Annotated in this window: 215 protein-coding genes, 2 tRNA genes and 1 pseudogene (2 of these 218 only partly in view); 87 read left to right on the plus strand and 131 right to left on the minus strand. The window is 70.0% G+C overall.

Annotation, left to right across the window (positions count from 1 at the left end; translation table 11 throughout):
• On the minus strand, positions 1-644 hold the start of the coding sequence (locus HQQ78_RS00820) for a S1C family serine protease (RefSeq protein ID WP_173150802.1). 847 nt of this gene lie to the left of the window's left edge; 644 of the gene's 1,491 nt are visible here — the first part of the coding sequence; its start codon is at positions 642-644; its stop codon lies beyond the left edge, outside the window.
• 233 nt (positions 645-877) lie between these two features.
• Between HQQ78_RS00820 and HQQ78_RS00825 the strand changes: the two genes are divergently transcribed.
• From HQQ78_RS00825 to HQQ78_RS00835, 3 genes are all read left to right on the plus strand, one after another.
• Positions 878-1,366 carry an FHA domain-containing protein gene (locus HQQ78_RS00825; RefSeq protein ID WP_056045006.1) on the plus strand — a complete coding sequence of 163 codons (489 nt, stop codon included), beginning with the start codon at positions 878-880 and terminating at the stop codon, positions 1,364-1,366.
• A 2-nt stretch (positions 1,367-1,368) separates the two neighbouring features.
• Positions 1,369-2,067 carry a MerR family transcriptional regulator gene (locus HQQ78_RS00830; protein WP_173150803.1) on the plus strand — a complete coding sequence of 233 codons (699 nt, stop codon included), beginning with the start codon at positions 1,369-1,371 and terminating at the stop codon, positions 2,065-2,067.
• 154 nt (positions 2,068-2,221) lie between these two features.
• Positions 2,222-2,770, plus strand: coding sequence for a MerR family transcriptional regulator (locus HQQ78_RS00835; protein WP_056047373.1), 549 nt, complete (start codon positions 2,222-2,224; stop codon positions 2,768-2,770).
• Positions 2,771-2,863: 93 nt separating this feature from the next.
• Here HQQ78_RS00835 and HQQ78_RS00840 read toward each other — a convergent pair whose 3' ends face one another.
• The gene (locus HQQ78_RS00840; protein ID WP_054146774.1) at positions 2,864-3,676 is read right to left on the minus strand and encodes a ParA family protein; all 813 of its coding nucleotides are present in this window, start codon (positions 3,674-3,676) and stop codon (positions 2,864-2,866) included.
• 160 nt (positions 3,677-3,836) lie between these two features.
• Here HQQ78_RS00840 and def point away from each other — a divergent pair, with 160 nt between their 5' ends.
• Positions 3,837-4,334, plus strand: a complete 498-nt coding sequence (gene def / locus HQQ78_RS00845) for a peptide deformylase (RefSeq protein WP_173150804.1) — start codon at positions 3,837-3,839, stop codon at positions 4,332-4,334.
• On the opposite strand, the gene HQQ78_RS00850 is transcribed toward def, so the two are convergent.
• Positions 4,335-6,173, minus strand: coding sequence for a long-chain fatty acid--CoA ligase (locus tag HQQ78_RS00850; protein WP_173150805.1), 1,839 nt, complete (start codon positions 6,171-6,173; stop codon positions 4,335-4,337). It abuts the gene before it with no gap.
• Positions 6,174-6,274: 101 nt separating this feature from the next.
• Here HQQ78_RS00850 and HQQ78_RS00855 point away from each other — a divergent pair, with 101 nt between their 5' ends.
• The 3 genes from HQQ78_RS00855 (at position 6,275) to HQQ78_RS00865 (ending at position 9,372) form a co-directional block, all read left to right on the plus strand.
• Positions 6,275-7,228 carry an ROK family glucokinase gene (locus HQQ78_RS00855; protein ID WP_173150806.1) on the plus strand — a complete coding sequence of 318 codons (954 nt, stop codon included), beginning with the start codon at positions 6,275-6,277 and terminating at the stop codon, positions 7,226-7,228.
• Positions 7,229-7,258: 30 nt separating this feature from the next.
• Positions 7,259-7,948 (plus strand): 1-acyl-sn-glycerol-3-phosphate acyltransferase, encoded by a 690-nt coding sequence (locus tag HQQ78_RS00860; RefSeq protein WP_123570011.1) that lies wholly within the window; start codon positions 7,259-7,261, stop codon positions 7,946-7,948.
• 95 nt (positions 7,949-8,043) lie between these two features.
• Positions 8,044-9,372: a class II 3-deoxy-7-phosphoheptulonate synthase gene (locus tag HQQ78_RS00865; protein WP_056047376.1), complete on the plus strand. Its 1,329-nt coding sequence runs from the start codon at positions 8,044-8,046 to the stop codon at positions 9,370-9,372.
• A gap of 112 nt (positions 9,373-9,484) precedes the next feature.
• Here the strand turns inward: HQQ78_RS00865 and pknB are convergent, their stop codons facing one another.
• Together pknB and HQQ78_RS00875 are read right to left on the minus strand one after the other, a co-directional pair.
• The gene (pknB, locus tag HQQ78_RS00870; protein WP_173150807.1) at positions 9,485-11,443 is read right to left on the minus strand and encodes a Stk1 family PASTA domain-containing Ser/Thr kinase; all 1,959 of its coding nucleotides are present in this window, start codon (positions 11,441-11,443) and stop codon (positions 9,485-9,487) included.
• A gap of 87 nt (positions 11,444-11,530) precedes the next feature.
• Positions 11,531-12,877: a LysM peptidoglycan-binding domain-containing protein gene (locus HQQ78_RS00875; RefSeq protein WP_254064996.1), complete on the minus strand. Its 1,347-nt coding sequence runs from the start codon at positions 12,875-12,877 to the stop codon at positions 11,531-11,533.
• Positions 12,878-13,070: 193 nt separating this feature from the next.
• On the opposite strand from HQQ78_RS00875, the gene HQQ78_RS00880 reads away from it, so the two are divergent.
• On the plus strand, positions 13,071-13,427 hold the full coding sequence (locus tag HQQ78_RS00880; protein WP_056045021.1) for an Rv2175c family DNA-binding protein: 357 nt from the start codon (positions 13,071-13,073) through the stop codon (positions 13,425-13,427).
• 56 nt (positions 13,428-13,483) lie between these two features.
• Here the strand turns inward: HQQ78_RS00880 and HQQ78_RS00885 are convergent, their stop codons facing one another.
• Positions 13,484-14,605, minus strand: coding sequence for a polyprenyl synthetase family protein (locus HQQ78_RS00885; protein WP_173150808.1), 1,122 nt, complete (start codon positions 14,603-14,605; stop codon positions 13,484-13,486).
• Positions 14,606-14,715: 110 nt separating this feature from the next.
• On the opposite strand from HQQ78_RS00885, the gene HQQ78_RS00890 reads away from it, so the two are divergent.
• The 21 genes from HQQ78_RS00890 to dnaE all read left to right on the plus strand — a co-directional run bounded on the left by HQQ78_RS00890 (position 14,716) and on the right by dnaE (position 39,027).
• Entirely contained in the window at positions 14,716-15,114 is a 399-nt protein-coding gene (locus HQQ78_RS00890; protein ID WP_123570752.1) for a DUF3040 domain-containing protein, read from the plus strand.
• Between the two features lie 273 nt (positions 15,115-15,387).
• A complete protein-coding gene (mraZ, locus tag HQQ78_RS00895) occupies positions 15,388-15,819 on the plus strand; it encodes a division/cell wall cluster transcriptional repressor MraZ (protein ID WP_055973040.1) in 432 nt (143 codons plus the stop codon).
• Between the two features lie 101 nt (positions 15,820-15,920).
• Complete coding sequence (gene rsmH, locus HQQ78_RS00900) at positions 15,921-16,871, plus strand: 16S rRNA (cytosine(1402)-N(4))-methyltransferase RsmH (RefSeq protein ID WP_173150809.1); 951 nt, start codon at positions 15,921-15,923, stop codon at positions 16,869-16,871.
• Positions 16,868-17,521 carry a hypothetical protein gene (locus tag HQQ78_RS00905; RefSeq protein ID WP_173150810.1) on the plus strand — a complete coding sequence of 218 codons (654 nt, stop codon included), beginning with the start codon at positions 16,868-16,870 and terminating at the stop codon, positions 17,519-17,521. The genes rsmH and HQQ78_RS00905 overlap by 4 nt, the downstream gene beginning before the upstream one ends.
• Positions 17,522-17,595: 74 nt before the next feature.
• Positions 17,596-19,362: a peptidoglycan D,D-transpeptidase FtsI family protein gene (locus HQQ78_RS00910; RefSeq protein WP_371740298.1), complete on the plus strand. Its 1,767-nt coding sequence runs from the start codon at positions 17,596-17,598 to the stop codon at positions 19,360-19,362.
• A 14-nt stretch (positions 19,363-19,376) separates the two neighbouring features.
• Complete coding sequence (locus HQQ78_RS00915; RefSeq protein WP_056045031.1) at positions 19,377-20,927, plus strand: Mur ligase family protein; 1,551 nt, start codon at positions 19,377-19,379, stop codon at positions 20,925-20,927.
• Complete coding sequence (gene murF, locus HQQ78_RS00920) at positions 20,924-22,330, plus strand: UDP-N-acetylmuramoyl-tripeptide--D-alanyl-D-alanine ligase (RefSeq protein ID WP_173150811.1); 1,407 nt, start codon at positions 20,924-20,926, stop codon at positions 22,328-22,330. Before HQQ78_RS00915 ends, murF begins: the two co-directional genes overlap by 4 nt.
• Positions 22,327-23,430 (plus strand): phospho-N-acetylmuramoyl-pentapeptide-transferase, encoded by a 1,104-nt coding sequence (mraY, locus tag HQQ78_RS00925; RefSeq protein WP_043594922.1) that lies wholly within the window; start codon positions 22,327-22,329, stop codon positions 23,428-23,430. Before murF ends, mraY begins: the two co-directional genes overlap by 4 nt.
• Positions 23,427-24,992 (plus strand): UDP-N-acetylmuramoyl-L-alanine--D-glutamate ligase, encoded by a 1,566-nt coding sequence (gene murD / locus HQQ78_RS00930; protein WP_173150812.1) that lies wholly within the window; start codon positions 23,427-23,429, stop codon positions 24,990-24,992. The genes mraY and murD overlap by 4 nt, the downstream gene beginning before the upstream one ends.
• Entirely contained in the window at positions 24,949-26,256 is a 1,308-nt protein-coding gene (gene ftsW, locus HQQ78_RS00935; RefSeq protein ID WP_173150813.1) for a putative lipid II flippase FtsW, read from the plus strand. Before murD ends, ftsW begins: the two co-directional genes overlap by 44 nt.
• Positions 26,253-27,368 carry a glycosyltransferase gene (locus HQQ78_RS00940; protein WP_123570017.1) on the plus strand — a complete coding sequence of 372 codons (1,116 nt, stop codon included), beginning with the start codon at positions 26,253-26,255 and terminating at the stop codon, positions 27,366-27,368. The genes ftsW and HQQ78_RS00940 overlap by 4 nt, the downstream gene beginning before the upstream one ends.
• Positions 27,365-28,795 (plus strand): UDP-N-acetylmuramate--L-alanine ligase, encoded by a 1,431-nt coding sequence (murC, locus tag HQQ78_RS00945; protein WP_173150814.1) that lies wholly within the window; start codon positions 27,365-27,367, stop codon positions 28,793-28,795. Before HQQ78_RS00940 ends, murC begins: the two co-directional genes overlap by 4 nt.
• Before the next feature lie 37 nt (positions 28,796-28,832).
• Positions 28,833-29,984, plus strand: coding sequence for an FtsQ-type POTRA domain-containing protein (locus tag HQQ78_RS00950; protein ID WP_173150815.1), 1,152 nt, complete (start codon positions 28,833-28,835; stop codon positions 29,982-29,984).
• Positions 29,985-30,122: 138 nt separating this feature from the next.
• Positions 30,123-31,283: a cell division protein FtsZ gene (gene ftsZ, locus HQQ78_RS00955; RefSeq protein ID WP_043594926.1), complete on the plus strand. Its 1,161-nt coding sequence runs from the start codon at positions 30,123-30,125 to the stop codon at positions 31,281-31,283.
• Positions 31,284-31,289: 6 nt separating this feature from the next.
• The gene (locus HQQ78_RS00960; RefSeq protein ID WP_173150816.1) at positions 31,290-31,988 is read left to right on the plus strand and encodes a YggS family pyridoxal phosphate-dependent enzyme; all 699 of its coding nucleotides are present in this window, start codon (positions 31,290-31,292) and stop codon (positions 31,986-31,988) included.
• A 37-nt stretch (positions 31,989-32,025) separates the two neighbouring features.
• Complete coding sequence (locus tag HQQ78_RS00965) at positions 32,026-32,550, plus strand: cell division protein SepF (protein WP_123570020.1); 525 nt, start codon at positions 32,026-32,028, stop codon at positions 32,548-32,550.
• A 93-nt stretch (positions 32,551-32,643) separates the two neighbouring features.
• Positions 32,644-32,946, plus strand: coding sequence for a YggT family protein (locus tag HQQ78_RS00970; RefSeq protein WP_056045042.1), 303 nt, complete (start codon positions 32,644-32,646; stop codon positions 32,944-32,946).
• A gap of 145 nt (positions 32,947-33,091) precedes the next feature.
• Positions 33,092-33,868, plus strand: a complete 777-nt coding sequence (locus HQQ78_RS00975; RefSeq protein ID WP_056045044.1) for a DivIVA domain-containing protein — start codon at positions 33,092-33,094, stop codon at positions 33,866-33,868.
• 4 nt (positions 33,869-33,872) lie between these two features.
• Entirely contained in the window at positions 33,873-34,544 is a 672-nt protein-coding gene (lspA, locus tag HQQ78_RS00980) for a signal peptidase II (RefSeq protein WP_173150817.1), read from the plus strand.
• Complete coding sequence (locus tag HQQ78_RS00985; RefSeq protein WP_173150818.1) at positions 34,541-35,464, plus strand: RluA family pseudouridine synthase; 924 nt, start codon at positions 34,541-34,543, stop codon at positions 35,462-35,464. Before lspA ends, HQQ78_RS00985 begins: the two co-directional genes overlap by 4 nt.
• 98 nt (positions 35,465-35,562) lie before the next feature.
• The gene (dnaE, locus tag HQQ78_RS00990; RefSeq protein WP_056047386.1) at positions 35,563-39,027 is read left to right on the plus strand and encodes a DNA polymerase III subunit alpha; all 3,465 of its coding nucleotides are present in this window, start codon (positions 35,563-35,565) and stop codon (positions 39,025-39,027) included.
• 65 nt (positions 39,028-39,092) lie between these two features.
• Here the strand turns inward: dnaE and HQQ78_RS00995 are convergent, their stop codons facing one another.
• The gene (locus HQQ78_RS00995) at positions 39,093-39,611 is read right to left on the minus strand and encodes a flavin reductase family protein (RefSeq protein ID WP_173150819.1); all 519 of its coding nucleotides are present in this window, start codon (positions 39,609-39,611) and stop codon (positions 39,093-39,095) included.
• Between the two features lie 33 nt (positions 39,612-39,644).
• On the opposite strand from HQQ78_RS00995, the gene hisD reads away from it, so the two are divergent.
• The 3 genes from hisD (at position 39,645) to HQQ78_RS01010 (ending at position 42,570) form a co-directional block, all read left to right on the plus strand.
• Complete coding sequence (hisD, locus tag HQQ78_RS01000) at positions 39,645-40,955, plus strand: histidinol dehydrogenase (RefSeq protein ID WP_173150820.1); 1,311 nt, start codon at positions 39,645-39,647, stop codon at positions 40,953-40,955.
• 83 nt (positions 40,956-41,038) lie between these two features.
• Complete coding sequence (nrdR, locus tag HQQ78_RS01005) at positions 41,039-41,521, plus strand: transcriptional regulator NrdR (RefSeq protein ID WP_054146163.1); 483 nt, start codon at positions 41,039-41,041, stop codon at positions 41,519-41,521.
• Positions 41,518-42,570, plus strand: coding sequence for a quinone-dependent dihydroorotate dehydrogenase (locus HQQ78_RS01010; RefSeq protein WP_371740299.1), 1,053 nt, complete (start codon positions 41,518-41,520; stop codon positions 42,568-42,570). Before nrdR ends, HQQ78_RS01010 begins: the two co-directional genes overlap by 4 nt.
• Positions 42,571-42,657: 87 nt before the next feature.
• On the opposite strand, the gene HQQ78_RS01015 is transcribed toward HQQ78_RS01010, so the two are convergent.
• Entirely contained in the window at positions 42,658-43,236 is a 579-nt protein-coding gene (locus tag HQQ78_RS01015) for a DUF3043 domain-containing protein (protein WP_173150821.1), read from the minus strand.
• Between the two features lie 41 nt (positions 43,237-43,277).
• Between HQQ78_RS01015 and HQQ78_RS01020 the strand changes: the two genes are divergently transcribed.
• From HQQ78_RS01020 to HQQ78_RS01040, 5 genes are all read left to right on the plus strand, one after another.
• Positions 43,278-44,693 carry a dipeptidase gene (locus tag HQQ78_RS01020; RefSeq protein ID WP_173150822.1) on the plus strand — a complete coding sequence of 472 codons (1,416 nt, stop codon included), beginning with the start codon at positions 43,278-43,280 and terminating at the stop codon, positions 44,691-44,693.
• 131 nt (positions 44,694-44,824) lie between these two features.
• Positions 44,825-45,187, plus strand: a complete 363-nt coding sequence (erpA, locus tag HQQ78_RS01025; protein ID WP_043594936.1) for an iron-sulfur cluster insertion protein ErpA — start codon at positions 44,825-44,827, stop codon at positions 45,185-45,187.
• 282 nt (positions 45,188-45,469) lie between these two features.
• Positions 45,470-46,327 carry a cytochrome c oxidase subunit II gene (gene coxB / locus HQQ78_RS01030; RefSeq protein ID WP_159826700.1) on the plus strand — a complete coding sequence of 286 codons (858 nt, stop codon included), beginning with the start codon at positions 45,470-45,472 and terminating at the stop codon, positions 46,325-46,327.
• 11 nt (positions 46,328-46,338) lie between these two features.
• Positions 46,339-48,084, plus strand: coding sequence for a cytochrome c oxidase subunit I (ctaD, locus tag HQQ78_RS01035; RefSeq protein WP_082460211.1), 1,746 nt, complete (start codon positions 46,339-46,341; stop codon positions 48,082-48,084).
• Positions 48,085-48,089: 5 nt separating this feature from the next.
• Entirely contained in the window at positions 48,090-48,506 is a 417-nt protein-coding gene (locus HQQ78_RS01040; protein ID WP_054146161.1) for a cytochrome c oxidase subunit 4, read from the plus strand.
• A 1,426-nt stretch (positions 48,507-49,932) separates the two neighbouring features.
• On the opposite strand, the gene HQQ78_RS01045 is transcribed toward HQQ78_RS01040, so the two are convergent.
• The 4 genes from HQQ78_RS01045 to HQQ78_RS01060 are packed head-to-tail and all read right to left on the minus strand — an operon-like array spanning position 49,933 to position 54,177.
• The gene (locus HQQ78_RS01045) at positions 49,933-51,543 is read right to left on the minus strand and encodes a cytochrome bc complex cytochrome b subunit (RefSeq protein WP_043595069.1); all 1,611 of its coding nucleotides are present in this window, start codon (positions 51,541-51,543) and stop codon (positions 49,933-49,935) included.
• Between the two features lie 47 nt (positions 51,544-51,590).
• Complete coding sequence (locus HQQ78_RS01050) at positions 51,591-52,658, minus strand: ubiquinol-cytochrome c reductase iron-sulfur subunit (RefSeq protein WP_043594939.1); 1,068 nt, start codon at positions 52,656-52,658, stop codon at positions 51,591-51,593.
• A gap of 37 nt (positions 52,659-52,695) precedes the next feature.
• The gene (locus tag HQQ78_RS01055; RefSeq protein WP_056045057.1) at positions 52,696-53,511 is read right to left on the minus strand and encodes a c-type cytochrome; all 816 of its coding nucleotides are present in this window, start codon (positions 53,509-53,511) and stop codon (positions 52,696-52,698) included.
• Between the two features lie 21 nt (positions 53,512-53,532).
• Positions 53,533-54,177 (minus strand): heme-copper oxidase subunit III, encoded by a 645-nt coding sequence (locus tag HQQ78_RS01060; RefSeq protein ID WP_082460212.1) that lies wholly within the window; start codon positions 54,175-54,177, stop codon positions 53,533-53,535.
• A gap of 106 nt (positions 54,178-54,283) precedes the next feature.
• On the opposite strand from HQQ78_RS01060, the gene trpD reads away from it, so the two are divergent.
• Positions 54,284-55,339 (plus strand): anthranilate phosphoribosyltransferase, encoded by a 1,056-nt coding sequence (gene trpD, locus HQQ78_RS01065; protein ID WP_173150823.1) that lies wholly within the window; start codon positions 54,284-54,286, stop codon positions 55,337-55,339.
• A 79-nt stretch (positions 55,340-55,418) separates the two neighbouring features.
• Here trpD and glpK read toward each other — a convergent pair whose 3' ends face one another.
• On the minus strand, positions 55,419-56,939 hold the full coding sequence (glpK, locus tag HQQ78_RS01070) for a glycerol kinase GlpK (protein ID WP_056045060.1): 1,521 nt from the start codon (positions 56,937-56,939) through the stop codon (positions 55,419-55,421).
• A 157-nt stretch (positions 56,940-57,096) separates the two neighbouring features.
• Entirely contained in the window at positions 57,097-57,834 is a 738-nt protein-coding gene (locus HQQ78_RS01075; RefSeq protein WP_123517649.1) for an MIP/aquaporin family protein, read from the minus strand.
• 198 nt (positions 57,835-58,032) lie between these two features.
• Here HQQ78_RS01075 and dhaK point away from each other — a divergent pair, with 198 nt between their 5' ends.
• The 3 genes from dhaK (at position 58,033) to dhaM (ending at position 60,453) form a co-directional block, all read left to right on the plus strand.
• Positions 58,033-59,034: a dihydroxyacetone kinase subunit DhaK gene (gene dhaK / locus HQQ78_RS01080; protein ID WP_173150824.1), complete on the plus strand. Its 1,002-nt coding sequence runs from the start codon at positions 58,033-58,035 to the stop codon at positions 59,032-59,034.
• 79 nt (positions 59,035-59,113) lie between these two features.
• Positions 59,114-59,764, plus strand: a complete 651-nt coding sequence (dhaL, locus tag HQQ78_RS01085; RefSeq protein ID WP_056045063.1) for a dihydroxyacetone kinase subunit DhaL — start codon at positions 59,114-59,116, stop codon at positions 59,762-59,764.
• A 2-nt stretch (positions 59,765-59,766) separates the two neighbouring features.
• Positions 59,767-60,453 (plus strand): dihydroxyacetone kinase phosphoryl donor subunit DhaM, encoded by a 687-nt coding sequence (gene dhaM, locus HQQ78_RS01090; RefSeq protein WP_056045065.1) that lies wholly within the window; start codon positions 59,767-59,769, stop codon positions 60,451-60,453.
• Positions 60,454-60,533: 80 nt separating this feature from the next.
• On the opposite strand, the gene HQQ78_RS01095 is transcribed toward dhaM, so the two are convergent.
• The 6 genes from HQQ78_RS01095 to HQQ78_RS01120 all read right to left on the minus strand — a co-directional run bounded on the left by HQQ78_RS01095 (position 60,534) and on the right by HQQ78_RS01120 (position 64,724).
• Positions 60,534-61,298, minus strand: a complete 765-nt coding sequence (locus HQQ78_RS01095; protein ID WP_216844137.1) for a pyrimidine reductase family protein — start codon at positions 61,296-61,298, stop codon at positions 60,534-60,536.
• Positions 61,295-62,236 (minus strand): dihydropteroate synthase, encoded by a 942-nt coding sequence (gene folP, locus HQQ78_RS01100; RefSeq protein WP_371740300.1) that lies wholly within the window; start codon positions 62,234-62,236, stop codon positions 61,295-61,297. The genes HQQ78_RS01095 and folP overlap by 4 nt, the downstream gene beginning before the upstream one ends.
• Complete coding sequence (gene folE / locus HQQ78_RS01105; RefSeq protein WP_173150825.1) at positions 62,229-62,816, minus strand: GTP cyclohydrolase I FolE; 588 nt, start codon at positions 62,814-62,816, stop codon at positions 62,229-62,231. Before folE ends, folP begins: the two co-directional genes overlap by 8 nt.
• A gap of 12 nt (positions 62,817-62,828) precedes the next feature.
• Positions 62,829-63,329: a hypothetical protein gene (locus tag HQQ78_RS01110; protein WP_173150826.1), complete on the minus strand. Its 501-nt coding sequence runs from the start codon at positions 63,327-63,329 to the stop codon at positions 62,829-62,831.
• A gap of 149 nt (positions 63,330-63,478) precedes the next feature.
• Positions 63,479-63,943 carry an NUDIX hydrolase gene (locus HQQ78_RS01115; RefSeq protein ID WP_056045075.1) on the minus strand — a complete coding sequence of 155 codons (465 nt, stop codon included), beginning with the start codon at positions 63,941-63,943 and terminating at the stop codon, positions 63,479-63,481.
• 13 nt (positions 63,944-63,956) lie between these two features.
• Positions 63,957-64,724: an SDR family oxidoreductase gene (locus HQQ78_RS01120; RefSeq protein ID WP_056045077.1), complete on the minus strand. Its 768-nt coding sequence runs from the start codon at positions 64,722-64,724 to the stop codon at positions 63,957-63,959.
• 123 nt (positions 64,725-64,847) lie between these two features.
• On the opposite strand from HQQ78_RS01120, the gene HQQ78_RS01125 reads away from it, so the two are divergent.
• From HQQ78_RS01125 to HQQ78_RS01140, 4 genes are all read left to right on the plus strand, one after another.
• Entirely contained in the window at positions 64,848-65,327 is a 480-nt protein-coding gene (locus HQQ78_RS01125) for an NfeD family protein (RefSeq protein WP_056045080.1), read from the plus strand.
• 4 nt (positions 65,328-65,331) lie between these two features.
• Positions 65,332-66,471, plus strand: coding sequence for an SPFH domain-containing protein (locus tag HQQ78_RS01130; protein ID WP_254064998.1), 1,140 nt, complete (start codon positions 65,332-65,334; stop codon positions 66,469-66,471).
• A complete protein-coding gene (locus HQQ78_RS01135; RefSeq protein ID WP_371740301.1) occupies positions 66,471-67,259 on the plus strand; it encodes a glycerophosphodiester phosphodiesterase family protein in 789 nt (262 codons plus the stop codon). Before HQQ78_RS01130 ends, HQQ78_RS01135 begins: the two co-directional genes overlap by 1 nt.
• A 116-nt stretch (positions 67,260-67,375) precedes the next feature.
• Positions 67,376-67,741, plus strand: a complete 366-nt coding sequence (locus HQQ78_RS01140; protein WP_043594952.1) for an RNA polymerase-binding protein RbpA — start codon at positions 67,376-67,378, stop codon at positions 67,739-67,741.
• A gap of 84 nt (positions 67,742-67,825) precedes the next feature.
• On the opposite strand, the gene lnt is transcribed toward HQQ78_RS01140, so the two are convergent.
• The 9 genes from lnt to HQQ78_RS01185 form a co-directional block, all read right to left on the minus strand.
• Complete coding sequence (lnt, locus tag HQQ78_RS01145) at positions 67,826-69,454, minus strand: apolipoprotein N-acyltransferase (protein WP_173150827.1); 1,629 nt, start codon at positions 69,452-69,454, stop codon at positions 67,826-67,828.
• A 74-nt stretch (positions 69,455-69,528) separates the two neighbouring features.
• Positions 69,529-72,024: a DEAD/DEAH box helicase gene (locus HQQ78_RS01150; protein ID WP_173150828.1), complete on the minus strand. Its 2,496-nt coding sequence runs from the start codon at positions 72,022-72,024 to the stop codon at positions 69,529-69,531.
• Between the two features lie 4 nt (positions 72,025-72,028).
• Positions 72,029-72,784, minus strand: a complete 756-nt coding sequence (gene tatC, locus HQQ78_RS01155) for a twin-arginine translocase subunit TatC (RefSeq protein WP_056047397.1) — start codon at positions 72,782-72,784, stop codon at positions 72,029-72,031.
• Between the two features lie 78 nt (positions 72,785-72,862).
• Positions 72,863-73,156, minus strand: a complete 294-nt coding sequence (gene tatA / locus HQQ78_RS01160; protein ID WP_159826684.1) for a twin-arginine translocase TatA/TatE family subunit — start codon at positions 73,154-73,156, stop codon at positions 72,863-72,865.
• Positions 73,157-73,260: 104 nt separating this feature from the next.
• Positions 73,261-74,253 carry a helix-turn-helix transcriptional regulator gene (locus tag HQQ78_RS01165; RefSeq protein ID WP_371740302.1) on the minus strand — a complete coding sequence of 331 codons (993 nt, stop codon included), beginning with the start codon at positions 74,251-74,253 and terminating at the stop codon, positions 73,261-73,263.
• Positions 74,246-75,268, minus strand: coding sequence for a WYL domain-containing protein (locus HQQ78_RS01170; protein WP_173150829.1), 1,023 nt, complete (start codon positions 75,266-75,268; stop codon positions 74,246-74,248). The genes HQQ78_RS01165 and HQQ78_RS01170 overlap by 8 nt, the downstream gene beginning before the upstream one ends.
• Before the next feature lie 24 nt (positions 75,269-75,292).
• Positions 75,293-76,222 (minus strand): hypothetical protein, encoded by a 930-nt coding sequence (locus tag HQQ78_RS01175; protein WP_056045089.1) that lies wholly within the window; start codon positions 76,220-76,222, stop codon positions 75,293-75,295.
• Between the two features lie 106 nt (positions 76,223-76,328).
• Complete coding sequence (locus HQQ78_RS01180; protein WP_173150830.1) at positions 76,329-77,378, minus strand: tRNA (adenine-N1)-methyltransferase; 1,050 nt, start codon at positions 77,376-77,378, stop codon at positions 76,329-76,331.
• Positions 77,379-77,445: 67 nt separating this feature from the next.
• Positions 77,446-78,138 (minus strand): HAD family hydrolase, encoded by a 693-nt coding sequence (locus tag HQQ78_RS01185; RefSeq protein WP_371740303.1) that lies wholly within the window; start codon positions 78,136-78,138, stop codon positions 77,446-77,448.
• Between the two features lie 121 nt (positions 78,139-78,259).
• Here HQQ78_RS01185 and HQQ78_RS01190 point away from each other — a divergent pair, with 121 nt between their 5' ends.
• Positions 78,260-79,171 (plus strand): proteasome assembly chaperone family protein, encoded by a 912-nt coding sequence (locus tag HQQ78_RS01190; protein ID WP_173150831.1) that lies wholly within the window; start codon positions 78,260-78,262, stop codon positions 79,169-79,171.
• Positions 79,172-79,229: 58 nt separating this feature from the next.
• Here the strand turns inward: HQQ78_RS01190 and HQQ78_RS01195 are convergent, their stop codons facing one another.
• From HQQ78_RS01195 to HQQ78_RS01215, 5 genes are all read right to left on the minus strand, one after another.
• Entirely contained in the window at positions 79,230-79,925 is a 696-nt protein-coding gene (locus tag HQQ78_RS01195) for a response regulator transcription factor (protein WP_173150832.1), read from the minus strand.
• Positions 79,922-81,268, minus strand: a complete 1,347-nt coding sequence (locus tag HQQ78_RS01200; RefSeq protein ID WP_173150833.1) for a sensor histidine kinase — start codon at positions 81,266-81,268, stop codon at positions 79,922-79,924. The genes HQQ78_RS01195 and HQQ78_RS01200 overlap by 4 nt, the downstream gene beginning before the upstream one ends.
• A 127-nt stretch (positions 81,269-81,395) precedes the next feature.
• The gene (mshC, locus tag HQQ78_RS01205; RefSeq protein ID WP_173150834.1) at positions 81,396-82,658 is read right to left on the minus strand and encodes a cysteine--1-D-myo-inosityl 2-amino-2-deoxy-alpha-D-glucopyranoside ligase; all 1,263 of its coding nucleotides are present in this window, start codon (positions 82,656-82,658) and stop codon (positions 81,396-81,398) included.
• On the minus strand, positions 82,655-83,497 hold the full coding sequence (locus HQQ78_RS01210; RefSeq protein WP_173150835.1) for an undecaprenyl-diphosphate phosphatase: 843 nt from the start codon (positions 83,495-83,497) through the stop codon (positions 82,655-82,657). Before HQQ78_RS01210 ends, mshC begins: the two co-directional genes overlap by 4 nt.
• Positions 83,498-83,525: 28 nt before the next feature.
• On the minus strand, positions 83,526-84,854 hold the full coding sequence (locus tag HQQ78_RS01215; protein ID WP_173150836.1) for a M20/M25/M40 family metallo-hydrolase: 1,329 nt from the start codon (positions 84,852-84,854) through the stop codon (positions 83,526-83,528).
• Positions 84,855-84,963: 109 nt separating this feature from the next.
• Between HQQ78_RS01215 and HQQ78_RS01220 the strand changes: the two genes are divergently transcribed.
• A tRNA-Leu gene (locus HQQ78_RS01220) sits at positions 84,964-85,048 on the plus strand.
• A gap of 130 nt (positions 85,049-85,178) precedes the next feature.
• Here HQQ78_RS01220 and HQQ78_RS01225 read toward each other — a convergent pair.
• Positions 85,179-86,129 carry a ferritin-like domain-containing protein gene (locus HQQ78_RS01225; RefSeq protein WP_043594964.1) on the minus strand — a complete coding sequence of 317 codons (951 nt, stop codon included), beginning with the start codon at positions 86,127-86,129 and terminating at the stop codon, positions 85,179-85,181.
• Positions 86,130-86,306: 177 nt separating this feature from the next.
• Here HQQ78_RS01225 and HQQ78_RS01230 point away from each other — a divergent pair, with 177 nt between their 5' ends.
• From HQQ78_RS01230 to HQQ78_RS01245, 4 genes are all read left to right on the plus strand, one after another.
• The gene (locus tag HQQ78_RS01230; protein ID WP_173150837.1) at positions 86,307-87,236 is read left to right on the plus strand and encodes an alpha/beta hydrolase fold domain-containing protein; all 930 of its coding nucleotides are present in this window, start codon (positions 86,307-86,309) and stop codon (positions 87,234-87,236) included.
• Positions 87,237-87,291: 55 nt separating this feature from the next.
• Positions 87,292-88,269 (plus strand): aldo/keto reductase, encoded by a 978-nt coding sequence (locus HQQ78_RS01235; protein ID WP_056045111.1) that lies wholly within the window; start codon positions 87,292-87,294, stop codon positions 88,267-88,269.
• Between the two features lie 97 nt (positions 88,270-88,366).
• Positions 88,367-88,654 (plus strand): BatC protein, encoded by a 288-nt coding sequence (locus tag HQQ78_RS01240; protein ID WP_173150838.1) that lies wholly within the window; start codon positions 88,367-88,369, stop codon positions 88,652-88,654.
• Positions 88,655-88,774: 120 nt separating this feature from the next.
• Positions 88,775-90,106, plus strand: a complete 1,332-nt coding sequence (locus HQQ78_RS01245) for an NAD(P)/FAD-dependent oxidoreductase (RefSeq protein WP_123570054.1) — start codon at positions 88,775-88,777, stop codon at positions 90,104-90,106.
• A gap of 90 nt (positions 90,107-90,196) precedes the next feature.
• Here HQQ78_RS01245 and HQQ78_RS01250 read toward each other — a convergent pair whose 3' ends face one another.
• Positions 90,197-90,769, minus strand: a complete 573-nt coding sequence (locus tag HQQ78_RS01250; RefSeq protein ID WP_173150839.1) for a TetR/AcrR family transcriptional regulator — start codon at positions 90,767-90,769, stop codon at positions 90,197-90,199.
• Positions 90,770-90,849: 80 nt separating this feature from the next.
• Between HQQ78_RS01250 and HQQ78_RS01255 the strand changes: the two genes are divergently transcribed.
• Positions 90,850-92,307, plus strand: a complete 1,458-nt coding sequence (locus tag HQQ78_RS01255; RefSeq protein ID WP_200412190.1) for an MFS transporter — start codon at positions 90,850-90,852, stop codon at positions 92,305-92,307.
• Here the strand turns inward: HQQ78_RS01255 and HQQ78_RS16290 are convergent, their stop codons facing one another.
• Entirely contained in the window at positions 92,308-93,519 is a 1,212-nt protein-coding gene (locus HQQ78_RS16290; protein WP_371740304.1) for an MFS transporter, read from the minus strand.
• Between the two features lie 82 nt (positions 93,520-93,601).
• On the opposite strand from HQQ78_RS16290, the gene HQQ78_RS01265 reads away from it, so the two are divergent.
• From HQQ78_RS01265 to HQQ78_RS01315, 11 genes are all read left to right on the plus strand, one after another.
• Complete coding sequence (locus tag HQQ78_RS01265) at positions 93,602-94,990, plus strand: LLM class flavin-dependent oxidoreductase (protein WP_159826633.1); 1,389 nt, start codon at positions 93,602-93,604, stop codon at positions 94,988-94,990.
• Positions 94,991-95,232: 242 nt separating this feature from the next.
• Positions 95,233-95,883 carry an ABC transporter permease gene (locus HQQ78_RS01270; protein ID WP_233568317.1) on the plus strand — a complete coding sequence of 217 codons (651 nt, stop codon included), beginning with the start codon at positions 95,233-95,235 and terminating at the stop codon, positions 95,881-95,883.
• Complete coding sequence (locus tag HQQ78_RS01275; RefSeq protein ID WP_056045134.1) at positions 95,870-97,132, plus strand: ABC transporter ATP-binding protein; 1,263 nt, start codon at positions 95,870-95,872, stop codon at positions 97,130-97,132. Before HQQ78_RS01270 ends, HQQ78_RS01275 begins: the two co-directional genes overlap by 14 nt.
• 74 nt (positions 97,133-97,206) lie before the next feature.
• A complete protein-coding gene (locus HQQ78_RS01280) occupies positions 97,207-97,917 on the plus strand; it encodes an ABC transporter permease (RefSeq protein ID WP_056047408.1) in 711 nt (236 codons plus the stop codon).
• Positions 97,914-98,927 (plus strand): glycine betaine ABC transporter substrate-binding protein, encoded by a 1,014-nt coding sequence (locus tag HQQ78_RS01285; RefSeq protein ID WP_123570057.1) that lies wholly within the window; start codon positions 97,914-97,916, stop codon positions 98,925-98,927. The genes HQQ78_RS01280 and HQQ78_RS01285 overlap by 4 nt, the downstream gene beginning before the upstream one ends.
• A 695-nt stretch (positions 98,928-99,622) precedes the next feature.
• On the plus strand, positions 99,623-101,194 hold the full coding sequence (locus HQQ78_RS01290) for a sugar transferase (RefSeq protein WP_123570058.1): 1,572 nt from the start codon (positions 99,623-99,625) through the stop codon (positions 101,192-101,194).
• A 77-nt stretch (positions 101,195-101,271) separates the two neighbouring features.
• Complete coding sequence (locus HQQ78_RS15660; RefSeq protein ID WP_056045142.1) at positions 101,272-102,534, plus strand: glycosyltransferase family 4 protein; 1,263 nt, start codon at positions 101,272-101,274, stop codon at positions 102,532-102,534.
• Entirely contained in the window at positions 102,531-103,328 is a 798-nt protein-coding gene (locus tag HQQ78_RS15665) for a CDP-alcohol phosphatidyltransferase family protein (RefSeq protein ID WP_307784985.1), read from the plus strand. The genes HQQ78_RS15660 and HQQ78_RS15665 overlap by 4 nt, the downstream gene beginning before the upstream one ends.
• On the plus strand, positions 103,325-104,773 hold the full coding sequence (locus HQQ78_RS01305) for a hypothetical protein (RefSeq protein ID WP_173150840.1): 1,449 nt from the start codon (positions 103,325-103,327) through the stop codon (positions 104,771-104,773). Before HQQ78_RS15665 ends, HQQ78_RS01305 begins: the two co-directional genes overlap by 4 nt.
• Positions 104,774-104,919: 146 nt before the next feature.
• On the plus strand, positions 104,920-105,360 hold the full coding sequence (locus tag HQQ78_RS01310) for an adenylyltransferase/cytidyltransferase family protein (RefSeq protein WP_056047412.1): 441 nt from the start codon (positions 104,920-104,922) through the stop codon (positions 105,358-105,360).
• A gap of 91 nt (positions 105,361-105,451) precedes the next feature.
• Entirely contained in the window at positions 105,452-106,018 is a 567-nt protein-coding gene (locus tag HQQ78_RS01315; RefSeq protein ID WP_173150841.1) for a hypothetical protein, read from the plus strand.
• Here HQQ78_RS01315 and HQQ78_RS01320 read toward each other — a convergent pair.
• From HQQ78_RS01320 to HQQ78_RS01335, 4 genes are all read right to left on the minus strand, one after another.
• A complete protein-coding gene (locus tag HQQ78_RS01320; RefSeq protein ID WP_056045153.1) occupies positions 105,967-106,221 on the minus strand; it encodes a hypothetical protein in 255 nt (84 codons plus the stop codon). The genes HQQ78_RS01315 and HQQ78_RS01320 overlap by 52 nt on opposite strands.
• 18 nt (positions 106,222-106,239) lie before the next feature.
• Positions 106,240-108,096 carry a DEAD/DEAH box helicase gene (locus HQQ78_RS01325; protein WP_056045156.1) on the minus strand — a complete coding sequence of 619 codons (1,857 nt, stop codon included), beginning with the start codon at positions 108,094-108,096 and terminating at the stop codon, positions 106,240-106,242.
• Between the two features lie 11 nt (positions 108,097-108,107).
• On the minus strand, positions 108,108-109,391 hold the full coding sequence (dinB, locus tag HQQ78_RS01330) for a DNA polymerase IV (protein ID WP_173150842.1): 1,284 nt from the start codon (positions 109,389-109,391) through the stop codon (positions 108,108-108,110).
• Between the two features lie 78 nt (positions 109,392-109,469).
• The gene (locus tag HQQ78_RS01335; RefSeq protein WP_371740305.1) at positions 109,470-110,672 is read right to left on the minus strand and encodes an acyl-CoA dehydrogenase family protein; all 1,203 of its coding nucleotides are present in this window, start codon (positions 110,670-110,672) and stop codon (positions 109,470-109,472) included.
• 22 nt (positions 110,673-110,694) lie between these two features.
• On the opposite strand from HQQ78_RS01335, the gene HQQ78_RS01340 reads away from it, so the two are divergent.
• Positions 110,695-111,483, plus strand: a complete 789-nt coding sequence (locus tag HQQ78_RS01340; RefSeq protein WP_056045163.1) for an SGNH/GDSL hydrolase family protein — start codon at positions 110,695-110,697, stop codon at positions 111,481-111,483.
• 8 nt (positions 111,484-111,491) lie between these two features.
• Here the strand turns inward: HQQ78_RS01340 and HQQ78_RS01345 are convergent, their stop codons facing one another.
• Entirely contained in the window at positions 111,492-112,724 is a 1,233-nt protein-coding gene (locus tag HQQ78_RS01345) for a D-alanyl-D-alanine carboxypeptidase (RefSeq protein ID WP_173150844.1), read from the minus strand.
• An 8-nt stretch (positions 112,725-112,732) separates the two neighbouring features.
• Complete coding sequence (locus HQQ78_RS01350) at positions 112,733-113,560, minus strand: RNA methyltransferase (RefSeq protein ID WP_123570062.1); 828 nt, start codon at positions 113,558-113,560, stop codon at positions 112,733-112,735.
• 103 nt (positions 113,561-113,663) lie between these two features.
• Between HQQ78_RS01350 and HQQ78_RS01355 the strand changes: the two genes are divergently transcribed.
• Both HQQ78_RS01355 and HQQ78_RS01360 read left to right on the plus strand, forming a co-directional pair.
• The gene (locus HQQ78_RS01355) at positions 113,664-114,506 is read left to right on the plus strand and encodes an NAD-dependent protein deacetylase (protein ID WP_173150845.1); all 843 of its coding nucleotides are present in this window, start codon (positions 113,664-113,666) and stop codon (positions 114,504-114,506) included.
• Positions 114,507-114,534: 28 nt separating this feature from the next.
• Complete coding sequence (locus tag HQQ78_RS01360) at positions 114,535-115,182, plus strand: histidine phosphatase family protein (protein ID WP_123570063.1); 648 nt, start codon at positions 114,535-114,537, stop codon at positions 115,180-115,182.
• A 48-nt stretch (positions 115,183-115,230) separates the two neighbouring features.
• Here HQQ78_RS01360 and HQQ78_RS01365 read toward each other — a convergent pair whose 3' ends face one another.
• Together HQQ78_RS01365 and HQQ78_RS01370 are read right to left on the minus strand one after the other, a co-directional pair.
• Positions 115,231-116,319, minus strand: coding sequence for a glycosyltransferase family 1 protein (locus HQQ78_RS01365; protein WP_173150846.1), 1,089 nt, complete (start codon positions 116,317-116,319; stop codon positions 115,231-115,233).
• Positions 116,316-117,221, minus strand: a complete 906-nt coding sequence (locus HQQ78_RS01370) for an alpha/beta fold hydrolase (protein WP_233568320.1) — start codon at positions 117,219-117,221, stop codon at positions 116,316-116,318. The genes HQQ78_RS01365 and HQQ78_RS01370 overlap by 4 nt, the downstream gene beginning before the upstream one ends.
• A 70-nt stretch (positions 117,222-117,291) precedes the next feature.
• Between HQQ78_RS01370 and treS the strand changes: the two genes are divergently transcribed.
• Entirely contained in the window at positions 117,292-119,031 is a 1,740-nt protein-coding gene (treS, locus tag HQQ78_RS01375; protein WP_056045180.1) for a maltose alpha-D-glucosyltransferase, read from the plus strand.
• A gap of 54 nt (positions 119,032-119,085) precedes the next feature.
• Positions 119,086-119,808 (plus strand): 3'-5' exonuclease, encoded by a 723-nt coding sequence (locus HQQ78_RS01380; RefSeq protein ID WP_173152061.1) that lies wholly within the window; start codon positions 119,086-119,088, stop codon positions 119,806-119,808.
• 181 nt (positions 119,809-119,989) lie between these two features.
• Here HQQ78_RS01380 and HQQ78_RS01385 read toward each other — a convergent pair whose 3' ends face one another.
• The 3 genes from HQQ78_RS01385 to glgA form a co-directional block, all read right to left on the minus strand.
• Positions 119,990-120,238: a type B 50S ribosomal protein L31 gene (locus HQQ78_RS01385; RefSeq protein ID WP_043594989.1), complete on the minus strand. Its 249-nt coding sequence runs from the start codon at positions 120,236-120,238 to the stop codon at positions 119,990-119,992.
• Positions 120,239-120,356: 118 nt separating this feature from the next.
• Positions 120,357-121,142 carry an ABC transporter ATP-binding protein gene (locus HQQ78_RS01390; RefSeq protein ID WP_056045184.1) on the minus strand — a complete coding sequence of 262 codons (786 nt, stop codon included), beginning with the start codon at positions 121,140-121,142 and terminating at the stop codon, positions 120,357-120,359.
• 10 nt (positions 121,143-121,152) lie between these two features.
• Entirely contained in the window at positions 121,153-122,337 is a 1,185-nt protein-coding gene (gene glgA / locus HQQ78_RS01395; RefSeq protein WP_123570768.1) for a glycogen synthase, read from the minus strand.
• 47 nt (positions 122,338-122,384) lie between these two features.
• Between glgA and HQQ78_RS01400 the strand changes: the two genes are divergently transcribed.
• Together HQQ78_RS01400 and serB are read left to right on the plus strand one after the other, a co-directional pair.
• A complete protein-coding gene (locus HQQ78_RS01400) occupies positions 122,385-123,626 on the plus strand; it encodes a glucose-1-phosphate adenylyltransferase (protein WP_173150847.1) in 1,242 nt (413 codons plus the stop codon).
• A 53-nt stretch (positions 123,627-123,679) separates the two neighbouring features.
• Positions 123,680-124,318 carry a phosphoserine phosphatase SerB gene (gene serB, locus HQQ78_RS01405; protein WP_173150848.1) on the plus strand — a complete coding sequence of 213 codons (639 nt, stop codon included), beginning with the start codon at positions 123,680-123,682 and terminating at the stop codon, positions 124,316-124,318.
• 58 nt (positions 124,319-124,376) lie between these two features.
• Here serB and fabG read toward each other — a convergent pair whose 3' ends face one another.
• Positions 124,377-125,087, minus strand: coding sequence for a 3-oxoacyl-ACP reductase FabG (gene fabG / locus HQQ78_RS01410; protein ID WP_056045191.1), 711 nt, complete (start codon positions 125,085-125,087; stop codon positions 124,377-124,379).
• 205 nt (positions 125,088-125,292) lie between these two features.
• On the opposite strand from fabG, the gene HQQ78_RS15670 reads away from it, so the two are divergent.
• From HQQ78_RS15670 to HQQ78_RS01425, 3 genes are read left to right on the plus strand one after another with little or no spacing between them, the layout of a single operon-like run.
• On the plus strand, positions 125,293-125,667 hold the full coding sequence (locus HQQ78_RS15670) for a DUF3099 domain-containing protein (RefSeq protein ID WP_236556971.1): 375 nt from the start codon (positions 125,293-125,295) through the stop codon (positions 125,665-125,667).
• Positions 125,667-125,903 carry a hypothetical protein gene (locus HQQ78_RS01420; protein WP_056045199.1) on the plus strand — a complete coding sequence of 79 codons (237 nt, stop codon included), beginning with the start codon at positions 125,667-125,669 and terminating at the stop codon, positions 125,901-125,903. Before HQQ78_RS15670 ends, HQQ78_RS01420 begins: the two co-directional genes overlap by 1 nt.
• On the plus strand, positions 125,900-126,751 hold the full coding sequence (locus HQQ78_RS01425; RefSeq protein ID WP_173150849.1) for an SURF1 family protein: 852 nt from the start codon (positions 125,900-125,902) through the stop codon (positions 126,749-126,751). The genes HQQ78_RS01420 and HQQ78_RS01425 overlap by 4 nt, the downstream gene beginning before the upstream one ends.
• A gap of 88 nt (positions 126,752-126,839) precedes the next feature.
• Here HQQ78_RS01425 and HQQ78_RS01430 read toward each other — a convergent pair whose 3' ends face one another.
• Positions 126,840-128,438: an ABC-F family ATP-binding cassette domain-containing protein gene (locus tag HQQ78_RS01430; RefSeq protein ID WP_173150850.1), complete on the minus strand. Its 1,599-nt coding sequence runs from the start codon at positions 128,436-128,438 to the stop codon at positions 126,840-126,842.
• Between the two features lie 148 nt (positions 128,439-128,586).
• Between HQQ78_RS01430 and HQQ78_RS01435 the strand changes: the two genes are divergently transcribed.
• Positions 128,587-129,192 carry a biotin transporter BioY gene (locus tag HQQ78_RS01435; protein ID WP_173150851.1) on the plus strand — a complete coding sequence of 202 codons (606 nt, stop codon included), beginning with the start codon at positions 128,587-128,589 and terminating at the stop codon, positions 129,190-129,192.
• Between the two features lie 100 nt (positions 129,193-129,292).
• Here the strand turns inward: HQQ78_RS01435 and HQQ78_RS01440 are convergent, their stop codons facing one another.
• Genes HQQ78_RS01440 through sufB form a run of 5 tightly spaced genes read right to left on the minus strand, consistent with a single transcriptional unit; the run spans position 129,293 to position 133,404 of the window.
• Entirely contained in the window at positions 129,293-129,625 is a 333-nt protein-coding gene (locus tag HQQ78_RS01440) for a metal-sulfur cluster assembly factor (protein WP_043594998.1), read from the minus strand.
• Between the two features lie 2 nt (positions 129,626-129,627).
• Positions 129,628-130,413 (minus strand): Fe-S cluster assembly ATPase SufC, encoded by a 786-nt coding sequence (sufC, locus tag HQQ78_RS01445; protein WP_056045210.1) that lies wholly within the window; start codon positions 130,411-130,413, stop codon positions 129,628-129,630.
• 13 nt (positions 130,414-130,426) lie between these two features.
• Positions 130,427-130,759 carry a non-heme iron oxygenase ferredoxin subunit gene (locus tag HQQ78_RS01450; RefSeq protein ID WP_082460222.1) on the minus strand — a complete coding sequence of 111 codons (333 nt, stop codon included), beginning with the start codon at positions 130,757-130,759 and terminating at the stop codon, positions 130,427-130,429.
• A complete protein-coding gene (gene sufD, locus HQQ78_RS01455; RefSeq protein ID WP_173150852.1) occupies positions 130,759-131,985 on the minus strand; it encodes a Fe-S cluster assembly protein SufD in 1,227 nt (408 codons plus the stop codon). The genes HQQ78_RS01450 and sufD overlap by 1 nt, the downstream gene beginning before the upstream one ends.
• The gene (gene sufB, locus HQQ78_RS01460) at positions 131,986-133,404 is read right to left on the minus strand and encodes a Fe-S cluster assembly protein SufB (RefSeq protein WP_056047429.1); all 1,419 of its coding nucleotides are present in this window, start codon (positions 133,402-133,404) and stop codon (positions 131,986-131,988) included.
• Positions 133,405-133,703: 299 nt separating this feature from the next.
• Between sufB and HQQ78_RS01465 the strand changes: the two genes are divergently transcribed.
• Entirely contained in the window at positions 133,704-134,672 is a 969-nt protein-coding gene (locus HQQ78_RS01465; protein ID WP_371740306.1) for a heme A synthase, read from the plus strand.
• Between the two features lie 17 nt (positions 134,673-134,689).
• Here HQQ78_RS01465 and HQQ78_RS01470 read toward each other — a convergent pair whose 3' ends face one another.
• Together HQQ78_RS01470 and HQQ78_RS01475 are read right to left on the minus strand one after the other, a co-directional pair.
• On the minus strand, positions 134,690-135,124 hold the full coding sequence (locus tag HQQ78_RS01470) for a GNAT family N-acetyltransferase (protein WP_159826596.1): 435 nt from the start codon (positions 135,122-135,124) through the stop codon (positions 134,690-134,692).
• Positions 135,125-135,128: 4 nt separating this feature from the next.
• Positions 135,129-136,052 carry a heme o synthase gene (locus HQQ78_RS01475; protein ID WP_123570072.1) on the minus strand — a complete coding sequence of 308 codons (924 nt, stop codon included), beginning with the start codon at positions 136,050-136,052 and terminating at the stop codon, positions 135,129-135,131.
• A gap of 281 nt (positions 136,053-136,333) precedes the next feature.
• On the opposite strand from HQQ78_RS01475, the gene tkt reads away from it, so the two are divergent.
• The 6 genes from tkt (at position 136,334) to pgl (ending at position 144,560) form a co-directional block, all read left to right on the plus strand.
• Positions 136,334-138,427, plus strand: a complete 2,094-nt coding sequence (gene tkt / locus HQQ78_RS01480; protein ID WP_043595005.1) for a transketolase — start codon at positions 136,334-136,336, stop codon at positions 138,425-138,427.
• Positions 138,428-138,455: 28 nt separating this feature from the next.
• Entirely contained in the window at positions 138,456-139,583 is a 1,128-nt protein-coding gene (tal, locus tag HQQ78_RS01485; RefSeq protein ID WP_056045222.1) for a transaldolase, read from the plus strand.
• Entirely contained in the window at positions 139,580-141,175 is a 1,596-nt protein-coding gene (locus HQQ78_RS01490) for a glucose-6-phosphate isomerase (protein WP_056045225.1), read from the plus strand. Before tal ends, HQQ78_RS01490 begins: the two co-directional genes overlap by 4 nt.
• A 113-nt stretch (positions 141,176-141,288) precedes the next feature.
• Positions 141,289-142,824, plus strand: a complete 1,536-nt coding sequence (gene zwf, locus HQQ78_RS01495) for a glucose-6-phosphate dehydrogenase (RefSeq protein WP_173150853.1) — start codon at positions 141,289-141,291, stop codon at positions 142,822-142,824.
• Positions 142,821-143,774, plus strand: a complete 954-nt coding sequence (locus tag HQQ78_RS01500) for a glucose-6-phosphate dehydrogenase assembly protein OpcA (RefSeq protein WP_173150854.1) — start codon at positions 142,821-142,823, stop codon at positions 143,772-143,774. Before zwf ends, HQQ78_RS01500 begins: the two co-directional genes overlap by 4 nt.
• Positions 143,775-143,789: 15 nt before the next feature.
• Positions 143,790-144,560, plus strand: a complete 771-nt coding sequence (gene pgl / locus HQQ78_RS01505) for a 6-phosphogluconolactonase (RefSeq protein ID WP_056045234.1) — start codon at positions 143,790-143,792, stop codon at positions 144,558-144,560.
• Between the two features lie 111 nt (positions 144,561-144,671).
• Here the strand turns inward: pgl and HQQ78_RS01510 are convergent, their stop codons facing one another.
• The 20 genes from HQQ78_RS01510 to polA all read right to left on the minus strand — a co-directional run bounded on the left by HQQ78_RS01510 (position 144,672) and on the right by polA (position 168,925).
• Positions 144,672-145,028 carry an RNA polymerase-binding protein RbpA gene (locus HQQ78_RS01510; protein ID WP_043595011.1) on the minus strand — a complete coding sequence of 119 codons (357 nt, stop codon included), beginning with the start codon at positions 145,026-145,028 and terminating at the stop codon, positions 144,672-144,674.
• Positions 145,028-145,279, minus strand: coding sequence for a preprotein translocase subunit SecG (secG, locus tag HQQ78_RS01515; RefSeq protein ID WP_043595012.1), 252 nt, complete (start codon positions 145,277-145,279; stop codon positions 145,028-145,030). The genes HQQ78_RS01510 and secG overlap by 1 nt, the downstream gene beginning before the upstream one ends.
• Before the next feature lie 106 nt (positions 145,280-145,385).
• Positions 145,386-146,174 (minus strand): triose-phosphate isomerase, encoded by a 789-nt coding sequence (gene tpiA / locus HQQ78_RS01520; protein WP_056045237.1) that lies wholly within the window; start codon positions 146,172-146,174, stop codon positions 145,386-145,388.
• Positions 146,168-147,379, minus strand: coding sequence for a phosphoglycerate kinase (gene pgk, locus HQQ78_RS01525; protein ID WP_173150855.1), 1,212 nt, complete (start codon positions 147,377-147,379; stop codon positions 146,168-146,170). Before pgk ends, tpiA begins: the two co-directional genes overlap by 7 nt.
• 63 nt (positions 147,380-147,442) lie before the next feature.
• Entirely contained in the window at positions 147,443-148,447 is a 1,005-nt protein-coding gene (gene gap / locus HQQ78_RS01530) for a type I glyceraldehyde-3-phosphate dehydrogenase (protein ID WP_043595015.1), read from the minus strand.
• A gap of 170 nt (positions 148,448-148,617) precedes the next feature.
• The gene (gene whiA, locus HQQ78_RS01535) at positions 148,618-149,598 is read right to left on the minus strand and encodes a DNA-binding protein WhiA (RefSeq protein ID WP_159826586.1); all 981 of its coding nucleotides are present in this window, start codon (positions 149,596-149,598) and stop codon (positions 148,618-148,620) included.
• Between the two features lie 68 nt (positions 149,599-149,666).
• Positions 149,667-150,548, minus strand: a complete 882-nt coding sequence (gene rapZ / locus HQQ78_RS01540) for an RNase adapter RapZ (protein ID WP_055972789.1) — start codon at positions 150,546-150,548, stop codon at positions 149,667-149,669.
• 40 nt (positions 150,549-150,588) lie between these two features.
• Complete coding sequence (gene uvrC, locus HQQ78_RS01545) at positions 150,589-152,496, minus strand: excinuclease ABC subunit UvrC (RefSeq protein ID WP_173150856.1); 1,908 nt, start codon at positions 152,494-152,496, stop codon at positions 150,589-150,591.
• On the minus strand, positions 152,493-155,444 hold the full coding sequence (uvrA, locus tag HQQ78_RS01550) for an excinuclease ABC subunit UvrA (protein WP_173150857.1): 2,952 nt from the start codon (positions 155,442-155,444) through the stop codon (positions 152,493-152,495). The genes uvrC and uvrA overlap by 4 nt, the downstream gene beginning before the upstream one ends.
• Before the next feature lie 70 nt (positions 155,445-155,514).
• Positions 155,515-156,429 carry an SDR family NAD(P)-dependent oxidoreductase gene (locus HQQ78_RS01555; protein WP_173150858.1) on the minus strand — a complete coding sequence of 305 codons (915 nt, stop codon included), beginning with the start codon at positions 156,427-156,429 and terminating at the stop codon, positions 155,515-155,517.
• Positions 156,419-158,485 (minus strand): excinuclease ABC subunit UvrB, encoded by a 2,067-nt coding sequence (gene uvrB / locus HQQ78_RS01560; RefSeq protein ID WP_173150859.1) that lies wholly within the window; start codon positions 158,483-158,485, stop codon positions 156,419-156,421. Before uvrB ends, HQQ78_RS01555 begins: the two co-directional genes overlap by 11 nt.
• Positions 158,486-158,495: 10 nt before the next feature.
• Positions 158,496-159,146, minus strand: coding sequence for a dephospho-CoA kinase (gene coaE / locus HQQ78_RS01565; protein ID WP_056045251.1), 651 nt, complete (start codon positions 159,144-159,146; stop codon positions 158,496-158,498).
• Between the two features lie 78 nt (positions 159,147-159,224).
• Entirely contained in the window at positions 159,225-160,673 is a 1,449-nt protein-coding gene (rpsA, locus tag HQQ78_RS01570; RefSeq protein ID WP_043592805.1) for a 30S ribosomal protein S1, read from the minus strand.
• Between the two features lie 168 nt (positions 160,674-160,841).
• Positions 160,842-162,518, minus strand: a complete 1,677-nt coding sequence (locus HQQ78_RS01575; RefSeq protein ID WP_173152065.1) for a DUF885 domain-containing protein — start codon at positions 162,516-162,518, stop codon at positions 160,842-160,844.
• Between the two features lie 140 nt (positions 162,519-162,658).
• The gene (locus tag HQQ78_RS01580) at positions 162,659-162,928 is read right to left on the minus strand and encodes an HPr family phosphocarrier protein (protein WP_043592801.1); all 270 of its coding nucleotides are present in this window, start codon (positions 162,926-162,928) and stop codon (positions 162,659-162,661) included.
• Between the two features lie 26 nt (positions 162,929-162,954).
• Positions 162,955-163,419, minus strand: coding sequence for a PTS sugar transporter subunit IIA (locus HQQ78_RS15675; RefSeq protein WP_056045258.1), 465 nt, complete (start codon positions 163,417-163,419; stop codon positions 162,955-162,957).
• A gap of 2 nt (positions 163,420-163,421) precedes the next feature.
• Positions 163,422-163,730 carry a PTS lactose transporter subunit IIB gene (locus HQQ78_RS15680; RefSeq protein WP_054146078.1) on the minus strand — a complete coding sequence of 103 codons (309 nt, stop codon included), beginning with the start codon at positions 163,728-163,730 and terminating at the stop codon, positions 163,422-163,424.
• Positions 163,731-163,777: 47 nt separating this feature from the next.
• Complete coding sequence (locus HQQ78_RS15685) at positions 163,778-164,974, minus strand: PTS mannitol transporter subunit IICB (protein WP_173150860.1); 1,197 nt, start codon at positions 164,972-164,974, stop codon at positions 163,778-163,780.
• Positions 164,975-165,087: 113 nt separating this feature from the next.
• Entirely contained in the window at positions 165,088-165,849 is a 762-nt protein-coding gene (locus HQQ78_RS01600; RefSeq protein ID WP_056045263.1) for a DeoR/GlpR family DNA-binding transcription regulator, read from the minus strand.
• A gap of 403 nt (positions 165,850-166,252) precedes the next feature.
• Positions 166,253-168,925 carry a DNA polymerase I gene (gene polA / locus HQQ78_RS01605; protein ID WP_173150861.1) on the minus strand — a complete coding sequence of 891 codons (2,673 nt, stop codon included), beginning with the start codon at positions 168,923-168,925 and terminating at the stop codon, positions 166,253-166,255.
• A gap of 186 nt (positions 168,926-169,111) precedes the next feature.
• Here polA and HQQ78_RS01610 point away from each other — a divergent pair, with 186 nt between their 5' ends.
• The gene (locus tag HQQ78_RS01610; protein ID WP_249408402.1) at positions 169,112-169,465 is read left to right on the plus strand and encodes a PaaI family thioesterase; all 354 of its coding nucleotides are present in this window, start codon (positions 169,112-169,114) and stop codon (positions 169,463-169,465) included.
• A gap of 58 nt (positions 169,466-169,523) precedes the next feature.
• Here HQQ78_RS01610 and HQQ78_RS01615 read toward each other — a convergent pair whose 3' ends face one another.
• Complete coding sequence (locus HQQ78_RS01615) at positions 169,524-170,129, minus strand: ANTAR domain-containing response regulator (protein ID WP_043592796.1); 606 nt, start codon at positions 170,127-170,129, stop codon at positions 169,524-169,526.
• Between the two features lie 39 nt (positions 170,130-170,168).
• Here HQQ78_RS01615 and HQQ78_RS01620 point away from each other — a divergent pair.
• Both HQQ78_RS01620 and HQQ78_RS01625 read left to right on the plus strand, forming a co-directional pair.
• Positions 170,169-170,254, plus strand: a tRNA-Leu gene (locus HQQ78_RS01620).
• 292 nt (positions 170,255-170,546) lie between these two features.
• Positions 170,547-170,750, plus strand: a complete 204-nt coding sequence (locus HQQ78_RS01625; protein ID WP_043592793.1) for a cold-shock protein — start codon at positions 170,547-170,549, stop codon at positions 170,748-170,750.
• A 124-nt stretch (positions 170,751-170,874) separates the two neighbouring features.
• On the opposite strand, the gene HQQ78_RS01630 is transcribed toward HQQ78_RS01625, so the two are convergent.
• The 40 genes and pseudogenes from HQQ78_RS01630 to HQQ78_RS01825 all read right to left on the minus strand — a co-directional run bounded on the left by HQQ78_RS01630 (position 170,875) and on the right by HQQ78_RS01825 (position 216,031).
• Positions 170,875-171,501 (minus strand): hypothetical protein, encoded by a 627-nt coding sequence (locus HQQ78_RS01630; RefSeq protein ID WP_173150863.1) that lies wholly within the window; start codon positions 171,499-171,501, stop codon positions 170,875-170,877.
• A gap of 85 nt (positions 171,502-171,586) precedes the next feature.
• Complete coding sequence (gene pyk / locus HQQ78_RS01635; RefSeq protein WP_056045267.1) at positions 171,587-173,035, minus strand: pyruvate kinase; 1,449 nt, start codon at positions 173,033-173,035, stop codon at positions 171,587-171,589.
• A gap of 78 nt (positions 173,036-173,113) precedes the next feature.
• Complete coding sequence (locus HQQ78_RS01640; protein WP_056045271.1) at positions 173,114-174,571, minus strand: glutamate synthase subunit beta; 1,458 nt, start codon at positions 174,569-174,571, stop codon at positions 173,114-173,116.
• Positions 174,564-179,141 carry a glutamate synthase large subunit gene (gene gltB, locus HQQ78_RS01645; protein ID WP_173150864.1) on the minus strand — a complete coding sequence of 1,526 codons (4,578 nt, stop codon included), beginning with the start codon at positions 179,139-179,141 and terminating at the stop codon, positions 174,564-174,566. The genes HQQ78_RS01640 and gltB overlap by 8 nt, the downstream gene beginning before the upstream one ends.
• A 288-nt stretch (positions 179,142-179,429) precedes the next feature.
• Positions 179,430-180,431: a prolipoprotein diacylglyceryl transferase gene (lgt, locus tag HQQ78_RS01650; protein ID WP_233568323.1), complete on the minus strand. Its 1,002-nt coding sequence runs from the start codon at positions 180,429-180,431 to the stop codon at positions 179,430-179,432.
• Positions 180,432-180,517: 86 nt separating this feature from the next.
• Positions 180,518-181,333 (minus strand): tryptophan synthase subunit alpha, encoded by an 816-nt coding sequence (gene trpA, locus HQQ78_RS01655; protein WP_173150865.1) that lies wholly within the window; start codon positions 181,331-181,333, stop codon positions 180,518-180,520.
• Positions 181,330-182,538, minus strand: coding sequence for a tryptophan synthase subunit beta (trpB, locus tag HQQ78_RS01660; RefSeq protein WP_173150866.1), 1,209 nt, complete (start codon positions 182,536-182,538; stop codon positions 181,330-181,332). The genes trpA and trpB overlap by 4 nt, the downstream gene beginning before the upstream one ends.
• Positions 182,539-182,540: 2 nt before the next feature.
• The gene (gene trpC, locus HQQ78_RS01665) at positions 182,541-183,314 is read right to left on the minus strand and encodes an indole-3-glycerol phosphate synthase TrpC (RefSeq protein ID WP_056045286.1); all 774 of its coding nucleotides are present in this window, start codon (positions 183,312-183,314) and stop codon (positions 182,541-182,543) included.
• Positions 183,315-183,530 (minus strand): annotated as a pseudogene (locus HQQ78_RS01670) (DUF6704 family protein); the annotation flags it as partial.
• A 144-nt stretch (positions 183,531-183,674) separates the two neighbouring features.
• On the minus strand, positions 183,675-184,319 hold the full coding sequence (locus HQQ78_RS01675) for a Trp biosynthesis-associated membrane protein (protein ID WP_173150867.1): 645 nt from the start codon (positions 184,317-184,319) through the stop codon (positions 183,675-183,677).
• Positions 184,319-185,851, minus strand: a complete 1,533-nt coding sequence (locus tag HQQ78_RS01680; RefSeq protein ID WP_371740307.1) for an anthranilate synthase component I — start codon at positions 185,849-185,851, stop codon at positions 184,319-184,321. Before HQQ78_RS01680 ends, HQQ78_RS01675 begins: the two co-directional genes overlap by 1 nt.
• Entirely contained in the window at positions 185,844-186,260 is a 417-nt protein-coding gene (gene hisI / locus HQQ78_RS01685; protein WP_123570087.1) for a phosphoribosyl-AMP cyclohydrolase, read from the minus strand. The genes HQQ78_RS01680 and hisI overlap by 8 nt, the downstream gene beginning before the upstream one ends.
• A gap of 86 nt (positions 186,261-186,346) precedes the next feature.
• The gene (hisF, locus tag HQQ78_RS01690) at positions 186,347-187,153 is read right to left on the minus strand and encodes an imidazole glycerol phosphate synthase subunit HisF (RefSeq protein WP_173150868.1); all 807 of its coding nucleotides are present in this window, start codon (positions 187,151-187,153) and stop codon (positions 186,347-186,349) included.
• Between the two features lie 2 nt (positions 187,154-187,155).
• Positions 187,156-187,995 (minus strand): ATP phosphoribosyltransferase, encoded by an 840-nt coding sequence (hisG, locus tag HQQ78_RS01695; RefSeq protein ID WP_056045298.1) that lies wholly within the window; start codon positions 187,993-187,995, stop codon positions 187,156-187,158.
• Positions 187,996-188,059: 64 nt separating this feature from the next.
• On the minus strand, positions 188,060-188,323 hold the full coding sequence (locus tag HQQ78_RS01700; RefSeq protein ID WP_043592769.1) for a phosphoribosyl-ATP diphosphatase: 264 nt from the start codon (positions 188,321-188,323) through the stop codon (positions 188,060-188,062).
• A complete protein-coding gene (gene rpe / locus HQQ78_RS01705) occupies positions 188,320-188,985 on the minus strand; it encodes a ribulose-phosphate 3-epimerase (protein WP_173150869.1) in 666 nt (221 codons plus the stop codon). The genes HQQ78_RS01700 and rpe overlap by 4 nt, the downstream gene beginning before the upstream one ends.
• A gap of 9 nt (positions 188,986-188,994) precedes the next feature.
• Positions 188,995-190,365 (minus strand): RsmB/NOP family class I SAM-dependent RNA methyltransferase, encoded by a 1,371-nt coding sequence (locus HQQ78_RS01710; protein ID WP_173150870.1) that lies wholly within the window; start codon positions 190,363-190,365, stop codon positions 188,995-188,997.
• Entirely contained in the window at positions 190,362-191,351 is a 990-nt protein-coding gene (locus tag HQQ78_RS01715; RefSeq protein ID WP_173150871.1) for a methionyl-tRNA formyltransferase, read from the minus strand. Before HQQ78_RS01715 ends, HQQ78_RS01710 begins: the two co-directional genes overlap by 4 nt.
• A gap of 15 nt (positions 191,352-191,366) precedes the next feature.
• Positions 191,367-193,442, minus strand: a complete 2,076-nt coding sequence (locus HQQ78_RS01720; protein WP_371740308.1) for a primosomal protein N' — start codon at positions 193,440-193,442, stop codon at positions 191,367-191,369.
• Positions 193,443-193,444: 2 nt separating this feature from the next.
• Complete coding sequence (gene metK, locus HQQ78_RS01725; protein WP_173150872.1) at positions 193,445-194,677, minus strand: methionine adenosyltransferase; 1,233 nt, start codon at positions 194,675-194,677, stop codon at positions 193,445-193,447.
• A 120-nt stretch (positions 194,678-194,797) separates the two neighbouring features.
• Positions 194,798-195,064, minus strand: a complete 267-nt coding sequence (rpoZ, locus tag HQQ78_RS01730; RefSeq protein ID WP_056045308.1) for a DNA-directed RNA polymerase subunit omega — start codon at positions 195,062-195,064, stop codon at positions 194,798-194,800.
• 77 nt (positions 195,065-195,141) lie between these two features.
• A complete protein-coding gene (gene gmk / locus HQQ78_RS01735) occupies positions 195,142-196,056 on the minus strand; it encodes a guanylate kinase (protein ID WP_056045311.1) in 915 nt (304 codons plus the stop codon).
• Positions 196,044-196,898 (minus strand): orotidine-5'-phosphate decarboxylase, encoded by an 855-nt coding sequence (gene pyrF / locus HQQ78_RS01740; protein ID WP_056045314.1) that lies wholly within the window; start codon positions 196,896-196,898, stop codon positions 196,044-196,046. Before pyrF ends, gmk begins: the two co-directional genes overlap by 13 nt.
• Entirely contained in the window at positions 196,895-200,170 is a 3,276-nt protein-coding gene (carB, locus tag HQQ78_RS01745; protein ID WP_173150873.1) for a carbamoyl-phosphate synthase large subunit, read from the minus strand. The genes pyrF and carB overlap by 4 nt, the downstream gene beginning before the upstream one ends.
• Positions 200,170-201,354 (minus strand): glutamine-hydrolyzing carbamoyl-phosphate synthase small subunit, encoded by a 1,185-nt coding sequence (carA, locus tag HQQ78_RS01750; protein WP_123570094.1) that lies wholly within the window; start codon positions 201,352-201,354, stop codon positions 200,170-200,172. Before carA ends, carB begins: the two co-directional genes overlap by 1 nt.
• The gene (locus HQQ78_RS01755) at positions 201,347-201,868 is read right to left on the minus strand and encodes a hypothetical protein (RefSeq protein WP_056045324.1); all 522 of its coding nucleotides are present in this window, start codon (positions 201,866-201,868) and stop codon (positions 201,347-201,349) included. Before HQQ78_RS01755 ends, carA begins: the two co-directional genes overlap by 8 nt.
• Complete coding sequence (locus HQQ78_RS01760) at positions 201,865-203,235, minus strand: dihydroorotase (protein ID WP_173150874.1); 1,371 nt, start codon at positions 203,233-203,235, stop codon at positions 201,865-201,867. The genes HQQ78_RS01755 and HQQ78_RS01760 overlap by 4 nt, the downstream gene beginning before the upstream one ends.
• The gene (locus tag HQQ78_RS01765) at positions 203,232-204,188 is read right to left on the minus strand and encodes an aspartate carbamoyltransferase catalytic subunit (protein ID WP_173150875.1); all 957 of its coding nucleotides are present in this window, start codon (positions 204,186-204,188) and stop codon (positions 203,232-203,234) included. The genes HQQ78_RS01760 and HQQ78_RS01765 overlap by 4 nt, the downstream gene beginning before the upstream one ends.
• Positions 204,185-204,778, minus strand: coding sequence for a bifunctional pyr operon transcriptional regulator/uracil phosphoribosyltransferase PyrR (gene pyrR, locus HQQ78_RS01770; protein WP_123570098.1), 594 nt, complete (start codon positions 204,776-204,778; stop codon positions 204,185-204,187). The genes HQQ78_RS01765 and pyrR overlap by 4 nt, the downstream gene beginning before the upstream one ends.
• Positions 204,779-204,899: 121 nt before the next feature.
• On the minus strand, positions 204,900-205,310 hold the full coding sequence (gene nusB / locus HQQ78_RS01775; protein WP_173150876.1) for a transcription antitermination factor NusB: 411 nt from the start codon (positions 205,308-205,310) through the stop codon (positions 204,900-204,902).
• Between the two features lie 3 nt (positions 205,311-205,313).
• Complete coding sequence (efp, locus tag HQQ78_RS01780) at positions 205,314-205,877, minus strand: elongation factor P (RefSeq protein ID WP_043592746.1); 564 nt, start codon at positions 205,875-205,877, stop codon at positions 205,314-205,316.
• An 85-nt stretch (positions 205,878-205,962) separates the two neighbouring features.
• Entirely contained in the window at positions 205,963-207,051 is a 1,089-nt protein-coding gene (gene aroB / locus HQQ78_RS01785) for a 3-dehydroquinate synthase (RefSeq protein ID WP_056045338.1), read from the minus strand.
• Positions 207,048-207,527 (minus strand): shikimate kinase, encoded by a 480-nt coding sequence (locus HQQ78_RS01790; RefSeq protein WP_056047447.1) that lies wholly within the window; start codon positions 207,525-207,527, stop codon positions 207,048-207,050. The genes aroB and HQQ78_RS01790 overlap by 4 nt, the downstream gene beginning before the upstream one ends.
• Before the next feature lie 32 nt (positions 207,528-207,559).
• The gene (gene aroC / locus HQQ78_RS01795; RefSeq protein WP_123570099.1) at positions 207,560-208,765 is read right to left on the minus strand and encodes a chorismate synthase; all 1,206 of its coding nucleotides are present in this window, start codon (positions 208,763-208,765) and stop codon (positions 207,560-207,562) included.
• 98 nt (positions 208,766-208,863) lie between these two features.
• The gene (gene mltG / locus HQQ78_RS01800; RefSeq protein WP_173150877.1) at positions 208,864-210,207 is read right to left on the minus strand and encodes an endolytic transglycosylase MltG; all 1,344 of its coding nucleotides are present in this window, start codon (positions 210,205-210,207) and stop codon (positions 208,864-208,866) included.
• A 3-nt stretch (positions 210,208-210,210) separates the two neighbouring features.
• The gene (ruvX, locus tag HQQ78_RS01805) at positions 210,211-210,720 is read right to left on the minus strand and encodes a Holliday junction resolvase RuvX (RefSeq protein ID WP_159826550.1); all 510 of its coding nucleotides are present in this window, start codon (positions 210,718-210,720) and stop codon (positions 210,211-210,213) included.
• A gap of 8 nt (positions 210,721-210,728) precedes the next feature.
• A complete protein-coding gene (alaS, locus tag HQQ78_RS01810) occupies positions 210,729-213,401 on the minus strand; it encodes an alanine--tRNA ligase (protein WP_173150878.1) in 2,673 nt (890 codons plus the stop codon).
• 56 nt (positions 213,402-213,457) lie between these two features.
• Entirely contained in the window at positions 213,458-213,649 is a 192-nt protein-coding gene (locus HQQ78_RS01815; RefSeq protein ID WP_056045353.1) for a hypothetical protein, read from the minus strand.
• Between the two features lie 123 nt (positions 213,650-213,772).
• Complete coding sequence (gene rpsD, locus HQQ78_RS01820; RefSeq protein WP_043592736.1) at positions 213,773-214,402, minus strand: 30S ribosomal protein S4; 630 nt, start codon at positions 214,400-214,402, stop codon at positions 213,773-213,775.
• Between the two features lie 219 nt (positions 214,403-214,621).
• Positions 214,622-216,031 (minus strand): replication-associated recombination protein A, encoded by a 1,410-nt coding sequence (locus HQQ78_RS01825; protein ID WP_173150879.1) that lies wholly within the window; start codon positions 216,029-216,031, stop codon positions 214,622-214,624.
• A gap of 65 nt (positions 216,032-216,096) precedes the next feature.
• Here HQQ78_RS01825 and HQQ78_RS01830 point away from each other — a divergent pair, with 65 nt between their 5' ends.
• The 3 genes from HQQ78_RS01830 to HQQ78_RS01840 all read left to right on the plus strand — a co-directional run bounded on the left by HQQ78_RS01830 (position 216,097) and on the right by HQQ78_RS01840 (position 218,951).
• Positions 216,097-216,888: a peptidylprolyl isomerase gene (locus HQQ78_RS01830; RefSeq protein ID WP_082460230.1), complete on the plus strand. Its 792-nt coding sequence runs from the start codon at positions 216,097-216,099 to the stop codon at positions 216,886-216,888.
• An 89-nt stretch (positions 216,889-216,977) separates the two neighbouring features.
• The gene (locus HQQ78_RS01835) at positions 216,978-218,207 is read left to right on the plus strand and encodes a DUF349 domain-containing protein (protein ID WP_173150880.1); all 1,230 of its coding nucleotides are present in this window, start codon (positions 216,978-216,980) and stop codon (positions 218,205-218,207) included.
• Between the two features lie 102 nt (positions 218,208-218,309).
• A complete protein-coding gene (locus tag HQQ78_RS01840; protein WP_173150881.1) occupies positions 218,310-218,951 on the plus strand; it encodes a hypothetical protein in 642 nt (213 codons plus the stop codon).
• On the opposite strand, the gene HQQ78_RS01845 is transcribed toward HQQ78_RS01840, so the two are convergent.
• From HQQ78_RS01845 to thrS, 13 genes are all read right to left on the minus strand, one after another.
• The gene (locus HQQ78_RS01845; RefSeq protein WP_235452715.1) at positions 218,930-221,074 is read right to left on the minus strand and encodes a bifunctional (p)ppGpp synthetase/guanosine-3',5'-bis(diphosphate) 3'-pyrophosphohydrolase; all 2,145 of its coding nucleotides are present in this window, start codon (positions 221,072-221,074) and stop codon (positions 218,930-218,932) included. The two genes, HQQ78_RS01840 and HQQ78_RS01845, sit on opposite strands and share 22 nt — an antisense overlap.
• Positions 221,075-221,311: 237 nt before the next feature.
• Positions 221,312-221,662: a rhodanese-like domain-containing protein gene (locus HQQ78_RS01850; RefSeq protein ID WP_159826542.1), complete on the minus strand. Its 351-nt coding sequence runs from the start codon at positions 221,660-221,662 to the stop codon at positions 221,312-221,314.
• A complete protein-coding gene (gene secF / locus HQQ78_RS01855; RefSeq protein ID WP_123570107.1) occupies positions 221,659-222,669 on the minus strand; it encodes a protein translocase subunit SecF in 1,011 nt (336 codons plus the stop codon). The genes HQQ78_RS01850 and secF overlap by 4 nt, the downstream gene beginning before the upstream one ends.
• Positions 222,669-224,432, minus strand: a complete 1,764-nt coding sequence (gene secD, locus HQQ78_RS01860; RefSeq protein ID WP_056045374.1) for a protein translocase subunit SecD — start codon at positions 224,430-224,432, stop codon at positions 222,669-222,671. The genes secF and secD overlap by 1 nt, the downstream gene beginning before the upstream one ends.
• A gap of 96 nt (positions 224,433-224,528) precedes the next feature.
• A complete protein-coding gene (gene yajC / locus HQQ78_RS01865; RefSeq protein WP_123570108.1) occupies positions 224,529-224,942 on the minus strand; it encodes a preprotein translocase subunit YajC in 414 nt (137 codons plus the stop codon).
• 79 nt (positions 224,943-225,021) lie between these two features.
• The gene (gene ruvB, locus HQQ78_RS01870) at positions 225,022-226,047 is read right to left on the minus strand and encodes a Holliday junction branch migration DNA helicase RuvB (protein ID WP_056045381.1); all 1,026 of its coding nucleotides are present in this window, start codon (positions 226,045-226,047) and stop codon (positions 225,022-225,024) included.
• Positions 226,044-226,658 (minus strand): Holliday junction branch migration protein RuvA, encoded by a 615-nt coding sequence (gene ruvA / locus HQQ78_RS01875; RefSeq protein WP_123570109.1) that lies wholly within the window; start codon positions 226,656-226,658, stop codon positions 226,044-226,046. Before ruvA ends, ruvB begins: the two co-directional genes overlap by 4 nt.
• Positions 226,655-227,230: a crossover junction endodeoxyribonuclease RuvC gene (gene ruvC, locus HQQ78_RS01880; protein ID WP_043592720.1), complete on the minus strand. Its 576-nt coding sequence runs from the start codon at positions 227,228-227,230 to the stop codon at positions 226,655-226,657. The genes ruvA and ruvC overlap by 4 nt, the downstream gene beginning before the upstream one ends.
• A 9-nt stretch (positions 227,231-227,239) precedes the next feature.
• Complete coding sequence (locus tag HQQ78_RS01885; protein ID WP_173150882.1) at positions 227,240-228,001, minus strand: YebC/PmpR family DNA-binding transcriptional regulator; 762 nt, start codon at positions 227,999-228,001, stop codon at positions 227,240-227,242.
• 38 nt (positions 228,002-228,039) lie between these two features.
• Positions 228,040-228,645, minus strand: a complete 606-nt coding sequence (pdxT, locus tag HQQ78_RS01890) for a pyridoxal 5'-phosphate synthase glutaminase subunit PdxT (RefSeq protein ID WP_173150883.1) — start codon at positions 228,643-228,645, stop codon at positions 228,040-228,042.
• 22 nt (positions 228,646-228,667) lie between these two features.
• Entirely contained in the window at positions 228,668-229,582 is a 915-nt protein-coding gene (gene pdxS, locus HQQ78_RS01895) for a pyridoxal 5'-phosphate synthase lyase subunit PdxS (RefSeq protein ID WP_056045394.1), read from the minus strand.
• A gap of 23 nt (positions 229,583-229,605) precedes the next feature.
• Positions 229,606-230,190 (minus strand): HIT domain-containing protein, encoded by a 585-nt coding sequence (locus HQQ78_RS01900; RefSeq protein ID WP_371740310.1) that lies wholly within the window; start codon positions 230,188-230,190, stop codon positions 229,606-229,608.
• Positions 230,191-230,192: 2 nt separating this feature from the next.
• Positions 230,193-230,686, minus strand: partial view of a threonine--tRNA ligase gene (gene thrS, locus HQQ78_RS01905; protein WP_216844199.1) — the 3' portion only. 1,444 nt of this gene lie beyond the right edge of the window; the window shows 494 of its 1,938 coding nt (coding positions 1,445-1,938); its start codon lies off the right edge, out of view — the gene reads right to left on this strand; its stop codon occupies positions 230,193-230,195.

The following is a 230,686-nucleotide window of genomic DNA, read 5'->3' on the forward strand; positions in this document are numbered from 1 at the left end:
TACGAGGCGTCGTAGTTCAGCGTCGACACGATGGTCACGACGCCGGCCGTCTCCTCGGCGGTGGCCGCGGTGGCGCTGGTCTGGGTCGAGGTGCCCTGCGACGAACCGTCCTGCGACGACCCGTCCTGGGGGCTCGAACCCCCGAAGGGCGATGCCGGGTCGCTCGATCCACCTCCCGGCCGCGTGAGCTGGGGGAGCAGCTCGAGCGCCTGGCGTTCGCTCGCCGCCTGGGCCGCCGCGGTGCCGGCGGAGCGACCGGCGGCGTAGGCGCCGCCGCCCGCCGCACCCGCGACGATGACGACGGCGGCGGCCGCGCCGGTGAGGGCGAGCCACTTCTTCGAGCGGCGCGGTCTCTGGGCGCCGCCGAAGGCCGGGGGCACCGTGCCGTCAGCGCCGTCGCCACCCCGCACCGTCGACGCGCCGGCCGCCGCGTCGTAGGCCTGGTGGGCGTCGTCGCGGGCCATCCAGGTGGGAGCCGCCGACACGTAGCGTGCGTATGACGCGCCGGTGACGTGGGGCAGCGTGTGGGCCTCGGCGGGCTGCTCGACGCCCTCGCCGGCAGGCGGGGCGGTCGACGGGGAGGGCGTCACGGGCGTGGCGTCGTTCGGGGTGCCGGTCGTGTTGTCGCCGTCTCGGTCGTTCATGGTGTGCCTCCTGTGGCGGTGGTGGTGACGTGGGGTCCATGGAACGGCGTGACCCCAAGAGATCCCTATGACCGGACCGTGAGGCGGTGGGGAGTCCCATGAGGAGGCGCGGTGAACGGAGCCGAGATCGCCTCACCATCGCGTGCACCGCGATCCGCGCGGGTCGGTCCCCGAAATCGGTTCCCGACGAGGGTCGGAGTTCCGATACGCTGGGACGCCAAAGGAGGTCCACGATGGCAGAGCCCGCCAACCCGGCACCCGGCGAGCAGGACCGCGCTCCCGGCGCCCCTCGCGAGGTCGACACGACCCTCAGCTTCAACGAAGAGTTCCAGGCGCAACTGGCCGCTCTCGAGAGCGGCGTGTCCACCGACGAGCGTGACGCCGTCGCCGCACTGCCTTCGGGCTCCGCGCTGCTCGTGGTCCGTCGTGGCCCCAACATCGGCGCCCGGTTCCTCCTCGACTCGGACGTCACGGTCGCCGGACGTCACCCCGAGGCCGGCATCTTCCTCGACGACGTCACGGTCAGCCGCAAGCACGCCGAGTTCCGTCGTGAGGGCAGCACCTTCAGCGTGCGCGATCTCGGGTCGCTGAACGGCACCTACTTCGACGGCGTCCGCATCGACGAGGCCCGGCTCTCCGACGGAGCCGAGGTCCAGGTCGGCAAGTTCCGCCTCACGTTCTACGCATCGCGGGTCGACCTCGCGAACCTGGCGATCAAGTAGTCGTGCCCCGCACCGCCACCGCCCGGTCGTCGCAGACCGGGCCGTCCGACCTGCTGACGATCGGGCAGGTCCTCTCACGGCTCAAGCCCGAGTTCCCCGACCTGTCGAACAGCAAGCTGCGCTTCCTCGAAGAGCGCGAGTTGGTCACCCCGGTGCGCACCCCGTCCGGCTACCGCAAGTTCTCACCGGCGGACGTCGAGCGGCTCCGCTTCATCCTCGGTCTGCAGCGCGACCACTACCTGCCGCTCAAGGTCATCAGGCAACACCTCGCCGACCTCGACGCGGGCCGACCGGCGTCGCTGCCGTCCGGGGCGGCGCCCGTCTCGATCCTGACCCACGGTCGGCGACTCGGTCGCGACGAGTTGCTCCGCGAGACCGGCGCCACGACCGCCCTGCTCGACGAGGCCGTCTCGGCGTCTCTCCTCCCGTCGGCGGGGCACTACGGCGACGAGTCGATCTCGGTGCTGTCGGCCCTGGTCGAGCTGGGCAGGTCGGGCATCGAGCCTCGTCACCTCCGGACGGTCCGGGCCTCGGTCGATCGCGAACTCGGCCTGATCGAGACGGCCCTCGCGCCACTCGCCCGGAAGCACGACGCGGCCTCCCGGGCGCGGGTCGCCGAGCTCTCCCGTGAGCTCGCGGCGCAGGTCGACGTCGTCCGGTCGGGGCTCGTCCGGTCGGCTCTCGGGCGACTCGACGCCTAGACGTCTGCCCTCCGGGCGAATATCCTCGACACGCCGACCCGTCGATGCGAATGTCGCCCAGGCAGCTCCCCGTTGTGGGTACCGTGAGTCCTGTACAACCATCAACCCGATGTTGAACGTTGAGCTCCGGAAGTAGAACGTGGAAGGCAACAGCATGAGTGAGTCAGGTTCCTCCGAGGAATCCCGCTACGAGCTGGGTCTGCTCTTCACGGACGGCCTGCCCGAACACGACGCCGACAGCGGCTACCGCGGTACCGTCGCGGCCAAGGCCGCCGGCATCAGCTACCGCCAGCTCGACTACTGGGCCCGCACCGAACTCGTCGAGCCGACCATCCGCGGCGCGGCCGGCTCCGGTTCGCAACGCCTCTACGGGTTCCGCGACATCCTCGTCCTCAAACTCGTCAAGCGCCTCCTCGACACGGGCATCTCGCTCCAGCAGATCCGCACGGCCGTCAACCAGCTCCGTGAGGCCGGGGTGAACGACCTCGCCCAGACGACCCTGATGAGCGACGGTGCGAGCGTCTACCTGTGCACGTCGGACGACGAGGTCATTGACCTCGTCAGCCGCGGTCAGGGCGTGTTCGGCATCGCCGTGGGCAAGGTCCTCCGCGAGGTCGAGTCGAGTCTCGTCGAGATCGACAGCACCCCCGCCGCCGATCCCTCCGACGAGCTCGCGGCGCGACGCGGCACCCGAGCCAGCTGACCACACCTCGACCGCGAGTGGCGGTCGAGGACGACGAAGGCCCCGCACGAGATCGTGCGGGGCCTTCGTCGTGTGCAGCTGGGACCGCGGAGGTCAGCGGGCAGCAGGCTCGGCGTAGTCGCCGATCTTGGCCGTCCGCATGATGCGTTCGAGGAGCTGGTCGAAGTTGCGGGCCATCTCCTGGGCGCTCTCACCGGGCCAGGCGTGCAGCGGCTTGGCGGCACCCTGTGCCTGTTGCAGCGACGTACGCTCGGGCAGCTGGGGTGACAGGACGAGGGGGCCGAACATGTCGCGCAGCTCCTTGATGCGGAACTGGTGCTCGAGGGACTGCACCCGGGCCCGGTTGACGATGATGCCGAGGGGCTGGAGGCGCGGTGACAGGCCTCGACGGATCTCCTCGATCGCCCGGAGCGCCCGGTCGGCGGCGGCCACGCTGAACAGACCCGGTTCGGTGACGACCGTCACGCGGTCGGATGCGGCCCAGGCCGTGCGCGTGAGGGCGTTGAGCGACGGGGCGCAGTCGATCAGGACGAGGTCGTAGTCGGCCTCGACGTTGGCGAGGGCCTCTTCGAGCTTCCAGATGTCGCGGATCGACGGGTGCGGACCGTCGAAGTTGATGGCCGAGGGGCTGCCGATCATGACGTCGACCTTGCCCTGGCGGCCCTTGGTCCACCCGCTGGGGGCGATCGCCGCCCGGACCGTCTTCTCTTTGGGCGACGCGAGGACGTCCGCGACGTTGAGGTGGCCCGAGACCGTGATGTCGAGGCCGGTCGAGACGTCGGACTGGGGATCGAGGTCGACGACGAGGGTCCTGAGACCTTTGGCGAAGGCGGCCGACGTGAGTCCGAGCGTCACCGTCGTCTTGCCGACGCCCCCTTTGAGAGAGCTGACGCTGAGTACATGCACGACACAGACGATACCTTCACTACTGTTGAATCACCCAACAGCCACGTCGATGCGGCGTGCGTCGGCTTCTGCGAAGCGACAGCACCAGCCCACCCGTCGTCGTCACGGTGTCGCGACCCGTCGTCCGCACCACACCCCGACCCACCCCAGGAGGCGCGCCGTGAGCGTGAGACCCATCCGCCTGTTCGGCGATCCCGTCCTTCGATCGGCGTCCGACCCCGTGACGGTCGGCGATCCTCGGCTCGCGTCCCTGGTCGAGGACCTCCTCGACACCGTTCGCGAGCCGGGACGAGCCGGGGTCGCGGCCGCCCAGATCGGCGTGTCGCTCCGAGCCTTCAGCTACAACGTCGACGGTGAGGTCGGATACGTCCTCAACCCCGTCGTCGTCGAGATGTCCGGAGAGAAGACCCTCGTCGACGAGGGGTGCCTCTCGGTGCCGGGGTTCTGGTTCCCCACCCCCCGCTACGAGTACGCCCGTGTCGTAGGGGTCGACCTCGACGGCCAGGAGGTCGTGCTCGAGGGCACCGGACTCATGGCTCAGGCCCTCCAGCACGAGACGGACCACCTCGACGGCACGCTCTACGTGCTCACCCTCGAACCCGAGACGAAGCGCGAGGCCATGCGAGAGATCCGCGCCGCCGACTGGTGGCGCGCCTGATCACCGTCCCCGTGCGGTGACCGTGCGCACCGACTCGGTGTCGGGGTGGGCGGTGTAGATGTCGGCGATCTGCTGGGCGAAGTCGTTCAGGACGACGGCACGCTTGACGCTCATCTTGGGCGTGAGATGCCCGCCGGCCTCGGTGAACTCGACCGGCAGGATCTCGAACTTGCGGATCGACTCGGCGCGCGACACGGCGGCGTTCGCACCGTCGACGGCTCGTTGGACCTCGGCGCGGACCTTGGGGTGCCGGGCGGCCTCGGCCAACGGCATGTCGGCTGCTTCACCGGCGTTGTTCAGCCACACCGGCAGCATCTCCGTGTCGAGGGTGACGAGGGCCGCGACGAACGGCCGCTGGTCGCCCACGACGACGACCTGGCCGACCAGCGGATTGGCCCTGATCGGGTCCTCGAGGGCCGCAGGGGAGACGTTCTTGCCTCCGGCGGTGACGATGATCTCCTTCTTGCGACCGGTGATCGTCAGGTAACCGTCGGCGTCGAGCGAGCCGAGATCGCCGGTGCGGAACCAGCCGTCGTCGAGGACTTCGGCCGTGGCCTCGTCGGCCTTCCAGTACCCCGCGAAGACGTTGACGCCCTTGACGAGCACTTCTCCGTCGGCGGCGATCGTGATGCCGACGCCGGGGAGCGCCGGGCCCACCGTTCCGATCTTGAACTTGGAGACGAGGTTGACGGCCGCAGGCGCCGTGGTCTCGGTCAGTCCGTACCCCTCGAGGATGCGGATGTCGAGACTCCGGAAGAAGTGACCGAGTCGCGTGCCGAGCGGAGCCGAACCCGAGACGGCGTAGCGGATGTTGCCGCCCATGGCCTTCTTGAGCTTGCTGTAGACCAGGCGGTCGAACAGTGCGAAGCGGAGCTTGAGCCCCAGGGGCACGGTGCCCTCGTCGAGCGCGCGACTGTGGGCGATCGCGACGGCCACGGCCTGCCGGAAGATGCCGCCCTTGCCCCCGGCCTCGGCTTTCTGCTCGGCCGAGTTGTAGACCTTCTCGAAGACGCGGGGGACCGCGAGCAGGAAGCTCGGCTTGAACGAGGCCAGCGACGGCAGCAACTGCTTGGTGTCCGCCTGGTGCCCCACCTTCACGCCGGCGTGGACCGACATCACGGCGATGAAGCGCGCGAAGACGTGCGCGGTCGTCACGAACAAGAGGGTGGAGGAGCCGGGCGCCACGACGTCGCTCATGGCGACGGCGGCGTTCCGGCTCGTCTCGACGAAGTTGGCGTGGGTGAGCACGCAGCCCTTGGGCCGGCCGGTGGTGCCCGACGTGTAGATGATCGTCGCGACGTCCGCGGCGACGGCCGCGCTCCGGCGGCGTTCGAGTTCGTCGTCGGACACGTCGACACCGGACGCGGCCAGCTTGTCGAGGTCTCCGAGGTCGACCTGCCAGACCCGTGTCACGGCAGGCAACTCGGGGTGCACCTCGTCGAACCGCGAGAAGTGGTCCGCGGTCTCGACGATGACGGCCACGGCCTCGGAGTCGCTGAGGTTCCAGTGGACCTGTGCCGGCGACGACGTCTCGTAGACGGGGACGAGCAGGGCGCCTGCGAACCAGGTCGCGAAGTCGATGAGCGTCCACTCGTAGCGCGTGCGGCACATCAGGCCGATCTTGTCGCCCGGTTCGACGCCCGCGGCGATCAGGCCCTTCGCGAGTGCGCGCACCTGCTCGAGGAACCGAGCTGCCGTGATGTCGCGCCAGCCACCTCGTCCGTCCGGCACGGAGAAGAGTGGTTCGTCGGGCGTGGCCGCCGCCCGCGCGAGCAACAGGTCGGTGGCGTTCGCGGACGGGTCGGCGGGGACGGCGGGGGGGACGATGTGTTCGTTCACGGCAGCTCCTTCGGTACCGAACGATGGTCCGACCACCCTAACGCGGCCTCGCAGGAGCGGGTGCCCGAGGTGGAGGGTCGTCGAGGATAGACTCGATCCTCGTGCAGGCAATCGGAATCGACATCGGTGGGACGAAAATCGCGGGCGGGGTGGTCACCGAGTTCGGCGAGATCGTCGACGAAGAGCGCGTGGCGACGCCCGCGGGCGACGCGGGTGCGATCGTCGACGCGGTCGTCGAGATGGTCACCTCCTTGCAGGCACGCCACCCCGACGTCGCCGCCGCCGGTGTCGCGGCGCCCGGCTTCATCGACGCCGCACAGTCGACCGTGTACTACACGCCCAACATCGCGTGGCGCAACGAGCCCCTCCGGGCCCGGCTGTCCGAACGGCTCGACCTGCACATCACCATCGACAACGACGCCAACGCCGCCGGCTGGGCCGAGTTCCGGTTCGGGGCCGGTCGTCTCGCCAGCGACATGACCATGCTCACCATCGGCACGGGGGTGGGCGGTGCCATCGTGGCGCAGGACCGCCTCCTGCGCGGAGGATTCGGCACGGGTGGCGAACTCGGCCACATGCGCATCGTGCCCGACGGTCTGCCCTGCGGCTGCGGGGCCCGTGGGTGCATCGAGCAGTACGGCTCGGGGCGCGCACTGCTGCGCATCGCCGGTGAGGTGGCCGACGAGGGCGGCCTCGGCCGCGGTCTCGCGGACGTCCGCACGGCGAACGGCGGCGAGCTCTCCGGTCACGACGTCAGCTTGTTGCTGCAGTCCGGTGACGACGGTGCCGTCGAGGCCCTGCGCCGCCTCGGGACCTGGCTCGGACAAGCCGCCGCGTCGCTGAGCGCGATCCTCGATCCGCAGGTGTTCGTCTTCGGCGGCGGGGTCGCGCAATCGGGCGAACTGCTGCTGGCACCCGTCCGCGCGGCCTACCTCGAGCACCTGCCCGCTCGCGGCTACCACCCCGAGCCCGAGTTCGTGATCGCCGAGCTGGTGAACGACGCGGGGGTCGTGGGCGCCGCCGACCTCGCCCGCCTCCACGCCGGCGACCGCTAGACTCCCGACGCCCCGACGAGAGGAGCACCGATGCTCTACTGGTTCCTGAAGACGATGGTCGCGAGTCCGCTCGTCCTGTCGATCTTCCGACCGTGGGTCAGCGGTCGCGAGCACGTCCCGGCCTCGGGTGCCGTCATCTTCGCGAGCAACCACCTCTCGTTCGTCGACTCGATCTTCCTGCCGCTCGCCCTCGATCGGCGCATCTCCTTCCTCGCCAAGAGCGACTACTTCACCGGCAAGGGCGTCAAGGGGTGGGCCATCCGACTGTTCTTCACGGCCACGGGTCAGCTCTCCATCGACCGGTCCGGGGGCAAGGCCTCCGAGGCGTCGCTGGCGACGGGCCTGTCCGTCCTCCGTCGCGGCGAGCAACTCGGCATCTACCCCGAGGGCACCCGCAGCCCCGACGGCAAGCTGTACCGCGGTCGGACGGGCGTGGCGCGCATGATCCTCGAGGGTCACGTGCCCGTGATCCCCGTCGCCATGATCGGAACCGAGAAGGTGATGAAGACCGGTACCAAGATCCCTCGCCTGCACCGGGTCGGGATCGTGTTCGGTGAACCCCTCGACTTCAGCCGCTTCGAGGGCATGGAAGGCGACCGCTTCATCCTGCGGTCCATCACCGACGAGATCATGTACGAGCTCAACGCCCTCAGTGGCCAGCAGTACAGCGACGTCTACGCGACCAGCGTCAAAGAGAAGCGCCCGACCCTTTCACGGTAGGCTCGCCTGTCGAGGTCGTTCGGCCTCGAGACCGTCAAGTGGCAAGGAAGACCGTGGCCCAGCTCACCGAACCGTTCGTCGTCACCGATCCCGACGTGATCGACGGTCTCGACCATTGGCGCACGCTCCCCATCAAGCAGCAGCCCACCTGGCACGACGGTGCAGCCGTCGAGGCCGCCTCGGCCGAGCTGTCCACCCTGCCTCCGCTCGTCTTCGCCGGCGAGGTCGACACGTTGCGCACCAGGCTGGCGTCGGCGGCCCGGGGCGAGGCGTTCCTGCTGCAGGGTGGTGACTGCGCCGAGACCTTCGCGGGAGCGACCGCGGACCAGATTCGCGACCGCGTCAAGACCATCCTGCAGATGGCCGTCGTCCTCACGTACGGCGCGTCCGTCCCCGTGATCAAGATGGGCCGCATGGCCGGCCAGTTCGCCAAGCCGCGCTCGAGCGACACCGAGACCCGGGACGGCGTCACCCTGCCGGCCTACCGCGGTGACATCGTGAACGGATACGACTTCACCCCCGAGTCCCGACGTGCGGATGCCTCGCGGCTCGTGAAGGGCTACCACACCTCCGCCTCGACCATCAATCTGATCCGGGCCTTCACGCAAGGTGGGTTCGCCGACCTCCGCCAGGTGCACAGCTGGAACCAAGGCTTCGCCCGCAACCCGGCCAACGCCGAGTACGAGCACCTCGCCCGCGAGATCGACAAGGCGATCCGGTTCATGGAGGCGGCGGGGGCCGACTTCGACGAACTGAAGCGCGTCGAGTTCTACACCAGCCACGAGGGCCTGCTCATGGACTACGAGCGCCCCCTGACCCGCATCGACTCGCGCACGGGTACGCCGTACGTGCTGTCGTCGCACTTCGTGTGGATCGGCGAGCGGACCCGCGACCTCGACGGTGCCCACGTCGACTTCCTCTCCCGGGTGCGCAACCCGATCGGCGTCAAGCTCGGCCCGACGACGACAGCCGACGACATGTTGCGCCTCATCGACAAGCTCGATCCCGAGCGTGAGCCCGGGCGCCTGACCTTCATCACCCGCATGGGGGCGGGCACCATCCGGGATGCCCTGCCTCCCCTCCTCGAGGCCATCAAGAAGGCCGACGCGACGCCCCTGTGGGTCAGCGATCCGATGCACGGCAACGGTCTGACGACGCCCACGGGCTACAAGACCCGGCGCTTCGAAGAGATCATGGACGAGGTCAAGGGGTTCTTCGAGGCACACCGTGCCGCGGGCACCCACCCGGGCGGAATCCACATCGAGCTGACCGGCGACGACGTCACCGAGTGCCTGGGTGGTTCCGAGCACATCGACGAGGCGACGCTCGCCACCCGCTACGAGTCGCTCTGCGACCCCCGCCTCAACCACATGCAGTCGCTCGAACTGGCCTTCCTGGTGGCCGAAGAACTCGCGGCCGACTGAGCCCGGTCGACACGACGACGGCCCCGGGACCCTCGGTCCCGGGGCCGTCGCCCTGTCGGTTCCCTCGACCTCAGGGCTCGTCGGTGCCCTCGGCCTCAGGGGAGGCCGGGACTCATTCCACCCGGTACGTGAGCGTGATCGTCGCACCCTTGGTCGCGGTCAGGCCGGCGACGGGGTTCGTCTCGGTGACCGGCAGGCGGGCCTCCCAGTCGTAGAACGCACACGTGAAGGCCGTGCAGGTCGGGTAGCTCACCCGGAAGCCGAGACCCTGTAACTGGGACGTGGCCGCGTCGATGGTCTTGCCTCGGACGTCCGGGATGGTGATGGGCGGCGGACCCTTCGACACGACGAGGTTGACCGTGTCGCCTTGTCGGAGCGGCCCCTCGGCCTGCTGTTCGTACCGGATGACCTCCCCGGAGGCGACCGCATCGCTGAATTCCGTTCCGCTCTCCACACCCGTCAACTGTGCCCCCGCGAGAGCGCCCTGCGCGTCCGCCACCGAGAGGCCCGCCACGTCCGGGACGGGACCGAGCGAGACGGTGAGCGTCACGGGTCGTCGTTCTCCGTACTGGGCTGCTCCGGCGAGATCGACCGGCGTGCCCGCGTCGTCCACACCACTGATCCCGAGGACGGTGCCGGCGGCCGACTCGTCGAACTGGCTCGACGTCGGCTGCAGCGTGAAGTCCGAGAGCGCTTCGGTGGCCGCCGTCTCGGTGTCGCCGACGACGGTCGGGACCGGGAGTTGCCGGGGCCCCTGGGAGACGACCAGGGTGATCGTGGACCCCTTCTGCACTCGGGTCGTGGCGTCGGGGTCCGTGCGCGCGACCTGGCCCGAGGGCACCACCGGGGAGAAGTCCGTCTGGGGATCGGGGGCGACCACGAAGCCGGCCGACGTGAGGGCGGCCGTCGCCGCGTCCGGTGCCCGTCCTGACACGTCGGGGACGGACGCCTGCGCCCCGGGACCCGAGCCGAACCACCAGCCGGTCCCTCCGGCGAGCAGCGCGACCGCGACGACGACGGCCATGAGCACCCGTCCCCGCCGCCGACGACGGTCGGCGACGGCCGCGAGCGTCGTGGCGGCGTCGTCGGGTGCGGCCTGGACCGGCCCGGTCCGGTGTCGTGCCTTGGGCAGGATCTGCGTCTCGCCCGTGCCGCCGGACGGCAGGACGGAGGTCGCGCCCGCGGCCGGGAGCACCATCGTCCGGTTCGCGGGTGGTCCCGAGGGATCGGCCAGCACCCGTTGCACGTCGAGGAGTTGGTCGAGCAGGGCCCGGGCGTCCCTCGGTCGCTGTTCGGGGTCGCGAGCGGTCGCCCAGAGGACGAGCTCGTCCAACTCGACCGGCACGCGGGGGTTGGCGGAGCTCGGGGTGGGGACCGTGTCGTTGGCGTGCTGGTAGGCGATCTGCATGGGCTGGTCGCCCTTGTAGGGCTGCTCGCCCGTGAGCATCTCGTACATCATGATGCCGAGCGCGTAGATGTCGCTGCGGGTGTCGGCGATGCCGCGGGTCACGAGCTCGGGGGAGAGGTACGCGATCGTCCCCAACAGCGCGGCACCCGTGGCGGTGTTGGCCGTCGCGGCCCGCGCCAGGCCGAAGTCGCCGATCTTGATGCGTCCGTCGTCGGCGAGGAGGACGTTCTCGGGCTTGAGGTCGCGGTGCACGATGCCGGCGCGGTGGGCGGCGGCGAGACCGGCGAGGACGGCTTCGAGGATGTCCATCGCCTGCTCGGGCGTCAGCACCTTGTGGTCCTGCAGGAGTTCGCGCAACGTGATGCCGGGCAGGTACTCCATCACCAGGTAGGCCGACTCGTCGTCCTGGCCCTGGTCGAAGACGTTGACGACGTTGGGGTGGGCCAGGCGGGCGGCCGAGCGCGCCTCCTGGATGAAGCGCTCCTTGAACGACGCGTCATCGGCCAGGTGGCCGTGCATGATCTTGATCGCGACGCGACGTTCGAGTCGCAGGTCGGTGGCCAGGTAGACGGTGGCCATGCCACCTCGGGCGATGCGCGAACGGACCTCGTACCGGCCCTCGATGAGACGGCCGATCATCGGGTCAGTCTGGTTCACGCTCACCTTCGTGATTTTACGGACCGAGGGCCGTGCGGGTGTCCCAACTCACCGCACGGCGGGAAACCGCCCGGCAGGTGGGTCGTCCGGGGTTCAGCGCAGGGTCGCGAGCCAGGTGGTGGCCGGAGCTTCCCACTTGGCGTAGGCATCCGGGAACGCCGAGTACTGGACGGCCTGGGCCGCCTTCGTCAGGGACATCGACTGCCACCCCTTGACGTCCAGGAGGCCGCGCGTCTTGCCGGTGTTGGGGTTGCTCGCGCCACCGAAGAATAGCTTGGTCGCGTGCACCGGGTCGCGCAGCTGGGCGGGGGTGCCCCACCCCGTGCTCGGACGCTGTTGGAAGAGGCCGAGGGAGTCACGGTCGCCGTGGTCGAGGTTGCGCAGGCTGCTCTCCTGGGCGGCCGCGGCCAGGGCGATCACGATCGCACGGTCTCCGACCCCGAGCTGGCGTCCGACCGAGATGATGATCCGGGCGTTGGCGGCCTGCTCGGCGGTCAACGTCGCGCTGACGCCCAGGGGTGCGGCCGACGTCGACGCGACGACGGTCGTGGCGGTCGGCGCGGAGGCACCGGGGAGGGTGAGGGTCTTGCCGGCGTAGATGGTGCTGGTGAACGAGAGGCCGTTCGCGGCGAGGAGGGCCTTGACGCTCGTCCCCGACTTCGAGGCGATCGAGGCGATGGTGTCACCCCGCTGGATGACGTAGCTGCCCACCGCGGGCCCCCCGGCGGGGGCCGGTGTCGGGGCGGCGGCGGAGGCGCCCGTCGGGACGGTCAGGGTCTGGCCCGGGTAGATGATGCTCGACAGTCCCAGCCCGTTCGCCTGGATGAGCGCGCTGGTCGTGACGCCGTGCGCACGCGCGATGGAACTCAGCGTGTCCCCACGGACGATGACGTACCGGCCGCCCGTCGCCTTGGCCGGGGCGGGCGCGGGGGACGGCTTGGCTGCGGCGCTCGTGGCGGCGCTCAGGCTCAGGGTCTGGCCCGGGAAGATGGTGGACTTCCAGCTGAGGCCGTTGAGGGCGAGCACCGACGCGGTGCTCAGGCCGAACGAGCCGGCGATGCTCGCGACCGTGTCGCCCGACTTGACGGTGTACGTGGCGGGGGCCGCGCCGAAGACCGTGGCAGAGGTCGCGGCCGTCTCGACCGTGGCCGCGGTCTTCTGCTCGGGCGCGGACAGTCGAGGAGGCAGCACGGGACGCGGTGACGCGTCGGGCTTCTTCGTCGGGTTCTGGTCGAGGGCGAACACGGGGCCCGTGACGCCCATGCTGAGGGCCATCGAGCCCGCCAGGACGATCGGGACGGTGTTGAGCATCGACCGGGCCATGCGGGAGAGGGGCTTGCGCTCGTCTCCGCCACCGAGGGGGCCGAAGGCGCTGGTCGACCGGGCGTCCTGGGTCGTCACGGACTCGGAGTCGGGGCGGGCGGAACTGACGTCGTTCATGGGCTGATCCTCGGTTCGGGGGCGGGGACACGGTCGCTGGGTGATCGGTGAGCCGCGGTGCCACGTCGTCCAAAGTTGGCACACGTGGATATCCAAGTCAATCAGCGTGACGGATGTTGCGCATGTGACTCGACCCACGTGAGGGAGACGAGGAGGCGCAGCGAGGGCCACGAACCCGTGGCAAGGTTGTGGCGTGACCGATCTCTCTCAACGCCCCTGGTTCGCCGACACCGAATGGCTCACCGTGCCCGACCTCGTCGAGCGGCTCGGCCTCGGCGTGAGCCGCGTCCGGCGCCTCCTCGAGGAGCACGTCCTCGTCGGGACCCGCGTGGACGGCGTCACCAAGGTGCCGGCCGTCTTCCTCGACGGCTCCGAGCCGAGGCACGACCTCCGGGGCACCCTGACGGTCCTGTCGGACAACGGGTTCGACGACGACGAGGCCCTCGACTGGATGCTGTCGCACGACGAGGCCCTCGGCACGAGCCCCGTCGCCGCCCTCCAGGCCGGACGCAAAGCCGAGGTCCGGCGCATCGCGCAGAGCCTCCTCTAGCCCCGATCCGCGCCTCTGGCGGCTGCCGGTCCTCGGCTGCCCTGGCGCAGAGGGCGTCAGGAGGCGCGGCGCGTGACGGTCTCGGCGAGTCGCGTCAACTGCGTCCGGGCCGACGGCGCGAGTCCCGACCTCTCGAGTGCGTGGACGGCACGCTCCACCTGATCGGTGATCGTCTGCTCGACGGCGTCGACGGCACCGCTGTCACGGAGCGTCGCCTGGAGCATGCTGATCTGGTCGTCGTCGAGTTCGGGGTCACCGAGGAGTTCGTCCAGCAGGCGGACGGCCCCGGGGGGCAGGGCTCGGCGGGCCGTCGCCACGAGGACGGTGCGCTTGCCCTCTCGGAGGTCGTCGCCCGCGGGCTTTCCCGTGACCGAGGGATCGCCGAAGACACCGAGGAGGTCGTCACGCAGCTGGTAGGCGATGCCGAGGGGCAGCCCGAAGTGCCGCAGGGACTCGAGGGCTGGCCGGTCGGCCCCGGCCATGGCCGCGCCGACGGTCAGCGGGGCTTCGACGCTGTACTTCGCCGACTTGTAGACGATGACGCGCTGGGCACGCGGCAACAGCTGCACCTCGTCGACCGTCCGCCAGGCGTTCTCCTCGAGGATGTCGAGGTACTGGCCCACCGTGACCTCGGTCCGCATCCGGTTGAGCTCGAGGCGGGCCGCGCGGGCGGCGTCACGGGACGGGAGGGAGTCCAGGGCCTCGCTCAGCAGCTCGTCGCTCCACGCCAGGAGGAGGTCTCCCATGAGGAGGGCTCCCGAGCGACCGAACGCCTCGGGGGACCCGAGCCAGGCCCCCTCGCGGTGCAGGGACTCGAAGCGCCGATGCGCCGCCGGGAGTCCGCGGCGCGTGTCCGAGTTGTCCATGATGTCGTCGTGCACGAGCGCGGCGGCGTGGAAGAACTCGAGCCCCGCCGAAGCGGTCATGACGGCGTCGATCTCGCGTTCGTCGCGGGGCTCCCCGAGGGGATCGAATCCGGTGTCGAGCCCGGCGACGGACTGCCAGCCCCAGTAGCAGAAGAGAGCCCGGAAGCGTTTCCCGCCGCGGAGCAGATCGCCCGAGTAGAGGGAGAAGGAATCGAGGTCGGGAGCGATGCCCATGAGGGCCGGTCGCTGACGCTCGAGGAACCGATCGATGCGCTCTTGAACGACGTCCACTAACCGCGTACTCTCAGCCACGCTGCCTAGCCTAGCGATAGCTGTCAGGCATACACTCGCAGCTACTCATCGCGTCGATCCCGAGGCTCCCGCCTCGCGCTTGAGAGCCCGTGCTCGAAGGGAACACCAAGATGCCACTTTCCGAACAGGAGCAGCGGCTCCTCGAAGAGATGGAGCGGAGTCTCTACAACAACGACTCCGACTTCGTGGCGACGGTCGGGACCCGCGGCGCCAGACCCAACTACACGCTGGTCGTGGTCGGGGTCCTCGGGGCGCTCGTCGGCATCGCCGTGATCGTCGCGGGCGTCATCTTCCGCCAGCCCTTGATCGGCGTGGCGGGGTTCGTGGTCATGCTCGCCGGCGTGCTGTTCGCCATCGCGCCCCCCAAGCGGAAGGGGTCCTCGACGGCCTCGATGCCGTCGGCTCCCCGTTCCTCCACCTCCCGCCCCGCGCATCCCGCCAAGGGGGGCCTGATGGATCGGCTCAACGACCGGTGGGACCGCCGCCAGGACGGCGACGAGCGCTCCTAGGCGCCACCAGCACCACGACCTCAGGGGTCGGCCTTCGGGCCGGCCCCATTTTCGTGCGCCCGTCCACCCTGCGGGAGGCGCGCGACACGCAGGACGCGCCTCCTCGTGGTCCTTTCCCTCCACCGTCCTCCACCCGTGTGGCCCCCGAACTGGAGCGGATCGCAGGCCGGACACGCGGCGGAGGACCCGCCTTTTCATTGTCTGGTGGTGGGTTGTGGAGTAAAGTGGAGGTACGTGCCACAGACGGGGTGCGGGGCGAGGGGAGACGGGCGCATGTTCCTCGGCACCTATTCGCCCAAGCTCGACGAGAAAGGGCGCATCATCCTCCCCGCGAAATTCCGTGACGAACTGGCTTCCGGCCTCGTCATGACCCGTGGGCAAGAGCGGTGCGTCTACGTCTTCAGCCAGCGCGAGTTCGAAGACATGCACTCGCGCATCCGTCAGGCGCCCGTCACGAGCAAGCAGGCCCGCGACTACATGCGCCTCTTCCTCTCGGGCGCGAGCGACGAGATCCCCGACAAGCAGCACCGGGTCACCATCCCGGCGACCCTGCGCGAGTACGCCGGCCTCGGCCGAGACCTCACCGTCATCGGCGCGGGAAACCGTGCCGAGATCTGGGCCACCGACGCCTGGAACACCTACTACGAGGCCCAGGAGGCCGAGTTCGCCAACACCACCGAGGAGGTGATCCCCGGGCTCTTCTAGCCCGTGGGCCCCGACCCTCAGCCGTCAGCCCTGGCGCACCTTCCCCGGTGCCAGGTCCCGACGGATGGGGATCAGGGCCGACGAGCACAGCCCGTGTCGTCATGGCCGATCAGATCCACACCCCCGTCCTCCTCGAGCGGACCCTCGAACTCCTCGCCCCGGCCGTCTCGCGTCCCGGCGCCGTCGTCGTCGACTGCACCCTCGGCATGGGTGGCCACAGCGAAGCGATGCTGCAGGCCTTCCCTGAGCTCACCGTCGTCGGCCTCGACCGCGACACGGAGGCACTCGCCCTCGCCGGCGAGCGGCTCGCACCCTTCGGCGACCGGGCTCGCCTCGTGCACACGACGTACGACGGCATCGCCGACGCGCTCGACGACCTCGATCTCGAGACCGTCGACGGGGTGCTCTTCGACCTCGGCGTGTCGTCGCTGCAGCTGGACCGGGTCGAGCGCGGTTTCTCGTACTCCAAAGACGCGCCCCTCGACATGCGCATGGACCCCACCTCGCCCGTCACGGCGGAGCGCGTCCTCGCCGAGTACCCGGAGAGCGAGCTCCGGCGCATCTTCTACCAGTACGGCGAAGAGAAGCTGGCTCCGCGCTACGCCCGGCGGATCGTCGAGCACCGGGCCGACTCGCCGCTCACCCGCAGCGGTGAGTTGGTCGACCTCCTGATCGCGGCGACGCCCATGGCCCTGCAACGTGCCGGTCACCCCGCCAAGCGCGTGTTCCAAGCGCTCCGCATCGAGGTGAACGGCGAGCTGGCCTCGCTCGAGGCGGCCGTCCCGGTCGCCCTCGACCGTCTCGCCGTCGACGGGCGGATCGTCGTCCTCGCCTATCAGTCCCTCGAAGACCGTTTCGTCAAGCGGGAACTCGCCGCTCGGACGACCTCAACGGCGCCGCAGGGCCTCCCGGTGGAGTTGCCGGAGCACCGTCCCGACTTCCGCCTCCTCGTCCGAGGGGCCGAGCTGGCTTCCGACGCCGAACGCGACCTCAACCCCCGAGCCAAGCCCGTGAGACTGCGCGCCGCCGAACGAATCCGGAGACAAGCATGAGCAGCAACCTGGCCATCGCGACCCCGTCGAGCCGTCCGCAGCCGTCGTCGACCCCGACGGCGCGCCCGGTCGAGATCGTCACGAGTCGGTCGCAGCGACGGGCCCGTCCGAAGATCGCCTACGCGCTCATCGCGACGGCGGCGCTGTTCGTCCTCCTGCTGGCCCAGCTCGCGATCAGCATCGCCCTCAGCGACGGCGCCTACAAGATCTCCGACCTGCAGGCCGCGAAGACCGAGCTCGTCCGCGACCAGCAGAAGTTCAGCGAGCAGCGCGACGTGCTGTCCTCGCCGCAGAACCTCGCCGCCAACGCCGACGAACTCGGCATGGTCCGCAACTCGAACCCCGTCTACCTCGATCTGGCCACGGGCGCGGTCCACGGCTCGCCCGCCCCGGCGGCGGGGGCGGACGAGGCGACGTCCGGCAACCTGATCCCCAACACCCTGCTCGAGGGTGTCCCGCTGACGACCAAGGCCCCCGCGACCGCCGCCGACGGCACGGCGACCACCGACCCCGCCGCCTCGTCGGTCGGTGCTCCGACCACGGCGGGCGCCGCGGCCGTTCCGACCGACGCAGGCGCGGCGGACGGGGGATCGGCCGGCGAGTCGGTAGCGTCGGGCGCGAACGAGCTGGCGGCTCCGCAGACCCGCTAGCGGCGTGCCGTCACCGGTACATCGAACGACGACAGCGGGTCGGGCAGGCGCCCGGCCGCGGTGAGGAACCTCTCGTGAAAGCAGCTCCCCGAAGCCGCCGTCTCCGCGCGACGCTGGCGATGGCGCTGATCATCGCGCTCGTCGGCGTGTTCGTGGTGCGCCTGGCGGACATCCAACTCGTGCAGGCGGCCGAGCTCAACGAGCAGTCCCAGAACAAGCGCGAGATCGTGCAGACGACCTACGGCGATCGTGGCGACATCACCGACGTCGACGGCACCGTGCTCGCCGGCAGCGTCACCCGGTACAACATCACGGCCGCTCCGGCCTTCGCCACGACGGCCAAGGTCAAGGGCGACGACGGCACGACCACCGAGATGACGGTCGACCAGGTGGTCGAACGCATCGCCGAGATCACCGGGGGTGACGCCGCGACCATGACGAAGGCGTTGACCACCGACCCCGAGGCGAACTTCGCGTACCTGGTCAAGGGCGTCGACGTCGACGCCTTCCGCGAGGTCCGCGAGATGGACGTGTCGTGGGTGTACTTCCAGCGCCAGGCCGCGCGCACCTATCCCAACGGCGCGGTGGCGGGCAACCTCACGGGCTTCATCGGCACCGACGGGCCGCAGGCCGGACTCGAGCTCAGCCAGGACGCGTGCCTGGCGGGCACCGACGGCTCGGAGACCTACGAGCGCGGAGCCGACGGGGTCCAGTTGCCCGGCAGCACCGTCACGACCAAGAAAGCGGTCGCCGGGGGCACGCTCCGTCTCACGGTCGACAGCGACCTCCAGTACATGACCCAGCAGGCGCTGGGCGAACAGGCCGAGGCCATAGGAGCCGAGTCGGCCACGGCCGTCGTCATGAAGGCGAGCGACGCCTCGCTGCTCGCGGTCGCCGACTACCCGGCCGTCGACCCCAACGACGTCAACGGCACCGCCGTCGACGACCTCGGCAGCAAGGCCTTCACCTACTCGTACGAGCCGGGTTCGACCTTCAAGGCGATGACCGCCGCCATGCTGCTCGACTCGGGCAAGGCCGATCCCGCGACGCGGGCGACGGTGCCGTACTCCCGCACGTTCCCCTGGGGCGGCGAGATCCACGACGCCACCTTCCACCCGACCGAGAACCTCACGCTGACGGGCATCCTGCGCGACTCGTCGAACGTCGGCATCTCCCTGCTCGGCCAGTCGCTCTCGGCCCAGCAACGTCACGACTACATGCTGAAGTTCGGTCTGAACGACCCGACCGGCGTGGCCTTCCTCGGAGAACCCACGACGGGCATCCGGCCGGCCTCCCAGTGGGACCAGCAGACGAGCATCAACACGATGTTCGGACAGGGCGTCTCGACGACCGCCATCCACATCGCGAGCATCTACCAGACGCTGGCCAACCACGGCACCCGGTTGCCGGTCAACCTCGTCGCCGGGTGCACCGCCCCCGACGGCACCGTCACCGACGCGCCCTCCGCCGAGGGCACGAGCGTCGTCTCGCCGTGGGCCGCCGACACGACCGTCAACATGCTCGAGAAGGTCGTCAGCGACGGCGACCTCAAGGACGTCCTGTCGATCCCCGGCTACCGCGTCGCGGCCAAGACCGGCACCGCCGAGGTCGCGCGGTCCGACGGAACCGGCTACGGTTCTGACCGCATCGTCTCGGTGGCGGGCATCGCTCCGGCCGAGAACCCGCAGTACGTCGTCGTCGTGACCTTCACCAAGCCCAGTACCATCAAGACGTCGGCCGCTGCGGCGCCGACCTTCAACAAGATCATGTCCCAGGTCCTCGAGATGTATCGGGTCCCTCCGTCGACGGAGCCGGCACCCAGCCTGCCCGAGACCTGGTGAGAGAAGAGGATTCTTTGAGCGCCCGGATCCCCCCGGTCCTTCGACCGGAACATCCGTCGGCGAGGTCACTCGCCCAACTGGTCAGCGAGTTCGGACTCGAGCACGAGGGTTCCCTCGACGGCATCGAGATCACCGGCATCACGCTGAGCACGGCGGACCTCCACCCCGGCGACCTGTACGTGGGCGTGCCCGGCGCGCACCGGCACGGAGCCGAGTTCGCCGACCAGGCACGTGACGGCGGCGCGGTCGCGCTGCTGACCGACGCCGCGGGGGCCGAGCTGGCCCGGTCCAGCGGTCTCCCCGTCGTCCTCGTCGACTCGCCCCGGGCGGCCCTCGGCGAGCTCTCGGCATGGATCTACCGCACGGACAGCGACGACGCACCCCTCCTCCTCGCGGTCACCGGCACCAACGGCAAGACCAGCACCTCGTACCTGCTCGAAGGCGTCCTGCGACAGCTGGGCCTCGTCACCGGCCTCAGCAGCACCGCCGAGCGCCACATCGGCGACCTCACCGTCGTCAGCCGCCTCACCACCCCCGAGGCCAGCGAGATGCACGCCCTGCTGGCCCGCATGCGCGAGAGCGAGGTGCGCGCGGTGGCCGTCGAGGTCAGTGCCCAGGCACTCAGCCGCAACCGCGTCGACGGCCTCGTCTTCGACGTCGCCGCCTTCACGAACCTGAGCCACGACCACCTCGACGACTACGCCGACATGGAGGAGTACTTCCAGGCGAAGTTGCCGCTCTTCCAGCCCGACCGTGCCCGTCGTGCCGTGGTCTCGCTCGACTCTCCCTACGGACAGCGCGTGGTGGACAACGCGCGCATCCCCCTGACGACGATCACGATCCTCCCCGACGTCGAGGCCGACTGGACGGTCCAGATCCTGGACGAGCAGGCCGCCTACACCGAGTTCCGTCTGTCGGGCCCCGAGCAGCGTTCGCTCGTGACGCGCGTCCCGCTGATCGGGTGGCACATGGTCGCGAACGCGGCCCTGGCGATCGTCATGCTGGTCGAGGCGGGCTTCGAGCTCGAGGCCATCGGCCAGGCGCTCGACGCCGACGGCGGCATCGTCGCGTACCTGCCCGGGCGCACCGAGCGGGTGTCCGGCGACACCGGCCCGAGCGTCTACGTCGATTTCGGCCACAGCCCCGACGCGTTCCTGACCACCCTGGCCGCGGTGCGCACCTTCACACCCGGCAAGGTCATCATGCTGTTCGGCGCGGACGGCGACCGCGACACGACGAAACGCGGCGAGATGGCCCGGGTGGCCGCGGCCGGTTCCGACATCCTCGTCGTGACCGACCACCACCCCCGTTTCGAAGACCCGGCCTCCATCCGCAAGACGCTCGTCGACGCCGCCCGCGAGGCGTACCCCGAGCACGAGATCCACGAGGTGAGCCCGCCCGAGGCGGCCATCCGGGCGGCCGTGGCCCTGGCCCGAGAAGGCGACTCGATCCTCTGGGCCGGTCCAGGCCACCAGGACTACCGCGACATCCGTGGTGAGCGCACCCCGTACTCCGCTCGCGACGAGGCCCGTGCCGCCCTGCGCGAGGCCGGGTGGTCCGAGTGATCGCGCTCACGCCTCGCCAGATCGCCGACATCACCGGCGGGCGCCTGGTCCACCCCGAGGAGGCGCGGGTCGCGACCCCGGTCGACGGCACGGTCGAGACCGACTCGCGTCTGGTCACCCCGGGGTCGATCTTCTTCGCCCTGCGCGGCGAGGTCACCGACGGGCACCTCTTCGTCGAGGCCGCCACGTCGAACGGCGCCGCCCTCGTGGTCGCCGAGCGCGAACTCGAGACGACCGCGCCGCTCGTCGTCGTCGACGACGGGGTCGTCGCGCTGTCCCGACTCGCCGCCGCCGTCGTCGAGCACGTCCGGCGCCTCGGACGCCTGAAGGTCGTCGGCGTCACGGGTTCCAACGGCAAGACGAGCACCAAGAACATGCTCCGCGCGGTACTGGGCGACGTCGCGCCGACCGTCGCCCCCCAGGGGTCGTTCAACAACCACGTCGGTGCCCCGATCTCGATGCTGCGCATCGACGAGACCACCGAGTACCTCGTCGTCGAGATGGGTGCGAGCGGCCCGGGCGAGATCGCCCGGCTCGTCGACATCGCCCGTCCCGACACCGGGGTCGTGCTCAAGGTCGGCCTCGCCCACGCGGGCGGCTTCGGCGGCATCGAGGGCACCCGTGCGGCGAAGGCCGAGATGGTGACCGACCTGCCCGCCACGGGGACGGCCGTCCTCAACGCCGACGACGACCGCGTCGCCGGCATGGCGTCCGTGACGGCCGCACGGGTCGTCACCTTCGGTCAGGGTGCCTCGGCCGACTACCGGGCGTCCGACATCGACGTCTCGGCGTCGGGCACCTCCTTCACCTTCGAGCACGGCGACGCGAGCCGCCGGGTGTCGCTGCGCATCCTGGGCGAGCACCACGTGATGAACGCCTTGGCGGCCCTCAGCGTCGTCGGCGAATGGGGCGTCGACCTCGATCGGGCCGTGACGGTCCTCGAGGGCGTGACACGGGCCGAGCGCTGGCGCATGGAGGTCCTGGACGCCCCCGGCGGCGTGACGGTCGTGAACGACGCCTACAACGCGAGTCCCGACTCGGTCGCCGCGGCGTTGAAGACCCTCGCCCAGATCACCGGCCCCGACCACCGATCGGTGGCCGTGCTCGGCGAGATGGCCGAGCTCGGCGAGTACGCGCGTGACGAGCACGACCGCGTCGGCCGCCTGGTCGTCCGGCTCAACGTGGGCCAACTCGTGGTCGTCGGCCACGAGGCACGACACATCCACATGGCGGCGGGCCTCGAAGGCTCGTGGGACGGAGAAAGCGTGCTGGTCGACACGATCGACGAGGCGTACGACTTCTTGCAGGGCACCCTGCGAGCCGGGGACGTCGTCCTCGTGAAGTCGTCCAAATCGGCCGGCCTGCGCCTCCTGGGTGACCGCCTGGCCGGGGTGACCGCATGATCGCGCTGCTGATCGGCGGCGGGTTCTCCCTCGCCTTCACGCTGCTGATGACGCCGGCGTTCATCAAGCTCTTCCACCGTCTCGGGTGGGGTCAGTTCATCCGCGACGACGGCCCGCAGTCGCACCACACCAAGCGCGGCACGGCGACCATGGGCGGCATCGTCCTGATCATCGGCACCGTGCTCGGCTACTTCATCGGTCACCTGGTCGGCGGGGACGAGCTCACCCTCAGCGGCATGCTCGTGCTGTTCATGATGGTCGGCCTCGGCGTGGTCGGGTTCCTCGACGACTTCCTCAAGGTGCGCAACCAGCGCAGCCTCGGGCTCGGCGGGTGGGCGAAGATCGCCGGGCAGGTCGTCGTGGGGGCGGTGTTCGCCGTCCTGGCGCTCTCCTTCACGAACGATCGCGGGCTCGCCCCCGCGTCGACGATGATCTCGGGCCTGCGCGACATCCCCTGGCTCGACTTCATGTTCTTCGGCACCATCGTCGGGGGCGGGCTGTTCCTGATCTGGGTCGTCCTGATCACCGTCAGCACCTCCAACGGCGTGAACGTCGCGGACGGCCTGGACGGTCTCGCCACGGGCGCCTCCATCCTCGCGATCGCGTCGTACATCTTCATCGGCTTCTGGCAGAACAACCAGCTCTGCACGAGCGTGCGCCTCGACGAGGCCACGCGGGCGGCCTGCTACCAGGTGGCCGACCCGCTCGACCTGGCCGTGGTCGCCGCCTGCATCTGCGGTGGCCTGATCGGGTTCCTCTGGTGGAACACCTCGCCTGCACAGATCTTCCTGGGCGACACCGGTTCGCTGGGCCTCGGCGGGGCGCTGGCCGCCCTGGCCATCCTGAGCCGCACCGAACTCCTGCTCGTGCTGATCGGTGGTCTCTTCATCGTCGTCACCGGCTCGGTGATCCTGCAACGGGCGTACTTCAAGATCACGAAGGGCAAGCGGATCTTCCTGATGAGCCCCTTGCACCACCACTTCGAACTCAAGGGCTGGGCCGAGGTGACCGTCGTGGTCCGGTTCTGGATCATCGCCGGGCTCTTCGTCGCCGCCGGCGTCGGCACCTTCTACCTCGAATGGATCCTCCGCACCTCATGAGCGACGGCAGCACCGCCCCCCTCGCCGAGCGGCTCGCCGGGCTCGACAGCTGGCACGCCGATTGGTCGGGTCTGCGCGTGGCCGTCCTCGGGCTCGGCGCGACCGGTTTCTCGGTGGCCGACACCCTGGCCGAACTGGGCGCCGACGTCCTCGTCGTGGCCCCCGCGGTCGACGCCGACAGGGCCGAGCTGCTGCAACTGATCGGGGCCCGTCTCGACGAGGTCGAGTCCACCGACACACCGTCGGCCACGCTCACGGCCTTCGACGCGCACCTCGTCGTGGCCAGCCCGGGCTTCGCCCCGCACCACCCCCTGGTCCGCTGGGCCGTCGACTCGGGGAGGGCCGTGTGGGGTGACGTCGAGCTGGCCTGGCGCGTACGCGACAAGGTCGAGCGCGTGGCCGAGTGGGTGCTCGTCACCGGGACGAACGGCAAGACCACGACGACGCAGCTGGCGTCGGCGATGGCCGGCGCCGACGGTCGCCGCGTGGCGGCCTGCGGCAACATCGGCGTACCCGTCCTCGACGCGGTGCGCGACCCCGACGGCTTCGACCTGTTCGTCGTCGAGCTCTCGAGCCACCAACTGCACTACCTGCCGACCGGGGGAGCCGGTGCCCTCCGGCCCCGAGCTTCCGTCTGTCTCAACCTCGAGGCGGACCACCTCGAGTGGCACGGCGGGGCGGACGCCTACCGTGCCGCGAAGGCCAAGGTGTACGAGAACACGGTCGTGGCGTGCGTCTACAACAAGGCGGACGAGGCGACCCTGCGCATGGTCGAGGAAGCCGACGTCGAGGAGGGCTGCCGCGCCGTGGGCTTCGGCCTCGACGCCCCGGGGCCCAGCGAGGTCGGCATCGTGACCGGCGACGGGGTCTCCGTCCTGGCCGACCGCGCCTTCCTCGCCGAGCGCCACACGCGAGCGCTCGAACTGACCACCCGGGAGGCCCTCGAGGGCGTCGGCCTCGGCGCCGACCACCTCGTCGAGGACGTGCTCGCGGCCGCCGCGCTCGTGCGTGCGGTGGGCGTCGCTCCCGTCTCGATCCGCGACGCCCTCGCCGGCTTCGCGGTGGACCACCACCGCACCGAGGTCGTGGCCGAGTCCGGCGGCGTGACCTGGGTCGACGACTCCAAGGCGACGAACCCGCACGCCGCGCGCGCCTCCCTGACGTCCTTCCCGTCGGTCGTCTGGATCGTCGGAGGCCTGTTCAAGGGCGTCGACGTCGAGCCACTCGTCCTCGAGTCCACGGACGCCGTCCGGGCGGCCGTGTTCGTCGGCGTCGACCGTGAGCCGCTCCGCCGGGCCTTCTCCCGACACGCGCCCGGCATCCCCGTCTTCGAGGTCGACGCCACCGACACTGGGCAGGTGATGCCGACGGCCGTGCGCCTCGCCGCGAGCGTGGCCCGTCCCGGGGACACCGTGCTCCTCGCCCCGGCGGCGGCGTCCATGGACCAGTTCACCGACTACACGGCCCGAGGGCGATCCTTCGCCCAGGCCGTACACGAACACTTGAGGGGTGACGTCGATGGCCAACCCGCCGTCCAGCCTCCCGCGCCGTCGGCCGACTGAGTCGAGCCGCACGCGCCGCGGGCCCGTCCGACCGAGCGACGACGCCTCGAGCGGCCTGGGGTCCTCGAAGCGCACCGCCGGCGCCGTCGTCCGCGTCAAGAAGCTCTTCGCCGCCGAGACGGGCTCGTACTTCGTCATCCTCGGGACGACGTTGTTCATGGTCGTGCTCGGGCTGGTCATGGTGCTCTCGTCGTCCTCGGTCGAGCAGTACATCTCGTCACGACACACGTCGTTCTTCGGCGCGTTCATCCGACAGGGCACGTACGCGGCCGTGGGCATCCCGCTCATGCTCATCGTGTCCCGGCTGCCGGTGTCGTTCCTCAAGCGCTGGGCGTGGCACGTCCTGGGGGCGACCATCGTCCTGCAACTGCTCGTCTTCTCGCCCCTCGGCTACGAGATCGGCGGCAACCGCAACTGGATCGACCTCGGCTCGTTCACGGCGCAGCCCTCCGAGGCCGTCAAGCTCGCGTTGGCGATCTGGCTCGGCATGATCCTTTCGGTCAAGCGCGACCTGCTCGACGACTGGAAGCACCTGGCGATCCCGCTCGTGCCCGTGGCCGGCGTCGCGATCGGCCTCGTCGTGCTCGGTGGCGACCTCGGGACGACCATGATCATGCTCCTGCTCGTCTTCGCGGCCGTCTGGTTCGCCGGCGTCCGGCTGCGCTACCTGCTGGCGCCCCTCGCGTTCCTCGCGGTGGTCGTGCCCCTGATCGCCCAGGGGTCGAGTTCGCGCAACTCACGCATCGCCGCGTGGCTGTCGGGTTGCTCGGACTCGAGCCAGTACCAGGCCGAGTGCTGGCAGACCCTGCACGGAACGTGGGCGCTGGCCTCGGGGGGACTCTTCGGCGTCGGTCTCGGCAACTCGAAGTCGAAGTGGTCCTGGCTGCCCGAGGCCGACAACGACTTCATCTTCGCCATCATCGGCGAAGAGCTCGGATTGATCGGAGCGATGGTCGTGTTGGCCCTCTTCATCGTCCTCGCCGTCGGTTTCGTCAAGATCATCCGCCGGACGAACGACCCCTTCGTCCGTGTGACGACCGGGGCCATCACGGCGTGGATCATCGGTCAGGCGCTCGTCAACATCGCGGTCGTCCTGGGGCTGCTGCCCGTCTTGGGCGTCCCCTTGCCGCTCATCTCGGCCGGTGGATCGGCGTTGATCGTCACGCTCGTGGCCATCGGCGTCGTGCTCTCGTTCGCCCGGGTGCCCGAAGAGTCCGCGACGCCGCAGGGGCTCCCGCGACAGCGGGTAGGGTCTCTGCGGTGACGACGTATCTCCTCGCCGGCGGTGGCACCGCCGGGCACGTGAACCCCCTCCTCGCCGTGGCCGATCGGCTCCGTCGGCGCGAGCCCGACGCGACCGTGCTCGTGCTCGGCACCGCCGAGGGGCTCGAGGCACGGCTCGTCCCGCAACGCGGGTACGAACTGCTCACCGTGCCGCGGCTGCCCTTCCCCCGCAAGCCCTCCGCGGCGGCGCTGCGATTCCCCGGCCGACTCGCCGGCGCGATCGACGGCATCCGGTCCTTGCTCGCACAGCACGACGTCGACGTCGTCGTCGGATTCGGCGGCTACGCAGCCGCCCCGGCCTACGTCGCGGCCTGGCGGTCGAAGGTGCCCGTGGTCGTCCACGAGGCCAACGCGAAACCCGGCATGGCGAACGTCCTCGGCTCGTTCCTCTCGTCCCACGTCGGCGTCGTCTTCCGCTCCACCCGACTCCGGGGCGGACGGCAGGTCGGCATGCCGTTGCGCGACGAGATCGAGTCCCTCGACCGACGGGCCCACCGCGACGAGGCCGTCGCGGCCTTCGGCCTCGACCCGGCGCGGCCGACCCTGCTCGTCACGGGTGGTTCGACCGGTGCGCGGCGGCTGAACGAGACCATGTCGCGGGCGGCCGTCAGCGTGCTCGGCGCCGGCTGGCAGATCCTGCACATCACGGGTGAGAAGTCCGATCTCACCTCGACCGACCTCGACGGCCACCACCTCCTCCGGTACTGCGACCGCATGGACCTCGCGCTCTCGGCGGCGGACTTCGTCGTCTCCCGGGCCGGCTCGGCCACGGTCAGCGAGCTCACCGCGCTCGGGTTGCCCTCGGTGCTGGTCCCGTACCCGGTGGGCAACGGCGAACAGCGACACAACGCCACCGACGTCGTCGGTGCCGGGGGAGCACTGCTCGTCGCCGACGCCGACTTCACGCCCGCCTGGGTCGAGCGCACGCTCGTCCCCCTGCTGCTCGACCGGGCCGTCGTGGCGGACATGGCCGTCCGCGCCGCCTCGGTCGGGGTGCGCGACGGCACCGACCGCACGGTCGACCTCGTCCTCGACGCCGTGGGCCGCGCCTCCTCGTCCTCCCCGAACCCCGACCTCAGCGAGACATCATGATCAAACCCGACCTCGACCAGCCGATCCCCGCCGAACTCGGTGCCGTCCACTTCGTCGGCATCGGCGGCTCCGGGATGAGCGGCATCGCCCGGGTCTTCCTCGCCGCCGGCCACCGTGTCACCGGGTCGGACGCCCGCGACAGCGCGGCCGTCGAGTCGCTCCGGGCGGCCGGCGCCGAGATCGTGATCGGCCACGACGCGGCCAACGTCGGCGACGCCGACACGCTCGTGGTGACCGGCGCCCTCTGGCAGGACAACCCCGAGTACCAGCTCGCGTTGTCGAAGGGACTGCCCGTCCTGCACCGCTCGCAGGCGCTCGCCTGGCTCGTCGGGCAGCAGCGGCTCGTCTCGGTCGCCGGGGCGCACGGGAAGACCACGTCCACCGGCATGATCGTCACCGCCCTGCTCGCCGCGGGGCACGACCCGAGCTTCGTGAACGGCGGGGTCATCCAGTCGTTGGGCGTCAGCGCCCGTGGCGGTGACGACGACCTGTTCGTCGTCGAGGCCGACGAGTCCGACGGCTCGTTCCTGCTCTACGACACCTCGGTCGCCCTGATCACGAACGTCGACGCCGACCACCTCGACCACTACGGCTCGCACGAGGCGTTCGACGACGCCTTCGTCCGGTTCGCGTCGGCAGCGCGCGAGTTCGTCGTCGTCTCGAGCGACGACGACGGTGCCGTCCGTGTCACCGAACGCCTCGACCACCCGCGCGTCGTGACCTTCGGCGAGGCCGCCGACGCCGACGTCCGCCTGAGCGACGTCGCCACGACCGGTCCGGTCTCGTTCACCCTGCACGCCCAGGGTCGTTCGTGGCCCGTGCAGTTGCGCGTGCCCGGGCGGCACAACGCCGTCAACGCCGCCGGTGCCTTCGCGGTCCTCGTCGGCCTGGGCGTCGACGCGGAGGCCGCCATCGCGGGTCTCGAGACCTTCGGCGGCACCGAGCGGCGGTTCGAACTGCACGGCGTCGTGCGGGGCGTCAGCGTGTACGACGACTACGCCCACCACCCCACCGAGGTCGCCGCCGCGCTGCAGGCGGCGCGTTCCGTGGTCGGCGACGGGCGCCTCATCGCCGTGCACCAACCCCACCTCTACAGCCGCACGCGGATGATGGCCGGCGAGTTCGCCGAGACCTACGAGCGACTCGCGGACCACACCATCGTGCTCGACGTGTACGGCGCGCGCGAGGACCCCGAGCCCGGCGTCACCGGCGCGCTGGTGTCCGAACGCTTCGCCGACCCCGACCGCGTCGACTTCGTGTCCGACTGGCAGGCCGCGGCGGACCGGACGGCCGAGGTCGCTCGAGAGGGCGACTTCGTCATCACGCTCGGCTGCGGCGACGTCTACCGCATCGTGCCGCAACTGCTCGGCTCACTCGACGCGGCCCACGAACCCGTCGTCGCCGTCGCGGAGGACTCCGCGGAGTGACTCGTCACGACAGGTCCGTGGTGTCGGGGGCCCTCCGATGAAGCGGCCCGACGGATTCGACGAACCAGAAGACACCCCGACTCCTCCGGCGGCGCCCAACCGACGCCGTCGGGGACGGGACCCGGAGGCCACCGGGCCCGTCCCCGTCGTCGGTGCCTCGCGGCCTCCCCGAGGTGCTGCCGGTGACTCGCGGGCGGCCGACGCCGACGCATCCGATCCGTCGTCCCCGTCGTCGCTCAAGGGCCGCCTCGAGTCGATCACCGGAGCCCCCGCGGCCTGGCGGGACCGCCTGACGAAGCCCTCGACCTCCGACGCGAGCGATCACCCCGGGCGGGTCGCACCTCGGGGCTCCGAGCCTCCGCGCATCGAGGCACCCGACGGCACGGCCGCCGAGGCCAAGGCACGAGCCGTCGCGGCACGCCGGCAGGCGCGTCGGGCATCGAGCGAACGGAGGCGCGTCGAGCGCGTCGAGGTCCGTCGCTTCACGCGTCGCAGCCGACACCGTCGGGCGACCCTGGTGTCGCTCGGGGCCGTCGTGCTCCTCCTCGTCGCGTCCGTCGTGGTCGCCGTGTTCACGCCGCTCCTGTCGTTGCAGACCATCCGTGTCGAGGGGACGGACCGCGTCGACGCCGCGGCCGTGCAGACCGCCCTCGACGGGCAGCTCGGCACGCCCCTCGCCCTCATCGACTTCGACGAGGTCACCCGCGAGCTCGGGGCGTTCCCCCTGATCGCCAGCTACGTGACCGAGACCGCTCCGCCCCACACGCTCGTCGTGCGCATCCAGGAGCGGCAGCCTGTCGCCACGGTCGCCGCGGGGGAGGGGTTCGACCTCGTCGACCCGGCCGGCGTCGTGGTCCAGACGCTCGACGCCCGGCAAGAGGGAGTACCCCTGGTCGACGTCGGGGGAGCAGCCCTCGACGGCCCCGCGTACCGTTCGGTGGCCGAGGTGCTGCTGGCCTTGCCGGTCACGTTGCGTTCGACCGTCGACACCGTGACGGCGTCGACGGCCGACGACGTGACCCTGCAACTCACCTCGGGTGAGCGGGTCGTGTGGGGCAGCGCCGACGAGTCGGCGAAGAAGGCCCAGGTGCTCACCGGACTCATCGCCGACCAGGCCCGGCGCGACCCGGGCGCGAGCGTCGAGTACGACGTGTCCGCGCCCGACAACGGGATCATCAGGACGAGATGAGAGGGTGTGTTCGCGACACGCTGGCCACCCTGGCGACAGCGCCTGCGGCGCACCCATACCTTGTGACTGCAGAACTTGCATACCATGTACAACTTTAACCTTCAACTGCAGAGTTAAGGTTCAAGCGGAGGCCCGGACGTGACAACGAACCATAACTACCTAGCCGTGATCAAGGTCGTCGGTGTCGGCGGCGGTGGCGTCAACGCCGTCAACCGCATGATCGAACTCGGGCTCCGCGGGGTGGAGTTCATCGCCATCAACACGGACGCCCAGGCGCTGCTGCTGAGCGATGCCGACGTCAAGCTCGACGTCGGTCGCGAACTCACCCGGGGCCTCGGCGCCGGTGCCGACCCCGAGGTCGGGCGCCGCGCGGCGGAGGACCACGCCGAAGAGATCGAGGAAGCCCTCGCGGGTGCCGACATGGTCTTCGTCACGGCCGGCGAGGGCGGTGGCACCGGCACGGGCGGGGCCCCGGTCGTCGCCCGCATCGCGAAGTCGATCGGCGCACTGACCATCGGTGTCGTCACCAAGCCCTTCGGCTTCGAGGGCAAGCGCCGTCAGGCCCAGGCCGAAGCCGGCGTGGCCGCCCTGAAGGACGAGGTCGACACCCTCATCGTCGTCCCCAACGACCGCCTGCTCGAGATCAGCGAACGCGGCATCAGCATGGTGGAGGCCTTCGGCACGGCCGACCAGGTGCTCCTCGCCGGTGTCCAGGGCATCACCGACCTGATCACCACGCCCGGTCTCATCAACCTCGACTTCGCCGACGTCAAGTCGGTCATGCAGGGTGCCGGCTCGGCCCTCATGGGCATCGGATCGTCGCGGGGCGCGGACCGCGCCATCAAGGCGGCCGAGCTGGCCGTGGCGTCTCCGCTCCTCGAGGCGAGCATCGACGGCGCACACGGGGTCTTGTTGTCCATCCAGGGCGGTTCCAACCTGGGCATCTTCGAGATCAACGACGCGGCGCGCCTGGTGCAAGAGGCCGTCCACGCCGAGGCCAACATCATCTTCGGTGCCGTGATCGACGACACCCTCGGTGACGAGGTCCGCGTGACGGTCATCGCGGCGGGGTTCGACGGTGGTGAGCCCTCGACGAAGGTGAAGGATCGCCGGTCGAGCTTCGTCGACTCCGACGGCCCCACGGCGACCTCGGTCGCCGGCGTCTCGGCCATCGCCGACAGCGGTGCGACGCACGAGCCCGCGGCGTGGAAGCGGCCCGAAGAGCCCGCGACCCAGGCCGTCGACCCGGCCTTCGACGACGGTGACGACGACCTCGACGTCCCGGACTTCCTCAAGTAACGACGAGTGACCGATCCGAAGAGTGTCGACGGCGACCTGGGCGAGCGTCTCGCCCGGGTCGCCGCGGCCGTCGACGACGCCTGCACCGCTGTGGGACGCTCTCCGGGCGAGCTCACGACGATCGTCGTCACGAAATTCCATCCGCCCGGCCTCATCAGGGCGTTGTACGCCCTCGGGGTCCGCGACGTCGGCGAGAACCGTCACCAAGAGGCGCAGACCAAGGCCGTCGAATTGGACGACCTCGACGGACTCCGGTGGCACTTCGTGGGCCAGTTGCAGTCGAAGAAGGCGCGCCAGGCCCGGCGCTACGCGGACGCCGTCCACTCGCTCGACCGTGACTCGGTCGTCGACGCGCTCTCGGACGACTCCGGGTCCCTCGTCGACGGATTCGTCCAGGTCAACCTGACCGACGACCCCGGCCGCGGGGGAGTGGCCGAGCACGAGGTCGAGCGGCTCGCCGAGCGGGTGCTCTCGACCCCGGGGCTGCGACTGCGCGGCGTCATGGCCGTGGCCCCCCTGGGTGAGGAGGCGCGTCCGGCCTTCGCGCGCCTCCGTGCGGTCTCCGAAAGGGTGCGGTCCCTCGAGACCACTGCCGACGCGATCTCGGCCGGCATGTCTCCCGACTTCGTCGAGGCCGTCGCCGAGGGCGCGACACACCTACGGATCGGCACGGCAATCACGGGTTCTCGCCCCGATGCTCGTTAATGTCGGTCCTGACGATCCACTGACTCGGAGGAACACCATGGCCAACCCGCTGCGCAAGACGATGGTCTATCTGGGCCTCGCCGACGAAGAGCTCGAGTACGACGAGCAGCCTCACGAACGAGCGCAGCCCCAGCAGTCGCCGCGACCGCAGGCGGCCGCCCAGGCTCCGGCTCCCGTCGCCCCGGTCCACTCGGCTCCCGCCGCCCCCGCGCCCACCCGCGCCCCCGTGACGCCGCTGCGTCGCTCCTCGACCCCGAAGAACACGGTGCCCCACGACATGAACGAGATCCTGACGGTCCACCCCCGCGAGTACAAGGACGCCCAGGCGATCGCCGAGAGCTTCCGTGACGGCATCCCGGTGATCATCAACCTGTCGCAGATGACCGAGGCGGACGCCCGTCGTCTGGTCGACTTCGCCAGCGGTCTCTCGCAGGGGTTGTACGGCAAGATCGAGCGCGTGACCAACAAGGTCTTCCTGTTGTCGCCGGCGCACATCGCGGTGAGCGGTGATCAGGCTGAGGTAGAATCCGACATCGAAGCGTCGTTCTTCGCCCAGTCGTGACGAGTCCGTCGTCGCGGCTCCTCTGCGTCGACGTGACGACCTGCCCGTCCGCGAGTCTCCTCGCGCCGACTCGTGTGAGCTGATGACCCCCCGATGATCACTTACCTGATCGCCACGATCGCGTACTACGCGTTGCTGATCTTCTTCCTGCTCATGTGGGCCCGCTTCGTGCTCGACCTCGCGCAGTCGTTCAGCCGCGGGTGGCGCCCCAAGGGGCCGGTGCTCGTCATCGCCGAAGTGGCCTACACGGTGACCGACCCGCCCATCCGCCGCGTGCGGAAGATCCTGCCCCCCGTGCGGCTCGGATCGGTCGCGCTCGACTTCGGCTGGAGCATCATCATGCTGGCCGTCATCATCCTGATGAGCGTCGCCTCCGGGCTCCGCACCTTCGGCTGACCACGTCGTCCGTGGACGACAGGGTAGGCTCACTGCAGCGCCCGAACGGCACGATCCCGGCCCGACCGGGCCCCGCTCCTCTACGGTGTAGAAGAACGACCCAGACCACGATCACACGATCCAACAGATGCACGAGGTGACGGCAATGGCTTTGACGCCGGAAGACGTAGTCAACAAGCGGTTCCAGCCGACGAAGTTCCGCGAGGGATACGACCAAGACGAGGTCGACGACTTCCTCGACGAGGTCGTCGCCGAGCTGCGACGTCTCAACCAGGAGAACGACGAGCTGCGTCAGCGCCTCTCGTCCGGCGACTCCGCCCCCGTGGCGCAAGCCGCTCCCGTCTCGGCTCCGGTGGCCAGCGCGCCGGCTCCTGCGTCGGCACCGGCTCCCGCGTCGGCGCCCGAGGCCGTCGAGCCCGAGCCGGTCGTCGAGTCCGAGCCCGTCGTCGCGGCCCCGGCCGCCGTCGCGTCCGCTCCGGCCTACTCCGCCCCCGCGGTGTCCGAGGCCGACGAGACCAGCAGCACCAACAGCCTGCTGCAGCTCGCTCGCCGTCTGCACGAAGAACACGTCCGCGAGGGCGTCGAGAAGCGCGACCAGCTCATCGCCGAAGGCCACGCGACCGCGGCCCGTCTGGTGTCCGAGGGCGAGGCCCGCCAGCGTGAGGTCGTCGCCGAGGCCGAGACGAAGTCCCGCGACATCATCGGTGCCGCCGAGACCCAGCAGCGCGAGATCCTCGACCGCCTCAACACCGAGCGGTCGAGCGTCGAGCGTCGCATCGACGACCTGCGCTCGTTCGAGCGTGACTACCGCTCCAAGCTCAAGAGCTACATCGAGGGTCAGCTGCACGAGCTCGACGGCGAGGGCACCGGCGAGGCCGGTCGGCCCACTCCGGCCAGCGCCCAGGGCTTCGGCTCGAACTAAGGACTTGTCGAGCGACAAGCCCGCCACGAAGGCCAGCGTCCGCGTTCTCGCGACGCTGGCCTTCGTCGCTGTCGTGGCCTACGGCCTCGACCAGGGCACCAAACTGCTGGTCACCCGGACTCTCGTCGAAGGAGGTTCCGTCGACGTCGTCGGCGAGTTCTTCCAGTTGCACTTCGTCAAGAACCCCGGTGCCGCCTTCTCGTTCGCGAGCGGGTCGACGTGGATCTTCTCGATCGCCGCCGCCGGCGTCGCCGTCGCGATCCTGGTCGTGGCCCGACGCATCCGATCGCTGGCCTGGTCGATCATGCTGGGCATGCTGCTCGGCGGCACCCTCGGCAACCTGACGGACCGCCTGCTCCGAGAGCCGTCGTTCGGCCAGGGGCACGTGGTCGACTTCATCTACTTCCCCTCCCTGCTGCCGGCCATCTTCAACGTCGCCGACGTCTTCATCGTGTCCAGCATGGGATTGCTCCTCCTGCTCACGCTGCTGGGCATCGGGCTCGACGGCACGCGCACGCCGAGCGCCGGCAAGTCGGCTCGACCGGCGGGCGACGGTCGCGACGGCGACCCTCAAGTGGCCGGCTCCACGGCCGTCGGCGACCCGGGCACGTCCGGTGACGAGCCCGGCGGTCCCGTCGACACGACGCCTCCTGCCGATCACCGGAGCGCCTCGTGAGCGAGACGCGCGCCCTCCCGGTCCCCGACGGGCTCGCCGGCGAACGTGTCGACGCCGCCCTGGCCAAGCTGCTCGGCTTCAGCCGGACCTTCGCGGCCGAGGTCGCCGCCTCGGGCGGGGTGACGGTCGACGGGCGCACGGTCGGCAAATCGGACCGGCTCGAGGCCGGTGCGTGGCTCGACGTCACATGGTCACCGCGTGAGGCACCGGCCGTGGTCGCCGTCGAGGTGCCCGGCATGGCGGTCGTCCACGACGACGACGAGATCGTGGTCGTCGACAAGCCGGTCGGAGTCGCAGCACACCCGTCGGTGGGCTGGACGGGACCGACGGTGCTCGGCGGACTCGCCGCCGCGGGCTTCACCGTGTCGACCTCGGGCGCGTCCGAGCGTGCAGGCATCGTGCACCGCCTCGACGTCGGAACGAGCGGCCTCATGGTCGTCGCCAAGACCGAGCGGGCCTACACCCTGCTCAAACAGGCGTTCCGCGAACGCACCGTCGAGAAGATCTACAACGCGGTCGTCCAGGGCCACCCCGACCCGTTGACCGGGACGATCGACGCACCCATCGGGCGGCATCCGTCGTCCGACTGGAAGTTCGCCGTGGTCGTCGACGGCAAGCCGTCGGTCACCCACTACGAGACCGTCGAGGCGTTCCCGTCGGCGTCGTTGCTCGAGATCCACCTCGAGACGGGTCGGACCCACCAGATCCGCGTCCACATGGCCGCCCAGCGACACCCGTGCGTCGGTGACGCGACCTACGGAGCCGACCCGACGCTGTCGGCGACCCTCGGTCTCACGCGGCAGTGGCTGCATGCCGTCCAGCTCGGATTCCGACACCCCGGTACGGGTGAGCCGGTGGTCTACCGCTCGACCTACCCCAGCGACCTGCAGCACGCCCTCGACGTCCTCCGTCACGGTTAGGCTGTTCCCCTAGTCGCCAGATCCACCACCAGACGAGGAGCCCCGTGGCCTCGAGCAAAGACTCATTCGTCCATCTGCACGTGCACAGCGAGTACTCGATGCTCGACGGCGCCGCCCGGGTCAAACCGTTGGTCACCGAGGCCGCCGCCCAGGGCATGCCCGCGGTGGCGGTCACCGACCACGGCAACGTGTTCGGTGCGTACGACTTCTGGAAGACGGCGACCGAGGCGGGCGTCAAACCCATCATCGGCACCGAGGCTTACATCACACCGGGCACGCACCGGGGCGACAAGACTCGCGTGCGCTGGGGCGACGGTGGACGAGACGACGTGTCGGGCTCCGGTGCCTACACGCACATGACGCTGTTGTCCGAGAACACCACGGGCATGCACAACCTGTTCCGGCTCTCGTCCCGGGCCTCGCTCGAGGGCTACTACTTCAAGCCGCGCATGGACCGCGAGCTGCTCTCCCAGTACTCCGAGGGCCTCATCGCGACGACCGGCTGCCCGAGCGGCGAGGTCCAGACCCGCCTGCGGCTCGGCCAGTACGACGAAGCGCTCAAGGCGGCCTCCGACTTCCGCGACATCTTCGGCCGCGAGAACTACTTCGCCGAGATCATGGACCACGGGCTCGGCATCGAGCGGCAGATCATGGGCGACCTGTTGCGCCTGGCGAAAGACCTCGACCTGCCCCTCGTCGCGACGAACGACCTCCACTACACGCACGAGCACGACGCGACCAGCCACGCTGCTCTCCTCTGCGTCCAGTCCGGCTCGACGCTGAACGACCCCAACCGGTTCAAGTTCGACGCCGACGAGTTCTACCTCAAGTCCGCCCAGCAGATGCGGCACCTCTTCCGCGACCACCCCGAGGCCTGCGACAACACGCTCCTCATCGCCGAGCGCTGCGACGTGCAGTTCAACACCTCGGCCAACTACATGCCGCGTTACCCGGTGCCCGAGGGCGAGACCGAAGAGACCTGGTTCATCAAAGAGGTCGAGAAGGGGCTCGTGTACCGCTATCCCGCGGGCATCCCGGACGACGTGCGCAAGCAGGCCGAATACGAGATCGGCGTCATCACCGGCATGGGCTTCCCCGGCTACTTCCTCGTGGTCGCCGACTTCATCAACTGGTCCAAGGAGAACGGCATCCGGGTCGGTCCGGGCCGTGGTTCGGGGGCCGGCTCGATGGCCGCCTACGCCATGCGCATCACCGATCTCGATCCTCTGCGCCACGGTCTGATCTTCGAGCGGTTCCTCAACCCCGATCGCGTGTCCATGCCCGACTTCGACGTCGACTTCGACGACCGTCGTCGCGGCGAGGTGATCCAGTACGTCACCGAGAAGTACGGAGACGAACGCGTCGCCCAGATCGTCACGTACGGCACCATCAAGGCCAAGCAGGCCTTGAAAGACAGTTCACGGGTGCTCGGGTTCCCCTTCGGCATGGGTGAGAAGCTCACCAAGGCCATGCCCCCCGCCGTGATGGGCAAGGACATCCCGCTCACCGGCATCTTCGACAAGCAGCACGAGCGCTACAAAGAGGCCGGCGACATCAGGACGGTCGTCGAGTCCGACCCCGAGGCCAAGACCGTCTTCGACACGGCGTTGGGGCTCGAGGGCCTGAAACGTCAGTGGGGCGTGCACGCGGCAGGCGTCATCATGTCGAGCGATCCGCTCATCGACATCATCCCGATCATGAAGCGCGAGCAGGACGGGCAGATCGTCACGCAGTTCGACTATCCGGCCTGCGAGTCGCTGGGCCTGATCAAGATGGACTTCCTGGGGCTGCGGAACCTCACGATCATCAACGACGCCCTCGACAACATCAAGACGAACCGCGGTTTCGACCTCGTGCTCGAAGACCTCGAGCTCGACGACCGGGGGGCCTACGAGTTGCTGGGTCGCGGCGACACGCTCGGGGTGTTCCAACTCGACGGCGGGCCCATGCGCGGGCTCCTCCGGCTGATGAAGCCCGACAACTTCGAAGACATCTCGGCCGTCATCGCGCTGTACCGCCCGGGGCCCATGGGCGCGAACTCGCACACGAACTACGCGCTCCGCAAGAACGGCGCGCAAGACATCACCCCGATCCACCCCGAGCTCGAAGAGCCGCTCAAAGAGATCCTGTCGACCAGCTACGGGCTGATCATCTACCAAGAGCAGGTCATGGCCATCGCGCAGAAGGTCGCCGGCTTCTCGCTCGGTCAGGCAGACATCCTCCGGCGGGCCATGGGCAAGAAGAAGAAGTCCGAGCTCGACAAGCAGTACGCCGGGTTCGAGCAGGGCATGTTCGACAACGGCTTCTCGCCCGATGCCGTCAAGATGCTCTGGGACATCCTGCTGCCCTTCTCGGACTACGCCTTCAACAAGGCGCACTCCGCGGCGTACGGCGTCGTCTCGTACTGGACGGCCTATCTCAAGGCCCACTACCCGGCCGAGTACATGGCCGCCCTGCTCACCAGCACGGGGGACTCCCGCGACAAGCTGGGTCTCTACCTCAACGAGTGTCGCCGCATGGGCATCAAGGTGCTGCCACCCGACGTCAACGAATCCATCGGCTTCTTCGCGGCCGTCGGCGACGACATCCGCTTCGGCATGGGTGCCGTGCGCAACGTCGGCTTCAACGTCGTCGACCATGTCATCGCCGCGCGCAAAAAAGAGGGGGCGTTCACCTCGTTCCACGACTTCCTGCGCAAGGTGCCGCTCCCCGTGGCGAACAAGCGCACCGTCGAGTCGCTCGTCAAGGCCGGCGCATTCGACTCCCTGGGGTCGACGCGGCGTGCCCTCGTCGAGATCCACGAGTCCGCCGTCGAGGCGGCGGTCAGCGAGAAGAGGGCCGAGGCGAACGGTCAGGTCGGCTTCGACTTCGACTCCCTGTGGGACGAGCCGCAGGACGTCCAGCACGTGCCCGAACGTCCTGAGTGGTCCAAGCGCGACAAGCTGGCCTTCGAGCGCGACATGCTGGGCCTGTACGTCTCCGACCACCCGCTCGCGGGCCTCGAGCTCCCCTTGGCCAAGCATGCCCAGACGACGGTCACCGACATCCTGGCGAGCGACCCCGCGACCATCGACGGCGAGACGGTCACGATCGCGGGGCTCATCACCAGCGTGCAGCACCGGGTCGCACGCAACTCGGGCAACCCCTACGGAATCATCACCGTCGAGGACTTCGGGGGCGAGATCTCCGCCATGTTCCTCGGCAAGACCTACCAAGAATTCGGGCCGTCGCTCGTCGGGGACTCGATCATCGTCCTGAAGGGTCGGGTCAGCGTCCGCGACGACGGCATGAACATGCACGCCGCGAGCATGTTCATGCCCGACCTCGGTGTCGGCGTGAACCACGGGCCGCTGCTCCTGCAGATGCCCGAGCACCGGGCGACGCACGACACGGTCACCGAGCTGGCAGCGGTGCTCGGGCGTCACGCCGGCGGCACCGAAGTCCGTCTCCGACTCGTCAAGGGCGAAGCCGCACGGGTCTTCGAGATCCCCATGCCGGTCGACGTCACGGCCGACCTGTTCGGCGAACTGAAGAGCCTGCTGGGCCCCGGCTGCCTCGTCTGAGGTGGCCGGTGCTCCGGCGGGTCCTGGTGCCCCGACCGGTTCCGGCGCCCGGCATCCGTTCGGCGTCAGTCCTCGAGGTGGACCGGTCTCAGGTACCGACGGTCGTGGTACAGCAGGGCGTCGTCGTCCTCGCCCACCCCGCCGGTTCCGATGCGCACGACCACGACGGCGTTGCCGTGGACGGGCACCCGCTCGACGATCGTCCCGGCCATCCACGCGGTCACGCCCGCGAGCAGAGGTACCCCGTTCGGACCGTCGGTCCAGTGGTCGCCCGCGAAGCGTTCGGCGGCGGGTCCCGCCATGCGGCGGGCGAGGTCGCGGTTGCGCAGGCCGAGCAGATGCACGATGACCTGGTCCGTCTCCGAGACGGCGGGCCACGAGCTCGCCGTCCTGGCCATGTTGAACGTCGCGAGGGGCGGCACGGCGGCCAGCGACGCCAGCGACGTCGCCGTGAACCCGACCGGTGTGCCCTCGTCGTCACGCGCCGTGACGATGGCCACGCCCGCGGCGTGTCGTCGGAAGGCCTCCTTGAACACCTCGAGAGAGTCGTCGGGCCGCGGAGCAGCCGCGTTGTCGTCCGTCATGCTCCCGACCCTACTGACTAGGCTGGACGAGCCATGATCCAGACCACAGATCTGCGCGGTCTCGCGCCGACCCACGCCCAGCTGCTCGACCTCGTCCCCCGGTCCCACGCCGACGTGGGCGCCGCGACGGACGCCGCCCGGCGACTGGTCGACGACGTCCGCGAGCGGGGCGCGGCCGCACTGCGGGACCAGGCCGCGCGCTTCGACGGCGTCCGTCCCGACGCCCTGCGCGTCACGACGCAGACCATCGACGAGGCCGTCGCGGCCCTCGACCCGCTGGTCAAGGAGGCGCTGGTCGAGTCGATCGCGCGCGTCACCCAGGCCAGCCGCGCCCAGGTCCCGGCGCCCACCACGACCCGCCCGGCGGCGGGGGCGACGATCGAGCAGCGGTGGCAGCCCGTCACGCGGGCCGGCGTGTACGTCCCCGGCGGCAAGGCCGTGTACCCCTCCAGCGTGGTGATGAACGTCGTCCCGGCTCAGGTCGCGGGGGTGTCGTCGATCGCCCTCGTCTCTCCGGCGCAGCGCGAACACGGCGGGGGAGTCCACCCCGTCATCCTGGGTGCCGCCGGTTTGCTCGGCATCGACGAGGTCTACGCGATCGGGGGCGCCGGAGCGATCGGTGCGCTCGCCTACGGCGTGCCCGAGCTCGAGCTCGAGCCGGTCCAGGTCATCACCGGTCCCGGCAACAACTTCGTCGCCGCCGCGAAGCAACTCGTTCGCGGTCGTGTCGGCATCGATTCCGTGGCCGGTGCGACCGAGATCCTCGTCATCGCGGACGACTCGGCCGACGCCACGTTGGTCGCCGTCGACCTCATCAGCCAGGCCGAGCACGACGAGGAGGCCTCGGCCGTCCTCGTGACGGACTCCGCGCCCTTCGCCGAGGCCGTCGTCGCCGAACTGACCAGGCTCGTGCCCCGCACCCTCAGCGCCGCCCGGGTCCGGACGGCCCTCTCGGGTCGGCAGTCGGCGGTGGTCCTCGTCGACGACCTCCAGCAGGCTGCTGCCTTCAGCAACGCCTACGGCCCCGAGCACCTCGAGGTCCAGACCCGTGACGACGACGCGGTCCTGGCCGACATCACCGACGCCGGAGCGATCTTCGTGGGGCCCGACACGCCCGTCAGCCTGGGTGACTACCTCGCCGGGTCGAACCACGTCCTGCCCACCAGCGGTCAGTCGCGCTTCTCGTCGGGGCTCGGGGCGTTCACGTTCCTCCGACCGCAGCAGATCGTCCGGTACGACGCCGAGGCCCTGGGTGCCGTGGCCGAGCGGCTCGTGGCGTTGTCGAACGCCGAGCTGTTGCCCGCCCACGGCGAGGCCGTCGCGGCCCGGTTGTCGCGCCCCTGAGCCGGGCGGGGCCTCCGCGATCCGGTGCTCGGGTGGCCTTGGCGTCCGACGTCGAGCCCGCCGTCCGATAATCTGGCCCCACCATGTTCTGCCCCTTCTGCCGCCACCCCGACTCACGAGTCGTCGACTCCCGGACCAGCGACGACGGCACGTCGATCCGACGTCGGAGGCAATGCCCCAACTGCGGTCGTCGGTTCAGCACGACCGAGACCGCGAGCCTCAACGTCGTGAAGCGCAACGGCGTCCTCGAACCGTTCAGTCGCGACAAGATCATCTCGGGTGTCCGCAAGGCCTGCCAAGGGCGCCCGGTGACGGACGGCGATCTCGCCGTGCTGGCACAGAAGGTCGAAGAGGCCGTCCGGGCGAGCGGTGCGTCGCAGATCGAGGCGAACGACATCGGTCTGGCCATCCTCCCTCCGCTCCGCGACCTCGACGAGGTGGCCTACCTCCGGTTCGCGAGCGTCTACCAGGCCTTCGACTCGCTCGAGGACTTCGAGGCCTCGATCGGACAGCTGCGCGAAGAGCACGCGTCCCGGCCGCTCTCCACCCGATCGGTCGACGAGTGAGGACCCCGTACCGCGTCCTCTTCGACGTCGTCTTCGCGAAGATGGACCCCGAGGACGCCCACCACCTCGCCTTCCGGGTCATCAAGGCGATCCCCAAGCTGGGCCTCGCCGGCCTTGTCGGGCGCTTCACGGCCCCGGCCCCGTCCCTGGCGGTCGACGCGCTCGGACTCCACTTCCCCTCGCCGTTCGGTGTCGCAGCCGGTTTCGACAAGGACGCCAAGGGCATCGCCGGCCTCGGCGCTCTCGGGTTCGGGCACGTCGAGGTGGGGACGGTGACCGCTCGACCGCAGCCCGGCAACGAACGACCTCGTCTCTTCCGACTCGTTCCCGACCTCGCGATCGTGAACCGCATGGGGTTCAACAACTCCGGGGCCCACGCGGCGGCCCTCGAACTCAGCCGGGCTCGGTCGGCTCCGTCACGGCCGGTGATCGGCGTCAACATCGGGAAGAGCCGCGTCGTCGACGTCGACGACGCGATCGACGACTACCTGGCCAGCACGCGCCTCCTGGCTCCTCTGGCGGACTACCTCGCCGTGAACGTCAGCTCGCCGAACACCCCGGGGCTCCGCGGGTTGCAAGAGCTCGAGAGGCTCGCTCCACTCCTCGAGGCCGTGCGCGACGCCGCCGGGCACACTCCGGTGTTGGTCAAGATAGCTCCCGACCTCGACGACGACGGCGTACGCCGGATCGGTGCCCTCGTCACCGAGCTCGGCCTCGCGGGCGTCATCGCGACCAACACGACGGTGTCCAGGGAAGGCCTCGCCACCGAGGGGGCGGTCGTCGAGGCCGCCGGAGCCGGCGGTCTGTCGGGTGCCCCGCTCGCCGTCCGGTCGTTAGAGGTCCTCAAGCTGGTCCGTGAGTCCGTCCCGAGCGGCATGTGCGTCATCTCGGTCGGTGGGGTCTCGAGCGCCGCCGACGTCGACGCGAGGCTCCGGGCCGGGGCCACGCTCGTGCAGGGCTACACGGCGTTCCTCTACCGAGGGCCCCTCTGGGCCCGACAGGTCAACCGGGGGCTCGTCGCCCTGGATCGGCGTCGACGCGCCACCTGACGAACCACGCGGTCGGCGAGGTCGAGAACGCGAAACGGCGCCACCCACCGGGGGTGACGCCGTTCGTCGTACGGGGAGCCGCGTCGGCTACGCGGTCGGGTACTCGCCGCGCTTGACCTGCGGCTTCGGCAGGCGCATGGGCTTGAGCTGCATCGCCCGCATCGCCGCGTACCAGCGGTTGCCCTTCCGGACGTTCTCCGCGCCGTACTTGGCAGCCAGCTTGCGGTTGACGCTCCGGCCGACGATCAGGCAGTCGACGACGGCGAGGGCGAAGAATCCCCACAGCACGAGCAGGGTGATCGACTGGATGGCCGCAGACTGCACGAGCGTCATCGCGATGACGACGACCATGATGGGGATCATGGCCTCGCCGACGCTGTAGCGGGCGTCGACGTGGTCGCGGATGAAGCGGCGCTGCGGCCCCTTGTCGCGGTCGGGCAGGAAGCGCTCCTCGCCGTTCGCCAAGCCGACGCGGGCGCGGTCGCGCTGTTCGGCGAGACGGGCACGCTGGGCCTTCTGGGCTTCTTTGCCCGAGGCCACCAGGGGCCTCTGGTTGGCGGCTTCGCGCTCGCGTCGCGTGGGCGTCGGGCGACCCTTGCCGACCGCGGTCGACTCGGGCTCGGCGACGGCGGTCGTCTCGGTCGTCTTGCTGTCTGGCTTGGCCACGGGAGATCCTCAGGGTTGTCCGAGTTCCTAAGATTACCTGCATGAGCGACTCGCAGCATCCCGTCCGACCGACCGATCCCCGTACTGTCAGCGAACTCGCGGAGGCCGTGCACGCGGGTCTGCCCGCGACGATCGCCGACCTGGGTGCCCTCGTGCGCATCCCTTCCGTCTCGTGGGACGCCTTCGACCCCGAGCACGTGAGACGTAGTGCCGAGGCCGTGGCCGCCCTGGTCGAGGGGACGGGCCTCTTCGACGAGGTGACCGTGAGCCGGGCGCCGATCGGCGAGGGCGGCCCCCTCGGCCAGCCCGCCGTGCTCGCCCGACGCCCGGCCCGCGAGGGCAAGCCGACCGTCCTTCTGTACGCCCACCACGACGTGCAGCCGCAGGGCGACGACGCCGACTGGGACACCCCTCCGTTCGAACCGACCGTGAAGGGCGACCGGCTGTACGGGCGTGGGGCGTCCGACGACAAGGCCGGCGTGATGACGCACGTCGCGGCGCTGCGCGCGGTGCACGAGGTGCTCGGAGACGACCTCGGTGTCGGCGTCTCGTTGTTCATCGAGGGCGAGGAGGAGTTCGGTTCCCGCTCCTTCGCCGACTTCCTCGTGCAGCACGAAGACGAGCTCCGTGCCGACGTCATCGTCGTCGCCGACTCCGACAACTGGAGCACGACCGTCCCCGCCATCACCGTGGGCCTGCGCGGCAACGTGACCTTCCGCCTGACCGTCCGCACCTTGGCCCACGCCTCCCACTCGGGCATGCTCGGCGGCGCCGTCCCCGACGCCATGCTGGCCATGGTCAAGCTCCTCGCGACCCTGCACGACGACGAGGGCAGCGTCGCGGTCGCCGGGCTGACGAGCCGCGAGGCCGACCACCCGGAGCAGAGCGAGCAGCAGCTGCGCGACGAGAGCGGCCTGCTCGAGGGGGTGACCCCCATCGGTCGGGGTCCGATCCTGAGCCGGGTGTGGTCGCAACCGTCGATCACCGTGACGGGCATCGACGCTCCGTCGGTCGCCAACGCGTCGAACACCCTGAGTCCCGAGGTGTCCGTCCGCATCAGCGCCCGCATCGCTCCCGGGCAGACCGCCGAGGACGCCTACGCCGCCCTGGACGCGCACCTGCGCGCGCACGCACCGTTCGGCGCCCACGTCCAGATCGAAGACGTCGACCGGGGCGACCCCTTCCTGGTGGACACCACGGGCACGGCGATCGCCGACGCGACCGTCGCGATGACCGAGGGGTGGGGCGAGGCCCCGGTCCAGACGGGCATCGGCGGGTCGATCCCGTTCATAGCCGACCTCGTGCGCACGTTCCCCGAAGCCCAGATCCTCGTGACCGGCGTCGAGGATCCCGACACCCGAGCGCACAGCCCGAACGAGTCCCAGCACCTCGGAGTCCTCCACCGGGCCGTCCTCAGCGAGGCGATCCTGTTGGCGCGCCTCGACGCGAGGGGCTGACCGGTCCGCCCGCGCCTCCCCACCACCGGCGACACCCGGGGAGGCGCGGGTCCGGAACAAAACGAGGCTTCGCTTGCTTACACTGGTCGACGACGAGTGCCCCGCACTCGACCCGGCCCGAAGGAGGCACCATGACCGACATCGCAACCGCTCCCGTCGACGCGAAGGCGCACGGCGTGACGATCACGTCCACCGCCGCGGACAAGGTGAAGAGCCTGCTCACGCAAGAGGGGCGCGACGACCTCCGCCTTCGCGTGGCCGTCCAGCCCGGTGGCTGCTCGGGGCTCATCTACCAGCTCTACTTCGACGAGCGCATGCTCGACGGGGACGCCACCGTCGACTTCGACGGCGTCGAGGTCATCGTCGACAAGATGAGCGTCCCCTACCTCGACGGCGCAGCCATCGACTTCGAGGACACCATCCAGAAGCAAGGATTCACCATCGACAACCCCAACGCACAGGGCAGCTGCGCCTGCGGCGACAGCTTCCACTGATCGTCGAGGGGCTGCTCCGGTCGTCGAAGGACGACTCCGGGCCGTCCGTCGCGGGGGAGCCGGCGTCACCGAGGGGACCATCCGACAGGGTGGTCCCCTCGGTCGTACCACGACGGTTCTCGCTCGACGTCGAGAGGCTTCCGGCGCGTGCCGTGCGTTGGGGAGGCGAACCTGCGAGTAAGCTAGGCAGGTCCCCGTCAACACTGGGAACACCCCCACTGTCGTGTCATCCGAGAGGTAACAGTGCGTTCTAACCGCCGTCTTCGTTGGGCTGCCGCCCCCATGGCAGTCGTCCTGGCTCTCGTGCTAGCGGGGTGCACCACCGACCAGCTCCAGGGGTGGCTGCCCACCACCGCGGGCACGACCAACCACGTGGACCGTGTGATCGGACTCTGGGTCACCTCGTGGATCGTCCTGCTGATCGTCGGCGTGATCGTGTGGGGCCTGATCATCTGGGTCTGCGTCGCTTACCGGCGTCGCAAGGGCCAGACCGGCCTCCCGGTCCAGCTTCGCTACAACATGCCGATCGAGATCTTCTACACCGTCGTCCCCCTGATCCTCGTGCTGGGCTTCTTCGCCTTCACGGCCCGCGACCAGGCCGCCATCGAGGCACCCACCGCGAGCCCCGACGTCAAGATCGACGTCTACGCCAAGCGCTGGGCGTGGGACTTCAACTACATCGACCAGCAGAACGAAGACGAGAGCGTCTACTACCAGGGCATCCAGGCGCAAGAACTGGGTGACGGCACGATCGACGAGAGTCAGCTCCCCGAGCTCTACCTCCCCGTCGGCAAGACGGTGCAGATCGACCTCAAGTCCCGCGACGTGGCTCACTCCTTCTGGATCATCGACTTCCTCTACAAGAAGGACACGATCCCCGGCAAGACCAACTCGATGTACTTCACGCCCGAGAAAGAGGGCACGTTCAGCGGCAAGTGCGCCGAGCTGTGCGGCGAGTACCACTCGTTGATGCTGTTCAACGTCAAGGTCGTGTCGCAGTCCGAGTACGACCAGTACATCCAGACGCTCGATGCCGAGGGAAACACCGGCCTGCTGGGCGACCAGTACAACACCAACACCAACCAGCCCGGCACCGAGGCTCCCGCCAACGCCGCCGGCACCGAAGACTCCGAGAAGTAAGGCACGGTTCGATGAGCTCAGCCACCGCCACCCGTCCCACCACCGGCGGGACCTCGTCCGGTCAGAACTTCGGCGCCACGAAGGTCGGCCGCAAGGGCAACGTCGTCGTCAACTGGATCACGTCGACCGACCACAAGACGATCGGGTACATGTACCTGATCACGTCGTTCCTCTTCTTCTGCCTCGGCGGGGTGATGGCGCTCATCATCCGTGCCCAGCTCTTCGCACCGGGCCTCGAGATCGTGGCCACGAAAGAGCAGTACAACCAGCTCTTCACCATGCACGGCACGATCATGTTGCTCATGTTCGCGACCCCGCTCTTCTCGGGATTCGCCAACGTGCTCATGCCGCTGCAGATCGGTGCACCGGACGTCGCCTTCCCCCGTCTGAACGGCTTCGCGTTCTGGCTGTACTCGTTCGGCTCGATCATCGCCGTCGCCGGCTTCCTCACCCCGCAGGGTGCTGCATCGTTCGGCTGGTTCGCCTACGCACCGCTGAGTGACACGACGTTCTCGCCAGGGCTCGGCGGCAACTTGTGGGTCTTCGGCCTCGGCCTCACCGGCTTCAGCACGATCCTCGGTTCGGTGAACTTCATCACGACCATCGTCTCGATGCGTGCTCCGGGCATGACGATGTGGCGCATGCCGATCTTCACCTGGAACACCCTCATCACCTCCATCTTGGTGATCATGGCGTTCCCCGTGCTGGCGGCCGCACTCTTCGGCCTCGGGTTCGACCGCGTCTTCGACGCCCAGGTCTTCAACCCCGCGAACGGTGGCGCCATCCTCTGGCAGCACCTGTTCTGGTTCTTCGGTCACCCGGAGGTCTACATCATCGCCCTGCCGTTCTTCGGCATCGTGTCCGAGGTGTTCCCGGTCTTCAGCCGCAAGCCGATCTTCGGGTACAAGACGCTCGTCTACGCCACCATCTCGATCGCCGCCCTGTCCGTCACCGTGTGGGCCCACCACATGTACGTGACCGGCTCGGTCCTGCTGCCCTTCTTCTCGCTGATGACCATGCTCATCGCGGTGCCCACCGGCGTGAAGATCTTCAACTGGATCGGCACCATGTGGCGCGGTTCGGTGACGTTCGAGACGCCCATGCTCTGGGCCATCGGATTCCTCATCACGTTCACCTTCGGTGGTCTCACCGGCGTCATCCTGGCCTCGCCCCCGCTCGACTTCCACGTGTCCGACACGTACTTCGTCGTGGCTCACTTCCACTACGTGGTCTTCGGTACCGTCGTCTTCGCGATGTTCTCCGGGTTCTACTTCTGGTGGCCGAAGTGGACCGGCAAGATGCTCAACGAGCGTCTCGGCAAGATCCACTTCTGGATGCTGTTCGTCGGCTTCCACACCACGTTCCTCGTGCAGCACTGGCTCGGCGTGATGGGCATGCCCCGTCGCTACGCCACCTACCAGCCCGAAGACCACTTCACGTGGATGAACCAGCTCTCGACCATCGGTGCCATGTTGCTCGGTGTCTCGATCCTGCCGTTCCTCTACAACGTCTACATCACGGCTCGGCGTGCGCCCAAGGTCGAGGTCAACGATCCCTGGGGTTACTCTCGCTCGCTCGAGTGGGCCACCTCGTGCCCGCCGCCGCGACACAACTTCACGTCGATCCCGCGCATCCGTTCGGAGTCGCCGGCATTCGACCTCAACCACCCAGAGGCCGGACTGCCCGTCGGCATCGGGCCGGTGAAGGATGCCCCTGACGCCCCCACGTACGACGCGTCCAGCGAGAAAGTGAAGTAGACCTGATGAAGACCAACGCGACGCTGTTCTGGATCCTCGCGATCTTCTTCTTCCTCATGTGTGCGGTCTACGTGCTCTGGAGCCTCCTCGACACCGGTCAGGTCGAATGGGCCGGTACGCTCGGCATCGGTCTGGCCGGCATGCTCGGAGCATTCCTGGCGTTCTACATGGGTCGCTCGCACGCGACCCAGGGAGGCGAGCTTCCCGAGGACCGTCTGGACGCCAACATCGACGACGGTGACCCCGAGATGGGCTTCTTCAGCCCCTGGTCTTGGTGGCCCATCATCTTGGCCGCCGGTTGCAGCCTGATCTTCCTGGCGCTGGCCGTCGGCATGTGGATCATCTACATCGGTGCGGCCCTGACGGCCGTTGCCTTGGTCGGCTGGGTCTACGAGTATTACCGCGGAAACTTCGCACACTGACATCACTGGTCCCTCGAGTGTGAAGGGCGTCGGTCTTCGGGCCGGCGCCCTTCGTCGTGTTCGCCACGGGTGTTGTGGCCAGAGGCGAGGACTGCAGATCTGAACTGATGAGTGGCCACTGGGCCTCTCGTTCCCACGTGCGGGACAGGACGCCCTGGGCCGGCCCAGACGACCAGTTTGGTGATCGTGTGAGCCATGCGTCAGCCGCTGTCCGCCGTCCGCTGGCCGCTGCCCACGAGCCGCTCCGCTGGCTACGGGCCACGGGTTGCTGCCTCTACGGGCCGCTGGCCGCTGCCTTCGGCCAATTGCCGCTGGTCGGTGCCGAGCGCGGGTGTACAAGCGCCGGTAGCCGTAGCCTTCCCGTGGCAGTGCCTGGGCCTGGCCCGGGCCTGCGCCTGTGCTGTCACTCTGGCTCCGTATGCGTCCGTCCCGGTGGCGACGGCACCGGCGGTACCGGAGTCCTTGCTCCACACGGCTGCCTTGGGTTCGGTCGCAGGGCCGGGTTTTGGTCGTCACGGTGTCCACCGGGGTTGCGGTCGCTCCTGGTGCTGGTCGACGCGCGGTCCTGAGGCGCGGGGACGCGGCCAGGAGTGGGAGGTGGGCGCCATGGCCATGAGGCTCCGGACGACGTGAGTGAGGCTGGGGGAGTGCTGCCCGAACCACGGTTGCCGTTCTCGCCGAGCCGGGTGTGGCTCTGGATCTCGTAAAGCGACCGATGCATCGTCGGCTGTCCGGGCCAGGGAGAGGCGGCTCAGGGACGTATACAGGCTTCCTCGGGGGTTGCCGTCCTGACGGGGAACGTGGGCCTTGTCGCTGGGGACGACAGCGCCTGTGTGGTCGATCGTGACGGACTCACGCGGTCGCCGGCTGGGGATGGTGAGCACGCCCCTCGACGGAGCTGACGTCGGTCCTCCTCGCCCGGAGCGAGTGGTGGGCGAGCAAGGCAGAGTCATCCTAGGGTTCGCGTGGAGTGGACACAGGGAGGACACGAGGAAGAGTCCGGACGGTGATCGCCACTGCCGACCGTTATATGCGCTCAACCGAGGGTGTGACGTCGTGGCTGAGGAGCTGGCCGCAGGCCGCGGTGATGTCCCGATCACCGTGGCCGGGATCACTGTGTCAACTCCGGTGCAGGACTGGAGGAGTCATCATAGTCAGGTACCACGCAGCATCCTTCGGAGGAGGCCCGCTCGTGCGGTCGGCCGGGATGTCTCAGCCTCGACGGTTCTGAGGGAGATGCTGTCGCGGCGTCTCGACACTCGATCCGATGACGTCCAGAGGGTTGTCGCCGGAGATCCCATCTCACCCAACGGTTGGACTCGTCGGCTGCGCGAGCGTGGGCCGACTGAACTGCCGTTCGCCACCCCGGGAACGCCGAAGGCCCGGCCGCACACGATGTGCGACCGGGCCCAGGGGCTAACGAAGGTCAGTGTCCTTCGTCGTGGTGCGATGCCTCGATCTCGGAACGCTTCACCGGGGCGATGCGGTCCTCGAAGAAGAACGACGACGCTGATGCTCGGGCCCGCTGCAGAGCGGTGATCTTGCCGTTGGCGTTCGGTCGGACCATGAGGGGCTCGTACTCGTTGAAGTCGAGCAAGCGCCAGCGCTCGTACTCGTCGAGCTGCTCGTGCACCTCGATGTACTCACCACCCGGCAGGCGAACGATGCGTCCCGACTCGTAGCCGTGAAGAGCGATCTCACGGTCCTTCTTCTGAAGGGCGAGGCAGACCCGCTTCGTGACCCAGAAGGCGATGAACGGCCCGATGATCAGGGCTGCCTGGCAGGCATGGATCACGTAGTTCAACGACAGGTGGAAGTGCGTCGCCATGATGTCGGAGCTCGCCGCTGCCCAGAGGCTGGCGTAGAACACGATGCCGGCGGCGCCGATGGCGGTACGCGTCGGAGCGTTGCGAGGACGGTCGAGGATGTGGTGCTCGCGCTTGTCGCCGGTGACCCAGGCCTCGAAGAACGGGTACAGCAGGACGACGACGATGAAGAGACCCAGGACCGTGATCGGCACGAGGATGTTCATCGAGACCGTGTAGCCGAAGGCGACGAACTCCCAGCCCGGAGGAACGAGACGAAGGGCACCGTCGGCGAAACCGATGTACCAGTCGGGTTGCGTACCTGCCGACACGGGGGAGGGGTCGTACGGGCCGTAGTTCCAGATGGGGTTGATCGTGAACAGCGAGGCGATCAACACGATGACACCGAAGACGATGAAGAAGAATCCACCGGCCTTGGCCGCGAACACGGGCATGACGGGCACGCCCACGACGTTCTGGTTCGTCTTGCCGGGGCCGGCGAACTGCGTGTGCTTGTTGATGATGAGCAACAGCAGGTGCACGCCCAGGAGGGCGATCAACAGTGCGGGGAGCAGCATGATGTGCAGCGAGTAGAACCGGCCGACCATGTCGGTACCCGGGAACTCTCCACCGAACACGAGGTACGAGATCCAGACGCCGATCACGGGGATGCCCTTGATCATGCCGTCGATGATGCGGGCACCGTTGCCGGAGAGGAGGTCGTCGGGAAGCGAGTACCCGGTGAAGCCCTCGGCCATCGCGAGGATCCAGAGCGTGAAGCCCACGACCCAGTTGATCTCGCGGGGCTTGCGGAAAGCGCCGGTGAAGTAGACGCGCAGCATGTGCAGCATGATCGCGGCCACGAACAGCAGTGCGGCCCAGTGGTGGATCTGGCGGAACAGGAGGCCGCCACGGATGTCGAACGAGATGTCGAGCGTCGAGGCCATCGCCGCCGACATGTTGAGGCCCTTGAGCGGAACGTACGAACCGTTGTAGTTGACCTCAGCCATCGAGGGCTGGAAGAAGAATGTGAGGAACGTGCCCGAGAGCAGGATCACGACGAACGAGTAGAGAGCGACCTCGCCCAACATGAACGACCAGTGGTCAGGGAAGATCTTTCGACCCACCTCTTTGACCAAGCCGGACATGCTCGTGCGCTCGTCGATGTAGTTGGCCGTCGCGCCGAGGAATTTGTTGGTCTTCGTCGGTGCGAAGGCAGGTGCCTTGCCGATGTTCTCGGACGTGGCCGGTTCGGCACCGTGTGCCGGGGTGGTGGTGATCACTTTTCGCGCTCCCAGAAGCTCGGGCCCACAGGTTCGTGGAAGTCGCTCTGCGCGACGAGGTACCCGTCGGCGTCGACAGTGATGGGCAGCTGCGGCAGGGGGCGCTTGGCGGGCCCGAAGATGACTTCGCAGTTGTTCGTCACGTCGAACGTGGACTGGTGGCAGGGGCAGAGCAGGTGGTGTGTCTGCTGTTCGTAGAGGGCCACGGGGCACCCGACGTGCGTGCAGATCTTCGAGTAGGCGACGATTCCGTCGTACTGCCAGTCTTCGCGTCCCTCGGCCGGGTTGAGGTCTTCCGGCTTCAGGCGCATGAGAAGGACGGCCGCTTTGGCTTTCTCTTCGAGCAGGTGTTCTGATTCGTTGAGGTTCTCGGGGATGACGTGGAACACGGAACCGAGGGTGACGTCCGACGCCTTGATGCGGGTCCCGGAGGGGTCGGCGGCGAGGTGCATGCCTTCTTCCCACAAGGTGTGGCGGAGGACCGCGTTGGGGTCTTCCGCAGGTGCGAGGTCGCGGAACAGCACCACGGCGGGGAGGGGCGTCGCGACGAGAGCGCCGATCAGGCTGTTGCGGATCAGCGAACGACGACCGAAGCCGCTCTCGTGATTGCCCAGTGCGAAGACCTCGACGGCCTTCTCACGCGTCGGCTCGGAGCCACGCGTGTCGTGGCGCATCTCGGTGATCTCTCGCGCCGGCATGAGGGTCTTGGACCAGTGCACCGCACCGATTCCGACGGACAACAGACCGAGGGCGATCCCGAGGCCCAGGAACAGGTTGTTCAGGCGGACCGAGCCGGAGTCACCCGACGTGATCGGGAAGGCCACGTACGCGCCAATGGCCGCGATGCTGCCGACGATCGACAGGAAGAAGAACAGGCTGACCTGACGCTCCGCACGCTTCTCGACCTTGGGGTCGATGTCGGTGACGCGGTCGCGGTGGGGCGGTTCACCCGGGTTCTGGAACACGTCGGACGTCACGACCGCCGTGCCGGCCGAGACCTGTCGAGGCTCGCGCTTCTCGACAGCCGAGCCCGCCGTGGGGGCCTCGTCGTCGTGCTCTGCCATTGATTCTGCCTTTCGTGAAGTACGGAGAGAACGCGGGTCAGTTCGACCGGGCGGTCAGCCAGATGGTGATCGCGACGATCGCACCGAGCCCGAAGATCCAGATGAAGAGACCTTCGGCGACGGGGCCGAGGCTCCCGAGCTCGAATCCACCCGGCGACGGGTTGTTCTCGACGTACTTGAGGTACGTGATGATGTCGGCCTTGTCTTGGGGCGACAGGTTGAGGTCGTTGAAGACCGGCATGTTCTGCGGGCCCGTCTGCATGGCCTCGTAGATGTGGTGGGCGGTGACGCCGTCGAGTGCGGGGGCGAACTTGCCCTGGGTGAGCGCGCCACCCGCACCGGCCACGTTGTGGCACATGGCGCAGTTGATGCGGAACAGCTCGGCGCCGTTGGTCGTGTCGCCGTCGGCCTGGAGCAGCGACTCGTCGGGGATGGCCGGACCCGGGGCGAGGGAGGCGACGTAGGCGGCCATGGCGGCGACCTGCTCGTCGGAGAACTGCGTGGGCTTCTGTTCGGCCTGAGGACCGTTCACGGCCATGGGCATGCGACCGGTGCCGACCTGGAAGTCGACCGAGGCCGCCCCGACGCCGATCAGGCTGGGACCGCTGTCGGTGCCGGCGGCGCTCAGACCGTGGCAGGTCGCACAGTTCGAGGCGAAGAGCTTCTGACCCTCGTCGATGCTCTGCTGCGACGTGGCGGTGGCGCTGCTCTCGTCTGCCGAGGCGGTCGAGGAGAAGAGCGCGTAGGCACCGCCCGTGGTGAGCAGACCGACGAGCAGGAGGGAGGCGGTGGCGACGGGGCCGCGACGGCCGGCCTTCTTGGTGCGTCGGGAGGACGAGGTTCTGGAGAACATGCTGTGCAGACGATCCAATGCCTATTTGAGGAGGTAGATGACGATGAAGAGGCCGATCCAGACGACGTCGACGAAGTGCCAGTAATACGACACGACGATGGCCGTCGTGGCCTCTTTGTGACCGAAGTTCTTGACTGCGTAGGCACGACCGATGGTGAGCAGGAAGGCGATGAGGCCACCGATGACGTGGGCGCCGTGGAAGCCGGTCGTCATGTAGAAGGCCGAGCCGTAGGCGCTGGAGCTGAGGGTGACGTGCTCGGAGATCAGCGTCGCGTACTCGAACACCTGGCCGCAGACGAAGACCGCGCCCATGGCGTAGGTGAGGAAGAACCACTCGACCATGCCCCAGCGGCCGACCTGGAACAGGCGGCCGGTACGGTGCGGCTGCATGCGCTCGGCCGCGAACACGCCGAACTGGCAGGCGACCGAGGACAGCACCAGGGTGATGGTGTTGGTCAGCGCGAACGGCACGTTGTGCAGCGCCGTCTGGTCGGCCCACAGGCCCGGAGACGTCGAGCGGAGCGTGAAGTAGATCGCGAAGAGGCCGGCGAAGAACATGACCTCGCTGCCGAGCCACACGATGGTGCCCACGGCAACCGTGCTGGGTCGATTGACGACGGGGCCGCCAGAAGGTCTCGAGAGAGAGGTACTTGTCACGAGGTCCATTATGCCTGGTAAGTCGCTTTGGGTTTGCGCTCGAAACCCCGGGTCGGGAATTTCCCTTGACGCCGAGACATCGGGGCCGCCCGTGCTCCGCCGGTAGCCTGGGCGCATGACCTCCGAGCTCACCTGGCCCCTGATCATCGACGCGCTCCTCGTCGGTCGCGACCTCTCGATCAGCGAGGCGACGTGGTCGATGGAGCAGGTCATGACCGGCGACGTCACCCCGGCCCAGCTCGGGGCCTTCCTCGTGGCCCTGCGGGCCAAGGGGGAGACGGTGGACGAGATCGTGGGATTCCGCGACGCCGTCCTCGCCCACGCCGTGGCCCTGCCGGTCGACAGCATGGCCGTCGACATCGTCGGCACGGGCGGAGACCGTTTCGGGACGGTCAACGTCTCGACCATGGCCTCCGTCGTCGTGGCGGCCACCGGCGTGCCCGTCATTAAGCACGGCAACCGGGCGGCGAGTTCGTCGTCCGGTTCCTCGGACGTCCTGTCGGCCCTCGGCATCGACCTGACCATCGGCGCCGACCGTGTGGCCGAGGTCCTGCGCGAAGCCGGGCTGACCTTCGCCTTCGCGGCCGCCTTCCACCCGGGCTTCGGCAACGCCGCCGCCGTGCGGCGTGAGATCGGCGTCCCGACGGTCTTCAACTTCCTGGGGCCCCTCGTGAACCCGGCACGACCCGAGGCGAGTGCGGTCGGCGTCGCGTCGCTCGACAAGGTGCCGCTGATCGTGGGCGTGTTCCAGACCCGGGGCGCGACGGCGCTCGTGTTCCGCGGCGACGACGGCCTCGACGAGTTGACCACCACCGGTCACAGTCACATCTGGGAGGTCACCGGAGGGTCGGTGACCGAGCACGACCTCGACCCGCTCGAGTTGGGCATCCCGCGGGCGATCATCTCCGACCTCGTCGGCGGCGACGCGGCGTACAACGCGGCCGTCGCTCGCGAGGTGCTGGCGGGGGAGCGCGGCCCCGTCCGCGACATCGTGCTGCTCAACGCGGCGGCCGGACTGGTCTCGTACGGGCTGGCCGCGGACCCGGGCCAGCGCGAACGGCCGCTCCTCGCCCGCTTTCGGGAGCAGCTGGACGTCGCGGCCCGCGCCGTCGACTCGGGGGCGGCGATCGCGAAACTGGACCAGTGGGTGGCGGCGACCCGCGCCTCCTGAGACCAACCGTGCCTCCTCGTCCTCGGGCGGGCGGACGACGAAGGGCCCGTCCGATCGGACGGGCCCTTCGCGCGGAGGATCAGTTGACGTCGTCGTCGACCCAGTCGAAGGTCTTCGTGACGGCCTTCTTCCAGAGACGCAGCGTGCGGTCACGCTCGTCGGCGTCGATGTTCGGCGTCCAGCGCTTGTCCTCCTGCCAGTTGGCACGGAGGTCGTCGAGCGTTTCCCAGAAGCCGACCGCGAGACCGGCCGCGTAGGCCGCTCCGAGCGCGGTGGTCTCGGCGACCACGGGACGGACGACCGGGACGTCGAGGATGTCGGCCTGGAACTGCATGAGCGCGTCGTTGGCGGTCATGCCACCGTCGACCTTGAGCTCGGTCAGGTCGACGCCGGAGTCGGCGTTGACGGCGTCGAGCACCTCGCGGGTCTGGAACGCGGTCGCCTCGAGGGCGGCGCGGGCGATGTGGCCCTTGTTGACGTAGCGGGTGAGGCCGACGAGGGCGCCACGCGCGTCGGACCGCCAGTAGGGCGCGAACAGACCCGAGAAGGCGGGCACGAAGTACACTCCGCCGTTGTCCTCGACGGTCTTGGCGAGCTCCTCGACCTCGGGGGCGGAGCCGATCATGCCCAGGTTGTCGCGCAGCCACTGGATCAGCGAACCCGTGACCGCGATGGACCCTTCGAGGGCGTAGTGGGGTGCGGCGTCGCCGAGCTTGTAGCCGAGCGTCGTGAGCAACCCGTTCTTCGAGTGGACGATCTCTTCGCCCGTGTTGAAGATCAGGAAGTTGCCGGTGCCATACGTGTTCTTCGACTCGCCCTGGTCGAAGGCGGCCTGGCCGAAGGTGGCGGCCTGCTGGTCGCCGAGGATGCCGGCGATGGGCACCTCGCGCAGCAGGCTCGAGGCCTCGACCGTGCCGTAGACCTCGGACGAGCTCTTGATCTCGGGGAGCATCGACCTCGGCACGTCGAAGGCCTCGAGGATGTCGTCGCGCCACTCGAGCGTCTCGAGGTCCATGAAGAGGGTGCGCGAGGCGTTCGTCACGTCGGTGACGTGGACGCCGCCGTCGGTGCCGCCGGTGAGGTTCCAGAGGACCCAGGTGTCGGTCGTGCCGAAGAGCAGGTCGCCCGCCTCGGCCTTCTCACGGGCGCCCTCGACGTTCTCGAGGATCCAGACGACCTTCGTGCCCGAGAAGTAGGTCGCGAGCGGCAGGCCGACGATCGGCTTGAAGCGCTCGACGCCACCGTCGGCGGCCAGGCGGTCGACGATGGACTGCGTGCGGGTGTCCTGCCAGACGATGGCGTTGTAGACGGCCTTGCCGGTGGTCTTGTCCCATACCACGGCGGTCTCGCGCTGGTTGGTGATGCCGACGGCCTTGATGTTGTGGCGCGTGATGTCGGCCCGGGAGAGGGCCTGGCCGATGACCTCGCGGGTGTTCTCCCAGATCTCGGCGGGGTCGTGCTCGACCCAGCCGGCACGGGGGAAGATTTGCTCGTGCTCTTTCTGGCCGGTGGCCACGATCGAGCCCGAGTGGTCGAAGATGATGGCGCGGGTGCTGGTCGTTCCCTGGTCGATGGCCAGGATGTAGTCGGTGTCGCTCACGGGTGGAACTCCTTCGTCGTTGATGGATGCGGCTCGCACGGAGGCCCGGGTCGGTCCAGTGGAGCGGACGGGCCCGAGCCTCTGCGGGGAGCGGGTGGATCGATGGGCGTCGGACGGCGCGGGGGAGCCGGCCTCGGCCGATCAGCGGGTCGCCGGGTCAGGCGGCCAGGGGGAGGAGCGGGAAGGACAGCAGTGCCGCGAGGGCACCGCCGACGAGGGGGCCGACGACCGGCACCCAGGCGTAGGACCAGTCGCTGCCGCCCTTGCCCTTGATGGGCAGGAAGGCGTGGGCGATGCGCGGGCCGAGGTCGCGGGCCGGGTTGATGGCGTAGCCCGTGGGACCACCGAGCGAGGCGCCGATGCCGACCACGAGGAGTGCGACGGCCAGGCCGCCGAGCGGGCCGAGGTTCGCGGCGTTCGGGGAGGCGCCGTTGGTGATGGCGATGATCGTGAAGACCAGCACGAAGGTGCCGATGATCTCGGTGACGAGGTTCCAGCCGTAGTTGCGGATGGCCGGGCCGGTCGAGAACACGCCGAGCTTGGTGGCCGGGTCGGGCTCCTCGTCGAAGTGCTGCTTGTAGGCCAGCCAGACGACGACCGCACCGATGATCGCACCGACCATCTGCGCCGCGACGTAGACGAGGAACGCGGCGAACGTGATGTTGCCGAGGATCAGCTGGGCGATGCTGACGGCCGGGTTGAGGTGCGCCCCGGACGAGTACGAGGCCAGGATGCCGACGAAGACCGCGAGACCCCAGCCGAAGTTGACCATGAGCGTGCCGCCGTTGAAGCCCTTCGTCTTCGTGAGGGCGACGTTGGCGACGACTCCGCCACCGAGGGTGAGCAGCAATGCGGTGCCCACCGTTTCTGAAAGAAAAATCAATCCCAGGTTCACGTCGACCTTCCTTGTCGTACGGCGGGGCGACAGTGCACCCGCGGTGAGCGTGTGTCAACACCTTAGTGCGGTGATCACACGTGATGAGAAGGAAAGATCCGGTGATTGCACATATGTGCATCAGGGGGTGCCGGGAGTAGGTTGAGCGGCAGCCTGGTGCACCAGAGCACCGTTCCCGGCGCCGAGAAAGGGACTTCGATGAAGAAGCTCATCAACGATCCGTCCGACGTCGTCGCCGAGGCCGTGGCCGGCTTCGGCGCGGCTCACGCCGACCTCGTGGTCGTCTCGCACGACCCGACGTTCGTCCGCCGATCGGCGGCTCCCGTGGCCGGCAAGGTCGCGATCGTGAGCGGCGGCGGCAGCGGTCACGAACCGTTGCACGCGGGGTTCGTCGGCTTCGGCATGCTCTCGGCCGCCGTGCCGGGTCCGATGTTCACGTCGCCCACGCCCGATCCGATCGTCGCCGCCACGCAGGCCGTGGACGCAGGAGCGGGCGTCCTCTACATTGTCAAGAACTACACGGGCGACGTCCTCAACTTCGAGACGGCTGCCGACCTCGTGGAGGCCGAGGGCATCTCGGTGCGCTCGGTGGTCGTCGACGACGACGTCGCGGTCAAGGACTCCCTCTACACGGCCGGTCGCCGAGGCGTCGCCGGCACGGTCGTGGTCGAGAAGACCGCCGGCGCCGCGGCCGAGCGGGGCGATTCGCTCGACGCCGTCGCCGAGGTTGCTCGGCGCACGAACGCGGCGACCAGGTCGATGGGCGTCGCCCTCACCGCGGGCACCGTCCCCCATGCCGGTGAGCCGAGCTTCACGCTGGCCGACGACGAGGTCGAGATCGGGATCGGCATCCACGGCGAACCGGGGCGGGAGCGCATCCCGCTCGAACCGGTCGACGCCATCGTCGACCGGTTGCTCGACGCCGTCACCGACGATCTGGGACTCGCCTCCGGCGAACGGGTGCTGCTCTTCGTCAACGGCATGGGCGGTACGCCGCTCGTCGAGCTGTACATCGCCTACCGTCGTGCGGCCGAGGCCCTCGAAGCACGAGGCGTCGAGGTGTACCGCAGCCTCGTCGGCTCGTACGTCACGTCGCTCGAGATGCAGGGCATGTCGATCACGGTGACCCGCCTCGACGACGAGCTGGCCGAGCTCTGGGACGCCCCGGTCGAGACCGCGGCCCTGCGCCGGGGCCGGTAGGCGTCCGCGTGGATGCCGAGAGCAGGGCACGCCGCGCCGCATCACCGAACCACCGCACGATGAGAGGAACGACCACCGCATGACACTCGACGCCACCTGGACCCGGGCCTGGATCGACCGGACGGCCGACGTCGTCGCCGCCCACCACACGGCCCTCAGTGAACTCGACCGCCAGATCGGCGACGGCGACCACGGCGAGAACCTGTCCCGCGGCTTCACCGCCGTGCGCGCCCGGCTCGCCGACCTCCCCGCCGACGCGACGCCCGGAGCAGCCCTCAAACTCGTCGCCACGACGCTCATCTCGACGGTCGGCGGCGCGTCGGGCCCCCTGCTGGGCACGGCGTACCTGAAAGGGTCGGCGGCCCTGGGCGACGCCACGGAGCTGGACGCGGAGGCGCTGGTCGCCTTCCTGACCGCGGCCCGCGACGGTGTCGTGCTGAGGGGCAAGGCCGAGGTCGGCGACAAGACCATGATCGACGCGTGGACCCCGGCCGTCGACGCAGCAGCCGCCGCAGCTGCGGACGGTGCCTCGCCCGCAGGCGTCCTCCGTGCCGCAGCGGACGCCGCGGCGACCGGTGCCGCCTCGACCGAACCCCTCGTCGCCCGCAAGGGCCGAGCCAGCTACCTCGGCGAGCGTGCCGTGGGTCACCGCGATCCCGGCGCGCAGTCGTCGTCCCTCATCATCGCCGCCGCGGCCGACGCCGCGGACGGCTCGAGCAAGGAGTCCTGAGCATGCCCACCATCGGAATCGTCGTCGTCTCGCACAGTGTCAAGATCGCCGAGGGCGTGGTCGACCTCGCTCGCCAGATGGCCCCCACGACCACCCTCGTGGCCGCCGGAGGGACGGACGACGGGTCCATCGGCACCAGCTTCGACAAGATCTCCGCCGCCCTGGCCGAGGCCGGGCGGGACGGCGGTGCGGTCGTGCTCTGCGACCTCGGTTCCGCCATCCTGACGAGCGAGACGGCCGTCGACTTCCTCGACGACGCCGACAAGCAGCGGGTGCTCATCGCCGACGCGCCACTGGTCGAGGGAACGGTCGCCGCGGCCGTGTCCGCCGAGACCGGGGGAGACCTCGAGGCCGTGGCGGCGGCCGCCCGGACGGCCACCGGAGTCGCCGACGCGCACGCCGACGAGCGCGACCTCCGAGGTGGCGACGCCGTCGAGCGCTCGGCCGTCCTCGTCAACGCGTCGGGGCTGCACGCCCGTCCCGCCGCCGACCTCGTCACGCACGCGTCTCGGTTCCAGGCCGACGTCACGGTGAACGGTGTCGACGCCAAGAGCCTGCTCCGCATCATGGGGTTGAACGTGGGCGTCGGTTCGACGGTGGCCGTCATGGCGACCGGTCCCGACGCCGCGGCCGCCGTGGACGACCTCATCGCCTTGATCGAAGGCGGTTTCGGCGAGAAGGCGAGCTGATCGCCCGCGGAGCCCGCGCCTCCTGACCTCGCGTCGCGCGGCCGCGACCTGGCGCCGTCGCGACCCAGCGCCGTCGCGACCTAGCGCCGTCGCGACCACTTCGTGAGGAGCATGTCGCCCGACAACAGGACGTGGTCGAGGGCGAGGCCGCGCAGGGCCATCTCGTCGCGGGCCGCGACGATGCGCGGGCCGGCTCCGCCCTCGAGGTTGGGCGACACGGTGAGGCACAGCTCGTCGACGACGTCGGCGGCGACGAGGTCGCCGAGCAACGCCGGGCCTCCTTCGGTGTGGATCTGGGGAAGCCCTCGCTCGACCAGGACCCGGACGAGGAGGCGCGGGTCCACCCGGTCGCGACCGCACGACACGACGTCGGCGACCTCGTCGAGTCGGGCCCGAGCCGCGCGAGGTGCCGCGTCGTGGGTGAGCACCAGAGGGCGGACCGGGGCGTCCGCGAACACGCCGCTCGCCGGGTCGAGGCCGAGTCCGCTCGAGACCACGGCGAAAACGGGGTGGTCGGACAGGCCCGCGGCCCGACGCCAGGCGACGGCCTCGTCGTCGAGTCGCATCGGGCCGTAGCCCTCGTCGCGGACCGTGCCCGCCCCGACCACGACCACGTCGCAGAGTCGGCGCAGCAGGTCGAAGACGAGCAGGTCGGCCGGCCCGCCCAGGTCGCGCGTCCTGCCGGCCGCCGTCGCCGATCCGTCGACGCTGGCGACGAAGTTCGCCCGCACGGACGGCGTCGTCCGGTCGTGGGGCCGGTGGAGCTCGACGAGGTCGTCGATCGTCAGTGCGTCGCGGCCGACCGGGGGAGCGGGGTGCAGCTGCACGAGGGTGGTCGCGGTCACGAGGCGTCCTCGTCGAGGTTGTGGCGCTCGACGAGGGGGTCCCGCCAGCCGAGGATGGCCTCGACCATCCGGACGGCGTCGACGCTGGCCCGGACGTCGTGCATGCGGACGACGCGTGCGCCCTGCAGCACGCTCACCGTGGCCGCCGCGAGCGAGCCCGCCAGGCGGTCGGGCTTGTCGCGACCGAGCGACTCGCCGACGAAGTCCTTGTTGGACACCGCGGCGAGCGTCGGGTGACCCAGGGCCGCCACCTCGGACAGGCGCCGGGTGAGTTCGAGCGAGTGCCGGGTCGTCTTGTTCAGGTCGTGCCCCGGATCGACGACGAGTCTGTCGTCGGGCACGCCGTGGGCACGGGCGACGTCGACCCGTCGTGCGAGGAACTCGACGACCTCGGCCACGACGTCGCCGTAGTGCGGACGGGGGTGCGGACGCCGTGGTGCCGCCAGGCTGTGGGTGACGACGAGCGTGGCCTCGCCGTCGGCGACCACGTCGGCCAGGCGCGGATCGTGGAGCCCCGTGGTGTCGTTGACGACGTGCGCCCCGGCGCCGATGACGCGTTCCGCGACCTCGGGGCGGAAGGTGTCGACCGAGATCACGACGTCGGACCGGCTCGCGAGCGCCTCGACCACGGGCAGCACCCGGTCGAGTTCGTCGGAGGCGGACAGCTCGGGCCCGGGCGCGAAGGGGACGCCCCCGATGTCGACCCAGTCGGCGCCCGCCTCGGCCGCGTCCACGGCGGCCTGCACGGCGCGGTCGAGGGCGAAGGTCGCGCCACGGTCGAAGAACGAGTCGGGCGTGCGGTTGACGATCGCCATGACGGCGACCTGGTGCGAGAAGTCGAAGGTCCGCGACCCGATGCGACGGCGGGGGACGAGGAGGGGCGGCACGGCGAATCCGGCGGGGTGGGCCGCGGGGGAGGGAGCGGCCGCCTCAGCCACGGGAGGTGCCGATCAGGGCGACCGCCTCGGCCCGCGCCGACGGCGTGGACAGGACGCCCCGGCTCGCGAGCGTCACCGTCGTGCTGCCCGTCTGACGGGGGCCCCGGGTCGTGACGCATCCGTGCGAGGCGTCGAGCACCACGAGGACGCCGTCGGGGCGGGCGCCGGTCTGCACGGCCTCGGCGATCTCCTCGCCGAGCCGCTCCTGGAGCTGGGGGCGCGAGGCGACCGCGTCGACCACGCGGGGGAGCGCACCCAAGCCGACGATCGTCTCGCCCGGGACGTAGGCCACGTGAGCGACGCCGACGAAGGGCAGCAGGTGGTGCTCGCACACCGACCGGAACGAGATGTCGCGAACGATCACGACCTCGCCCAGCTGGTGCGCTTCGGCCGGGACGGTGGCCTGGCGGACGAGTTCGGCCGCGTTGACCGTGAGCCCCGAGAAGAACTCGGCGTAGGCGTCGGCCACGCGTCGGGGGGTCGACTCGAGCCCGGGCCGGTCGACGTCCTCACCGATCGCGGCGAGCAGTTCGAGCACGGCGGCCTCGATGCGGGGCCCGTCGATCGGCGGAGGAGTCATCGCACCATCCTCTCAGGCGGAGGGGCCGACCGCGCCGTCCGTGCTGCTCCCGAGGTCGACGGCGGTCTCGCGGGGGAGCGCCTCGTGGTGGCGCCGTCCGTGGCTGCGCCGCGCCTCCTTCATCTCGGCCTCGAAGAGGTGCTTCTTGCCGTCCGCCAAGGAATCACGTACGTTCTTCTCATGGTCGCGGAAGGCGGCGTAGTAGCCGTCGTCGTAGTCCTCGACGAGTTGGTAGGTCCAGTGTCCCTCGACGACGTTGCGACCGACGAGGTCCCGGTCCAGCAGGTCGGCGATCTCGTCGTGCCCGGCTCGGCGAAGCGATTCCACGGCATCGCCGAGGGCGAGGTCGGCCTTGCCCGTCAGTCGGTGGAATCCGTAGAGGAATCCACGGGCCTGCTCGACGATCTCGAGCGCGGCGGAGAGTTCACCGAGGGCAGCGACGGTGTCGTCGTCGAGCCCCTGGGGTCGGCGATGCGCGTCGTCGGGCGGCGTGGGGGTCGTGTCGGTCGTCATGCGACCAGGAAACTCCGAGGAGGCGCGGCGTGCGTCAGCGGGGAGCGCTTCCGTCGCCCCTCTCGATGTTACTTGACATAATGCGCATTATCAGTCACACAGAGATGACGCCGGAAGGGGTGCACGGTGGCTCGGGTGGCGCCCCGCCCTCACGCCCCGGACGACTCGGCCAGCACCCGACGCAGCAGCTCGGCCAGGTCGCCGGGTTCGACCGGCTCGTCGGTGGTCGCCAGCTCGTCGAGGGTGAACCAGCGCGACTCGACGATGTCGCTGCGCTCGTCGTCGGTCCAGTCGTCGTCGACGACCTCGAAGTGCGGAAGGCGGACGACGTAGAACTCGGCGTGACCGTGCGTGTGGTCGGCGTCGTCCCAGGACACCTCGAAGTCGTCCACGCGCACGACGTCACCGACCTCGGTGACCACCTGTCCGGTCTCTTCGTGCAACTCGCGGATCGCCGCCTCGACATGGGTCTCGCCCGGGTCGACCCCGCCACCCGGCGTGATCCAGCGAGCGAAGCGACTCGTGTCGGGCGCCACCGTCTTCATCAGCAGCACGCGGTCGTCGTCGTCGAGGACGAGGAGGCGCGAGGTCGGTCGGACGATGCGCTCGGTCACGAAGGGGCCCGTCTCAGACGATCGGGGCGAAGTCGCTGGTGTCGCCCACCAGGCGGGTGTGGTCGGCCGGGACGGGATCGACGGCGGCCGACGCGACCTCGGCGGCGAACTCCGCGACGTTGTACAGCTTGCCCGCGCTCTCTTTCCGTGACGAGATGGCACCGGGGTTCGAGCGTTCGAGCAGGGTCGCCGTGATCGTGCCCTCGATCATGTCCCCCGAGACCACGACGAACTCGACGCCCGCGGTCTCGAGCTGCGGCAGCATCTCGCGCAGGGCGTCCTCGCCGGCACGCTTGCTGAGGGCGACGGGGAGGTACTCGGGCATCGTCTCGGTCGTGCGGATGAAGTGGGCCTGGTGGCTCGTGACGAAGACGACGCGCGACCCCGGGGCGAGCAGCGGCAGGGCCGCGGTCAACAGCGCCACCTGGGCGTCGCGGTTGAGCTTGAGCGCGTAGTCCTCGGCCATGCCCGTCTCCATGCCGCCCGAGGCGTTCATCACGAGCACGTCGAGGCCGCCCCAGGCGTCACGCACCGTGTCGAACATCGCCGCCAGGCTGGCCTCGTCGGTGAGGTCGGCCCCGATGGCGATCGCCTCGCCGCCCGCCTGCTCGATGGTCGAGACGAGCTGCAGTGCGCGCTTCTCCTTGTTGCGGTAGTTCACGACGACCTTGGCTCCGGCCTCGGCGAAGTAGCGCACGGTGTCGGCACCGATCCCCCGGGACGATCCGGTGACCAGGACTCGGGCTCCGGCGAGGGACTCTGCGGCGAGGGGGTTGGACAAGGCGTGCTCCAGACTGTGCGGGGATCGATCGGCCCGTGGACCGGACTCGACCCTACCAATCCCCCTCGTCATCGTCAGGGGCGGGTGATAGTTTTCATAACAGGGGAACGAGAGAAGGTCGACGTGGACGTCTTGAACGATTACGCATGGGTCGCGTGGATCGCGCTCATCCTGGTGTTCGTCATCGTCGAGGTGACGACGCTCGAGTTCACCTTCCTCATGCTCGCCATCGGCAGCGTCGGCGGGCTGCTCGCCGGCCTCTTCGGTGCCCCGTGGTGGCTGCAGGCGATCATCGCGGCCGTCCTCGCGGTCCTGTTGCTGTTCACCGTGCGGCCGCCGTTGCTGCGGGCGCTCCGCCGCGGGGGCGATCCGACCCCCAGCAACGTCGAGGCGCTGCTCGGGCTGCGCGGCACGGTCGTCGTGCCCATCGGCTCCGACCCCGGCCAGGTCAAGCTGTCGAACGGCGAGACCTGGACGGCCCGCGTGCTGTCCTCCCCCGCGACGTCGGCAGGCCCCGACCTCGCACTCGACACCGGGGCCCCGGTCGTCGTGACCGCCATCGAGGGGTCGACCGCCTTCGTCGCCCCCGCAGAGAGGTCCTGAAGCCATGGACACCATCAGTGCCGGAACCGTCGTCACGATCGTGGTCGTCGCGATCGTCGTCGTGCTCGTCCTCGTCATCCTCTTCCGCTCGGTCCGCATCATCCCGCAGGCGAGTGCCGGCGTGGTCGAACGTCTGGGGCGGTACCACAAGACCCTCTCCCCCGGGCTCAACCTGCTGGTGCCGTTCATCGACCGCGTGCGGCCGCTGATCGACATGCGCGAGCAGGTCGTCTCGTTCCCGCCGCAGCCCGTCATCACCGAGGACAACCTGGTCGTCTCGATCGACACGGTCGTGTACTTCCAGGTGACCGACGCCCGGGCGGCCACCTACGAGATCGCCAACTACCTCGGGGCCGTCGAACAGCTCACGACGACCACGCTGCGCAACGTGGTCGGCGGGTTGAACCTCGAGCAGGCCCTCACCAGTCGCGACAACATCAACGGCCAGCTGCGCATCGTGCTCGACGAGGCCACCGGCAAATGGGGCATCCGGGTCGGTCGCGTCGAGCTGAAGGCCATCGATCCGCCCCTGTCGATCCAGGACTCGATGGAGCAGCAGATGCGTGCCGAGCGCAACCGTCGCGCCGCCATCCTCACCGCCGAGGGCACCAAGCAGTCCCAGATCCTCGAGGCCGAGGGGTCGCGACAGTCGTCGATCCTCAAGGCCGAGGGCGACGCCAAGGCCCAGGTGCTGCGGGCACAGGGCGAAGCCGAGGCCATCGCGACGGTCTTCAACGCCATCCACGCCGGCGACCCCGACCCGAAGCTGCTCGCGTACCAGTACCTCCAGACCCTGCCGAAGATCGCGGACGGCTCGGCCAACACGATGTGGATCATCCCGAGCGAGTTGACCGAGGCCCTGAAGGGCATCGGGCAGGGCTTCTTCGCCCCGCGCGACCCGAACGCCCCCGGATGGACCCCGACCGAGGCCCCCAAGGTCTCCGAGATGGACGTCACGCCCGACCTCGCATCGACCGTCGACCTCGAGGCCGAACCGGACCTCGGCTTCCCGACCGTCACCACGCCCGGTGAGACCGGCTCCGGTGTCGGTTCCGGAGGCGCGGGTGCGGCCGGCGCCGAGCGGCCGGCCCCCGGGGCGGGCGCGTCGGACACCGGGCCGACCACTCCTCCTGCGACCTCGTAGTGCCGTCCGCTCCCCCGATCTCGGCCGGCTGGTTCGCTCCGGCCGGCCCCCGGGTGTTGGCGCATCGCGGCCTGGCCGTCGACGCCCCGGAGAACACGATGCTGGCGTTCGCCCTCGCCGTGTCGGCCGGGGCGGCGTACGTCGAGACCGACGTGCACGCCACGCGCGACGGCATCGCGGTGATCAGCCACGATCCCGACCTGACGCGGCTCGCGGGACGCGAGCAGCGCCTCCTCGACCTCGACCTCGCGGAGGTCAAGATGGTCCGGCTTAACGGTGAGCACGAGATCCCCACCCTCGACGAGGCGCTCGACGCCTTCCCCGAGACCCGGTTCAACATCGACCTCAAGTCGGACGAAGCCGTCGCGCCGGCCGTCCGAGCGATCGCCCGCGTCCGGGCGACGGATCGCGTCCTGGTGACCTCGTTCGACCACCGGAGGCGTCTGCGGGCGGTCCGGGCGCTGCCGGGAGTCGCGACGTCGGCCTCGTCCCGGGGCATCGTCGCGGCGGTGGCCGGAGGCCTCGTCCCGCTCCCCCGCCTCCGGCGATCGCTGGTGCGGCGCGCCCTCGTCGGGTGCCGGGCCGTCCAGGTCCCTGAGCGCAAGGGCCCGGTCCGCATCGTCACGGCTGCGCGCGTGGCCGAGTGGGCGGCCCTGGGCGTCGAGACGCACGTGTGGACCGTCAACGAGCCTGCCGACATGGTGAGGCTGCTCGACCTGGGCGTGCACGGCATCGTCACCGATCGCGCCGACCTGGCGCTCGACGAGGTGCGTCGGCGCGCCGTGTGACCCTGGCCCGAGACTGCCCGGGCACTGTGAAGGGACTGTGAAATCGCACGGCTCGGAACGGCGGAGGTCCAGAACGGGTTACAACGGGTGATTGCAACGCGAGAGGAGACCACACAATGGCAGATCGCAGTTTGCGCGGAATGAGGCTCGGCAGCCAGAGCCTGCAGAGCGAAGAGGGCGTGGAGTTCTCGCCCCGCAAGAAGGCCGTCTACCAGACGACCGACGGTCAGACGTTCGACATGGTGTTCGCTGCGGACGCCGAGATCCCCGACATCTGGCAGTCACCCAAGAGCGGCCAAGAGGGTCGTCTGCTCTCGGCCGACGGCAAGCCCGTCGAGATCGACGCCGGAGACGTGAAGGTCCCCCGGAGCCACTGGGACATGTTGCTCGAGCGACGCAGCCGCGACGAGCTCGAGGAGCTCCTCCAAGAACGACTCGACTTCCTCAGGGCCCGCAAGGGCCAGCACAAGATCGGCGCCTGACGACCCGTCCGGCAGCGATCCGACGAGAAGGCCCGACCACCTCACGGTGGTCGGGCCTTCTCTCGTCTCGGCGGGGCCGGACCGTCAGTCGACGACCCGCCACCGCGGCAGGACCGGATCGGGTGCCTCGTCGAGCCGGCGTCGACGAGTGGAACGCCGGGTCCCGATGAAGAGGCGCGACAGCAGCAGCAGCGCGAGACCGAAGAACGACACGAGGAGTTCGATCGCCCGACTCGCCACGACGGCGGGCGTCGTCCCGGTGCCGAGGTCGACGACCGCCACCATCGTTCCGGGCTCGTAGTCGGGGATGCTCGCCGTCGTACGGCCCGAGGCGTCGATGGCCCGCGTGGAGGCGACGGTCGAGACGTTGACGAGGGGACGCGCCGTCTCGATCGCCCGCAGGCGTGCGATGGCGAGCTGTTGCTCGTTCTCGTCGGTCTGCCCGGGACGGGTCCCGAAGTCGGCGTTGTTCGTCTGGCCGATGATGACCTGCGCGCCCTCGTCCATCATGTTGGTGATGAGCTGGTCGTCGACGATGTCGAAGCAGATCGAGATCCCGGCACGGAAGTCACCGAGGTCGAAGACCTCGTCCCGCGTGCCCGGCGTGTAGTCCCGCCCGATGAGGTCGATCAGGTCGGGAGCGAAGGGCCGCCAGAAGGCGCGGTCGGGGACGTACTCCCCGAACGGGACCGGGTGCTTCTTGTCGTACTGGTCCGTCACCCCACCGCCCGACCAGAGCAGGGACGAGTTGTGGACGGTCTCACCGTCGTCGCTCTCGGTGATGACACCCGACACGAGGGGGGCGTCGTAGCCACGGGAGATCGCGTCGAAGACGTACTGGCCGGTGGCGTCGCGGGTGGGATCACGGTCGCTGCCTCCCTCGGGCCACACGATCATGTCGAGGGAGCGCTGGTCCTCCGGCAGCCGTGCGAGCTGGGCCTGCAAGTCGCTCATCGCGAGGACCTGGGCGTTGGTCAGGTCGCCGTACTGCCGGTCGGCGAAGTAGCCGGCGTCGCCGTCGCCCTGGACGGCGACGATGGTGGCGGTGCCCGAGGAGTGCGTCGGCCAGTGCGGCACCGCGAGGGCGGCGACCACGACCGTGGCAGCGGCGAGCACGCGGGTCGAACCCCGGACGGTCGTCTGCAGGGCGAGCTGGATCAGTGCGGCGACGATCGCCACCATGAGGAACGACAGCCCCGAGATGCCGAGCCAGGCGACGAGACCGGCGAACGGGCTCTCGGACTGGCTGAGGGCCACGCGACCCCAGGCGAAGCCGCCGTAGGGCCAGTTGCCGGCGACGAACTCACGGAGCGTCCAGAGCCCCCCGACGACGACGGGCAGGAGGACCGTGCGGCCCAGGGTGCCGGGCCAGATGAGCGGGACCCAGCGGTACGCGAGGGTGATGAGCATCGCCCCGGCGGCGAAGAAGAGCGCCTCGAGGGTCGACAGCGCGGCCCAGGGCACGACACCGAGGAAGAGCGTCGCCCACGAGATGTGGATCAGGTAGAAGGACAGGCCCGCCACGAGGCCGACCAGGAAGGAACCGCCGAGCGACCGGCCCCGGAGGGCCACCAGCACGAACCCGATGCCGACGAAGGTCAGCGGCCAGACGTCGCCGTCCGGGAAGCCACCGTCGAGGACGGCGCCGGCACCGAGGGCGACGATCAGGGCGAGCCAGAGGGGCAGTCGGACGTCGGTCGCTCGGGAAGACACCCCGTGATTCTAGGTGGCGGCGTCTGGGAGGCCGGTCGTCCTCGGCGGACGTCCGGCCTCGTCGGGGAGGAGGGTCAGGGGCCGACCGCGGTGTAGGCCACGATGCCGCGACGGACGGCGTCGAGCGCCTGCCGGGCCGTCGGACCGACCGGCAGGTCCCCCACGACCGACAGCTGGTCGAGCAGGTCGATCGTCTGCTTCGTCCAGCGGACGAAGTCGCCCGCGGCGAGGTCGGCGTCGTCGAGCACAGAATCGAGTGCGGCACCCCGGGCCCAACGGTGCATCGCGAGGGCGAGACCCGGTGCCGGGGGCTGGCTGCCCGGAAGGTGGTGCTCGTGCTCGAGGTCGTCGAGTTCTGCCCAGAGCAGTTGCGTGGCGTCGAGCGCGGCACGGAACTCGCCGCGAGGCAGGAACCGCTCGGAGAGCTGGCCTTCGTCCCGACGCGGCTCGTACACGAGGGTGGCCGCCATGGCCGCCATGGACGGAACGTCGAGCATGTTCCACACACCGAGGCGGAGGCTCTCGGCCACGAGCAGGTCGCGATCGCCGTAGATGCGACGCAACGTGCGACCGCTCGGGGCGACGGTGACCTCGGCGTCCCGCGGGACGCGACCCGCCCCTCCTGCGTTCGTGCCCGTGGGGACGAGGTAGCCGCGGTCGAGCAGCACGTCGGTGACCCGGTCGAAGACCTTGGCGACGGCGCCGGTCCGACTGCGGATCTGCGCCGACAGTTGGTCGGTCTGTTTCTTCAGCTTGAACCAGCGCTCGGACCAGCGGGCGTGCTGTTCACGCTCCGGACAGGCGTGGCAGGGGTGCGTCCGCACCTGCCGACGCAGTTCGCCGATGCGGCGCTGACGCTTGTCGCGCTCGGCCCGCGACTGCGAGTCGGCCCGGGCCGCCCCCTGCTTCTCGAGGTCGCCGACCTCGCGACGCAGCATCGTGTACTCGCCGAAGTCACCCAGGTGGCACGCCATCGACGCGGCGTAGCCGTCGAGTGACTGCTGCTGCGATCGCACCTTGCGGGCCAGGTCGACGACCGAGCGGTCGGCCTGGAACTGGGCGAACGACGTCTCGAGCACCTCGCGGGTGCGGGATCGTCCGAACTGCTCGATGAGGTTGACGGCCATGTTGTACGTCGGCCGGAAGCTGCTGTTCATCGGGTAGGTGCGCCGCGAGGCCAACGAGGCGACGGCCTGCGGGTCGAGACCCTGCTGCCACTGGATGAGCGAGTGGCCCTCGACGTCGATGCCCCGGCGACCGGCACGACCGGTCAACTGGGTGTACTCGCCGGGCGTGATGGGCACCCGAGCCTCGCCGTTGAACTTCTCGAGCTTCTCGAGCACGACGGTGCGGGCCGGCATGTTGATGCCGAGCGCCAGCGTCTCGGTCGCGAAGACGACCTTGACGAGCTTCTTCTGGAAGAGCTCCTCGACGACTTCTTTGAAGGCCGGCAACAGGCCGGCGTGGTGGGCCGCCACACCTCGCTCGAGCCCGTCGAGCCACCGCCAGTAGCCGAGGACCGCGAGGTCTTCGTCGCGCAGGGTGCGACAACGGGCCTCGACGATCTCGCGGATCTCGCGACGCTGGTCGGCGGTCGTGAGACGGATGCCCGACCTCAGCACCTGGGACACGGCCTGGTCGCAGCCGACCCGGCTGAAGACGAAGAAGATGGCGGGAAGCAGGTTCTGGTCGTCGAGCATCTCGACGATCTTCCAGCGGTCGAGGCGACCGGGACCGCCCTGCGTCGGCGGAACGACGTGGCCCCGGGGGCCGGTCCGACCCGCGGAGTGGCCGTCTCGACGACCACCGCTCCGCCCGCCGCGTCGGCCGAGCGAGGTCGCGCGCAGGAGCTCGGGGTTGACCCGGTTCGTCGCGGCCTGCCCCGAGGAGTCGAAGAGGTCGAGGAACTTGCCCCCGACCAGGACGTGTTGGTCGAGCGGCACGGGACGGTCCTCGGAGACGATGACCTCGGTGCTCCCCCGGACCGTCTGGAGCCAGTCGCCGAACTCTTCGGCGTTCGACACCGTGGCGCTCAAGGAGATGAGCCGCACGTCGAGCGGCAGGTGGATGATGACTTCTTCCCAGACCGCACCGCGGAACCGGTCGGCCAGGAAGTGGACCTCGTCGAGGACGACGTACCGCAGGTCGGTCAGCATCTCGGACCCGGCGTAGATCATGTTGCGGAGCACCTCGGTCGTCATCACGACGATGCGCGCCCGGGAGTTCACGTTCGTGTCACCGGTGAGCAGCCCGACCTCGGACGCTCCGTACTCGGCCACGAGCTCTTGGAACTTCTGGTTGCTCAGTGCCTTCATGGGTGCGGTGTAGAACACCTTGGCCCGCGGGTCCTGCATGGCGAGGTGGATCGCGTACTCGGCCACCAGGGTCTTGCCGGCGCCGGTCGGTGCTGCGACGAGGACGCTGTCGCCCGCTTCGAGGGCGGCGCACGCGGCGAGCTGGAACGGGTCGAGCGCGAAGCCGAGACGGGACCGGAAGGCCTGGAGCTTGGGGGTCTTGTCTCGCGTCTTCGCCGCAGCGAAGCGTTCCGCGGGACTGAGGTCGGGGCTCACCGGGTCACCCCGCCGCGAGTTCGGCGTCGAGCGCGGCCGCCCGCTTCGCGACCCGGCGGTCGTGCAGCCAGGCGACGCCGGCGGCGAGGAAGAACAGCACGATCATGGGGATGGCCAGGAGGAACATTGAGAAGATGTCGGCCGACGGGGTCGCGATCGCGGTGAACAGGACGATGACGAGGATGGCCACCCGCCAGCCCTTGACGATGGCGGCGGCCGAGACGACGCCCACGAAGTTCAACAGCACCAGGAACACCGGCATGACGAAGGCGATGCCCACGGCGAGCACCAGCTTGAGGACGAAGTCGTAGTAGACCTTCGACTCGATGATCGTCGCGTCCTGGGTGTCGACGAAGCCGGTCATGACCTCGACGATGTGGGGCAGCACGTACCATCCCGCCAGGCAGCCGCCCAGGAAGAGCGGGATGGCGGTGCCGATGAAGCCGACGGCGTAGAGCTTCTCTTTGCGCACGAGGGCGGGAACGATGAAGGCCCAGACCTGGTACAGCCAGACGGGACTGGAGATGACGACCCCGACGGTGACCGCGATCTGGAGCTTCAGGTCGAAGGCGCCCGTGATGTTCGAGTAGTTGAGGGTGGTCTCACCCGTGCGTGCCGCCGCGATCGCCTCGACCGGCGACCTCAGGGCGTCGAGGACGAAGGGCGCGAGGAACCAACCGGCGACAGCGGCCAGGATGAGGGCCAGGGCGGAGATGAAGAGTCGCTTGCGCAACTCGAGCAGGTGTTGCCCGAGGGACATCTTGCCGTCGCGGCCTCGGCTGCGGCCCGTGCCCCTTCCCTGGGTGCTGTCGCCACGAGTCGTCGTCGTGGCCACGCGTCAGGACTTCGGCGGGACGTCGCGGTTCGGCGACGGGTACGAGTCGTCGACGCGGCGTGCGGTCGGACCGTCGGTGTACCGGGCGGACGAGTCGTCCGGACGACGGACGGGACGGTCGTCGAGGTCGTCGTCGACGGCCGACTCCTTCTTGTCGCTGTTGACCTCGTTCTTGAAGATGCGCATCGACTGGGCGATGCTCTTCGCGAGGGCCGGGAGCTTCGGCGCACCGAAGAGCAACAGGACGATCGCCAGGATGATGATCAGGTGCCAGCCTGAGAGCGCGTTTCCGAACATGATGGGGTCTCCTTGCGGGGCAGGGTGACATCCACTCTACCGTGCGGCCTCGTCTGCGGCAGGCACGGCGCAGGCGATGCACAGGGCGTGCCGCAGCCGGACGTTCAGGGAGTGACGGACGGGTCGACGTCGTAACGCTCGATCGCCCGACGCGCCCAGTCGGCCACGGCCGAGCGCGCCGACTCGGGCCCGACGACCTCGGGGTGACCCGGGAGTCCCGCCACGAGGCGACAGAGCGTGCCGAGTCGGTTGACGCGCAACCTGAGGCGCACGCGGTCGTGCGGGAGGGGTTCGGGTTCGTCGGGACCGTAGTCCGCGAGGAGCGGCGCCGCGGCGGCGTCGAGGTCGAGCACCACGACCAGGTCGTCCGGAGACCCCTCGAACAGCGTCTCGGGCAGGGTGACGTCGTCGGCCCGGTGAGCGATCGGAGTCTCGGTGAGCGCCGGGGAGGCGATCCGGTCGAGTCGGAACGTCCGGGGCGCCTCGCGCAGGTGGTCCCAGGCCCTGAGGTACCAGTCGGCGTCGACCGACTCGACACGCAGCGGATCCACCCGCCGTCGTTCCGCGACCCCCCGGGTGCCGCGATAGTCGAACTCGAGCTGGACGCCCGCCTCGACCGCCCGGCCGACGAGCCCCAGGACCTCGTTCGTCTCGGACTGGTCGACGGCCACCTGGCTCGGTTCGCTGGACGCCCCACGCGACAGCTTGCTCATCAGTGTGGCGATGGCCGCGCGGTCCGCGTTCTCGGGCAGCGACGAGAGGTACTGCAGGCCCGCGATGAGGGCGGCCGCTTCGCGGGCGGAGAACCGTGGCGAGTCGTCGATGGCGACGAGGTTGGTCAGCACGATGACGTCGTTCTGCTCGAAGTCGTCCCACGCGATGTCGAAGAGGTCGCCGTGCTGGTACTGCGTCGTCTCGCCAGGGACGCCCGAGACGGCGATCAGCTCGACCGCACGCCGGATCTCGCCCACGCTCACGCCGAAGTGCGCGGCCGCCTCGGCCACGCTGACTCGCTCGTGGTCCATGAGCCACGGGACGAGCGACAGCAGGAAGGCGAGCTTGTCGGCCGCGTGGAGGGCACCGCGGGGCTCAGCCACGGGCACCCCCGTCGACCGGGCCGGTGGTGTGGGCGGCGAGCACGGCCTCGAGGCGGGTGCGCACCAGGGCACGGAGTCCGTCGGGTTCGACGACGGTGACCTCGGGACCGAAGGAGGCCAGCTCGTCGGCGAGCAGGTTGTCGTCGGTCCAGTGGACGAGGAGCGTGTCGGGATCGAGACGGGTCGTGCCACGGCGCTTGACGAGTCGGGTCTCGGCGTCGGACAAGGGCTCGACGCGGACGGTCGCGGTGCGATCGCGCCAGACCTGCTCGAGGTCGGCCAGGGCGCGCTCGGCCGTGGCGTCGTCGGGTCTCGTGTACGGGGTGGTGGTCAGCTGGACGGGGCCGACGACACGGGACAGGAGGAAGGTCTTGAGCGCCCCCGTTCCGACCTCGACCGCCGACACCAGCCACCGGCCCTGGTGCTGCACCAAGGCTGCCGGGGCGACCTCGCGCCGGCGGGCGGACTCGTCACCGGGCTTCAGGTAGTCGAACCGGACGACGACGCCCCGGTCGAGCGCCGTCCGCAGCGGCTCGAATGCCGCGTCGCGGGAACGGAGCCGAGGGGCGTACTCGAGCTCGGGAACGCTCGCCGCGCCGCCGAGCGAGCGCAACTTGAGGAGTGCCCGTCGGGACTCGTGCGAGAGCGACCCCTCGCGCCACACCATCGCCGCCAAGGTGAGGAGGGCGGTCTCCTCGGACGAGAACGAGATGTCCTCGGGCAGCTCGTACGCGCCCCGCGGGATGCGATAGCGGAGGGCCTGGTTGTTGCCTGCCGCCGCCGGGTCGTCGATCGTCTCGAGGGGGACGCCCAGTTCGCGGATGTCGTCCTTGTCCCGCTCGAACTGCCGCTCGAGCGCGGCGTTGTCACCCGAGCGCGAGTACCTCTGGCGGTACCCCTGGACGGTCGACAGGATCTCGGTCTTGCTCAACCCGGAGTCCGTCGCGAGCAGGGCCAACACGAGGCTGAACAGTCGCTCTTCGACGGGGACGCGGGGGGTGCGGGCAGTGGGCACGGCGACCGGCTCAGCAGGGCCGGGTCATCGGATCGCCCCGAGCACGTCGAACACGTACACGTAGGCGGAGCCACCGCTGTCGGACGTCGCGGGGAGCACGACCATGACCTGCGAGCCGACCTGCTGGCCCACCAGGGCCGAGCGGATGTCGTCGGGGATCTGCTCGTCGCCGAGGTCGACCGGCGTCGCCGAGCCGCCGTTGGTCCAGGTCGACCCCGCGACCGTGGACGGCTGGCTCCAGGTGACGGCCGTGAACTGCACGACGGCGGAGTCGTCGGCGGTCAACGTAGGACCGTGCCCCTTGCGGACGAGGTGCACGACCTCGTCGGTGGGGGCGTCACCCGCGGGGATCGTGATGCCGGGTGCACCGTCGGGGGCGGTGACCACCGCGGGCAGGCCGTCCGCGCCGAGCTGGAGGGCCCCGTCGGCCTTCGCGAGGAACGCCCGCTTGACGTCGACGACGGCGACGTAGGCGGCGTCGGGATCGTCGTTCGGGGTCGACGCGGCGCCGTTGATCGATGCCGAGAGGTCGCTGGCCTTGACGGCGACCGCGACGCGCGACCCCACCGTGGAGCACTCCAACGCGTCGACGAGCGGGGCGAGCGTCTGCCCGCCCACCGTCAACGGGACGTTCGTCGAGCCGTCGTAGCCGCTGTCCTCGAGTTCCTGGCCCGTGCTGCCGTCGAACAGGGTGTAGTCGATGACGACCGGGGTGCCGTCGACGAGTCGCTGACCGTCGCCCTCGATGAGCGTCGAGACCTCGGTCTTCTTGGTCACGATCGGCGTCGGCACGTCGACGTCGGGCTTCGTGCCGAAGTCGCCGGTCGCGGTGACGACCGAGGCGGCGTCACCCGTGGGAGGGCAGCCGGCGGAGCCGGGGCCGGCCGTGCTCGAGCAGGCCGTCATCGAGGCGAGCAGGCCGACCGTCACGACGAGGGCGGGGATCTTGCGCACGGGGACTCATTTCGTGGAGGCGACCGGGGGGTCGTGTGGGGCGACCGGTCGGGTCGTTCGGATGCGGGGACAGCTTAGCGGGGGCGGTCGGAGCCCTCGACGATGCTCAGGCCGGGGCGGAACCGGTCGACGTGCCGTCGGCGCCGGCTCCGTCGGTGGTGCCGTCGACGGCCTCGGTCGCCGCGATCGCGGCCTCGGCCGCCGTCCGGGCCTGGCGTGCCGTCTTGCGCAGCTTCTTGTCGCTGGCCGACCGCTCGCCGAGTGCGCCGGGCGTCCAGGCCTCGACGTCGGCATCGCTGTAGTCGGACTTCGAGGGGCGTCGTTTGAGCTGCGGGAGCACCGCTCCCGGTGCCAGCCGGCGGGCGGTGAGGAGGAAGCCGGTGTGCCCGATCATGCGGTGGTCGGGGCGGACGGCGAGGCCTTCGACGTGCCAGCCGCGGACGAGCGTCTCGGACGCGTCGGGCTCGGTGAAGGCCCCGGAGGCGCGCAGGGCCTCGGCCGTGCGCGAGAGCTGTGTCGCGGTGGCGACGTAGCAGATCACCAGACCGCCCGGCTTGAGGGCGTCGGCCGTGACGTCGACGTTCTCCCACGGCGCGAGCATGTCGAGCACGACCCGGTCGACCGTCCCGTCGGGCATCGCCGCGGGCAACTCGTCGGCCAGGTCGCCGACCGTGACCGTCCAGTTCTCGGGCTCGGCACCGAAGAAGCTCGCGACGTTGCCCTCGGCGACGTCGGCGAACTCCTGTCGGCGCTCGAAGGACGCCAGGCGACCCTCGGGGCCGACGGCCCGCAGCAGCCAGAGCGACAGCGCACCCGAACCCACGCCCGCCTCGACGACCGTCGCGCCGGGGAAGATGTCGGCGAACGCCACGATCTGGGCGGCGTCCTTCGGGTAGACGATGGCCGCGCCCCGGGGCATGGACATCACGAAGTCGCTCAGCAGCGGACGGAGGGCGAGGTACTCGTCGCCCGTCGTGCTGGGGACGACGGACCCGTCGGGCAACCCGACGACGTCGTCGTGCGCGATCATGCCGCGGTGCGTGTGGAACACGGCGCCCGGGGTCAGCACGATGGTGTTCATCTTGCCCTTGGGGCCCGTGAGCTGGACCTTGTCGCCTTCGACGAAGGGGCCGGACTGGCGGCGGAACGCGGTCATGCGAGGGTGCTGCTTTCGATCGGGTCGCACCCCGAGGGGTGCAGGAGGCGCGGCGTGCGCGCCGGGGTCAGGAGTCGGAGGTCGCCTGGTCGCGGACGGCACGGCCGGCCCGGTGCAACGCGCGGAGGTCGTCGACCGTGGTGCCGACGAGGGTGTCGCGGCGGATGTAGGGGCCGTCGTCGGCGAGCAGTGCGTGGTGCTCGACGCCGATCGCGACGGTGCCGGCGGCGACGGCCGAGGCCAGGCCGGGCGTGCTGTCCTCGATGGCGATGCAGTCGGCGGGGTCGACTCCCAGCAGGGCGGCACCCCGCAGGTAGGCCTCGGGGTGCGGCTTGGCGTGTTCGACGTCGTCGCCGGCGACGATCGCGTCGAAGGCCTCGAACTCGATGGCGTCGACCATGAACTGGGCCATGCGGCGGATGGACATGGTGACCAGGGCGGTCGGGACGCCTTCTCGCCGGAGCTCGGCGAGGAGTTCCTTCGCCCCGGGGCGCCACGGGATCTCGACCGCGGCCCGCTCGAGGACCGCGGTGGTCAGGCGGTCGATGATCTCGTCCTCGGTCAGGTCGACCCCGTGGGACTGCAGGACCCGGGCGGACTGCCACAGGCCGCTCCCGATCATGGCGTCGCCGTCCTCGCGGCTCCAGGTGCCGCCGAACGACTCGACCAGTTCGACCTGGCAGAGGAACCAGTACGGTTCGGTGTCGACGAGGGTTCCGTCCATGTCCCACAGGACGGCGGCAGGCAGGGTTTCGGTCACGGCGGACGAGTCTACCGGGCCTGGTCGACGTGGCCTCCCGTCCCGCGCCTCCTGGTGGCGGTCACGGTCTATCGTGGAGGGTCAAGCGCCGGACGCCCTTCCGGCACGGTGAGGACTCAGGTTGACGAACACGTCGGATTTCGCTGCGGGACGCCTGCTGGTGGTCGCCTTCGAGGGCTGGAACGACGCCGGCGAGGCCGCCAGCGGCGTCGCGCGCAGCCTGGTCGAGACCCTCTCGCTCGAACCGGTGGCCGAACTCGACGGCGAACGGTACATCGACTACCAGTTCAACCGCCCGCAGGTGGGGCTCGACGACGACGGGGTGCGAACCCTCGTGTGGCCGCGCATCCAGCTGCACGCGGCCGCCGACGCCGCGACGGTCCTCCCCCGCGACCCGTCGTCGCCCACCACCGAGGTGCTCGTGCTGCTCGGTGCCGAACCGTCGCGGAGCTGGCGCGGCTTCGCCGCCGAGATCGTCGACCTGATCGACGTGCACGACGTCACGGGCGTGGTGTTCCTCGGAGCCATGCTCGCCGACGTCCCCCACACGCGGCCCATCTCGGTCTTCGTCAGCAGCGAGAACGAGGCCGTCCGCGACGAGTACACCCTCGAGCGCAGCACCTACGAGGGGCCGGTGGGCATCTTGTCGGTCCTCGCCGACGCCGTCGAGGCCGCGGGCGTGCCGACCCTGTCGATCTGGGCCTCCGTCCCCCACTACGTCCACAACGCCCCGTCGCCCAAGGCGACGCTCGCGCTCATCGAGAAGCTCGACGAGCTCTCGGGCGTGACGATCCCCCGCGGCGAGCTCGCCGCCGAGTCGACGGCCTGGGAGTCCGGCGTCGACGCCCTCGCCGCCGACGACGAGGACATGGCGGGCTACATCGAGCAGCTCGAGCAGGCCCGCGACACGGTGGACAGCCCCGAGGCGAGCGGCGAGGCCATCGCGCAGGAGTTCGAACGGTACCTCCGTCGTCGCGACGGCAAGGGCGGGGACGGACGACCGGACGACCCGCGGTACCCCCCGGTCCCCTGACCGGTCCGCCGGCGACCCGTCAGGAGGGGCGGGGTGGGGCCCGGTACGACGGCCCCGGTCAGGTGGCGGGCCCGCCCGGGACCGCGACGCCGTTCTCGTAGGCGAACACCACGGCCGCCGTCCGGTCGCGGAGGCCGAGCTTGCCGAGCACGTTGGAGACGTGCGTCTTGACCGTGGCCTCGCCCAGGAACAGCCGGCGGGCGATCTCGGCGTTGGAGGCCCCCGAGGCCAACCGGTCGAGCACCTCGCGTTCGCGTTCGGTGAGGGTCGCCAGTGCGGGGCTGGGGACGACGACACGCGTCGTCCCGGGGTCGCCCACGGCGCGTTCGACCACGGCCCGGGTGAGTTGGGGCGAGAGCAGGGCGTCTCCGCGGTGGACGACGGCGATCGCCTCGATCAGGTCCTCGGGCGTGGCCGTCTTGAGCAGGAAGCCGCTCGCCCCCGCCTGCAGGGCCCGGAAGACGTAGTCGTCCCGGCCGAACGTCGTCAGGACGAGGACCGCCGGCCCACCCCCGGGTGACTGCGCGAGGATGCGACGCGTGGCCTCGAGCCCGTCGAGGACGGGCATCTCGATGTCCATGACGACGACGTCGGGGCGGAGCCGCCGGACGAGGTCGACGGCCTCGAGCCCGTCGCAGGCCTCGCCGACGACGCGGACGTCGGGTGCGGTGTCGAGGATGATGCGGAAACCCGTGCGGACGAGGTCCTGGTCGTCGACGAGCAGGACGGAGACGGGGGCGGTCGTGTCGGTCATGGTCTCTCGGTGGGATCGGCGGCGGTGACGTGGTGGAGGGGGCGGGCGTCGGTGCAGGCGTTCACGGGCAGGACCGCGCACACCCGGTAGCCCCCGCGCGGGCGGGGGCCGAGCTGGAGCTCACCCCCGTGCAGGTCGACCCTCTCGCGCATGCCCCGCTGGCCCAGTCCGGGGCCGGTCGCCGTCGATCCCTGCGGGATTCCCGCGCCGGGATAGGGCGTGGGGCCGGGACGACCGTCGTCGACGACCTCGACCTCGATCGTCCGGTCGCCGTAGCGGAGGTGCACCTCCGCGAGGGAGGCGTTGCCGTGCTTGAGGGTGTTGGTCAGGGCCTCCTGGGTGATGCGGTACAGGGTGACCCCGATGCTCTCGGGGACGTCGCGGGCGTCGCCGTGCACCGAGAACCGGACCTCGAGGCCCAGAGCTCGCGTGTCGGCCATCAGTTCGGGCAGGGCGCCGAGGCCCGAGGGGCCGGACCCGGCCTCGCCGTCCCGCGACCGCAGGACGGACAGCAGGCGGTCGAGCTCGTCGATGGTCGTCCGCGCCGTGCCCTCGACGGCCGAGAGGGCGCCTCGTGCGATGTCGGGCCGGTCGAGCGTCCGCCGGGCGGCGCCCGCCTGGATGCCGATGACGGCCACGTGGTGGGCGACCACGTCGTGCAGCTCGCGGGCGAGGCGGGTGCGTTCTTCGTTGATGGCCCGATCGGCGACGAGCTCGTGGGCGGCGCGCAGCTCGACCCCCGTGCGTTCGAGGGCGTGGAGCCGGGTGGCCGACACGCGGGCCGCCCGGCCGAACGCGATGGCCGTGACGAGGACGATGCCGTTCGACACGAGCGTGTAGGCGATCGTGGCGAGGGTCACGGGGTCGGGTGCCTCGGCGTCGGACACGTAGACGGAGTGCAGCCACACGCCGAGCCAGACGAACATGACCGCGGTCACGACGACGCTGACGACGAGCGCACGGGCGCGCCGGGCGGCCCAGGCGTTCGCGGTGAAGATGACCACGAACTCGACGATCGACGGGGTGAGGGTGTCGGGGTAGCCCCTCAGCTGGGCGGCCAGGAACACGGCCGACACGACGACGAGGACGGCCACGGGACGCTGACGTCGGAAGGCGAGCGGGGCGCAGAGGCCCAGGAGCCACAGCACGCTCTCGAGGGTCGAGGGCGAACCCGCCCCGTCGGCGTCCTCGACGATGACGGCGCTGAGCCAGAGCGTGACGAGGCCGAGCGCCGCGGTGAGGGCGGTGATCCAGAGGTCGACGCGGGTGTCGCGTCGGGTGAGCGGCCGGCGGGCGTCGCCCGGCGTCGCGGCCGGGGCCGGGGCGGTCGTCGACGTCTCCACGCCGACCATCGTAGGGCAGACGGGCGTGCTGATTGAGGAAGACTCATGCATGCGCATGGAGGGGATGGACGACCCGTTTCGTCCGGGTGACGGGGCGGACCGATCGCCTCGGCGCCGTCGGCGGCGTTCAGGCGCGCAGGTCGATGCCCAACAGCGCCTGCACGGCGTCGACGTCGACCTCGGACGGGGCCGTTCCCCGGGCCACGACGGCGTCGACGGCGTCGAGGGCCGAGGGCGTGTCGAGGTCGTCCGCGAGCGACGAGCGCAGGCCGACGACCAACGGGGTGGGGGCCGGGACCGGCACCGCGCCTCCTGCTCTCGTGGCGGCCCAGGCGAGCCAGCGCTCGAGACGACGTTCGGCGGCGACGAGGTCGGCGTCGAACCACTCCCAGTCGGAGCGGTAGTGGTGCGCCAGGAGGGCGAGCCGGATGGCGCGGGGGTCGCGGCCCGCGGCGACGAGCTCGCTGACCTTCACGAGGTTGCCGAGCGACTTGCTCATCTTCTCGCCCTGGTAGCCGACCATCCCGGTGTGCGTGTGGTGGACGGCGTAGGGGCGGCCGGTGAGGGCCGTGCCGTGCGCCGTGCTCATCTCGTGGTGCGGGAACACCAGGTCGCTCCCGCCGCCGTTGACGGTGACGGGCACGTCGAGGTGCTGCTGGGCGATGACGGTGCACTCGATGTGCCAACCGGGTCGGCCGGCGCCCACGGTGGTGGGCCACGACGGCTCGTCGTCGCGGGCCGCGCGCCAGAGCAGCGGGTCGAGGGGGTCGCGCTTGCCGGCGCGATCGGGGTCGCCGCCGCGCTCGGCGAAGAACCGGGCCATCGTCTCGGCGTCGTAGCGACTCTCGAGCCCCAGGTGCCAGTCGGTGTCGCGTTCGGCGGCCCGGACGTCGAAGTACAGGTCGTCGCCGGCGGTCGAGGCATCGGTGGGCACGGGGTACGCGAGACCCCGGTCGAGGAGGCGCGCCACGGCGTCGGCGACGTCGGTCACCACCTCGGTCACCGCGACGTAGTGCGTCGGCGGCACCACGGCCAGGTGCTGCATGTCGCTGCGGAAGAGGTCGGTCTGGCCGTCCGCGAGCTCTCGCCAGTCGACGCCGGTGGCCGTCGCCCGCTCGAGCAGCGGGTCGTCGACGTCGGTCGTGTTCTGCGCGTAGACCACCTCGACCCCGGCGTCGCGCCAGACGCGCAGAAGGGTGTCGAAGGCCAGGTAGGTCGACGCGTGACCCAGGTGGGTGGCGTCGTACGGCGTGATGCCGCACACGTAGAGACCGGCCCGCGACCCGTCGACCTCGGTCGGGTGCACCGTGCCGGTCGACGTGTCGTGGAGCGCCGGGAGGTCTCCCAGGCCCGGGAGGCGCGGGACGTCGGGTTCTGCCCAGGACCTCATGCGGCCACCACGCCCGTGCCGAGCAGGACGAGCAGGACGACGCCGAGCACGATGCGATAGGCCACGAACGGGGCGAAGCTGCGGCGCGAGATGTAGTTCATGAAGAACGCGATGACGACGAAGCCGACGACGAACGCGACGACCGTGGCGGCCAGGGTCTCGCCCAGCGAGTAGGGCCCGGGGTCGCTGAAGCTCTGGACGAGTTCGTAGAGACCGCTGCCGAAGACGGCGGGCACGGCGAGCAGGAACGAGAACCGGGCGGCGGCGGGGCGCGTGTAGCCGAGTGCGAGTGCCGTGGTCGTCGTGGCACCCGACCGCGAGACGCCGGGGAAGAGCGCCAGCACCTGGGCGACGCCGACGGCGATGCCGTGGCCGTAGCGCATGTCCTCGAAGCGCTCGGTCTTCTTGCCGAGACGATCGGCCAGTCCGAGAAGGACGCCGAACACGATCAGGACGATCGCCACGATCCAGAGCGAGCGGAACACCGTGCGGATGTACTCCTGCGCGACGTACCCCACGAGCACGATCGGGACGGTGCCGATGATGACGAGCCAGCCCATGCGGACGTCGGGGTCGGTGCGGGGGATCTTGCCGGTCACGCCCGCGAACCAGCGCGAGACGATGCGGGTGATGTCGCGCCGGAAGTAGATGACGACCGCGAGCTCGGTGCCGAGCTGCGTGATCGCCGTGAAGGTGGCGCCCGGGTCGAACTCGGCCACCGCCCCGGGATCGCTGAAGAACAGGCCGACGAGCCGCAGGTGGGCGCTCGACGAGACGGGGAGGAACTCCGTGAGGCCCTGGACGAGGCCGAGCAGGAGTGCCTGGAGGAGATGCTCCACGCGGGTGACCCTTCTGGTGCGGGGGTTGCTAGTACGTCGACAACAAGTCCCGCAGGACGCGACTGCCAAAGGATAGTGCGTCGAGCGGGACCCGTTCGTCGACGCCGTGGAACATGGCCGGGAAGTCCATGCCCTCGTCGAGCCGGAGCGGGGCGAAGCCGTACCCGGCGATGCCGAGCAGGCTGAGGGCCTTGTTGTCGGTGCCGCCCGAGAGCAGGTAGGGCAGGACGGGTGCCCCCGGGTCGTGCCGGTCGAGGGTGGCGGTGATGGCGTCCACCAGGGGCCCCGAGAAGGGCGTCTCGAGCCCTATGTCGGTGTGCATCGTCTCGATCTCGACGTCGTCGCCGATCAGGGCCTGGACCTCGGCGAGCACCGCCGCCTCCTGCCCCGGCATGCACCGGATGTCGACCAGGGCCTCGGCCGTGTCGGGCACGACGTTGTGCTTGTAGCCCGCCGTCAGCATCGTGGGGTTGGTCGTCGTGCGCAGCGAGCCGCGGATGAAGCCCTTGGCGGTGCCGGTGCGCAGGACCAGTTCGTCGGGTGCGACCTCGTGCACGTCGACGTCGAGGATGCGGGCCACCTCGCCCAGCAGGGCGGTCGTCGTGTCCGTCAGCACGATCGGCCACTGCTGGCGGCCGAGGACGGCCACCGCCTCGGCCAGGCGCGTCACGGCGTTCGCCTCGATCATCTGCGAGCCGTGGCCGGCGGTGCCCCGAGCCCTGAGCTTGATCCAGATCAGGGCCTTCTCGCCCGTCTGCAGCAGGTACGAGCGTCGACCGTCGATGAAGGTCGAGTAGCCACCGACCTCGCTGATCGCCTCGGTGGCGCCGTCGAACAACCCGGGGTGTTCCTTCACCAGGAAGTGCGAGCCGAGGACTCCCCCGGCCTCCTCGTCGGCGAGGAAGCCCAGCACGAGGTCGCGGGCCGGTCGTTCGCCCGCCCGCAGGATGTCGCCGACGGCCGTCAGCATCATGGCGTCCATGTTCTTCATGTCGACGGCGCCGCGCCCCCAGAGCATGCCGTCGCGGACGACGCCGCCGAACGGGTCGACCGACCAGTTCGCGGGGTCGGCGGGCACGACGTCGAGGTGGCCGTGCACCACCAGTCCGGGCTTCGCCGGCTCGGCGCCCTCGACCCGGGCGATCACGCTGACCCGGCCGGGTTCGGACTCGAACAGCTGCGGCTCGAGACCGAGGGCGCGGAGGGCCGCCTCGACGTACTCGGCGGCATCCGCCTCGCCGTTCGACCGCCCACCGCCGTAGTTCGACGTGTCGAACCGGATGAGGTCGCGGGCGATGCGGGCCGTCTCGTCGAGCTCGGGCTCGGTCGGGCCGGTGCTCGTGGGGGTCGTCGTCATGCGCCCCACGCTACCTGCCGCGCCGCTCACGCCGACGGACGTGGCCGTGGTCACGAGGGCCCTCCGAGCCGTGCTAATCTTTCGTGTCGGCTTCGGTCGGCACCATCCAGTCCGGGTGGCGGAAATGGCAGACGCGCTAGCTTGAGGTGCTAGTGCCCGTATAGGGCGTGGGGGTTCAAGTCCCCCCTCGGACACTCGAAACACTCTCTCTCGAGAGTGGGTTTCATCAGATCTGTGTTGAGACAGATGCTTGTTCGCAAGCGACGGAAGGCCCGCACACCCCGGTGTGCGGGCCTTCCTTGGTTCTCCGGCCTTCGTCGGTCGTCAGACCGCGCTGCCGGGGTTGCCGCTGGCGACGATCGAGCCGTTGATGCCCTGCGGGAAGAACCCGCCCTTGTCGATCTGGTTCGGCGTCAGGTACACGACGTTGAGCACGCGCTCGGCGGTCCGTCCGTAGACGATGGCGTTGGCGTCGGTCGGCACGAGGTTCTGGACGCCACCGAGGGTCAGGCCCTGGTCGTCGTCCGTCGACCCGTCGAGGGAGTCGCGGGCGTCCGAGATCTTCGTCGCGGGCACCTGCAGTCCCTTGGCGTTCAGCGTGGTGCGGATGATGCCCGCGTGGTACGCCTCGACCGCGAGGATGCCGGCGGCCGCGCCGAGGTAGGTCTTGTTGTAGATCAGGGGCGCGGCGCCCTTGTAGGCGGTCACGCCGACGTCCTCGAAGATGAACGCCCCGAGCAGGAAGTTCTCCTCCGAGGCGAACGGGTCGAAGGTCTGGCCCGGTGTGATGACCCCCGCCGCGAGGGCCGCCGCCGTGAAGCTGCTCTGCAGGTCGATCGCCGGTCGCGACACCTTCGCGCCGCCGAGTGCCGACCGCAAGAAGGAGACGTGCGCCTTCTCGTCCGCCGCGATCTCCTGCGCGATGCGCTTGACGATCGTGGTCTTGAACGGCACGGGTGCGCCGCCGACGACGCCGCCCTGGGGGTCGATGCCCGTGATCTGGTCGGCGGGCAGCCCCGAGCCGGTGACGGCCCGGAGGTAGAACTCCGCCTCGAGGTACTCGAGGTTGAGTGCGAAGTTGAGGATCGTCGCATCACTGATCACCTCGTCGGAGGGCGACACGGCGGCCGCGGACTGGGCGGGCAGCGTCGCGGCGACCGCGGCGAGCCCCGTGCCGAGGCCCGTGACCCCGGCGGCGGCGAGCAGCCGTCGTCGATCGATCGGGGTCTCGGCGCTCCGGGAGATGGCACTGCTGATGAAGCGTGTGTCGAACATCGTCGTTCCTTCGGGTGTGTTCGTGCAGCGAGGTGTGCCGTCGGTGCGCGCTCCCAGATGACGGCACCGGCGACGTCGGGGTCGGGTGACCCGTTCGGGGGACAAGCTAGCCCCCTCGCCTCCCGTCCGGTAGCCCCCGCCTCCCCTGGTCGTCCCCGGCGCCCGTAGGGTCGGGTCATGTCGCTCTCGATGGCCGCCACGCGTGCTCTTCTGCGCCTCCGGCTCCGCCTCCGCCCCCGCTCGACCGAGTCCGAGGACTCGCTCGTCCGCTCGGTCGCCCGTCAGGGCTCCGCCGCGCCGGTCACGCGAGCGGTGCACCGCGTCGCGACCGTCGAGAAGGCGCGGGTCGGTGGTGAGCGCGTCGTCACGCTCCGTCCGCGTCGAGCCCCGAGCGGCGTCCACGTGGTCTACCTGCACGGCGGTGCCTACGTGCACCCCGTCCTGGCCACGCACTGGAACCTGCTCGCGGGTCTCGTCCGCGCCTCCGGGGCCGTCGTCACGGTGCCCCTCTACGGTCTCGCCCCGGCCCACGACGTGGACGACGCGCTGCCGCTGCTGGACGCCGTCCTCGCGGACGTGCGCCGCGCCTCCCCGTCCCGCGTCGTCGTGGCCGGCGACTCGGCGGGCGGGGCGCTCGCCCTCGTCGCGGCCATGCGGGGACGCGACGCCGGCCGACCGGCACCCGACGCGCTCGTGCTCTTCTCGCCGTGGGTGGACGCCCTGCTCGACTCCCCCGCGATCGACGAGGTCGCACCGCTCGACCCGATGCTCGCCCGCGAGGGTCTCGTCGCCGCGGGTCGGTGGTGGGCCGGCGACCGTGATCCGGCCGACCCCGTCGTCAGCCCGGTGCGCGGCGACCTCTCGGGTCTCCCGCCCGTGTTCGCCTACGCCGGCGATCGCGATCTGCTGACGCCCGACGTGAAGCGGCTGGCCGCGGGCGTGACCGCGGCGGGTGGACGCGTCGAGCTGCGGCTGTACCGCGGTGCCTTCCACGACTTCGTCGGCGCTCCCTGGACCCCGGAGGCGCGGCGGGCGCTCCGACACGCCGCCTCGGTGATCCGCGGGGACCCGTCGATCGCGGGCCGGATCGCGCCGCCCCGCGCGTAGGGTCTCAGTCGGCGCGGGCGTCGGTGCCCCGCCTCGACGACGAGAGGTGCCACACATGGAGTACGCACGACTGGGCACGAGCGGCCTGACCGTCTCGGCGGTGACCCTGGGGTGCATGAGCTACGGCGTGCCCGACCGCGGGACGCACGAGTGGAGCCTGCCCGAGGACGAGAGCCGCCCGTTCATCTCGCGGGCGCTCGAGCTCGGCATCACGACCTTCGACACCGCCGACGTCTACTCGGACGGCACCAGCGAGGAGATCGTCGGACGGGCACTGCGGGACTTCGCGACCCGCGAGGAGGTCGTCCTGGCGACCAAGGTGCACGGCCGGATGCGTCCCGGTCCGAACGGGGCCGGGCTCAGCCGGGGGCACGTCATGAGCGCGATCGACGACAGCCTGCGCCGGCTCGGCACCGACTACGTCGACCTGTACCAGATCCACCGCTTCGACCCCGAGGTGCCCGTGGAGGAGACGATGGAGGCGCTCCACGACGTCGTCAAGGCCGGCAAGGCCCGCTACATCGGCGCCTCGAGCATGTGGGCCTGGCAGTTCGCCTCGATGCAGCACGCGGCCGACCTCGGGGGCTGGACGCGTTTCGTCTCGATGCAGGACCAGTACAGCCTGATCCAACGCGAGGAAGAACGTGAGATGCACCCCTATTGCCTGGACCAGGGCGTCGGCGTGCTGCCCTGGTCGCCCCTGGCCCGCGGGAAGCTGACCCGGGACTGGGACGCCACCACGGCCCGGACCGAGACCGACCGCTTCGGTCAGACGCTCTACAAGCAGCGCGAGGACGGTGACCGCCTCGTGGCGCAGGCCGTCGCCGACGTCGCGGAGGCGCGGGGCGTCCCTCGCGCGCAGGTCGCGTTGGCCTGGGTGCGGCAGCAGGACGCGGTCACGTCCCCCATCGTCGGCGCCACGAAGATGCAGCACCTCGACGACGCCGTGGCCTCGGTCGACCTGTGGCTCACCGACGACGAGCTCGACGCGCTGGAGTCGCCCTACGTGACCCGCGAGAACGAGGGGTTCTGACGACACGGTCCCGCCCGGTCGACCGGCACCACGTCGGTCTAGGGTGAGCCGCACGGGCGGCGACGACGCCGACCGACCTCGACGAAGGGCAGCACCCATGGGCAGCGACGCCAACCACCACGAGCACGACCGGCCGAGCACCGGCGGACCCACCTCGGGCGAGGACGGCTCGTACGTCGACGACGACCTCGACGGCGGCGCCCGCACGCGCGGGCCGCACGACGGCGAGGCCGACGGCACCTACACCGAAGAGGCCGGCACGAGCGAGGGCGACGGGTCGTACGTCGACGCGCAGGTCCCGGACGAGCCGGCCGCCGACGGCGGTCCCCACGACGGCGAACCGGACGGGTCGTTCACGCAGAGCGACATCGACGGCGGTCGCTGACCCCACCGGCCGACGCGTGGCCGTGCCCGGCCCGGCCCCCGAGGGGTGCCGGGCCGTTCGGCGTGTGGCGTTCCGGCAGGCTGCCCCGGGGGTACGGTCGTCTGAGGGAGGAACACATACATGACCAAGCGAATCGTAATTCTCGGCGGCGGTTCCGCCGGGCTCACCACTGCACTCGAACTGCAGAAGCGACACCCACCCCAGGCGGCGAGCATCACCCTCGTCGACCAGGCCCCGTACTTCACCTACCAACCGTTCTTGCCCGAGGTCGCCGGTGGCCACATCGCCGCGCGCGACGTCACCGTGCCGCTGCGCAAGACGCTCAAGCGCACCAAGGTCGTCGAGGCGTCGGTCACCGGGCTCGACAGCGAGGCCAAGAAGGTCACCGTCACGAGTGCGGACGGCGAGTCCAGCGACATCGCCTACGACCAGTTGGTCGTCGCCCTCGGCGCCGTCACCCGGACCTTCCCGACCCCGGGCCTGGCCGAGAACGGCGTGGGCTTCAAGAGCGTCGAAGAGGCTCAGTACGTCCGCGACCGCATCCTCGGCAACATCGCCGAGGCGGCGAGCGTCAAGGACCCGGCCGTTCGCCGCAAGCTCCTCACCGTCGTCTTCGTCGGTGGCGGCTACACCGGCGTCGAGGCCCTCGCCGAACTGTCCGACGCCGCGAACTCCGCCGTCGACACGTTCCCGAACCTGTCGCGCGACGAACTGCGCTTCGTGCTCGTCGAGGCCCTGGACCGCGTCGCCCCCGAGGTCGGTCCCGAGCTCTCGAAGTGGACCCTGGGCCAGCTGCGCGGTCGAGGCATCGACATCCGCCTCAAGACGACGATGCCCTCGTGCGTCGACGGCGACGTCGTGCTGAGCGACGGCGAGACCATCCCCGCCGGCACGATCGTCTGGACGGCCGGCGTCAAGCCGAACCCGGTGCTGGGCGACATGGGCCTCCCCCTCGGCCCGAAGGGGCACGTGAACGTCAGCGCGACCCTGCAGGTCCAGACCGAGGACGGCCAGAAGCTCGACGGCGTCTGGGCCCTCGGCGACGGCGCGCAGGTCCCCGACCTGCTGGCCGAGAAACAGCCGGCGTACTACCCGCCGAACGCGCAGAACGCCGTGCGCCAGGCGGTCACCGTGGCCGACAACGTCATCGCGACCCTGTCGGGCGAGCCCGTCAAGGAGTACCGCCACGAGTCGCTCGGCACCGTGGCGAGCTACGGCATCGGCAAGGGCGCGGCCAGCATGTTCGGCCTCCAGCTGAAGAACGTGCCGGCCTGGATGGCCCACCGCGGCTACCACCTGTACGCGATGCCGACGCTGAACCGGAAGTTCCGCATCCTGTCGGGATGGGTGACGAACTTCGTCGGCGGCCGCGACACGACCCCGCTGGTGGGTCTCGGCGACCCGCGCGCGGGATTCCTCAAGGTGACGCCGAAGGTCGACGCGAAGAAGTAGTCGCGACCGACCTCGAGAAGGAGGCGCGTCCCGGGTGACCGGGGCGCGCCTCCTTCGTCGTCGGTGCGGTGGAGCGGCCCGGGGCCCGGCTCAGGCCGTGGTGAGGCGCCGCACGGCCTCGTGCACGATCTCGCGTTGCAGGGCGGGGTCGAGCACCACGCCCGGATGCGCCTCGCCGAGACCGGGCAGGTTCTGCCAGGCGCAGGCGAGCGACATGACGAGGGCGAAGATGTCGTCGCTGCTCCAGGACACCGTCACGGCGGGGTCGCGGCGAAGGCGGTCGAGCTGCGACAGGGCGGCGTCCTGGACCGAGCGCAGGGTGGGGACCGAGGCCTCCCAGTCGTGCTCGCCCTCGAGCCGGGCCCAGGCGAGCAGCCGGTTGTGGTCGGGGTGGGCCTGCATGTGGTCGAAGACGGCGAGGGCGAACTCCTCGACGCTCGCGGCAGGGCGGGACGCGGCCTCGCCCATGGTCTCGAAGGTGCCGTTCAGGACGGTCGTGAAGAGCGACCGCTTGTCACCGAAGTTCGCGTAGAGACGCTCCTTGCTGCAGCCGGCCTCGGCCGCGATGCGGTCGACGCGCGCCCCGGCCAACCCGTGTCGCGAGAACTCCGCGGTCGCGGCCTCGAGGATGGCTCGACGGGTCTCGGCGGCATCGGTTCGCATCGGATCACCGTAGCCGACTTACGGACCAACCAACTAGTAGGTAGGGTAGTTCGTCGTCCCCAAGAGAAATAGGTACCGCAGTGACCACCGTCGCCCCCGCCCCCACCGAGACGCGTTCGTCGCGCCGTTGGTGGGTGCTCGTCATCGTCGCCCTCGCGCAACTCGTCGTCGTCCTCGACGGCACCATCGTCAACATCGCCCTGCCCGACGCCCAGGCCGACCTCGGCCTCAGCGACGAGAACCGCCAGTGGGTCGTGACGGCCTACGCGCTCGCCTTCGGCGCGCTGCTGCTGCTCGGCGGTCGGATCGCCGACTTCTGGGGCCGCAAGCGCACCTTCATCGTCGGGATGGTCGGCTTCGGAGCCGCCTCCGCGTTCGGCGGGCTCGTGCAGACCGGTGGTGAGCTGATCCTCGCCCGCGGCCTGCAGGGCGTGTTCGCGGCCCTGCTCGCCCCCGCGGCCCTGGCCGTGCTCACCACCACCTTCGCGTCGGGTCGCGACCGGAACACCGCCTTCGCCGTCTTCGGCGCCATCTCGGGCGCCGGCGCGGCCGTCGGGCTCGTGCTCGGCGGCGTGCTGACCGAGTTCGTCAGCTGGCGCTGGTGCCTGCTCGTCAACGTGCCGATCGTGCTCGTCGCCATCGTCGCCGCCGCCTTCGTCGTGAGCGAGAGCCGGGCCGAGGGGCGGAACCGCCTCGACGTCGTCGGCACGATCGTCGTCGCGGCCGGCCTCGCCAGCCTCGTCTACGGCTTCACCCGGGCCGAGGACGGCTGGGGCTCGGCCGTCGTCATCGGCTTCATCGCCCTGGGGGCCGGTCTGCTCGCCCTGTTCGTCGTCGTCGAGCGACGGAGCGACCACCCGCTGCTGCCGATGCGCGTGCTCGCCGACCGCGTCCGTGGCGGAGCCTTCCTGGTGCAGTTGATCGTCGGGAGCGTCATGATCGGCGCCCTGCTCTACCTGACCTTCCACCTGCAGATCGTGCTCGGCTTCGGCCCGCTCGAGGCGGGGCTCGCCAGCCTGCCGATGACGCTGGTCATCATGGTCTGCGCTCCCCTGCTGACGAAGGCGCTGCCGGTCGTCGGCCCCCGCCCGATGATGATCGTCGGGCCGCTCGTCGCGGGGGCCGGGCTGCTCTGGCTCGCCACGCAGATCACGGCCGACGGCTCGTACGCCGTCCAGGTGCTGCCGGCCCTGCTCGTCATGGGCGTCGGCCTCGCCGGCGTCTTCGTGCCCATGCAGAACCTGGCGCTCAGTCGGGTCGCCCCGCACGACGCCGGTGCCGCCAGCGCGACCTCGAACGCCATGATGCAGATCGGCGGATCGATCGGTCTCGCCGTCTTCACGAACCTCTACGCCGGGGCCGTCGCGTCCTCGACGTCGACGGTGGGCGGGCCGCTCGGTCCGCTGGTCGACGGCTACTCGGTGGCCTTCCTCGCCGCCGCGGTCGCCATGCTGCTCGCCGCGCCGATCTCGTTCTTCCTCATCCGCGGTCGCAAGGAGGACCTGCTGCCCACCGAGGCGCCCGTGCACCTCGGCTGATCAGGCCGGGGTCGGCGTGCCGGTGGCGGTCCGGGGCAGGCGGATCGCCGCCCCGGCCGCCACGGCCAGCAGGACGGCCGCGACGCCGAACGCCGCGGGGTACGAGACCGTGTCGACGAGCAGGCCCGCGACGAGCGGCCCGGCGATCGCCCCCACGTCCGAGCACATCGAGAAGATCGCGACGGGACGACCACCGCGGGCCCCCGCGGCGTCGCCGACGAGTGCCGCGGGCGCGGTGCCCATGAACGCCGTCGCCACGCCGTAGAGGCAGAGCAGGGCGCCGAGCGTCCAGACGTCCGGGGCGAGGGACACCGCGAACAGGGTCACGGCCGCCACCGCGAACGAACCGATCACGGCCGGTCGACGGCCGACGGTGTCGACGAAGCGCGCAGCCGGTGCCAACGCGATGGTCTGGGCCACCGCCGACGCGGCGAAGAGCAACCCCGTCCAGGCCGTCGGTCCGCGCAGGACCTCGACCACGAGGACGGGGACGAGGGCGCTGCGCACCCCCAGCGACGACCAACCCTGTGCGAAGTTGGCCACGCACGCGGTCCGGAACCGCACGTCGCGCAGCACGACCCCGAGGGGCACCGGAGGCGCGGTGACGGTCGTCGAGGAGTGCTGCGGTGCCCGGCGCAGGAGCACGACGCCGACCAGGCCGGCCACGGCGAGCGTGGCCGCGTAGAAGAAGAACGGCGCCGTCAACGAGATGGTCGCGAGCAGCCCGCCGAGGGCAGGACCCGCCATGCCGCCGACGAGGAACCCGCCCTGGTAGAAGCCGACGGCCCGGGCCCGGAGCGACGGGTCGGTCGCGCCGAGCAGCAACGTCATCGCCGCGATGCTGAACATGGCCGAGCCGATGCCGCCCGCCCCCCGGAGCAGGAGGAGCTGCGGGTAGGTCTGGGCGAGCCCGGCGAGTCCGCTCGACAGCGCCACGATGCCGATGCCCACCGAGAGCACGACCCGCTCGCCCATCAGGTCGATGAGTCGACCCACGAACGGGCTCGCCACGAGGCGCATGAGGGCGAAGGCCGAGAGGACGGCACCCACCAGGGCGTGGTCGACGCCGAAGCTGCGGGCGTAGACCGGCAGGACCGGGACGACCACCCCGAAGCCGACCATGACGAAGAAGGCGATCACGCCGAGGACGTAGACGTCGCGGGTGAGACGGGGGCGGTCGACGTCGGTGACGTGGCGGCGGAACGGGAGCACCGACACAGGCTACGGGGCGTGGAGTGTGACCTCGTGTGTCGGCGAGGACGACAGCACGGGCCCGGGTCGTGATGATGGCCTCATGACTCGACGAATCCGGTTCAACGCCTTCGACATGAACTGCGTGGGGCACCAGTCCCCCGGTCTCTGGCGGCACCCCGACGACCGCTCGGCCGACTACACGAAGCTGAGCTACTGGACCTCTCTCGCGCGCCTCCTCGAGAAGGGCGTCTTCGACGGGCTCTTCATCGCCGACGTGCTCGGCACGTACGACGTCTACGGCGGCAACCACGACGCGGCGTTGCGCAACGGCACCCAGACCCCGGTCGGCGACCCGGTGCTGCTCGTCTCGGCCATGGCCGCCGCGACCGAGCACCTGGGCTTCGGCATCACCGCCGGCACGGCCTACGAGCACCCCTACCCGTTCGCCCGGCGCATGTCGACGCTCGACCACCTGACGGAGGGGCGGATCGGCTGGAACGTCGTCACCGGCTACCTGCCGAGCGCCGCCCGCAACATGGGTGCCGACGACCAGCTCGACCACGACACCCGGTACGACCAGGCCGACGAGTACCTCGAGGTCCTGTACAAGCTGTGGGAGGGGTCGTGGGAGGACGACGCGGTCGTCCGCGACCGTGAGTCCGGCGTCTTCACCGACCCGGCCAAGGTGCACGAGATCGGGCACGACGGCACCTACTACAAGGTGCCCGGCATCCACATCGCCGAGCCCAGCCCTCAGCGCACCCCCGTGATCTACCAGGCGGGTGCCTCGCCGCGGGGCATCCGCTTCGCCGCCGGCAACGCCGAGTCGATCTTCGTGGCGGCCCCGACCAAGGAACGCCTGGCCGCGACGGTCGGCAAGATCCGGGACGCGCTCGAGGCCGCGGGCCGCGACCGCTACTCGGCGCGCATCTACACGTTGCTGACCATCATCACCGACGCCACCCCCGAGGCCGCCCGGGCCAAGCACGACGAGTACCGGCGATACGCCTCGCACGAGGGGGCCCTGACGCTCATGTCGGGGTGGATGGGCGTCGACCTCTCGACCTACTCGCTCGACGACCCCGTGGGTGACGTCGAGAGCAACGCCATCCAGTCGGCCCTCGCGAACTTCCAGGCGCAGGCGGGTGACACGGGCGCGGAGTGGACGATCCGCGACATCGCCGAGGCGGCCGGGATCGGCGGTCTCGGGCCCCGCATCGTCGGGTCCGGCGAGGAGATCGCGGACCAGCTCCAGGAGTGGGTCGACGAGACCGACGTCGACGGGTTCAACCTCGCCTACGCCATCACTCCGGGCACGTTCGAGGACGTCGTCGAGCACGTGATCCCCGTGCTCCAGGCCCGGGGCGTCTATCCCACCGAGTACGAACCGGGCACGCTGCGGCAGAAGCTGTTCGGGCGCGGAGACCGGTTGCCGGACGAGCACCACGGGGCGCGGTACAAGATCTCGACCGGAGCCCGCGTCGGCTGACGGAGGCCCTGCGGGGCGAGGATCTGAGGATTGTTACAACGGCGTGTCGACGAAGGCCGACACGCCGTTCCCATCGGGGCTTTCGTTCGTCGGATTTGATAACGGCAGGCGACTCTAAGGCTCCCGGAAGGGTGGTCGGCGACATGACGCGGCGTGGGGGCCGTGGTTAGTGTGGACGCCGGTCGCCTCTCGGGGAAGCGACGATTCGGACTGATGGTCGTTGCTCAGAGGAGATGGTCTGCTTGGCGTGGGATTTCGTGGTGGACCGGTGGAGCCAGATCTGGTTCGCATCATGGCAACACTTCTCGCTCGTGGTGCAGTGCCTCGTCCTGGCGGTCGTCGTCTCGGTCGGCCTCGCCGCCCTGGTGCACCGCAACCCGACTCTCTACGCGCTGGCCAACGGGGTGTCGGCCGTGGGGCTGACCCTTCCGTCGTTCGCGCTGGTCGGCCTGCTCATCCCCTTCGCGGGGTTCGGCGTGGCGCCGTCGGTCATCGTCGTCACGTTCTTCGCCGCACTGCCGATCCTGCGGAACGCCGTCGTCGGCCTGCACGAGGTCGACGGTTCGCTCGTCGAGTCGGCTCGCGGCATCGGCATGGGGCGCTTCCGGACCCTGGCGACCGTCCAGATGCCCCTCGCCTGGCCGATCATCCTCACCGGCGTGCGCGTCAGCGCGCAGATGGTGATGGGCATCGCCGCGGTCGCGGCGTACGCGCTCGGCCCGGGCCTCGGCGGCTTCATCTTCTCGGGCCTGTCCCGACTGGGCGGCGCGAACGCGCTCGCCTCCGTGGTCACGGGCGTGGTGGGCGTGGTCCTCCTCGCCCTCGTCCTCGACCTCCTCCTCGTCGGCCTCGGCCGCCTGACCATCTCGAGAGGCATCCGTGTCCAGAACTGACCCCACCCGCGCCTCCTCGTCCCCCTCGGACGAGGTCTCGGGCCGCAGCATCACCCTCGACCAGGTCACCAAGCGGTATCCCGGCCAGGCCGAGCCGGCCGTCGACGGCATCACGCTCGAGATCCCGGCCGGCAAGATCGTCATGCTCGTCGGACCGTCGGGGTGCGGCAAGACCACGACCCTCAAGATGATCAACCGGCTGATCGAGCCCACCGAGGGGCGGATCGTCCTGGACGGCGACGACGTCACCTCGATCGACGGCGACGAGTTGCGCCGCCGCATCGGCTACGTGATCCAGGCCGGCGGGTTGTTCCCGCACATGACCGTCGGGGCGAACATCGCCATCGTCCCGAAGATGCTCGGTTGGTCGAAGGAGCGCATCGCCGCCCGCGTCGACGAGCTGCTCGAACTCGTGTCGCTCGATCCGGCCACGTACCGCGACCGTTACCCGCGTGAGCTCTCGGGTGGTCAGCAGCAGCGCGTCGGCGTCGCGCGGGCACTGGCGGCGGACCCGCCCGTGTTGCTGATGGACGAGCCCTTCGGTGCCGTCGACCCCATCACCCGCCAGCGCCTGCAGGACGAGCTGATCAACATCCAGCACGAGCTGCAGAAGACCATCGTCATCGTCACCCACGACTTCGACGAGGCCGTGAAGCTCGGCGACTGGATCGTCATCTTCTCCGAGGGCGCGCACATCGTGCAGTACGACACCCCGGAGCGCATCCTCGCCGAGCCGGCGAACGAGTTCGTCGAGAACTTCATCGGGTCGGGGGCCGGCCTCAAGCAGCTGACGCTGACGCGCGTCCGTGACGTCGACCTCGCCGAGGCCGTCGTCGCCCGAGCGGGCGACTCGGCCGCCGACGTCCTCGCCCGGGTCGAGGCGGCCGGCCACGGCCACGCGGTCGTCGTCGACGACCGGGAGCGCCCCGTCTCGTGGCCCTCGCGCCGCCAGCTCGGCCGTCTCGACGTGCTGGGCTCGTCACCCGACGCCGACCTGCCGGTCATCGGCAGCGGCGCCACCCTCAACGACGCCCTGGACACGATGCTCGTCTCGAGTGCGGGTGCGGCCCTGGTCACCGGTCGACGCGACGCCTTCATCGGCGTCATCACGGTCGAGGTCGTCATGGAGGCCATCACGCGGGCGCGCGCGTCGGCCGCGGAGGCCCACCACGACGCTCCGGTGGGCACCAACACGGGCTCGTTCGACGTCGTGCCGGGAGCCCCCGTCGACGAGAAGGACGCGGCGTGACCGCCTCGGTCGCCCCGGCCTCGGTCGACGGACGCTCGTCCGGCCGGCGGGGGCCCCGCCCGGCGTGGCTCGGACTGCTCGTGCAACCCGTGGCCGTGTTCGCCGTGTTCGCGGCATTCGTCGTGTGGCTGACCACGGCCGACCTGACGACGGCCGAACGGACCACCCTCAACCCCTCCGACCTGCTGGCCTACACGGGCGAGCACTTGGCGTTGACCTTCGTCTCCGCGGCGATCGTCCTCGTCCTCGCCATCCCCCTCGGCGTGCTGCTCACCCGGCGGCCGTTCGTGCGCATCAGCGGTCCCGTCCTGGTCCTCGCGAACTTCGGCCAGGCCGCGCCGGCCATCGGACTCATCGTGCTGCTCGCGTTCTGGCTCGGCTTCACGTTCTGGGCTGCCGTCGTCGCCCTCGTGCTGTACGCGGCACTTCCGGTGCTGCGCAACACCATGATCGGACTGCAGAGCGTCGACGCCCGCCTCGTCGAGGCCGGTCGGGGCATGGGGATGAGCGCGTCGTCCGTCCTGCTCAAGGTCGAGCTGCCGCTGGCCGTCCCCGTGATGCTCTCCGGCATCCGCACGGCCCTCGTGCTGCTCGTGGGGTCGGCGGCCCTCGCCACGTTCATCGGTGCCGGCGGCCTGGGGCTGCTGATCACCACCGGGGTCAACCTGTTCCTGCCGCGGGTCCTCGTCTCCGGGGCCCTGCTCATCGCCCTGCTCGCCCTCTTGATCGACTGGCTGGGCCGTGTGGTCGAGTACGTCGCCCGTCCGAAGGGACTCCGCGCATGACCGTCTCCCGCCTCCCCCGACGACTGCGTCGCGCCTCCTCGTCCCTCGCCGTGGTCGGCGCCGCGACGCTCGCCCTGACCGGGTGCGGCCTGCAGCCGGCGACGGCGTTCGTGCCCGCCGTGGCGCCCGGCTCGATCCGAGCCGTCGAGGGGTTGCCCGACGACGCGGCGATCACCGTGACGGCGAAGAACTTCACCGAGCAGTTGATCCTCGGGAAGATCGCCGTGCTCGCCGCGCAGGCCGCGGGCTTCGAGGTCACCGACATGACGAACGTGCCGGGGTCGGTGGCGGTGCGACAGCTGATGCTCGACGGGACGGCCGACATGACCTACGAGTACACCGGCACCGCCTGGCTGACCTACCTCGCCGAGGCGGAGGGCATCCCCGACCAGCAGGAGCAGTACGAGGCCGTCCGCGACGCGGACGCCGACAACGGCCTGACCTGGCTCGAGCCCGCGCCCCTCAACAACACCTACGCCATGGCGGTCCGGGCCGAGGCCGTTCCCGAGCTCGGCGACATCACGTCGCTCTCCCAGATCGCCGACCTGCCCGTCGAGCAGCGCACCTTCTGCGTCGAGGCCGAGTTCAACTCGAGGGCCGACGGGTTCGCCCCCATGCTCGCGGCGTACGGGCTCGAACTCGGCGCCGCCGACGGTGTGCCGACGAGCAACGTGAGCATCCTGGACACGGGCACGGTCTACACCGCGACCGACCGGGGCAGCTGCAACTTCGGCGAGGTCTTCACGACGGACGGCCGGATCGACTCGCTCGACCTCGCCGTGCTGGAGGACGACCAGGGCTTCTTCCCCGCCTACAACGCGGCACCCGTCCTCTCGACGGCCACCCTCGAGGAGTACCCGCAGCTGGCCGAGGTGTACGACGAGATCTCGCCGGCCCTCACGGACACCGAGATGCGACGACTCAACCTGGCGGTCGACGTCGAGGGCGAAGAGCCCGCCGACGTGGCCTTCGACTGGATGGTCGAGCAAGGATTCGTCACCCGTCCGTGACACGCGGACGAGGGTGATTGTGACGGGTGATGCGCCCCCCGGCCGAAGGGCCGGGGGGCGCTGTCCGTCTGTACCCCACCTGCGCTGCAGACACCAGGGGCGACGAGAGATGAACGACACCTGTCGGGGTGATGAACGGCACGGACGGCGGCGTGTCGACCCTCGGTCCGGACGTGGTGTCACCGGCCTGAACAGGCCTTTTGCGTGTCTCACGCCGCGGGCCACCCTCCGCCTGGAACGGGACGCGCCGTGGCCGCGCTTTTCACGGCTTCTTGTCACCCCCGCACGGGTGACATCGCGGGGTCCGAGGGTCACCCGTTCGGGTGTCGGCAACAGGGGGGACACGATCGCCCCCGAACGGGGGGTCTTGTTAGACTCCTATGGCGGGTGTCCCCCGAACTAGAGTCACAGCATCCTCCTGGTCGACCCGAAATCGCCAGGAACCGAGAAACCCGACCCTCTCCACCGGGAGCATCTGCTCCCGTCACCGCACCGACCCGAATCGTGCGTCGAGCAGACCCGCTGCCCGGCGCGCCCGTCGCCGCCCGGCCGACGTCGCGCACCATCGTGACGTCCGTGCTCCGGCGCGACGCCTGGGCGGTCGATCGAACCCGAACCTCGATCGACCGCCCGCCACCGCCCCCGTCGTCACCACCGACGTGGGCGTGCCGTCGCCTACCCGAACCCGAGACCCGATGTCCAGCACGCAGAGCGAACTCCGCTCACTCCTGGTCGGACCGTCGTCACCCCGACGGATCGACCCCCCGTTCGACCTGACCGAGTCGGACGGCCCCCTCGCGTCGCCCGCCGCGACGCACGACGCCGAGTCCGGCGCCGCCTGGGCTCGCCGCTACCGGCGCCGGCTCCGCCTCGTCGACACGGCCGTCCTGACCCTGAGCATCGTCGGTGCCGTCGTGGTGGACGCCGCGAGGGCCATCGCCGCCGGTCGGGGCTCGGACGCGTCCACCCTGATCGAGTCGGTGGGTTCTCCCGTGCTCCCCGTCGTCGTCGGGCTGGTCTGGACCTTCTGCCTCACGCTGCACCGCACCCGCGACCTCGCGGTCGTCGGCAGCGGCGTCGTCGAGTACAAGCGCCTCCTCACGGCGAGCGTCTGGGCCTTCGCCGTCGTGGCGATCGGGTTCGCCTCGGTCGGCCACATCGGCGGCGAGGGCTACTTCCTGGTGGCGCTGCCCGTCGGCGGTGCCGGCCTGGTCGTCGGCCGGTGGACCATGCGGCGCTGGCTCGAACGCCAGCGGGCCAAGGGCCACTACCTGTCGCGAGCCGTCATCGTGGGATCGCGCGACGACATCGCCGACGTCGTCCGTCGCATCGACAAGACGAGCGGTGCCGTGTACGACGTCGTCGGGGCGGCCGTCCCGGACGCCGACCCGAGGGGCATCGTCGTGGGAGGCCGCACCGTCCCCGTGGTGGCCGACCTCGACGGCGTCCCGCGTGCTGTCTGGCGCCTGGGCGCCGAGAGCGTGATCGTCGCCGGCGAACCGGGTCGTGGCCGGGAGTACCTCCGCGACCTCGGATGGTCGCTCGAAGGACGAGCGACGGAGCTCGTCATCGCCTCGCGACTGACGAACGTCGCCGGGCCCCGCATCCACTACCGCCCGGTCGAGGGTCTCCCCCTCATGCACGTCGAGCTGCCGCAGTTCGACGGCCCGCGACACGCCCTCAAGCGTCTGTCCGACCTCGCGCTGGCGTCCGCCGCGCTCGTCGTCCTCGCGCCGGTGTTCGCCGTCGTCGCCCTCGCGGTGCGGCTCGACGGTCCCGGCCCGGTGCTGTTCCGTCAGCGCAGGGTCGGCCGTGACGGGCGCACCTTCGAGATGCTGAAGTTCCGCTCCATGGTCGTCGACGCCGAGAGTCGGCTCGCCGGCCTCGCGCAGGCGGACGAGGGAGCCGGCCTGCTCTTCAAGATGAAGTCCGACCCGCGGGTCACGCGCGTGGGTGCCGTCCTCCGTCGGTGGTCGCTCGACGAGCTGCCCCAACTGTGGAACATCGTCCGAGGCGACATGAGCGTCGTCGGGCCCCGGCCGCCCCTCCCTCGCGAGGTCGAGGGGTACGAGGACCACGTCCACCGACGCCTGTACATCAAGCCCGGACTCACGGGCATGTGGCAGGTGAACGGACGCAGCGACCTCAGCTGGGAGGAGAGCGTCCGCCTCGACCTCTACTACGTCGAGAACTGGTCGCTGACGGTCGACTTCGTCATCATGTGGCGCACCGTCCGGGTCCTCTTCGAGCACCGGGGAGCGTATTGACCCCCACCAGCAGCATCCGAGACCACCGCGGGCCGTTCACGGGCCCGGACCACGCTCACGACGACAGGGGAGAGAGCATGTCCGTCGACATCAGGCACTACCGGGACCGCGAGTCCGCACCGGCGACGACCGCCGCACCGATCCTGCGGGAGGACGCCCGGACGGGCGTCGACCTGCCCGAACTCCCCCGCCGCCGGAGGGGATCGCGGCGCAGCCGGGTGCTGCTGGTGCACTCGTCCGACGAGATGTACGGCTCGGACCGGATCGTCCTCGAGGTGGTCGGTGAGCTCGCCGCCCGCGACGACCTCGACGTGACGGTCTGGCTGCCCTCCGACGTGTCCGTCGGGCCCCTGGGCCCGAGGCTGCGCGAGCTCGGGGCGCGCGTCGAGCGCACGCCCCTCCCGATCCTGCGCCGGACCCGGCTCGGACCGCTCGGACTCGTCCGCCTGGCCCGCGACGCGGCCCGCACGGCGCTGAGACTGTCCGGGCGCCACTTCGACCTCGTCTACTGCGCCACGAGCGCCTGCCTGATCGTCGCGCCCGTCGCCCGGGCCATGGGCGTCCGCCGCGTCGTGGGGCACCTGCAGGAGCCCTGGAGCGACGGGGACCGTCGAGGCCTCCGTCCCCTGGCCCGCGCCTGCACCTCGTTGGTCGCCGTGTCGCGGTCGGTGCTCGACTCGTCCGGCCTCTCGGAGGACTCGCGCGCCGTCGTGGTCCACAACGGCGTGTCGGACCGCTCGATCGCCGTCACCGACCGTGCCGAGGGTCGCGCGCCCCAGTACGTGGTCGCGAGTCGCTGGAACGGCCACAAGGGTCACGCGACGCTCTTGACGGCCTGGAACGCGGCAGGCTGCCCCGGCCAGCTCGTCATCCTGGGCGGCCCGCCGGCCGTCGGCTCCTCCGTCGACGTGCCCGGCCTGGTCGCGGCGATCGTCTCGCGACCCGAGACGGTCACCGTCGTCGGAGAGGTCGACGACGCGTCGCCCTACCTCCGCGACGCCGACGCGGTCATCCTGCCGACCGACACCCTCGAGGGCTTCGGACTCGTCACGCTCGAGGCGTTCAGCCAGGGGCGTCCCGTCATCGCCAGCCGCTCCGGCGGCCCGGAAGAAGTCGTCGACGAGGGTCACACGGGCTGGCTCTTCGACCGCCGAGACGTCGACGGCCTGACCGAGATCCTGGCGTCGATGGACGTCTCCACCCTGGCCGTCGCCGGGCGCCACGCCCGCGAGGCCTACCTCCAGCGGTTCACACCGGAGCGCATGCGCCGCCGCATCGGCGCGGTCGTCACCCGCGAGCTGCACACGGCCGACGTCGATTCCCTGGCGGTGGCCTCGTGACCGACGCTCCCACGACCACCGAGGGGACCTCGGCCCGGCCCGCCGTGCCCCGCGCCGTGCGTCCTGCCCTCGCCGCGCTCGCGTCCGCCCAGAAGCCGTCCACGGGTGCGCCCGCCTATTCGCGCTTCGTCAACCGCCGACTCGGTCGATGGGCCGCCGCGGTGGCCTACACGGTGGGTGCCACGCCGAACCAGGTCACGGCGCTCAGCGCCGCGTGCACCTTCGCCGGCATCGCGGTACTCGCCTTCGCGCCGTCCGGCATCGGGACGGCCCTGGCCGTCGTCCTGCTGCTCGTCGTGGGTTACGCCCTCGACTCGGCCGACGGACAGGTCGCGCGCCTCCGGGGCGGCGGCAGCCCCGCGGGCGAGTGGCTCGACCATGTCATCGACGCGACCAAGATCGCGGTGCTGCACCTGGCGGTCTTCGCGTCGTGGCTCCGTGAACCGGAGGGTCGCGAAGCCCTGCTGGCCGCGCCGCTCGTCTACCAGGTCGTGGCGACGGTGGCGTTCTTCGCCATCGTCCTGACCGACCAGCTCCGCCGGGCGGAGGCGGCCCGGACCGGCGTCGCCGCGCCCGTCGGACGTCGCACGGGACTGCTCTACTCGCTGGCGGTCGTCCCGACGGACTACGGCCTGATGTGCCTCGCGTTCGTCCTGCTGGCCTGGCCGCCGGCGTTCACGGTGGTCTACCTGGCGCTCCTCGTCGCGAACGCCGGCTATCTCGTCCTCGCCCTGCCGAAGTGGTTCCGCGAGCTGAAGTCCCTGACTCCCCCGTCGATCGGTTCGAGGTCGTGAGCCACGAGGTCGCCCCGGCCCGTCGGGCCGTCGCGGGGGGTCTCGGTCGGGCCGTCTCGCGCCATGCCGCGCTCATCGGCGTGGCGGCGCTCCTCGGGGTGGCCGCGGGCGTCGGCGCGTCTCAGCTCGCTCCGGCCGGCTGGCGCGCCGAGGCGACGCTCCTCGTCCGGGTCGAGTCCCCGGGCTCGGGCCTCGCGGCCCGCGGGCAGTTCGCCCAGCAGCGCGTGGCGTCCTACGCCGAGCTCGGCACGAGCCCGGAAGTCCTCGGACCGGTCGCGGCCGACCTCGGCCTGCCCGTCGACGAGCTCGCCGAGCGGGTCTCGGTGGTCAACCCGGACGGCACCGCGGTCCTCCGCGTGCAGACGACGGCCGGAACGCCCGACGGGGCCGCCTCGCTCGCCGACGACGTCGCCGAGAGCCTCTCGGCGGTCGTGGATCGCGCCGAATCGGACGCCGGGTCGGACGGTCAGACCGTCGCGCTCGACCTCACCTCCCCCGCGGCCGTCCCGACGACGCCCGACGAACCGGGCCTCGCGCTGACGGTCCTCTCGGGTCTCCTCGCCGGCCTGGCGGTCGGTCTCGCCGGCGCGCTCGTCCTGGCCCGTGCCCGGCCCACGGTCGACACGGTCGACGACGTGCGCCGCATCACGGGGCTGCCGGTCGTGGGCCAGCTCCCGGGGGCCCTCCGGCAGGGCGACGACCCGGTGACCGGGGCGTCGTCCGCCCGGACTCGTACGGCCCTGCGCGAGGTCGTCCAGAACACGAGGGCCCTCCGGGGTGGCTCGCTGCCCGCCACGCTCCTGCTGGCCCGGACGGACTCGGTCCGCGAGGCGGTGGGCGTCGACGGCGGCCTCGCGCGCGCCGTCGTCGAGCTCGGCGCCACGTGCGCCCTGGTCCAGTCCGACTTCGACACCCGCACGCTGTCCCGTCCCTCGACGGTGCCCGTGGGCGCCGTGCCCGAGGAGGTCGAGGCCGATCGGCACGGCTACGACCGCGTGCCGGTGTCCGACGGGGTCGTCGCGTCGTCCCGTCACCTGGTCCGTTCGGGAACCCACGCCTTCTTCGCCGCCCTGCGCGAGGACTACGACGTCTCCGTCGTCCAGGCCTCCAGCGACTCGCACCCGCTCGCGTTGCGCAGCGTGACCGACGAGGTGGACGGCGTGCTGCTGGTCGTCCGGTCCGGGGTCACGACGGTCGAGTCCCTCCGGAGCCTGAGCGCCGAGCTCGTCAGCCTGGACGTGCAACCCGTGGGCGTCGTGCTGACCGGGGTGCCCCCGTGGCGCCGGGTCCTGGTGCGCGCCACCTGGCTCGACGACGACGTCCGTCACCCCGTCGAGGAACCCGCGCCCTCGTTCAGCATCGCCGACCTCGTGGACCACGCGGGCGCCGCCCGCCCGCTGCAGGACCTCCCCCGCCTCCGACGCCGGCCCGGTGCCCTGTCGTGAGCACCTCCGAGCACCACCCCGACGAGAGGACCACACCCGTGGACGTCATCCCCACCCCCGCCACCGGCCTCGCCCTCGACCCCGTCGACGGCGGGAGCGGACGAGGAGGCGCGGGCCGGGTCGGCTACGCGGCCGGTGCCTTCGACCTGTTCCACATCGGTCACCTGAACCTGCTGCGGCACGCGTCCGCGCAGTGCGACCACCTCATCGCCGGCGTCGTGTCCGACGAGATGTTGCAGGTGACCAAGGGCATCTCCCCCGTCGTCCCGCTCGCCGAACGGCTCGAGATCGTCCGCCACATCGACGTCGTGGACGGCGTCCACGCCGAGACCGTGCCCGACAAGATGGACGTCTGGCGCGAGCTGCGCTTCGACGTCTTCTTCAAGGGCGACGACTGGCGGGGCACCGAGAAGGGCCTCCGGCTCGAGCGAGAGTTCGGGGCGGTCGGGGTCGAGGTCGTCTACTTCCCGTACACCATGAGCACGTCCAGCACGGTGCTCCGCAGGGCGCTCCGGGCACTGTCCGGGGCGCCGGGCCAGGGCGGCGAGACGGTCGCCGTCGGCGACTCCGTGCGACTCCAAGGCTGATCGGTCCTCCCCAGCCCCGCGTCGATCCTCGTCGATCGATGCGGCTGGGGAGAACCGTCCGGGATCGGTGGCGGCCCGAGATGCTCGACCCATGACACTCACCTCGGTCCTCGACACCACCCTCGACCGCCCTCCCGCCGACCCGGTCGCAGCCTTCGCCGCGTCCGATCCCGGACGCGTCCCCGATCCGCACGCGCCCGTCCAGGACGTCGACGACCTCGTCCGCCACGTCGAGGCCATCGTCCCGTCGGCGGTGCGTCGCCAGCTCTGGACGTTGTTCTTCGACGACGACGACGTCCCCCTCCCTCTCATGGTGCCCCTCGAGGGCATCCCCGAGGTGCCCGACACCGCCGCCCTCGACCACTACGGCGATGCCCTGGCCGCCGTCGCCACCGAGTTCGGCGCCGCGACCGTGGCGTTCGTCCTCGAGAGGGTCGGCGCCGCGTCGCCCCGTCCCTCGGACCGCCGGTGGGGTGACGGCCTCCGGGCGCTCGGGCGAGGACGGCCCTTCGAGGTCAGACCGGTGCTGCTGTGCGGCGACGAGGGTGTCTCGACGCTCGGCCCGAGCGGGGGCACCAGGGTGCGCCCGGCCCCGGACGGCGTCCCTCAGGCGTCCTCGAGGCCCGTCCGCCTGGTCGACATCGTCCGCCTGCCCTGACCCCGCTCGCGGTCGACGAGTCGCCACCAGGCGGTCTCGGCGAGCTCGGGGGACGTGTAGACGCCCAGGCGGGCCGGCTCGGCGTCGGTCGGGCTCCACCGGCTCAGTCGGTAGCCGCCGCCGAAGCGCTCGACGACCGCCTCGGGTGCCCCCTCGGGGTCGGCGCGCACGGTCCACCGGTCGGGGACGTTCTCGTCGAGCATCGGTCGATCGTACCCGGGTCAGGCGCGCTGGCCGAGGCGGCCGCGCAACACGTCGATGCGCTTCTGGATCTGTTCGGTGCTGGCCTGAGCGACGGACGGGCCCCCGCTGATGCGCCTGAGGTCCGCGTGGATCAGCCCGTGTGGTTCGTTCGAGTGCCGCGACCAGATCGACACGAGCCGGCTGAGCTCTTGCCGCTGCTCTTTGATGGTCTGGTAGAGGGGTCGGGCCTCGTCGACCGGAGCGGTCGTGGGCAACCCGGTCTTCGGAGCCCGTCGCGCCTGGGTGGCCTGCCGCTGCCGCAGCAGGTCGCGGACCTGGTCGGGCTCGAGCAGACCGGGGATGCCGATGAAGTCGAGTTCTTCGAGGCTGCCGATCTCGCCTCCGGTGCCGAACTCGCCGCCGTCGTAGAGCACCCGGTCGAACGAGGCCTGCGAGTCCAGGGCCTCGAACGGTTGCTGCTCGAGGAGGCTCGACGCCTTCTCGTCGCGGTTGGCCGCGGCCATCATGTCTTCTTCGGGGGCGAACAGGCCGTCGTCGGCGTCGGTGGGCCGGTCGAGCGCGTGGTCGCGTTGCAGTTCGAGCTGGTTGGCCAGGGCCATCAGGCTGGGCACGCTCGGCAGGAAGATCGACGCGGTCTCGCCCCGTCGGCGGGCTCGGACGAACCGTCCCACGACCTGGGCGAAGAAGAGCGGCGTCGACGCCGAGGTGGCGTACACGCCGACGGCGAGACGCGGGACGTCGACGCCCTCGGAGACCATCCGGACCGCGACCATCCAGCGGCTGTCGCCGTCGGAGAAGGCCTGGATGCGGTCGGAGGCGGCCTTCTCGTCGCTCAGGACGACGGTGGGGCGCTCACCCGTGAGCTTCTGCAACACGGCCGCGTACTGCCGAGCCGCGGTGTGGTCGGTGGCGATGACGAGACCACCCGCGTCGGGCACGCCCCGGCGCACCTCGGTGAGGCGCTTGTCGGCCGCCGAGAGCACGGCCGGAATCCAGTCGCCCTGCGGCGACAGCGCCGTACGCCAGGCCTGGGCCGTGATGTCTTTGGTCACGGCTTCGCCGAGGGACGCGCTCATCTCGTCGCCCATCCGGGTGCGCCAGCGCATCTGACCGGCGTACGCCATGAAGAGGACGGGTCGCACCACGCCGTCGGCGAGGGCACGGCCGTAGCCGTAGGAGTAGTCGGCCCTCGAGGTGCGGATGCCGTGCTCGTCCGGGGCGTACTGCACGAACGGGATCGGAGCCGTGTCGGACCGGAACGGGGTGCCCGTCAGCGAGAGACGGCGGGTGGCACCGGTGTAGGCCTCGCGGATGCCGTCGCCCCAACTGAGCGCGTCGCCGCCGTGGTGCACCTCGTCGAGGATGACGAGGGTGCGACCGGCCGTCGTGATGGCCTTGTGCACCTCGGGCTTCATGCCGACCTGGGCGTAGGTGACGGCGATGCCGTGGTAGTGCCGCCCGAAGGTGCCGTCGGCGTTCTTGAACATCGGATCGAGGCGGAGGTTGACCCGGTCGGCGGCGTCGGCCCACTGGCGCTTCAGGTGCTCGGTGGGGGCGACGACCACGACGCGGTCGACCTCGCCGCGGGACAGGAGTTCGGTGGCGAGGCGGAGGGCGAACGTCGTCTTGCCGGCGCCCGGTGTGGCCGCCGCGAGGAAGTCCCTCGGCATCGTCGAGAAGTAGAGCTCGAGGGCGTCGGCCTGCCACGCGCGCAACTTGCTGGCGGTGCCCCAGGCGGCCCGCTCGGGGAACGCGGGCGAGAGGTGTTCGGCGGCCGAGTTGCCTGCCGAGACGCCGACGTCGAGAGGGTCGGACGAGAGGCCGTCGAGGTGCTGCTCACCCCCGGCGGGGTCGGATGCGTTGGCGGTGCTCACTCGAACCGAGTTTACCCTCGACCGGCGTCGTCGACGGACGCGGTACCCGCATCTCGACCGGAGGTGCCGGGTCGACGCCGCGAGGTGCCGAGCAGCGAGGCCGGCGTCAGCATGGCCGAGCCGAACTTGGCCCGGAGGGCGTCCATGGTCGACTCCGCCTCGCGCCAGTCGGCGTCGTCGTCCCACAGGCCGAGCGAGTCACCGCCCGTCCCCTCGCTGAGCTGCTCGACGCGCACGCCGACGAGCCGGATTCGTTCGTGCTGCTTGCCCGTGGCCTCGTAGAGGGACACGACCTCGTCGTAGATTCGTCGCCCGAGGTCGGTCGGGTCGGCGAGCGTCCGGGACCGCGTGATCGTCACGAAGTCGGTCGTCCGCAACTTGAGCACGACCGTGCGACCGCTCACGCCCGCGGCCCGCAGACGGGTGCCGACCTTGTCGCTCAGGCGGAGGAGTTCACGTCGGACGACGACGGGGTCGACGACGTCGGTGCCGAACGTGTTCTCGTTGCCGACGCTCTTCTCGGCCGTCTCGGTGTGGACGCTGCGGGGATCGCGGCCCCACGCCAGGTCGTGCAGCTTCGCGCCCGCTGCCGGCCCGACCGCGTGGACGAGCATGTCGAGAGGGGCCGAGGCGACGTCGCCGACCGTTCGCAGGCCGCGGTCGAGCAGCACCTGTTCGGTCTTGCCGCCCACGCCCCAGAGCGCGCTGATCGGCCGCGGGTGCAAGAAGGCCAGGGTGTGGCGGTGCGGTACGAGCAGGAGCCCGTCGGGCTTGGCGACGCTCGACGCGAGTTTGGCGACGAACTTGGTCGACGCGGCCCCGATGCTGCAGTGCAGCCCCGTCTCGGCGTGGACCCGACGACGCAGTGCCGTGGCGATCTCGAACGGCGAACCCATCAGGCGGATCGAGCCGCTGACGTCGAGGAACGCCTCGTCGATGCCGAGGCGTTCGACCAGCGGCGTGACGTCGTCGAACATCGACATGACTCGTGAGGACCAGTGCTGGTACTTCTCGAAGTGCGGTTCGAGCACGACGGCCTGCGGGCAGCGACGCAGTGCGATCGCCATGGGCATCGCCGAGTTGACGCCGTACTTGCGGGCCTCGTAGGTGGCGGCCGTGACGACCGACCGGTCGGAGCGGTGCCCGATGACCACGGGTCGGCCCCGGAGCTCGGGGTGGTCGAGCAACTCGACGGACGCGAAGAAGGCGTCCATGTCGACGTGGAAGATCGGCGCGGTCGCGTCGTCGGTCGGCACCGTCGTGACGATCCGCCCGCTGCCGTCTTGTTTGCTCACCGGAGCATCCTCACACGCGCCACCGACATCGTCGTCGCCCGGGGCGCGGCCCCCGATGCGGCCGCGTGCGTCGACCCGTCAGGAACCCGGTCCGAGGAGCGCCGCCGCGATCGTCGCGTGCGCCGAGTCGGTGTTCGACGGGTGGAAGCGTCCGGCGAGGACGTCCCGTTGCAGGCGCCCGAGCTCGGAGGACGACCGGTACGAGGACCCCCCGGCCACCGTGACCGCCTGCTCGACCACCGCGCGGGCCGTCCCGGTGGCGCGCGTCTTGAGCCCGACGACGAGCCGCGGCCAGTCGGCCCCGTGGTCGACGAGCTCGTCGACGTCGCGGGCGACCCGGTCGACCTGCGGCTCGAGTCCGTCGACCGCCAGTCCGGCGTCGGCGACGCGCCAGCGGACCACGGGGTCGAGCGCCCTGGCCGCTCCCCCGGCACGCCGCGAGGTCGTCCCGAGTGCCGACTCGACGGCGAGCTCGAGGGCCCGGCGGGCGATGCCCCGGTACACGGCGGCCACGGTCGTCTCGAAGACGGCGAAGACCGCGAAGACGAACGGGTCGGCGCTCGGGCCGACGGGCAGTCGACGGACGACCCGTGAGGCGGGCACCTCGACCCCGGTCAGCCGGGTCGTGTGGCTCTGCGTGGCGCGCATGCCGATGGTGTCCCAGTCCCCGAGTGAGGCGTGGCCCGGCTGCTCGCGGTGGACGAACCCGTGGACGAGGGCCGGCGCCTCCGGGTCGGAGTCGTCCCGTCCGAAGACGCCGAGGCGCGTCCAGACCGGCGAGAGCGACGTGGAGACCTTGGTGCCGGTGAACCGGTAGCCGCCGTCGCCCGTGGGTTCGGCCGAGGTCACCGAGTCGGACAGGACGAGGTCGTTGCCGGGCTCGCTCACCCCGAAGGCGAAGACCTCGTCGTGCGCGGCGTCCTCGAGGACGAGGTCGAGCGAGTCGTCGCCCCGGGCGTGCAGCACGGCCGCGCACCCGGTCCAGACCAGGTGCATGTTGACAGCCAGCGCCGTGGCCGGGGCCGCCGCCGCGAGGCGTGACTGCAGGGACGCGACCTGCTCGAGTCCGAGACCCGCGCCTCCTCGGTGCTCCGGGACGAACGCCCTCAGGTAGCCGCGCTCGCGCAGCTCGGCGAGGTCGTCGTGGGGGAACGTGTTCTCGCGGTCGTGGTCGGCGGCCCGCCCCCGGAAGCGCTCGAGCAGCTCGTCGGGCAGCAGCTCGCCGGGCGACCAGGAGGCGCGGGTCGGGTCGGACGGAGGGGCGGGCTTCGGTGCGGGCACGCGTCGAGAGTAGTTTGGTGGCATGAGTCAGCAACACCCGTGGTCCCGTTACGTCGCCCTCGGCGACTCGTTCACCGAGGGGATCGGCGACCCCGAGGAGCGCTCCCCCGGGGGGCACCGGGGCTGGGCCGACCGCGTCGCCGAGGTGCTGGGCTCCTCGACCGAGGACTTCGCCTACGCCAACCTCGCCGTCCGGGGCCGCCTGCTGAAGCAGATCATCGACGAGCAGTCCGAGGCCGCGCTCGCCCTGCGGCCCGACCTCATCTCGGTGTCGGCCGGGGGCAACGACATCATCCGTCCCGGCACCGACCCCGACGAGGTCGCCGCGGGCTTCGAGGGGTTGGTCGCACGACTGCGGTCCGACGGTGCCACGGTCGTGGTCTTCACCGGGCCCGACATCGGCCTCACCCCGGTCCTCGGTCGTCTCCGCGGAAAGGTCGCGATCTACAACGAGCACGTCCACGCCATCGCGCTGCGACACGACGCGGTGGTCGCGGACATGTGGGCGTTGCGTCAGCTCGTCGACCCACGGATGTGGGCGCCCGACCGGTTGCACTTCAGTCCCCTCGGCCACCACACGATCGCGCGGATGGTCCTGCAGGCCCTCGCGGTCGAGAACGACCTCGCGCCCTACGAGCCCGAGCCGCTCGAGCGTCGCCCCTGGCGCAACGCACGGGCCGACGACATGGGCTGGGCCCGCGAGTACCTCGTGCCCTGGGTGGTACGGCGCATCCGGCACCAGTCGTCGGGCGACCTGGTCCGGGCCAAGCGACCGGACGCCGTCACCGTGGTCCACCGCACCGACGACTGACGCTCGGGTCAGAACACCTCGTCGGGATGCGTCAAGCGCCACCAGGCGCCCGGCTCGCCGATGCCCGCGTCGAGTTCGAGGGGCACGACGTGCCGTTCTCCGTCGACGGTGAAGGTGACGTCGCCCACGCGCGTCCCGACCGGGGCCGCGCCCACGTCGTCGGTCTCGACCGACGCCTGCACGGTCTCGTCGCCCCAGACGAGGACGGTGGCGTCCTCCGCGGCCACCGCTCGGGCCTCGTCGCCCCAGGGCAGTTCGTACTCGGCGAAAGCGTCGCCGCGGCTGGTCAGCGTGATGGTCCGGAATCCCTCCGCGACGCTCGCGAGCAGGGCTTGCACGTCGCGGTCCAGCTGGTCGTGGTCGACGCCGCCGAGCATGGCGCCCACGACCGTGACCCGTCGCCCGCCGATCGTGTAGTCGGCCGCGAACAGCAGGCAGGCGCCGGCCTCGTCGAGCGTCCCCGTCTTGATTCCGACGACGCCGTCCAGCCCGAGCAGTTCGTTGCTGTTGCTGATCTCGCCGATGCCGGGCACGGACGTCGTCGCCGTGCCGACCGTGCGGGCGACGTCGGGGTCGGCCAGGGCCAGTCGGCCGAGTGCGATCAGGTCGGTCGAGGTGCTCGTGTTCTGCGGCGACAACCCGGTGGGCTCGACGAGCGTGGTCGACGAGAGGCCGTGGCCGTCGAGCCAGGACCGCGCCGCGTCGACGAAGGCCTGGTCGCTGCCGAACGCCCACCGGGCCAGCACCTCGGCGTAGTTGTTGGCGGACTCGATCAGCATGACCTCGAGCACCTGCCGCTCGGTGAGGACCTGCCCGGCCGCCATCGGTGCCACCTTGCCGTTCCGTGCGCGGTACGCGTCGACCAGGGCCGCCTCGGCCGGGCCGAAGGTGAGGGACGGGCCGTCACCGCCGTCGAGGGGTTTCTCGTCGAGGACGACGAGGGCCGTGACCACCTTGCTGATGCTCGCGATCGGACGGGGTCGTTCGTCGCCGCTCGTCGTCAGGCTGTCGTCCCAGCCGATCGCCTCGACCGCCGTCGCGCCGTAGGCGGGGAAGGTCAGGTCGGGAGCCTCCTCGGCCGGTGCGGCGTACGAGGCGACGTCCGCCGCGGCGGGCGCCAGCGGGCTGAGCAGTGCCAGGGGGACGTAGCCGCCGACCGCGACGACCAGGGCGAGCAGCGCGACCACGCCCACGCGCCTCCGGACCACGCCGGGTCGACGACGCCCGTCGACTCCGGTCACGCGACCGGTCACGCGACCGCCGCCGACCCGTCCGCCGGCAGACGCAGGGCCCAGAGGGCCACGGCCGAGGCGGCGGCCACGTTCAGGCTGTCGACGCCGTGCAGCATCGGGATGGTCACCACCGTGTCGGCGGCCCGCAGGGCGGCCCGGCTGAGCCCGTCGCCCTCGGTGCCGAGCAGCAGGGCGACGCGGTCCGGAGGCGCGGCCGCGTAGGCGTCGAGGGTGACCGCGTCGTCGCTCAGCGCCAGGGCGGCCACCTCGAACCCCGCCTCGCGGAGCAGCCCGGCACCGGCCGGCCACTCGGGGAGGCGCGTCCACGGGACCTGCAGCACGGTGCCCATGCTGACGCGGACGCTGCGCCGGTAGAGCGGGTCGGCGCAGCGCGGGGTGATCAGGACGGCGTCCGCCCCCAGGCCGGCGACGGCCCGGAAGATCGCGCCCACGTTCGTGTGGTCGACGATGTCCTCGAGCACGACGACGCGCCGCGCGCCGTCGAGCACCGACTCGACCGTCGGCAGCTCGGGACGGTGCATGGCGGCGAGGGCCCCCCGGTGCAGGTGGTAGCCGGTCAGCGTCTCGAGCAGGGCCGCGTCGCCGACGAAGATCTCGCCCTCGTGGTCGGCCACGAGGGGTTCGATGTCGGGCAACCACCGGTCGGTCATCAGCACCGACCGGGGCACGTGGCCCGCCCGCAGCGCCCGCTCGATGACCTTGGTCGACTCGGCGATGTAGAGGCCGCCCTCCGGCTCGGACACGCGCCGCAGGGCGACGTCGGTGAGCCGGTTGTAGTCGGCGAGTGCCTCGTGGTCGAGGTCGGTGATGCGGGTGACGTGCACGGTGCTCCACGGGGGACGGCCCCGGCGGACGGGCGACCGCTGGAATCGAATCGGAGGGGGACGCGTTTAGGCTAGCGTCACCGCACCCGAAGGAGCCCCACCCGTGTCGAACGCCCCCGTGGCCCCCACCGACGAGCAGGCCCTCGAGGCCGCGGTCGAGGCCCTCCGTGGGCGCCGCGTGGCCGTGCTCACCGGGGCGGGGGTCAGCACCGACTCGGGCATCCCCGACTACCGGGGCGAGGGCGCTCCGCCCCGCAACCCCATGACCTTCCAGCAGTTCCTCTCGAGCGAGAGCTACCGCAAGCGCTACTGGGCCGGCAGCCACCTCGGCTGGAAGTCCTTCCGTGCCGCCGGGCCCAACGAGGGGCACCGGGCGCTGGCCCGGCTCGAGGCCGCCGGCGTCACGAACGGCGTCATCACCCAGAACGTCGACAACCTGCACGTCCGCGCCGGGTCGCGCCGGGTCGTCGACCTGCACGGCACCGTCGACCGCGTCGTCTGCCTCACCTGCGGGCAGGCGTTCGCCCGCGACATGGTGGCGGCCCGCCTCGCCGCCGAGAACCCCTGGATCGACGAGCCCGACCAGGTGCGGCTCGCCCCGGACGGCGACGTCGAGGTGCACGACATCGACGCGTTCGTCGTGCCGACCTGCACGGTGTGCGGCGGCCTGCTCAAACCCGACGTCGTGTTCTTCGGCGAGTTCGTGCCCACCGAGCGGTTCGCCGAGGCGCGCTCGATGGTCGTCGGCGCCGAGGCGCTGCTCGTCGCCGGCTCCTCGCTCGTCGTCAACAGCGGCATCCGCCTGCTCGACCAGGCGACGCGCCGGAAGCTGCCCGTGGTCGTCCTGAACCGCGGCGTCACCAAGGGCGACTCGCGGGCCACGGTTAAGCTGGACGCCGGCACGTCGGAGACCCTGGCGGCCCTGGCCGAGCACCTGGGCGCCTGACCCCCGGGCCGTGCCCACCGGAGGAACGATGACGCTCTTGTACCTGGTCCGCCACGGCGAGACCGACTGGAACCGCGCCCGGCGCATCCAGGGCTCCACCGACATCCCCCTGAACGACCTCGGTCGGTCGCAGGCCCGAGAGACCGGCGACCTGCTCGCCCGGCGTCGGTTCGACGCCGTCGTCGCCAGCCCTCTGTCGCGCGCGGCCGAGACCGGGTCCCTCATCGCCGAGCGCCTGGGCCTGGCCGCGCCCGAGCTCGTCCCCGAGGTCGCCGAGCGTCGCTACGGCGACGCCGAGGGGCTGACCGGCGAGCAGGTCGAGGCACGGTTCCCCCACGGCACCCCGGTGCCCGGTCGTGAGAGCCGCGGGGCCCTCGTCGCACGGGTGCTGCCCGCCCTCGCCGCGATCGCGGCACGGCACGGCGACGGCTCGTCCGTGGTCGTCGCGACGCACGGCGCGGTCATCCGGGCGGTCGTGAACCACGTCTCCCCCGACACCGACGCGCACCTGGGAGTGCCCATCCGCAACGGGTCCGTCCACTCGTTCGAGTTCACGGGCGACGCCCTGACGCTGCGGGAGTTCGACGACCCGATCGAGGTCGAGTCCGAACGTGCCGGCACCTACTCGTTCGAGTACCAGAACCCGCTCGAGCGCGACGCGGCCGAACCGGCCTGAGCCGCCGGCCCCGGCCGCCGACGGGTCAGCGTCCCGGGCGCCGGTGGGTCAGCGTCCCGGGCGTCGACGCCGGTGGCCGCCCGCTGCGGCGACGTCGGCCAGCAGGCGCAGCAGCACGTCGGCCGAGTCACGCCAGCTGAACCGGGCGGCCTGCTCGACCGACGCGGCCGAGCGCGCCTCCCACTCGCCCTCGAGTCGTCGGACGGCGGCGGCGATCGACGTGGGCGACGACGGGTCGAAGTAGAGCGCCGCGTCTCCGCCGATCTCGCGGAAGATCGGGATGTCGCTGACCACGGCCGGCGTGCCGAGTGCCATGCCCTCGACGAGCGGGATGCCGAAGCCCTCGGCACGCGAGGCCGTCACGACGGCCGTCGCCCCCAGCAGGGTCTCGCGGTACTCGTCGTCGCTCGCCCCGTCGTGGAAGACCAACGACCCGGCGGGTGCCAGGGCCGTCAAGGAGGCGCGCTCGGCCCCGGACACCCGGCTCATCAGGTGCAGTCGGTACCCGTCGAGCAACGGCAGTGCCCTGGCCAGCGCGGCCACGTTCTTGTACGGCATGAACGACCCCATGTAGACGAGGTCGCGGCTCACCGGCGCGGTGCGGGGCTCGACGGGGTCGACCGGGTCGGCCGCGTTGTACACCACCGTCACGGGGCGCCGGGTCAGGCGGTGACGACGCATCTCGTCCCGCGTCGTGCGGCTCACGGTGACGACGGCGTCGGCCCGGTTCAGGAGCACCCGCTGCGGCCACCAGGCCAGGTGGTACAGCCGCCAGAGCAGCTTGATCGGCCAGGCGAACTCGGGTGGCGGCGTGCGGTTCGTGTAGTAGATCAGGTCGTGCAGGGTCAGGACGAGCGGGTACCGGCGTCCGGCGGATCCCATGGTCTGCATGGGCGACCAGACGACGTCGGGGCGCAGCGTGTTCACCTGCCGGGCCACGAGCGGCTCGAGGACGCTCGTGGGCGCGCTGACGAGCAGGTGGGGTGCGTCGGGCAACGCGTGGAGCTGGCGGGGGTCGCTGACCAGCATCGTCACCTCGTGGCGCTCGGTCAGCGCCGACACCACGCCGGCGCTGAAGCGGCTGATGCCGTCGTGGCGTCCGACGCGGACGTAGCGGCAGTCGACGACGATCTTCATCGGACGAAGGCCTCGATCGCGGCGGCGGCCTGGCGCGGCTTCTCGTAGTGGATCAGGTGGCCCACGCCCTCGATCACGTCGAGCGTGGCGTCGGGAAAGAGCGCCTGCAGTCGGTGCTGGGCGGGCAGGGCGGTGATGTCGTCGCGGTCGGCGGCGACGAGCAGGGTGGGCACGCTGATGCGGGCGGCGTACGTGCTCACGTCGCTCGAGACCGATGCGCGGAACGCGTCGAGCACCACGCGACGGTCCGAGAACCGCGAGAAGAAGCTGTCGTGCTGGTCGTGGATCCACCGGCGCAGGGCCCGGTCGTGGGTCTTGACCATGGCGAGGCTGGTGAACCTCGTCACGGCCGCGTTCTGCAGCACCTGCTGGCCGGCACGTTCGGGCAGGGCCGCGCCGGCCCAGTAGTAGAAGACGGCCAGACGCGTGACCACGCCGCGCGGGCCCTGCAGGGCAGGGGCGGCGATCGGGTTGACCAGGATCAACCGGGAGGCGCGGAGCCCGTCGGCCACCGCGGCCGACGTGACGATCGAGCCGAACGAGTGCCCCAGCACCACGACGTCGTCACCGAGCGAGAGGGTCGCCACGAACGCGGTCAGCCAGCGCGCGTACGCCGCGACGCTGTGCTCGCCGTCGAGCGGGGTCGACTCGCCGAAGCCCGGCAGGTCGGGCATGACCACCCTCACGTGGTCGAGGTGCGCCACGACCGGTTCGAGACCGTGGTGGTCGCCCCGGAAGCCGTGCACCGCGACGACGGTGACCCGCGCCTCCTGCCCCTCGGGCGGCTCGTACGTCCAGTAGCGGGTGAGGCTGCCGGCGACCTCGACGGCGTCGTCGCGCACCGGTCGGGCGTCGAGGCGGGCACGGTAGGGCGACTTCACGCGCGGGGGTCGGACGATCACGAGCCCGAGTCTACGAGCGACGCGCTGGTCGGAGTGCGCGTCCCGGGGCGCGCGCCCGTAGGGTGGGCGGGTGAGCTTCACTGCCCCGATCCAGCAGCCCGGACTGACCCTCGACCCCAACTGGCACCGCCGTGCGGTGTTCTACGAGGTGATGGTGCGGTCGTTCGTCGACAGCAACGGCGACGGGGCGGGCGACCTCCAAGGTCTGCTCACCCGCCTCGACTACCTGCAGTGGCTCGGCGTCGACGCCCTCTGGCTGCCGCCGTTCTTCCAGTCGCCCCTGCGCGACGGCGGGTACGACATCCAGGACTACAAGGCGATCCTGCCCGAGTTCGGCACCCTCGACGAGTTCCGCGACCTGGTCACGAAGTCGCACGAGCGCAACATGCGCATCGTCATCGACATGGTGCTGAACCACACCAGCGACCAGCACGAGTGGTTCCAGCAGAGCCGCGAAGACCCCGAGGGTCCCTACGGCGACTTCTACGTCTGGCGCGACACCGACGACGAATACTCGAACATCCGCGTCATCTTCGTCGACACCGAAGAGTCGAACTGGACGTTCGACCCGGTGCGTCGTCAGTTCTTCTTCCACCGCTTCTTCTCGCACCAGCCCGACCTCAACTTCGAGAACCCCGCCGTCCAGGAAGCGGTCTTCGACGTCGTCCGTCACTGGCTGGCGATGGGCGTCGACGGGCTCCGCCTCGACGCGATCCCGTACCTGTTCGAGACCGAAGAGGGCAACGGCGAGGGCGAACCGGCCACGCACGAGTTCATCAAGCGTCTGCGCGCCATGGTCGACGAGGAGTTCCCGGGTCGCGTGCTCATCGCCGAGGCGAACCAGTGGCCCGCCGAGACGGCGGCGTTCTTCGGCACCGAGGACGAGCCGGAGTGCCACATGGCCTTCGACTTCCCGGTCATGCCCCGCATCTTCTACTCGCTGCGCGCCCAGAGCGCCGACGAGCTCAAGCGCATCCTCTCCGAGACGACCGAGGTGCCCCCGGGCGCGGCCTGGGCCGTCTTCCTCCGCAACCACGACGAGCTCACCCTCGAGATGGTCAGCGAGGAGTACCGGCAGGCGATGTACGGCTGGTACGCCTACGACCCCCGCATGCGCTCGAACATCGGCATCCGTCGTCGCCTCGCTCCTCTGCTCGACAACTCGCGCGCCGAACTCGAACTCGTCCACGCGCTGCTCTTCTCGCTGCCCGGCAGTCCGTTCCTGTACTACGGCGACGAGATCGGCATGGGCGACAACATCTGGCTTCCGGACCGCGACTCGTCCCGCACGCCGATGCAGTGGACGCCCGACCGCAACGCCGGCTTCTCGACCGCCGACCCGGGCAAGCTCTTCCTGCCCGTCGTCCAGTCGCTCGTCTACAACTACAACCTGGTCAACGTCGAGAGCCAGCTGGCGCAGTCGCGGTCGCTGCTGCACTGGGTCCGCAACGTCATCCACGTGCGCAAGGCCCACCCGACCTTCGGCCTCGGCACCCTCGAGGTGCTCGAGACGAACCAGGAGTCGGTCCTGTCGTTCGTCCGGTCCTACGAGGGGGCCGGCACGCAGTTCGGCGACTCGGCCGAGGACATCCTCTGCGTCTTCTCGTTCGGTCACAACCCGACCTCGGTCGACATCGTGGCCCCGCAGTTCGCGGGGCGCACGTTGGTCGACCTCTTCGGCGGAGCGCAGTTCCCCTCGTTCGACGACGAGGGCAAGGTCACCCTGACCCTCGGCACGCAGGCGTTCTTCTGGCTGCACGTCGGCGACGTGCCCGTGGCGGCGGCACCCGCTGTCGGTGGCGCCTCCTAAGCTCACAGAGTGACTGACACCGACACGACCGGCACCGCCCCCGACCTCGCGGCCGTGGGCGAGCCGCCGGCCGCCTGGTGGCAGGTCCTCGGCGTCTTCGACCTCGAGACGACGGGCATCGACGTCGAGACGGCCCGGATCGTCACCGCGCACGTCGGCCTGATCGACGCCACCGGTGCGACGGTCGCACACGGCGAGTGGTTGGCCGATCCGGGCGTCGAGATCCCCGAGCAGGCCAGCGCCGTCCACGGCATCTCGACCGAGCGGGCCCGAGCCGAGGGGCGACCGGCCGCCGAGGTCGTGGCCGAGATCGTCGCGGCCATCCGTGCCGTCTTCGCCCGCGGCGTGCCGTTGGTCGTCTACAACGCGCCCTACGACCTCACGCTGCTCGACCGTGAGGCCCGCCGCCACGGTGTCGAACCTCTCGGCGAGGTGGGCGAGATCGGCTGCGTCGTCGATCCGCTCGTCATCGACAAGGCCGTCGACACCTACCGCAAGGGCAAACGCACCCTCGAGGCCGCCGCGGCCGTCTACGGCGTCTCGCTCGACGACGCCCACGACGCCGGGGCCGACGCCATCGCCGCGGGCCGTGTCGCCCAGGCGATGGCCAAGCGGTATCCCGATCGCCTCGACGTGCCCGTGACCGAGTTGCACGACCTCCAGGTCGGGTGGTGCTCGACCCAGGCCGAGAGCTTCCAGCAGTACATGCGCCGTGCGAAAGACCCCACCTTCACCGCTCACGGTGACTGGCCGCACCGCCCACTGCCGTTCGCCTGAGCACGAACGCCCCTCCGCGCCTCCTGGGCTCGCCCGCGCCTCCGTCTCCTGGGCTCCGCCCGGGCCTCCTGCGGTGCGGTGTCGTCAGCGTCCACCCTCTCGGTCGGGCACCCTCACCCGGGCGCACGAAAGAGGCGGCCCACCGAAGTGGACCGCCTCTTTCGGGCGTGTGGGCTGTGGCCTACTTGCCGAAGTTCTTGTAGCGCGAGTTGAACTTCTCGACGCGACCGGCCGAGTCGAGGATGCGCTGCTTGCCCGTGTAGAACGGGTGCGACTCGGACGAGATCTCGACGTCGATGACCGGGTAGGTCTCACCGTCGAGCTCGATGGTCTTGTCGCTGGTCGTCGTGGAGCGCGTGAGGAACGTGGCGCCCGACGCGAGGTCCCGGAAGACGATCTGCTTGTACTCGGGGTGGATGTCGGTCTTCATGATTGTCCTAGGTCTAGCGAACGAGTGATGATGGTGAGTTCAGGAGGCGCGTGCAGCATCGCTGCGGGCCAGCTGTCAACGATACCAGACCGACGGCCCGGATCGTAGGAGGCGCGGTTCAGCCCGCGGCGCGGGCCGAGTACCGGCCCCCGTCGGACTCGACCCGCAGTTCGACGCCGAACGTGGCGCCGAGGGTCTCGGCCGTGATGACCTCGTCGAGCGGACCGGCGGCCACGACGGAGCCGTGGTCGAGCAGCAGGGCGTGCGTGAATCCCTTGGGGATCTCCTCGACGTGGTGGGTCACCATGACGATGGCCGGAGCGCCCTCGGACGAGGCGTAGCCCGAGAGCATCTGCAGCAGTTCTTCGCGGGCGCCGAGGTCGAGGCTCGCGGCCGGCTCGTCGAGCAGCAGCAACTCGGGGTCGGTCATGACCGAGCGGGCGATCTGGACGCGCTTCTGCTCGCCGTCGCTCAGCTCGCCGAAGGTACGGTCCGAGAGGTGGTCGAGCTTCCACTCGTCGAGAACGCGGTGCGCCCGACGGACGTCGACGCCCTCGTACTCTTCGTTCCAGCGCCCGGTGACCGAGTAGGCGGCCGTCAGGACGACGTCGACGACCTTCTCCTTCGCCGGGATGCGGCGGGCGATGGCCGTCGAGGCGAAGCCGATGCGTGGCCGCAGGTCGAACAGGTCGACGGAGCCGAGGTCGGAGCCGAGGATGCTGGCCTCGCCCGAGGACGGGTGGCTCTGCGCGGCGGCGACCTGCAGCAGGCTCGTCTTGCCGGCACCGTTCGGGCCGAGCACGACCCAGCGCTCGTCGGAGTCGACCGTCCAGGTCAGTTTGTCGACGACGGCTGTGCCGCCTCGGACGATCGAGACATCGGTGAGCTGCAGGACGGTAGGCATGGTCCTCAGCCTAGTTGAGCAGGCCCTCGTAGATCCCCAGCGTCTGCTCGGCGATCCGCGACCACGAGAACTCTTCTTCGGCCCTCATGCGGCCGGCTCGTCCCATGAGGCGGGCGAGTGCCGGGTCGGAGACGACCTCGGTGAGGGTGGCCGCCAGGTCGGCCACGAAGCGGTCGGGGTCGACCGGGGTGCCGGTGCCGTCCTGCACCTGGTCGAGGGGCACGATCCGGCCCGTTAGACCGTCCGCGACGACCTCGGGGATGCCGCCCGTGTCGGACCCGACGACAGGAACGCCGCAGGCCATCGCCTCGAGGTTGACGATGCCGAGGGGTTCGTACACCGAGGGGCAGACGAAGGTGGTGGCGGCGCTCAGCACCGCACTGAGCTGGTGACGGGGCAGCACGGTGTCGATCCACACGACACCGGTGCGCTCCTCTTGCAACTCTCGGACGAGACCCGTGACCTCGGCCATGATCTCGGGGGTGTCCGGCGCGCCGGCGCAGAGCACGAGCTGCACGTCGGCCGGCAGCAGCTTGGCCGCGCGCAGCAGGTACGGCAGGCCCTTCTGGCGGGTGATGCGACCGACGAAGACGACGGAGGGGCGGTCGGGATCGATGCCCAGGCTGCGGACCAGCTCGGCGTCGTCGACGCGCTTCCAGCCGTCGAGGTCGATCCCGTTGTAGACGACCTGGACCTTCGACTCGTCGATCGACGGGTAGGAGCGCAGGATGTCGCGGCGCATCCCGTCGCTGACCGCGATGACGCGGTCGGCGGTCTCGTAGGCCTGACGCTCGATCCAGCTCGAGACGCGGTAACCGCCTCCGAGCTGTTCGGCCTTCCAGGGTCGGAGCGGTTCGAGGCTGTGGGCCGTCAGGACGTGCGGGACCCCGTGCAGCATCTGGGCCAACTGGCCGGCCGCGTTCGCGTACCAGGTGTGGCTGTGGACGACGTCGGCTCCGGCCACGTCCTGGGCCATGCTGACGTCCACGCCGAGGGTGCGCAGCGTGGCGTTGGCCTGGTCGAGCTGGGGCAGGTCGGGGTACCCGGTCGTGTCGGGTTCGGGGTCGACCTCGCCGAAGGCACGGACCTGCACCTCGACGCCCTGACGCAGGGCCTTGACGAGTTCGACGACGTGGACGCCCGCTCCCCCGTAGACGTTGGGCGGGTATTCCTTGGTGATGACATCGACTCGCACGTGGTTCACCGTAGTCGTGCGACCGCGAATCGTGCCATTCTGGCCCCATGGCATCAAAGAAGATCTTCGGCATCGTCCTGGCTGGTGGCGAGGGCAAACGCCTGATGCCGCTGACCGCCGACCGCGCGAAACCCGCTGTCCCGTTCGGTGGCAACTACCGTCTCATCGACTTCGCCCTGTCGAACCTGATCAACTCGGGTCTCCGGCAGATCGTCGTCCTGACCCAGTACAAGTCGCACAGCCTCGACCGCCACGTGTCGCAGACCTGGAGCATCGAGGGCCTGCTGGGTGCCTACGTCGCCTCGGTCCCGGCACAGCAGCGGCTCGGCAAGCGATGGTTCGCCGGCAGCGCCGACGCGATCCTGCAGAGCCTGAACCTCCTGCGTGACGAGAAGCCCGACATCGTCGTCGTGGTGGGTGCCGACCACGTCTACCGCATGGACTTCTCGCAGATGATCGAGGCGCACATCGCCTCGGGCGCCGGGGTCACCGTCGCCGCCATCCGTCAGCCCATCTCGCTGGCCGACCAGTTCGGCGTGATCGAGGTCGACTCGGACGACCCGACCCGCATCGGCCGGTTCCTCGAGAAGCCGACCGACGCCACGGGCCTGCCGGACTCCCCCGACGAGATCCTCGCGTCGATGGGCAACTACGTCTTCGACGCGGACGTCCTGATCGACGCCGTGCTGCGCGACGGCGAGAAGCCCGACTCCAACCACGACATGGGCGGGGACATCGTCCCCGACTTCGTCTCCCGGGGCGACGCGGCGGTGTACGACCTCAACCGCAACGAGGTGCCCGGGTCGACCGAGCGCGACCGCTACTACTGGCGCGACGTCGGCACCATCGACTCGTTCTACGACGCGCACCGCGACCTGATCTCGGCCCTGCCGATCTTCAACCTCTACAACACCGCCTGGCCGATCTTCAGCCAGCAGCTCAACTCGCCCCCCGCGAAGTTCGTCCGCGACGGCCACGGCAACCTCGGCACGACGATCGACTCGATCGTGTCGCTCGGCTCGTTGCTCTCGGGAGCGCACGTGGAGCGCAGCGTCCTGGGGCCATGGTGCACCCTCGACAGCGGCTCGCGGGTCGTCGACTCGGTGGTCTTCGAGCGGGCCCACGTCGGCCCGAACGCCGTCGTCAACCGGGCGATCCTCGACAAGGACGTCGTCATCGCGGCCGGCGCGTCCGTCGGCGTCGATCCCGAGGCCGACCGGGCCCGCGGGTTCACCGTCACGCCCTCCGGCATCACGGTGGTCGGCAAGGGCGTCCGGGTCGACCAGTAGACGCCCGGAGTCACACGAACGGCGCGGTGCGTCGGCGGCCCTAGGCTGTCGGCGTGCCGCGTTTCCTCATCGTCCTCGACGTCGACTCCACCCTCATCGAGGACGAGGTCATCGAACTCCTCGCCGACGCCGCCGGCTCCCGGGCGCACGTCGAGGAGGTGACCTCCCGGGCCATGGCCGGCGAGCTGGACTTCGCCGCAAGTCTCGCCGAGCGCGTCGCGACCCTCGAGGGTCTGCCCGAGTCGGTCCTCGCCGAGGTCCGAGCGCACCTCACGCCGACCCGCGGCGTCCGTGAACTCGTCGACGGCGTCCATGCCGCCGACGGTCTGGTGGGCGTCGTGTCCGGTGGGTTCCACGAGACCCTCGACCCACTCGCGGACGACCTGGGGCTCGACTTCCGCCGGGCCAACCGCCTCGAGCTCCGAGGGGGCAGGCTGACCGGACGGGTCTCCGGTCCCGTGATCGACGCGCACGCCAAGGCCGCCGCTCTTCGCGGATGGGCCGAGGAGGCGCGGGTCGACCTCGCGCACACCGTCGCGGTCGGCGACGGGGCCAACGACCTCGAGATGATGGCCGTGGCAGGGCTCTCGGTGGCGTTCAACGCCAAGCCGCGGGTCCGGGAGCGAGCCGACGTGGTCGTCGGGACGAACGACCTGTCCCAGGTGCTGCCCCTGCTCGGGCTCCGGGGCTGAGCCACCGGACGAGGCGGGCGCCCGTCGGTGGTCGACCCGCGCCTCCTGCCCAGTGGGCCTAGTGGCCCATGCCGAGGCCGCCGTCGACGGGGATCACGGCACCCGAGATGTAGGCGGCGTCGTCGCCCGCGAGCCACGTGATCGTCTTCGCGACCTCGGCCGTCGTGCCGTACCGGCCGGCGGGGATGCTCTTCTTGTACTCGGCCTGCTGTGCCTCGGGGAGGACGGCGGTCATGTCGGTCTCGACGAAGCCGGGGGCCACCACGTTGGCGGTGATGCCGCGGGCACCGAGCTCGCGGGTCAGGGAGCGGGCGAAGCCGACGAGGCCCGCCTTCGAGGCCGCGTAGTTGGCCTGGCCCGGTCCGCCGTAGAGGCCGACCACGCTCGACACGAGGACGATGCGCCCGAACCGGGCCTTGAGCATGCCCTTGGACGCCCGCTTCACGACGCGGAAGGCCCCGCCGAGGTTGGTGTCGACGACCGAGGTGAAGTCGTCCTCGGTCATGCGCATGAGCAGACCGTCCTTCGTGATGCCGGCGTTGGCCACGACGACCTCGACCGGGCCGAGCTCGGCCTCGACGGTGCTGAAGGCCGCGTCGATCGAGGCGGCGTCGGTGACGTCGGCGACGACGGTCAGCGTGCCCTCGGGGCCCTGACCGCTCCGGGCGGTGACGGCGACGCGGTGTCCCTGGGCGACGAACTCCTCCGCGATGGCGAAGCCGATGCCTCGGTTGCCGCCGGTGACGAGGACGGTGCGGGGCGTGGTCATGGGTGGTCTCCTCGGGGGCGATCTCGACGGCCACCGCTCGGTGCGGCGGACTCACGGCGAACCTGTGATCGGCAGGCCGCCGACCAGCCTACTGTCGGACCCGGGTCTTAGGATCGAGGCGGTCCCCCGGACGTCTGGTCCCCGAGATCGATCCGGCACCCGTCCGTGGTGCGTCCACCCTCCTCCCGACATCGAGGTGTGCCCCGTGAAGGCCTCGAACACGATCACGTCCCTGCCCCCCTCCCCCACCGACGACCGGCACTCCCGCATGGTCAAGTACCTGGTGGCGATGGGCATCAGGTTGGTCTGCATCGCCCTGTGCTTCGTCTTCCCCCTCGGGTGGTGGACGTTGTTGCCCGTCATCGGTGCCGTCGTCATCCCGTACATCGCCGTGGTGTTCGCCAACGTCGGTCACGAGTCCGGCGACGCGGTCGAGAGCCCCGGCGGCATCGAGCTGTACCGCGAGCCCCAGGCGCCGTTCCGACCGACGGTGGTCGACGGCGACGCCGGTCCTGCGGGCCCCGCCGACCCGTCCGACGACGTCCCCGGCGAGCCCGACCACGATCGGCGCACCGTCTGATGCTCGGTCTCGATCCCGTCGGCGTCCAGTGCTCTCGCGCCTCGTGTCGAGCCGAGGCACGGCATAATGTCCACTGGCGCAACCCCAAGATCCACGGCATCGACCGGGTCAAGGTGTGGTCGGCATGCGACGAGCACGTCGACTTCCTGCGCGAGTTCCTCGCGGCACGTGACTTCCCGGTCGTCGTGACGGGGGTGTCAGAGGTCGTCGAACAGGTCGGAACGGAGGCGCGGTGACGAACATCCGCTTCGCTCTCTCACGCAGATGGCTGGGCTACCTCGCCGTCGCCGTCGCGTTCGCGATCATCTGCGTGTTCCTCGCGCACTGGCAGTGGTCTCGACACGACGAGAAGCTCGCGGTCGTGCACCAGCTCGAGCAGACCTACGACGCCGACCCGGTCCCCCTCCAACAGGCCCTGCCCGAGCTGTCGTCCTACGACGCGGCGCAGGAGTGGCAACCGGTCGAGATGACGGGGCGCTACCTCACCGACGACGAGTTGCTGGTCCGCAACCGCCCGCTCAACGGCCAACCCGGCTTCGAGGTCCTCGTCCCGTTCCGGACCACCCAGGGGGACGTCTTCGTGGTGGACCGCGGTTGGGTGCCCACCGGCAACGCCCAGGACTCCCCCGACGTCGTGCCGGCGCCTCCCTCGGGCGACGTCACCGTGGTCGCACGCCTGAAGCCGGGCGAGCCGGCACTGGGCGACCGCACGGGCGTCCCCGGGACGAACCAGATCGCGACCATCCAACTCAGCGAGGTCGAATCGCGAGTCGGGCAGCCCGTCTACTCGAGCGCCTACGGTCTGGTCGTCAGCGAGAGCCCCGCGCCGGCCACGGCACCCGTGCCGTCCTCGAAGCCCGAGATCGACACCGGTCTGAACCTGTCGTACTTCGTCCAGTGGCTCATGTTCGCGGTCGGTGCCTTCGGGTTCCTGTTCTACGTGTTCCGCCAGGAGTACCGCAACCAGAACGCGGACGACGACGAACTCATCGAACGCGAGGCCGAGCGCCAGCGCCGCCGTGACTCCCGACCCCGCCACGACAACGACGTCGAGGACGAGATCCTGGACGGCGCCCACCGCTGACCCGACCGCTGGCCTGGCCCGGGTGGACCGGGGCCCGGCGGTACCTGGGGCTCGGAGCTGAGGCCTGAGGCTTGGGTCGGTGCCCGGGTCAGGCCAGGTTGATCAGGTCGGAGTAGTCCGGGGTCCAGTGGTCCTCGGTGCCTTCGGGCATGATCAGCACGCGCTCGGGGTTCAGGGCCTCGACGGCGCCCTCGTCGTGGCTCACCAGGACGACGGCCCCCTCGTAGTTGCTCAGGGCGTCGAGGATCTCGAGTCGGCTCGCGGGGTCGAGGTTGTTGGTGGGCTCGTCGAGCAGCAGGACGTTCGCCCCCGAGACGACGATCATGGCCAGCGCCAGGCGGGTCTTCTCGCCGCCGGACAGCACGCCGGCCGGCTTCGCCGAGTCGTCGCCCGTGAAGAGGAACGAGCCCAACACGCGTCGCGCCTCCATCTCGGTGATGTTCGGAGAGGAGGACACCATGTTCTCGAGGACGCTGCGCTTGACGTCGATCGTCTCGTGCTCCTGGGCGTAGTAGCCGACCCGCAGCCCGTGGCCCGGCTCGAGCTGCCCGGTGTCGGGAACGTCGACCCCGGCGAGGATGCGGAGCAGGGTCGTCTTGCCCGCACCGTTCAGGCCAAGGATGACGACCTTCGAGCCACGGTCGATGGCGAGGTCCACGGCCGTGAAGATCTCGAGGGAACCGTAGCTCTTCGAGAGGTTCGAGGCCATCAGCGGCGTCTTGCCACACGCGACCGGCGTCGGGAAGCGCAGCTTCGCCACGCGGTCGACCGCGCGGACCTCGTCGAGGCCGGAGAGGAGCTTCTCTGCCCGAGCCACCATCTGGTGTGCCGCAGCGGCCTTGGACGCCTTGGCGCCGAACCGGGCCGCCTGCTTCTGCAGGGCCGAGGCCTGCTTCTCGGCGTTCGAGCGCTCTTTCTTGCGGCGCTCCTCGTCGGCGGCGCGCTGTCGCTGGTAGTTCCGCCATCCCATGTTGTAGACGTCGATCGCCTGCCGGTTGGCGTCCAGGTAGAAGACGCGGTTGACGACCTCCTCGACGAGTTCGATGTCGTGGCTGATGACGATGACACCGCCCTGGTAGGTCTTCAGGTACTCGCGCAGCCAGACGACCGAATCGGCGTCGAGGTGGTTCGTCGGCTCGTCGAGGATCATCGTGTCGGCGGCCGAGAAGAGGATGCGGGCCAGTTCGATGCGCCGGCGCTGACCACCCGACAACGTCGACAGGGGCTGGTCGAGGATGCGGTCGGGCAGGCTGAGGTTGCTCGCGATGGACGCCGCCTCGGCCTCGGCCGCGTACCCGCCGAGCGCGTTGAACTGGTCGTCGAGGTCGCCGTAGCGCTTCATGGCTCGGGCGGCGACGGCGGGGTCGGGGTCGCCCATGGCCAGGGTCGCCTCCTGGATGCCGAGCAGCAACTGGCCGAGACCTCGGGCGTCGAGGATGCGCGTCCGGGCGAGGTCTTCGGGGTTGCCGCTGCGGGGGTCCTGCGGCAGGTAACCGATCTCGCCGGAGCGTTCGATCTTGCCACCCGTCGGGAGGGTCTCGCCGGCCAGCGTCTTGGTCATGGTCGTCTTGCCTGCGCCGTTGCGGCCGACGAGGCCGATCTTGTCGCCCCGGTCGACCCGGAACGAGACGTCGGCCATGAGGAGGCGCGCGCCGACGCGGATCTCGAGATCGTGCACGGAGAGCACAGCAGATGTCCAATCGATTGGTGAGGAGTCCACAACGGGGCCCGGAAGGGGGCCGCCCATAAGATGGGGACGTCGTGTGGAGAGGGTCGCAGCACTGCGCTGCCGACCAGCCGCTCGGCCGATCAACCTACCCATTCTAGGAGTCCCCATGACGAACACTGCCGCATCGACCTCACGGCCGGTCCTCGCCGACCGTCTGGTGGCCCGGGGCGCCGCCGCCGACGTGGCCCTCGTCCTCGGTGGAGTCGCCGTCGTCTCGGCGCTCGCGCAGGTCCAGGTGCCGCTCTGGCCGGTGCCCGTCACGGGACAGACGCTCGGCGTCATGCTCGTCGGCGCCTCCCTCGGGGCCCGTCGAGGGGCGCTGTCGTTGGCCACCTACCTCGTGCTGGGAGTCGCCGGCCTGCCGATCTTCGCCGAGTTCTCGGGCGGTCCCCTCAGCGTCCTCAAGCCGAGCTTCGGCTTCGTCATCGGATTCGTCCTGGCGGCTGCCGTCATCGGCTGGCTCTCCGAGCGCGAGTGGGACAAGCAATGGTGGCGTTCTGCCGCCGCGTTCTTCCTCGCGAGCCTGATCCCCTTCGCCGTGGGCCTCCCCTACCTGGCCGTCGTGCTCGGATCGCTGGGCCTGCCGAACGACCTGCCGAGCGTCCTCGCCGCCGGTCTGTACCCGTTCATCGTGGGCGGGATCGCCAAGTGGCTGATCGCGGCGGCGGCCCTGCCCCTCGCCTGGCGTGCTCTGAAGCGCATCGGCGACTAGCTGCCTCCCGCTCCCTCGGCGTGCCCGGCGAGGGACGCGACGACGAAGCCCCGCCCCTCTCGGAGGGGCGGGGCTTCGTCGTGTCGTCGTCGGGCGACTCTCAGATGGAGAACCCGATGGCTCGCATCATGTCGCGTCCGTCGTCCGTGATGCGGTCGGGGCCCCACGGCGGCATCCACACCCAGTTGATGCGGAACGCGTCCACGACCCCGTCGAGGGCGTTGGCCGTGTCGCCCTCGATGACGTCCGTCAACGGGCAGCCTGCGCTCGTGAGCGTCATGCTGATGATGAGGGCGTTCTCGTGCTCTTCGTCCATCGCCAGGTCGTAGATGAGACCGAGGTCGACGATGTTGACGCCCAGCTCGGGGTCGACGACCTCTTTCAGGGCCTCGATGGTCTGGTCGAACTTCTCGGGGCTGAGTGCGACGGCCATGGTCAGACCGCCGAGGTCGCGGCGGCCTCGGCGGCGGCTGCCGTCACGTACCGGTCGTAGCCCTCGTTCTCGAGACGGTCGGCCAGCTCGGGGCCGCCCTCGTCGGCGACGTGGCCGTCGACGAAGACGTGGACGAAGTCGGGCTTGATGTAGCGGAGGATGCGCGTGTAGTGCGTGATGAGCAACAGACCGAGGCCGGTGTTGGCCTTCGCGCGGTTGACACCCTCGGACACGATCTTGAGGGCGTCGACGTCCAGACCGGAGTCGGTCTCGTCGAGGACGGCGAACTTCGGCTTCAGCAGTTCGAGTTGCATGATCTCGTGGCGCTTCTTCTCGCCACCCGAGAAGCCCTCGTTGACGTTGCGCTCGGCGAAGGCCGAGTCCATCTTGAGGGCGGTCATCGACTCGCGGAGGTCCTTGATCCAGCCGCGGATCGCGGGGGCCTCGCCGTCCAGGGCCGTCTTGGCCGTCCGGAGGAAGTTCGAGACCGTGACGCCGGGGATCTCGACGGGGTACTGCATGGCGAGGAAGAGGCCCGCCTTGGCACGCTCGTCGACGCTCATCTCGAGCACCTCGCGACCGTCGAGCAGGATCGATCCGCCGTCGACGTTGTAGCGGGGGTGGCCGGCGATCGTGTAGGCGAGCGTCGACTTGCCCGAGCCGTTGGGGCCCATGACGGCGTGGATCTCGCCCTCGTTGATGGTGAGGTCGACGCCCTTGAGGATGGGCTTGGGGCCGGCGTCGGTGTCGATGCTGACCTTGAGGTCACGGATCTCGAGAGTGGACATGCGTTCTGTTCCTTTACTGTGCGGCGTCGGTGGAGGTCGAGGTGGTGTCGACGTACACCTCGCCGTCGATGACGGAGACCGAGAAGACCGGTACGGGTTCGTAGGCGGGCAGCGTGAGCGGCTTGCCGGTGGTGAGCTCGAACTTCGAGCCGTGGGCCCAGCATTCGAGGGTGTCGTCCTCGACGAAGCCCTCGGAGAGCGAGATGTCGCCGTGGGTGCAGGTGTCGCCGATGGCGTGGATCGTGCCGGCGCTGTCCTTCACGACGGCGATCGCGACGCCGTCGACGACGACGCGGTGGGCCTGGGAGGGGCTGACGTCGTCGACGCCGCAGACCTTCGTCGCCATCAGGCGATCGTCTCGGTCGAGGTCGCCTCGCCCGCGGCCAGTTCGACCTCGATGGCGTCCACGAGGCGGGCCTGCAGGTCGGCGTCCCCGATCTTCTGGATGACCTCGACGAGGAATCCGAGGACGACGAGGCGACGCGCCTCGTGCTCGGAGATGCCGCGCGACTGGAGGTAGAAGAGGTGCTCGTCGTCGAAGCGACCCGTCGCGCTGGCGTGACCGGCGCCTTCGATGTCGCCGGTCTCGATCTCGAGGTTCGGGATCGAGTCGGCGCGCGTGCCCTCGCTCAGCACCAGGTTGCGGTTCTGCTCGTAGCTGTCGGTGCCGGGAGCCGTCCGACCGATCAGGACGTCGCCGATCCACACCGTGCGGGCACCGGCGCCCTGCAGGGCGCCCTTGTAGTTCACCCGGCTCCGCGTCTTGGGGGCGTCGTGGTTCACGTACACCTGCTGTTCGAGGTGCTGACCGGCGTCCGCGAAGTACACGCCGTAGAGCTCGGCGTCCGCGCCCTGCTCGGCCAGGTGGGCCGACGGGTTGACCCGGACGACCGAACCGCCCAGGCTGACGACGAAGTGCTTCAGCTGGGCGTCGCGCCCGATCCGGGCGTGGTGGCTCGCGAGGTGCACGGCGTCGTCGTCCCACTCCTGGAGCGTGACGACGGTGAGGTGCGCGCCCTCGTCCACGACGATCTCGACGTTCTCGACCAGCTTGGCCGATCCGGTGTTGCGGAGGACGACCATGGACTGGCTGTTGGCCTTGGCGTGGATCAGCGTGTGACCCGCCCGTGGTGCACGGTCGAGTCCCGAGCGGCCGATGGTGATGGCCGACGGTTCGTCGCCGTCGAGGGTCACGACGAGCACCTTCTCGACGCTCGACCACGCGTTGGCGGCGGCCTTGTCCTCGGGAGTGCCCGCCGTGCCGACCCGGGAGTCGGACCGGTCGACCCATTCGACGGTCGCGCCGGGCGTCTCGCGGGCCAGGTAGGCGTAGGGCGAGCCGTCGAGGCCTCCGTCGATCAACGGACGGAGGCGCGACACCGGACTGAGCTTCCAGTCCACCTCGCGACCGGTCACCTCGGGGAAGGCCGTGGGGTCGACCGAGGTGAACCGTTCGGAACGCGTCTGGACGGGCACGAGGCCCCAGCCGCCGTCACTGTGGGCACGCGCGCCGTGCTGGACGCCCGGCGTGGTGGTGGGCTCTGGTGTGGTGGTGGGTGCTGCGGCGGACATCTAGCCGACTGATCCTTCCATGCTCATCTCGATGAGCTTGTTGAGTTCGAGCGCGTACTCCATAGGGAGTTCGCGGGCGATGGGCTCGATGAAGCCGCGGACGATCATGGCCATGGCCTCGTCTTCGGCCATGCCGCGTGACATGAGGTAGAAGAGCTGCTCTTCGCTGACCCGCGACACCGTCGCCTCGTGACCGAGCTGGACGTCGTCGACGCGGATGTCGATCGCGGGGTAGGTGTCGGAACGAGAGATCGTGTCGACGAGCAGGGCGTCACAGCGGACGGTGTTGGCCGCGTGGTGGGCAGCCTCGTCGACTCGGACCTCGCCACGGTAACCCGCGCGACCGCCGCCTCGCGCGATCGACTTCGACACGATGGACGACGTCGTGTAAGGCGCCATGTGGATCATCTTCGCGCCGGCGTCCTGGTGCTGACCGGGGCCCGCGAAGGCCACGGACAGGGTCTCACCCTTGGCGTGCTCACCGACCAGGTAGATGGACGGGTACTTCATCGTCACCTTCGAGCCGATGTTGCCGTCGATCCACTCCATGGTGGCGCCCTCGTGCGCGATCGCCCGCTTGGTGACCAGGTTGTACACGTTGTTCGACCAGTTCTGGATCGTCGTGTACCGCACTCGGGCGTTCTTCTTCACGATGATCTCGACCACGGCCGAGTGCAGGGAGTCCGACTTGTAGATCGGGGCCGTGCAGCCCTCGATGTAGTGGACGTAGCTGCCCTCGTCGGCGATGATCAGCGTCCGCTCGAACTGACCCATGTTCTCGGTGTTGATGCGGAAGTACGCCTGGAGCGGGATCTCGACGTGGACGCCCTTGGGCACGTACACGAACGAGCCGCCCGACCACACGGCGGTGTTCAGTGCGGCGAACTTGTTGTCACCGGCCGGGATGACCGTGCCGAAGTACTCCTGGAAGAGTTCGGGGTGCTCGCGCAGCGCGGTGTCGGTGTCCATGAAGATGACACCCTGCTGCTCGAGGTCCTCGCGGATCTGGTGGTAGACCACCTCGGACTCGTACTGGGCGGCGACGCCGGCGACGAGGCGGTTGCGCTCGGCCTCGGGGATGCCGAGCTTCTCGTAGGTGTTCTTGATGTCGTCGGGCAGCTCGTCCCAGGTCGTCGCCTGCTTCTCGGTCGACCGGACGAAGTACTTGATGTTGTCGAAGTCGATGCCCGACAGGTCGGCACCCCACGTCGGCATGGGCTTGCGTTCGAACAGCGTCAGGCCCTTGAGCCTGTTCTTGAGCATCCACTCGGGTTCGCTCTTCAAGTTCGAGATGTCGGTGACGACCTCGGGTGACACCCCACGGCGCGCCGAGGCGCCCGCGGTGTCGGAGTCGGACCAGCCGAACTCGTACTGCCCCAGGCTCTCGAGCTCGGGTCGATCGATCAACACGTCTGACATGACTACCTCTTTCTCTGCCGGACCGAACACGGGTCGGCCGAACGGCATTCCCCGGGTGGTGGAGCGGCCCAGCTGCTCGCCCTGCGAGTCGAACACGTCGGCTGCCGCCGCTCCGTCCGCCGACGCTCGACATGATCGAGACGTCAGGTGGCGTTGCTTAGACTGTTGATGAAGGCCGTGTCCCGCTTCTGCGGATCTCACGTCCTTCGGATGTCTCCGTCGACACCCTGCCGGGTCGTGTTCCTGAACCCGTTGATTCTACAGGGCCGACCGCCGAAAGTGACGAAAGGCAGCAAGTCGTGAGCAACGCACAGGTGGGCGCCACCGGAGTCCTGACCCGAGCCTGGTCGTGGCTCCCCACGACCGTCGATCGCCGGGTCCGTTTCGTCGCGTGGGCGTCGTTCGTCTGCCAGGTGCTGCTGATCGGCACGGGAGGTGCCGTGCGGCTCACGGGATCAGGGCTCGGCTGCCCCACCTGGCCACGCTGCACCGCCGACTCCTTCGTCAGCACGCCCGAGATGGGCATCCACGGGGTCATCGAGTTCGGCAACCGTCTCCTGACCTTCGTGCTCACGCTCGTCGTCATCCTCGCCTTCCTCTTCGTGCTGCGGATGCGGAAGGTCCGCCGCGACTTCTTCTGGCTCACCCTCGTCCAGGGCCTGAGCATCCCCTTCCAGGCCGTGCTCGGGGGGATCACCGTCCTCACCGGTCTGAACCCGTACATCGTCGGGGCACACTTCGTCGTCTCGATCGCCCTCGTCGCCCTCACCACCACCCTGCTCTGGCGCGTGTACCGCGGGCCCCGTGGGCACCACGCCGCCACTCCGCGTGGTTATGCGCGACTCGTCCACGTGACGGCCGCCGTGGTCGGCGTGACCGTGATCGTCGGCGTCCTGACGACCGGCTCCGGCCCCCACGCCGGCGATGCGGCGACCCCCCGCAACGGCCTCGACCCGGCGATCATGGACCACGTCCACAGCTGGCCGGCCTACGCGACCCTCGCTCTCACCCTGGCGGTCCTCGCCTGGACCGCCCAGGCGGGCCTCCCCCGTCGGTTCCCCGTGGCCCTGCTGGGCGTCGAACTCGTCCAGATCGCCGTCGGCATCACCCAGGCGCGCTCCGGACTGCCGCCCCTGCTCGTGGGGAGTCACATGGTCCTGGCCGCGCTGCTGGTGGCCACGACGACCGCCGTGGTGCTATCGCTGCGCAACGACCAGGCTCCCGACGAGGTCGAGCCGATCGTCGAGGCGGCCGCCGCCCGCGTCTGACCCGGGCGACCGGGGGTCTAGCCCCGGCGCATGACGGTGTCGACGTCGTCCTGCTCGACGACGACGAAGCCCGTCCGCTCGTAGAGCGACACGGCTCGGCTTCCCGTGAGCACGTCGAGGGTGACCGACCCCGTGGTGACCGAGTCGATCGCCTGCGCGAGGAGGGTCGTCCCGATCCCGTGACCCCGCGCCTCCTCGACCAGGTAGAAGTGACGGAGCCAGGTCGTGTCGCCGTCCGGGTGAAGCGCGATGCAGCCGAGGAGGCGCTGGTCGCCTTCGACGACTCGTGTCTCGTCGGCCACGTACTCGCGGACGAATCGAGCCCGGTGGCGGGCCGGGTTCCAGATGCCGAGCCTCTCGAACTCGGGTCGCAGCACCACGAGCTTGAGAGCGGTCAGCTGTTCGAGGTCGTCCGGGCTCGCCGGACGGACGGTCCAGTCGGACGGCCTCACGGGATCAGAACGGCAGCAGGGGGTCGACCCCAACGGCGACGAACAGGAGCGTGAGGTACGTGATGGAGCTGTGGAAGACGCGCATCGGACGGACCTCGGCGACGTGCTGGATGGCCCGGCTGTAGAGCCGGTGCGACTCCCAGACGAACCAGGCCCCGCTCGCGAGTGCCACGACGGTGTAGAGCACGCCCATGCCTGCGACGGGGACGAGGATCAGCGAGCAGACCACGGTGGCCCAGGCGTAGAGGATCACCTGCAGGCCGACGATCGACCGGCCGCGCACCACGGCGAGCATGGGGACGTCGGCCGCGGCGTAGTCGTCGCGGTACTTCATCGACAGCGGCCAGTAGTGCGGCGGCGTCCAGAGGAAGATGACCATGAAGAGGATGACGGCCGACCAGGACAGGTCGTTCGTGACGGCGGCCCAGCCGATGAGCACCGGCATGCACCCGGCGATGCCGCCCCACACGATGTTCTGCGGCGTGCGGCGCTTCAGCCAGAGCGTGTACACGACGACGTAGAAGAGGATCGCCCCGAGCGACAGCGCCGCCGAGAGCAGGTTGACCGTCAGGCCGAGCCAGACGATCGACGCGACGCCGACCACGTACGAGAAGATCAGCGCCTCGCGGTCGCTGACCTCGCCGGTCACGAGCGGTCGGCCCTGGGTCCGCTTCATGATGCGGTCGATGTCGCGGTCGATGTAGCAGTTGAAGGCCGAGGCCGAGCCGGCGCTCAGCGCCCCACCGATCAGGGTCGCGGCGACGAGCCACAGGTTGGGGATGCCCCCCTGGGCCAGGAACATCGTCGGCGCCGTGGTGACGAGCAGGAGCTCCATCACGCGGGGCTTCGTGAGGGCGACGTACGCCCGAGCCTTGCGACGGAAGCCCCGGGGTGACGTGTCGGGGCGGATGTCAACGGCTGCGGTCATGAGTCCTCTAACGAGACGAACGGTTTGCCCAAGGAGTCTAGGCGATGAACGTCGACGCTGACGGCGAACCCTCGGCCGATGCGGACGGGCGAAGGGGGTTCGTCCCTATACTTACAGGTGCTTGCCAGTCGTACGCCCTCTCGGTCCCGAATCACCGGACGAACCGTCCCGATCTCCGCCCCGGCGTGTGTGCGACCCAGCCGACGACGTCTCGGCAGGCGCACGTCAGCGCGGGAGCGAATCGACCCCGCGCAGTTCGCATCAAGAAGGGTCAACTTCCAGTGGCAGATCTGCAATGGGAATCCATTGACAACAAAGCAGTAGACACGGTCCGCGTCCTCGCGGCCGACGCGGTCGAGAAGGTCGGCAACGGTCACCCCGGCACCGCGATGAGCCTGGCGCCCGCCGCGTACCTGCTCTTCCAGAAGGTCATGCGTCGTGACCCGAGCGACAGCACCTGGATCGGTCGCGACCGGTTCATCCTGTCCGTCGGCCACAGCTCGCTGACGCAGTACATCCAGTTCTACCTGGGCGGCTACGGTCTCGAGCTCGACGACCTCGAGGCCTTGCGCACCTGGGGCTCGAAGACCCCCGGCCACCCCGAGTACGGCCACACGGACGGCATCGAGATCACCACCGGTCCGCTGGGCCAGGGCTTCGCCAGCTCGGTGGGCTTCGCCTACGCCGCCCGTTTCGAGCGCGGCCTGTTCGACCCCGACGCCGCCCCCGGCACGAGCCCCTTCGACCACTTCGTGTACGTCATCGCCGGTGACGGCGACATGCAAGAGGGCGTCACGAGCGAGGCCGCGTCGCTGGCCGGGCACCAGAAGCTCGGCAACCTCGTCGCCATCTACGACTCGAACCAGATCTCGATCGAGGACGACACCAACATCGCCTTCACCGAGGACGTCCACAAGCGCTTCGAGTCCTACGACTGGGACGTCCAGGTCGTCGACTGGAAGAAGACCGGCGAGTACGTCGAGGACGTCGCCGAGCTGCACGACGCCATCGAGAAGGCCAAGGCCGTCACCGACAAGCCCTCCCTGATCATCCTCAAGACGATCATCGGCTGGCCCTCGCCCAAGAAGCAGAACTCCGGCAAGATCCACGGTTCGGCCCTCGGCGCCGACGAGGTCGCCGGCCTCAAGTCGGTCCTCGGGTTCGACCCCGAGAAGTCCTTCGACGTCGACCCCGCCGTCCTCGAGCACACCCGCAAGGCCGTCGAGCGCGGTCAGGCCCAGCACGCCGAGTGGGACGAGAAGCTCGCCGCCTGGGCGTCGGCCAACCCCGACAAGAAGGTCATGCTCGACCGCATCCTCGCGAACGAGCTGCCCGAGGGCGTCGAAGAAGCGCTCCCCGTCTTCGAGGCAGGCAAGGACGTCTCCACCCGCGCCGCCTCCGGCAAGGTCATCAACGCCCTCGCCGGCGTGGTCCCCGAGCTCTGGGGCGGGTCGGCCGACCTGGCCGAGTCGAACCTGACGACGATCACGGGCTCGAAGTCGTTCGTCCCCACCGAGTGGTCGACCGACGAGTGGAGCGGAGACCCCTACGGTCGCGTTCTGCACTTCGGCATCCGCGAGCACGCGATGGGCGCCATCCTCAACGGCATCACGCTGCACGGCAACACGCGCCCGTTCGGTGGCACGTTCCTGATCTTCAGCGACTACATGCGCCCGGCGGTCCGCCTCGCGGCACTGATGAAGTCCCCGGCGATCTACGTCTGGACCCACGACTCCGTGGCCCTGGGCGAGGACGGTCCGACGCACCAGCCGATCGAGCAGCTCGCGTCGCTCCGCGCGATCCCCGACCTCGACGTCGTGCGTCCCGCCGACGCCAACGAGACGGCCTGGGCCTGGGCGACGATCCTCGAGCGCCACCACGGCCCCGCCGGCATCGCGCTCAGCCGTCAGAACCTGCCCGTCTTCGAGCGCGGCACCGGTGACGCCGAGGGTGACACCTTCGCGTCGGCGAAGAACGTGGCGAAGGGCGCCTACGTCCTGGCCGAGGCACCGGGCGGAACGCCCGACGTGATCTTCGTCGCCACGGGTTCCGAGGTGCAGATCGCCGTCGAGGCCCGTGAGGTCCTGCGCGGCGAGGGCATCAACGCCCGCGTCGTCTCGGCACCGAGCATCGAGTGGTTCGACGAGCAGAGCGACGAGTACAAGGAGGCGGTCCTCCCGGCCGCCGTCAAGGCCCGCGTCTCGATCGAGGCCGGTGTGGCCATGCCGTGGCGCGGCATCGTCGGTGACGCCGGTCGCAGCGTGTCGATCGAGCACTTCGGTGCTTCGGCCGACTACAAGACGCTGTTCAAGCAGTTCGGCATGACGACCGAAGCCGCCGTCGCCGCCGCCAAGGACTCGATCGCCGCTCTCTGAGCGACGACGAAGGAAAGAGAAGAACACCATGACCGATTCCAACACCGCACAGCTGTCCGCCGCAGGCGTCAGCATCTGGCTCGACGACCTCTCGCGTGAGCGCATCAACGCGGGCGGCCTCCAGAAGCTGATCGCCGAGCGCAACGTCGTCGGCGTCACCACCAACCCCACGATCTTCGCGTCGGCTCTCGCCAAGGGCGAGGCCTACGACGACCAGGTCGCCCTGCTCGCGAAGACCGGTGTCAGCGTCACGGACGCCGTCTTCGAGATCACGACCGACGACGTCACCCGCGCCTGCGACATCTTCCGCGAGCTCTACGACACGACGGACGGCTTCGACGGCCGCGTGTCGATCGAGGTCGAGCCCGGTCTCGCGCACGACGCGCAGGGCACCATCGACCAGGCGGTCAAGCTCGCCGCCAAGGTCGGTCGCCCCAACGCCCTGATCAAGATCCCCGCGACCGTCGAGGGCCTCGAGGCCATCACCGCCGTCATCGCCCAGGGCATCAGCGTCAACGTGACCTTGATCTTCAGCCTCGAGCGCTACCGCGCCGTCATCAACGCGTACCTCACGGGTCTCGAGCAGGCCAAGGCCGCCGGCATCGACATCACCGAGATCCACTCCGTCGCCTCGTTCTTCGTGTCGCGCGTCGACACCGAGATCGACAAGCGTCTCGACGCGGTCGGGACCGACGAGGCCAAGGCCCTGAAGGGCAAGGCCGGCGTGGCCAACGCCCAGCTCGCCTACGAGGTCTACCAGCAGGCCTTCGACACCGAGCGGGCCAAGGGCCTCCTCGCCGCCGGTGCCAACAAGCAGCGTCCCCTCTGGGCTTCCACCGGTGTCAAGGACCCCGCCGTCCTCGACACCACGTACGTGGTCGAGCTCGTCGCCCAGGACGTCGTCAACACGATGCCCGAGAAGACGCTCGAGGCGACCTTCGACCACGGTGACGTCCGTGGCGACACGATCAGCGCCTCCTACGCCTCGGCCAACGAGACCATGGACGCGATCGCGGCGCAGGGCGTCTCGTACGACGACGTGACCGAGGCCCTCGAGAAAGAGGGCGTCGAGAAGTTCGTCGTCTCGTGGAACGAACTGCTCGACACGGTCACCGCTGCCCTCGAGGCCGCCAAGCCCGCCGGGGAGTCCAAGTGACCATCACCATCGCTGCCAGCGGCGACGCCGCACAGGCGGTCGAGACGGTCGTCCCGCAGCTCGTGAGCGACCTCGTCGCCTCGGGCATCACGGCTCAGAACCCCACCCTGTGGGGCCCTGACGCCGAGGACGAGTCCGCCAAGCGTCTCGGCTGGACCGAGGCCGTCGTGGTCTCGACTCCGTTGCTCGACGAGATCGACTCGCTCCGGGACGAGCTCGCCGCCAAGGGCGTCGACCACGTCGTGCTCGCGGGCATGGGTGGATCGTCGCTCGCGCCCGAGGTCATCACCCGCACCTACGGCGTCGAGCTCACCGTGCTCGACGCCACGGAGCCCGGTCAGGTCCTCACGGCCCTCGCCGACCGTCTCGAGCGCACCGTGCTCGTGGTCTCGTCGAAGTCGGGTTCCACCGTCGAGACCGCCAGCCAGCGCAAGACCTTCGAGAAGGCGTTCACCGACGCCGGCATCGACCCCGTCGAGCGCATCGTCGTGGTCACCGATCCCGGATCGCCCCTCGACGGGCAGGCCCGTGAGGCCGGTTACCGCGTCTTCAACGCCGACCCCAACATCGGCGGGCGCTACTCGGCCCTGTCGGCGTTCGGCCTCGTGCCGTCCGGCCTGGCCGGTGCCGACATCCGCGAGCTGCTCGCCGAGGCCGACGCCGTCACGGTCGAGCTGGCCCAGGACCGCGCCGACAACCCGGGTCTCGTGTTGGGTGCCGTCTTGGCAGGCACCTCGCCCCTGCGCGACAAGATCGCCATCGTCGCCGACGGCACCCACATCGTGGGGTTCCCGGACTGGGCCGAACAGCTCATCGCCGAGTCGACCGGCAAGCAGGGTCGCGGCCTGCTCCCCGTCGTCATCGGCACCTCCGCCCCCGAGATCACGGCGGGGCTGCACGACGTGCAGGTCGTCCGTCTCGTGGCGAACGCCGACGAGACCCGTGAGGTCGCGCCCGGCGAGGTCGAGATCTCGGGTTCGCTCGGTGGCCAGATCATGGTCTGGGAGTACGCCGTCGCCGTGGCCGGGCGTCTGCTCGACATCAACCCGTTCGATCAGCCCGACGTCGAGTCAGCCAAGGTCGCGACGCGGGCGTTGCTCGACGACCGTCCCGAGCCCACTCCCCCGGCCTTCACGGCCGAGGGTGTCGAGGTCCGCGAGGTCGGGGGAATCGAGCTGGGCGACTCTCTCGAGTCCGCCGTGGCCGCGCTTCTCTCGCACCTGAGCGATGACGGCTACGTCTCGATCCAGGCCTACGTCGACCGCGTGGCGAACCCGCAGCTCGAAGAGGTCCGCGACCTCCTCGCGATGCGCACGCAGCGTCCCGTCACCTTCGGATGGGGTCCGCGCTTCCTGCACTCGACGGGTCAGTACCACAAGGGTGGGCCGGCCAACGGGGTGTTCCTGCAGATCACGCAGGTCCCCGCGACCGACCTCGAGATCCCGGACAGCCCGTTCACGTTCGGGCAGCTCGTGCAGGCCCAGGCCGCCGGTGACGCCAAGGTCCTGGCCGAGCACGGTCGTCCCGTGCTCACGCTGACGGTGACCGACGTGGCGGCCGCGCTGCCGGTCATCACCGCCGCACTCCGCTGAGCCGAAAGGGCCGGCGTCCCCAGGGGCGCCGGCCCTTTCGCCTTGCCACCGGTGTTCCCGGCCGGCTCCGCCCGTCCCGACCGGAACACCTTCGAACCACAGAACGGAACATCATGTCACCGGTGCCGATCACGCCGGAGTCCAACCCGCTCCGGTTGCCCTCCGACCGACGTCTCAACCGCATCGCGGGGCCCAGCGGTCTCATCATCTTCGGTGTGACGGGTGATCTCTCCCGCAAGAAGCTCATGCCTGCCGTGTACGACCTGGCCAACCGTGGTCTGTTGCCCCCCGGGTTCGCGCTCGTCGGCTTCGCCCGTCGTGAATTCGAGGGCCAGGACTTCGAACAGGTCGTGTACCAGGCCGTCAAGGAGCACGCTCGCACGCCGTTCGACGAAGACGTCTGGCGTCAACTCAAAGAAGGCTTCCGTTTCGTCCAGGGGGTCTTCGACGACGCCGACGCGTTCGCTCGACTCAAGGACACCATCGAAGAGCTCGACCGTGAGCGCGGCACGATGGGCAACCACGCCTTCTACCTCTCGATCCCGCCCAAGGCGTTCCCCATGGTCACCGAGCAGCTGCGCAACTCCGGCCTCGCCGAGGAGAAGGACGGTGCGTGGAGACGCGTCGTCATCGAGAAGCCCTTCGGCAGCGACCTCACCACGGCCCGCGAGCTCAACGCCGTCGTCGAGACCGTCTTCGAGCCCGACAGCGTGTTCCGAATCGACCACTACCTCGGCAAAGAGACGGTGCAGAACCTCCTCACGCTGCGGTTCGCCAACCAGATGTATGAACCCCTCTGGAACTCCAACTACGTCGACCACGTGCAGATCACCATGGCCGAGGACATCGGCGTCGGCGGCCGCGCCGGTTACTACGACGGCATCGGCGCCGCTCGTGACGTCATCCAGAACCACCTCCTCCAGCTCCTCGCCCTGACGGCGATGGAAGAGCCGGTCACCTTCGCCGCCCGCGACCTCAGGGCCGAGAAGGAGAAGATCCTCTCGGCCGTCCGCCTCCCCGCCGACCTCGCCGCGGGAACCGCGCGGGGTCAGTACGCCGGGGGGTGGCAGGGCGGAGAGAAGGTGCTCGGCTTCCTGGACGAAGAAGGCATGAATCCCAAGAGCACGACGGAGACGTTCGCCGCCATCAAGCTCGAGATCGCGACCCGGCGGTGGGCGGGAGTCCCCTTCTACCTCCGGGCCGGAAAGCGTCTCGGCCGTCGCGTGACCGAGATCGCCGTCGTCTTCAAGCAGGTGCCCGAGAACATCTTCGGCACGCAGACGTCGCTGGGGCAGAACGCCCTCGTGATCCGGGTCCAGCCCGACGAGGGAGTGACCCTGCGCTTCGGGTCCAAGGTGCCCGGGATCGGCACGCAGGTCCGTGACGTCACGATGGACTTCGGATACGGGCACGCCTTCACCGAGGCGAGCCCTGAGGCCTACGAGCGTCTCATCCTCGACGTCCTCCTGGGCGACCCGCCCCTGTTCCCCCGGCACGAGGAGGTCGAGCTCTCCTGGAAGATCCTCGACCCGATCGAGGAGTTCTGGGCGACTCAGGGTCAGCCCGAACAGTACCGACCCGGCACGTGGGGACCCGCCTCTGCCGACGAACTCATGGCCCGTGACGGCCGTACCTGGAGGCGTCCGTGATCGTCGACCTGCCCGACAGCACCATCAGCCGCGTCCAGAAGACGCTGGTCAAGATCAGGGAAGAAGGAGGCGCGGTCGCGCTGGGCCGAGTCCTCACCCTGATCATCTCCACCCGTCTCGGTGACGAGGAGGAAGCCATCGAGGCCGCGAACGACGCCTCGCGAGAGCACCCCATGAGGGTCATCGTCGTCTCCACGTCGACGGACCTCGATCTCGACGAGGTCGACGGGCGACTGGACGCGCAGATCCGGGTCGGCGGCGACGCCGGTGCCAGCGAGGTCATCCTGCTGCGGGCCTACGGAGAGACCGCGAGCGACGAGGAGGGGCTCGTGACCGGGCTCCTGCTGCCCGACGCTCCCGTCGTCGCCTGGTGGCCGAAGACCGCTCCCGCCATCGTCTCCGAGTCTCCCCTGGGGCGCATCGCGCAACGGCGGATCACGGATGCGGCGAGCCAGTCCAATCCACGCCAGTCGATCATCGACCTCGCCCGGAGCTACGCTCCCGGCGACACCGACTTCGCCTGGACCCGGCTCACCCTCTGGCGGGCGCAACTGGCTGCCGTGCTCGACCAGCCGCCTTACGAATCGGTCACCGAGGTCGGCGTCTCCGGCGCACCCGATTCTCCGTCGACGTTGCTCCTGGCCGCCTGGTTGCGTCTGCAGCTCCAGGTACCCGTCGACGGTGAGCTGACGACCCGGGCGACGGGATCGAGCGGCATCCACGGTGTCCAACTGGTCCGCGCCTCCGGGGCCATCGTCCTCGAACGCTCCCTGGACGACGTGGCGACACTCACCCAACCGGGTCAACCCACGCACGACCTCGCGCTGCCACGCCGCTCGCTACGCGACTGCCTGGCCGAGGAACTCCGTAGACTCGACCCCGACGACCTGTTCGGGAACGTCGTGAGACACGGGGTCGGCCAACTGAGCGAACCCGTCCAGAGCAACTAGAGCAGATAGAGAACCGTGACGAACGAACGCCGGGTGCTGGTCCACCCCGACAAAGAATCGCTGGGTGCCTCCGTGGCCGCCCGGTTCATCACCAAGATCATCGACGTGCTCGAAGAGCAGAACTACGCGTCGGTCGTCGTCAGCGGTGGCTCGGTGAGCACCCTCGTGCTGGCGGCCATCAACGCGTCGCCGGCCCGTGACAGCGTCGACTGGTCGAAGGTCTCGATCTGGTGGGCCGACGAGCGTTGGGTCCCCGCAGGGGACGCGGACCGAAACGACACCCAGGCCGGCATCGACCTGCTCGACCACATCGGGTTGCTGCCCGAGAACGTCCACCGATTCGGTGCGGTCGGCGACTTCGACGACGTCGAGGCGGCCGCCGACGCTTACCGGAACGAGTTGCTGCAGCACGCACAGGCCGACGACGCGGCCCCCCGCTTCGACATCACGCTCCTCGGCGTCGGTCCCGACGGTCACGTCGCCTCGTTGTTCCCCGACAAGGCACAGATCCGTCAGCTCGAGCCGACCGTGCTCACGATCGACGACTCTCCCAAGCCTCCGCCCGTACGCCTCACGTTGAGCCTGCCGGTCATCAACAACTCTCAGCGCGTCTGGATGATCCTCGCCGGAGCCGAGAAGGCTTCGTCGCTGGGGCTCGCCCTGGCGGGTGCCGGCGCAGACCAGGTGCCGGTGGCAGGGGTCAAGGGACGCAAGCGGACGGTCTTCTTCGTCGACCAGGACGCGGCGGCTGAGGTCCCCGAGAACTTGATCGCCTCCACCTACTGAGTCCCGCCGCGGGCGCACCGACGCCGGCATGACGCAGGGCCCCGCAGCTCACGGCTGCGGGGCCCTTCGTCATGTCCGGTGTGGAGACACCGGGAGGCGCGATCGGCTGGGTCAGGCCTTGCCGCGTCGGACTCGCAGCTGCTGCAGAGCCTCTTCGAGCAACTGCTCGGCTTCTTCTTCGGTCCGTCGCTCTTTGACGTACGCGAGGTGCGTCTTGTACGGCTCGAGCTTCGCGACCGTCGGCGGGTTCGCCTTGTCGCGCCCTGCCGGCAATCCACTCGAGGGTGAGTCGACGGTCTCGGGGATCTCCTCGTCGGGCACGTTGGCCGCGAAGTGGCGGACGACCTCGTTGCCGAGGGCATCCCAGTACGAGATGGTGATCCGCTCGGCGTGGAAGCCACGATCTTGCTCACCCATGGGGCCTGCGCCGACGCGCGAGCCGCGGATTGCGCTACCGCCCGAGGCCATCAGCTGACCGCCGCGAACTTGGTGATGAGGCCCAGGACCACGATGCAGGTGATCCAGACGAGACCCAGGAAGACCGTGATGCGGTTGAGGTTGCGCTCGGCGACGCCGGACGCCCCGAGGTTGCTCGTGACGCCACCGCCGAACATGTCGGAGAGACCGCCACCACGGCCGCGGTGGAGCAGGATGAGGAGGGTCAACAGGAGGCTCGTGATGCCGAGCAACACCTGCAGGATGACCTGGAGAATTTCCACGTAGGACCTTTCGATGCGGTGAGACCGCTGAACAGTATAACCGCGAGAGGCCGTCGCCCTGGCAGGCCGAGTCGGAGGGGCGCCGACGGGCGACGCACCCGGCCCGTCAGACGCCGACGTGCGCCTGGAAGCGGACGATGTTGGCGAACTCGGACACGTCGAGGCTCGCCCCACCGACGAGGGCTCCGTCGACGTTGGGCTCTCGCATGAACGATGCGATGTTCGTGGACTTGACCGAGCCGCCGTAGAGGACGCGGGTGGTGGCGGCGGCGTCCGGACCGACGATCTCGACAAGGGCCGCCCGCAGGGCCGCGCAGACCTGCTCGGCCTGCTCGGCCGTGGCGGCCTGTCCGGAGCCGATGGCCCACACGGGCTCGTAGGCGACGACGATCTCGGCGGAGGCCGGCACCTGGGCGAGCGCCGCACGGAGCTGGGCGACCGGCACCGCGCTGGGGCCGTGCTGCTCGAGATCGTCGGCCGTCTCACCGACGCAGACGACGGGGACGAGGCCCGAGCGATGCGCGGCGGCGACCTTCGTCGCCACAACCTCGTCGTCCTCGGCATGGAGCGTCCGACGCTCCGAGTGCCCGACCAGGACGTAGCGCACGTCGAGCTTGGCGAGGAACTGCCCCGAGATCTCGCCCGTGTAGGCACCCGAGTCGTGAGCGGACAAGTCTTGGGCTCCGAGGGCCAACTCGAGCTTGTCGGCGTCGAGCAGGGTCTGCACGCTTCGGAGGTCGGTGAACGGCGGGAACACCGCGGTCTCGACCGCGTCGAAGTCGTGCTTGGCGTCCTTGAGGGACCATGCGAGCTTCTGGACGAACGCGATCGCCTGCAGGTGATCGAGGTTCATCTTCCAGTTGCCGGCGATGAGGGGCGTGCGTGTGGTCACCATCCGAGGACCTCCAGTCCGGGGAGTCGTTTGCCCTCGAGGAACTCGAGGCTGGCTCCACCACCGGTGGAGATGTGGCCGAACTGGTCGTCGGAGAACCCCAGGGCACGAACGGCCGCTGCCGAGTCGCCGCCGCCCACGACGCCGAGACCGGAGACGCGGGTCAACGCGTCCGCGACCTTCTGGGTGCCGTGTGCGAACGCAGGAAACTCGAAGACTCCCATCGGACCGTTCCAGAAGACCGTGGACGACGTCTGGACGGTCTCCGCGAAGCGCGCGGCCGTCTCGGGGCCGATATCCAGGCCCAGGGCCTCGGAGCCCAGAACAGAGGATTCGATTCCGTCCGAGGCGACCACCGTGTGCTCGGCGTCGGCGCTGAAGGACGAGGCGACCACCACGTCGACGGGGAGCACGAGGTTGACGCCGCGGCGCGCGGCCTCGTCGACGTACCCGCGGACCCGGTCGAGCTGGTCCTTCTCGAGCAGGCTCTTGCCGACAGGGAGTCCCTGGGCGGCGAGGAACGTGAAGAGCATCCCTCCACCGATGAGCAGGTTGTCGACCCGGGGAAGGAGGTGCTCGATGACGCCGAGTTTGTCGGAGACCTTCGAGCCGCCGAGGACGACGCTGTAGGGACGCGTGGGGTTCTCGGTCAGCTTGTCGAGGACCTCGAGTTCGCGCGAGATGAGCGTCCCGGCCGCACTCGGGAGGAGCGCGGGCAACTCGTACACACTCGCCTGCTTCCGGTGCACCACCCCGAAGCCGTCGGAGACGAAGACATCACCGAGTTCGGCCAGGCGTGCGGCGAACTCCCGACGCTCGGACTCGTCCTTCGACGTCTCGGCAGCGTTGAAGCGAAGGTTCTCGAGGACGACGATCTGGCCGTCGGTGAGGTCGGCCACCGCTGCGGCGGTCTCGTCACCCACGGTGTGCGCGGCGAAGCCGACGCTCTTCCCGAGGAGTTCGCTCAGGCGTTGGGCGACCGGTCGAAGGCTGTACTCGGGCTTCGCCTCGCCGTCGGGGCGGCCGAGGTGCGATATGACCACGACCCTGGCCCCCTGGTTGATCAGCAGGTCGAGGGTCTCGAGGGAGGCACGGATGCGGCCGTCATCGGTGATCTCGCCGTCCTTCAGAGGGACGTTGAGGTCGCATCTGACGATGACGCGTCTGCCCGACAGGGGACCGAGGGAATCGAGGGTACGCAGGCTCATGGGTTCGTTTCGGGTTCGGAGGACGGTGCCCCGGCCCGTGAGGGCCGGGGCACCGAGGTCGGACTAGAGGCGGTCGGCCACGTACTTCGTCAGGTCGACGAGACGGTTCGAGTAGCCCCACTCGTTGTCGTACCACGAGGTGATCTTGACGAGGTTGCCGATGACCTTGGTCAGGCCCGAGTCGTAGATCGACGAGTGCGGGTCGGTCGTGATGTCGGTCGACACCAGAGGGTCTTCGGAGTAGGCCAGGATGCCCTTGAGCTCACCCTCGGCGGCGGCCTTGTAGGCGGCGTTGATCTGCTCGACCGTCACCGGCGTGCTGGTCTCGAGGGTCACGTCGGTGATCGAGCCGGTGGGCACGGGCACGCGCAGGGCGTAACCGTCGAGCTTGCCGGCGAGCTCGGGGATCACGAGGCCGATGGCCTTGGCGGCACCGGTCGACGTCGGGACGATGTTGAGCGCGGCGGCACGGGCACGGCGGGGGTCCTTGTGCGGACCGTCCTGCAGGTTCTGGTCGGCCGTGTACGCGTGGACCGTCGTCATGAGACCGCGCTCGACGCCGAAGTTGTCCAGGAACACCTTCATCAGGGGGGCCAGGCTGTTCGTCGTGCAGGACGCGTTCGAGATGATGTGGTGGTTGGCGGGGTCGTAGATGCCCTCGTTCACACCCAGCACGATGGTGGCGTCGTCACCCGTGGCCGGAGCCGAGATGAGGACCTTCTTCGCGCCGGCGGTGATGTGCTTGCGTGCGTCCTCGGCCTTCGTGAAGAAACCGGTCGACTCGACGACGATGTCGACGCCCAGCTCGCCCCAGGGCAGGTTGGCGGGGTCGCGCTCGGCGAGGACCTTGATCGGCTTGCCGTCGACGACGATCGAGTCGCCGTCCAGCTCGACGGTCGCGTCGAGACGTCCCGTGATCGAGTCGAACTTGAGGAGGTGCGCGAGGGCGGCGTTGTCGGTCAGGTCGTTGACGGCGACGATCTCGATGTCGGTTCCCTTGGCGAGCGCCGCGCGGAAGTAGTTACGGCCGATGCGACCGAAGCCGTTGATGCCGATCTTGACGGTCAATGAAACTCCTGATGATCAGGCGTCGTGGGGACGCGTGGAGGGTGTGGGCGACCAGGCCCGTGGCGACGCCCGAACTCTCGATGACCTCGGGTCGGACACCGCTTACGACAGTAGCAGCAGCCCTCCGGAATTCGTCCTCCGGTGACGTCGTGAAGACCCTCCGCCGCCCCTCAGTCGAGGTCGAGGTCGTGCGGCAGGTTGGCGTCCGTACCCGGCAACCCCAGGTCGCCGGCCTTCTTGTCGGCCATGGCGAGCAGGCGACGGATCCGACCCGCGACGGCGTCCTTGGTCATCGGGGGGTCGGCGTGGTGGCCGAGTTCGTCCAAGCTGGCGTCGCGATGGGCCAGTCGCAGCTCGCCCGCGTACTTGAGGTGCTCGGGGATGTCGTCGCCGAGCAGTTCCATCGCCCGGTCGACGCGGGCGCACGCGGCCACGGCGGCCTGGGCCGACCGTCGCAGGTTGGCGTCGTCGAAGTTGACGAGTCGGTTCGCCGTCGCGCGCACCTCGCGGCGCTGGCGCATCTCTTCCCAGTCGGTGACGCTCTTCTCGGCGCCCATCACCTTGAGCATGGTGCCGATGGCCTCGCCGTCGCGGATGATCACCCGGTGCACGCCGCGGACCTCTCGGGCCTTCGCCGCGACGCCCAGTCGGCCAGCGGCCCCGACGAGCGCCATGGCGGTCTCGTTGCCGGGGCACACGACCTCGAGCGAGGCGGACCGACCGGGATCGGTCAACGAGCCCTGCGCGAGGAACGCCCCTCGCCAGATGGCGGCGAGATCGTCGCGCGAGCCGGTCGTGAGCCGGTTCGGCAGGCCACGGACGGGTCGTCGGCGGGCGTCCATGAGCCCGGTCTGACGGGCCAGCGTCTCACCGGCCTCGTGGACCCGGACGAGGAACCCGGGGGTGCGGCGTGAGCCGGAAGGAGCCGTCATCGCGACGTCGCTCCTGGCTCCGTACAGCTCGGCCAGGTCCTTCCGGACCCGCCGGGCGATGAGCGCGGAATCGAGCTCCGCCTCGACGGCGATCCGACCGGAGATGAGGTGCAGTCCCCCGGCGAAACGGAGGACGGTGGCGAGCTCAGCGGCCCGGATCGTCGTCCTGCTCACCTCGACGCGGGCGAGTTCTTCTTTGACGTCGGCAGTCTGGGCCACTCCGGTTGTTCCTTTTCGTCAGGTCGAGGTGTCGTCGGTACACGGGCGTGCTGAAGCGCCTCGGTGGGTCATTCTCGGCCGAGGTCGCGGTGTTTCACGCTGACGGCCACGCCGGGGAGTCCACGCAGACGCGCCGCCAGTTCACCCACGAGGGTGACCGATCGATGTTTGCCCCCGGTGCAGCCAATGGCGATCGTAGCGTGTCTCTTGTTCTCACGCTGATAGCCCGACAAGACGGGGACGAGCGAAGCGGCGAAGGCGTCGACGAACTCCCGGGCCCCGTCCTGCTGCATGACGTACGTCGTGACCGGCTCGTCGAGCCCGGACTGCTGCCGGAGCGCGGGCACCCAGAACGGGTTGGGGAGGAACCTCGCGTCGCCCACCATGTCGGCGTCGGTGGGCAGGCCGTACTTGAACCCGAAACTGAGGACGGTCACTTGGACCCCGGCGCGGTCGGACTCGGCGAACTTCTCGGAGATCGTCGTGGCCAGCTGATGGATGTTGAGTTCCGACGTGTCGATGATCACGTCGCTGGTCTCGCGGAGCTCTTCCATGCGCGCACGCTCGGCGAGGATGCCGTCGAGCAACGTGCCGTCACCCTGCAACGGGTGCGGCCGCCGGACCTGCTCGAAACGTCGGACCAGCGCCGCGTCGGTCGCGTCGAGGAACAGCACCCGCACCTTGCTGGGCATGCTCGCCCGCAAGGTGCGCACGGCCTCTTGGGCCTCACTGAAGAGGCGTCCCCCGCGGACGTCGACCACGGCAGCGATCTTGGGGAGCGAGTCCCCCGCACGTTCGGCCAGGTCGAGCAGCGGTCGCAACATCTGCGCCGGCAGGTTGTCGACCACGTACCAGTCGAGGTCCTCGAGGGCGTTGCCGACGGTCGACCGCCCGGCGCCGGACATCCCCGTCACGATCAGGACCTCTTGCTGTTCGCTGACGTCGCTCATGTCGGTGGTGTCCTCCGGGTCGGCGTGCGGTGCATCGAGTCTAGGCGGGGCTCGTGGGGGGCACGACGTCGTCGGCCGCCACGTCCTCGGCCCCGCGCAGCCGCTCGACGACTGCGGCGGCGAGCGTCGGGCCGATACCGCGGATGGCCGAGATGTCCGCTGCCTCGGCATCCTTCAACCGCTTGACCGAGCCGAAGTGCTTCAGGAGCACGGCCACCCGGGAGGGCCCCAACCCCGGGATCTCCGCGAGCTGCGTCGAGATGTCGCGCTTACGACGCTGTCGCTGGTGTGTGATCGCGAACCGGTGTGCTTCGTCGCGGATGCGTTGGATGAGGAACAGCGCGTCGCTGTTGCGAGGGAGGATGACCGGGAAGTCGTCGTCGGGCAGCCAGATCTCCTCGAGCCGTTTCGCGATCCCGCAGAGCGCGATGTCCGTGACGCCGGCGTCGTCGAGTGCTCGTCGGGCCGCCGCCACCTGGGGTTGTCCGCCGTCGACGATGAGGAGGTTGGGGCGGTAGGCGAACCGTTTGCGTTGCTCTCCCACCTCCTCGACGGGCGCGAGTTCGTCGTCGAGGCGAGAGAGACGGCGGCTGAGCGTCTGGTAGATCGACTCGGTGTCGTCGGTCGACCGGGGGATGTTGAAACGCCGGTACTGGTCCTTCCGCGGCAGGCCGTCCTCGAAGACCACCATCGAGGCGACGATGTTCGTGCCTGAGAGGTGGGACACGTCGTAGCACTCCATGCGCAAGGGCGCGTCGCTCATGCCGAGGGCCTCCTGGATGTCGGCCAGGGCGGTCGACCGGGTGGCGAAGTCGGCGCTGCGACGGGTCTTGTAGAGCATGAGCGACTGCTGCGCGTTGAGGGTCGCCGTCTGCATCAGGTTGGCCTTCTCGCCGCGCTGTGCCGTGTGGATCTGGACCCGTCCCCGACCGCGGAGGGTGCTGAGCACGCTCTCGAGGGCATCGTTGTCGTCCGGCGTCTCGGTCACGACGATCTCGCGGGGAAGCTCGGCGCCGGCGGTGTAGATGCCCTGCAGGACCTGCTCGACGAGGTCGCCGGTCGAGATGTCGATCTCTTTGTCGACGACCCAGCCGCGGGAGCCACGGATGCGACCGCCCCTCACCGTGAAGAGCTGGACGGCGGCCGCCAGCTCGTCCTCGGCGAGGGCGTAGAGGTCGAGATCGACGCTGTCGCGGAGGACGACCGCCGACTTGTCGAGCACGGCCTCGAGGGCCTGCACCTGGTCGCGGTACGTGGCCGCGTCCTCGAAGCGCTGCTCGACGGCGGCCGTCTTCATGGAGCGCTGCAGGTCGGCGATCACCCTCTTGTCGTAGCTGCCCATGAACTTGACGAACTCGTCGACGATCGCCCGGTGTTCGTCGATCGACACCTTGTGCGAACACGGCCCCCCACAACGACCGATCTGCCCCGGGAAGCAGGGCTTGCCCGTCTGCATGGCCTTCTTGTAGCTGCTGTCGGAACAGGTCCTGATCGGGAAGACCTTGATCATCAGGTCGATGGTGTCGTGGACGGCCCAGATCTTCGGGTACGGCCCGAAGTACTTGGCCCCCTTGATGCGCGGGTTGCGCGTGACCATCACCCGAGGTGCCTCGTCGGCCAGGGTGACGGCCATGAACGGATAGGTCTTGTCGTCGCGGAACTTGACGTTGAAGGGCGGGTCGAACTCTTTGATCCACGTGTACTCGAGCTGGAGGGCCTCGATGTCGCTGCCCACCACGGTCCATTCGACGGATCGAGCGGTGAGGACCATTCGTCGGGTGCGTTCGTGCAGCGACGGAAGCGGTGCGAAGTAGTTGCTCAGCCGGGCCCGGAGGTTCTTGGCCTTGCCGACGTAGAGCACCCTCCCCCGCTCGTCACGCCAGCGGTAGACGCCGGGGTCGGTGGGGATCTCGCCCGCTTTCGGACGCCAGGAGACGGTGTTGCTCATCGTGCTTCGACGGCCTCCCGGCGTCGCGTCGACGTGGCCTTCTTCTTCTGCACCCGGGGCACGGTGTGACCCGACTCGAGGATCTCCTTCAGGAAGACGCCCGTGTGGCTCTCGGGCACGGTCGCGAGGTGCTCGGGGGTTCCGGTGGCGATGACGGTGCCGCCACCCGCGCCTCCTTCAGGGCCCATGTCGATCAGCCAGTCGGCGGACTTGATGACGTCGAGGTTGTGCTCGATCGTGATGACGGTGTTGCCCTTCTCGACCAGACCGTTCAGCACGAGGAGGAGCTTGCGGACGTCCTCGAAGTGCAGGCCGGTCGTCGGTTCGTCGAGCACGTAGACGCTGCGCCCGTTGGAGCGCTTCTGCAGCTCGGTCGCGAGCTTCACGCGCTGGGCTTCGCCCCCGCTCAGCGTGGTGGCGCTCTGGCCGAGTCGCACGTAGCCCAGGCCGACGTCGACCAGCGTCGACATGAACCGGGAGATCGCCGAGATGGGGGCGAAGAACTCGGCGGCCTCGCTGATAGGCATCTCGAGGACCTCGGAGATGTTCTTGCCCTTGTACCGCACCGCCAGGGTGTCGCGGTTGTACCGCGCGCCACCGCACACCTCGCAGGCGACGTAGACGTCGGGAAGGAAGTTCATCTCGATCTTGATCGTGCCGTCACCTGCGCAGTTCTCGCAGCGGCCGCCCTTGACGTTGAAGCTGAACCGGCCCGGCAGGTAGCCGCGGGCCTTCGCGTCGGTCGTCTCGGCGAAGAGGGTGCGGATGCGATCGAAGACACCCGTGTAGGTCGCCGGGTTCGAGCGCGGGGTGCGACCGATCGGCGCCTGGTCGACGTGGACGACCTTGTCGAGGGCGTCGAGGCCCGTGACCCTCGTGTGCTTGCCGGGGATCTGACGGGCTCCGTTGAGCTGGTTGGCCAGGACCTTGTACAGGATGTCGTTGACGAGCGAGGATTTGCCCGAGCCGCTGACGCCCGTCACCGCGACGAAGGTGCCCAACGGGAAGTCGACGGTGACGTCGCGCAGGTTGTTGGCCTTGGCGCCCACGACCGAGATCATGCGCTTCTTGTCGACGGGGCGACGGCTGGTCGGGGTCTCGATGGAGCGCCGCCCGGCGAGGTAGTCGCCGGTGTACGAGTCGGTGTTGGCGACGAGGTCCTCGTAACTGCCCGAGTGAACGACCGTGCCGCCGTTGACGCCGGCACCCGGGCCGATGTCGACGACCCAGTCGGCCGTCTTGATGGTGTCTTCATCGTGTTCGACGACGATCAACGTGTTGCCGAGGTTCTTGAGTTTGACCAGCGTGTCGATGAGTCGGCGGTTGTCACGCTGGTGGAGGCCGATGCTCGGCTCGTCGAGGACGTAGAGGACTCCGGTGAGACCCGACCCGATCTGGGTCGCGAGGCGGATGCGCTGGGCTTCTCCACCGGAGAGGGACCCCGCGGCGCGGGCCAGGGAGAGGTACGTGAGACCCACTTCGAGCAAGAACTCGAGTCGGACCCGGATCTCACGCAGCACCTGGGCCGCGATGCGCGCCTCGCGGGTCGTGAGGGTGAGGCTGTTCATGAACCCGAACGCGTCGGCGAGGCTGAGTTCGGACACGCTCGCGATGTCGTGCCCGTCGACCAGGACGGCGAGGACCTCGGGCTTGAGCCGCTTGCCCTTGCAGACGACGCACGGGATCTCGCGGAGGTAGGACGCGTAGCGCTGGCGTTGCGTGTCGGTCTCGGCCTCGGCGTACTTCCGCTCTATGTAGGGCATGACGCCCTCGAAGCCCGTCGAGTAGGTCATCTCTCGGCCGAAGCGGTTTCGCCACTTCACGGTGACCTCGAAGTCGTTGCCCTGCAGGACGGCCTGTCGGACCTTCTCGGGCAGCTCGTGCCAGGGCGTCTTGAGGCTGAAGTCCAGATCGCCGGCCAAGCCCTCGAGGAGCTTCTGGAAGTAGTTGTACAGCCCCTTGCCGGATTGGGTCCAGGGGAGGATGACACCGTCGGCGAGGCTGAGCTCGGGGTCGCCGAGCAGCAGGTCGGAATCGACCGACATCTTCGTGCCGAGACCGGAGCACTCGGGGCAGGCGCCGAAGGGGGCGTTGAACGAGAACGTGCGGGGTTCGATCTCGGTGAGCTGGACCGGGTGGTTGTTCGGGCACGAGAGCTTCTCGGAGAACGTCCGGTACTTGCCGGCCGCGCCCTCGTCGGTGTCGACGAAGTCGATCGTGACCAGGCCGTCCGTCAGGCGCAGGGCGGTCTCGAGCGAGTCGGTCAGACGGGTCAGCGCCTGGTCGGAGGCGACGAGGCGATCGACCACGACCGAGATGTCGTGCTTGATCTGCTTCTTCAGCTTGGGCGGCGAACTGAGCTGGATCTGCTCACCGTCGACGATGGCCCGGGAGTACCCCGTGGACGCGAGCTCGGCGAACAGGTCGACGAACTCGCCCTTCTTCTGCGAGACCACGGGGCTCAGCACCTGGTACCGGACGCCCGACTCGAGGGTCATGAGCTGGTCGGCGATCTGCTGCACGCTCTGCTTGCTGATCTTCTCGCCGCAGACGGCGCAGTGCGGAACGCCGATGCGTGCCCAGAGGAGGCGCATGTAGTCGTAGATCTCGGTGATCGTGCCGACCGTGGACCGCGGGTTGCGGTTCGTGGACTTCTGGTCGATGGAGACGGCCGGGCTCAGGCCCTCGATGAAATCGACGTCGGGACGGTCGACCTGACCCAGGAACTGCCGCGCGTAGGCCGACAGGGACTCGACGTACCGACGTTGCCCCTCGGCGAAGATCGTGTCGAACGCCAGGGACGATTTGCCCGAGCCGGACAACCCGGTGAAGACGACCAACGAGTCACGTGGGATCTCGAGGTCGACGTTGTTCAGGTTGTGCACTCGGGCACCCCGGACGCTCAGCGTGGAGGAACCTTCTACAGGTGAGATGGACACTCTTACCATTCTGTCGATGTGGACGACACTCGTCGTCGTGGCGGGCGGGCCCGCGGGAGGTGCAGCCGGCGGCGCGGGGTCAGGGGGCCGGGGACGAGACGGTCGGTTGGACGCCCGTCAGGCCGGCGGACACCTGCCACAGACGCGATGCCACCGACTCGTCACGGCTGTGACGTTTCGCGGGCACGCGGGCCGGAGCGCCGGTCAACTGGAACCATCCGGCCGGACCCCAGTATTCCCCGCCGTGGACGTCTTCGCCCACGAGGGCGTGGACGAGAGGCTCTGCTCCGACCTCCTTGCCCTGGGAGAAGACGTGCATCATCGAGGTGAGGACGGCAGGAGGGCGGCGGGGCTCGACGACGGGCGGGCGCGGGTCGCTGAGCGAGTCCCACGAGAACCCGGGGTGGGCGACGACGCTGGAGACCGAGGATCCGGCGGCCCGGAGGCGACGGTCGAGGTCGAAGCCGAAGGTCATGACCGCGAGCTTGGAGCGTGCGTAGGCGACCGCGCCGGAGTAGCTCGAGACCATCATGGGATCGTCCAGGTCGAGTCGCACCCACCGATGGCTGATGCTTCCGAGGTGCACGACTCGAGCCCGCCCTGCCGACTCGAGGGCCGGCATGAGGTGCGAGACCAGGGCGAAGTGGCCGAGATGATTGGTGCCGAACTGGAGCTCGAACCCGTCGGTCGTCGTCTGACGCCGACGGGAGCCGACGACGCCGGCGTTGGCCAGGAGGCCGTCGACCGGTCCGCCCGCGGCGATGGCGGATGCACCCGTGCGGACCGACGCGAGGTCGGCCAGGTCGAGGGCGACCGTGTCGACGTCCGCCCCGGGCACGCGGCTGCGGAGGAGATCGGCGGCCCGCACGGCCCTCTCGGCGTCGCGGGCCGCGAGGACGACCTGGTGACCGGCCGCGACGAGCCGCTCGGCGGAGTAGTAGCCGAGCCCCGCGGTCGCACCCGTGACGACGACGCGTCGACGATCACCGGGCATGACCGGCCGCCTCCATCTGTCGCAGGTCTTTCTTCAGGTCGGCGACCTCGTCGCGGAGCCGACCGGCCAACTCGAACTTGAGCTCGGCCGAGGCCTGCAGCATCTGCTCGTTGAGGTCGGCGATGATCGCTTCGAGGCCGTTCGCGGCGCTGGCGGCCTTGCCCTCGCGGCGGAGGTTCGGCGTGGGGGCGCGCTTGCCACCCTGGCGATCCGCGAGGAGACGTGCGGTGTCGGCACCTTCTCGGGCCAGGACCTCGGTGATGTCGGCGATCTTCTTGCGGAGCGGTTGGGGGTCGATGCCTCGCTCGAGGTTGTAGGCGACCTGCTTCTCTCGACGACGATCGGTCTCTTCGAGAGCCTGCTTCATCGAGTCGGTCATCACGTCGGCGTACATGTGGACCTGACCCGAGACGTTTCGCGCCGCACGGCCGATGGTCTGGATCAGTGACGTGGACGAACGGAGGAAGCCCTCTTTGTCGGCGTCGAGGATCGCGACGAGCGACACCTCGGGGAGGTCGAGGCCCTCACGGAGCAGGTTGATGCCGACGAGCACGTCGTAGACGCCCTGCCGCAGTTCGGTGAGCAGTTCGACCCGCCGGAGCGTGTCGACGTCGGAGTGCAGGTACCGGACACGCACTCCGGCCTCGGTGAGGAAGTCGGTGAGTTCTTCGGCCATCTTCTTGGTCAGGGTGGTGACCAGGACGCGTTCGTCGACCTCGACCCGTGTGCGGATCTCTTCGAGCAGGTCGTCGATCTGGCCTGCGGACGGCTTGACCACGATCTCGGGATCGATGAGGCCGGTGGGTCGGATGATCTGCTCGACCACGCTGTCGGTGATGCCCAGCTCGTACTTGCCGGGCGTCGCCGAGAGGTAGACCTTCTGGCCGACCCGGTCGAGGAACTCCTCGAACTTGAGGGGTCTGTTGTCGAGGGCGCTGGGAAGCCGGAAGCCGTGGTCGACGAGGGTGCGTTTGCGCGAGGCGTCGCCTTCGTACATGGCGCCGATCTGGGGCACGGTGACGTGCGACTCGTCGATCACCACGAGCAGGTCGTCCGGGAAGTAGTCGAGCAAGCAGTGGGGTGCCTCGCCGGGCGACCGACCGTCGATGTGCGCGGAGTAGTTCTCGATGCCGTTGCAGAAGCCGATCTGTTCCATCATCTCGAGGTCGAAGGTCGTGCGCATGCGCAGGCGCTGGGACTCGAGGAGCTTTCCCTGCTTGTCGAGCTCGTCGAGGCGGGTGGCGAGTTCGTCCTTGATGGTGCCGATGGCGCGGTGCATGACATCTGTGCCCGCGACGTAGTGCGAACCGGGGAAGACCGAGACGGCGTCCATCGTCTTGACGACGTCGCCCGTGAGCGGATGGAGGGCGTACAGCGCCTCCACCTCGTCGCCGAACATCTCGATGCGGATGGCCAGTTCTTCGTACATCGGGATGATCTCGATCGTGTCTCCTCGCACGCGGAAGTTGCCACGGGAGAAGTCGATGTCGTTGCGCTGGTACTGCATCGAGACGAACCGCCGGATGAGCGTCTCGCGATCGATCCGCATGCCGACCTGGAGAGCGATCATGGCCTCCATGTAGCCCTCGGGGGTACCGAGACCGTAGATGCAGGAGACCGTCGAGACGACGATGACGTCGCGTCGGCTCAGCAGCGAGTTCGTCGTCGAGTGCCGCAACCGCTCGACCTCGGCGTTCACCGAGCTGTCCTTCTCGATGAAGGTGTCGGTCTGCGGGACGTAGGCCTCGGGCTGGTAGTAGTCGTAGTACGAGACGAAGTACTCGACGGCGTTGTTCGGGAAGAGCGACCGGAACTCGTTCGCCAACTGGGCCGCGAGCGTCTTGTTGTGGGCGAGCACGAGCGTGGGCCGTTGTACCTGCTCGACGAGCCAGGCGGTGGTCGCCGACTTGCCCGTTCCGGTGGCGCCGAGCAGGACGACGTCGGTCTCGCCGGCGTTGATGCGCCCCGCCAGTTCGGTGATGGCGGCCGGCTGGTCGCCACTGGGTTCGAATTCGCTGATGACTTCGAACGGGCGCACACTGCGGGTCGGTTCCATGGATTCCAGCTTAGGAGGGACCACCGACACTCGTGTCGTGGGAGGCCGCCTGCTTCGCCGCTGACAGCGAACGCAGGCGGTCGTAGAGGTCGTCCGCCTGTTCCAGCGTGCTCTCGAGCGAACCGGAGGAGTCGACGACGAGGTCCGCCACGGCGAGCCGCGTCCGGTCGTCCGCCTGCGCGTCCACGCGACGCCGCGCCTCCTCGTCGTCCATCCCGCGGAGCTCGACGAGCCGCCTCAGGCGGACCTCGCGCGGGGCGTGCACGACGACGACCACGTCGAAGCCGTCGGTCCCCCGCGATTCGACGAGCAACGGCACGTCGTAGACGACGACGCGACCCGCGTCGTCCGCGACGGCGTCGGACATGCGCCGGACCGAGAGCTCGTGCACGGCCGGGTGGGTGATCCCCTCGAGGTCGCGGCGTGCAGCGGCATCGGCGAAGACGATCGCCCCCAGGGCGGCTCGGTCGAGGGAACCGTCGGGCTGGAGGACGTCGGACCCGAAGCGGGCGACGACCGCCTCGAGTCCGGCGGATCCGGGCTCGACCACCTCGCGGGCGAGGGCGTCGGCGTCGATGTGCGCCGCGCCCCGTTCGGCGAGTCGACGGGCCACGACCGATTTGCCGGCAGCGATGCCACCGGTCAATCCACAGACGAACACGACGTCGAGACTACGCCGGAAACGCCGGAAGGCGGCTCCCCCGAGGGGGAACCGCCTTCTGGTCGAGACCGGAGGGACTCAGTTGTTGTTCGACAGCTTCTCGCGCAGAGCGGCGAGCGACTCGTCGTCGGCGAGGGTGCCGGCGCCCGAAGCGGACTCGGCCGAGAACGACGAACCCGTGGGAGCGTCGAACGTCGTCTCTTCGACGAGCGAGGCAGCGACCTGCTTCTTGTGGGCTTCCCAGCGCGCCTGGGCGGCAGCGTAGTCCTGCTCCCACTTCTCGCGCTGCGAGTCGAAGCCCTCGCGCCACTCGTTCGTCTCGGGGTCGAAGCCCTCGGGGTACTTGTAGTTGCCCTGGTCGTCGTACTCGGTGAGCATGCCGTAGAGCGCCGGGTCGAACTCGGTGCCCTCGGGGTCGACGCCCTCGTTGGCCTGCTTGAGGCTCAGCGAGATGCGACGGCGGTCGAGGTCGATGTCGATGACCTTGACGAACACCTCGTCGCCGACGGCGACGACCTGCTCGGCCAGCTCGACGTGCTTCGCCGACAGTTCGGAGATGTGCACGAGACCCTCGATGCCGTCGGCCACGCGGACGAACGCACCGAAGGGGACGAGCTTGGTGACCTTGCCCGGAGCGACCTGACCGATCGCGTGCGTGCGGGCGAACACCTGCCACGGGTCTTCCTGGGTGGCCTTGAGCGAGAGCGACACGCGCTCACGGTCGAGGTCGACCTCGAGGATCTCGACGGTGACCTCCTGGCCCACCTCGACGACCTCGCTGGCGTGCTCGATGTGCTTCCAGCTGAGCTCCGAGACGTGCACGAGGCCGTCCACGCCGCCCAGGTCGACGAACGCACCGAAGTTGACGATCGACGAGACGACGCCCTTGCGGACCTGGCCCTTGTGGAGGTTGTTGAGGAAGGTCGTGCGGCTCTCCGACTGCGTCTGCTCGAGCAGGGCACGGCGCGACAGGACCACGTTGTTGCGGTTCTTGTCGAGCTCGAGGATCTTGGCCTCGATCTCCTGGCCCAGGTAGGGCGTGAGGTCGCGGACACGGCGCAGTTCGATGAGCGATGCGGGGAGGAAGCCACGGAGGCCGATGTCGACGATGAGGCCACCCTTGACGACCTCGATGACCGTACCGGTGACGACGCCGTCGGCGTCCTTGATCTTCTCCACGTCGCCCCAGGCACGCTCGTACTGAGCGCGCTTCTTGGACAGGATCAGACGGCCTTCTTTGTCTTCCTTCTGGAGGACGAGGGCCTCGACCGTGTCGCCGACCTCGACGACCTCGGTGGGGTCGACGTCGTGCTTGATCGAGAGTTCGCGCGAGGGGATGACGCCCTCGGTCTTGTAGCCGACGTCGAGGAGGACCTCGTCGCGGTCGATCTTCACGACGGTGCCCTCGATGAGGTCGCCGTCGTTGAAGAACTTCAGGGTCTTCTCGACCGCGGCCAGGAAGTCATCAGCGGATCCGATGTCGTTGATGGCGACCTGCTTGGGTGCCTTGGTCGTTACGGTTGTCATGTAGTTAGTGCTCCAGTACGGGCATGAATCGGGCCGTGCTCGTCCCTCGAACGGTGTCCGGGAGGGTGTGTCGAACGCGGCGTGCGGAAATGTCGACGCAGATAGCGCTCGGTCATCTTAGCGCGGCGCCGCAGGTGTGGGCAACGGCGTGTCGTGGGTCGCGGCGACTCACGCGAGCAGTGCCCGCCGGAGCGTGTCGAGCCCGACCCCGCCCAGCTGCAGGGCGTCCCGGTGGAAGGCCTTGACGTCGAAGGCGGCGCCGTCTCGACGCGCGCGTTCGGCGCGGAGGTCTTCCCAGATGCGCTGACCGACCTTGTACGACGGCGCCTGCCCCGGCCAGCCGAGGTACCGGTCGACCTCGAAGCGCACGAACTCGGTGTCCATGTTGACGTTGTCCGACATGAAGGCGAAGGCGTTCGTCGCGTCCCACCGCCCGCCACCGCCGGGGAACGGCTTGCCGAGGTGGACCCCGATGTCGAGCACCACACGCGCGGCACGCATGCGCTGACCGTCGAGCATGCCGAGCCGATCGCCCGGGTCGCCGAGCCAACCGAGCTCGTCCATCAGCCGTTCCGCGTACAGGGCCCAGCCCTCGGCGTGCCCCGAGGTGCCGGCCAGCTGGCGACGCCACGTGTTGAGCGTGGCCCGGTTGTGGACGGCCTGACCGAGTTGGAGGTGGTGACCGGGGACCCCCTCGTGGAAGACCGTCGTCGTCTCACGCCACGTGCCGAAACGGGTGACCCCCTCGGGCACGGACCACCACATGCGGCCGGGACGCGAGAAGTCGTCGCTGGGGCTCGTGTAGTAGATGCCACCGTCCTTGGTCGGTGCGATGCGGCACTCGAGCCGGCGGACCGGTTCGGGGATGTCGAACTGGTCCCGACCCAGCTCGGCGACCGCGCGGTCGCTGAGCTCCTGCATCCAGGCGCGGAGGGCGTCGGTGCCGTCGAGCTGGCGTGCGGGGTCGGCATCGAGCAGCTCGATGGCCCGGGAGACCGACGCCCCGGGTTCGATCTGCCGGGCGACCTCTTCTTGTTCGGCCGTCATCCGGGCGAGCTCGTCGATCCCCCACTCGTAGGTCTCGTCGAGGTCGACCGTCGCTCCGAGGAACCGTCGCGAGTGCAGGGCGTAGGCGTCGCGCCCGACGGCGTCGTCGGCGGTCGCCGCGGGGAGCAACTCGTCGAGCAGGAAGCGTCGGAGGTCGACGTAGGCCTCCGCCGCCGACGAGGCGCCCGAGGTGAGGTCCCGGCCGAGCGCCGTTCCGGGTTCGGTGCCGTCACCGAGCCGGGCGCCCCGCACGAACTCGGCGAAGAAGCCGTCGTCGGCACCGATGCGGGCACACTGCTCGGCCACCTTCTCGACCTGGCGCCGGGCGGGGGTGACTCCCCCGGCGATGCCCCCGCGCAACGTCTCGACGTACTGGTCGACGGCGGTCCGTACCCGGCCGAGTCGGGTCGCGACGTCGACCCAGTCGCCCTCGGAGGCGGTGGGCATGAGGTCGAACACGTCGCGGATGCCCTGGGCGGGTGACGCGATCACGTTGAGGTCGCGCAACTCGAGGCGCTGTTCGGCGTAGAGCAGCTCGAGTTCGAGCTCGCTCGTCAGGTCGTCCCGGGTGACCCGGTCGACGTCGTCGACGGGGGTGGTGGCCCGCAGTTCGGCCAGCGTGGCCCGGACGGCCTCGACGCGTCGGGCATGACCGTCGGGCGAGTAGTCGCCGTACTCGCCCGTCCGGCCCTCACGGCCGATCCAGGTCGCGGTCGTGGGGTCGAGCTCGCAGAGGGTGTCCACCCAGCGTTCGGCGACCCCGTCGACGGGGGTGGGCGTGCGAGGGGTCGGCGTCATCGCGGCATCGGTCATGCCGACGAGCCTAGTGACGCAGGAGGCGCGGTGCAGGGGGCCCCGCACCGCGCCTCCTCGGCTCCCACGACGAACGGGACGCCCGCCGACTCTCGTCGGCGGGCGTCCCGTTCTGGTGTCGGTGCCTACTCTTTGTCGAGGTCGGTCGCCAGGAGCGCGACGAGTTCGTCGAGGGCGGCCTCGGCGTTGTCGCCCTCGGTCGCGACGACGACCTCTTCACCGTGGCCGATGCCCAGCGAGAGCACGCCGAGGATGCTGGCGGCGTTGACGCTCTTGCCGGCCGCGGAGGTCAGCGTGACCTTGGCGCCGGTCTTGCCGGCGGCCTGGCTGAACAACGAGGCGGGGCGGGCGTGCAGCCCGACGCTCGAGGCGATGGTGACGGAACGTTCTGGCATGTCTTCTCCTCTGGAGGGGGTGGGGATCAGTCGTCGTCGTCGGTCGACGCGAGCAACTCGTAGACCTCGGCGGTCGTGGTCGACCCGCGCAGGGCGGCGGCCTTGTCGGGGTCCATCAGGATGCTGGCGAGCTGGCTGAGGATGGCGATGTGGCCGTTGCCCTTGGCAGCGATGCCGACCGTGACCGAGACCTCGTTGCCGTCCCAGTCGACCGGGGTCGGGAACCGCAGCACGACGAGGGCGTCCTCTTTGACCGAGTCCTTGCCGGCGAGGGTGCCGTGCGGGATCGCCACACCCTCGCCGACGTAGGTGGACACCGAGTTCTCGCGCTCGAACATGGCGTCGACGTACGACTCGTCGATCGCACCCGCGTCGATCAGGGCACGACCCGTCTTGCGGATGGCCTCGTCACGCGAGGCGGCGACCTCGTCGAGTCGGATGGACGACTCCGCGAGGAGCGCCGAGAGCTCGGGTGCCTGCTGGTCGGTCATCGTCAGACCTCGACCGTCGAGCCGTCCTGGATCGCCTTGACGACCTTGGCGACGTTGGGGTCTCCCATGAACAGCTGGAACGGCACGACGGGCACGTTCGGCACGACGCCGCGGGCGCGCTCGGCGAGGTTGTTCTGGGTGACGACGACGTCGGCGTCCGACGGGATCGACGCGACGGGCGAGTGCTCGACGGTGACACCGCTCTTCTTCAGCTGCTTCTTGAGCGTGGACGCCAGCATGACGCTGCTGCCCATGCCCGCGTCGCACGCGACGATGAGTTTCTTGATGCTGGAACCGTCGAGGGTTGCCATGACCTTCTCCTTGTGTGGTGGTGGTGCTGACTGGTGGTGCGGGCGGGCTAGGCGGTGGGTGCCGCGGTGCCCTTGCTGGTGGCCTTGTTGGCCGCGGTGGCGGCCTGGGCGTCGGCGAGAGCCTGCTCCTGAGCGGCGGAGTCCTCGGCACGGGCCTCGCGGTTCTCCTTGCGACCGAAGCCCATGAGGAGGGACGAGACGACGAACGAGACGGCCGCCGAGAGCAGGATACCCAGGTAGATCGGGAGAAGGTCCCCGCGGGCGGCGACGAGCGTGTAGGCGATGATGCTGCCGGGCGAGGCAGGGCCGACGAGGCCGACGTTGAACAGGGCGAAGGTCGCGATGCCGGTCGCTCCACCGAGGACGGCGGCGACGAGCAGGATCGGCTTCATCAGCACGTACGGGAAGTAGATCTCGTGGATGCCACCGAAGAAGTGCACGATGATCGCGGCCGGGGCCGAGGGGCGGATGGCGCGCGGACCGAAGAAGAGGTACGCGAGGAGGATGCCGAGACCCGGGCCGGGGTTCGACTCGAGCATGAAGAGGATCGACTTGCCGGCCTCCTGCACCTGCGTGCCACCGAGGGGGGTGAGGATGCCCTGGTTGATGGCGTTGTTGAGGAACAGGACCTTGGCCGGCTCGATGATGATCGACGCCAGGGGCAGCAGGCCACGGTCGACGAGGAAGCCGACGGCGCCGCCGAAGACGTTCGTGATCGCGGTGGTGACCGGAGCCAGGCCGAAGAAGGCGAGCACGCCCATGGCGCCACCGATGATGCCGAGCGAGAAGTTGTTGACGAGCATCTCGAAGCCGGACTTGATGCGGCCGTCGACGAGCTTGTCGAACTGCTTGAGGACCCAGGCGGCCAGCGGGCCGACGATCATCGCGCCGAGGAACTGCGGCACGTCGGTCGCGATGATGACGCCCATGACGGCGACGGCGCCGATGACGGCACCGCGCTGACCGTGGACCATGCGACCACCCGTGTAGGCGATCAGGATCGGCAGCAGGTACTTGATGATGGGACCGACGAGGCCGGGCCACGGGGTGCCGTCGGACATCTCGCCGAAGCCGCCGAGCTGGGGCACCGGCGTCCAACCGGTCTGGATGAACAGGGCCGTGATGAGGCCCCAGGCGATGAAGGCGCCGATGTTCGGCATGATCATGCCGGCCAGGAAGCCACCGAAGCGCTGGACGCGCGCTCGGGCTCCCGTACCGGTGACGGTGGGGGTGAATTCGGACATGGTGACGACTTCTCCTTGTTTCTCTCAGCGACGAGAGGGGTGTGGGGTGATGGAGGTGGTGCGAGGTGCTGCGGTGCGTCGGGAGGGAACGAGGGGGGCCGGTCGGAGTCGCGTCATGCGATCACGACCCGGGGGCCGGCCTGTTCGACGTCGTCGGCCAGCTCGGCGTCCACGCCGGAGTCGGTGATGACGGTGTCGACGTCGGTGAGCGGCGCGACCTTGGCGAAGTCCTCGCGACCGAACTTGGTGTGGTCCGCGAGGACGACGGTGCGTCGTGACGCGGCGATGAGCGCGCGCTTGACCCGCGCCTCCGCCAGGTCGGGGGTGCTGATGCCGCGCTCCACCGAGACGCCGTTCGTCCCGATGAAGGCGACGTCGGCGAAGACGTCGGCGATCTGGGCCCGCGTCCAGTCCCCCACCGCGGAGTACGTGCGGGTGCGGATGAGGCCGCCGAGCAGGTGGAGGGTGACGTTCGGTCGGCTGATCAGGATGGTGGCGACGGCGAGCGAGTGGGTGACCACGGTCAGCTCGCGGTCGAGGGGCAGGAGTTCGGCCAGACGGATGGTCGAGGTGCCGGCGTCGACGATGATCGAGCCGCCGTCGGGCAGCTCGTCGAGGGCGGCCCGGGCGATGCGCTCCTTCTCGGACGCGGCCGTTCCCTCCCGGTCGACCACGGGAGGCTCGATGCCGAGGCGCTCGACGGCGATGGCGCCTCCGTGGACGCGGCGGAGGACGCCCCGGCGCTCGAGGGCGGTCAGGTCGCGGCGCACGGTCTCGGGCGCGACCGAGAGCTCTCGTGCGAGACCGGCCACCTCGACTCGGCCCCGGGACAGGGCCGTGTCGAGGATCTGCTGGTGACGCTCCGGTGCGTACATGGGAGACCTCGTCGTCGGACTGCACGGCCGCCTCGGGGGCTGACCGGTGGTGCGGAAGTGCGGAAGGAGTTCAACTGTTGTTGATCTGCGCTTATATAAGTCCGTTTGTGTGGCCCGGTCAAGTCTGTACCGCGTGTCGTGTCCGTTTGTGCCCGAGTGGGGGGACGATTGGCTGCCCGATGGGCAACCGATGCCCGATGAACGGGCAGCACGTGCCCGAGCGGGGCCGCTCGGGCCGGGTCGTAGGACCCCGGGGACAGCAGGCGCGCCCAGAAGGGCAGGACGGACCGTCTCGGCGACGTGCGACGTGCGACGTGCGACGTGCTACGTGCGATGTGCGATGTGCGGTGTCGCCGAGACGGATCTCGGGTCCGTGGCCGTTCGGCGCCGCGGCGCCCGGGGCTCAGTGGGCCGCTGCGTCCCAGTTCTCGCCGAGGCCGACGCTGACGTCGAGCGGCACGCGCAGGTCGGCCGCCCCGCTCATGCGCCGACGCACGATCTCGCGCACGTCGTCGACCTCGCCCGGTGCGACCTCGACGATGAGTTCGTCGTGCACCTGCAGCAGCACGCGCGACCCCATCTCTCGCTCGTCGAGTTCGGATCGGACACCGAGCATCGCGATCTTCATGATGTCGGCGGCCGAGCCCTGGATCGGGGCGTTCAGGGCGGCCCGCTCGGCGTTCTCGCGCAGGACGCGGTTCGGGGACTTGAGGTCGGCGAAGGGGCGGCGCCGACCGTAGATGGTCTCGGTGTAGCCGTCTTCGCGCGCCTGCTCGACGACGTTGCGGAGGTACTCCCGTACGGCACCGAACCGGGCGAAGTAGTCGGTCATGAGCTGGCGTGCCTCGGCGGTCTCGATGCGCAGCTGCTTCGACAGGCCGAAGGCGCTGAGCCCGTAGGCGAGGCCGTAGGACATGGCCTTGACCTTCGTGCGCATGGCCGGGCTGACGTCGGCGGGTTCGACCCCGAAGATGCGGGCACCGACGAACCGGTGCAGGTCTTCGCCCTCGTTGAACGCCTGGATCAGCCCCTCGTCGCCCGAGAGGTGCGCCATGATGCGCATCTCGATCTGCGAGTAGTCGGCCGTGAGGAGCGTCTCGTAATCGGGACCGTGCACGAACGCGGCGCGGATCTCGCGACCGACGGCGGCCTTGACCGGGATGTTCTGGAGGTTGGGGTCGACGGACGAGATGCGCCCGGTCGTCGTGCCCGTCTGGTCGTACGTCGTGTGGATGCGCGCGTCGTCGGCGATCGACTTCTCGAGGGTCTCGATGATCTGGCGCAGCTTCGTCGCGTCTCGGTGCTTCAGGAGCAGGTCGAGGAAGGGGTGCGGGTGCTTCTCCTGCAGATCGGCCAGGGAGGCGGCGTCGGTCGAGAAGCCCGTCTTGGTCGCTCGGGTCTTGGGCATCTGGAGTTGCTCGAACAGCACCTCTTGCAGCTGCTTGGGTGAGCCGAGGTTGACCTCGCGTCCGATCTCGGCGAACGCCGCCGCGGCCAGTTCGCCGGCCTGTTCACCCAGACGGAGCGAGAGCGCCTTGAGCGTGTCGCGGTCGGCGGCGACACCGGTGAGTTCCATGTCTCCGAGCACCGGCACCAGGGGCAGCTCGATCTCGGTGAGCACCCGACGGGAGCCCTCGTCGAGGGCGGCAACCAACGACTCGGACAATCGGAGGACGTACCAGGCCTCGGAGGCCACGTTGACGTCGTCGTCCGCCGACACGAGCTGGTTGGGATCGCCGACGGGCAGCGTCTCTCCGAGCTGCTCGTAGACGAGGTCGGACAGGGCGAACGAGGTGCGGCCCGGGCGCAGCAGCCAGGCGGCGATCCGCGGGTCGCCGGCGATGCCCGTCAGCGTGAGGCCGGCCCGCGACAGCGCCTTGTAGGCGCGCTTCGCGTCGTGGACCACCTTGGGCGTGGCGTCGTCGAGCCAGGCTTCGAGGGCCACGTAGTCGCCGCGACCCGCGGCCCAGGGCACGTACGCCGACTCGTCGAGGGACGAGATGCCGAGCCCGACGATGCCGTCCGCGCCGTACTCGACCGTGAGGCCGACGGGCTTCTCGGGGTCGGACGCGTGCTTCTTCAGCCAGAAGGCCAGTTCTTCGTCGATGAGGGTCCGGACGACGGGGAGGCCTTCGGGGGCCGCCGTCACCGCTGTCTCACCCGCGTTCGCGGCGGAGGGCTCGGTCGATCCCGACAGGGCCAGGACGCGCTCGAGCAGGGTGCGGAACTGCAGTTTGTCGAAGAGCTCTCGGACGGCCGCCTCGTCGATCGCCCGGCGCTCGAGGTCACCCGGCCCCACCGGGAGCTCGACGTCGGTCACCAGCCGGTTGAGCCGGCGGTTGCGGATGGCGTTCTCTTTCTGCTCGCGGAGCTTCTGCCCGACGACGCCCTTGATCTCGTCCGCACGAGCGATGATCTCGTCGAGACCCCCGTAGAGGTTGATCCACTTGACGGCGGTCTTCTCCCCCACCTTGTCGATGCCGATGAGGTTGTCGCTCGTCTCGCCGACGAGAGCGGCGACCTCGGGGTACTGGTGGGGTTCGATGCCGTATCGCTCGAAGACCTTGTCGCGGTCGTACCGGGTGAGTTCGCTCACGCCGCGGGCCGAGGGATAGAGGAGGGTGACGTCGTCGTTGACCATCTGGATGGCGTCGCGATCGCCGGAGACCACCAGGACCCGGTACCCGTCGTCACGACCGCGGCTCGCCAGGGTCGCGAGGATGTCGTCGGCCTCGAAGTCCTCTTTGGTGATCGTGGTGATGCCCATGGCGTGCAACGCCTCTTGGAGAAGCGGTATCTGGCCCACGAACTCGGGCGGGGTCTCGGACCGCGTGCCCTTGTACTCGGGGTACTCGCGGGTGCGGAAGGAGAAGCGAGAGATGTCGAAGGCGACGGCCAGGTGCGTCGGTTTCTCGGCCTTGAGCAGGCTGAGCAGCATCGAGATGAAGCCGTGGATGGCGTTGGTGTGCTGACCTTCGCGGTTCACGAAACTGTCGACCGGGAGGGCGTAGAAGGCCCGGAACGCCAGGGAATGGCCGTCGATGACCAGGAGGGTAGGCTTCGTGTCGTCCGTCACCACGTCAGCCTAGCGGGCACCCCCGACACCGTCGCCGGGCGCCCCGGTCCGATCCACCGGAGAACCATGAGCACTCCGTCCGCCGTCCCGAACGACGCCGAGAGGACCGTCTCGTCGGACGCGTCCCTGAGCGACGCCGCCGCCGAGTTGTTCCGCCGACGGGGTGTCGGTGCCCTGGCCGAGAAGATGGGCATCGTGATCGACGAGATGAGCGCCGAGCGTGCCGTGGGTCGGATGCCCGTCGACGGAAACACCCAGCCCGTCGGCATCCTGCACGGCGGCGCACACGTCGTCCTGGCCGAGACCCTCGGGTCGGTGGCGGCCAACGTGCACGCGGGAGCCGGACGCGTCGCGATGGGCATCGAACTGAACGCGAGCCACAGCCGATCGGCGGCGACCGGATGGGTGACGGGCACCTGCACGGCCCTTCATCTCGGTTCCACCCTCACGACGCATCAGGTCGTCATGACCGACGATCGCGGTCGTCTGTTGTCGACGGTCCGCATCACGAACTTCCTCACGGACGCCCGCGACCGGTAGGCCGACGAGAGAAGGCCCACCCCGATCGTCGGGGTGGGCCTTCTCTCGTCGCGGACGACTACTTCTTGGCGCTCAACTGTTCGATGATCGCCTGGGCCACGTCGTGCATCGTCAGGCGGCGGTCCATGGACGCCTTCTGGATCCAGCGGAAGGCCTCGGGTTCGGTGAGCCCCATCTTCTCGTTGAGGAGCCCCTTCGCCCGGTCGACGAGCTTGCGGGTCTCGAAGCGCTCGACCAGGTCGGCGACCTCGGCCTCGAGGGTGATGATCTGTGCGTACCGCGAGAGGGCGATCTCGATCGCTGGCAGCAGGTCGTTGGGGGTGAAGGGTTTCACGACGTAGGCGAGGGCGCCTGCCTCGCTCGCCCGCTCGACGAGCTCTTTCTGGCTGAACGCGGTCAGGAGGACGACCGGCGCGATGTGCGCCTTCGAGAGCCGTTCGGCGGCGGAGATGCCGTCCAACTGGGGCATCTTGACGTCCATGATGACGAGGTCGGGGCGCAACTCGGTGGCGAGGGCGACGGCGGTCTCGCCGTCCCCGGCCTCTCCCACCACCTCGAAACCGTTGTCGCGGAGGATCTCGACGATGTCGAGGCGGATGAGGGACTCATCTTCGGCCACGACGACGCGACGGGGTGCTGCTGGGGTTGCTTCCTGGTCACTCACGACGTGAAGCCTACGGTATTGTCGACCTGGTTGTTGTGCGCCGGATTGGCGGAATGGCAGACGCGGAGCACTCAAAATGCTCTGTCCGTGAGGGCGTGTGGGTTCGAGTCCCACATCCGGCACCAGCCCCGGCGCGAAGCCGACCGACGAGATGTGGCTCTCCTTGCCTCGTCCGGTCATCGGGCCGACACACCGACACGAGTTCTGCTCAGAGGGTGTGTTCGTGGGCATCCGTGCACTACGCTGATGGGACTGGTTGTTGTGTTACGCATTTGTATCTCGCGACGTGCCGAAGGCCTCCTCTCACCGAGAGGGGTTCCGACGGTGGCGTCGTTCTCAGAGGGAGCGGACAAAAAGGCACCGCGACGAGCGATCTCGAAATCGAGATCGACAACTCTGATTGAAGGAACAAGAAAAATGGCAACAGGCACCGTTAAGTGGTTCAACTCCGAAAAGGGCTTCGGCTTCATCACCCCCGACGACGGAACCACTGACGTCTTCGCGCACTTCTCCGCGATCGCCGGCGACGGCTACCGCAACCTGGAAGAGAACCAGAAGGTCGAGTTCGACACGGCTCAGGGCAACAAGGGCCTCCAGGCCGAGAACATCCGCGTCATCTGACTCGGTGGCGTCCTCGTGACGCCGTCAGTCGGCGGGCTCGCCCGCCACTGAACCGAAAGCCCCGATCCGCTCCGGCGGGTCGGGGCTTTCTCCGTTCCCGTCTCGGGTGGGAGGGTCGGCCATCTCACGGCAGGGGAAAGCCGAGGAGGCGCGCCACCGGCTCGTAGTCCCGGCTCGCAGTCCGGTAGGCGCTCTCCCATTCGGCGATCCGTGCTCCGGCCTGCCTCGGGTCGGTGAACCGGTCGTCTTCGCCGCCACCGGCGACGAGGGCTTCCCGCGCCTCGCGGTATCGGCTGGTCAAGGTCGCCCAGAGGACCAGTTCGTCCCCGGTGGAGTCCTCGGGCGCCGCCCGGGCGACGTCCCACGGCACCTCGACGGCAGGCAGAGGTCCTTCCGGTGGACTCGGCGCCGCGGTCCCACGAGCTTGGTCACCCGCCCCCTCCTGGAAGATCGTCCGGGTGCCGATCGCCAGCACGGCCCCGACCGCGGCGCCGAGGACGAAGATCAGCGAGAGGGCCCAGAGGCCGTCGACCCGCCACACCGTCGCCGCCACTCCCCCGAGGAACGAGCCGCCCACGAGGGCACCGAGAGCTGCCCACCGGCCCACCCCCGCGCCTCCTCGGCTGGTCTCTCGGATCTCGGGGCCGAGGCTGCGACGAGTCTCGACCACACCGTGACCGCTCCAGGACGGCACCACGTACAAGCGGGCCTCGAACTCGAAGCACGAGGGATGACGGGCGTCCACGGACATGCCGTGAGCGTACGCCCCGCCGACACGACGAAGCCGGGACGATCCGAGGGGATCGCCCCGGCTTCGCCAGGGGTGTCGCGGCTCGTCAGGGCTGCGACGCGTAGGCCGGAGCGGCCTCCCCGTGGGCGTCACCCACGCGGTGCACCCGGAGATCGTTCGTCGAGCCCGCGATCCCGGGAGGGGACCCGGCGATCACGATGACCTTGTCGCCCGATTCGGCGAGGTCGTTGCCGAGCAGGATGTCGTCCACCTGCGCGAACATGGCGTCGGTGTGCGTGACGGTCTCGACCAGGTAGGACTGGACGCCCCAGCTGATCGCCATGCGGCGTCGGATCGCCTCGTTGGGTGTGAAGGCCAGGATGGGGATCGAGTGACGCAGGCGCGACATGCGACGCACCGAGTCACCCGATTCGGTGAAGACGCAGAGGAACTTCGCCTGGACGAAGTCGGCGACGTCGGCCGCTGCCAGGGTGATGGCGCCGCCCTGCGTGCGCGGACGCGTGCCGAGCGGAGGGATGCGCTCGAGCCCGTGCTCTTCGGTGGAGGCCACGATGCGCGCCATGGTCTGCACCGTGATGACCGGGTACTCGCCGACGCTCGTCTCGCCCGAGAGCATGACCGCGTCGGTGCCGTCGAGGACGGCGTTGGCGACGTCCGAGGTCTCGGCGCGGGTCGGGATCGGGCTCGAGATCATGGACTCGAGCATCTGGGTGGCGACGATGACCGGCTTCGCCATGCGACGCGAGAGCTCGACCGCGTGCTTCTGCACGATGGGCACGGCCTCGAGAGGCAACTCGACGCCCAGGTCGCCACGGGCGACCATGATGCCGTCGAACGCGTCGATGATGGCCTCGAGGTTGTCGACGGCCTGGGGCTTCTCGATCTTCGCGTAGACGGGGACCTTGCGGCCCTCTTCGGCCATGATCTCGTGCACGCGCACGACGTCGTCCGCGTCGCGCACGAACGACAGGGCGATCAGGTCGGCGCCGAGTCGGAGACCCCAGCGGAGGTCGGCCTCGTCCTTGTCGGAGAGGGCGGGCACGTTGACCGCCACGCCGGGGAGGTTGATGCCCTTGTTGTTCGACACCGTGCCGGCGACGACGACCTCGGTCGTGACGACGGTGCCGTCGGTCTCGAGGACGCGGAGCTTGACGCGGCCGTCGTCGATCAGGAGCGGGTCTCCCGCCGTGACGTCGTCGGGGAGGCCCTTGAACGTCGTGCCGCAGATCTCCTTGGAACCCAGGATGTCGTCCGTGGTGATCTTGAACACGTCGCCGACCTCGAGGTCGTGCGGACCGTCGGCGAACTTGCCGAGGCGGATCTTGGGGCCCTGCAGGTCGACGAGGACCGCGACGGCGCGGCCCGAGTCGGCCGACGCCTGGCGGACGTTCGCGTAGACGCCTTCGTGGACGTCGTAGCTGCCGTGGCTGAGGTTCATGCGGGCGACGTCGACGCCGGCGTCGATGATCGCCCGGATGTCGTCGTAGCTCGACGTCGCCGGCCCGAGGGTGGCGACGATCTTTGCGCGTCTCATGTGTTCCGTTCGTGTGGGGGGAAAGGGGGTGGGACGACTACAGCCCGACTCCCACCCTATTCCCGTCGGATGGCCGGATCAGACCGAGATGGACCGATCGGTGGGCTTCACCGGGAAGGGCAGCACGGTCTGGCCCTCGAGGTAGGCGTCTACGGCGGAGGCCGTGGCGCGGCCCTCGGCGATCGCCCAGACGATGAGCGACTGCCCGCGCCCGGCGTCACCGGTCACGAAGACGCCTGGTTCGCCCGTCTCGTAGGTGGCACCGCGCTCGAGGGAGCCGCCACCGTCGAAGGTGAGCCGCAGCTGCTCCTCGATGGTGTCGCGCTCGGGTCCGGTGAAGCCGAGCGCGAGCAGGACGAGGTCGGCGGGGACCTCGCGCTCGGTGCCCGCCTTGGGGACCCGTCGACCGTCGACGTACTCGGTCTCGGCGACGCGGATGGCCCGCACCTCGCCGACCTCGTTGGTCAGGAACTCGACCGTCGACGCGAGGTAGACCCGCTCGCCGCCTTCTTCGTGGGCACTCGACACCTCGAACAGCGTGGGGAACATCGGCCACGGCTGTGCCTCGGGGCGTTCTTCCGGGGGCTGCTGGCCGATCGCGAGGTTGGTCACCGAGAGGGCACCCTGCCGGTGGGCGGTACCGATGCAGTCCGCACCGGTGTCGCCGCCGCCCAGCACGACGACGTGCTTGCCCTCGGCCGTGATCTGGTCGGCCACCGTGTCGCCCGCTCCGGCCCTGTTCTGCTGCACGAGGTAGTCCATGGCGAAGTGGATGCCGGACAGGTCGCGTCCCGGGATCGGCAGATCACGGGGAACCGTCGCGCCCGTCGCGACGACCACGGCGTCGTAGCGGGCCCGGAGGTCATCCCAGGCGATGTCCCGACCGATCTCGACCCGGGCGCGGAAACGCGTGCCCTCGGCCTGCATCTGGGCGATGCGCTGCTCGATCTGCTTCTTCTCCATCTTGAAGTCGGGGATGCCGTAACGCAGCAGGCCACCGATGCGGTCCTCGCGCTCGTAGACGGCGACCGTGTGGCCGGCACGCGTGAGCTGCTGGGCGGCGGCCAGCCCGGCGGGGCCGGAACCGACGACGGCGACCGTCTTGCCCGTCAGGCGCTCGGGCGGGTGCGGGGTGACCCATCCGGCGGCGAACGCCTGGTCGATGATCGAGACCTCGACCTGCTTGATCGTCACCGGGGGCTGGTTGATGCCGAGGACGCAGGAGGACTCGCACGGCGCGGGGCAGAGACGACCGGTGAACTCCGGGAAGTTGTTGGTCGCGTGCAGGCGCTCGACGGCCTGACGGCCCTCTCCACGCCACATGAGGTCGTTCCACTCGGGGATCAGGTTGCCGAGCGGGCAGCCCTGGTGGCAGAACGGGACGCCGCAGTCCATGCAACGGCCCGCCTGACGTCGGAGCTCGCCGCTCTCCTGCTGCTCGTAGACCTCTTTCCAGTCCATGAGCCGGACCGACACGGGTCGGCGCTTGGGCAGCTCGCGGGTCTGCGTCTTCAGGAAGCCTTTGGGGTCAGCCACCGGTCACCTCCAGGATTCTCTTCCATGCTTCGTCGCCATCGGGGTCGAGACCCTCGTCGACGGCCGTCTGCCGGGTGGCGAGGACGGCGGCGTAGTCGCGGGGCAGCACCTTCACGAACTCGGCCACCGTGGCGTCGAGGTCGTCGAGCATGTGCTCCGCCACGGGTGACCCGGTCTCGGCGAGGTGCCGGCGCAACAGGTCGGTCAGGATCTCGACGTCGGCGCTGCCGAGGGGGTGGAGTTCGAGTTCACCCGACGCGAGCGCCTCGGCGTTGACCCGTTCGGGCTTGAGCCGGTGCACGTAGGCCGTCCCTCCGGACATGCCTGCTCCGAGGTTGCGGCCCGTGTCGCCGAGGATGACGGCGAGACCGCCCGTCATGTACTCGAGCGCGTGGTCGCCCACGCCCTCGGCGACCGCGCTGGCCCCCGAGTTGCGGACCAGGAAGCGCTCCCCCACGATGCCCCGCAGGAACATGCTGCCCTGGGTCGCGCCGTAGCCGATGACGTTGCCGGCGATGACGTTCTCCTCGGCGGCGAACGCGCTGCCGCGGGGCGGACGCACCACGACGTTGCCGCCGGAGAGGCCCTTGCCCACGTAGTCGTTGCTGTCGCCCTCGAGGCGCAGGGTGATGCCGGCGGGCAGGAACGCACCGAGCGACTGACCGGCCGAACCACTGAGGTTGATCTCGATGCTGCCGTCGGGCAGGCCGTGCTCACCGTGTCGCAGGGTGACCTCGTGCCCGAGCATGGTGCCGACCGCGCGCTCGGTGTTGCGGATCGGGAGCGTGATCTCGACGTGCCCACCGTTCTCGAGCACGTCGGCACTGCGCTCGATCAGCAGCACGTCGAAGTGCTCGTCGAGGCCGTGGTCCTGCGAGGTGCGGTTGCGTCGGGGCTCGTCGTCGGAGAACGTCGGACCCACCAGCACCGGGGCGAGGTCGAGACCCGAGGCCTTCCAGTGGTCGACGGCGCGGTCGACGTCGAGGACGTCCGTCCGGCCGATGGCCTCGTCGAGACTGCGGAAGCCCAGCGCGGCGAGGTACTCGCGCACCTCCTGTGCCAGGAACTCGAAGAAGTTGACGACGAACTCCGGCTTGCCGGAGAAGCGGGCACGGAGCTCGGGGTTCTGGGTCGCCACACCGACCGGGCAGGTGTCGAGGTGGCAGACCCTCATCATGATGCAGCCCTCGACGATCAACGGCGCCGTGGCGAAGCCGAACTCCTCGCCGCCGAGCAGGGCGGCGATGAGGACGTCGCGGCCGGTCTTCATCTGACCGTCGACCTGGACGACGACACGCTCGCGCATCCCGTTCAACATGAGGGTCTGCTGGGTCTCGGCGAGGCCGATCTCCCAGGGCGTGCCCGCGTGCTTGAGCGAGTTCAGCGGGCTCGCGCCGGTGCCCCCGTCGTGACCGGACACGAGCACGACGTCGGCCAGGGCCTTCGTGACCCCTGCCGCGACCGCGCCGATGCCGGACTGGCTCACGAGCTTGACGTGGACGCGGGCCTTGGGGTTGGCGCGCTTGACGTCGAAGATCAGCTGCTTGAGGTCCTCGATCGAGTAGATGTCGTGGTGCGGCGGCGGCGAGATGAGACCGACGCCGGCCGTCGCGTGACGCGTTCGTGCCACCCAGGGGTAGACCTTCGTCGGCGGGAGCTGACCGCCCTCGCCCGGCTTGGCGCCCTGGGCCATCTTGAGCTGGATGTCGGTGGCGTGCGTCAGGTACATGCTGGTGACCCCGAAGCGCCCGGAGGCCACCTGTTTCACGGCGCTGCGGCGCTCCGGGTCGAGGAGGCGGTCGACGTCCTCTCCGCCCTCGCCGGTGTTGGATTTGCCGCCGAGGCGGTTCATCGCGATGGCGAGGGTCTCGTGCGCCTCCTGCGAGATCGAGCCGTAGCTCATCGCCCCCGTCGAGAACCGCTTCACGATCGACTCGATGGGCTCGACCTCGTCGAGCGGGACGGCCGGGCGGACGCCGTGCTTGAGCCGGAACAGCCCGCGCAGCGTCATCAGCTGCTCGGCCTGGTCGTCGACGAGCTTGGTGTACTCGCGGAAGATGTCGTAGCGGCGGGTGCGCGTGGCGTGCTGCAGCCGGAACACGGTGTCGGGGTTGAAGAGGTGCCGGGGACCCTCGCGGCGCCACTGGTACTCGCCGCCCGTGGCCAGCCGCTCGTGCGCGATGACGGAGCCGTCGCTGGGGTAGGCGCTCGTGTGTCGCTGCTTGTTCTCGGCCGCGATGACGTCGATCCCCACGCCTCCGAGCATCGACGAGGTACCGGTGAAGTACGTGTCGACGAACTCCTGGCTGAGGCCCACGGCCTCGAAGGCCTGCGCCGCGGCGTAGCTCGACACCGTCGAGATGCCCATCTTCGACATGATCTTGAGCACGCCCTTGCCGAGAGCCTTGATCAGGTTGTGCACGGCGTCCTCGGGGCTCAGCCCGGTGATCATCCCGGCCCTCACGAGGTTCTCGCAGGTCTCCATCGCGAGGTACGGGTTGACCGCGGACGCGCCGTAGCCGATCAGCGTGGCCACGTGGTGCACCTCGCGCACGTCACCGGCCTCGACGATCAGGCCGACCTTCATGCGGTTCTCGGTGCGGATCAGGTGGTGGTGCACCGCGGCGATCATGAGCAGCGACGGCACCGGGGCGAAGTCGGCGTTCGAGTCGCGGTCGGAGAGGACGATGAACTCCGCACCGGCCTCGATCGCGTCGTCCACCTCGTTGCACATGGCGGCGATGCGCTTCTCGAGTGCCCGCGGGCCCTTGTCGGCGCGGTACAGCCCGCGGATGGTCGACGTCTTGCGGGAGCCGGGGCTCGGGTCGATGTGCTGGATCTTGGCGAGCTCGTCGTTGTCGATGACGGGGAAGTCCAGGATCACCTGGCGGGCGTGCTCGGGGGTCGCGGCGAGCAGGTTGCGCTCGGGACCGAGACCCAGCTTGAGCGACGTGACCACCGACTCGCGGATCGAGTCGAGCGGCGGGTTCGTGACCTGGGCGAACTGCTGCGTGAAGTAGTCGAACAGGAGGCGCGGGCGCTCGGACAGGACGGCGATCGGCGTGTCGCTTCCCATGGCGCCCAGGGGCTCCGCACCGGTCTTCGCCATCGGCGTCAACAGGATGCGGACCTCTTCTTCGGTGTACCCGAAGGTGCGCTGACGGCGGGTGACCGACGCCGGGGTGTGCACGATGTGCTCGCGCTCGGGCAGCTCCGAGAGGTGGATGCGCCCCTCGGCGAGCCACTCGCCGTAGGGCGCGGCCGTGGCGAGGTCGCGTTTGATCTCGTCGTCCTCGATGATGCGGCCGGCCTCGGTGTCGACCAGGAACATCTTGCCGGGGCGGAGCCGTCCCTTGCGGACCACCTTGGCGGGGTCGACGTCGATGACGCCGATCTCGCTCGCGAGGACCACGAGGCCGTCGTCGGTGACGAGGTAGCGGCCCGGCCGCAGGCCGTTGCGGTCGAGGGTGGCGCCGACGTGCGTGCCGTCGGTGAACGTGATGGCGGCGGGGCCGTCCCACGCCTCCATGAGCATCGAGTGGTACTCGTAGAAGTCGCGCAGGGTGGGGTCGATGTCGACCTGGTTCTCCCACGCCTCGGGGACCATCATCATGACCGCGTGCGGCAGGGACCTGCCGGTCAGGCTGAGCAACTCGACGACCTCGTCGAACGACGCCGAGTCGCTCGCCCCGGGGCTGACGATGGGGAGGATGGGCTTCAGGTCGCCGATGAGCTCGTTCTCGAGCTGGGACTGCCGGGCACGCATCCAGTTGCGGTTGCCCCGGACCGTGTTGATCTCGCCGTTGTGGGCGATCATGCGGAACGGCTGTGCCAGCGGCCACGACGGGAACGTGTTCGTCGAGTAGCGCGAGTGCACGATCGCGAGTTTCGAGGCGAAGCGCTCGTCACTCAGGTCGGGGTAGAACGGCTCGAGCTGAAGTGTGGTGACCATGCCCTTGTAGACCATGGTCCGGCTGCCCAGAGAGGTGAAGTAGGCCGAGAGCTTGCGCTCGGCACGCTTGCGCAGCCGGAACGCCTGGCGGTCGAGCGCGACGCCGGCGAGCGGGACGCCGTCGGCGTCGTGGTGCCTGCTGGCGACGAAGAGCTGCTCGAAGGCGGGCATCGCGTTGCGCGCCAACGTGCCGAGTTCTTCGGGGCGCACGGGGACCTCGCGCCAGCCGAGGACGTCGAGGTGCTCGAGGTCGGCGATGCGCTCGATGCCCGTCTTCAGCTCGGAGCGCTCCTGCTCGTCGAGGGGCAGGTAGGCGATGCCCACCGCGTACTGACCGGCCGGCGGCAGGTCGAAGTCGACCTCGTTGCGCAGGAACTCGTCGGGCACCTGGCAGAGGATGCCCGCACCGTCCCCGGTACCGGCGTCGGAACCCACGGCACCTCGGTGCTCGAGGTTCCGGAGGGCCCGCAGGGCGGTGTCGACGATGTCGTGACCGGGTGTTCCACGGAGGGTCGCCACCATGGCGAGGCCACAGGCGTCCTTCTCGTTGCGCGGGTCGTAGAGGCCGCTGGCCTCGGGGACCGTGCTGAACTGCTGGTGTGCTGGCGTGAGAGCCATGGAATCCGTCCTCACGAAGAGATCCGACAGGGGGCGGGACGACGTCGGCCCGAGGTGCCTGACGGGGCCGGCTTCTGTGGGCGGCCCCGACTCGGCGGGAGAGGTCGGCTCGTGGCGACCGTGGGCGTGCACGCCGGCGGGAGGGGCCGACTGCGCTCGATCTTACGAGGCGCGGGTGCGTGCACGGGACCGTGTCGCGGGCGGATCGTTCGCACCGGGATGGGGTGGAGGGGATCGGGCGCCACGACGGTGGGGCGCCGGGCCCGCGGTCGTCGTGGAGTGGACGACCTAGGGACGCGGTGAGCGATCGGTGTTGTCGTCCGATGCGCCGACGGTGACCAACTCGGGTTCGTCGTTCTCCGTGTACGTGCCGTCGGAGTCTACAGCAGCCGCCCGCTCGCTCGGCGCACGGCCGGGCACGTAGGGGCCGGGGACCGTGCCGGTGTGGCGGCGGGAGGCGAGGACGAAGAGGACGATCCCGAGGACGATGGCGAAGAAGCTCATCCAGACGTTGGTGCGGATGCCGAAGAAGAGCAGGCTGGGATCGGTGCGGATCGACTCGAACCAGGCCCGTCCGATGCCGTACCAGACCAGGTAGAAGGCCAACGACCGACCCCACTGCATGGGGGCCTTCTTCTCGAGGAGCACGAGGATCGCGACGCCGGCGAGCATCCAGACGATCTCGTAGAGGAAGGTCGGGTGGAAGAGCGTGCCCTCGGGCAGGCCGGTGGGGTAGGCGGCGTTCGTGGACTCGATCTCGAGGCCCCAGGGCAGGTCGGTCGGCATGCCGAAGAGCTCGTGGTTGAACCAGTTGCCGAGACGTCCGAAGGCCTGTGCGACGAGCAGGCCGGGGGCGAGGGCGTCGGCGAAGACCGTGAACCGGAGACCGGTGAAGCGGCAACCGAGCCAGACGCCGACGGCACCCAACAGCAGGGCGCCGTAGATGGCGAGGCCGCCCTCCCACACGAAGAGGACGTGGATGTACTGGTCGGGCGAGGAGAAGTAGTCCGCCGGGTGGGTGATGACGTGGAACAGGCGTCCCCCCGCGATGCCGAACACCACGGCCCAGATGGCCACGTCGATGACGATGCCCTTCTCCGCCCCCTGCCGGTTCAGACGGTGGTTCGTGATGACCACCGCTGCGACGATGCCGACGAGGATGCAGATCGCGTAGGCGTGGATCCGCAGCGAGCCGGGCAACGACGCCCCGAAGGTCGAGTTCAACCAGGCGGTGACGTCGAAGTACTGCCAGGCGGCCGACGGGCTCGGGATGCTCAGGGGAACGAACACGGGCGTGTTGCCTTTCGGAGGGGGTGCGGAGCGTCGGTCACCCGACGGGTGACGACTCTAGCGCGAGGGCGTCGGACCCGAGGGGGTCAGGAGGTGGAGGGGGCCGCGCCGGACGACAGGTCGGCGGAGACCTCGGCGAGGCGTTCGACCCCGCCGTCGGCGAGGGCACGGACGAAGGCCGAACCGATGATGGCACCGTCGGCGTAGTCGAGCACCTCGCGAACCTGCTGGGCCGTGGAGATGCCGAGACCGACGCAGGCGTTCTCGACGCCCACCTCGCGGAGTCGGGCGACCAGGGTGCTCGCCGCCGCGTCGACGTCGGTTCGGGCCCCTGTGATGCCCATCGTCGAGACGGTGTAGACGAAGCCGCGACTACTGGCCACGGCCTGCCGGAGGCGCGAGTCGCTGGACGACGGAGCGGCCAGGAACACCCGGTCGAGGTCGGCGGCCTCGGCCGCGGACATCCACGCGTCGGCCTCGTCGGGGATGAGGTCGGGGGTGATGAGCCCGGCACCGCCCGCGGCCGCGAGGTCGTCGGCGAACCGCTGGACGCCGTACTGCTCGACCGGGTTCCAGTAGGTCATCGGGATGACGGGAGCGTCGACCCGGGAGGTGATCTCACGGATCGCCGTGAAGACGTCGCGCACGCGGAACCCCTCGGCGAGGGACCGCTGTGTGGCTGCCTGGATCACCGGGCCGTCCATCACGGGGTCGGAGTACGGGATGCCGAGTTCGATGACGTCGATGCCGTTCTCGGCCATCGCCACCGCGGCCTCGATGCTGGTGTCGAGATCGGGGAACCCGACCGGCAGGTATCCGACGACGGCACCGCTCCCGGCGTCTCGCCGGGCCCGGATCGCGTCGCCGACCTTGCTCGTCCCGGCGGGGACTGCGGCGGTCACAGCTGCTGTGCCTTCTCGTCGAGGACGCCGAAGTACCGGCTCGCGGTCGAGACGTCCTTGTCGCCACGGCCGCTGAGCGAGACCAGGATCGTCCAGTCGGGGTGCTCCAGACCGAGCTTGATCGTGCCCGCCAGGGCGTGTGCCGACTCGATCGCGGGCATGATGCCCTCGGTCTGCGAGAGCAGTCGGAAGGCCTGCATCGCCTCGTCGTCGGTGATCGGCTGGTACTCGGCCCGGCCCGACTCGGACAACCAGGCGTGCTCCGGGCCGACGCTCGGGTAGTCGAGGCCCGCGGAGATGGAGTGGCTCTCGAGCGTCTGACCGTCTTCGTCCTGCATGAGGTACGACTTGGTGCCCTGGAGGTTGCCGACGCGGCCGAGGGTGATCGACGCCGCGTGACGGCCCGTCTCGACGCCGTCCCCGCCGGCCTCGAAGCCGAACAACCGCACCGAGGGGTCGTCGAGGAACGCGTGGAAGATGCCCATGGCGTTCGAGCCGCCGCCGACGCAGGCCGTCACGGCGTCGGGCAGTGCTCCGGTCAGGTCGAGGACCTGCTGGCGGGCCTCTTCGCCGATGATCTTGTGGAAGTCGCGCACCATGGCCGGGAACGGGTGCGGACCGGCGACCGTGCCCAGCACGTAGTGCGTGGTGTCGACGCTGGAGACCCAGTCGCGCATGGCGTCGTTGATGGCGTCCTTGAGGGTGCGGGAGCCCGTCGTGACCGAGACGACCTCGGCTCCGAGCAGGCGCATGCGCGCGACGTTGAGCGCCTGGCGCTCGGTGTCGACCTGCCCCATGTACACGACGCACTCCATGCCGAAGAGGGCGGCGGCGGTGGCCGTCGCGACGCCGTGCTGACCGGCTCCGGTCTCGGCGATCAGACGGGTCTTGCCGAGCTTCCGGGCCAGCAACGCCTGTCCGAGCACGTTGTTGATCTTGTGGGACCCCGTGTGGTTGAGGTCTTCACGCTTGAGGATGATGCGGGCACCACCGGCGTGCTGGGCGAACCGCGGCACCTCGGTGATGATCGACGGCCGGCCCGTGTAGGTGGCGTGGAGAGCCGTCAGCTCGGCGGCGAACTCGGGGTCGACGGCCGCGGCCTTGTAGGCCGCGTCGAGCTCGTCGAGGGCGGCCACCAGGGACTCGGGGACGAAGCGACCCCCGAACGAACCGAAATACGGACCTGTCTCGTCGCGCAATGCCATGGTCAGACCTCCAGGAAGCGGGTGATGGCGTCGGCGGGGTCGCCGTGGGTCACGAGGGCTTCGCCCACGAGCACGACGTCGGCACCGGAGCGACGGTAGTGGGCGACGTCGTCGGGCGACGAGACCGCCGACTCGGCGACGCGGGTGACGCCCGTCGGGATCGAGTGCGACAGGCGACCGAAGAGGTCCCTGTCGAGTTCGAAGGTCGTGAGGTCGCGGGCGTTGACGCCGAGGACGGTGGCACCGGCGTCGAGGCCGCGCGACACCTCGTCGGCGGAGTGCGCCTCGATGAGGGCGGTCATGCCCAGTTGCCTCACGAGGTCGTGCAATTCGAGGAGGCGGGGCTGTTCGAGCCCGGCGACGATCAGCAGCACGAGATCGGCACCGGCCGCCCGGGCCTCGAACACCTGGTACGGGTCGGCGATGAAGTCCTTGCGAAGGACGGGCACGTCGACTGCGGCGCGGACGGCCTCGAGGTCGGCGAGGGAGCCCTTGAACTTCCGGCCCTCGGTGAGGACGCTGATCGCGCTCGCTCCCCCGGCCGCGTAGGAGCGGGCCAGAGACGCCGGGTCGGCGATGGTCGAGAGGTGGCCCCGTGACGGGCTGGCGCGCTTCACCTCGGCGATGACCTTGACGCGGTCGCCGGGGGCGAGGGCGGTGCGGGCGTCGAGTGCGGGCTCACGAGAGAGCGCCGCTGCCTCGACGGCGGCGAACGGGAGGGACTCGCGGCGTGCTGCGGCGTCGGCCACGGCACCCGCGTAGAGGTCGTCGAGCACCTAGTTGTGGGCCTTCGGCACGTAGCGGTGACCACCGACGCCGTAACCGGCCTTCTTGAGCACGAGACCGACGATCAGTCCGACGACGACCAGGCCGGCCGACGCCCAGACGATCCACGGGACGTCGAGGAAGAAGGCCAGCGTGCCGATGGCGAAGCCGACCAGCATGATGACGACGGCGGTCCAGGCGGCGGGCGAGTTGCCGTGCCCGAGGTCGTCGGCCGTCTCGGTGTCGCGGCCCTTCGAGCCGGAGTCGACCTTCGCGGGGGCGTTCGCGAGGGGCGCGTCGCCACCGGACGGGGTGCTCGTCGTGTTCGTGCTCACAGTGCTCCTTGGATCAGGTCGGTACGAGGGCTGAGTCTACCGGGTACGACCCGGCTCGGTGGGGCCCGACCCGCCCTCGTCGAGGTGCGCCGGGTCGTCGGTGGGATCGTCGCCGCCCGACAGCGCGTCCCAGGCGGCCGCCGGATCGGCCGAGGGATCCGCGGCGACCAGTCGCGTGGCGGAGTACTTGCGGGTGGCCTGGGGCCAGGCGCCCGCGAGGAGCACGGTGGCGACTCCGAGGAGCGCGGCGAGGACGCCGGCCACGAGCCCGAGCCAGGGCCAGGCCGTGGGCTCGACCGAGGAGACGATGGCCCGGATCGAGTCGGTGCCGTCGACGCCCGTGGCGGTCGTCACGGCGCTCCCCGAGGCGCGCACGGGGTCGGCCAGGGCGGTCGACGTCGTGACGACCACGCTGACGCCCAGTGCCACCTGGAGAACCGCCAGGACGACGCGGAAGACGCGGCCGGCGATCGTGAGCGCCCCGAAGAGCGCCAGGCTGGCCAGCGACAGGGCGGACAACGGCGCACCGGCGACGTCGCCGGCGACGTCGAGCGGGAGGTCTCCGCCCTGGGGGGAGGCGACGACGACGTGGAACCAGTCCTGCGTCCAGGACAGCAGGGCGAGTCCCGCGAGCAGGATGCCCCCGAGGATCGTCGTGAGCTTCAGGCGACGAGCGGGCATCAGCGGAGCCGTGCCATGGCGTTCGCGACCGCGACGGCACGCAAGGGGGCCGCGGCCTTGTTGCGCGCCTCCTGGTTCTCGGCGACCGGGTCGCTGTCGGCGACGAGACCGGCACCCGCCTGCACGCGGGCCACGCCGTCCTGCAACAGGACGGTGCGGATCGCGATCGCGACGTCGGCCGAGCCGGCGAAGTCGAAGTACCCGACCACTCCCCCGTAGACGCCCCGCTGGGCGGGCTCGAGTTCGTCGATGATCTCGAGGGCCCGGGGCTTGGGAGCACCCGACAACGTGCCGGCCGGGAAGGTGGCACGGAACGCGTCGATGGCGTCCTTGCCGGGAGCGAGGTCGCCCTCGACGCTCGAGACGAGGTGCATGATGTGGCTGAACCGTTCGACCTGCATGAACTCGGTGACCTCGACGGTTCCCGGCGTGCACACCTTGAGCAGGTCGTTGCGGGCCAGGTCGACGAGCATGAGGTGCTCGGCGCGTTCTTTCTCGTCCGAGGCGAGTTCGTCGGCGAAGCGCTGGTCCTCGTCGGGCGAGGCTCCACGCGGCTTCGACCCGGCGATGGGATGCGTGTAGGCCCGCCGCCCGTCGACCTTGACCAGCGCCTCGGGCGACGAGCCCACGATGGTGTAGGGCCGACCTTGAACGTCGTCGAGGGTCACCAGGTACATGTACGGGCTCGGGTTGAGCGTCCGCAGCACCCGGTAGACGTCGAGCGGCTCGGCCGTGACCTCGTGGTCGAAGCGCTGGGAGACGACGACCTGGAAGACGTCGCCGTCGTGGATGAACTGCTTCGACCGCCGGATCGCGTGCGCGTACTCGTCGTCGGTCGAACGCCGGGTCGGCGTGGCCTCGATCGTCAGGTCGACGTCGGACAGGAACGCCTCGCTCGGGGCCGCGAGTCGGGATTGGAGGTCGTCGAGTCGGGACTGCGCGTCGGCCCACAGGACGTCGGGCTCGTGGGTTCCGTCGTTCAACGCGGTGGCGACGAGCAGGACGGCACCCGTGCGGTGGTCGAGGGCCACGAGCTCGGACACGAAGCTGAGCGCCTGGGAGGGCACCGTGAACTCGGCCGGCGGCGCGTCGGGAAGGTGTTCGAGCTCGCGCACGGCCTCCCAGCCGATGAACCCGACGAGGCCGCCGGTGAGGGGCGGCATGCCGTCGATGCGCGGGGTCGCCCACCGGTGGTGCAGGGCGGAGAGCACCTCGAGGGGACGGCCGACGGCATCGCCCAGCGCCCGATCGCTGTCGATGCCGTAGTCGATCCAGCGGGCCTCACCGTCGTCGGTCGTGAGCACGCCGAACGACGAGACGCCGACGAAGGACCACCGGGACCAGATCCCGCCCTGGGCCGCCGACTCGAGGAGGAAGCTGCCGGGCCTGCCGTCGGCGAGCTTGCGGTACACCCCCACGGGCGTCTCGCCGTCGGCGAAAAGGTCGCGGACGACCGGGACGACCCGGTGCCCCGCCAGCCGCTCGTCGAACTGGGCCCGGGTCGTCGAGGTGCGGATCGGGGCGTCAGCCACGGAGGCCTCCGGTGGGGTCGGTGTCGCCGGACGGCAGGGACGAGGAGGCGGTGGCCGGCTCGAGCGGGTCGACCTCGAAACAGGAGTGCGAGCCCGTGTGGCAGGCGGCGCCGATCTGTTCGACCGTGACGAGCAGCACGTCGTCGTCGCAGTCGAGGGCGGCGGCGCGGACGAACTGCGCGTGGCCCGACGTGTCGCCCTTCCGCCAGTACTCCTCTCGAGAGCGGGACCAGAAGGTGACGCGCCCCTCCGTGAGGGTGCGGCGGAGCGCCTCGGCGTCCATCCACCCCATCATGAGCACGTCTTTCGTGCCCTCTTGTTGGATGATGGCGGGCAGCAGGCCCGACGCGTCGAACCGGGCACGGGCGACGACGGGCTCGACCGTCTCACGCGTCAGCTGGTCGGTCATGGTGTGCTCCTCGATGCGATGCGATGCGATGCGATGCGATGCGATGTCGGCTGGTCGGCTGCGGCCCGGTGCGGTGACGGCCCGCCTCAGCGGACGACGGCCCCCGACCGGGCCAGCTCGTCCTTGACCTGGCCGATCGTGAGTTCGCCGTTGTGGAAGACCGACGCCGCGAGCACGGCGTCGGCACCCGCCTCGATGGCCGGGGCGAAGTGCTCGAGCCGACCCGCCCCTCCGGACGCGACGACCGGCACCCGGCTGAGCTCGCGCATGGCGCGGACGAGTTCGAGGTCGAAGCCCTGCTTGGTGCCGTCGGCGTCGATCGAGTTGACGAGCAGCTCGCCCGCCCCGCGTTCGATGGCCTCGCGCGCCCAGGCGAGCGCGTCGAGGGTCGTCTCGGTGCGACCGCCGTGGGTCGTGACGACGAAGCCGGAGGGGGTGCCGCTCGAACGCTTGACGTCGAGCGAGAGGACGACCGCCTGGGCTCCGAACCGGTCGGCGATCTCGCCGATCAGGTCGGGCCGCGCGATGGCGGCGCTGTTCACGCCGATCTTGTCGGCCCCCGCCGCCTGCAGCCGGGCGACGTCGTCGGTGGTGCGCACGCCGCCCCCGACCGTCAGCGGGATGAAGACCTGCTCGGCCGTCGCCCGGACGACGTCGTAGGTCGTCGACCGCTCGTCGACCGTGGCGGTGACGTCGAGGAAGGTGATCTCGTCGGCACCCTGCTCGTAGTACGTGCGGGCCAGCTCGACCGGATCGCCCGCGTCGCGCAGGTCGAGGAAGTTGACGCCCTTCACCACGCGGCCGGCGGCCACGTCGAGGCAAGGGATGACCCGGACGGCGAGGGAGGCGTCGGCGACGACCGCGCCGGGGACGACCGCGTCGTCGGCGGTCACGGCTACAGCCTCGCGGCGTGGATCGGGCTGACCAGGATCGCCCGGGCGCCGAGATCGTACAGGGCGTCCATGACCTGGTTGGTGTCGGACCGCGGGACCATCACGCGGACGGCGGCCCAGTCGCGGTCGTGCAGCGGGGAGACGGTGGGCGACTCCATGCCGCCGGCGACGGCGGTGGCGGCGTCCAGCTTGTCGACCGGGACGTCGTAGTCCATGAGGACGTACTGCCGGGCCACGAGGACGCCCTGCAGGCGACGGTGGAGGACCGCCAGACCGTCCACGTCGGCGTCGGACGAGATGAGGACGGCCGTCGATTCGAGGATGACCGGCCCGAAGATCTCGAGCCCGGCCGCCCGCAGGGTCGCACCGGTCGACACGACGTCGGCCACGGCGTCGGCGACGCCCAGCTGCACGGCGCTCTCGACCGCTCCGTCGAGCGGCACGAGGGTCGCGGTCACGCCGTGGCTCTCGAGGAACGAGCCGACGAGGCCGGCGTAGCTCGTCGCGACCCGGGTGCCCTGCAGCTGACGGAGGTCGGCGAAACGGCCGGGAGGGCCCGCGAAACGGAAGGTCGAGCCGCCGAAGTCGAGGGGAGCGACCTCGTGTGCGGGCGAGTGCGAGTCGAGCAGCAGGTCGCGACCCGTGATGCCCACGTCGAGGGCGCCCGACCCCACGTAGGTCGCGATGTCGCGCGGGCGGAGGTAGAAGAACTCGACGCCGTTGCGCGGGTCCTCGACGTGGAGGGTCTTGGGGTCTCGGCGACCGGTGTAGCCGGCCTCGGCGAGCATGGCGGAAGCGGTCTCGCTGAGCGATCCCTTGTTGGGCACTGCGACGCGGAGCATGGGGTTCTCTGTCTGCTGGGGTGCCGCGCGAGCGGCGTGACGAACGGGGGTGACGGAGGCCGACTCAGAGATGTCGGTAGACGTCGGCCGGGGTGATGCCCTTGGCGATCATCATGACCTGCAGGTGGTAGAGCAGCTGGGAGATCTCTTCGGCGGTCGCGACGTCGCCCTCGTACTCGGCGGCCATCCAGACCTCGGCGGCCTCTTCGACGATCTTCTTGCCGATCTGGTGCACTCCGGCGTCGAGTTCGGCCACGGTGCCCGACCCCTCGGGCCGGTCGCGGGCCTTGTCGCTGAGCTCGAGGTACAGGTCGTCGAAGGATTTCACGACGTCAAGGCTACCGTCGCGGCGGCCGTCCGGAGTGCAGCGATGTTGTCGACGGGCGACCCGCCGTAGACGGCGGACCCGGCGACCACCGTGTCGGCACCGTTCTCGACGGCCGTGACGATGGTCTCGGTCGTGATGCCGCCGTCGACCTCGAGCCACACGTCGAGCCCGGAGGCGCGCACGGCCTCACGGGCACGGGCCAGCTTGGCCATCGTCTCGGGCATGAAGGACTGCCCGCCGAAGCCCGGCTCGACCGTCATGACGAGGATCATGTCGTACGCGTCGAGGGCCTGGAGGTAGGGCTCGAGGTCGGTGCCCGGCTTCACGGCGACGGAGGCACGGGAGCCGTTGCTGCGGATGGCCTGCGCCGTCGAGACGGGATCGGACGCCGCCTCGGCGGAGAAGGTCACAGAGAAGGCGCCCGTCTCGGCGTAGCGGGGTGCCCAGCGGTCGGCGTCGTCGATCATCAGGTGCAGGTCGAGCGGTACGGGGCTGACCTCGCCGAGACGCTGCACGACGGGGAGGCCGAGGGTGAGGTTGGGCACGAAGTGGCCGTCCATCACGTCGACGTGCACGAGGTCGGCGGTCGAGATGCGCTCGAGGTCGCGCTCGAGGTTCGCGAAGTCGGCCGAGAGGATGCTGGGGCTGATGCGGATCGACACGGGACGAGCCTACCGTCCGGCACGTTTCTCGATCAGGGCGACGAACATGGCGTCGGTGCCGTGACGGTGCGGCCAGAGCTGGACGAACGGTGCCGACGCCAGGTCGACGGCGCGGCCGGCGATGCGCGCGACGCCGGCCGTCGCGTCGAGCAGGACGAGATCGTCGTCGCGGCCTCGGAGGCCCGCCTCGACGACTCCGCGCGTCTCGGCCGTGTGCGGGGAGCAGGTCACGTAGGCCAGGACTCCCCCGGGCGCCAGCGCGTCCAGGGCGCTGGCGAACAGGCGCGACTGGAGGGCCGTGAGCTGACCGACGTCGGCCGGCTGCTTGCGCCACCGGGCCTCGGGTCGCCGCCGCAGGGCCCCGAGGCCGGTGCATGGCGCGTCGAGCAGGATGCGGTCGAAACCTCCGGGCCGTTCCGCCCCGAAACGGGTGGCGTCACCCTCGAGGACCTCGACGTCGCCCGGGACGGCCTCGAGCGCCTGTCGGACGAGCCCCGCCCGTGCCGGGACGAGCTCGTTGGCGACGAGGTGGGCACCCGCCCGAGCAGCCTCGGCACCAAGCAGGGCGGCCTTGCCGCCGGGCCCGGCGCACATGTCGAGCCACCGTTCTCCGGGTGTGGCGGGGCGGTGTCGACTGAGGAGGAGCGCGGCGAGCTGCGACCCTTCGTCCTGCACGCGGGCACGCCCCTCGCGGACGGCCGTCTGCTGGGCCGGATCGCCCCCACCACTCGTCGCCGCCAGTGGCGACAGGCGCCCGCTCGGGGCGCCGAGCTCGGACACCTCGGCGAGCCCCGGCAGGGCGACGAGGCTGACCTTCGGGGCGTCGTTGTCGGCCGACAGCAGATCGACGAGCTCGCCCTCCCGCCCCTCGGCGGCCAGCGAACGACGGAACGCCCGCACCACCCAGGCGGGGTGCGACCACTCCGCGGCCAGACGGTCGTCGTCCCCGGTCGTGTCGGCCAGGACCCGCTCGCGCCACTCGTCGGGCGTCGACCGCGAGATGGTGCGCAGGACGCCGTTGACGAATCCGGTCCCCGATCGGCTGCCCACCTGACGCGCGAGCTCGACGCTCTCGTCGACGGCCGCGTGGACGGCCACGCGCGTCGAGAGGAGCTGGTGGGCGCCGAGGCGGAGGACGTCCAGGAGTGCCGGGTCGATCGCATCGGTGCCCCGACGGGCGGCCAGCGCGATGACGCGGTCGTAGTAGCCCCGGAGGCGCAGGGTGCCGTAGGTCAGTTCGGTCGCGAGCCCCGCGTCCTGGGCCCCCAGACGGGCCCGGACGATGCGCTGCGGCAGCAGGAGGTTGGCGTAGGCGTCGTCCTGCTCGACGGCCCGGAGGACGTCGAGGGCGACCTGGCGGGCGGGCTGGACTCGGCTCATGAGGTGCTCTTCGGGTCGGTGTCGGTGTCGGTGTCGGTGTCGGCCGGGACGGGCGGGGTGGGCGGGGTCACGCGACGGTCGACCCCGCCGGGCAGCCCCCGCCACCAGTCGGCCGCCGACATCTCTTTCTTGCCCGCCGGTTGCACCCGGACCAGCTCGACGGGCGAGGAGGCGGTGCCCAGCAGCACACGGCGGCCCCGGGACTCGAGGCGACCGGCCTCGAGAGGTGCCTCGTCGGTCGACGTCGTCCGCGCCTCCGTGATCTTGAGGCCCGAGCCGTCGAGGTCGACGCGGGCGCCGGGCTCCGGCGTGACGCCTCGGAAACGGGCGATCACCTCGGTCGCCGGTCGCGAGGCGTCGAGGACGCCGTCGGCGAGGGTCAGCTTGGGGGCGAGCGTGACCGCGCCGGTCTGGGGCGTCGCCGTGGCCGTGCCGTCGGCGAGGCGGTCGACGACGTCGACCAGCAGGCCGGCACCGGAACGCGCGAGCTCGGCGAGGAGCTGGCCTGCGGTCTCGGTGCCGTCGAGGAGGCGCTCGAGGGTGCCGTAGACGTCCCCCGCGTCGAGCTCGGGGACGAGCTGGAACACCGCGGCGCCCGACACGACGTCGCCCGCCATGAGCGACCGCTGGACGGGGGCGGCGCCGCGCCAGGCGGGAAGGAGGGAGAAGTGCAGGTTGACCCAGCCGAGCCGGGGGGCGCCGAGGAGGGGCTCGCGGAGCAGGGCTCCGTAGGCCACGACGACGCCGAGGTCGGGATCGAGCCCCGTGAGCTCGGCCGTGACCTCAGGCGTGATGCGGCGGGCCTTGACGACGCGGAGACCGAGGCGGTCGGCCTCGACGGCGACGGGGGTGGGGGTCAGGACGCGTCTGCGTCCCTGCGGGGTGTCGTCGCGGGTCAGCACGGCGACGATCTCGTGAGGACCGTCGGCGAGGGCGGTGAGCGAGGGCACGGCAGCGGCGGGGCTGCCGGCGAAGACGAGGCGCATGGGGTTCCTGGCGGGTCAGTCGGCGAACGGCTCGACGTCGTCGAACCGCACTCTGAGTGTAGGGACGGCCCGCGCACGCTTCTGACCGAGCGCCTTGCGTCGGTCCGTGGCCGCCCGGATGACCTGGGAGCGGAGGGCCAGCGCCACGTCGTGACCGCGCGAGTAGTCGAAGCGGACGATGGCGCGGACGCCGGCGGACTCGACGTCCACCGGGCCGAGGGTCTCGGCACGGACTTCGTCGGGAAGGTCGTCGAGCGCACGCGCGACGGTGTCGACCGTGCCGGTCACGGTCGCCACTCGGACGGCCGGGGGGAAGCGCAGGACGCGACGGTCGGCGAGCTCTGAGGAGACGAAGCGGGCGAGCTCCCACGTCGCGAGGGCGGAGGCGATGGCGCCACCCACCCCGACCAGCACGACCGGGGCGCGACGTGCGGCCAGGGCCGTGGCGTTGGCCCACCAGCGGAGGCAGTCCTCCGCCACGCGGAGGCTCTCTCGGGCGAGCATGCGCTCACCGTCGAGCAGCAGCACGGCTCGGTAACCGCCGGGGGCGATCGGCTCGGCCCCGCGGGTCGCGACGACGATCGCCGGGTCGGCGTCGACGTGGGTCAGGGCCCTCGCGCCGTCCGAGACGATGACGCGCACCCCGGGGAACGCCTTGCCGAGTTCGTCGGCCGTCCGCGACGCGCCGGTGCCGACGGCCCGCATGCGCGTTCCCTCGCAGGTGCGGCAGTGCCACGAGACGGCCAGGGCGCCACACCAGGCGCAGGCCGGGGTCACCCCTCGCTCGCGTTGCTGGAGGGGGCCGTTGCAGCGCAGGCAGCGTGCCGTGTCGCCACAGTCGACGCAGGCCAGGCGTGGCGAGTAGCCGGGCGAGGCCACCTGGATCAGGACCGGTCCGTGCTCGACCGCGGCCCGCGCCTCGGCGTAGGCCGAGGAGGGGATGCGGGCCTGCGCGGCGAATCCGTCCGTGGCGGCCTGACGGACGGTCGGCACGACCCGGGGCTGGTAGCGCGGATCGGGACGCACCTCGGCCAGGAAGCCGATCTCGACCAGGCGCTGCACGTCGGTGCTGCGGGAGTGGCCGAGGAACACCAGGGCGCTGTCTTGTTGGGCCTGCCGGAGCAGCGCGGTGTCGCGGGCGTGCACGTACGGGGCGAGCGGCTCGCCGAAGGACGGGTCACCGTCGTCGAACACCACGACGACCCCGAGCCTGGCCGAGGGGGCGAGCAGGACGGACCGGTTGCCGACGACGACCACGGGCTCGTCGCCTCGGGCACGGAGGAGCGCTCGGTAGCGGTCGGCGTTCGACTGTCGGGAGTCGAGCCGGATGACGCGGTCGGGCGGGAGGACGGCGGCGAGGGCCTGGAGGACGTGCTCTTCGTCGCGGTAGTCGGGGACGGCGACCACGGCGTTGTCGCCCGCGCCGACGGCGACCGCGGCGAGCTGGGCGGCCGTGAGGGCCCAGTGACCCACCCATGCCCCGTCGGGCAGTTCGACCAGCAGCGGAACGGCGTCGACCGCCGCGCGACCGCGGGCCGCAACGAGCCCGGCGAGGTCGGTCGACCGATAGCCGACGACGACCGGGACGGGTTCGGGGTGGGCGTCGGCGTCGTGGTCGGGAGTCGAGGATGCCACGGGAGCCACGGTCGGGGCAGTGGGGCCGGTGGGGCCGGAGGCCGGTGAGGACGAGTTGTCGGCGGCGGCCAGGTGGGCCTTCTCGACCCGGACCTGACGCGGTGGGATCGCGAGCCGCACGACGTCGCTGGCCGATCCGCCGGCCCGGTCGGCCACGGCGCGCGCGAGGCGCCACACCTCGGGTGCCAGGACCGACACGGTCGACACGACGTCCTCGATCTCGGACAGGTCGCCGCCGTGCTCGGACGACGACGCGACCTCGACGACGAAGCCGTCGGCGATGCGCCCGGCGGAGCGGAGCGGAACCTTGACGCGGATGCCCGGGGCGATCTGGTCGCGCAGCCGCTCGGGCACGGCGTAGTCGAACAACCGGTCGAGTTGCGGCAGCGGCGATTCGACCATCACCCGGACGACGCGCGGCACGCTGTCGACGGGGACGTCGGCGACCGCCGCCACGGTCAGAGCCCGGCGGCGGCCCGGAGGGCGTCGACGCGGTCGAGCGCCTCCCAGGTGAAGTCGGGCAGGTCGCGACCGAAGTGGCCGTAGGTCGACGTCGCCGCGTAGATCGGCCTCAGCAGGTCGAGGTCGCGGATGATCGCCGCCGGGCGGAGGTCGAACACGCTCTCGATGGCGGCCGTGATGACGTCGTCGCCGACGTGCCCGGTGCCGAAGGTCTCGACGTAGAGGCCGACGGGTGCGGCCCGCCCGATCGCGTAGGCCACCTGGAGTTCGAGCCGGTCGGCGAGGCCCGCGGCGACGGCGTTCTTGGCCACCCACCGCATGGCGTACGCGGCGGACCGGTCGACCTTCGAGGGGTCCTTGCCCGAGAACGCGCCCCCACCGTGACGGCTCGCCCCGCCGTAGGTGTCGACGATGATCTTGCGGCCGGTGAGTCCGGCGTCGCCCTGCGGGCCGCCGATCTCGAACCTGCCGGTCGGGTTGATGATGAACCGGGTGTCCGTGGACGAGAATCCTGCCTCGTCGAGGACGGGGCGGATGACGTGCTCGATGACGTCGGTCTCGAGCTGAGCGCTCGAGACCGCAGGCGAGTGTTGGGTCGACAGGACGACGGTGTCGACGGTCGTGGGCACGACCCCGTCGTAGCCGACCGTCACCTGCGTCTTGCCGTCGGGCCGGAGGTAGTCGAGGGTGCCCGACTTGCGCACGGCCGCCAGTCGCTCGGCGAGCCGGTGGGCCAGCCACACGGGGAGCGGCATGAACTGGGGGGTCTCGTTGGTGGCGTAGCCGAACATGATGCCCTGGTCGCCGGCACCCTGGCGGTTGAGCAGGTCGTCGTCGCCGCCACGCGCCTCGAGGGCGGTGTCGACGCCCTGGGCGATGTCGGGCGACTGGGACCCGATCGACACCTCGACGCCGCAGGTACGGCCGTCGAAGCTCACGGCCGACGAGTCGTAGCCGATGCCCACGATGAGGTCGCGCACGATCGTGGGGATGTCGACGTAGCCCTTGGTGGTGACCTCGCCGGCCACGTGCACGAGTCCCGTGGTGACCATGGTCTCGACCGCGACCCGGCTGGCGGGGTCGACAGACAGCAGCGCGTCGAGGATGCCGTCCGAGATCTGGTCGCAGATCTTGTCGGGGTGGCCCTCGGTGACCGACTCGGAGGTGAAGAGTCGAAGGGAGGTCGATGCCGTCGTGGCGGGGGCGGTCGTCGTGTCGGTCGGGGTCACGGTGTTCCTCTGGGTGTCGTTCTGGGTGGGGACGCGATGAGGCCCCGCGGGATGGACTCCCGGGGGCCTCGTCAGATGATAGGACCGACCACCGTCAGAGGGGCTGGTCGTGCCGCCCCGCTACTCGGAGGGGACGGCGAGCGGCTTCACCTCGAGCTTGTCCTCGTTGATCTCGTGCATCGCGACCGACAGGGGCTTGTCGTCGATGGAGCTGTCGACCAGGGGGCCGACGTTGTCGAAGAGGCTGCCCTCGTGCAGGTCGGCGTAGTAGTCGTTGATCTGACGCGCGCGCTTGGAGGCGAAGATGACGAGTGCGTACTTCGACTCGACCTTCGACAGCAGCTCGTCGATGGGGGGATCGATGATGCCCTGGTTCTTGTCGGCCATTGGTTGCTCCTCGTGTCGATGGGGGACGGTGCCGGCTCCGCTCGGGACGAGCGTGGGCACCAAGATGGGGGCGCGGGTCACGCGCGCGTGCGGCCCGGTTCGGGCGCAGTCATCAATTCTACGACCTCTCGGGCCGCTTCGGCCACGTCGTGGTTCACGACACGCGCGTCGAACTCGTCCTGGGCGGCCAGTTCGACCTTCGCGGTCTCGAGTCGGCGTTGCTGTTCGGCGGCGTCCTCGGTACCCCGACCGATGAGTCGACGGACGAGTTCGTCCCAGGTCGGGGGCAGCAGGAACACGAGCACGGCCTCGGGCATCGCGGCCCGGACGAGTCGAGCCCCCTGCAGGTCGATCTCGAGCAGCACGCTGCGCCCCTCGTTCAACGCGGCGTCCAACGGAGGGCGGGGCGTGCCGTAGCGGTACGAGTTGTGCACCGTGGCGTACTCGAGCAGTTCGCGGTCGCGGATCATGCGGTCGAACTCCGCGTCGTCCACGAAGTAGTAGTGGACCCCGTCGACCTCGCCGGGTCGCGGGGCACGGGTCGTCGCCGACACGCTGAGGTGCACGTCGGGGTAGTTCTCGCGGATGTAGGTCGAGACCGTGCCCTTGCCCACGGCCGTGGGGCCCGCCAGGACGACCAGCCGGGACCGGAGGCGCCCCTTCGACTCGCGGACGGCCAGCCAGTCGCCGAGGATGCGGCGTTGCCTCACCCCGAGGCCACCGACCCGCTTCGACTCGGCGATGCCGAGCTCGGTCATGATGCGGGCGACGCGGGTCGGACCGATGCCCGGGATGCTGGTGAGGAGTTCTCGGACCCTGAGCGACCCCTCGGGGCTCGTGGGTTCACCGGCCCAGGCGGACTCGGCGACGTCGAGGGCGCTGCGGGTCCGGGAGGCGACGGCGTTCTTGACGGCGGCGCGACCGCGACGCGCGGCCACGGCGGCTCGGGCCGCCGCGGCACGGTCGACGGGAGGCGGGGTCAGACGAGGCACGAACGCACCTCGTCGGCATCACGACGGACCGCGTCGGCGAACCCTTCCGGACCCGCCGAGAGCAGGGCTCGGGAGGCGGAGACCAGCACGGCACCGGCCGCGGGGCCGAAGAGCCGCGGCAGGTCGGCATAGGTCGCGCCCTGGTGGCCGAACCCCGGGGCGAGCACCGGCGTCGTCGTCAGTCGGGCGGCGTCGATGCCGTAGTCGTCGAGGTCGACGGTCGCGCCGAGCACGAGGCCGACGCTGCCGAACGGAGCGTCGCCCGCCGTCTGGTTGTCATGGAGCACGTCGTCGACGATACCGCTCGCGACGGTGCCCTCCGCGCCGTGGTCGTCCGTCCGGACGGCCGTCTGGGTGGCGAGGGCCTCGACGTTGGACGTCGCGGCCAGCACGAAGACGCCGGCGCCGACGGCCCGTGCCCGGGTGACCAGTCCGGTCATGGAGTCGAAGCCGAGATAGGGCGAGACGGTCAGCGCGTCGACCCGCAGCGGTGACGACGCGTCGAACCAGGCCTCGCCGTAGGCGTCCATCGTCGAGCCGATGTCGCCCCGCTTCGCGTCGCCGATCTGCACCAGGCCCCGCTCGCGACCGGCCTCGAGGACGTCTTCGAGGGCTGCGAACCCCGCGGAGCCCCACCGTTCGAAGAACGCGACCTGCGGTTTCACGATCGTCGCCGAGCCGACCAGACCGTCGAGGACGCGCAGGCCGAACTCACGGACACCCGAGGCGTCGGACGGCAGGCCCCACTGGTCGAGGAGGTAGGGATGGGGATCGATGCCGACGCAGAGCGGACCGGTCGCGGCGAAGGCCGCCGCGAGCCGGTCGCCGAACGACGAGCTCACCGTCGGGCCGCCCGGGCGAGGCCGTAGTCCTGCAGGCTCGTCACCTCGAGGTCGCTCTGGACGGCCTCGATCGAGGCGACGGCCGCACCGAGCTGGGCGATGGTCGTGAAGAGCGCCTTGTCGGCTGCGACCGTCGCCGCACGGATCTCGTAGCCGTCGGCCCGGGCGCTCGAGCCGCTCGGGGTGTTGATCACGATGTCGACCTCGTCGGCGTTGATCAGGTCGACGACCGAGTGGCCCCCGGCGCTGAACTTGTCGACGGTGTCGGCGTGGATGCCGTTGCGGACGAGGACGGTGGCCGTCCCCTCGGTCGCCAGGATGCGGAAGCCGAGCTGCTGGAGGCGCAGCACCGGCAACACGATGGCCCGCTTGTCGCGATCGGCGACGCTGACGAAGACGGTGCCCGAGGTGGGGAGGCCGCCGTACGCCGCCGTCTGGCTCTTCGCGAACGCCCGGGGGAAGTCACGGTCGATGCCCATGACCTCGCCCGTGGAGCGCATCTCGGGGCTGAGGACGCTGTCGACGACCTGGCCCTCCTTCGTGCGGAACCGCTTGAAGGGGAGCACGGCTTCCTTCACCGAGATCGGCGAGTCGAGGGGGACGTCCGAGCCGTCCTGCTCGGGCAGGAGGCCGGTCTCCACGAGGTCGCGCACGCTGTGGCCGACCATGATGAGCGAGGCCGCCTTGGCCAACGGGATGCCGAGGGCCTTCGAGACGAAGGGCACCGTGCGGCTCGCCCGGGGGTTGGCCTCGATGACGTAGAGCACGCCGGCCGCGATCGCGAACTGCACGTTCAGCAGACCGGACACGCCGATGCCCTTCGCGATGGCGAGGGTCGCGTCGCGGACGCGGTCGATCTCGCCCTTCCCGAGCGTGACGGGCGGAAGGGTGCAGCTCGAGTCGCCGGAGTGGATGCCGGCCTCCTCGATGTGCTCCATGATGCCGCCGACGTAGAGCTCGGTGCCGTCGTAGAGCGCGTCGACGTCGATCTCGACGGCGTCGTCCAGGAACCGGTCGACCAGCAGGGGTGCCTCCGGTCCGATGATGGCCTGGTCGGCGACCCGCTCGAAGTAGTCGGCGAGCGAGGGGCTGTCGTAGACGATCTCCATGCCGCGGCCACCGAGCACGTACGACGGGCGCACCAGCACCGGGTAGCCGATCTCCTCGGCGACGGCGACGGCGCTGTCGTAGTCGGTCGCCGTGCCGTTGCGCGGCGCGAGCAGGCCGGCCGCGTCGAGGATGCCCTGGAAGAGGCCTCGTTCTTCGGCCGAGTCGATCGCGTCGGGCGTCGTGCCGAGGATGGGCACGCCCGCGGCCTCGAGGCCCTTCGACAGGCCGAGGGCCGTCTGGCCGCCGAGCTGCACGACGACGCCGACGAGCTCGCCGCTGGCGCTCTCGGCGTGGACCACCTCGAGGACGTCCTCGAGGGTGAGCGGCTCGAAGTACAACCGGTCGCTCGTGTCGTAGTCGGTCGACACCGTCTCGGGGTTGCAGTTGATCATGATCGTCTCGAACCCGGCGTCGCTCAGGGCGAAGCTCGCGTGGACGCACGAGTAGTCGAACTCGACGCCCTGCCCGATGCGGTTCGGCCCGGAGCCGAGGATGATCACCTTGCGGCGATCGCTGGCCACGACCTCGGTCTCGGCGTCGTAGCTCGAGTAGTGGTACGGCGTCAGCGCGGGGAACTCCCCCGCGCAGGTGTCGACGGTCTTGAAGACGGGACGCACGTCGAGGGCGTGCCGGTGATCGCGGACCTGCTGCTCGGAGAGACCGCGCAACTGGCCGATCTGGTCGTCGCTGAAGCCGTGGTCCTTCGCGAGCACGAGCACGTCCGCGTCGAGCTCGGCCGCCGCGGCGACCTGCTCGGCGACCTCGTTGATCAACACGACCTGGTCGATGAACCAGGGGTCGATCTTCGTGGCGTCGAAGACCTGCTCAGCGGTGGCGCCGGCCCGCAGGGCCTGCTGCACGGTGACGATGCGGCCGTCCGTGGGCGTCGACGACAACGCGAGCAGCGCCTCCTCGTCTCCGGGATCGCCCTGCCAGTGGAAGCTCGAGCCACGCTTCTCGAGCGACCGGAGCGACTTCTGCAGCGCCTGCGTGAAGTTGCGGCCGAGGGCCATGGCCTCGCCCACGCTCTTCATCGTCGTGGTCAGCGTCGTGTCGGCCGCCGGGAACTTCTCGAAGGCGAACCGGGGCACCTTGACGACGACGTAGTCGAGCGTCGGCTCGAAGGAGGCGGGGGTCACCTTCGTGATGTCGTTCGGGATCTCGTCGAGACGGTACCCGAGGGCGAGCTTCGCCGCGATCTTGGCGATCGGGAAGCCGGTCGCCTTCGACGCCAGGGCGCTCGAGCGCGACACGCGGGGGTTCATCTCGATGACGATGACGCGGCCGTCCGCGGGGTCCACCGCGAACTGGATGTTGCAGCCGCCCGTGTCGACGCCCACGCGACGGATGATGTCGATGCTGATGTCGCGCAGGTTCTGGTACTCGCGGTCGGTGAGGGTGAGCGCCGGCGCGACGGTGATCGAGTCGCCGGTGTGGACGCCGACGGGGTCGACGTTCTCGATCGAGCAGACCACGACCGTGTTGTCGGCCGTGTCCCGCATCATCTCGAGCTCGTACTCCTTCCAGCCGAGGATGCTCTCCTCGAGGAGCACCTCGGTGGTCGGGCTCTGGTGCAGGCCGTCCGTGACCATGCGGACGAGCTCGTCACGGGTGTAGGCGAAGCCCGACCCGAGCCCGCCCATGGTGAACGAGGGCCGGATGACCAGCGGGTACCCGAGGTCTTCGGCGTACTCGACGGCCTGGTCGACCGTCGTGGCGATGTACGACTTGGCGACGTCGGCACCGGACTCGAGCACGAGCTTCTTGAAGAGCTGGCGGTCCTCGCCCTTCTGGATGGCCTCGACCTTGGCGCCGATCAACTCGACGCCGTGCTTGGCGAGGATGCCTTCTTCGTCGAGGGCGATGGCGGCGTTCAGGGCCGTCTGCCCGCCGAGGGTGGGCAGGATCGCGTCGGGGCGCTCCTTCACGATGATCGCCTCGAGCACCTCGGACGTGATGGGCTCGATGTACGTCGCGTCGGCGAAGTCGGGGTCGGTCATGATCGTGGCCGGGTTCGGGTTCACGAGGATGACCCGGACCCCCTCTTCACGCAGCACGCGGCACGCCTGGGTGCCCGAGTAGTCGAACTCGGCCGCCTGGCCTATGACGATCGGCCCGGAGCCGATCACGAGGACGGAGTTGATGTCGTCACGCTTGGGCATCAGTTGCTGCTTTCGATGTCGGAGCCGAAGTCGACGGCCTGGCCGTTCGTGCGGGCGACGACCGCCTCGCGGAAGCGGTCGAAGAGGTGGTTGCTGTCGTGGGGGCCCGCGGCGGCCTCGGGGTGGTACTGCACCGAGAACGCGGGGATGTCGAGAGCACGGAGGCCCTCGACGACCTGGTCGTTCAGGCTGTAGTGGCTGACCTCCACCCGGCCGAAACCGGCCGGGGAGTCGAGGACGCCGTCGATGGGTGCATCGACCGCGAAGCCGTGGTTCTGGCTGGTGATCTCGACCTTGTTCGTCGTCTTGTCGAGCACGGGTTGGTTGATGCCGCGGTGGCCGAAGGGCAGCTTGTACGTGCCGAATCCCAGGGCCCGGCCGAACAGCTGGTTGCCGAAGCAGATGCCGAAGTAGGGCAGGCCGTCCCGGAGGGCACCCTGCAACAGTTCGACCTGGGAGTCGCTCGCCGCCGGGTCGCCCGGGCCGTTCGAGTAGAAGAGGGCGTCGGGGGCGAGGGCACGGAGCTCGTCCAGGGTCGTGGACTGCGGCAGCACGTGCACCTCGAAACCGCGCTGCGCGAGGTAGCGGAGCGTCGAGGTCTTCACGCCCAGGTCGAGCACCGCGACGGAGCCGATTCGGTCGCCCTCGGCGTGCAGGACGTACGGCTCGACCGTCGACACCTGGCTCGAGAGGTTGAGGCCGCGCATGTCCGCCCCGGCGGTGACGAGGGACAGCTGCTCGTCGGGGTCGAGCTCCGCGTCGGGACCGCTGAAGACCCCGCCCTTCATCGAGCCGACCTCGCGCAGACGGCGCGTGACGGCGCGGGTGTCGATGCCGCGGATGCCGACGATGCCGTCGGCGACGAGCTGGTCGTCGAGGCTGCCCTGCGCCCGGTGGTTCGAGACCACCCGGCTCGCGTCCCGCACGACGTACCCGGCGACCCAGATGCGGCGTGACTCGGGGTCCGTGTCGTTGACCCCCGTGTTGCCGATGTGCGGTGCCGTCATGACGACGATCTGCCCGGCGTACGACGGGTCGGTGAGGGTCTCCTGGTAGCCGGTCATGCCGGTCGCGAAGACGACCTCGCCGAGGGTGCGTCCGACGGCGCCGTAGGCACGACCCGTGTAGCGGGTGCCGTCGGCGAGGACCAGCACGGCCCTCTCGGTGGTGGAGGCGTCAGTCAATGGTCTTCTCCTTGGTGGTGCCGGCCCCGGGGGCCGTGGGGACGAGGGGGCGGATCGCGGCGACGACGGGTGCCGGGTCGTCGGTGATGCGCAGGTAGGTGTCGAGGTCGACGTCGCCGAGGCGCCAGCCGACGAGGACGAGGCCGTCCCGCTCGACGACGCGGTCGATGGTCCAGGTCGCACGGTCGACCCCCCGCAACGAGGAGGCGCGGATCAGCACGGCCGGTTCGCCCGCGATCTCGAGGCGCACGCCCTCGGCGTGGACGGACACGATCGCCCGACCGCGGAACCCGAGGCCGTGGACGACGACGCGGTCGAGCGGGTCACCGCCCCGTGACGTGGCGACGTAGAGGGCGTCGACGGCGAGGACGGGGGCCGAGAGGTCGTCGGGCGCCCGGTCGGGCGCGGGGATGTCGGACTGACGCCGCCCCCTGGCGCGCCAGGAGCGGGCCATCAGACCGATCAGCAGTCCGACGCCGACGAGGATGAGCGCGGCGATGATCCACTGGCTCATCGGGCGGGCGTCCCCTCGGAGGCGGCGAGGGCGGCGGCGCTGTCGACGAGTCGAGCCGCGTGGGCGACGACCTCGCTCTCGACGACGTGCCCGTCGACCACCGTCGCGTAGCCCTGGTGGAAGGTCGCCCGCACCTGTCCGGGCAGGACGCGACCGAGGTAGGGCGAGTTGCGGCTCTTGCCCGCGAGGTGCTCGGTCGAGAACGTGCGGGTCACCCCACGATCGTAGAGCGTGAGCTCGGCGGGCTCGCCCACGGCGAGGGGACGACCGTGGCCCGCGACCTGCCCGATCTCGGCCGGGGCGATCGACATGACGCGGGCGACGTCGGCCCAGCCGACGAGCCCGGTGTCGACCATCGTGTGGTGGACGACCGACAGGGCCGACTCGAGGCCGACCATGCCGTTCGCGGCGGCGTCCCACTCGCAGCACTTGGCCTCGGACGTGTGCGGGGCGTGGTCGGTGGCCACGATGTCGATCGTGCCGTCGGCCAGGGCGGCACGCAACGCCTCGACGTCTTCGGAGCGACGCAGCGGCGGATTGACCTTGAACCGTGAGTCGTAACCCGACACGAGGTCCTCCGTCAGCAGGAGGTGGTGCGGCGTCACCTCGGCCGTGACCTCGATGCCGCGCGACTTGGCCCAGCGGATGACCTCGACGCTGCCCGCCGTCGACACGTGGCAGACGTGCAGTCGGGCGCCGACGTGGTCGGCGAGCAGGACGTCGCGGGCGATGATCGCCTCTTCGGCGACCGCGGGCCAGCCTCCCAGGCCCAGTTCGGCCGACAGCGCGCCCTCGTTCATCTGGGCGCCCTCCGTGAGCCTCGGCTCCTGGGCGTGCTGGGCGAGGACTCCCCCGAACCCCTTGATGTACTCGAGGGCCCGACGCATCAGCAACGGGTCGGCGACGCAGGAACCGTCGTCGGAGAAGACCCGGACGGCGGCCCGCGAGCGGGCCATTGCACCGATCTCGGAGAGGTGGGTCCCCTTCAGCCCCTGGCTCACGGCACCGATCGGGCGGACGGTCACGAAGCCGGCCCGCTCCCCCAGCGCCTGCACCTGTTCGACGACCCCCGCGGTGTCGGCCACGGGTGACGAGTTCGCCATGGCGTTGACCGCGGTGTACCCGCCGGCGGCCGCTGCGCGCGATCCGGTCAGGACGGTCTCGCTGCCCTCGCCCCCCGGCTCGCGCAGGTGGGTGTGGAGGTCGACGAGGCCGGGGAGCAGGAGCAGGCCGTCGGCGTCGGTGACCGTCGCACCGGCGGCGGTCAGGCCGGTGCCGAGTTCGGCGACGACGCCGTCACGGACGACGACGTCGGTGCGGGTGCCGTCGACGGTCTCGGCGCCCCGGATGAGGTGGGTGGTGGTCACGATGCGTCCTCCCGGTCGCCGGCGAGGGTGAGGTAGAGCACGGCCATGCGGACGGCCACGCCGTTCGTGACCTGCTCACGGACGGTGGACCGCGGCGAGTCGGCGGCCTCGTCGCTGATCTCGAGGCCGCGGTTCATCGGGCCGGGGTGCATGACGAGCGTGGACTCGGGCAGAGCCCGGAACCGCATCGCACCCAGCCCCCAGGACCGGGCGTACTCGCGGGGATTGGGGAAGAACGCGTCGTTCATGCGCTCCTGTTGGATGCGCAGCATCATGACGACGTCCGGTCGCACCTCGGCCAGGGCCTCGTCGAGGTCGTAGCGGACGGAGACGCCGAAGCGGCTGACGTCCACCGGGATCAGCGTGGGAGGCGCGACCACCGTGACGTGCGCCCCGAGCGTCCGCAACAACCACGCGTTGGAGCGGGCCACCCGCGAGTGCAGGATGTCACCGACGATCATCACCTCGACGCCGTCGAGGTCGCGCCCCCGGCTCGCCGAGCCGTGGACGCGCCGGCGGATCGTGAACGCGTCGAGCAGGGCCTGCGTGGGGTGTTCGTGGGTGCCGTCGCCGGCGTTGACGATGCCGGCGTCCACCCAGCCGCTGTCGGCCAGCACACGAGGTGCGCCGCTCGACGGGTGGCGGATCACGATGCCGTCGGCCCCCATGGCGGCGAGGGTCTGGGCCGTGTCCTTCAGGGACTCGCCCTTGGAGACGCTCGACCCCTTGGCGGCGAAGTTGATGACGTCCGCACTGAGCCGCTTGGCGGCGGCCTCGAACGAGATGCGCGTGCGGGTGCTGTCCTCGTAGAACAGGTTGACGACCGTGATGCCGCGGAGCGTCGGCAGCTTGCGCACCTCGCGGGTGGCCACGTCCGCCATGTCCTCCGCGACGTCGAGGACGCGGATCGAGTCGTCGCGCGAGAGGTCGGCGGTGCTGAGCAGATGCCTCATCGGTTCGCCCCCGGGGTGGTGACGGGCGCGGAGGCGGCACCCGCGCCTCCTGCGGTCGTGGCGTCGTCGATGGCGACGAGTTCGTCGTCGTCGACGCCGTGCAGTCGCACGAAGATGCGCTCGACGGTCGAGGTCGGCAGGTTCTTGCCCACGAAGTCGGCACGGATGGGCAGTTCTCGGTGGCCTCGATCGACGAGGACCGCGAGGCGAACGGCCCGGGGTCGGCCGATCGAGCTCAGGGCGTCCAACGCGGCACGGATGGTACGCCCCGAGTAGAGGACGTCGTCGACGAGGACGACGGTCTTCCCGTCGATGCCGCCGGAGGGCACCGAGGTGGGTCGGGGCGACCGGGTGGGCTGGCGCCGGAGGTCGTCCCGGTACATCGTCACGTCGACCGACCCCACGGGAACGGTGCTGCCCGAGATGGACGAGAGGATCGCGGCGAGCCGGTCGGCGAGCACGACCCCCCGCGTCGGGATGCCCAGGACGACCAGGTCGTCGGCACCTTTGTTCGACTCGAGGATCTCGTGCGAGATGCGCGTGAGGGCACGCGCGATGTCAGCCTGACTCAGCACGGTACGGGTGCTCAATCGGACCTCCTTCCCCGCCTCTCGGGACGGAATTTAAAGGATGTCGGTGTGGGTCGCTCAACCCTAGCGGTTCGTCGGACGCCCGACGAGCCGGCCGGCGACGACGGCGGCCGGTCGGCGGTCAGTCCGCGGTCGCGATCCGACCGAGCAGTCCGTTGACGAACGAGGCGGAGTCGTCGGTGCTGAGGGTCTGGGCCAGTTCGACGGCCTCGCTGATCGCCACGGCGTCGGGGATCTCGTCGTTGTGACGCAGCTCCCAGATGCCGATCCGGATGATGCCGCGGTCGAGGGTGGGCATGCGCGTGAGGGTCCAGCCCTGCGAGTACGTCTCGATCAGTTCGTCGATCTCGTCGCGGTGGTCGATGACGCCCTGCACGATGTCGCGTGCATAACCCCAGCTCGAACCCCGCTCGGGCTGGTCGAGGGCCCGCTGGGTCTCGGCGACGAGTGCGTCGGTCATGCTGATCTGACGGATGTCGGCGACGTACAGGACGTCGAGGGCGCGCTTGCGCGCCTTGGTGCGTGCGCTCACCGACTAGTCGTTGACGCGGCCGAGGTAGCCGCCGTCGCGGGTGTCGACCTTGACCTTGGTGCCGGTCTCAAGGAACAGCGGCACCTGGATCTCGTAGCCGGTCTCGACGGTGGCGGGCTTCGTCCCTCCGGTCGAACGGTCGCCCTGGAGGCCGGGCTCGGTGTACGTGACCTCGAGGATGACCGAGGCGGGCAGCTCGATGTACAGCGGGTCGCCGTCGTGCAGGGCCATCTGCACGTTCTGGTTCTCGAGCATGAAGTTCTTCGCGTCGCCGACGATCGTGGCGGGCACGTTGATCTGGTCGTAGTCGCTCGTATCCATGAACACGTAGCCGTCGGCCTCGGCGTAGAGGTACGTGTACTCACGACGGTCCACGTTGGCGAAATCGATCTTGGTGCCGGCGTTGAACGTCTTGTCGACGACCTTGCCCGACATCACGTTCTTCATCTTGGTGCGGACGAACGCGCCACCCTTGCCCGGCTTGACGTGCTGGAACTCGATGACGTTCCAGAGTTGACCGTCGAGGTTGAGGACGGCACCGTTCTTGATGTCGTTGGTAGTCGCCATGCGCGGATGATCCGTTCGGGGTGGTGGGAGGTCGGCCGGAATCGGCCATCGTCGAGTGTAGCGGACGCCCCGAAGGGCCGAAGGGCTACGAACCGATCTCTTGGTACGCCGCGAAGAGCAGGCTCTGGTCGGGCCCCTGCAGCACGGTGGGCCGACCGATCTCGTCCAGGACGATGAAGCGCAACAGGCCCGCGCGCGCCTTCTTGTCCCGTTGCATGGTGGCGAGCAGGGTGTTCCAGCGCCCGAGCGGATACGACACGGGAAGGGTCAGCGACTCGAGGATGCGGCGATGACGGTCGACCGCCTCGTCGGACAGTCGGCCGGTCAGGCGGGCGAGCTCTGCGGCGAACACCATGCCCACCGACACCGCGGCCCCGTGGCGCCACTGGTAACGCTCGGCGTGCTCGACGGCGTGGCCGAGGGTGTGGCCGTAGTTCAGGATCTCGCGCAGGCCCTGCTCGGTGAGGTCTTCGCCCACGACGCGGGCCTTCAACCCGATCGCCAGTTCGACCACCCGCCGGAACTCCGGCGTGGTCGGGTCGGTCGCCCGGTCGACGTCCGCCTCGACGATGTCGAGGATCTCGGGTTCGGCGATGAACCCGACCTTCACGACCTCGGCGAAGCCGGCGAGGATCTCGTTCTTCGAGAGCGTGTCGAGGTGGTCGAGGTCGGCCAGCACCGCCACCGGCGGGTGGAAGACACCGACGAGGTTCTTGCCTTCGGCCGTGTTCACTCCGGTCTTGCCACCGACGCTCGCGTCGACGAGCCCCAGCACGCTGGTCGGCATCTGGACCAGCGGGACGCCTCGGAGCCAGGTGCCGGCGACGAAGCCCGCCAGGTCGGTGATCGCCCCGCCGCCGAGACCGATGACGGCGTCGGTGCGGGTGAAGTCGGCCTGGCCCAGCACCTGCCAGCAGAAGGCGGCGACCTCGACGCGCTTGGCGTCCTCGGCGTCGGGCACCTCGGCGATGAGGGCCTCGTAGCCGGCCGCCACGAGGGCGTCGCGCACCTCTCCGGCCTTGCGGCCCAAGGTGGGGGCGTGGACGATCAGGACCTTCTTGGTCTGCGGGTGCAGGACCGCCGGCAGGTGGCCGGTGAGGCCCCGACCGATCAGGACGTCGTACGGGGCGTCTCCCCCGACGTGGATGGTGGTGGTGTCGGTCGCGTCGGTCATGCGGTGCCTCTCTCGGAGTCGAGCCAGGTCTCGATGTCGTCGACGACGGTCGAGACGGGTCGGTGGGACGTGTCGAACACGGCGGACGCCAGTGCCCGGTAGACCGGATCGCGCTCGGCGGCGATGGCCCGCCAGGCCTCGATCCCGCCTCTCTGCAGCAGCGGCCGGGTGCTCCCGGCCAGCCTCGACTCGACGGCCTCCGCCGTCACGGTCAGCAGGACGACGGGCAACCCGGACAAGGAGGCGCGCGTGCGTTCGTCGAGGACGGCTCCCCCACCCAGCGACACCACCCCGTCGCCGGTCAGGGCCTCGACCACGGCCTCGTGTTCGAGTGCCCGGAAGTGGGCCTCGCCGTGACGGTCGAACAGGTCGGCGATGGGCCCGTGCCGCCGGACGACGAGACGGTCGCTGTCGACGAACGGGACGCCGAGACGGCGGGAGAGCTTCTTGCCGATGCTCGTCTTGCCCGCCCCCATGGGCCCGATCAGGACGACCGGCCGCGCGACCGTCACTCGGCGGCGGACGCCGGCTGAGTCCGCAGGTTCTCGGGGATGGCGTCGAGGTAGCCCCGCAGGTTGCGCGCCGTCTCGCCCAGCGAGTCGCCGCCGAACTTCTCCAGGATCGAGTTCGCGAGGACGAGGGCGACCATCGACTCGGCGACGACGCCAGCGGCCGGGACCGCGCAGACGTCCGATCGCTGGTGGTGCGCCTTGCTCTCTTCGCCGCTCGTGACGTCGACGGTGGCCAGCGCCCGGGGCACGGTCGCGATGGGCTTCATGCCGGCACGCACGCGGAGGACCGTGCCGGTGCTCATGCCCCCCTCGGTGCCGCCGGCTCGGTCGGTGTCACGCGAGATGACGCCTCCCGTGCGGTGGAGCTCGTCGTGGGCGACGGAACCGCGCCTCCGGGTGGTCTCGAAGCCGTCGCCGACCTCGACTCCCTTGATCGCCTGGATGCCCATCAACGCGGCGGCCAGCTGCGAGTCGAGACGACGGTCCCACTGGACGTGCGAACCGAGCCCGGGCGGCACCCCGTAGGCGAGCACCTCGACGACGCCGCCCAGGGTGTCGCCGTCTTTCTTGGCGGCCTCGACCTCGTCGACCATGAGGGCGCTGGTCGCCTGGTCGAAGCAGCGCAACGGGTCGTCGTCGAGACGGTCCACGTCCGTCGGGACGGGCACCGGGCTGCCGTCGGGCACGCGCACGGGCCCGATCGACAGGGTGTGGCTGACGAGCTCGATGCCGAGCTCGGCGAGGAACGACCGGGCGACGGCTCCGAGCGCGACGCGCGCTGCCGTCTCGCGTGCGCTCGCCCGCTCGAGGATGGGACGGGCCTCGTCGAAGTCGTACTTCTGCATGCCGACGAGGTCGGCGTGGCCGGGACGGGGTCGGGTGAGGGGTGCGCTCCGCCCCCGGGAGGCCTCACTCACCTCGACGGGCTCGGGGTTCATCACCTCGACCCACTTCGGCCATTCGGTGTTGCCGATCCGCAGGGCCACGGGGCTGCCCATGGTCAAACCGTGACGGACGCCGCCCGAGATGTTGAGTTCGTCCTGCTCGAACTTCATGCGGGAACCGCGGCCGTAGCCCAGTTTGCGTCGGGCGAGGTCGGCACGGATCGCGTCGAGCGACACCGGCACGCCGGCCGGCAGCCCTTCGAGGACGGCGACGAGCTCGGGCCCGTGAGATTCTCCAGCGGTCAACCAACGAAGCATGGTGTCGATCTTCCCACAGAGAGAGGGGCCGACCGACCGTGTGACGGTCGATCGGCCCCTCGGGACCGGTGGGTCTGCCCAGGGGTCCCGTGGGTCGGTCACTGGTACTCGGGGTGCTCCCGCATCCAGGCCTGCCACTGCTTGACCGCGGCCTGGTGCTCCGCGAACGTGGTCGAGAACGCCGTCTCGCCCGAGTCGAGATCGACCGTGACGAAGTAGAGCCAGGTCCCGTCGGCCGGCTTGAGGGCGGCGTTCAGGGCGAGATCGCCGGGGTTCGAGATCGGCCCGACCGGCAGACCCTCGTGGACGTAGGTGTTGTAGGCGTTGTTCGCGTCACCGCGCTCTTCGTCGGTCGTCGTGACCCGGTGGGTGTTGCCGGTGCCGTAGGCCACCGTCGCGTCGGACTGGAGGAGCATGCCCTGGTCGAGACGGTTCTGGAAGACCCGCGCGACCTTCGGGTAGTCGTCGGCCAGACCGGCCTCTTTCTGGACGAGCGACGCGAAGACGATGGTGTTCTGGTAGTCGGCGGGCTGGGCGCCGGCGGACTGCAGGTGCTGGGTCATGGTCGTCACCATGTCCTGCAGGTAGTCGTGGGCGGTCTTGCCTGGGTCGAGTTCGTAGGTCGCCGGGAAGAGCCATCCCTCGAGGCTCGTGGCCTCGGCGGGCAGCCCGAACGTCGTGTAGTCCGCAGCGGCGGCCTGGACGTCGGCGATGGGGATCGACGTCGCGGTGGCCAGGAGTTCGTAGACGTCCGCCGCCACGGTTCCCTCGGGGATGACGACCTTGTTGGTGATGCGGTTGGCGCTGTCCTGCAGTGCATCGAGGGCCGACTGGGCGCTCATCTGCTGCTGCAAGGTGTAGGTGCCCGGTTGGAAGGTCATCGACGGGTTGGACAGGAGGAGCGAGTAGGCCGACTCGTAGCTCTGCGTGACGCCCGCGTCCGCGAGGTTCTGCGCGATGTCGGAGCCGACCTGACCCGAGACGATGGCGAACTCGACGGGCGTGCCGTTCCCGCTGCCGGCGTAGTCGGCCGGTTCGTCGTCACCCGTGAACTTGGCGATCAGGGGCTGCACCTGCCCCCATGCGGCGGCGACGCCGGCGGTTCCGCCGGCCAGGACGAGCACGAGGATGGACGCGAGGACGATCGGGCCCTTCTTGGAACGCCGTTCACGCGGTTCGCGCGTCGTGCGTCCGCGGGGGCGGTCACCCCCACCGTCGGAGGGGGGAACGACGCCGGGTTCGGTCTGTCGCTCGCGCTCACGCTGTTCGCGGCGGGACAGGGCGGGGGCGTCGACGTGGGTGGTGCGGCGGAGGGGTGCACCGTCGGCGTCGCCCGATCGACCGTCACCCGGATCACCCCGTCGTCGTCCGGAGGTGTCGGCAGGGCGGTCGTTCTGGGGTTGGGACGCGAAGATGTCGTCCCAGTCGGGTTCGTCGGCCACGAATCACTGTCTCTCGTCGGTGGCGGGCGCGGCACCGTCGCCGCTCGCCTCTCGGGTCACGTCGACCATCCGCCCGGGCGGTCGACCGCTCGAGCGCTCGAGGTCGAGCGCGTGCTGGACGATGATAACAGCGGCCACTTGGTCGATGACGGACCGCTGGCTCCTGCCCTTCCGGCCCGAGGCCCGGAGGGCGCCCTGGGCGCTCACGGTCGACAGGCGCTCGTCGACGAGGCGCACGGGCACGGCCACGGCCCGGGCGACGGCCGCGGCGAAGTCCCGGGCGTCCTGGGTGGAGGCCGTGTCGCGACCCGAGAGGGCGATGGGCAGCCCGACGATCACCTCGAGCGCGTCGAGTCCGACGACCAGGTCGCGGACGGCACCGATGTCGGCCACGCCGTCGGCCGAACGCGCCAGCGTCTCGACCGGGGTGGCGAGCAGACCGTCGGGATCGGTGCGGGCGACACCGACCCGGGCCTTGCCCACGTCGATGCCGATCCGGACTCCGCGCCGCACGAGCGTCCTCAGGACCCGAGCTCGGCGACGATGCCGGCCAGCGCGGTGGGGATGGCCGAGACGTCGGATCCGCCGCCCTGGGCGAGGTCGTCCTTGCCGCCGCCCCCGCCACCGAGAGCCGCGGCGGCGCCCTTGGCGAGACGGCCGGCCTTGACGCCGGCCTGACGCGCGCCGTCCGTGGTGGCCACGATCACGGCGGGCTTGCCCGCGACGTCGGCTGCCAGGGCGACGACCGAGGCGCTGGACGCGCCCAGGCGTTCGCGGACCGACAGGGCGAGCGACCGCAGGTCGTCGGTCGAACCGAGCGACCCGACCGATTCGGCGACGACCGTGAGGTCGCCGATCCGACTCGCCGTCTCGGCCAGCGCCGGGACGCGGGTGGCGAGGCGGGCGGACTCGAACTCGGCGATCTTCTTCTCTGCCGTCCGGAGGCTCGTGACCAGGTCGCCGATGCGGTCGGCCAGCTGATCACGCGGAGTCTTGAGCGACGAGGTCAGTTGGGACACGAGAGCACGTTCGGCGGCGAAGTCACGGAATGCGTCCATGCCGACGAGCGACTCGACGCGGCGGTTGGTCGACCCCACCGAGCTCTCGCTGACGAGGTTGATGAGGCCGACCTGCGAGCTGGTCGAGACGTGGGTGCCCGCGCAGAGCTCGCGCGACCAGGGGCCACCGATGTCGACCATGCGGACCGTCTCGCCGTACTTCTCACCGAACAGCGCCATGGCGCCCAGCGCGCGGGCGTCGTCGAGGGGCATCTCGCGGGTGACGACCTGCAGGTCGTCGCGGATGGCGTTGTTCGCGATCTCCTCGATCTCGGAGCGTGTCTGCGGGCTCAGCGCCTGGTTCCAGTTGAAGTCGAGCCGCATGTATCCGGCCTTGTTGTACGACCCCGCCTGGTGCGCCTCGGGGCCGAGCACCTCCCGGAGGGCGGCGTGGATCAGGTGCGTCGCCGAATGCGCCTGCGTCGCGCCACGGCGGTAGGCCGGGTCGACCACGCTGGTCGCCGTGTCGCCGACCCCCACCTCGCCGGACGTCACCTGGACGCGGTGGCTGATCAGCCCCTTGACGGGCTTCTGCACGTCGAGGACCTCGAGGTCGAAGCCCACGCCGACGATGCGGCCCGAGTCGGCTTCTTGACCGCCGGACTCGGCGTACAGGGAGGTCTCGGCGAGGATCACCTCGGCGATGTCACCCGCCACGGCCCGGTCGACGTCGGCCCCGTCGACGATCAGGCCCAGCACGCGCGTCTCGGTGTCGAGCTCGTCGTAGCCGGTGAAGACCGTCTCGCCCTGGGCCCTGAACGCGCTGTAGACGCTCAGGTCGGCCAGGGCCACCTTCCGGGACTTGGCATCGGCCTTCGCCCGGGCACGCTGCTCGGACATGAGTCGGTCGAATGCCTCGCGATCGACCGTCAGACCGCTCTCTTCCGCGATCTCGAGCGTCAGGTCGATGGGGAACCCGAAGGTGTCGTGCAGGAGGAACGCCGTGTCGCCCTGCAGCTGCGGGGTCGTGCCCGCCGAGGCACGCTGCTTCGTGTCGTCGACGGCGATGTCGAGGATGTTCGTCCCGGCGGCCAGGGTGCGGAGGAAGGTCTCCTCCTCGGCGTAGGCCAGGCGCGAGATGCGCTCGTAGTCGGTCTCGACCTCGGGGTAGGCGGCCTTCATCGCGTCGCGGGACTCGGGGAAGAGCGAGGGGAACGTGGGGCCGTCGACGCCGAGCAAGCGCATCGACCGGACCGTGCGGCGCAGGAGGCGGCGGAGGATGTAGCCCCGACCCTCGTTGGACGGGCGGACCCCGTCGGACATCAACATGAGCGAGCTGCGGACGTGGTCGGCGATGACCCGCATCCGCACGTCGTCGTCGTGGACGGCTCCGTATCGCCGTCCCGACAGCTCGGCGGCCTTGTCGAGGACGGGGCGCACCTGGTCGATCTCGTACATGTTGTCGACGCCCTGCTTGAGGAACGCCACGCGCTCGAGACCCATGCCGGTGTCGATGTTCTTGTTCGGCAGCTCGCGGACGATGTCGAAGTCGACCTTCGAGCGCACGTTCTCGATCTGGTACTGCATGAACACGAGGTTCCAGATCTCGACGTAACGGTCGTCGTCCGTCGCCGGGCCACCGTCGGCACCGTAGGCGGGACCACGGTCGAAGAAGATCTCCGAGCACGGACCTGCGGGCCCCGGCTGGCCGGTGTGCCAGTAGTTGGAGTCCTTGCCGAGTCGCTGGATGCGCTCGTCGGGCAGACCGGCGACCTTCTTCCAGAGGGCGATGGCCTCGTCGTCCTCTTCGTACACCGTCACCCAGAGGTCGTCGGGCGAGAACGCGAGTCCTCCGTCGGCCTCGCTCGAGGTCAGGAGCTCCCAGGCGTAACCGATCGCCTCTTCCTTGAAGTAGTCGCCGAACGAGAAGTTGCCGTTCATCTGGAAGAACGTGCCGTGCCGCGGCGTCTTGCCGACCTCTTCGATGTCGTTGGTGCGGATGCACTTCTGGACGCTGGTGGCACGCGGGTACGGCGTCGGGACGAGCCCCGTGAGGTACGGGATGAACGGGACCATGCCCGCGACCGTGAAGAGCAGGCTGGGATCGTCGCTGACCAGGGACGCGGACGGGACGACGGTGTGGCCCCGATCGCCGAAGTAGTCGAGCCAACGGCGGCGGATTTCGGCGGTCTGCATGGTTCTCCCGAGGGTGGGTTGGTCGTATGTCAGGACGAGGAGGCGCGGCGGCGCACTCAGGACTCGTCGCGGTCGGAACGCAGTTCGGCTTCGCGGGCCTTGTAACCGTCGACCACGGCGGCACGGAACGACTTCACGTTGCCGTCGAGGTCGCCGAAGAACTGCTGACCCCGAGATGTCTTGTTGAACTGGTGGGCGACGGCGAAGCCGCCGACGACACCGACGGCGAGCAGGAACAGGCTCTTCACGGGGACTCCTCTTGGGGCTGGTGCCGCGACGTGCGAGCGCGACGACTCGACAGCTTACCCGGCCCCGGGAACGCGAAAGGAGCGGGCCACGACCGTGGCCCGCTCCTGACGGGGTGACGAGTTCTAGCGCGCGGCGTAGTACTCGACGACGAGCTGGACCTCGCAGGTCACCGGGACCTCGACGCGCTTCGGGCGACGCACGAGGCGGGCCTGCAGCTTGTCGATCTCGACCTCGAGGTAACCGGGCACCTTGGGCAGCAGGTCGACGTGACCGCCGGCCGCGGCGACCTGGAAGGGCTCGGTCTTCTCGCTGCGCTCCTTGACGTGGATCATCTGACCCGGCTTGACGCGGAACGACGGGCGGTCGACGAGCTTGCCGTCCACCAGGATGTGGCGGTGGACGACCATCTGACGGGCCTGGGCCGTCGTGCGGGCGAAGCCGGCACGGAGGACGAGGGCGTCGAGACGGGTCTCGAGGAGCTCGACCAGGTTCTCACCGGTCAGGCCCGAAGCCTTGCGGGCCTCGTTGAAGACGATCTTGAGCTGGGCCTCGCGGATGCCGTACTGGGCGCGCAGGCGCTGCTTCTCACGCAGACGGACGGCGTAGTCGCTGTCGGTCTTGCGCTTGGTGCGGCCGTGCTCGCCGGGAGCGTAGGGGCGCTTCTCGAGGTAACGAGCAGCCTTCGGGGTCAGGGCGATGCCGAGGGCACGCGAGAGACGGGTCTTGCTGCGGGTACGTGACTTGGTGGACACTTGTTCCTTTTTCTTGTCGATGGTTCGTCAGGGACCGCCCCAGCGCGCGAGCGCCGGGCGGCGTAACAAGAGGGGTGAGTGCCGCGGTGGCGACCGGCTACAGGTCGTCGCACCTTGATCGGGTCGTCGTCAGCAGCCGCGCGTCGACGCCCGAGAACAGGCAACCCCCCGAGCATACAGGAGCCCGGGCGCCGATGCGAGCAGCCGGCGATCGTGGCGTCAGTGCCCCCGGGTGATCCGGCGCAGCTTCTCGAGACGGGCCGCCACGTCGCGTTCGTTGCCGTTGGCGGTGGGATCGTAGTACTCGTGGCCGACGAGTTCATCGGGGAGGTACTGCTGCTCGACCACCCCGAACTCGGAGTCGTGGGCGTAGCGGTAGCCCTTCCCGTGGCCGAGGCGTCGGGCCCCGGGGTAATGGGCGTCGCGCAGGTGCTTGGGCACGCGGCCCGCCTTGCCGGCCCGGACGTCCGCGATCGCGGCGTCGAGGGCGGAGTAGGACCGGTTCGACTTGGGTGCGGTCGCCAGGTAGACGACGGCCTCGGCCATCGGGATGCGTCCCTCGGGCATGCCGATCATCTGCACGGCGGTCGCGGCCGAGACCGCGACGGTGAGTGCGTTCGGATCGGCCATGCCGATGTCCTCACCGGCCGACACGATGATCCGACGGCAGATGAAGCGGGGGTCCTCACCCGCCTCGATCATGCGGGCGAGGTAATGGAGCGACGCGTCGACGTCGGACCCCCGGATGGACTTGATGAAGGCGCTGATGACGTCGTAGTGCTCGTCGCCGTTGCGGTCGTACCGCAGCAACGCCCGGTCGACCGACTGGGCGACGATCTCCGACGTGATCGTCGGACGGTCGTCGTCGGGATCGTTCTCGTCGTACTCGGCGTCGGGGTCGAAGTCGGCGTCGGACGCGTCGTCGGCCGAGGCCGTCGGCACCGCGTCGGCCTCGAGCTTCGTGGCCCACGCCGACTGGGCGGACGCCTCGAGGGCCGTGAGCGCACGTCGGGCGTCACCGGAGGCCAGTCGGACGATGGTGGCCAGGGCTTCGTCGTCGAGGTGCACGGATCCGTCGAGACCGCGGGGGTCGCCGACCGCCCGCTGAACCAACTGGGCCAGGTCGTCGTCGCTGAGCTGTTCGAGCGTCAGCAGGAGCGAACGGGACAGCAGAGGCGTGATGACCGAGAAGGACGGGTTCTCGGTGGTGGCGGCGATGAGGATGACCCAGCCGTTCTCGACGCCGGGCAGCAGGGCGTCCTGCTGCGCCTTGGTGAAGCGATGGATCTCGTCGAGGAAGAGCACGGTCGTCGTGCCGTAGAGATCACGGTTCGACAGGGCCTTCTCCATCACCTGTCGGACGTCCTTGACTCCCGCGGTCACGGCTGAAAGCTCGATGAACTGTCGGCCGGAGCTGCGGGCGATGGCCTGGGCGAGGGTGGTCTTCCCCGTACCCGGCGGACCCCAGAGGATGACGGAGACGGCCCCCTGGTCGGCACCCGTGTCGGACGCCAGGGTGACCAGAGGCGAGCCGGGCCGCAAGAGGTGCCGTTGACCGGCGACCTCGTCGAGGGTGGTGGGACGCATGCGGACCGCGAGAGGGGTCGAGCTCTGCGGGAGCGGGCTCATGGTGACCCATGCTAGACCGGCCCTCCGATACAGTGCAGGCTGGACATCACCGAGCTGGAGGACCCGTGGCACCGAGCAAGAACCCGGACCGTGAGAGCCGGGACCGGCTCCGCAGGTACACCGCTCGTCAGCAGGTGCACGCGACGCAGGTCGCCCGACGCCGTCGGGACAACGTCCTCGCCGTGACCGCCGTCGTGGTCGTGGTCGGAGTCGCGGCCGTGTCCCAGGTGTTCTGGTCGACCAGCGGTCCCGGTGCCCCCGCGGCGGCTCCGTCTGACGCGCCCAGCGCCTCCTCGACGCCCGCCGCCGGCGAGAACGTCGGGGACGTGCCCAGCGAGGCGATCGCCGACGGCCGCTCCTGGACGGGCGGCCTCACGCTCAACGACGGCGTCGAGCTCGGGATCGAACTGGACGGGGCGAAGGCCCCGCAGGCGTCGAGCGTCGTCATCGACCTCATCCAGAAGGGCTTCTACACGGGGACGACCTGCCATCGCATGAGCGACGCTGCGACGGCGAAGTTCATCCAGTGCGGGTCCGCCAACGGCGACGGGACGGGCGACGCCGGTTTCACCTTCGGCCCACTCGAGAACGTCCCGTCGGACGGCGTGTACCCGACGGGGACGATCGCCATGGCTCGGAGCACCGACCCGTACTCGCAGTCGACGCAGTTCTTCATCACCTACGGCGACACCACCCTCGACGGCTCGACGGGTGGTTACACCGTGGTCGGACGCGTCACGAGCGGACTCGACCAGCTCGAGGCGCAGATCACGGACGCGGGCCTGACTCCCGGTACGAGCGAGACCGACGGCGCTCCCGTCGTGCCGACGACGATCACGGGCGCGACCATCGAGTAGTCCGCCGCGGTCCGCTGTGCAATAGGCTGAGCACCCATCGTGGTGGCCTGTCCTGGTCCCGCGACGAGCACGTTCAGCAAGGGATAAAAGTGGCTACTGACGATCAGGCACCCTGGGGCCGCGTCGCCGACGACGGCACGGTCTACGTCCGCGAGGGCGACGGCGAACGCGCCGTGGGGCAGTACCCCGACGCGACGCCCGCCGAGGCTCTCGCGTACTACGAACGCAAGTTCATCGAACTCGCCGGGCAGGTGACGTTGCTCGAGCAGCGCATCAAACGCGGCGCATCGGCGGGCGACGTCGTCAAGACGGTCACCCACCTGCGCGAGCAGCTCGTCGAACCGAGCGCGGTCGGGGATCTCGAGGCCCTGCGCCTTCGGGTGTCGGCACTCGACTCCACGGTCGACGAGCTGACGCAACAGCAGAGCGCCGAGGCACAGAAGGCCCTCACCGAAGCGGTCGCCTACCGCACCGCTCTCGTCACGGAGGCCGAGGCCCTGGCGGCCCAGGACCCCGCCCGCGTCCAGTGGAAGCAGGTCACGGCCACCCTCGACGACATCTTCGCCCGGTGGCAGAAGCATCAACAGGACGGTCCTCGCATCCCGAAGGGCGAGGGCAACGACCTCTGGAAACGATTCCGTGCTGCGCGCACCACCATCGACCAGCACCGCAAGGCCTTCTACGCCGAACTCGACGCGACCCACCGTGACGCTCGTCAGCGCAAGCAAGCCCTCGTCGAAGCGGCCGAGGCCCTGGCGCCGAAGGGTGTCGACGGCATCTCGGCCTACCGGGGGCTGCTCGACGACTGGAAGCGCGCCGGCCGTGCCGGAAAGAAGTACGACGACGCCCTCTGGGCGAAGTTCAAGCGTGCAGGCGACGTCCTCTACGCAGCCAAGTCCGAGGTCGTCGCGCAGGACACCGCCGAGTACGAGAGCAACCTCGAACAGAAACTCGAGCTGCTCACCGAGGCCGAGAAGATCCTGACGGTCACGGACCGGGTCCCGGCGCGCGAGGCCCTCACCTCGATCCAGCTGCGATGGGACGAGATCGGTCGCGTTCCTCGCGAGCAGGTCCGGGTGGTCGAGGATCGCCTCCGCAAGGTCGAGTCCCACGTGCGTCAGCTCGACGAGCAGTTCTGGGAGAAGAACAACCCCGAACGCCAGGCACGGTCCCAGGGGCTCGCGAGCCAACTGCACGACGCCATCAGCAAGCTCGAGGACGAACTCGCGACGGCCGAGGCCAGCGGCGACGCTCGTCGTGTCCGCGAGGCTCGTGAAGCTCTGGACGCCCGGAAGGTCTGGCTCGACGCCCTGGGCTGACCGTCAGGGGCCGACCGCCCACCGACGTCGCGAACCGTCCGATTCTCCACAGGGAGGGCCGGGCGGTTCGTCGTCGTCGGCAGGGTCGGCCAGGCTGGGCGCATGCCTGCTCGTCTCCCCCTGGTCCTGACCGACGACGACCTGCCCGAGCCCGAACTGCGTGCGGCTGCGCTGGACGGGCAGGTCTACGCGGTCGGTGGCTCGTGGCGGAGCGTCGCCGAGATCGACGACGCCGGGGGCAGGGCGATCGCGATCGGGATCGCCCTCGGCGCCGGAGTCGTCGCGGCCGAACGGAGTGCCGCCTGGGTCTGGGGTGCCCGAGGCCCGGCACCACTCCCCCACTCCGGGCTGGTGGTCTCGCCGGCGAGGGTGAAGCATCGTGGTCGGGGTTCGATCGTCCGGCAGGTCGTCATCGACGAGGGCGAGATCGTCACCGTCCATGGTGTGGCCGTCACCACACCGGCCCGGACCGTCGTCGACCTCGCTCGCTGTGAGGGCTGGGCGTCTGAGGACGAGACGGCCGCCCGGGACGTCGCCTCCCAGCAGGCTGTGACGTACGCCGACGCGATCGCCGTCCTCGATCGACGTGGACGGCTCCCCCATCGAACGCGAACCGTGGAGCGACTCGGTCGAGTCTGTCCAGCCGGCGCCGACGCGGCCCTCGTCGACGACGAGGTGCGACGAGACGCAGGCCCACCCGGTCCGTCGGAGGAGGCAGCGTCTCAGCCGGCGCTGACCCGGTAGACGTCGTACACGGCGTCGATGCGTCGGACCGCGTTCAGGACGCGATCGAGGTGGGTGGTGTCACCCATCTCGAACACGAAGCGGCTGAGGGCCAGGCGTTCGTCAGAGGTCGAGACGCTCGCCGACAGGATGTTGACGTGGTGCTCGCTCAGGACCCGGGTGACGTCCGACAGCAATCCGCTGCGATCGAGGGCCTCGATCTGGATCTGCACCATGAACACGCTCTTGGACGACGGAGCCCACTCGACCTCGATCATCCGCTCGGGCTCTTTCAACAGACCCTGGACGTTGTGGCAGTTCGCCTGGTGGACGCTGACGCCCTGGCCGCGGGTCACGAATCCGACGATCTGGTCGCCCGGCACGGGCGTGCAGCACTTGGCGAGTTTCACCAGGATGTCCGGGGCCCCTCGGACCAGCACGCCCGAGTCGCTGTTGCGCAACGGCCGTGCTCGACCTTGGCTGGGGAACTCGAACTCGCCTTCGTCGACCTCGGTCTGCGTGTGGACCGCGGCGAGGATCTTCTCGATGACGGACTGGGTCGAGATGTGGCCCTCGCCGACGGCCGCGTAGAGACTCGACACGTCGTCGTACCGCATGGTGGCGGCGACTTCGGCGATGCTGTCCTGTGTCATCAGCTTCTGGAGCGGCAGGTTCTGCTTCCGCATGGCACGGGCGATGGCGTCCTTCCCCTGCTCCATGGCCTCGTCGCGGCGTTCTTTCGTGAACCACTGCCTGATCTTGTTCCGGGCGCGGGGGCTCTTGACGAAGGCGAGCCAGTCCTGGCTCGGCCCCGAGTCAGGATTTTTCGAGGTGAAGACCTCGACGACGTCGCCACTCGACAGGACGCTCTCGAGGGGCACGAGGCGACCGTTGACCTTGGCGCCCATCGTGCGGTGTCCGACCTCGGTGTGCACGGCGTAGGCGAAGTCGACCGGGGTCGCTCCCGACGGCAGGCCGATGACCTTGCCCTGAGGCGTGAAGACGTAGACCTCCTTCGCGCCGATCTCGAAACGGAGGCTGTCCAGGAACTCACTGGGGTCCGCCGTCTCGGCCTGCCAGTCCGAGATGTGGGCGAGCCAGGCCATGTCCGTCTCGGTCTTCGCTCCGCCCTGGTCGTCGCGCCCGCCGTTCATGCGCTGCTTGTACTTCCAGTGGGCGGCCACGCCGAACTCGGCCCGCTGGTGCATCTCGTGCGTGCGGATCTGGATCTCGACGGGACGTCCCTTGGGACCGATGACGGTCGTGTGCAGCGACTGGTAGAGGTTGAACTTCGGCGTGGCGATGTAGTCCTTGAAGCGGCCGGGGATCGGGTTCCAGCGGGCGTGGATCGAGCCCAACACGGCGTAGCAGTCGCGGAGCGAGTTGACGAGGATGCGGATGCCGACGAGGTCGTAGATCTCGTCGAACTCCCGACCCCGGACGATCATCTTCTGGTAGATCGAGTAGTACTGCTTGGGCCGACCCATGACGTCGCCGCGGATCTTCGTCGACTTGAGGTCGGACTTGACGGCGTTGATGACGTTCTGCACGAACTGCTCGCGTTGCGGCGTGCGCTGTTTGACCAGGTTGTCGATCTCGACGTAGAGCTTGGGGTGGAGCACCGCGAACGAGAGGTCCTCGAGCTCCCATTTGATGGTCTGGATGCCGAGCCGGTGCGCCAGGGGGGCGTAGATCTCGAGGGTCTCGGTGGCCTTGCGGGTCGCTGACGCCGACTCGACGAAACCCCAGGTGCGAGCGTTGTGCAGCCGGTCGGCGAGCTTGATGACGAGGACCCGGATGTCTTTCGACATGGCCACGACCATCTTCCGGACGGTCTCGGCCTGAGCGCTGTCGCCGTACTTGAGCTTGTCGAGCTTGGTGACCCCGTCGACGAGCATCGCGATCTCGTCCCCGAAGTCGCGCTGGAGCATGGCCAGTGTGTAGTCGGTGTCCTCGACGGTGTCGTGCAGCAGTGCAGCCGCGACGGTCTTGGCGCCGATGCCCAGATCGGCGAGGATCTGCGCCACCGCGACGGGATGGGTGATGTACGGTTCGCCGCTCTTGCGCAGTTGACCCGTGTGCGCCTTCTCGGCCACCGAGTAGGCCCGCTCGATGATGACGATGTCGGCCTTGGGATGGTGCATGCGCACGGTCTTGATCAACCGGTCGACGGCGCCTGCCGGCTGGCTGCGCGAGAAGAGTCGAGGTAGGAGCGTCCGCAACGAGGCCGTGTTCTGACCGCCGGGCGTCTCGGGCGGTGCGGAGTTGTTCCGTGTGGTGATCTCGGTCACGGCTGCACCTCGTTCTCTCGGGTCGGAGCGCCACCGCCGGCCGTCATGGTCGGACGTGGACTCCGTGGGGTCAAGGGTACCCGTCGGCCGTCAGTCGACCGACGCCCCGGGGTGGCCATCGTCTGCCACGACCGTGCCCCCCGCGTCCCGCCAGGCGAGCATCCCACCGACGACGTTGCGGGCGTCCACGCCAACGCCTCGGAGGGCGTCCGTTGCGCGGGCCGACCGCATGCCGGAGTGGCAGACGACGAGGACGGGGCGGTCGGTGGGGACCTCCCCGACCCGTTCGTTCAGCTCGGACAGTGGGATGGACGTCGCGCCGGGCGCATGACCTTCATCCCATTCGTGCGGTTCTCGGACGTCGAGCACGTAGGTGCCGTCGGACAGGGCGTCGATGGCGGCGTCGGCCCCGATCTCGGGTCGACGGTGGTCGCCGATCATGCGCCCACCGTCTCGTCGACGGTGAGGGGCTCGGTCTTCTGTGCCTCGAGCTTGCGGGCATCGCGTTTCGCGATGTCCGGCTCACGGAGGCGGAGCGTGGCGTAGAGCGGTGAGGCGATGAAGATCGTCGAGTAGGTACCGACCAGGATGCCGATGAAGAGCGCCAGGGAGATGTCGCGGAGGGTGCCCGCTCCCAGGACGAATGCCCCGATGAAGAGGATCGCCGCGACGGGGAGGAGCGCCACCACGGACGTGTTGATCGACCGGACCAACGTCTGGTTGACGGCCAGGTTCACGGACTGTCCGAACGTGCGTCGTGAGCCCTCACCGTCGTCGGCGGTGTTCTCGCGAATCTTGTCGAACACCACCACGGTGTCGTAGAGCGAGTAGCCGAGGATCGTCAGGAAGCCGATGACCGCCGCCGGGGTGACCTCGAAGCCGACGATGCCGTAGATGCCCGCGGTCAGCACGAGGTCGTGCAGCAGGGCTGCCATGGCGGCCAACGACATCTTCCAGGTTCGGAAGTACAGCGTCATGCCGATCGCGGCGAGGATCAGGAAGATCACGAGACCCTTGATGGCCTGGCTCGTGATGTCGGCACCCCATGAGGCACCGATGAAGGACGAGGTCACTCGATCGTCGGGGACGTCGTACGCGGTGGCCAACGCCGCCGCCACGTCGTTCGTCTGAGCGGCTTCCAGCTGCGAGGTCTGCACACGGATCGTGTCGGTGCCGACCTGGGTGACCCGCGGGTTCGAACCGGGAACGACCTCGTCGACGGTCGTCGTGGCGACGTCCTGGTCGAGTTCGGCCGGCTGGGCGACCTGGAACTCCGACCCGCCCGTGAACTCGATGCCGAAGTGGAAGCCGCCGCGGAGGAACGGGACGGTGACCGAGATGAGGATGACCAGGGCGGCGATCCAGTACCAGCGGCGGCGGTGACCGACGATGTCGTACGACCGGGCACCCGTGTAGAGGTCGTTGCCGAATTTCGAGAAACTGGCCATCAGGAGTCCTTCTTCCCTTCACCGGCGGTCGACGAGTCGACGCGCTCGGTGTTCTTCTCGGCGGCTTTGCGCTCGGCGATGGTCTGACGCTTGACGGCCTCGCGACCGCCCGCTTGCTTGCGGCCGACGACGGCCGGGGTTCGGAACTGCGCCCGCCCCCGGTAGACGGCGCCGAGGGCGCGTGGGTTGAGCCCGCTGAACGAGTGGCCCTCGCCGAAGAACCGCGTCCGGGCGATGAGCTGGAGCATGGGGTGGGTGAACAGCGAGACCACGATCAGGTCGATCACCGTGGTGATGCCCAGGGTGAGCGCGAAGCCCTTGACGTTGCCGACCGCGAGGATGAAGAGCGTGATGGCCGCCAGGAAGTTCACCGTGTCGGACGCGATGATCGTGCGGATGGCGCGCTTCCAGCCCGATTCGACGGCGCTCTCGAGGATGCGACCGTCGCGGAGTTCGTCCCGGATGCGTTCGAAGTAGACGATGAATGAGTCGGCCGTGATGCCGATGGCCACGATCAGACCGGTCACCCCCGCCAGCGAGAGGCGGTAGCCCTCTCGCCAGGACAGGATGGCGATCACGAGGTAGGTGAGCACGGCGGCGATGACCAGCGACAGTACGGTCACGAAGGCGAGGGCCCGGTACTGGATCAGCGAGTAGATGACCACCAGGATCAGGCCGATGAGGCCGGCGATCAGACCGCTGATCAGCTGGGTCTGTCCGAGGGTCGCGGTGATCGTCTCGTTGCTCTGGACCGAGAAGCTGAGCGGGAGGGCACCGAACTTCAGCTGGTCGGCGAGGGTCTTCGAGGAGTCCTGCGTGAACTGGCCCGTGATCTGGGCCCGGCCGTCGGTGATGGCGGCGTTCGCGGACGGCGCCGTGATGACCTGGTTGTCGAGGGTCACGGCGAACTGGTTCTGCGGCGCCTGCAACGAGACGAGGCGCGAGGTCACCTGGGAGAACCGGTCGGTGCCCTGGCCGTTGAACTCGAGGTTCACGGCCCAGGTGTTCGTCGAGTTGCCCTGCGAGTCGGCGGCGAGGCCGTTCGTGGCGTCGCTGATGTCGGAACCCTGCACCTCGACCGGGCCGAGGATGTACTTGGCCGTGCCGTCGGTGGAGCAGGTGACCAGTGGCTCGTCGTCACGGGCCGTGGCCAGGTCGTTCTCGGCCGCGCAGTCGTAGTTCTGGTAGAGGTCGGCGAGCTGGGGGGTGATCCAGGCCAGGTCGGACGCGTTCGTCGGGGACGCGGTCGGCGTGCTCTCGAGCTCGGGGTTGGGGGTGTAGGGCGTGGCGCTCGGGCTGGCCGTGGCGCCGTCGCCTTCTCCGCCGACCGCGGCGTTCGAGACCGCCTCGGTGTAGAGCACGGGGCGGAAGGTCAGCTTGGCCGACGCCTCGATGCGTTCGAGGGTCGCGTTGTCGGGTCGTCCCGGGATGGACACGACGATGTTCTGCGTGCCCTGCTTGGTGATCTCGGATTCCGAGACGCCGGCCGAGTCGATGCGCTGCCGGATGATCGTGACCGCCTGGTCCAGCTGCTCCGACGACACCGTCTCGCCGCTCTGGAGCTGGGCCGCCAGGGTGATCTGCGTACCGCCCTGCAGGTCGAGGGCCAGTTCGGGCACCCAACTCGCTCCGTTCCACCACCCGTCACGACCGGAATCGTTCAGGAACGTGGCCGTGCCGTTCAGGGCCGTGAGGCCGGCGATGATGACCAACAACCAGGTCAGGGATCGTATTGCTTTCTTCACCGGCGTCGAGCGTGCCACGGAGGAACTCTGCTTTCTCATGGGAGCGCGCGCTCACGTGGAGCGCGCGCCGTGGATCGGACCCGGCCGCGCCAGGCGGCCGAGGCGGTCGTCGGGTCAGGCCTTGGTGTCGGAGTCCTTGGCGACCGTCGAGTCGACCGGTGCGGACGTGGCGCGTTCACCGAACTCGGGAGCGTCGTCGATGACGCGGTCGTGCTCGGTGGAGCCGTCGGCCAGCGAGTCGGCGTCGTCGGCGACGGGCTCGTCGATGACCGGTTCGACGACGCGACCCAGGGTCTGACGGTGGACCTTGAGGACGGTGCCGGGCGAGACCTCGACCTCGGCGACGTTGTTCTCGTCGTCGATGGAGACGACGGTGCCGTAGACGCCGAACGAGAGCATGACCTCGACGCCGGGGACGAGCTTGTTCTGCAGTTCTGCCTGCTGACGGTCGCGCTTCTTCTTGTTGCGGAACATGAAGACGACGAGGACCACCAGGAGGAGGACCATGATGAGGGTTGCGGGATCCATGCGGAACTCCCTTTCGCTGTTGGGGGTGTGGGCCGAGCGGGACTCGCTTCAGCGAGCGAAGGCCTCGGACCTGCAGGAATTATAGGTCATCGCCGAAGAGCGCCCCTGAGGCGTGCGCCAGACCGAAGTGCCGCCAGGCCTCGGGAGTGGCGATGCGTCCCCGCGGCGTGCGGGTGAGCAGGCCCACCCGGACGAGGAACGGCTCGACGACCGACTCGATCGTGTCGGCCTCTTCTCCCACCGAGACCGCAAGGGTGTTGAGGCCGACGGGTCCGCCGCCGAACCGGGTCAGCACCGTGCGGACGACCTCACGGTCGAGCCGGTCGAGCCCCAGCGAATCGACGTCGTAGAGATCGAGCGCTTCGCGCACGGTCGTCAGGTCGGCATCCCGCCCGTGGACGAGCGCGTAGTCGCGGACGCGTCGGAGCAGGCGGTTCGCGATGCGAGGCGTGCCCCGGCACCGTCCGGCGATCTCGGCCAGGGCGGCACCGTCGATGACGATGCCGAGGAGGGACGCCGCCCGGCGGAGGACCTCGGTCAGCTCGGCCTCGTCGTAGAACTCGAGGTGCGCCGTGAAGCCGAACCGGTCGCGCAGGGGGTTGGGCAGCAGTCCGCTGCGGGTGGTCGCACCGACGAGCGTGAAGGGCGACAACTCGAGGGGGATGCTGGTCGCCCCTGCCCCCTTGCCCACCATGATGTCGATCCGGTAGTCCTCCATCGCGAGGTACAGCATCTCTTCGGCCGGCCGCGCCATGCGATGGATCTCGTCGATGAAGAGCACCTCCCCCGGCACGAGCGCGGAGAGGACCGCGGCCAGGTCGCCCGCGTGCTGGATCGCGGGACCCGACGACATCCGCAACGGCCGAGCCCCTTCGTGGGCCACGATCATGGCCAGGGTCGTCTTGCCGAGCCCGGGCGGTCCGGCGAGCAGGATGTGGTCGGGGGTGCGGCCCTGCATCGTCGCGGCCTTGAGCAGCAGCTCGAGCTGGCCCCGCACCTTGGACTGCCCGACGAACTCGCCGAGCGAGGTGGGCCGCAGCGCCCCTTCGAAGGCCAGCTCGGCCTCGGACTCGAGCGTGGGACGGGTCAGGTCGTCGTCGCTCACGCTCGGGCCCCGGTGGACTTCTGCGGACCGAGGTGACCGAGTGCGGCACGCAGCAACTGCGGCACGGCCACCGCGACGGCGTCGCCACGGTCCGCCACGACGGCGTCGATGGCGGCCTGCGCCTCACGGTCGGACCACCCGAGCCCGACCAACGCGACGAGCACGTCGGCAGCCGTCGTCGACGCCGCCGTGACGGTCGGCGCGGTCGGTGCCACGTCGAGCTTGCCGGTCAGCGAGAGGACGATGAGCTTGGCCGTCTTCGGCCCGATGCCCGAGACGCGTCGGAACGCGGCGTCGTCGTCGTCGGCGACGGCGGTGGCGACCTGATGGGGCGTGAGCGTCGACAGGACGCCCTGGGCCGACTTCGGACCGACGCCGGTGACGCTGCGGAGCAGGTCGAAGACCTCGAGTTCTTCGCGGTCGGCGAAGCCGAAGAGCGAGAGGTCGTCTTCTCGGACGATCAACGCCGTGTGGACGAGCGCCTGCTCGCCGACGCGGACCGTCAGTGCGAGCTGTGGGGTGACCGAGACACGGAGGCCCACCCCGCCGACCTCGACCACGACCGATGTGCCGGACGCGGACAGGACGGTACCGCGGACACTCGAGATCATGCCCCCAGCCTAGGAGTGCGCACCGACTTCTCGGCGTCGCGCCACGCTCGCTGGGCCGGCGTGAGGGAACCCGAGGAGGCGCGGGCAGCGACGGGCGCACCCCGCCAGGCATGGCAGATGGCCAGGGCCAGGGCGTCGGCGGCGTCCGCCGGCCGGGGCGCCTCGGCGAGCCCGAGCAACCGGGCGACCATCGTGCCGACCTGCTTCTTGTCGGCCGACCCGTACCCGGTCACGGCAGCCTTCACCTCGGACGGCGTGTGCAGCGTGACGGGGATCTCGCGTTCGGCTGCGGCACGCAGGGCGAGGCCGCTGACCTGTGCCACCCCCATGACGCTGCGGACGTTCTGTTGGGCGAAGACCCGCTCGATCGCCATGGCGTCCGGCCGGTGCTCGTCGATGAGCGCCTCGAGACCGCGACCCAGGGCGAGGAGACGCAACTCGAGGGCGAGGTCGGGGGCGGTGCGGATGACCTGCACGTCGACCAGGGTCGCACGCCGCTGGGCGTCGACCTCGACCACCCCGACCCCGCATCGGGTGAGCCCGGGGTCGATGCCGAGCACCCGGAGGGTCACCGCGGCGGCCTATTCTTCGTCGTCGAGCGCGGCCTGCACGTCGGCGGGGACGTCGTGGTTCGCGTAGACGTTCTGCACGTCGTCGTCGTCGTCGAGGGCGTCGATGAGTCGGAAGACCTTGCGCGCCGTCTCGAGGTCGACCTCGATCTTGAGCCCGGGCACGAACTCGATGTCGGCCGAGTCGTAGTCGATGCCGGCGTCCTGGAGGGCCGAACGGGCCGGGACCAGGTCGGAGGCCTCGGTGACGATCTCGAAGCCTTCACCACGATCGGTGACCTCTTCGGCTCCGGCGTCGAGGACGGCGGCGAGGACGTCGTCTTCGGTGAGGTCCTCCGTCTTCATGACGGCGATGACGCCCTTGCGGCTGAAGTTGTAGGCCACGCTGCCGGGGTCGGCCATGGTGCCGCCGTTGCGCGACATCACCGTACGGACGTTGGCGGCCGCGCGGTTCTTGTTGTCGGTGAGGCACTCGATCAACAACGCGACGCCGTTGGGGCCGTACCCCTCGTACATGATCGTCTGGTAGTCGACGCTCTCGCCGCTGAGACCGGCACCGCGCTTGACGGCCCGGTCGATGTTGTCGTTGGGGACCGAGGTCTTCTTGGCCTTCTGGACGGCGTCGACCAGCGTGGGGTTGCCGGACATGTCGGCCCCGCCCTGCTTGGCCGCGACCTCGATGTTCTTGATGAGCTTGGCGAACGACTTGGCACGTCGACTGTCGATGACGGCCTTCTTGTGCTTGGTCGTTGCCCACTTGGAATGCCCGGACACGGTGCTCCTTCAGACTGCTGACGTGGATCGCGACGAGTCTACCGCGACGCCCGCGCGCGGGCCTTGTCGAGGAACCGCGAGTGGAACCGCAGGTCGTCGGTGACCTCCGGGTGGAACGAGGTGCCCATCAGAGGACCTTGCTCGACGGCGACGACCCGGCCGTCCTCGAGGACGCCGATCGCCGTCGCGGCCGGCCCGACCGCGTCGACCACCGGGGCGCGGATGAAGACGGCGTGCACGGGTGGACCGTCGAGCACGGGGACGTGGACATCGGTCTCGAACGAGTCGGTCTGGGAGCCGAACGCGTTGCGCCGGACCGAGACGTCGAGGCCCCCGATGCTCTGCTGGCCGGGGATGCCGTCGACGATGCGGTCCGCGAGCATGATGAGGCCGGCGCAGGTGCCGTAGACGGGCAACCCCGACCCGATCGCCCGTCGGAGCGGCCCGTCCAGGTCGAACGTCCGGGACAGCTTGTCCATGACGCTGGACTCGCCACCCGGGATCACCAGACCGTCGATCTCGTCGAGCTCGGTGGCTCGGCGTACGGCGACGGCCTCGGCCCCCAACGAGGTCAGGACGGCCAGGTGTTCACGGAAATCGCCTTGCAGGGCCAGGACGCCGACCCGGGGCGTTCGTTCGGGCATCACCGACGATCGACCCCCGAGGTCACCAGCCGCGCTCGGCGAGGCGGTGCGGTGCGGGGAGGTCGGGCACGTTGATGCCGACCATCGCCTCGCCGAGACCGCGCGACGCGTCGGCCACGACCTGGGGGTCGTCGAAGAAGGTGGTGGCCTTGACGATCGCCTTGGCACGCTCGGCGGGGTTGCCCGACTTGAAGATGCCCGAACCGACGAAGACGCCGTCGGCACCGAGCTGCATCATGAGAGCCGCGTCGGCGGGTGTCGCGACGCCGCCCGCGGTGAAGAGGACGACGGGGAGCTTGCCGGTCTCGGCGATCTCTTTCACGAGCTCGAAGGGAGCCTGCAGTTCTTTCGCGGCGACGTAGAGCTCGTCGGACTTGAGCCCACGGAGCTGGGCGATCTCTTTCGAGATCGTGCGGATGTGCTTTGTGGCCTCGGACACGTCACCGGTGCCGGCCTCGCCCTTGGAGCGGATCATGGCCGCGCCCTCGGTGATGCGACGCAGCGCCTCGCCCAGGTTGGTGGCCCCGCAGACGAAGGGGACGGTGAAGTTCCACTTGTCGATGTGGTTGACGTAGTCGGCCGGGCTCAGCACCTCGGACTCGTCGATGTAGTCCACGCCGAGGGTCTGGAGGATCTGGGCCTCGACGAAGTGGCCGATGCGGGCCTTCGCCATGACGGGGATCGAGACCGCCGCCACGATCTCGTCGATCATGTCGGGGTCGCTCATGCGGGCGACACCGCCCTGGGACCGGATGTCGGCGGGAACGCGCTCGAGGGCCATGACGGCCACGGCCCCGGCGTCTTCGGCGATCTTCGCCTGCTCGACGTTGACGACGTCCATGATGACGCCGCCCTTGAGCATCTCGGCGAGACCGCGCTTGACGCGGCTCGAACCGGTGGTGGAGGACTGGTGGGAGGCAGAGGTCGTGTCGCTCATGATGGCCCCTATCTTAGGCCCGATCAGACCGCCGACGCCGCCGTCGGCATCGTGCCGTCGCCGTCCCTCGGCCAGGCCTCGGAGACGGCGACGCGGACGTCGCCGAGCAGCTGCGTGACGGCCTTCGTCTGGGCGATGATCGGGAAGAAGTTCGAGTCGCCGCCGTAGCGCGGCACCACGTGTTGGTGCAGGTGGGCCGCGATGCCGGCGCCGCCGACCTGCCCCTGGTTCATGCCGATGTTGAAGCCCTGTGCGTGGGACACCTGCGTGAGGACCCGCATGGCGATCTGGGTCAGGGACGCGATCTCGGCCACCTCGTCGGAGGTGGCGAGGTCGTAGGTGGAGACGTGCCGGTACGGGCAGACCAGCAGGTGCCCCGGGTTGTAGGGGTAGAGGTTGAGCAACACGTAGGCGTGTTCGCCCCGAGCCACGATGAGCGCCTCGTCGTCCGACCTCGAGGGGGCGCTGCAGAACGGGCAGGAGTCGTCGTGGGCGCCCTGGCCCGCCTCGACGTAGACGGCGCGGTGCGGCGTCCAGAGTCGCTGGAACGCGTCGGGGACCGCGGCGAAGTCGGCGGAGGACTCCGCCGCGGACCCGTCGGCGACCACGCTCAGACCTGGGCCTTGGTCTCGATGGCTGAGACGATCTTGGCGATCGCCTCGTCGAGCGGCACGCCGTTCTCCTGTGAGCCGTCCCGGTAGCGGAAGCTGACGGCCCCGGCCGCGCGGTCGTCCTCGCCGGCGATCAACTGGAACGGCACCTTGGCCTTGGTGTGCGTGCGGATCTTCTTCGGCATGCGGTCGTCGCTGTGGTCGACCTGCGCCCGGACGCCGACCTCGCGCAGACGTGACACGACGCCGTCGAGGTAGTCGCCGTACTCGTCGGCGACGGGGATCGCCACGACCTGGACGGGCGCCAGCCAGACCGGGAAGGCCCCGGCGTAGTGCTCGGTGAGCACGCCGAAGAAGCGCTCGATCGAACCGAACAACGCCCGGTGGATCATGACCGGACGCTGACGCGACCCGTCGGCCGCCGTGTACTCGAGGTCGAAGCGCTCGGGCAGGTTGAAGTCGAGCTGCACCGTCGACATCTGCCAGGTGCGTC

Origin of the sequence: Frigoribacterium sp. VKM Ac-2859, from assembly GCF_013204925.1 — a bacterium.
Taxonomy (GTDB): Bacteria; Actinomycetota; Actinomycetes; order Actinomycetales; family Microbacteriaceae; genus Frigoribacterium.

Excerpts from the sequence above, each read along its gene's own strand:
- HQQ78_RS00825 (WP_056045006.1), top strand. The coding sequence starts at position 878 with ATGGCAGAGCCCGCCAACCCGGCACCCGGCGAGCAGGACCGCGCTCCC.
- HQQ78_RS00835 (WP_056047373.1), top strand. The coding sequence starts at position 2,222 with ATGAGTGAGTCAGGTTCCTCCGAGGAATCCCGCTACGAGCTGGGTCTG.
- HQQ78_RS00860 (WP_123570011.1), top strand. The coding sequence starts at position 7,259 with ATGCTCTACTGGTTCCTGAAGACGATGGTCGCGAGTCCGCTCGTCCTG.
- HQQ78_RS00875 (WP_254064996.1), bottom strand. The coding sequence starts at position 12,877 with ATGAACGACGTCAGTTCCGCCCGCCCCGACTCCGAGTCCGTGACGACC.
- HQQ78_RS00890 (WP_123570752.1), top strand. The coding sequence starts at position 14,716 with ATGCCACTTTCCGAACAGGAGCAGCGGCTCCTCGAAGAGATGGAGCGG.
- mraZ (WP_055973040.1), top strand. The coding sequence starts at position 15,388 with ATGTTCCTCGGCACCTATTCGCCCAAGCTCGACGAGAAAGGGCGCATC.
- rsmH (WP_173150809.1), top strand. The coding sequence starts at position 15,921 with ATGGCCGATCAGATCCACACCCCCGTCCTCCTCGAGCGGACCCTCGAA.
- HQQ78_RS00905 (WP_173150810.1), top strand. The coding sequence starts at position 16,868 with ATGAGCAGCAACCTGGCCATCGCGACCCCGTCGAGCCGTCCGCAGCCG.
- mraY (WP_043594922.1), top strand. The coding sequence starts at position 22,327 with ATGATCGCGCTGCTGATCGGCGGCGGGTTCTCCCTCGCCTTCACGCTG.
- murD (WP_173150812.1), top strand. The coding sequence starts at position 23,427 with ATGAGCGACGGCAGCACCGCCCCCCTCGCCGAGCGGCTCGCCGGGCTC.
- ftsW (WP_173150813.1), top strand. The coding sequence starts at position 24,949 with ATGGCCAACCCGCCGTCCAGCCTCCCGCGCCGTCGGCCGACTGAGTCG.
- murC (WP_173150814.1), top strand. The coding sequence starts at position 27,365 with ATGATCAAACCCGACCTCGACCAGCCGATCCCCGCCGAACTCGGTGCC.
- HQQ78_RS00950 (WP_173150815.1), top strand. The coding sequence starts at position 28,833 with ATGAAGCGGCCCGACGGATTCGACGAACCAGAAGACACCCCGACTCCT.
- HQQ78_RS00965 (WP_123570020.1), top strand. The coding sequence starts at position 32,026 with ATGGCCAACCCGCTGCGCAAGACGATGGTCTATCTGGGCCTCGCCGAC.
- HQQ78_RS00970 (WP_056045042.1), top strand. The coding sequence starts at position 32,644 with ATGATCACTTACCTGATCGCCACGATCGCGTACTACGCGTTGCTGATC.
- HQQ78_RS00975 (WP_056045044.1), top strand. The coding sequence starts at position 33,092 with ATGGCTTTGACGCCGGAAGACGTAGTCAACAAGCGGTTCCAGCCGACG.
- dnaE (WP_056047386.1), top strand. The coding sequence starts at position 35,563 with ATGCTCGACGGCGCCGCCCGGGTCAAACCGTTGGTCACCGAGGCCGCC.
- HQQ78_RS00995 (WP_173150819.1), bottom strand. The coding sequence starts at position 39,611 with ATGACGGACGACAACGCGGCTGCTCCGCGGCCCGACGACTCTCTCGAG.
- hisD (WP_173150820.1), top strand. The coding sequence starts at position 39,645 with ATGATCCAGACCACAGATCTGCGCGGTCTCGCGCCGACCCACGCCCAG.
- nrdR (WP_054146163.1), top strand. The coding sequence starts at position 41,039 with ATGTTCTGCCCCTTCTGCCGCCACCCCGACTCACGAGTCGTCGACTCC.
- HQQ78_RS01020 (WP_173150822.1), top strand. The coding sequence starts at position 43,278 with ATGAGCGACTCGCAGCATCCCGTCCGACCGACCGATCCCCGTACTGTC.
- erpA (WP_043594936.1), top strand. The coding sequence starts at position 44,825 with ATGACCGACATCGCAACCGCTCCCGTCGACGCGAAGGCGCACGGCGTG.
- coxB (WP_159826700.1), top strand. The coding sequence starts at position 45,470 with ATGGCAGTCGTCCTGGCTCTCGTGCTAGCGGGGTGCACCACCGACCAG.
- ctaD (WP_082460211.1), top strand. The coding sequence starts at position 46,339 with ATGAGCTCAGCCACCGCCACCCGTCCCACCACCGGCGGGACCTCGTCC.
- HQQ78_RS01040 (WP_054146161.1), top strand. The coding sequence starts at position 48,090 with ATGAAGACCAACGCGACGCTGTTCTGGATCCTCGCGATCTTCTTCTTC.
- HQQ78_RS01050 (WP_043594939.1), bottom strand. The coding sequence starts at position 52,658 with ATGGCAGAGCACGACGACGAGGCCCCCACGGCGGGCTCGGCTGTCGAG.
- HQQ78_RS01055 (WP_056045057.1), bottom strand. The coding sequence starts at position 53,511 with ATGTTCTCCAGAACCTCGTCCTCCCGACGCACCAAGAAGGCCGGCCGT.
- HQQ78_RS01060 (WP_082460212.1), bottom strand. The coding sequence starts at position 54,177 with ATGGACCTCGTGACAAGTACCTCTCTCTCGAGACCTTCTGGCGGCCCC.
- trpD (WP_173150823.1), top strand. The coding sequence starts at position 54,284 with ATGACCTCCGAGCTCACCTGGCCCCTGATCATCGACGCGCTCCTCGTC.
- dhaK (WP_173150824.1), top strand. The coding sequence starts at position 58,033 with ATGAAGAAGCTCATCAACGATCCGTCCGACGTCGTCGCCGAGGCCGTG.
- dhaL (WP_056045063.1), top strand. The coding sequence starts at position 59,114 with ATGACACTCGACGCCACCTGGACCCGGGCCTGGATCGACCGGACGGCC.
- dhaM (WP_056045065.1), top strand. The coding sequence starts at position 59,767 with ATGCCCACCATCGGAATCGTCGTCGTCTCGCACAGTGTCAAGATCGCC.
- folE (WP_173150825.1), bottom strand. The coding sequence starts at position 62,816 with ATGACTCCTCCGCCGATCGACGGGCCCCGCATCGAGGCCGCCGTGCTC.
- HQQ78_RS01110 (WP_173150826.1), bottom strand. The coding sequence starts at position 63,329 with ATGACGACCGACACGACCCCCACGCCGCCCGACGACGCGCATCGCCGA.
- HQQ78_RS01130 (WP_254064998.1), top strand. The coding sequence starts at position 65,332 with ATGGACACCATCAGTGCCGGAACCGTCGTCACGATCGTGGTCGTCGCG.
- HQQ78_RS01140 (WP_043594952.1), top strand. The coding sequence starts at position 67,376 with ATGGCAGATCGCAGTTTGCGCGGAATGAGGCTCGGCAGCCAGAGCCTG.
- tatC (WP_056047397.1), bottom strand. The coding sequence starts at position 72,784 with ATGTCCCTCGGGCAACACCTGCTCGAGTTGCGCAAGCGACTCTTCATC.
- tatA (WP_159826684.1), bottom strand. The coding sequence starts at position 73,156 with ATGTTCGGAAACGCGCTCTCAGGCTGGCACCTGATCATCATCCTGGCG.
- HQQ78_RS01180 (WP_173150830.1), bottom strand. The coding sequence starts at position 77,378 with ATGACCGCGTTCCGCCGCCAGTCCGGCCCCTTCGTCGAAGGCGACAAG.
- HQQ78_RS01195 (WP_173150832.1), bottom strand. The coding sequence starts at position 79,925 with ATGACCGACACGACCGCCCCCGTCTCCGTCCTGCTCGTCGACGACCAG.
- mshC (WP_173150834.1), bottom strand. The coding sequence starts at position 82,658 with ATGAGGTCCTGGGCAGAACCCGACGTCCCGCGCCTCCCGGGCCTGGGA.
- HQQ78_RS01215 (WP_173150836.1), bottom strand. The coding sequence starts at position 84,854 with ATGACGACGACCCCCACGAGCACCGGCCCGACCGAGCCCGAGCTCGAC.
- HQQ78_RS01225 (WP_043594964.1), bottom strand. The coding sequence starts at position 86,129 with ATGTTCGACACACGCTTCATCAGCAGTGCCATCTCCCGGAGCGCCGAG.
- HQQ78_RS01230 (WP_173150837.1), top strand. The coding sequence starts at position 86,307 with ATGTCGCTCTCGATGGCCGCCACGCGTGCTCTTCTGCGCCTCCGGCTC.
- HQQ78_RS01235 (WP_056045111.1), top strand. The coding sequence starts at position 87,292 with ATGGAGTACGCACGACTGGGCACGAGCGGCCTGACCGTCTCGGCGGTG.
- HQQ78_RS01240 (WP_173150838.1), top strand. The coding sequence starts at position 88,367 with ATGGGCAGCGACGCCAACCACCACGAGCACGACCGGCCGAGCACCGGC.
- HQQ78_RS01245 (WP_123570054.1), top strand. The coding sequence starts at position 88,775 with ATGACCAAGCGAATCGTAATTCTCGGCGGCGGTTCCGCCGGGCTCACC.
- HQQ78_RS01250 (WP_173150839.1), bottom strand. The coding sequence starts at position 90,769 with ATGCGAACCGATGCCGCCGAGACCCGTCGAGCCATCCTCGAGGCCGCG.
- HQQ78_RS01265 (WP_159826633.1), top strand. The coding sequence starts at position 93,602 with ATGACTCGACGAATCCGGTTCAACGCCTTCGACATGAACTGCGTGGGG.
- HQQ78_RS01285 (WP_123570057.1), top strand. The coding sequence starts at position 97,914 with ATGACCGTCTCCCGCCTCCCCCGACGACTGCGTCGCGCCTCCTCGTCC.
- HQQ78_RS01290 (WP_123570058.1), top strand. The coding sequence starts at position 99,623 with ATGTCCAGCACGCAGAGCGAACTCCGCTCACTCCTGGTCGGACCGTCG.
- HQQ78_RS15660 (WP_056045142.1), top strand. The coding sequence starts at position 101,272 with ATGTCCGTCGACATCAGGCACTACCGGGACCGCGAGTCCGCACCGGCG.
- HQQ78_RS01315 (WP_173150841.1), top strand. The coding sequence starts at position 105,452 with ATGACACTCACCTCGGTCCTCGACACCACCCTCGACCGCCCTCCCGCC.
- HQQ78_RS01320 (WP_056045153.1), bottom strand. The coding sequence starts at position 106,221 with ATGCTCGACGAGAACGTCCCCGACCGGTGGACCGTGCGCGCCGACCCC.
- HQQ78_RS01340 (WP_056045163.1), top strand. The coding sequence starts at position 110,695 with ATGAGTCAGCAACACCCGTGGTCCCGTTACGTCGCCCTCGGCGACTCG.
- HQQ78_RS01360 (WP_123570063.1), top strand. The coding sequence starts at position 114,535 with ATGACGCTCTTGTACCTGGTCCGCCACGGCGAGACCGACTGGAACCGC.
- HQQ78_RS01365 (WP_173150846.1), bottom strand. The coding sequence starts at position 116,319 with ATGAAGATCGTCGTCGACTGCCGCTACGTCCGCGTCGGACGCCACGAC.
- HQQ78_RS01385 (WP_043594989.1), bottom strand. The coding sequence starts at position 120,238 with ATGAAGACCGACATCCACCCCGAGTACAAGCAGATCGTCTTCCGGGAC.
- HQQ78_RS01390 (WP_056045184.1), bottom strand. The coding sequence starts at position 121,142 with ATGCCTACCGTCCTGCAGCTCACCGATGTCTCGATCGTCCGAGGCGGC.
- HQQ78_RS01400 (WP_173150847.1), top strand. The coding sequence starts at position 122,385 with ATGGCATCAAAGAAGATCTTCGGCATCGTCCTGGCTGGTGGCGAGGGC.
- fabG (WP_056045191.1), bottom strand. The coding sequence starts at position 125,087 with ATGACCACGCCCCGCACCGTCCTCGTCACCGGCGGCAACCGAGGCATC.
- HQQ78_RS01420 (WP_056045199.1), top strand. The coding sequence starts at position 125,667 with ATGCTCGGTCTCGATCCCGTCGGCGTCCAGTGCTCTCGCGCCTCGTGT.
- HQQ78_RS01435 (WP_173150851.1), top strand. The coding sequence starts at position 128,587 with ATGACGAACACTGCCGCATCGACCTCACGGCCGGTCCTCGCCGACCGT.
- HQQ78_RS01440 (WP_043594998.1), bottom strand. The coding sequence starts at position 129,625 with ATGGCCGTCGCACTCAGCCCCGAGAAGTTCGACCAGACCATCGAGGCC.
- sufC (WP_056045210.1), bottom strand. The coding sequence starts at position 130,413 with ATGTCCACTCTCGAGATCCGTGACCTCAAGGTCAGCATCGACACCGAC.
- HQQ78_RS01450 (WP_082460222.1), bottom strand. The coding sequence starts at position 130,759 with ATGGCGACGAAGGTCTGCGGCGTCGACGACGTCAGCCCCTCCCAGGCC.
- sufD (WP_173150852.1), bottom strand. The coding sequence starts at position 131,985 with ATGTCCGCCGCAGCACCCACCACCACACCAGAGCCCACCACCACGCCG.
- sufB (WP_056047429.1), bottom strand. The coding sequence starts at position 133,404 with ATGTCAGACGTGTTGATCGATCGACCCGAGCTCGAGAGCCTGGGGCAG.
- HQQ78_RS01475 (WP_123570072.1), bottom strand. The coding sequence starts at position 136,052 with ATGACCGCAGCCGTTGACATCCGCCCCGACACGTCACCCCGGGGCTTC.
- tal (WP_056045222.1), top strand. The coding sequence starts at position 138,456 with ATGACCGATTCCAACACCGCACAGCTGTCCGCCGCAGGCGTCAGCATC.
- zwf (WP_173150853.1), top strand. The coding sequence starts at position 141,289 with ATGTCACCGGTGCCGATCACGCCGGAGTCCAACCCGCTCCGGTTGCCC.
- HQQ78_RS01510 (WP_043595011.1), bottom strand. The coding sequence starts at position 145,028 with ATGGCCTCGGGCGGTAGCGCAATCCGCGGCTCGCGCGTCGGCGCAGGC.
- tpiA (WP_056045237.1), bottom strand. The coding sequence starts at position 146,174 with ATGGTGACCACACGCACGCCCCTCATCGCCGGCAACTGGAAGATGAAC.
- pgk (WP_173150855.1), bottom strand. The coding sequence starts at position 147,379 with ATGAGCCTGCGTACCCTCGATTCCCTCGGTCCCCTGTCGGGCAGACGC.
- rapZ (WP_055972789.1), bottom strand. The coding sequence starts at position 150,548 with ATGAGCGACGTCAGCGAACAGCAAGAGGTCCTGATCGTGACGGGGATG.
- uvrC (WP_173150856.1), bottom strand. The coding sequence starts at position 152,496 with ATGAGCAACACCGTCTCCTGGCGTCCGAAAGCGGGCGAGATCCCCACC.
- uvrA (WP_173150857.1), bottom strand. The coding sequence starts at position 155,444 with ATGGTAAGAGTGTCCATCTCACCTGTAGAAGGTTCCTCCACGCTGAGC.
- HQQ78_RS01555 (WP_173150858.1), bottom strand. The coding sequence starts at position 156,429 with ATGCCCGGTGATCGTCGACGCGTCGTCGTCACGGGTGCGACCGCGGGG.
- uvrB (WP_173150859.1), bottom strand. The coding sequence starts at position 158,485 with ATGGAACCGACCCGCAGTGTGCGCCCGTTCGAAGTCATCAGCGAATTC.
- rpsA (WP_043592805.1), bottom strand. The coding sequence starts at position 160,673 with ATGACAACCGTAACGACCAAGGCACCCAAGCAGGTCGCCATCAACGAC.
- HQQ78_RS01575 (WP_173152065.1), bottom strand. The coding sequence starts at position 162,518 with ATGACGCCGACCCCTCGCACGCCCACCCCCGTCGACGGGGTCGCCGAA.
- HQQ78_RS01580 (WP_043592801.1), bottom strand. The coding sequence starts at position 162,928 with ATGCCAGAACGTTCCGTCACCATCGCCTCGAGCGTCGGGCTGCACGCC.
- HQQ78_RS15675 (WP_056045258.1), bottom strand. The coding sequence starts at position 163,419 with ATGACCGACCAGCAGGCACCCGAGCTCTCGGCGCTCCTCGCGGAGTCG.
- HQQ78_RS15680 (WP_054146078.1), bottom strand. The coding sequence starts at position 163,730 with ATGGCAACCCTCGACGGTTCCAGCATCAAGAAACTCATCGTCGCGTGC.
- HQQ78_RS15685 (WP_173150860.1), bottom strand. The coding sequence starts at position 164,974 with ATGTCCGAATTCACCCCCACCGTCACCGGTACGGGAGCCCGAGCGCGC.
- HQQ78_RS01600 (WP_056045263.1), bottom strand. The coding sequence starts at position 165,849 with ATGTACGCACCGGAGCGTCACCAGCAGATCCTCGACACGGCCCTGTCC.
- HQQ78_RS01610 (WP_249408402.1), top strand. The coding sequence starts at position 169,112 with ATGGGCATCGTGATCGACGAGATGAGCGCCGAGCGTGCCGTGGGTCGG.
- HQQ78_RS01625 (WP_043592793.1), top strand. The coding sequence starts at position 170,547 with ATGGCAACAGGCACCGTTAAGTGGTTCAACTCCGAAAAGGGCTTCGGC.
- HQQ78_RS01630 (WP_173150863.1), bottom strand. The coding sequence starts at position 171,501 with ATGTCCGTGGACGCCCGTCATCCCTCGTGCTTCGAGTTCGAGGCCCGC.
- pyk (WP_056045267.1), bottom strand. The coding sequence starts at position 173,035 with ATGAGACGCGCAAAGATCGTCGCCACCCTCGGGCCGGCGACGTCGAGC.
- gltB (WP_173150864.1), bottom strand. The coding sequence starts at position 179,141 with ATGGCTCTCACGCCAGCACACCAGCAGTTCAGCACGGTCCCCGAGGCC.
- trpB (WP_173150866.1), bottom strand. The coding sequence starts at position 182,538 with ATGGCATTGCGCGACGAGACAGGTCCGTATTTCGGTTCGTTCGGGGGT.
- HQQ78_RS01675 (WP_173150867.1), bottom strand. The coding sequence starts at position 184,319 with ATGCCCGCTCGTCGCCTGAAGCTCACGACGATCCTCGGGGGCATCCTG.
- hisI (WP_123570087.1), bottom strand. The coding sequence starts at position 186,260 with ATGACCGACCAGCTGACGCGTGAGACGGTCGAGCCCGTCGTCGCCCGT.
- hisG (WP_056045298.1), bottom strand. The coding sequence starts at position 187,995 with ATGCTCCGCGTCGCAGTGCCCAACAAGGGATCGCTCAGCGAGACCGCT.
- HQQ78_RS01710 (WP_173150870.1), bottom strand. The coding sequence starts at position 190,365 with ATGAGCCGAGTCCAGCCCGCCCGCCAGGTCGCCCTCGACGTCCTCCGG.
- HQQ78_RS01715 (WP_173150871.1), bottom strand. The coding sequence starts at position 191,351 with ATGCGCCTCGTCTTCGCCGGCAGCCCCGCCGCTGCCGTGCCCTCGCTC.
- rpoZ (WP_056045308.1), bottom strand. The coding sequence starts at position 195,064 with ATGGCCGACAAGAACCAGGGCATCATCGATCCCCCCATCGACGAGCTG.
- carB (WP_173150873.1), bottom strand. The coding sequence starts at position 200,170 with ATGCCCAAGCGTGACGACATCAACTCCGTCCTCGTGATCGGCTCCGGG.
- HQQ78_RS01755 (WP_056045324.1), bottom strand. The coding sequence starts at position 201,868 with ATGAGCCAGTGGATCATCGCCGCGCTCATCCTCGTCGGCGTCGGACTG.
- HQQ78_RS01765 (WP_173150875.1), bottom strand. The coding sequence starts at position 204,188 with ATGAGGCATCTGCTCAGCACCGCCGACCTCTCGCGCGACGACTCGATC.
- efp (WP_043592746.1), bottom strand. The coding sequence starts at position 205,877 with ATGGCGACTACCAACGACATCAAGAACGGTGCCGTCCTCAACCTCGAC.
- aroB (WP_056045338.1), bottom strand. The coding sequence starts at position 207,051 with ATGACCGACGCGACCGACACCACCACCATCCACGTCGGGGGAGACGCC.
- HQQ78_RS01790 (WP_056047447.1), bottom strand. The coding sequence starts at position 207,527 with ATGGGGGCGGGCAAGACGAGCATCGGCAAGAAGCTCTCCCGCCGTCTC.
- aroC (WP_123570099.1), bottom strand. The coding sequence starts at position 208,765 with ATGCTTCGTTGGTTGACCGCTGGAGAATCTCACGGGCCCGAGCTCGTC.
- alaS (WP_173150878.1), bottom strand. The coding sequence starts at position 213,401 with ATGCAGACCGCCGAAATCCGCCGCCGTTGGCTCGACTACTTCGGCGAT.
- HQQ78_RS01825 (WP_173150879.1), bottom strand. The coding sequence starts at position 216,031 with ATGAGCCCGCTCCCGCAGAGCTCGACCCCTCTCGCGGTCCGCATGCGT.
- HQQ78_RS01840 (WP_173150881.1), top strand. The coding sequence starts at position 218,310 with ATGCCTGCTCGTCTCCCCCTGGTCCTGACCGACGACGACCTGCCCGAG.
- HQQ78_RS01845 (WP_235452715.1), bottom strand. The coding sequence starts at position 221,074 with ATGCACCATCCCAAGGCCGACATCGTCATCATCGAGCGGGCCTACTCG.
- HQQ78_RS01850 (WP_159826542.1), bottom strand. The coding sequence starts at position 221,662 with ATGATCGGCGACCACCGTCGACCCGAGATCGGGGCCGACGCCGCCATC.
- secF (WP_123570107.1), bottom strand. The coding sequence starts at position 222,669 with ATGGCCAGTTTCTCGAAATTCGGCAACGACCTCTACACGGGTGCCCGG.
- yajC (WP_123570108.1), bottom strand. The coding sequence starts at position 224,942 with ATGGATCCCGCAACCCTCATCATGGTCCTCCTCCTGGTGGTCCTCGTC.
- ruvA (WP_123570109.1), bottom strand. The coding sequence starts at position 226,658 with ATGATCTCGAGTGTCCGCGGTACCGTCCTGTCCGCGTCCGGCACATCG.
- pdxT (WP_173150883.1), bottom strand. The coding sequence starts at position 228,645 with ATGCCCGAACGAACGCCCCGGGTCGGCGTCCTGGCCCTGCAAGGCGAT.
- pdxS (WP_056045394.1), bottom strand. The coding sequence starts at position 229,582 with ATGAGCGACACGACCTCTGCCTCCCACCAGTCCTCCACCACCGGTTCG.